This window comes from Hydrogenophaga sp. PAMC20947 (assembly GCF_004795855.1).
In the GTDB taxonomy this organism is placed as follows: Bacteria; Pseudomonadota; Gammaproteobacteria; order Burkholderiales; family Burkholderiaceae_C; genus Hydrogenophaga.
The window spans coordinates 57672-288357 of the sequence record NZ_CP039252.1; the positions used below are offsets into that span (position 1 = coordinate 57672).

General features: G+C 62.4%; 205 protein-coding genes, 1 tRNA gene, 4 pseudogenes and 1 riboswitch (2 of these 211 only partly in view). Of the genes and pseudogenes, 109 read left to right on the forward strand and 101 right to left on the reverse strand.

The genetic code is table 11. The features are described from left to right. Positions 1–965 carry the 3' portion of a PA0069 family radical SAM protein gene (locus E5678_RS00275; protein WP_136176677.1) on the forward strand. It extends 115 nt beyond the left edge of the window, so the window shows 965 of its 1080 coding nt (coding positions 116–1080); the start codon falls outside the window, past its left edge; it ends in the stop codon at positions 963–965. A gap of 27 nt (positions 966–992) precedes the next feature. Here the strand turns inward: E5678_RS00275 and E5678_RS00280 are convergent, their stop codons facing one another. From E5678_RS00280 to thiC, 13 genes and pseudogenes are all read right to left on the reverse strand, one after another. Further along, positions 993–1880, reverse strand: coding sequence for an alpha/beta fold hydrolase (locus E5678_RS00280; RefSeq protein ID WP_136176678.1), 888 nt, complete (start codon positions 1878–1880; stop codon positions 993–995). Positions 1881–2211: 331 nt separating this feature from the next. Beyond that, a complete protein-coding gene (locus E5678_RS00290; protein WP_247596862.1) occupies positions 2212–3048 on the reverse strand; it encodes an alpha/beta fold hydrolase in 837 nt (278 codons plus the stop codon). A 33-nt stretch (positions 3049–3081) separates the two neighbouring features. Then, positions 3082–4686 carry a wax ester/triacylglycerol synthase family O-acyltransferase gene (locus tag E5678_RS00295; RefSeq protein WP_136176680.1) on the reverse strand — a complete coding sequence of 535 codons (1605 nt, stop codon included), beginning with the start codon at positions 4684–4686 and terminating at the stop codon, positions 3082–3084. A gap of 181 nt (positions 4687–4867) precedes the next feature. Continuing rightward, complete coding sequence (locus tag E5678_RS00300; protein WP_136176681.1) at positions 4868–6271, reverse strand: YihY/virulence factor BrkB family protein; 1404 nt, start codon at positions 6269–6271, stop codon at positions 4868–4870. 72 nt (positions 6272–6343) lie between these two features. Next, the gene (locus tag E5678_RS22410) at positions 6344–6559 is read right to left on the reverse strand and encodes an oxidoreductase-like domain-containing protein (RefSeq protein ID WP_210732028.1); all 216 of its coding nucleotides are present in this window, start codon (positions 6557–6559) and stop codon (positions 6344–6346) included. Positions 6560–6613: 54 nt separating this feature from the next. Next, positions 6614–6817, reverse strand: a pseudogene (locus tag E5678_RS22415) (DUF1653 domain-containing protein); the annotation flags it as partial. Between the two features lie 48 nt (positions 6818–6865). Continuing rightward, a complete protein-coding gene (locus tag E5678_RS00310; RefSeq protein WP_168708451.1) occupies positions 6866–7774 on the reverse strand; it encodes a universal stress protein in 909 nt (302 codons plus the stop codon). A gap of 124 nt (positions 7775–7898) precedes the next feature. Beyond that, positions 7899–9500, reverse strand: a complete 1602-nt coding sequence (gene thiD, locus E5678_RS00315; RefSeq protein WP_136176684.1) for a bifunctional hydroxymethylpyrimidine kinase/phosphomethylpyrimidine kinase — start codon at positions 9498–9500, stop codon at positions 7899–7901. Between the two features lie 172 nt (positions 9501–9672). Beyond that, a complete protein-coding gene (locus E5678_RS00320; RefSeq protein ID WP_136176685.1) occupies positions 9673–10452 on the reverse strand; it encodes a thiazole synthase in 780 nt (259 codons plus the stop codon). Between the two features lie 30 nt (positions 10453–10482). Further along, complete coding sequence (gene panD, locus E5678_RS00325) at positions 10483–10863, reverse strand: aspartate 1-decarboxylase (protein WP_136176686.1); 381 nt, start codon at positions 10861–10863, stop codon at positions 10483–10485. Positions 10864–10922: 59 nt separating this feature from the next. Next, on the reverse strand, positions 10923–11135 hold the full coding sequence (gene thiS / locus E5678_RS00330; protein WP_136176687.1) for a sulfur carrier protein ThiS: 213 nt from the start codon (positions 11133–11135) through the stop codon (positions 10923–10925). Beyond that, positions 11128–12240 carry an FAD-dependent oxidoreductase gene (locus tag E5678_RS00335; RefSeq protein ID WP_136176688.1) on the reverse strand — a complete coding sequence of 371 codons (1113 nt, stop codon included), beginning with the start codon at positions 12238–12240 and terminating at the stop codon, positions 11128–11130. Before E5678_RS00335 ends, thiS begins: the two co-directional genes overlap by 8 nt. A 3-nt stretch (positions 12241–12243) precedes the next feature. After that, entirely contained in the window at positions 12244–14154 is a 1911-nt protein-coding gene (thiC, locus tag E5678_RS00340; protein WP_136176689.1) for a phosphomethylpyrimidine synthase ThiC, read from the reverse strand. A gap of 168 nt (positions 14155–14322) precedes the next feature. Then, positions 14323–14440, reverse strand: a riboswitch (TPP riboswitch). A gap of 416 nt (positions 14441–14856) precedes the next feature. Here thiC and E5678_RS00345 point away from each other — a divergent pair. After that, a complete protein-coding gene (locus E5678_RS00345; RefSeq protein ID WP_168708452.1) occupies positions 14857–18087 on the forward strand; it encodes a PAS domain-containing protein in 3231 nt (1076 codons plus the stop codon). 166 nt (positions 18088–18253) lie between these two features. Here the strand turns inward: E5678_RS00345 and E5678_RS00350 are convergent, their stop codons facing one another. From E5678_RS00350 to E5678_RS00360, 4 genes are all read right to left on the reverse strand, one after another. Continuing rightward, positions 18254–19867 (reverse strand): sodium:proton antiporter, encoded by a 1614-nt coding sequence (locus tag E5678_RS00350; RefSeq protein ID WP_136176691.1) that lies wholly within the window; start codon positions 19865–19867, stop codon positions 18254–18256. Positions 19868–19877: 10 nt separating this feature from the next. Further along, on the reverse strand, positions 19878–20003 hold the full coding sequence (locus tag E5678_RS22755) for a hypothetical protein (protein ID WP_281728088.1): 126 nt from the start codon (positions 20001–20003) through the stop codon (positions 19878–19880). A gap of 113 nt (positions 20004–20116) precedes the next feature. Then, positions 20117–20452, reverse strand: a complete 336-nt coding sequence (locus E5678_RS00355; protein ID WP_136176692.1) for a flagellar basal body protein — start codon at positions 20450–20452, stop codon at positions 20117–20119. An 83-nt stretch (positions 20453–20535) separates the two neighbouring features. Continuing rightward, a complete protein-coding gene (locus tag E5678_RS00360) occupies positions 20536–21513 on the reverse strand; it encodes a LysR family transcriptional regulator (protein WP_136176693.1) in 978 nt (325 codons plus the stop codon). A gap of 208 nt (positions 21514–21721) precedes the next feature. Here E5678_RS00360 and E5678_RS00365 point away from each other — a divergent pair, with 208 nt between their 5' ends. Next, entirely contained in the window at positions 21722–22741 is a 1020-nt protein-coding gene (locus E5678_RS00365; protein ID WP_136176694.1) for a zinc-binding alcohol dehydrogenase family protein, read from the forward strand. Positions 22742–23034: 293 nt separating this feature from the next. Continuing rightward, positions 23035–23478 (forward strand): VOC family protein, encoded by a 444-nt coding sequence (locus E5678_RS00370; protein WP_136180556.1) that lies wholly within the window; start codon positions 23035–23037, stop codon positions 23476–23478. Between the two features lie 92 nt (positions 23479–23570). On the opposite strand, the gene E5678_RS00375 is transcribed toward E5678_RS00370, so the two are convergent. The 6 genes from E5678_RS00375 to E5678_RS00400 all read right to left on the reverse strand — a co-directional run bounded on the left by E5678_RS00375 (position 23571) and on the right by E5678_RS00400 (position 28135). Further along, the gene (locus tag E5678_RS00375; protein WP_136176695.1) at positions 23571–23879 is read right to left on the reverse strand and encodes a high-potential iron-sulfur protein; all 309 of its coding nucleotides are present in this window, start codon (positions 23877–23879) and stop codon (positions 23571–23573) included. Between the two features lie 235 nt (positions 23880–24114). Continuing rightward, positions 24115–25362, reverse strand: a complete 1248-nt coding sequence (locus E5678_RS00380) for an FAD-binding domain-containing protein (protein ID WP_247596863.1) — start codon at positions 25360–25362, stop codon at positions 24115–24117. A gap of 5 nt (positions 25363–25367) precedes the next feature. Then, complete coding sequence (locus tag E5678_RS00385) at positions 25368–26927, reverse strand: cryptochrome/photolyase family protein (protein ID WP_136176697.1); 1560 nt, start codon at positions 26925–26927, stop codon at positions 25368–25370. Beyond that, on the reverse strand, positions 26920–27087 hold the full coding sequence (locus E5678_RS00390; protein ID WP_136176698.1) for a DUF2256 domain-containing protein: 168 nt from the start codon (positions 27085–27087) through the stop codon (positions 26920–26922). Before E5678_RS00390 ends, E5678_RS00385 begins: the two co-directional genes overlap by 8 nt. 276 nt (positions 27088–27363) lie before the next feature. Continuing rightward, positions 27364–27666 (reverse strand): high-potential iron-sulfur protein, encoded by a 303-nt coding sequence (locus tag E5678_RS00395; RefSeq protein WP_136176699.1) that lies wholly within the window; start codon positions 27664–27666, stop codon positions 27364–27366. A 103-nt stretch (positions 27667–27769) separates the two neighbouring features. Further along, on the reverse strand, positions 27770–28135 hold the full coding sequence (locus E5678_RS00400; RefSeq protein ID WP_136176700.1) for a DUF393 domain-containing protein: 366 nt from the start codon (positions 28133–28135) through the stop codon (positions 27770–27772). A 117-nt stretch (positions 28136–28252) separates the two neighbouring features. On the opposite strand from E5678_RS00400, the gene E5678_RS00405 reads away from it, so the two are divergent. From E5678_RS00405 to E5678_RS00415, 3 genes are read left to right on the forward strand one after another with little or no spacing between them, the layout of a single operon-like run. Further along, positions 28253–29305, forward strand: a complete 1053-nt coding sequence (locus E5678_RS00405; protein WP_168708453.1) for a MerR family transcriptional regulator — start codon at positions 28253–28255, stop codon at positions 29303–29305. A 41-nt stretch (positions 29306–29346) separates the two neighbouring features. Then, the gene (locus E5678_RS00410; RefSeq protein ID WP_136176702.1) at positions 29347–29982 is read left to right on the forward strand and encodes a heme-binding protein; all 636 of its coding nucleotides are present in this window, start codon (positions 29347–29349) and stop codon (positions 29980–29982) included. After that, a complete protein-coding gene (locus tag E5678_RS00415) occupies positions 29979–30446 on the forward strand; it encodes a DUF1499 domain-containing protein (protein ID WP_136176703.1) in 468 nt (155 codons plus the stop codon). The genes E5678_RS00410 and E5678_RS00415 overlap by 4 nt, the downstream gene beginning before the upstream one ends. A 34-nt stretch (positions 30447–30480) precedes the next feature. Here the strand turns inward: E5678_RS00415 and E5678_RS00420 are convergent, their stop codons facing one another. Then, positions 30481–31362 carry a transglutaminase family protein gene (locus E5678_RS00420; protein WP_136176704.1) on the reverse strand — a complete coding sequence of 294 codons (882 nt, stop codon included), beginning with the start codon at positions 31360–31362 and terminating at the stop codon, positions 30481–30483. Between the two features lie 693 nt (positions 31363–32055). Between E5678_RS00420 and E5678_RS00425 the strand changes: the two genes are divergently transcribed. After that, a complete protein-coding gene (locus E5678_RS00425; RefSeq protein ID WP_168708454.1) occupies positions 32056–32430 on the forward strand; it encodes a BLUF domain-containing protein in 375 nt (124 codons plus the stop codon). Positions 32431–32675: 245 nt separating this feature from the next. Here E5678_RS00425 and xdhB read toward each other — a convergent pair whose 3' ends face one another. Together xdhB and xdhA are read right to left on the reverse strand one after the other, a co-directional pair. Next, the gene (gene xdhB, locus E5678_RS00430; protein ID WP_136176706.1) at positions 32676–35156 is read right to left on the reverse strand and encodes a xanthine dehydrogenase molybdopterin binding subunit; all 2481 of its coding nucleotides are present in this window, start codon (positions 35154–35156) and stop codon (positions 32676–32678) included. Then, positions 35153–36736: a xanthine dehydrogenase small subunit gene (xdhA, locus tag E5678_RS00435; RefSeq protein WP_136176707.1), complete on the reverse strand. Its 1584-nt coding sequence runs from the start codon at positions 36734–36736 to the stop codon at positions 35153–35155. The genes xdhB and xdhA overlap by 4 nt, the downstream gene beginning before the upstream one ends. Positions 36737–36831: 95 nt before the next feature. Here xdhA and E5678_RS00440 point away from each other — a divergent pair, with 95 nt between their 5' ends. The 8 genes from E5678_RS00440 (at position 36832) to E5678_RS00470 (ending at position 44999) form a co-directional block, all read left to right on the forward strand. Further along, on the forward strand, positions 36832–37803 hold the full coding sequence (locus E5678_RS00440) for a LysR family transcriptional regulator (protein WP_136176708.1): 972 nt from the start codon (positions 36832–36834) through the stop codon (positions 37801–37803). Between the two features lie 13 nt (positions 37804–37816). Next, the gene (locus tag E5678_RS00445; protein WP_136176709.1) at positions 37817–39367 is read left to right on the forward strand and encodes an ABC transporter ATP-binding protein; all 1551 of its coding nucleotides are present in this window, start codon (positions 37817–37819) and stop codon (positions 39365–39367) included. After that, positions 39354–40409: an ABC transporter permease gene (locus tag E5678_RS00450; RefSeq protein WP_136176710.1), complete on the forward strand. Its 1056-nt coding sequence runs from the start codon at positions 39354–39356 to the stop codon at positions 40407–40409. The genes E5678_RS00445 and E5678_RS00450 overlap by 14 nt, the downstream gene beginning before the upstream one ends. Next, the gene (locus E5678_RS22760) at positions 40406–40534 is read left to right on the forward strand and encodes a hypothetical protein (RefSeq protein WP_281728089.1); all 129 of its coding nucleotides are present in this window, start codon (positions 40406–40408) and stop codon (positions 40532–40534) included. The genes E5678_RS00450 and E5678_RS22760 overlap by 4 nt, the downstream gene beginning before the upstream one ends. Positions 40535–40538: 4 nt before the next feature. After that, a complete protein-coding gene (locus E5678_RS00455) occupies positions 40539–41459 on the forward strand; it encodes an ABC transporter permease (protein WP_136176711.1) in 921 nt (306 codons plus the stop codon). Between the two features lie 119 nt (positions 41460–41578). Beyond that, the gene (locus tag E5678_RS00460; RefSeq protein ID WP_136176712.1) at positions 41579–42724 is read left to right on the forward strand and encodes a BMP family ABC transporter substrate-binding protein; all 1146 of its coding nucleotides are present in this window, start codon (positions 41579–41581) and stop codon (positions 42722–42724) included. Positions 42725–42909: 185 nt separating this feature from the next. Continuing rightward, a complete protein-coding gene (locus E5678_RS00465; protein WP_136176713.1) occupies positions 42910–43971 on the forward strand; it encodes an aromatic ring-hydroxylating dioxygenase subunit alpha in 1062 nt (353 codons plus the stop codon). 20 nt (positions 43972–43991) lie between these two features. Further along, on the forward strand, positions 43992–44999 hold the full coding sequence (locus E5678_RS00470) for an adenosine deaminase (protein ID WP_136176714.1): 1008 nt from the start codon (positions 43992–43994) through the stop codon (positions 44997–44999). Positions 45000–45094: 95 nt separating this feature from the next. Here E5678_RS00470 and E5678_RS00475 read toward each other — a convergent pair whose 3' ends face one another. Next, positions 45095–45838, reverse strand: a complete 744-nt coding sequence (locus tag E5678_RS00475; protein ID WP_136176715.1) for an NUDIX domain-containing protein — start codon at positions 45836–45838, stop codon at positions 45095–45097. 306 nt (positions 45839–46144) lie between these two features. On the opposite strand from E5678_RS00475, the gene E5678_RS00480 reads away from it, so the two are divergent. Genes E5678_RS00480 through E5678_RS00495 form a run of 4 tightly spaced genes read left to right on the forward strand, consistent with a single transcriptional unit; the run spans position 46145 to position 51090 of the window. Then, complete coding sequence (locus E5678_RS00480; protein ID WP_136176716.1) at positions 46145–47011, forward strand: cysteine hydrolase; 867 nt, start codon at positions 46145–46147, stop codon at positions 47009–47011. Between the two features lie 53 nt (positions 47012–47064). Then, complete coding sequence (pncB, locus tag E5678_RS00485) at positions 47065–48270, forward strand: nicotinate phosphoribosyltransferase (protein WP_136176717.1); 1206 nt, start codon at positions 47065–47067, stop codon at positions 48268–48270. Then, positions 48267–49967 carry an NAD+ synthase gene (locus tag E5678_RS00490; protein ID WP_136176718.1) on the forward strand — a complete coding sequence of 567 codons (1701 nt, stop codon included), beginning with the start codon at positions 48267–48269 and terminating at the stop codon, positions 49965–49967. The genes pncB and E5678_RS00490 overlap by 4 nt, the downstream gene beginning before the upstream one ends. 43 nt (positions 49968–50010) lie before the next feature. Further along, complete coding sequence (locus E5678_RS00495; protein ID WP_136176719.1) at positions 50011–51090, forward strand: bifunctional nicotinamide-nucleotide adenylyltransferase/Nudix hydroxylase; 1080 nt, start codon at positions 50011–50013, stop codon at positions 51088–51090. Positions 51091–51296: 206 nt separating this feature from the next. Here E5678_RS00495 and E5678_RS00500 read toward each other — a convergent pair whose 3' ends face one another. Both E5678_RS00500 and E5678_RS00505 read right to left on the reverse strand, forming a co-directional pair. Further along, positions 51297–52424: a HupE/UreJ family protein gene (locus tag E5678_RS00500; RefSeq protein WP_348770358.1), complete on the reverse strand. Its 1128-nt coding sequence runs from the start codon at positions 52422–52424 to the stop codon at positions 51297–51299. Next, entirely contained in the window at positions 52421–53587 is a 1167-nt protein-coding gene (locus E5678_RS00505) for a hypothetical protein (protein WP_136176720.1), read from the reverse strand. The genes E5678_RS00500 and E5678_RS00505 overlap by 4 nt, the downstream gene beginning before the upstream one ends. Positions 53588–53703: 116 nt before the next feature. Here E5678_RS00505 and E5678_RS00510 point away from each other — a divergent pair, with 116 nt between their 5' ends. Further along, positions 53704–53889: a hypothetical protein gene (locus tag E5678_RS00510; protein WP_136176721.1), complete on the forward strand. Its 186-nt coding sequence runs from the start codon at positions 53704–53706 to the stop codon at positions 53887–53889. A 153-nt stretch (positions 53890–54042) separates the two neighbouring features. On the opposite strand, the gene E5678_RS00515 is transcribed toward E5678_RS00510, so the two are convergent. Continuing rightward, entirely contained in the window at positions 54043–54285 is a 243-nt protein-coding gene (locus E5678_RS00515; RefSeq protein WP_136176722.1) for a hypothetical protein, read from the reverse strand. Positions 54286–54347: 62 nt separating this feature from the next. On the opposite strand from E5678_RS00515, the gene imuA reads away from it, so the two are divergent. From imuA to E5678_RS00530, 3 genes are all read left to right on the forward strand, one after another. After that, entirely contained in the window at positions 54348–55199 is an 852-nt protein-coding gene (gene imuA, locus E5678_RS00520; protein ID WP_247596864.1) for a translesion DNA synthesis-associated protein ImuA, read from the forward strand. Then, the gene (locus tag E5678_RS00525; RefSeq protein ID WP_210731961.1) at positions 55141–56469 is read left to right on the forward strand and encodes a DNA polymerase Y family protein; all 1329 of its coding nucleotides are present in this window, start codon (positions 55141–55143) and stop codon (positions 56467–56469) included. Before imuA ends, E5678_RS00525 begins: the two co-directional genes overlap by 59 nt. Positions 56470–56581: 112 nt before the next feature. Continuing rightward, complete coding sequence (locus E5678_RS00530) at positions 56582–59716, forward strand: error-prone DNA polymerase (RefSeq protein WP_136176723.1); 3135 nt, start codon at positions 56582–56584, stop codon at positions 59714–59716. 293 nt (positions 59717–60009) lie between these two features. Here E5678_RS00530 and E5678_RS00535 read toward each other — a convergent pair whose 3' ends face one another. Then, positions 60010–60672, reverse strand: coding sequence for a transmembrane anchor protein (locus E5678_RS00535; protein ID WP_136176724.1), 663 nt, complete (start codon positions 60670–60672; stop codon positions 60010–60012). Between the two features lie 20 nt (positions 60673–60692). Then, entirely contained in the window at positions 60693–61430 is a 738-nt protein-coding gene (locus tag E5678_RS00540; protein ID WP_136176725.1) for a HupE/UreJ family protein, read from the reverse strand. 535 nt (positions 61431–61965) lie between these two features. On the opposite strand from E5678_RS00540, the gene E5678_RS00545 reads away from it, so the two are divergent. From E5678_RS00545 to E5678_RS00555, 3 genes are all read left to right on the forward strand, one after another. Beyond that, positions 61966–62244 (forward strand): metal-sensing transcriptional repressor, encoded by a 279-nt coding sequence (locus E5678_RS00545; RefSeq protein ID WP_136176726.1) that lies wholly within the window; start codon positions 61966–61968, stop codon positions 62242–62244. A gap of 46 nt (positions 62245–62290) precedes the next feature. Continuing rightward, positions 62291–63610, forward strand: coding sequence for an MFS transporter (locus E5678_RS00550; protein ID WP_136176727.1), 1320 nt, complete (start codon positions 62291–62293; stop codon positions 63608–63610). Positions 63611–63869: 259 nt separating this feature from the next. Beyond that, the gene (locus tag E5678_RS00555) at positions 63870–64817 is read left to right on the forward strand and encodes an IS481 family transposase (protein ID WP_136176728.1); all 948 of its coding nucleotides are present in this window, start codon (positions 63870–63872) and stop codon (positions 64815–64817) included. A 190-nt stretch (positions 64818–65007) separates the two neighbouring features. Here the strand turns inward: E5678_RS00555 and E5678_RS00560 are convergent, their stop codons facing one another. The 4 genes from E5678_RS00560 to E5678_RS00575 form a co-directional block, all read right to left on the reverse strand. Beyond that, the gene (locus E5678_RS00560; protein ID WP_136176729.1) at positions 65008–65193 is read right to left on the reverse strand and encodes a hypothetical protein; all 186 of its coding nucleotides are present in this window, start codon (positions 65191–65193) and stop codon (positions 65008–65010) included. A gap of 355 nt (positions 65194–65548) precedes the next feature. Continuing rightward, a complete protein-coding gene (locus E5678_RS22875; protein ID WP_136176730.1) occupies positions 65549–66202 on the reverse strand; it encodes a hypothetical protein in 654 nt (217 codons plus the stop codon). Between the two features lie 469 nt (positions 66203–66671). Next, positions 66672–67004, reverse strand: a complete 333-nt coding sequence (locus E5678_RS00570; protein ID WP_136176731.1) for a hypothetical protein — start codon at positions 67002–67004, stop codon at positions 66672–66674. 88 nt (positions 67005–67092) lie between these two features. Beyond that, on the reverse strand, positions 67093–70728 hold the full coding sequence (locus E5678_RS00575) for a DUF4132 domain-containing protein (RefSeq protein WP_168708455.1): 3636 nt from the start codon (positions 70726–70728) through the stop codon (positions 67093–67095). 494 nt (positions 70729–71222) lie between these two features. Between E5678_RS00575 and E5678_RS00580 the strand changes: the two genes are divergently transcribed. Further along, entirely contained in the window at positions 71223–71498 is a 276-nt protein-coding gene (locus E5678_RS00580; RefSeq protein ID WP_136176733.1) for a hypothetical protein, read from the forward strand. Between the two features lie 18 nt (positions 71499–71516). Here E5678_RS00580 and E5678_RS00585 read toward each other — a convergent pair. Next, positions 71517–72256 (reverse strand): annotated as a pseudogene (locus E5678_RS00585) (hypothetical protein). A gap of 285 nt (positions 72257–72541) precedes the next feature. After that, on the reverse strand, positions 72542–73243 hold the full coding sequence (locus E5678_RS00590; protein ID WP_136176734.1) for a substrate-binding domain-containing protein: 702 nt from the start codon (positions 73241–73243) through the stop codon (positions 72542–72544). Between the two features lie 185 nt (positions 73244–73428). Here E5678_RS00590 and E5678_RS00595 point away from each other — a divergent pair, with 185 nt between their 5' ends. Further along, positions 73429–74301 carry a plasmid replication/partition related protein gene (locus E5678_RS00595; RefSeq protein WP_136176735.1) on the forward strand — a complete coding sequence of 291 codons (873 nt, stop codon included), beginning with the start codon at positions 73429–73431 and terminating at the stop codon, positions 74299–74301. 67 nt (positions 74302–74368) lie between these two features. Here the strand turns inward: E5678_RS00595 and E5678_RS00600 are convergent, their stop codons facing one another. From E5678_RS00600 to E5678_RS00615, 5 genes are all read right to left on the reverse strand, one after another. Beyond that, on the reverse strand, positions 74369–74830 hold the full coding sequence (locus E5678_RS00600; protein ID WP_136176736.1) for a YccF domain-containing protein: 462 nt from the start codon (positions 74828–74830) through the stop codon (positions 74369–74371). An 86-nt stretch (positions 74831–74916) separates the two neighbouring features. Beyond that, positions 74917–76068: a cytochrome c peroxidase gene (locus E5678_RS00605; RefSeq protein ID WP_168708456.1), complete on the reverse strand. Its 1152-nt coding sequence runs from the start codon at positions 76066–76068 to the stop codon at positions 74917–74919. A gap of 68 nt (positions 76069–76136) precedes the next feature. Next, positions 76137–76553 (reverse strand): hypothetical protein, encoded by a 417-nt coding sequence (locus tag E5678_RS22200; protein WP_168708457.1) that lies wholly within the window; start codon positions 76551–76553, stop codon positions 76137–76139. 7 nt (positions 76554–76560) lie between these two features. Beyond that, the gene (locus E5678_RS00610) at positions 76561–77421 is read right to left on the reverse strand and encodes an amidohydrolase family protein (RefSeq protein WP_210731962.1); all 861 of its coding nucleotides are present in this window, start codon (positions 77419–77421) and stop codon (positions 76561–76563) included. A gap of 104 nt (positions 77422–77525) precedes the next feature. Further along, complete coding sequence (locus E5678_RS00615) at positions 77526–78008, reverse strand: EVE domain-containing protein (RefSeq protein WP_136176738.1); 483 nt, start codon at positions 78006–78008, stop codon at positions 77526–77528. A 186-nt stretch (positions 78009–78194) separates the two neighbouring features. Here E5678_RS00615 and E5678_RS00620 point away from each other — a divergent pair, with 186 nt between their 5' ends. Then, the gene (locus tag E5678_RS00620; protein WP_136176739.1) at positions 78195–79841 is read left to right on the forward strand and encodes an FAD-binding protein; all 1647 of its coding nucleotides are present in this window, start codon (positions 78195–78197) and stop codon (positions 79839–79841) included. 45 nt (positions 79842–79886) lie between these two features. Here the strand turns inward: E5678_RS00620 and E5678_RS00625 are convergent, their stop codons facing one another. Beyond that, positions 79887–81938 (reverse strand): response regulator, encoded by a 2052-nt coding sequence (locus E5678_RS00625; RefSeq protein WP_136176740.1) that lies wholly within the window; start codon positions 81936–81938, stop codon positions 79887–79889. A 343-nt stretch (positions 81939–82281) separates the two neighbouring features. Between E5678_RS00625 and E5678_RS00630 the strand changes: the two genes are divergently transcribed. The 3 genes from E5678_RS00630 (at position 82282) to E5678_RS00640 (ending at position 85042) form a co-directional block, all read left to right on the forward strand. Further along, on the forward strand, positions 82282–83511 hold the full coding sequence (locus E5678_RS00630; RefSeq protein ID WP_136176741.1) for a multidrug effflux MFS transporter: 1230 nt from the start codon (positions 82282–82284) through the stop codon (positions 83509–83511). Between the two features lie 102 nt (positions 83512–83613). Then, on the forward strand, positions 83614–84408 hold the full coding sequence (locus tag E5678_RS00635; protein WP_168708458.1) for an alpha/beta hydrolase: 795 nt from the start codon (positions 83614–83616) through the stop codon (positions 84406–84408). A 67-nt stretch (positions 84409–84475) separates the two neighbouring features. Further along, the gene (locus E5678_RS00640; protein ID WP_136176743.1) at positions 84476–85042 is read left to right on the forward strand and encodes a DUF2889 domain-containing protein; all 567 of its coding nucleotides are present in this window, start codon (positions 84476–84478) and stop codon (positions 85040–85042) included. A 67-nt stretch (positions 85043–85109) separates the two neighbouring features. Here the strand turns inward: E5678_RS00640 and E5678_RS00645 are convergent, their stop codons facing one another. Beyond that, complete coding sequence (locus E5678_RS00645; protein ID WP_136176744.1) at positions 85110–86300, reverse strand: serine hydrolase domain-containing protein; 1191 nt, start codon at positions 86298–86300, stop codon at positions 85110–85112. 167 nt (positions 86301–86467) lie between these two features. Between E5678_RS00645 and E5678_RS00650 the strand changes: the two genes are divergently transcribed. The 6 genes from E5678_RS00650 (at position 86468) to E5678_RS00675 (ending at position 96102) form a co-directional block, all read left to right on the forward strand. Next, a complete protein-coding gene (locus tag E5678_RS00650) occupies positions 86468–86893 on the forward strand; it encodes a PACE efflux transporter (protein ID WP_348770359.1) in 426 nt (141 codons plus the stop codon). A 208-nt stretch (positions 86894–87101) separates the two neighbouring features. Next, entirely contained in the window at positions 87102–89156 is a 2055-nt protein-coding gene (locus tag E5678_RS00655; RefSeq protein ID WP_136176745.1) for a TonB-dependent receptor, read from the forward strand. A gap of 2 nt (positions 89157–89158) precedes the next feature. Further along, positions 89159–89707, forward strand: coding sequence for a YfiR family protein (locus tag E5678_RS00660; RefSeq protein WP_136176746.1), 549 nt, complete (start codon positions 89159–89161; stop codon positions 89705–89707). Next, positions 89704–91974, forward strand: a complete 2271-nt coding sequence (locus E5678_RS00665; protein WP_136176747.1) for a response regulator — start codon at positions 89704–89706, stop codon at positions 91972–91974. Before E5678_RS00660 ends, E5678_RS00665 begins: the two co-directional genes overlap by 4 nt. Next, positions 91971–92357, forward strand: a complete 387-nt coding sequence (locus E5678_RS00670; RefSeq protein ID WP_136176748.1) for a response regulator — start codon at positions 91971–91973, stop codon at positions 92355–92357. Before E5678_RS00665 ends, E5678_RS00670 begins: the two co-directional genes overlap by 4 nt. Next, positions 92350–96102 (forward strand): response regulator, encoded by a 3753-nt coding sequence (locus tag E5678_RS00675; RefSeq protein ID WP_136176749.1) that lies wholly within the window; start codon positions 92350–92352, stop codon positions 96100–96102. Before E5678_RS00670 ends, E5678_RS00675 begins: the two co-directional genes overlap by 8 nt. A 16-nt stretch (positions 96103–96118) precedes the next feature. Here E5678_RS00675 and E5678_RS00680 read toward each other — a convergent pair whose 3' ends face one another. Next, positions 96119–97693 carry a benzoate-CoA ligase family protein gene (locus tag E5678_RS00680; RefSeq protein WP_136176750.1) on the reverse strand — a complete coding sequence of 525 codons (1575 nt, stop codon included), beginning with the start codon at positions 97691–97693 and terminating at the stop codon, positions 96119–96121. Positions 97694–98029: 336 nt separating this feature from the next. On the opposite strand from E5678_RS00680, the gene E5678_RS00685 reads away from it, so the two are divergent. The 7 genes from E5678_RS00685 to E5678_RS00715 all read left to right on the forward strand — a co-directional run bounded on the left by E5678_RS00685 (position 98030) and on the right by E5678_RS00715 (position 108066). Then, positions 98030–98947, forward strand: coding sequence for a helix-turn-helix transcriptional regulator (locus E5678_RS00685; protein WP_247596984.1), 918 nt, complete (start codon positions 98030–98032; stop codon positions 98945–98947). Positions 98948–99085: 138 nt separating this feature from the next. Continuing rightward, entirely contained in the window at positions 99086–100741 is a 1656-nt protein-coding gene (gene boxC / locus E5678_RS00690) for a 2,3-epoxybenzoyl-CoA dihydrolase (protein WP_136176752.1), read from the forward strand. A gap of 134 nt (positions 100742–100875) precedes the next feature. Beyond that, a complete protein-coding gene (gene boxB, locus E5678_RS00695; protein WP_136176753.1) occupies positions 100876–102303 on the forward strand; it encodes a benzoyl-CoA 2,3-epoxidase subunit BoxB in 1428 nt (475 codons plus the stop codon). 268 nt (positions 102304–102571) lie between these two features. Continuing rightward, a complete protein-coding gene (gene boxA, locus E5678_RS00700; protein WP_136176754.1) occupies positions 102572–103879 on the forward strand; it encodes a benzoyl-CoA 2,3-epoxidase subunit BoxA in 1308 nt (435 codons plus the stop codon). Between the two features lie 199 nt (positions 103880–104078). Beyond that, positions 104079–104711, forward strand: coding sequence for a uracil phosphoribosyltransferase (gene upp, locus E5678_RS00705; protein ID WP_136176755.1), 633 nt, complete (start codon positions 104079–104081; stop codon positions 104709–104711). A 219-nt stretch (positions 104712–104930) separates the two neighbouring features. Further along, positions 104931–107465: an FtsX-like permease family protein gene (locus E5678_RS00710; RefSeq protein ID WP_136176756.1), complete on the forward strand. Its 2535-nt coding sequence runs from the start codon at positions 104931–104933 to the stop codon at positions 107463–107465. Positions 107466–107655: 190 nt separating this feature from the next. Then, the gene (locus E5678_RS00715; RefSeq protein ID WP_136176757.1) at positions 107656–108066 is read left to right on the forward strand and encodes a group II truncated hemoglobin; all 411 of its coding nucleotides are present in this window, start codon (positions 107656–107658) and stop codon (positions 108064–108066) included. Positions 108067–108143: 77 nt separating this feature from the next. On the opposite strand, the gene E5678_RS00720 is transcribed toward E5678_RS00715, so the two are convergent. From E5678_RS00720 to radC, 3 genes are all read right to left on the reverse strand, one after another. Then, positions 108144–108356 (reverse strand): hypothetical protein, encoded by a 213-nt coding sequence (locus E5678_RS00720; RefSeq protein ID WP_136176758.1) that lies wholly within the window; start codon positions 108354–108356, stop codon positions 108144–108146. A 369-nt stretch (positions 108357–108725) separates the two neighbouring features. Then, the gene (locus E5678_RS00725; RefSeq protein ID WP_136176759.1) at positions 108726–109370 is read right to left on the reverse strand and encodes a Smr/MutS family protein; all 645 of its coding nucleotides are present in this window, start codon (positions 109368–109370) and stop codon (positions 108726–108728) included. Positions 109371–109403: 33 nt separating this feature from the next. Then, on the reverse strand, positions 109404–110096 hold the full coding sequence (gene radC, locus E5678_RS00730; RefSeq protein WP_136176760.1) for a DNA repair protein RadC: 693 nt from the start codon (positions 110094–110096) through the stop codon (positions 109404–109406). Positions 110097–110218: 122 nt separating this feature from the next. On the opposite strand from radC, the gene E5678_RS00735 reads away from it, so the two are divergent. The 3 genes from E5678_RS00735 to serS are packed head-to-tail and all read left to right on the forward strand — an operon-like array spanning position 110219 to position 113007. After that, positions 110219–110665 (forward strand): FKBP-type peptidyl-prolyl cis-trans isomerase, encoded by a 447-nt coding sequence (locus E5678_RS00735; RefSeq protein ID WP_136176761.1) that lies wholly within the window; start codon positions 110219–110221, stop codon positions 110663–110665. Beyond that, positions 110665–111651, forward strand: a complete 987-nt coding sequence (ispH, locus tag E5678_RS00740) for a 4-hydroxy-3-methylbut-2-enyl diphosphate reductase (protein WP_136176762.1) — start codon at positions 110665–110667, stop codon at positions 111649–111651. Before E5678_RS00735 ends, ispH begins: the two co-directional genes overlap by 1 nt. A 42-nt stretch (positions 111652–111693) precedes the next feature. After that, on the forward strand, positions 111694–113007 hold the full coding sequence (serS, locus tag E5678_RS00745) for a serine--tRNA ligase (RefSeq protein ID WP_136176763.1): 1314 nt from the start codon (positions 111694–111696) through the stop codon (positions 113005–113007). 150 nt (positions 113008–113157) lie between these two features. Here serS and E5678_RS00750 read toward each other — a convergent pair. Beyond that, positions 113158–113245 (reverse strand) — tRNA-Ser (locus E5678_RS00750). Positions 113246–113383: 138 nt separating this feature from the next. On the opposite strand from E5678_RS00750, the gene E5678_RS00755 reads away from it, so the two are divergent. Beyond that, positions 113384–114796, forward strand: a complete 1413-nt coding sequence (locus E5678_RS00755; RefSeq protein WP_168708459.1) for a HAMP domain-containing sensor histidine kinase — start codon at positions 113384–113386, stop codon at positions 114794–114796. Between the two features lie 92 nt (positions 114797–114888). Here the strand turns inward: E5678_RS00755 and E5678_RS00760 are convergent, their stop codons facing one another. The 7 genes from E5678_RS00760 to ppc form a co-directional block, all read right to left on the reverse strand. Further along, complete coding sequence (locus E5678_RS00760; RefSeq protein ID WP_136176765.1) at positions 114889–115482, reverse strand: response regulator transcription factor; 594 nt, start codon at positions 115480–115482, stop codon at positions 114889–114891. Positions 115483–115671: 189 nt separating this feature from the next. Continuing rightward, positions 115672–116976: a tryptophan--tRNA ligase gene (locus tag E5678_RS00765; RefSeq protein ID WP_136176766.1), complete on the reverse strand. Its 1305-nt coding sequence runs from the start codon at positions 116974–116976 to the stop codon at positions 115672–115674. A gap of 17 nt (positions 116977–116993) precedes the next feature. Continuing rightward, positions 116994–117662, reverse strand: coding sequence for a site-2 protease family protein (locus tag E5678_RS00770; protein ID WP_136176767.1), 669 nt, complete (start codon positions 117660–117662; stop codon positions 116994–116996). A 79-nt stretch (positions 117663–117741) separates the two neighbouring features. Further along, positions 117742–118377, reverse strand: coding sequence for an L-threonylcarbamoyladenylate synthase (locus tag E5678_RS00775; RefSeq protein ID WP_136176768.1), 636 nt, complete (start codon positions 118375–118377; stop codon positions 117742–117744). Positions 118378–118430: 53 nt separating this feature from the next. After that, positions 118431–119300, reverse strand: coding sequence for a DMT family transporter (locus E5678_RS00780; RefSeq protein ID WP_247596865.1), 870 nt, complete (start codon positions 119298–119300; stop codon positions 118431–118433). Positions 119301–119338: 38 nt separating this feature from the next. After that, positions 119339–120196: a 3',5'-nucleoside bisphosphate phosphatase gene (locus E5678_RS00785; RefSeq protein ID WP_136176770.1), complete on the reverse strand. Its 858-nt coding sequence runs from the start codon at positions 120194–120196 to the stop codon at positions 119339–119341. Positions 120197–120313: 117 nt separating this feature from the next. Continuing rightward, positions 120314–123148, reverse strand: a complete 2835-nt coding sequence (ppc, locus tag E5678_RS00790) for a phosphoenolpyruvate carboxylase (protein WP_136176771.1) — start codon at positions 123146–123148, stop codon at positions 120314–120316. Between the two features lie 141 nt (positions 123149–123289). On the opposite strand from ppc, the gene hemC reads away from it, so the two are divergent. The 4 genes from hemC to E5678_RS00810 are packed head-to-tail and all read left to right on the forward strand — an operon-like array spanning position 123290 to position 127687. Continuing rightward, the gene (gene hemC, locus E5678_RS00795; RefSeq protein WP_247596866.1) at positions 123290–124270 is read left to right on the forward strand and encodes a hydroxymethylbilane synthase; all 981 of its coding nucleotides are present in this window, start codon (positions 123290–123292) and stop codon (positions 124268–124270) included. A gap of 8 nt (positions 124271–124278) precedes the next feature. Beyond that, positions 124279–125157, forward strand: coding sequence for a uroporphyrinogen-III synthase (locus E5678_RS00800; RefSeq protein WP_247596867.1), 879 nt, complete (start codon positions 124279–124281; stop codon positions 125155–125157). Continuing rightward, positions 125154–126374: a uroporphyrinogen-III C-methyltransferase gene (locus E5678_RS00805; protein ID WP_136176772.1), complete on the forward strand. Its 1221-nt coding sequence runs from the start codon at positions 125154–125156 to the stop codon at positions 126372–126374. Before E5678_RS00800 ends, E5678_RS00805 begins: the two co-directional genes overlap by 4 nt. A gap of 26 nt (positions 126375–126400) precedes the next feature. After that, entirely contained in the window at positions 126401–127687 is a 1287-nt protein-coding gene (locus E5678_RS00810; protein WP_136176773.1) for a heme biosynthesis HemY N-terminal domain-containing protein, read from the forward strand. Between the two features lie 452 nt (positions 127688–128139). Here the strand turns inward: E5678_RS00810 and E5678_RS00815 are convergent, their stop codons facing one another. Further along, positions 128140–131259, reverse strand: coding sequence for an Rne/Rng family ribonuclease (locus E5678_RS00815; protein WP_136176774.1), 3120 nt, complete (start codon positions 131257–131259; stop codon positions 128140–128142). A gap of 639 nt (positions 131260–131898) precedes the next feature. Between E5678_RS00815 and E5678_RS00820 the strand changes: the two genes are divergently transcribed. The 6 genes from E5678_RS00820 to galU all read left to right on the forward strand — a co-directional run bounded on the left by E5678_RS00820 (position 131899) and on the right by galU (position 136367). Continuing rightward, on the forward strand, positions 131899–132906 hold the full coding sequence (locus E5678_RS00820) for an RluA family pseudouridine synthase (protein WP_247596868.1): 1008 nt from the start codon (positions 131899–131901) through the stop codon (positions 132904–132906). Between the two features lie 77 nt (positions 132907–132983). Then, a complete protein-coding gene (locus E5678_RS00825) occupies positions 132984–133286 on the forward strand; it encodes an H-NS histone family protein (RefSeq protein ID WP_136176775.1) in 303 nt (100 codons plus the stop codon). 116 nt (positions 133287–133402) lie between these two features. Then, the gene (locus E5678_RS00830) at positions 133403–134062 is read left to right on the forward strand and encodes an HAD-IA family hydrolase (RefSeq protein ID WP_136176776.1); all 660 of its coding nucleotides are present in this window, start codon (positions 133403–133405) and stop codon (positions 134060–134062) included. Then, entirely contained in the window at positions 134055–134453 is a 399-nt protein-coding gene (locus E5678_RS00835) for a Rieske 2Fe-2S domain-containing protein (protein ID WP_136176777.1), read from the forward strand. Before E5678_RS00830 ends, E5678_RS00835 begins: the two co-directional genes overlap by 8 nt. A gap of 4 nt (positions 134454–134457) precedes the next feature. Next, positions 134458–135441, forward strand: coding sequence for a S49 family peptidase (locus tag E5678_RS00840; protein WP_136176778.1), 984 nt, complete (start codon positions 134458–134460; stop codon positions 135439–135441). A 38-nt stretch (positions 135442–135479) separates the two neighbouring features. Further along, positions 135480–136367 (forward strand): UTP--glucose-1-phosphate uridylyltransferase GalU, encoded by an 888-nt coding sequence (gene galU, locus E5678_RS00845; RefSeq protein ID WP_136176779.1) that lies wholly within the window; start codon positions 135480–135482, stop codon positions 136365–136367. 147 nt (positions 136368–136514) lie between these two features. Here the strand turns inward: galU and E5678_RS00850 are convergent, their stop codons facing one another. Together E5678_RS00850 and E5678_RS00855 are read right to left on the reverse strand one after the other, a co-directional pair. Beyond that, positions 136515–137318: an SAM-dependent methyltransferase gene (locus E5678_RS00850; protein WP_136176780.1), complete on the reverse strand. Its 804-nt coding sequence runs from the start codon at positions 137316–137318 to the stop codon at positions 136515–136517. Further along, positions 137315–137929, reverse strand: a complete 615-nt coding sequence (locus E5678_RS00855; protein WP_247596869.1) for a Maf family nucleotide pyrophosphatase — start codon at positions 137927–137929, stop codon at positions 137315–137317. The genes E5678_RS00850 and E5678_RS00855 overlap by 4 nt, the downstream gene beginning before the upstream one ends. Before the next feature lie 48 nt (positions 137930–137977). Between E5678_RS00855 and E5678_RS00860 the strand changes: the two genes are divergently transcribed. The 22 genes and pseudogenes from E5678_RS00860 (at position 137978) to nagZ (ending at position 158016) form a co-directional block, all read left to right on the forward strand. After that, a complete protein-coding gene (locus tag E5678_RS00860) occupies positions 137978–138535 on the forward strand; it encodes a YceD family protein (protein WP_136176782.1) in 558 nt (185 codons plus the stop codon). A gap of 142 nt (positions 138536–138677) precedes the next feature. Further along, positions 138678–138860 (forward strand): 50S ribosomal protein L32, encoded by a 183-nt coding sequence (gene rpmF / locus E5678_RS00865; protein ID WP_066086119.1) that lies wholly within the window; start codon positions 138678–138680, stop codon positions 138858–138860. A gap of 135 nt (positions 138861–138995) precedes the next feature. Beyond that, positions 138996–140036, forward strand: coding sequence for a phosphate acyltransferase PlsX (gene plsX / locus E5678_RS00870; RefSeq protein ID WP_136176783.1), 1041 nt, complete (start codon positions 138996–138998; stop codon positions 140034–140036). 31 nt (positions 140037–140067) lie between these two features. Next, entirely contained in the window at positions 140068–141048 is a 981-nt protein-coding gene (locus E5678_RS00875; RefSeq protein ID WP_136176784.1) for a beta-ketoacyl-ACP synthase III, read from the forward strand. A gap of 85 nt (positions 141049–141133) precedes the next feature. Next, positions 141134–142084: an ACP S-malonyltransferase gene (fabD, locus tag E5678_RS00880; RefSeq protein WP_136176785.1), complete on the forward strand. Its 951-nt coding sequence runs from the start codon at positions 141134–141136 to the stop codon at positions 142082–142084. A 15-nt stretch (positions 142085–142099) separates the two neighbouring features. Continuing rightward, positions 142100–142861 carry a 3-oxoacyl-ACP reductase FabG gene (fabG, locus tag E5678_RS00885; RefSeq protein WP_136176786.1) on the forward strand — a complete coding sequence of 254 codons (762 nt, stop codon included), beginning with the start codon at positions 142100–142102 and terminating at the stop codon, positions 142859–142861. 116 nt (positions 142862–142977) lie between these two features. After that, the gene (gene acpP, locus E5678_RS00890; protein WP_136176787.1) at positions 142978–143217 is read left to right on the forward strand and encodes an acyl carrier protein; all 240 of its coding nucleotides are present in this window, start codon (positions 142978–142980) and stop codon (positions 143215–143217) included. Positions 143218–143365: 148 nt separating this feature from the next. Next, positions 143366–144610, forward strand: a complete 1245-nt coding sequence (fabF, locus tag E5678_RS00895) for a beta-ketoacyl-ACP synthase II (RefSeq protein ID WP_136176788.1) — start codon at positions 143366–143368, stop codon at positions 144608–144610. Between the two features lie 46 nt (positions 144611–144656). Then, positions 144657–145133, forward strand: a complete 477-nt coding sequence (locus E5678_RS00900; RefSeq protein ID WP_136176789.1) for a hypothetical protein — start codon at positions 144657–144659, stop codon at positions 145131–145133. Between the two features lie 82 nt (positions 145134–145215). Then, positions 145216–145860: an RNA polymerase sigma factor RpoE gene (rpoE, locus tag E5678_RS00905; protein WP_136176790.1), complete on the forward strand. Its 645-nt coding sequence runs from the start codon at positions 145216–145218 to the stop codon at positions 145858–145860. 48 nt (positions 145861–145908) lie between these two features. Next, complete coding sequence (locus E5678_RS00910) at positions 145909–146562, forward strand: sigma-E factor negative regulatory protein (RefSeq protein WP_210731963.1); 654 nt, start codon at positions 145909–145911, stop codon at positions 146560–146562. A 3-nt stretch (positions 146563–146565) separates the two neighbouring features. Next, on the forward strand, positions 146566–147663 hold the full coding sequence (locus tag E5678_RS00915) for a MucB/RseB C-terminal domain-containing protein (protein WP_136176792.1): 1098 nt from the start codon (positions 146566–146568) through the stop codon (positions 147661–147663). An 84-nt stretch (positions 147664–147747) separates the two neighbouring features. After that, a complete protein-coding gene (locus tag E5678_RS00920) occupies positions 147748–149244 on the forward strand; it encodes a DegQ family serine endoprotease (RefSeq protein ID WP_136176793.1) in 1497 nt (498 codons plus the stop codon). A gap of 527 nt (positions 149245–149771) precedes the next feature. After that, positions 149772–151579 (forward strand): annotated as a pseudogene (lepA, locus tag E5678_RS00925) (translation elongation factor 4). Between the two features lie 11 nt (positions 151580–151590). Then, positions 151591–152556: a signal peptidase I gene (lepB, locus tag E5678_RS00930; RefSeq protein WP_136176794.1), complete on the forward strand. Its 966-nt coding sequence runs from the start codon at positions 151591–151593 to the stop codon at positions 152554–152556. Between the two features lie 33 nt (positions 152557–152589). Then, positions 152590–152934, forward strand: coding sequence for a DUF4845 domain-containing protein (locus E5678_RS00935; protein WP_136180565.1), 345 nt, complete (start codon positions 152590–152592; stop codon positions 152932–152934). Positions 152935–152977: 43 nt separating this feature from the next. Continuing rightward, complete coding sequence (rnc, locus tag E5678_RS00940) at positions 152978–153673, forward strand: ribonuclease III (protein WP_136176795.1); 696 nt, start codon at positions 152978–152980, stop codon at positions 153671–153673. A 60-nt stretch (positions 153674–153733) separates the two neighbouring features. After that, positions 153734–154783: a GTPase Era gene (gene era / locus E5678_RS00945; RefSeq protein WP_136176796.1), complete on the forward strand. Its 1050-nt coding sequence runs from the start codon at positions 153734–153736 to the stop codon at positions 154781–154783. A gap of 114 nt (positions 154784–154897) precedes the next feature. After that, complete coding sequence (gene recO / locus E5678_RS00950; RefSeq protein ID WP_136176797.1) at positions 154898–155689, forward strand: DNA repair protein RecO; 792 nt, start codon at positions 154898–154900, stop codon at positions 155687–155689. Between the two features lie 25 nt (positions 155690–155714). Then, positions 155715–156500: a pyridoxine 5'-phosphate synthase gene (locus tag E5678_RS00955; RefSeq protein ID WP_136176798.1), complete on the forward strand. Its 786-nt coding sequence runs from the start codon at positions 155715–155717 to the stop codon at positions 156498–156500. A 10-nt stretch (positions 156501–156510) separates the two neighbouring features. Beyond that, positions 156511–156903, forward strand: coding sequence for a holo-ACP synthase (gene acpS, locus E5678_RS00960; RefSeq protein WP_136176799.1), 393 nt, complete (start codon positions 156511–156513; stop codon positions 156901–156903). A gap of 21 nt (positions 156904–156924) precedes the next feature. Continuing rightward, the gene (gene nagZ / locus E5678_RS00965; RefSeq protein WP_136176800.1) at positions 156925–158016 is read left to right on the forward strand and encodes a beta-N-acetylhexosaminidase; all 1092 of its coding nucleotides are present in this window, start codon (positions 156925–156927) and stop codon (positions 158014–158016) included. 188 nt (positions 158017–158204) lie between these two features. Here the strand turns inward: nagZ and E5678_RS00970 are convergent, their stop codons facing one another. The 19 genes from E5678_RS00970 to E5678_RS01060 form a co-directional block, all read right to left on the reverse strand. Then, on the reverse strand, positions 158205–158891 hold the full coding sequence (locus E5678_RS00970; RefSeq protein WP_247596870.1) for an LON peptidase substrate-binding domain-containing protein: 687 nt from the start codon (positions 158889–158891) through the stop codon (positions 158205–158207). Further along, the gene (accD, locus tag E5678_RS00975; RefSeq protein ID WP_136176801.1) at positions 158888–159766 is read right to left on the reverse strand and encodes an acetyl-CoA carboxylase, carboxyltransferase subunit beta; all 879 of its coding nucleotides are present in this window, start codon (positions 159764–159766) and stop codon (positions 158888–158890) included. Before accD ends, E5678_RS00970 begins: the two co-directional genes overlap by 4 nt. 98 nt (positions 159767–159864) lie before the next feature. Further along, the gene (gene trpA, locus E5678_RS00980) at positions 159865–160674 is read right to left on the reverse strand and encodes a tryptophan synthase subunit alpha (RefSeq protein ID WP_136176802.1); all 810 of its coding nucleotides are present in this window, start codon (positions 160672–160674) and stop codon (positions 159865–159867) included. Then, the gene (gene trpB / locus E5678_RS00985) at positions 160671–161960 is read right to left on the reverse strand and encodes a tryptophan synthase subunit beta (protein ID WP_136176803.1); all 1290 of its coding nucleotides are present in this window, start codon (positions 161958–161960) and stop codon (positions 160671–160673) included. Before trpB ends, trpA begins: the two co-directional genes overlap by 4 nt. Positions 161961–162005: 45 nt before the next feature. Beyond that, positions 162006–162692 carry a phosphoribosylanthranilate isomerase gene (locus tag E5678_RS00990; protein ID WP_136176804.1) on the reverse strand — a complete coding sequence of 229 codons (687 nt, stop codon included), beginning with the start codon at positions 162690–162692 and terminating at the stop codon, positions 162006–162008. A 48-nt stretch (positions 162693–162740) separates the two neighbouring features. Further along, entirely contained in the window at positions 162741–163562 is an 822-nt protein-coding gene (gene truA, locus E5678_RS00995; RefSeq protein WP_247596871.1) for a tRNA pseudouridine(38-40) synthase TruA, read from the reverse strand. 47 nt (positions 163563–163609) lie between these two features. Continuing rightward, a complete protein-coding gene (locus E5678_RS01000) occupies positions 163610–166129 on the reverse strand; it encodes a FimV/HubP family polar landmark protein (RefSeq protein WP_136176805.1) in 2520 nt (839 codons plus the stop codon). A 264-nt stretch (positions 166130–166393) separates the two neighbouring features. Beyond that, the gene (asd, locus tag E5678_RS01005; RefSeq protein WP_136176806.1) at positions 166394–167527 is read right to left on the reverse strand and encodes an aspartate-semialdehyde dehydrogenase; all 1134 of its coding nucleotides are present in this window, start codon (positions 167525–167527) and stop codon (positions 166394–166396) included. Between the two features lie 388 nt (positions 167528–167915). Beyond that, entirely contained in the window at positions 167916–168986 is a 1071-nt protein-coding gene (gene leuB / locus E5678_RS01010; protein WP_136176807.1) for a 3-isopropylmalate dehydrogenase, read from the reverse strand. 132 nt (positions 168987–169118) lie between these two features. Further along, a complete protein-coding gene (gene leuD, locus E5678_RS01015; protein ID WP_136176808.1) occupies positions 169119–169763 on the reverse strand; it encodes a 3-isopropylmalate dehydratase small subunit in 645 nt (214 codons plus the stop codon). Positions 169764–169780: 17 nt separating this feature from the next. After that, positions 169781–171202, reverse strand: coding sequence for a 3-isopropylmalate dehydratase large subunit (gene leuC, locus E5678_RS01020; RefSeq protein WP_136176809.1), 1422 nt, complete (start codon positions 171200–171202; stop codon positions 169781–169783). 30 nt (positions 171203–171232) lie between these two features. Beyond that, positions 171233–172183 carry a LysR family transcriptional regulator gene (locus E5678_RS01025; RefSeq protein WP_136176810.1) on the reverse strand — a complete coding sequence of 317 codons (951 nt, stop codon included), beginning with the start codon at positions 172181–172183 and terminating at the stop codon, positions 171233–171235. 160 nt (positions 172184–172343) lie between these two features. Next, on the reverse strand, positions 172344–173645 hold the full coding sequence (locus E5678_RS01030) for a citrate synthase (RefSeq protein ID WP_136176811.1): 1302 nt from the start codon (positions 173643–173645) through the stop codon (positions 172344–172346). Between the two features lie 22 nt (positions 173646–173667). Beyond that, positions 173668–173958, reverse strand: coding sequence for a succinate dehydrogenase assembly factor 2 (locus tag E5678_RS01035; RefSeq protein WP_210731964.1), 291 nt, complete (start codon positions 173956–173958; stop codon positions 173668–173670). A gap of 19 nt (positions 173959–173977) precedes the next feature. Continuing rightward, positions 173978–174682 (reverse strand): succinate dehydrogenase iron-sulfur subunit, encoded by a 705-nt coding sequence (locus tag E5678_RS01040; RefSeq protein WP_136176812.1) that lies wholly within the window; start codon positions 174680–174682, stop codon positions 173978–173980. Between the two features lie 118 nt (positions 174683–174800). Next, the gene (sdhA, locus tag E5678_RS01045) at positions 174801–176606 is read right to left on the reverse strand and encodes a succinate dehydrogenase flavoprotein subunit (RefSeq protein WP_136176813.1); all 1806 of its coding nucleotides are present in this window, start codon (positions 176604–176606) and stop codon (positions 174801–174803) included. Between the two features lie 4 nt (positions 176607–176610). Next, complete coding sequence (gene sdhD / locus E5678_RS01050; protein ID WP_136176814.1) at positions 176611–176976, reverse strand: succinate dehydrogenase, hydrophobic membrane anchor protein; 366 nt, start codon at positions 176974–176976, stop codon at positions 176611–176613. 56 nt (positions 176977–177032) lie between these two features. Then, positions 177033–177464 (reverse strand): succinate dehydrogenase, cytochrome b556 subunit, encoded by a 432-nt coding sequence (gene sdhC, locus E5678_RS01055; protein ID WP_136176815.1) that lies wholly within the window; start codon positions 177462–177464, stop codon positions 177033–177035. A gap of 168 nt (positions 177465–177632) precedes the next feature. Further along, positions 177633–178391: a GntR family transcriptional regulator gene (locus E5678_RS01060; protein WP_136176816.1), complete on the reverse strand. Its 759-nt coding sequence runs from the start codon at positions 178389–178391 to the stop codon at positions 177633–177635. Between the two features lie 291 nt (positions 178392–178682). On the opposite strand from E5678_RS01060, the gene E5678_RS01065 reads away from it, so the two are divergent. The 13 genes from E5678_RS01065 to E5678_RS01125 all read left to right on the forward strand — a co-directional run bounded on the left by E5678_RS01065 (position 178683) and on the right by E5678_RS01125 (position 198381). Next, positions 178683–179669 carry a malate dehydrogenase gene (locus E5678_RS01065; protein WP_136176817.1) on the forward strand — a complete coding sequence of 329 codons (987 nt, stop codon included), beginning with the start codon at positions 178683–178685 and terminating at the stop codon, positions 179667–179669. A 19-nt stretch (positions 179670–179688) separates the two neighbouring features. Further along, positions 179689–180687 carry an aldolase/citrate lyase family protein gene (locus E5678_RS01070; protein ID WP_136176818.1) on the forward strand — a complete coding sequence of 333 codons (999 nt, stop codon included), beginning with the start codon at positions 179689–179691 and terminating at the stop codon, positions 180685–180687. Between the two features lie 39 nt (positions 180688–180726). After that, positions 180727–183327, forward strand: coding sequence for a bifunctional aconitate hydratase 2/2-methylisocitrate dehydratase (acnB, locus tag E5678_RS01075; protein WP_136176819.1), 2601 nt, complete (start codon positions 180727–180729; stop codon positions 183325–183327). Between the two features lie 176 nt (positions 183328–183503). Next, positions 183504–185825: a hypothetical protein gene (locus E5678_RS01080; RefSeq protein ID WP_136176820.1), complete on the forward strand. Its 2322-nt coding sequence runs from the start codon at positions 183504–183506 to the stop codon at positions 185823–185825. A 488-nt stretch (positions 185826–186313) separates the two neighbouring features. Then, complete coding sequence (locus E5678_RS01085; RefSeq protein WP_136176821.1) at positions 186314–186781, forward strand: cache domain-containing protein; 468 nt, start codon at positions 186314–186316, stop codon at positions 186779–186781. A gap of 100 nt (positions 186782–186881) precedes the next feature. Then, positions 186882–188441 carry a methyl-accepting chemotaxis protein gene (locus tag E5678_RS01090; RefSeq protein WP_168708460.1) on the forward strand — a complete coding sequence of 520 codons (1560 nt, stop codon included), beginning with the start codon at positions 186882–186884 and terminating at the stop codon, positions 188439–188441. Between the two features lie 185 nt (positions 188442–188626). Then, positions 188627–191470, forward strand: a complete 2844-nt coding sequence (locus E5678_RS01095; RefSeq protein WP_136176823.1) for an aconitate hydratase — start codon at positions 188627–188629, stop codon at positions 191468–191470. 61 nt (positions 191471–191531) lie between these two features. Beyond that, a complete protein-coding gene (locus tag E5678_RS01100; RefSeq protein ID WP_136176824.1) occupies positions 191532–192473 on the forward strand; it encodes a trypsin-like peptidase domain-containing protein in 942 nt (313 codons plus the stop codon). Between the two features lie 159 nt (positions 192474–192632). Continuing rightward, on the forward strand, positions 192633–193631 hold the full coding sequence (locus tag E5678_RS01105) for a MoxR family ATPase (RefSeq protein WP_136176825.1): 999 nt from the start codon (positions 192633–192635) through the stop codon (positions 193629–193631). Positions 193632–193727: 96 nt separating this feature from the next. Then, the gene (locus E5678_RS01110; RefSeq protein WP_136176826.1) at positions 193728–194771 is read left to right on the forward strand and encodes a DUF58 domain-containing protein; all 1044 of its coding nucleotides are present in this window, start codon (positions 193728–193730) and stop codon (positions 194769–194771) included. Positions 194772–194818: 47 nt separating this feature from the next. After that, on the forward strand, positions 194819–195871 hold the full coding sequence (locus tag E5678_RS01115; RefSeq protein ID WP_136180569.1) for a VWA domain-containing protein: 1053 nt from the start codon (positions 194819–194821) through the stop codon (positions 195869–195871). 131 nt (positions 195872–196002) lie between these two features. Next, the gene (locus tag E5678_RS01120) at positions 196003–197223 is read left to right on the forward strand and encodes an FAD-dependent monooxygenase (RefSeq protein WP_136176827.1); all 1221 of its coding nucleotides are present in this window, start codon (positions 196003–196005) and stop codon (positions 197221–197223) included. Between the two features lie 207 nt (positions 197224–197430). Further along, entirely contained in the window at positions 197431–198381 is a 951-nt protein-coding gene (locus E5678_RS01125) for a tripartite tricarboxylate transporter substrate binding protein (protein WP_247596985.1), read from the forward strand. Positions 198382–198528: 147 nt separating this feature from the next. On the opposite strand, the gene E5678_RS01130 is transcribed toward E5678_RS01125, so the two are convergent. The 10 genes from E5678_RS01130 to E5678_RS01180 form a co-directional block, all read right to left on the reverse strand. Further along, the gene (locus tag E5678_RS01130; protein WP_136176829.1) at positions 198529–199620 is read right to left on the reverse strand and encodes a crosslink repair DNA glycosylase YcaQ family protein; all 1092 of its coding nucleotides are present in this window, start codon (positions 199618–199620) and stop codon (positions 198529–198531) included. 119 nt (positions 199621–199739) lie between these two features. After that, entirely contained in the window at positions 199740–200609 is an 870-nt protein-coding gene (gene kynA, locus E5678_RS01135; RefSeq protein ID WP_136176830.1) for a tryptophan 2,3-dioxygenase, read from the reverse strand. 151 nt (positions 200610–200760) lie between these two features. Then, positions 200761–202062, reverse strand: a complete 1302-nt coding sequence (kynU, locus tag E5678_RS01140) for a kynureninase (RefSeq protein WP_136176831.1) — start codon at positions 202060–202062, stop codon at positions 200761–200763. After that, the gene (locus E5678_RS22520; protein ID WP_247596872.1) at positions 202059–202805 is read right to left on the reverse strand and encodes a cyclase family protein; all 747 of its coding nucleotides are present in this window, start codon (positions 202803–202805) and stop codon (positions 202059–202061) included. The genes kynU and E5678_RS22520 overlap by 4 nt, the downstream gene beginning before the upstream one ends. A 115-nt stretch (positions 202806–202920) precedes the next feature. Further along, positions 202921–205029, reverse strand: a complete 2109-nt coding sequence (locus E5678_RS01155) for a PAS domain-containing sensor histidine kinase (protein WP_136176832.1) — start codon at positions 205027–205029, stop codon at positions 202921–202923. 151 nt (positions 205030–205180) lie between these two features. Then, complete coding sequence (locus tag E5678_RS01160) at positions 205181–205492, reverse strand: YkgJ family cysteine cluster protein (protein ID WP_136176833.1); 312 nt, start codon at positions 205490–205492, stop codon at positions 205181–205183. Further along, positions 205489–206427 carry a class I SAM-dependent methyltransferase gene (locus E5678_RS01165; RefSeq protein ID WP_136176834.1) on the reverse strand — a complete coding sequence of 313 codons (939 nt, stop codon included), beginning with the start codon at positions 206425–206427 and terminating at the stop codon, positions 205489–205491. Before E5678_RS01165 ends, E5678_RS01160 begins: the two co-directional genes overlap by 4 nt. Before the next feature lie 180 nt (positions 206428–206607). Next, positions 206608–207180 (reverse strand): hypothetical protein, encoded by a 573-nt coding sequence (locus E5678_RS01170; protein ID WP_247596873.1) that lies wholly within the window; start codon positions 207178–207180, stop codon positions 206608–206610. A gap of 145 nt (positions 207181–207325) precedes the next feature. Beyond that, a complete protein-coding gene (argF, locus tag E5678_RS01175; RefSeq protein WP_136176835.1) occupies positions 207326–208273 on the reverse strand; it encodes an ornithine carbamoyltransferase in 948 nt (315 codons plus the stop codon). Then, on the reverse strand, positions 208270–209478 hold the full coding sequence (locus tag E5678_RS01180) for an aspartate aminotransferase family protein (RefSeq protein WP_136176836.1): 1209 nt from the start codon (positions 209476–209478) through the stop codon (positions 208270–208272). The genes argF and E5678_RS01180 overlap by 4 nt, the downstream gene beginning before the upstream one ends. A 274-nt stretch (positions 209479–209752) precedes the next feature. On the opposite strand from E5678_RS01180, the gene E5678_RS01185 reads away from it, so the two are divergent. The 3 genes from E5678_RS01185 to E5678_RS22420 all read left to right on the forward strand — a co-directional run bounded on the left by E5678_RS01185 (position 209753) and on the right by E5678_RS22420 (position 210808). Continuing rightward, positions 209753–210076 (forward strand): DUF3579 domain-containing protein, encoded by a 324-nt coding sequence (locus E5678_RS01185; RefSeq protein ID WP_136176837.1) that lies wholly within the window; start codon positions 209753–209755, stop codon positions 210074–210076. Positions 210077–210184: 108 nt separating this feature from the next. Next, entirely contained in the window at positions 210185–210403 is a 219-nt protein-coding gene (locus tag E5678_RS01190; RefSeq protein ID WP_136176838.1) for a dodecin family protein, read from the forward strand. Positions 210404–210559: 156 nt separating this feature from the next. Further along, positions 210560–210808 carry a hypothetical protein gene (locus E5678_RS22420; protein WP_136176839.1) on the forward strand — a complete coding sequence of 83 codons (249 nt, stop codon included), beginning with the start codon at positions 210560–210562 and terminating at the stop codon, positions 210806–210808. Positions 210809–211008: 200 nt separating this feature from the next. On the opposite strand, the gene rpsT is transcribed toward E5678_RS22420, so the two are convergent. Then, positions 211009–211308, reverse strand: a complete 300-nt coding sequence (rpsT, locus tag E5678_RS01200; RefSeq protein ID WP_210731965.1) for a 30S ribosomal protein S20 — start codon at positions 211306–211308, stop codon at positions 211009–211011. Between the two features lie 108 nt (positions 211309–211416). Here rpsT and murJ point away from each other — a divergent pair, with 108 nt between their 5' ends. The 3 genes from murJ to E5678_RS01215 all read left to right on the forward strand — a co-directional run bounded on the left by murJ (position 211417) and on the right by E5678_RS01215 (position 214555). Next, positions 211417–212982, forward strand: coding sequence for a murein biosynthesis integral membrane protein MurJ (gene murJ, locus E5678_RS01205; protein WP_136176841.1), 1566 nt, complete (start codon positions 211417–211419; stop codon positions 212980–212982). A gap of 83 nt (positions 212983–213065) precedes the next feature. After that, on the forward strand, positions 213066–213923 hold the full coding sequence (locus E5678_RS01210) for a tetratricopeptide repeat protein (protein ID WP_136176842.1): 858 nt from the start codon (positions 213066–213068) through the stop codon (positions 213921–213923). Further along, positions 213920–214555 carry an oxidoreductase gene (locus tag E5678_RS01215; RefSeq protein ID WP_136176843.1) on the forward strand — a complete coding sequence of 212 codons (636 nt, stop codon included), beginning with the start codon at positions 213920–213922 and terminating at the stop codon, positions 214553–214555. Before E5678_RS01210 ends, E5678_RS01215 begins: the two co-directional genes overlap by 4 nt. Positions 214556–214571: 16 nt before the next feature. Here the strand turns inward: E5678_RS01215 and E5678_RS01220 are convergent, their stop codons facing one another. The 5 genes and pseudogenes from E5678_RS01220 to purM form a co-directional block, all read right to left on the reverse strand. Beyond that, positions 214572–215570: a helix-turn-helix domain-containing protein gene (locus E5678_RS01220; RefSeq protein ID WP_136176844.1), complete on the reverse strand. Its 999-nt coding sequence runs from the start codon at positions 215568–215570 to the stop codon at positions 214572–214574. After that, positions 215552–216166 (reverse strand): annotated as a pseudogene (locus E5678_RS01225) (DJ-1/PfpI family protein). Before E5678_RS01225 ends, E5678_RS01220 begins: the two are co-directional and overlap by 19 nt. Further along, complete coding sequence (locus E5678_RS01230; RefSeq protein ID WP_136176845.1) at positions 216163–216720, reverse strand: isochorismatase family protein; 558 nt, start codon at positions 216718–216720, stop codon at positions 216163–216165. Before E5678_RS01230 ends, E5678_RS01225 begins: the two are co-directional and overlap by 4 nt. 150 nt (positions 216721–216870) lie before the next feature. After that, on the reverse strand, positions 216871–218067 hold the full coding sequence (locus E5678_RS01235) for an MFS transporter (protein WP_136176846.1): 1197 nt from the start codon (positions 218065–218067) through the stop codon (positions 216871–216873). A 23-nt stretch (positions 218068–218090) separates the two neighbouring features. Next, positions 218091–219131 carry a phosphoribosylformylglycinamidine cyclo-ligase gene (purM, locus tag E5678_RS01240; protein WP_136176847.1) on the reverse strand — a complete coding sequence of 347 codons (1041 nt, stop codon included), beginning with the start codon at positions 219129–219131 and terminating at the stop codon, positions 218091–218093. Positions 219132–219291: 160 nt separating this feature from the next. Here purM and E5678_RS01245 point away from each other — a divergent pair, with 160 nt between their 5' ends. From E5678_RS01245 to folK, 5 genes are read left to right on the forward strand one after another with little or no spacing between them, the layout of a single operon-like run. Then, positions 219292–220428 (forward strand): AI-2E family transporter, encoded by a 1137-nt coding sequence (locus E5678_RS01245; RefSeq protein ID WP_136176848.1) that lies wholly within the window; start codon positions 219292–219294, stop codon positions 220426–220428. A 20-nt stretch (positions 220429–220448) separates the two neighbouring features. Next, positions 220449–221135: a DnaA regulatory inactivator Hda gene (gene hda, locus E5678_RS01250; RefSeq protein ID WP_136180571.1), complete on the forward strand. Its 687-nt coding sequence runs from the start codon at positions 220449–220451 to the stop codon at positions 221133–221135. A gap of 17 nt (positions 221136–221152) precedes the next feature. Continuing rightward, positions 221153–221878, forward strand: a complete 726-nt coding sequence (locus E5678_RS01255; protein ID WP_210732029.1) for an HAD family hydrolase — start codon at positions 221153–221155, stop codon at positions 221876–221878. Continuing rightward, complete coding sequence (pcnB, locus tag E5678_RS01260) at positions 221875–223548, forward strand: polynucleotide adenylyltransferase PcnB (RefSeq protein ID WP_136176849.1); 1674 nt, start codon at positions 221875–221877, stop codon at positions 223546–223548. The genes E5678_RS01255 and pcnB overlap by 4 nt, the downstream gene beginning before the upstream one ends. Positions 223549–223594: 46 nt before the next feature. After that, the gene (gene folK / locus E5678_RS01265; protein WP_136176850.1) at positions 223595–224092 is read left to right on the forward strand and encodes a 2-amino-4-hydroxy-6-hydroxymethyldihydropteridine diphosphokinase; all 498 of its coding nucleotides are present in this window, start codon (positions 223595–223597) and stop codon (positions 224090–224092) included. Here folK and E5678_RS22765 read toward each other — a convergent pair. After that, a complete protein-coding gene (locus tag E5678_RS22765) occupies positions 224073–224330 on the reverse strand; it encodes a tyrosine-type recombinase/integrase (RefSeq protein ID WP_136176851.1) in 258 nt (85 codons plus the stop codon). The two genes, folK and E5678_RS22765, sit on opposite strands and share 20 nt — an antisense overlap. Before the next feature lie 545 nt (positions 224331–224875). Further along, complete coding sequence (locus E5678_RS01275; RefSeq protein ID WP_136176852.1) at positions 224876–225958, reverse strand: IS110 family transposase; 1083 nt, start codon at positions 225956–225958, stop codon at positions 224876–224878. 213 nt (positions 225959–226171) lie between these two features. On the opposite strand from E5678_RS01275, the gene E5678_RS01280 reads away from it, so the two are divergent. Further along, complete coding sequence (locus E5678_RS01280; RefSeq protein WP_136176853.1) at positions 226172–226576, forward strand: ACT domain-containing protein; 405 nt, start codon at positions 226172–226174, stop codon at positions 226574–226576. 101 nt (positions 226577–226677) lie between these two features. On the opposite strand, the gene pdxH is transcribed toward E5678_RS01280, so the two are convergent. Next, a complete protein-coding gene (gene pdxH, locus E5678_RS01285) occupies positions 226678–227316 on the reverse strand; it encodes a pyridoxamine 5'-phosphate oxidase (RefSeq protein WP_136176854.1) in 639 nt (212 codons plus the stop codon). 89 nt (positions 227317–227405) lie between these two features. Beyond that, positions 227406–228041, reverse strand: a complete 636-nt coding sequence (locus E5678_RS01290; RefSeq protein ID WP_247596874.1) for a gamma-glutamylcyclotransferase — start codon at positions 228039–228041, stop codon at positions 227406–227408. A gap of 89 nt (positions 228042–228130) precedes the next feature. Here E5678_RS01290 and E5678_RS01295 point away from each other — a divergent pair, with 89 nt between their 5' ends. Next, on the forward strand, positions 228131–228691 hold the full coding sequence (locus E5678_RS01295) for an OmpA family protein (RefSeq protein WP_136176855.1): 561 nt from the start codon (positions 228131–228133) through the stop codon (positions 228689–228691). Positions 228692–228772: 81 nt separating this feature from the next. Here E5678_RS01295 and gloA read toward each other — a convergent pair whose 3' ends face one another. Further along, positions 228773–229186 carry a lactoylglutathione lyase gene (gene gloA, locus E5678_RS01300; protein WP_136176856.1) on the reverse strand — a complete coding sequence of 138 codons (414 nt, stop codon included), beginning with the start codon at positions 229184–229186 and terminating at the stop codon, positions 228773–228775. 43 nt (positions 229187–229229) lie between these two features. Then, complete coding sequence (locus E5678_RS01305) at positions 229230–229796, reverse strand: PaaI family thioesterase (protein ID WP_136176857.1); 567 nt, start codon at positions 229794–229796, stop codon at positions 229230–229232. 196 nt (positions 229797–229992) lie between these two features. Between E5678_RS01305 and E5678_RS01310 the strand changes: the two genes are divergently transcribed. Further along, on the forward strand, positions 229993–230686 hold the 5' portion of the coding sequence (locus tag E5678_RS01310; RefSeq protein WP_168708461.1) for a diguanylate cyclase. Its footprint extends 329 nt past the window's final position; only the first 694 of its 1023 coding nucleotides appear in the window; the start codon lies at positions 229993–229995; its stop codon lies off the right edge, out of view.

Consider the following 230686-nt stretch of genomic DNA (forward strand, 5'->3'; position numbering starts at 1 on the left):
CCGAGGTGGCCGCTGGTGAGCCGCAGGCCACTCAAGTCACTTTTGAAGACGCGCGCAGCGTCATCACCCGCAACGATTCGCCCGACATCGGCTTTCACCTGGGGCTCAACCCTTACCGGGGTTGTGAGCATGGCTGCATTTACTGCTATGCGCGCCCGAGCCACAGCTACCTCAACCTTTCGCCGGGTCTGGACTTTGAAACCCGGCTGATAGCCAAGCGCAATATCGGCGCCGTGTTGCGCGCCGAGATCACGCATGCGCGCTACCAGCCCGAGCTGATCGCGATCGGCACCGTGACCGACGCTTACCAGCCGGTTGAGCGGGAGCTGCGGCTCACGCGGGCTGCGCTGGACGTGCTGAGCGCCGCGCGCCACCCGCTGGCCATCGTGACCAAAGGCAGCGGCGTGGAGCGCGACATCGATCTGCTGGCGCCCATGGGCGCAGAGAACCTCGCAGCGGTCTATGTGAGCATCACCACGCTGGATGCGAAGCTCGCGCGCATCCTGGAGCCACGGGCTGCCGCGCCGCACCGGCGCTTGCGCACCATCCGCACACTGGCCGAGGCAGGTATTCCAGTGGGTGTGAGTGTTTCGCCGCAGATTCCTTTCATCAATGACGACATGGAGCGCGTGCTGGAGGCTGCATATGAGGCTGGTGCGCGCCGCGCTTTTTACCAGGTCATCCGCCTGCCTTGGGAGGTGGCGCCCATGTTCCGGCAGTGGCTTGGGCTGCATTACCCCGATCGCGCTGAGCGCGTGATGGCGCGCATACAGGACATGCGCGGTGGCAAAGACTACGACGCAGATTTTGCCGCTCGCATGAAAGGCCAAGGCATCTGGGCCGACCTGTTGCGCCAGCGCTTTGTGAAGACCTGTGACCGCCTGGGCTACCAGCGCGAGCGCCATGCGCTGGATTTGTCGCGTTTCCAGCCATCGGCGTTGTGCCCGCAGCAAGAGCTGTTTTAGAACACGCGGCCGTTGCGGCCTGGGTACTCAGCCAGGTTTGCGCCCGGCAAGGTCGGCCATGCCTTGTGCAAAGCGTTCCAGCAGGGCCTCAGGCAGGTCGTGTCCCATGCCGGGAATGAAGTCGGTTTCAGCATGGGCAATGTGCTGCGCCAGCTGGCGGCCACAGGTCACGGGTACCAGGGGATCGTCGACCCCGTGCACGATGCGCGTGGGCGCCGTGATGCGGGAGAGCAGCGGCGTGCGGTCACGGTCTGCCACCACCGCCAGCAGCTGGCGCGCAGAACCGGCGGGGTGCCAGGCGCGCTGCACCGAGGCCAGGGCGCGCTCACGCACGATCCGTTCGTCCGACGGGAATTGCGGGCTGCCGATGACGCGCAGAACACGCACGATCCAGTCCACGGCGTGATGGGCGCCCGAGCCCATGGGGCGGGACATGAGTGCGCGCCGCACGGCCCAGCGCGGCTGGGGCAATGAGCGCGCTCCACTGGTCGTCATCATCAGCGTGAGGCTTGCCACGCGCTGCGGCGCGCTGGCAGCCAGGTGCTGAGCGATCATGCCGCCCATGGAGGCACCGCACACATGGGCCTGTTGTATGCCCAGCGCGTCCAGCACGCCCAGGGCATCTTGTGCCATGTCGCTCAGGGTGTAGGGTGTGCGCAGCGGCAGGCGCAGCACATGGCGCAGGCCGGCCAGCGCCATGTTGGGCACGCCCGCATGGTCAAAGCCCTGGCTCAGGCCGATATCGCGGTTGTCGAAGCGGACCACCCGAAATCCGCGCTCCAGCAAGCCTTGCACCAGGGCTTGAGGCCAGGCGATGAGTTGCATGCCCAGACCCATGATGAGCATCACCACCGGCCCCTCACGAGGGCCCTGGTCGTCCACCTCGATGTGCAGGCCGTTGGCTTTAACTTGCATGTTTCAGTGCTGCAAAGTGTGACCCACGCTGCGGCGGAGCGTGGGAGTCACCGGGCCAGCCGCCGGGCCGCCCCAAGGCAGGCCCAGCCCCCTCGGGGGGCAGCGACCCGCGAAGCGGTGGAGTGTGGGGGTCACCGGGCCAGCCGCCGGGCCGCCCCAAGGCAGGCCCAGCCCCCTCGGGGGGCAGCGACCCGCGAAGCGGTGGAGCGTGGGGGTCACCGGGCCAGCCGCCGGGCCGCCCCAAGGCAGGCCCAGCCCCCTCGGGGGCAGCGACCCGCGAAGCGGTGGAGCGTGGGGGTCATGCCTGCAGCGGTGGAGCGTGGGGGCAACATCAATACCATTGCGTCATCGCCTCTGGCTGGTGCGCCACTTTGAAAAACCAGCGGCGTGCACCTTTGACATCGAAGCGCATCCAATGCGCCGGGTCCTGGCGCAACCGATCGGCAATGGCGTACATGGCCATCGGGTTCATGCCCATGCCGATGTGGCTGGCGTGCACCTCAATGTTTTCCGTGTGGGCGTGGCGTGGCGGGTTGATGCTGCATTGCCAGGCCACGATGCCGTCGCTCTTGCTGTAGATCGACGTGGTCGGCACGGGTGGTGGCTTGCGCACCTCCGACAGCAGGTCTTGGTCGTGCGGGTGCTGGCCACTCACCATCTGATAGAAACGCCAGGCGTTGGTGGCCTTGGGGTGGCCCGTGAACGGTGTGCCCAGCGTGATGACGCAGCGCACCAGGTCGGGCATTTCCTTGGCCATCTCGCGTGCGTAAATACCGCCCAGGCTCCAGCCGATCAGGCTGATCTTGCCGCCATGCTGTTGGTGCAGCGCCTGGATGCGCGCCCGGCAAGCTTCCAGCACGCCTTCGCGCGGACCGAGGTTCACGCCTTGTTTCCAGCCGTGTGGCTGGTAACCGTGTTGCTTGAGGAAGCGGCGCAGCGCTGCCGTGCTGATGTCGGCGGCGCCCAGGCCGGGAAACACCAGCACAGCGTGGCCGTCGCCCGAGGGCATCTTGGAGAGCCAGGGCGAGACCGCCGCCAGCGCCAAGGCTTCCCAGGGCGCGCGGGCCTCGAGCAACAGCAGCCCCAGGCCGGGTGGCACCAGGTGCAGGCTGGTGTTGTCGTGTTCCGGGGGCTCTGGGTTGGACATGGGGTGGAAACGTTGACTCATGCGTGCGCAAAAAGTTGAAACCATGAAACCATATTAACGACTGCGCGCCTTGGAGACGGGTGCGCTGTCCCTCGTGCTGGGTCGCTTGCGTGACACTTTGCGCACGGTCTCGGGGGCTTTGACCGGCACCCGCTTTGAGGCGGTACGGCGGGCTTTGGTGGGCATCGGCGATGGCGCGGTCGTTGCGGCCGCAGGCTGGGGGAGCGCACGCAGTTCGTCCAGGGCCGTCTCCAGCGCCTGGGCCAGCGACTTCACGTCGGGCATGGCGGCCGCGTCGGCCATGAGACCGAAATCCATATGGGCATCAAAGCTCTGCACCGTGATGTTCAAGGCCATGCCGTGCACCACGATGCTGGTGGGGCAGTTGGCGAGCACGCGCGCACCGGCCAGATACAGCGGCACCAGGGGGCCGGGCACATTGGAGATCACCACGTTGGCCACCTGCGGCAGGCGATCGGCTACCTTGGCTTTGCCGTAGAGCGAAGCCGCGGCTTCGATCAGCCAGGGCACGCCGATCGACGGAAAGTCGGTCGGCAGGATGCTTTTCATGTGGCCCATGGTGGTCTTCATTGCACGGCTGGCTGCGCGAATGTGCGTCAGGCGCTTCACCGGATCGGCCAGGTTCGTGCCCAGGCTGATCAGACTCATCGAAGCCTGGTTGTCCGAACGGTTGTCGCCCGCCTGCCGCAGCGAAATCGGGACCGCTGCCACCAGGCTTTTTCGCGGCAGCATGTCGTGCTGCAGCAGGTAGTTGCGCAGCGCGCCGGCGCACAGCATGAGCACCATGTCGTTGAGGGTGGCATCGTGCGCATGGGCCAGCGCCTTGAGCTCTTTCAGGGGCACGCTGGCCGAGGCAAACGCGCGGGTGGTGCCGACCGATACGTTCATGGGCGTGGCCGGTGCGAGCGTGACGTTGCCCGAGCCCTTGCCCAGCAGCTGTTTGGTTGTGAGTGCGCCCTTGGCCGTGCCCGCCACCGTGCCCAGCGTGGCGGGCAGATTGCGCACGATGCGCACCACCTGGCTCACTTCGTTGGTGAGGGCACCGCGCAGCATCTCGACCATGCCGATCTTGAAGGTTTTGCTGCGTTGGGAGGGGCGCAGCTCGATCTCGCGTGGTTCGGGCGTGAGGTCGTAGAGCACATTGCCCAGCGCCACGGCGGCCTGGCCGTCCACGGCCGCATGGTGCAGCTGTGAATACACGCCCACTTGTTTGTGACCGTTGGCGCTGCGCGGCAGCCCTTCGATGACGTGCACGCGCCAGAGCGGCTTGCTGCGGTCCAGCAGTTGCGGGTGCAACACCGAAACCTTTTCTTCGAGCAGCGTGCGTGCGTCCTTGGCCGGGCCGCCCATTTTGGCGCGGCTCGGTAGCTTGTGTTCAATGATGTGGTGCGTGAGGTCGGGTTCGGCATCGACCCAGGCCGGATTCGCCAGGTTCAGCGGCATCCACCACAGGCGGCGGCGCAGGGCCGGCGTGGCGGGCATGCGAGCGGCGTAATGCCGCCGGAGATCGGTGACAAAGTGGCCACGGTAGCCAGCGGGCAGCTCCAGCAGATTCATGGCGCCCACATGCATGGGCATTTCTGGCTTCTCCAGATAGAGGAAGGTGGCGTCCAGGCCAGAAAGTTGTTTCATCGGCATGCAAGGGCTCCTCGGGCAAGGCCCCGGGTGGTTTTGGCACCACAGACCAACCCGTCAGTGGGCATGCCAATCATTGTGGGCGAGACCAGGGCGTCTGCGTGCGCTGCAGGTGACCGAAATGCTCAGGGTATGCCCCATGACGGACGGTTGGTCTGGCGGTAGCTTCATGCCCCCTGCACGTTCAATCAGGTGGGCCGGTGGGGCCTGCAGGCGGGGGTTGTTGGCCTTCGATTGGGGGTACGGGATGGGACTCAGCGCCGCCTTTTTCCACCAGTTCGCGCAAGCTGATCGCCCCTGCGGCCGTTTCAGCGGCGGACTGCATGTTGTCGAGTACGCTGCTGACCGATGGCGCCGTGGGCAAGGCACGGGGTGAAAAAAAGCGTGCCTCGCCAGCGTTCCGAATAGCGCCCATCACTTGAGCCACCGTGATCACCGATGGATCGCGTGCCGGCAGATAGCGCACCGGCTCGTCGCCGCTGGTCACCATCAGGCCGCCCTCTTGCAGGGCTTCCAGCACGACGGTCAGCACATGCATGGGCACACCCAGCAAACGCGTGAAATCTTCTTGCGATGGCGCGGGCTGGCCTGCCAGAAAGGGCGCCGCCGTCAGGTGCATGGCCGAGAGCGCCAGGCGCTCGCGCACCCGGTTGCTCAAGCGCGGTTCGCCGGCCCCCAGGTACAGGTATTCCGGGTGTTGCACGTAGAAAGCCACACTGGCACCGAACAGCAGAACCAGCCAGCTCACATAGAGCCAGATCATGAACAGCACCAGGATTGCAAAGCTGGAATAAATCGCGGCATACTGGCCCGACGACGCGACGAAGACGGCAAAAAGCCAGCCGGCGGTCTGCCAGACAATGCCTCCTACAACACCACCCACCAGGGCCGCGCCCAGCTTCACACGTGCGTTGGGCAGTAGCAGATAGACAAAGGTGAAGGCGGCGATCACGAGCAGGTAAGGTGTGATTTCACCGATGATCGTGGCCGTCTGATTAAGCGCGCTGACCGACAGGAGCTGGCTCAAAACATCGGACTTCAGCAGGGCGCCCGTGACGCCCAGCGCAGCAAAAACCAGGATAGGACCGACCAGCAAGACGCTGAGGTAGCGACTGAAGCGCTCGCCAAGACGGCGGTGCTGCGACACGTGCCAGATGTAGTTGAGCGATTCCTCGATCTTCTGCATCAGCGAGATCGATGTGTACAGCAGCAGCGCCAGGCCCAGCGCGCCGAGCACGCCAACGTTCATGTGTTCGATGAACTCGCCAATCTGGCCTGCCACCACGGCGCCTTGCTCTCCCAGCGGTGCCAGCAGGTTCACCAGCAGCGGCTGAATCTGGTTGTGCACGCCAAACGCTTTCAGCACCGAAAAGCTCAAAGCCAGCAGCGGCACGATGGACAGCAGCGTGGTGTAGACCAGGCTCATGGCGCGCAGCGTGAGCTGACCGAACGCGAGGTCGCGCACGAGGATGAGCACCGTGCGCACGAACCTCAGTCCGGCTGATTGCCAACGCAAGTGGGGCACCTGAGGGGTGCCCCAGATGCGTTTGTTCAGGCGATTCAGGGGATCGGTTTCGGTTTCTGTCATCGTGTGGTCCTGCCGTGAACGGCTTTCGGGATCCATGGTAGCAGCCGCCTCCAGCGCGGGTGCTGCAGCCGGTCAGCCGTTCAGCAGCGCCACCGCTTCAGCGCGCCAATGCGCAAGGGCCGCGTAGAACCCCTCCCAGACGCAGCCATTGCAACCGCGCTCACAGCAGGTTTGGGGCTCGGGGGGTGGCGGGCGCAGATCGTTGTCGAGATCGAAGCTGCGCCGCTGCGCCAGCCCGCGCAAATGGGCGATCAGCGCATGGGTCGCGGGCAAGTCGGCCAAGGGCATGTCGGCCGGCTCATGGCGCACGAAGCGGGGCTGCACCGCACCCTGGAAGGCTCCCGATTCAAGAAACATGGCCGCTGGGCGTACCCAGAGGCCAAAGCCACCGTAAAGCGCACGGTACAAGCTCATGGCCTGCAGGGTTTCGCTGCAGCGAACCGTATCAATGACTTCATACCAGCCGCCCTTGTAGTGGCGGTACAGGCCTGGTGACGCGCCTTGCAACGGGGGCAGATCGTGATCGGTGGGGGTGGCGGTGCTCATGGGGTGGCCATTGTCTGCGATCACGATTGGGGATCGGGGATGCGGCGCTCACTGCCTGTGCGCAGAGACCAGCACATCGCAGTGCGCCTCGGCCAGCACATGCCGGGTCACGCTGCCCAGCAGCAATTCCTCAGCCGCCTGGCGCCCATGTTTCCCGATCACGATCAGATCGCATTCCCGCTCCGTGGCCACGCGCAAAATGTGGGCGGGCGCATCACCTTCGGTGAGGCTGAGGGTGAAGTCCTGGGGTTGCAGGCTGTGTCGATCGATCAAGGCGTTGAGGTGGTCGCGGGCGTCCTGGCGTGCCCGTTCGCGGTAGTGGCCCAGGGTGTCGTCGTCGACACCGGCGAAACGCAGCTTTTCTTCAAACGGAATGGAAAAACTGTGCATGAGCACCAGATGGGCGCCGGGCGCCACCGCGCGGGCCATCGGTATGGCGGTCTCGGACCACGGGGAAAAGTCCATGGGCACCAGCACACGCTGGTAGTCGCCTTCGGGCGCGCTTCGAACCACCAGCATGGGCCGTCTGGCTTTGCTCAGCAGGCGCTCGGCGGTGGTCCCGATCAGCAGGTGGTGCAAGGGGTTGTCGCCCCGCGCTCCGACCACCAGCAGATCGGCAGGCCATTCGTTCGTGGCCTCGGTGATCATCTGCACCGGGGCGCCGTCGGTGAGCTGGGTCTCAATGGCGCCCACATGGCTGGCGTTCTTCAAGTGGCTGGCTTCGGCCTTGAGCGCAGCCATGGCTTGCTGGTGCACGCGTTCTTGCCAGGGCTGACCGGGCGACGTCCAGGCGCGCAAGTCGTCCATGAGGCTGTTGCTCATGACATGTTGCAGGCGCAATTGCCCTTGGTTTTTCTGGGCGAGCAGCGCCGCTCGCTGACCCGCCTGGATGGCAGCGGGCGAAAAGTCGGTGGCAACGAGCAGGCGTTGCGGTGTTGATGGGGGCATCGGTGTCATGACAGCTCCTCGAGTGTCCCTGGGTTCGGACGTTGGATCCATTCTACGGAGGGTATGCCTGGTGTTGGTCGCTTCGATGGCGCCTGAGCACTTCAGCGGTCGGCTGTGAGCCCTTGTCCTGATTTCAACCGCGTTTCGTTGAGTGTGCTTGCGCCGGGGCGAGCGACAAGGCGGGATGGGGCCAGCCGTGGGCGCGTGCCTTGGCATGGGACCCTGCGCTCGCCTGGCCAGCGAGCCAGGCGGTGAGCCAAGCGGGCAAGGTGCTGGCGGGATCTTTCCCCAGACCCCGCACCACGCACCCACTGGCCGCACCGGTGCCGGCGACTGCACGCAACTGCTCCGGACCCAGAATGCCGCCGATACCCACCACGGGTGCTGGTGACATGTGCACCCACCAGGCGAGGTTGTCCAGCCCCTGGGGTTCCCAGGGCATGTCCTTGGTGGTGGTGGGCCAGATGGGGCCGCAGGCGATGTAGTCGGGCGCCAGCGCGGCCGCCCGGCACAGCTCCCACAAGCTGTGGGAGCTCAGGCCCAGCCGCACGCCGGTGGCTCGGGCTTCTTGCAGGCGCTCGCGATTTTGCGCGGACAGCGCGAGGAGGTCTTCCTGCCCCAGGTGCAAGGCCTGTGCGCCGACGTCGAGCGCTGCTTGCCAATGGTCGTTGATGAAGAGCGTGACCCCGGCGGCGTCAGCGGCGCGCTGGCTGCGCCGGATGTTGTCATTCAATTGCGAGCGCCAGTGACCGTCCGAAAGCTGAGGGTCGCGTTTCATGCGCAGCTGCAGGGTGGTGACGGTGGGCGCCACACGCAGCACAGCCTCCACCCGCTCTGCGCTGTCCACGATGGCGTAAACGCCGGGGTCTGGGGCGCGGTGCCGGGTGACCCAGTGGTCGGGGGCTTGGTGATCGAGTGAAAGATGGGGCAACAAGTCAGCCTGGTGTTCGAAGCCGCTGGTGGCGATCACCGGCCCGGCGCCCTTGCCGATGGCGCGCGCTTGGCGCAGCGCATGGGTGGTGGCCATCTTGGCGAACACGGCCGCATCGGCGCTGACAAACCCGCGTGCCAATGCAGAAGCCAGCGAGGTGGCGAAGGTGCAGCCGGTGCCGTGGTGGTGTGGCGTGTCCACGCGCGGCAGTGAGAGCCAGCCCTGGGCGTGTGGGGTGTGCAGCCAGTCGTGGCTCAGGGTTTCGCTGGCGTCACCCCCGGTGATGCAGACGGCCTCAGTGCCCAGTGCGAGCAGCGCACGGGCCATGGCGGGCATGTCGCCCACTTCCGCGTCACCGAGCAGGGCCTGGGCTTCATGCTGGTTGGGTGTGATCACGCTGGCGCGTGGCAACAATGCTTCGCGGTAGGCCTGCAACAGCTCCGCATCGGCAAACGGTGCGCCCGTGCTGGCCCGGAGCACGGGATCGACCACCAGTTGCACAGGGCCGCGCTGGCGCAGCCGGTCGATCCAGCGGGCGACCACATGCGCGTTGGCCGCGCTGCCGAGCAGGCCGGTTTTGATCACCCGGGGGGGCAAGTCGCTGGCGAGCGCGGCGAGCTGGGCGTCGAGCAGTTCGGGCGTGATGGCCTGTACCTGCGATACCGCCACGGTGTTTTGCGCGGTGACCGCAGCCACGGCGGTGCACAGGTGCACACCGCATGCGTCGGCCGCGCGCTGGTCGGCCGCCAGGCCAGCGCCGCCGCCACTGTCGGTGCCAGCAATGCTCCAGATGATGGGGGTCATCTCTTTCGTCCTTCTTCAGTGACACCACCGATAGCGCAAACCCTATTCAGCAAATATCGGCCCGCGATGTCGCCCACCAGGGGCCCCGTGGAACGGGCTTTGCCCGGCCGCAGGTTCCGTCCCCCTCCCGCAGGAGCGGGGGCAGACGCGAAGCGGCGCAGGGGGTGCTTCATCACCCCACCAGAAACGGATGACCGCTGACCGGTGTGCTGGCGACCGCCATGTCTTGCGGCGCCATCACGCCAGCCTCAAAGGCCGAGCGACCGGCGTCGATGGCGAGGCCAAAGCTTCGGGCCATGCGCACAGGGTCCACCGCTTGCGACACCGCCGAGTTGAGCAGCACGGCATCGAAGCCCAGTTCCATGGCATGGGCGGCGTGTGAAGGCGCGCCGATGCCGGCGTCCACGATCAACGGAACCTTTGGCAGGCGGGCGCGCAGCGTGCGCAGCGCGAACGGGTTGATCAGACCCTGACCGGAGCCAATGGGCGCGCCCCACGGCATCAGCACTTCGCATCCCACATCGAGCAGGCGTTGGCAGGTCACCAGGTCGTCGGTGCAGTAGGGGAATACCGCGAAACCGTCTTTGATGAGTTGCGCGGCGGCCTCCACCGTGCCCCAGGGGTCGGGTTGAAGCGTGTGTTCATCGCCGACCACTTCAAGTTTGAGCCATGGTGTGCCGTAGAGCTCACGCGCCATGTGGGCCAGTGTGATGGCTTCGCGCGCGGTCCGGCAACCGGCGGTATTGGGCAGCAAACGCACGCCCTGTTCCAGGATGGCGTCGACAAAACCGTTGTCGCCCGCAGCCGCGAGGGTGCGCCTGAGTCCGACCGTCACCACCTGCGTGCCCGATGCCGCGATGGACTCGGTCAGCACACGTGGCGAGGGGTAGCCTGCGCTGCCCAACAGCAGGCGGCTGTCGAATGTGGTGCCGTAGACATTGAATGGGGACATCGGGTCAGACTCCTTGGGTCGCGGCGTTGTTCACGGGTGTTGAACCGGCACGTGATCGCGTGAACCCGTGGCGCGGTTGTGGGTGTCTACGAAAACGAGTTGGGGTTTGTGTGTGGCGATCTGGTCTTCGTGCACTTGGGCGAAAGCCGCGATGATGAGCAGGTCACCCACCGATGCACGGCGTGCAGCCGATCCGTTGACCGAAATCATTCCCGTGCCGCGTTCGCCTTTGATGGCATAGGTCACGAAGCGCTCGCCATTGTTGATGTTCCAGATATGAATCTGTTCGTTCTCCACCATGTTGGCTGCGTCCAGCAGGTCTTCATCGATGGCGCATGAACCTTCATAGTGCAGCTCGCATTGGGTCGCCGCAACGCGGTGGATCTTGGATTTGAGCAAAGTACGGAACATGGGGGTCTCCTGGGTGAGTGGGGTGAAGGGTGGCGATGCCACCCAATTCTGAGGGGTCTTCAACCACCCACGATCGCCTTGAATACAGTGAGCGCATCGCCTGGCTTCAACGGCGTTTGCTCGCGCAGGGTCAAGGGCACAAAGTTGCCGTTGAGCGCGGTGGCCACGCTCTTGGCCGGCATGCCCAGGCTTTCAAGGACCTGGGCCACCTGCAGGCCAGCTTGCCAGGGCCATTGTTCGCCGTTGACCAGGACGTTGAAGGATTCAGACATGAGTAGCCTCCAGATTCAGGCTTTGCAGTGCGTCTTGCACCAGCGCCGGCGCGAGCAGCCAGCCATGGCGAAACAAACCGTTGATGCGCAGGAGACCGGGTTCCGCATGGGTGTGCGGCGCGTTATCGGGCAGAGCAGGGCGCAGATTGCTTTCCATGTGCACGATGCGCGCCTCGGCCAGCGGGGGCAGCACGCTGTGCGCTGCGCTCATCAGCTCGACCGCGCTTCTGAGACTCACCGGTGAGCGGTCTTCGCTTTCGATTTCGGTGGCACCGATCATCACCATGTCGCCAGGCCTGGGCACGATGTAGACCCGATGGCGAGGGTGCAGCAATCGAACGGGTCTTTGCAGCTGCAGCTCGGGTGCATGCAGCCAGATCACTTCGCCGCGCACACCGCGCACCGCCGCTGCCTCGCCGCCGAGGGCACCGCGCGCGCCCACCCCGCGGGTGTCTATGGCGAGGTCAAAGTGTTGCGCGGGCTCACCAGCCAGGTGGATGACACCAGGCTCGACGCGCACCGCGCTCTCGCCCCAGCACCACCAAACGTTGTCGCTGCGGGTGGCCAGCGCCACGAGCATTTCCCGGGGCAACAGCTGGGCTTCTTGTGGCAACAGCCACGCGCGCAGTCCGGGCGCCAGCGCAGGCTCCAGCGTGGTGAGCTCGTCGCGGTTCAGCGCGCGGGGCACAGGCCAATTGTCTGCTGGCGTCGAAGCTGCGTGCAGGCGCGCGAGCACCCGTTGTGCTGCACCGGTGTCGCTGCCGTGCGCCACCATCAGACTGCCCTGCTGTGCAAACAACGGATGGCCCGCTGATTCCGGTTCGAGCGCAGCGGCGACTTCGCGCCACAGGGTCAGCGATCGCCAGCCCAAGCGCGCGACTTCGGGGCCGGCGTTGTCGAGTTCGGCCAACGGACTGAGCATCCCGGCGGCAGTGAAGCCGGCTGCGTGCGGCACCACAGGGGTGTGCAGTGAGCCAGGGGCGGGGGCATGGGGACCCGGGGCCGGGTCGAACACGGTGACGGCATGCCCGGCGCGAGAAAGGCGCCAGGCCAGCAGCCTGCCGAGCACACCCGCACCGGCGATACCGATGGTGAGCGCGCCCACCGTTCAGGCCCTGGATTTGATGGAGTCCACGGGCACGTAGAACTCACCGCCCACCGCCTTGAATTCCGCGCTCTTCTGCGCCATGCCCTCGGTCAATGCCTGGGCGTCGCTCACGCCTTTGGCGGCGGCGTAGTCGCGCACATCCTGTGTGATCTTCATCGAGCAAAATTTCGGCCCGCACATGGAGCAAAAGTGCGCTTCTTTCGATGAATCTTTGGGCAGGGTTTCGTCGTGGTAATCGCGGGCCGTGTCCGGGTCCAGACCGAGGTTGAACTGGTCGATCCAGCGGAACTCGAAGCGCGCTTTGCTCATGGCGTCGTCGCGGGCCCGGGCACCAGGGTGGCCCTTGGCAATGTCGGCTGCGTGCGCGGCGATTTTGTAGGCCATGATGCCCTGCTTCACGTCGTCGCGGTCTGGCAGCCCCAGGTGTTCCTTGGGCGTGACGTAACAGAGCATCGAAGTGCCCATCCAGCCGATCATGGCCGCGCCGATGGCCGACGCGATGTGGTCGTAGCCCGGCGCAATGTCGATGGTCAATGGGCCCAGTGTGTAGAACGGCGCTTCGTCGCAGTGCTTGAGCTGCTCGTCCATGTTGGCCTGGATCAGGTGCATGGGCACATGGCCCGGACCTTCGATCATGGTCTGCACGTCGTGCTTCCAGGCCTTTTGCGTCAGTTCGCCCAGGGTTTTGAGTTCGGCGAACTGGGCTTCGTCGTTCGCGTCTGATGCGCAACCCGGGCGCAGGCCGTCGCCCAGCGAGAAGCTCACGTCGTAGGCCTTCATGATCTCGCAGATCTCGTCGAACTGCGTGTAGAGGAAGTTTTCCTGGTGGTGGGTGATGCACCACTTGGCCAGGATACTGCCACCGCGCGAGACGATGCCGGTGCGGCGTTGCGCGGTGAGGTGGATGTAGGCCAGGCGCACGCCGGCGTGGATGGTGAAGTAGTCCACGCCTTGTTCGGCCTGTTCAATCAACGTGTCGCGGTAGATCGCCCAGGTGAGGTCTTCGGCCACGCCGCCCACTTTCTCCAGCGCCTGGTAGATCGGCACAGTGCCGATGGGCACCGGCGAATTGCGCACGATCCAGTCGCGTGTGGTGTGTATGTTCCTGCCGGTGGACAGGTCCATCACGTTGTCCGCGCCCCAGCGCGTGGCCCACACCAGCTTGTCCACTTCTTCTTCGATGCTGGAGGTCACGGCCGAGTTGCCGATGTTGGCGTTGATCTTGACGCCGAAGTTGCGTCCGATGGCCATGGGCTCGACCTCGGGGTGGTTGATGTTGGCCGGGATGATGGCGCGCCCGCGGGCGATCTCGTCGCGCACGAACTCGGGGGTGAACACCTCGGGGATGCGGGCACCCATGGGATTGCCACGCAGGCGCTGTTCGCGCGCCGGATCGTTCAGGTATTCCTGCATCCACTCGCGCTTGCCGTTTTCGCGCAGCGCCACGAATTCCATTTCGGGCGTCACGATGCCTTTGCGCGCGTAGTGCAGCTGGGTCACGTTCTGACCCGATCTGGCGCGCCGTGGCGTGCGTTGCAGACCCGCTGCCTCCGCGCGCAGCGCCTGGATGCGTTCGATGGTGGTGTTGTTCTGCTCGGCTTCGTTCTTCACGCCATCGTCCAGGGCTGCGCGCTGGCGGCCCTCATAGGTCTCGGTGTCTCCGCGTGCGTCGAGCCAGGGGCCGCGCAGATCGGGCAGACCGCGCCGGATGTCGATGCTGGCGGTCGGGTCGCTGTAGGGGCCGGAGGTGTCGTACACCGTGACGCGTTCGCCGTTGGTCAATTCGATTTCGCGCATGGGCACGTTGACACCGGGCAGCTTGCCGGCCACATGGACCTTGCGCGATGCAGGGAACGGCTCGCGGCTGAGTGCGAACTGGTCTGCGAAAGGAATTTTGTCGGGGGCGTTCATGGCGGCGGTCTCCTGGATGTGGGCTGTTGACGAAAAAGCAAACAGCTCCGGAGACCGCCCTTCAAACCCTGCACGCCATCAAGCCCAACGGGACAGGGACCTCTGGCGAGGGTGTCCGGGGGTGGTCTGTGACGCGGAAATCCGTCGGCAGACCTGTATGGATGCAAGCCCTGGGGGCTGCGCTCTTCTTTCGCCGGTACTAGCCGGATCAAGTTCGCGGGTTTGGTTGTTTTCAACCATCTCAGCGCCAGACCTTTTCAGGTCGTGTGCACCCCGGAGCAGCCTGTAGTGTAGCGACCGGTCCATGCCCGGTGTCAATTTTTTGGCGCCGAGGGATTTGATCGGACGGCACCAAGGGCTTGCGGTGGCGTGGAGTTGATGAAAGTTGCTGCTTGATGTGTTGAGAAACGGAGCAGATGATCGAATTTCTGTGCTCTGGGTGGGTCAAGGCGGGTGGCGCGGCGCGCTGGCTGGATGTCTGGGAGAACCCCCGGGGAATAAACCTGAAAGTAGGCGGTCATTTGAGGGTTTCCAGAGGGGTCAGTGGGTGTCCCTTCAAGGGACAATGGCCGACAGGTGGAGACTTGTGCGACCAAGCCTCCTGGGCCTCATTGATTTGATGAGTCACCCGCAACAAGGTCCCATCGTGCCTGCCCAGCCGTCGACGGCGAGGTGGGTCTTTCCCCCGGAGCTTCTTTTTCAGTGCCGTCCCTCCCTTTCGAAGCCATTTTTGATGCCTCGCCTTTGCCGGGGAGCGTGGCGCGCCAGAGCGATGGCTTGATGCTGGCAGTCAACGATGCCTGGGTCGCTTTGATGGGCTTGTCGCGAGACCAGGTGATCGGGCGCAAAACCAGCGAGTTTGAGTTCTGGGTCCATCCCGAAGACCGGTCCAGGTACCTGGCCGAGTTGCCCAAGACCCATTCCCACCATTTGGTGCGCCTCAGGGCCGGGCAAATTCACCGTGTGCGCCTTCACTCCACGGTCATGGACATCGAGGGCGTCCCTTGCCTGGTGGTTTTCATGGGCGATGTGAAGAAGGAATACGAAGCTGAGGTTGCCCTGGAAGCGGCCCATCGCGCCTTGCAGCACCGGGTTGAATTGCTGGAAGCCAGCGAAAAGCTCGCCCGCATGGGGCATTGGACCAACACCGATGAGAGTTCAACGGTGGAATGGTCCGCAGGGATGTACGCCATCGGTGGCCTGGAGCCCAAACAAACCCTCTCGCGTCTTGAAGGGCGCAGCGGGATTCACCCCGACGATCTGGCTGCCTGGGTGGTCGCGCGCGAAGCCAGCGACAACCGCGAGCTGGAGTTCCGGTGGCTGCACCCGGATGGCGGCACGCGGTGGTTCAGAACCCGCATGGGGCGCACCCATTTCGCGACGCGGGAGCGCTCCAACTTTGGTGTGATTCAAGACATCACGGCCGAGCGCGAGGCCGTTGAGCGTCTGGAGGCCCAACTGGCCCTGATGCGGAACCTCACCGCCCATGTGCCTGCGGTTCTGTTTCAGGGGCGCATGCATGGTGATGGCCACAACGAGATTTCATTCGTGAACGACGCCGTTCTCGACCTGCTGGAGTTGGAGCCCGCTGATCTGTTGATCAAAGGGGCGCACATCTTTAGCCACATCCACGCGCCAGACCGTGTGCCCTTTTTCGACGCCCTGCGGTTGGCGACCGACAGATTGAGCCCCTTGCACCAGTTGTTGCGTGTTGATCTTCCCGTCAAGGGGCAGCGCTGGATCCGCCTCATGATGGCTCCTACACAGGATGCGGCGGGTACCGTGCTTTGGCACGGCTTCATGACCGATGTCTCGGACTCTGTGGGGGCTTCGCAGGCGCTGGAGCGTCAGCACCGCATGCTGGAGGCGGTGCGCCAGTCCCAGGCGGTGTTCATCGAGAGCAAGGACCGGCGACAGGCATTCGAGGGCTTGCTGGAATCGTTGGTGACCGTGACCGACAGTGAATACGGATTTGTCGGGGAGGTGTTCAGGGACGATTTGGGGCAGCCATACTTCAAGACGCATGCCATCACCAACATCGCGCGGGACGACGCCTCCCAACGGCTGTCCGCCGAACAGCAGGCGGGGGGCATGGAGTTCCGCAGCAGCGATACGCTGTTTGGCCATGCGCTGTTGACGGGTGAAACCGTGATCTCTAACGACCCGGTGCACGATCCGCGTTCGGGTGGCTTTTCGCTTGGCCACCTTCCTTTGAAGGCGTTCCTGGGTGTGCCGATCCATATCGGCGATGAAATGGTCGCCATGGTGGGTCTGGCCAACAAGCCCAGGGGCTATTCAGAGCAGGATGTCCGGTTCTTGCAGCCTTTGCTGGGCACCGTTCGGCAATTGGTGATGGCCTGGCGAGACGAGGTTCAGCGGCAGCGCACAAGCGAGGCGTTGGAAGCCACCACCGACTTGTTGAGAGAGAAAAGCAGTGTGCTCGAAGACACCCTGGAGAGCATCAACCAGGGTTTGGCCAAGATCGATGGCAGCGGTCGTCTCGTTGCGTACAACCAGCGTTTTCTGGAATTGCTGGACCTGCCGGAGACTTTGATGGCCTCGCATCCGAGCCCGGAGGCTATTCTGCGGTTCCAGAGGGATCGTGGTGACTTCGGACCCGAGCAGTCGTTCATTGACACTCCCGACCGGTCGTTCATCGAAAACCTTAAACCCCAGGGCGCGCCCGATCTGTACTTGCGGCGCACCCTGGACGGTCGCACGCTGGAGTTCCACTCCCGGACAACCAGCGATGGTGGCATTGTTCGCACCTGCAGCGATGTCAGTTCCTACATCGCCGTTCAGGAAGCCTTGCGCTCTGAGCGCCAGCGGCTGGAGTGGGTGCTGGAGGCCACCCGCCCCGGAATCTGGGAAACCGATCAGCTCACCGGCGCCATGACCATCAACGAGCGATGGGCCGAGATGCTGGGGTACACCGTTGAGGAGCTGGCGCCGGTCACCTTCAAAACCTGGACCGGTTTGCTGCATCCCGATGAGCTGGGGCGGGCGATGGAGATCCACCGCGCGCATTGTGCCCAGGAGATCCCTTACTTTGAGTGTGACTTGCGCATGCGCCACAAAGCCGGGCACTGGGTCTCGGTCAATACGCGGGGTAGGGTGCACCGGCGCGACAGCGAGGGCAAGGCTTTGTTCATGTCGGGAACCCACATGGACATCACAGACCGTGTGACGGCGCAAGAAGAAGTGCGCGCGCTCAACGCCGGTCTGGAGCTGAGGGTGGCCCAGAGGACGGCCGATCTGGAGAGCACCCTGAAGGACATGGAGGCCATCTCGTATTCGATTGCGCACGATTTGCGCGCGCCGTTGCGGGCAGTGAATGGTTTTGCTTCGGTGATCGCCGAGGGCGATCTGGGGGCCTGGGACCCTTCGTCACGCGACATGTTTGAGCGCATTGTTCGGTCTTCGCGCACCATGGGCCAAATGCTCACCGACATGTTGAGCTTGCTGCAGGTGGTGAGGGCGGATCTGGTGCCGGTGCCGGTGGACATGGGCAAGGTGGCACGGTCCGCGATCGACGCGCTGGTGGAAGACGGGTCCCGAGTGTGCGTGGTGCTGCAGGAGCTGCCTTCGGCGCAAGGCGATGCGGGTTTGCTGCGCCAGGTGCTGTTCAATCTGGTGGACAACGCGGTGAAGTACTCCAGGCAACAAGCCACCCCCACCGTCTGGATCGGCCATGACCCCGCCCGGCAGGCCTATTTCGTGCGGGACAACGGCATGGGTTTTGACATGGCGCATGCGGGCAAACTGTTTGGCTTGTTTCAGCGCCTGCACGCGAGCAGCGACGTACCGGGCATGGGCGTTGGGCTGGCGATTGTGGCGCGCATCATCGAGCGCCATGGGGGCCGCATCTGGGCGGAGTCCAAGCCCGACGCGGGGGCCACGTTCTGGTGGACCCTGCCACCCCTCGGACGGTGAGCGTTCGCCCGGACGCCGCCTGCCATTTCGCTTCTCAGGCCTGCAGCCGGGGCACCATCAGCTGACCCACCCAATTCATGAACGCCTTGTTGTCTGAAGACATGGCCTGGGTGAACGGTCATCGCATCGAGGTGTCGGGCGGCATCCACCTGTGATGACCCCTGGCTCAGGCGGGGTCGGCGGCACGCCAGGCCAGCTTGTTGACCGCGATCTCGGCCAGGTCCAGCTCCACCTCGACAGCTTGCCGCACCGCCGACGTCAGTGCCCCGGCCAGATGCAGGCGCGCCAGCTCGCGCCGTTGTGCCGTGAGCACATTCATCGACAGCCTTTGCTGCGCCGCGAGATCGCGCCGATGTTCGGCACACGCGTGGGCATCGGATGCGTCGTTGGCGGCCACGCGGCTTTCGTAGACTCCCCGCCAGGTCAGTGACCATTCCTGCACTTTGCTGGACGCAGCCCTCAGGGGATCGCCTTCGATGGCGCTGAGGGCGGTGCGGGCAATCGCTGTGTGCACATCTTCCAGGCTCATCGACGAGGCGTCGTTGCTGGCGGCGTCGATTCTCAGAAACGGCAGGACGAGGCCGCTGAGCAGCAGCGTGGCCGCCACCGTTGCGGCGGCCAGAAACACCGCGAGGTCGCGCTCGGGCATCGCCAGCCCGGTGTGGGTCAGCAGCGGAATGGCCAGCGCTGCACTCAAGGCCAATGAGCCTCGAACACCGCACATCACCGTCACCAGCAGCATGGTGAAATTCGGCAGGGTTTTTCCGCCTGCCGGGCGCTGCCGGCCCGACCACCAAGCCATCAGCAGGGTCCAGGCCATGCGCAGGGCAAACAAGGCCAGCGTCAGCAGGGCCACGTAGCCCAACAGGTTCCACCGGCTGTAGCCTTCGACCCGGTGCAGCACCTGGCGCATTTCCAGGCCCAGCATCACGAACACGACCCCATTGAGGGTCATGGTCACGGCGCTCCAGAGCGCAATGCCGTTGAGGCGTGTGGCCGCTCCGAGGTGCCTGCGGTCCAGCACGCCGCCGCAAAGACCCGCGGCCACGACAGCCAGCACACCCGAGACGCCTTGTTTGTCCGCAGCCAGGTAAGCGGCGTACGGGATGAGCAGGGAGAGGACCGTGTCGATCCGGATGCTCTCGGGCGAGCCCGAAATCAGGCTGCGGCGCAAGACATTGGCCGACACCGCCACGGCCGCGCCGATGCAAAGCCCCCCCGCAGACACGGTGACCAGCGACACCGCCGCTCCACCCAGTGAGAACTGGGCCGTGACTGCCGCCGCCACGGCGACCTTGAACGCCACGAGCGCGACCGCATCGTTGAGCAGGCTCTCACCGCTTAAAAGCGTCTGCAGGCGGGGCGGCAGCGGCATTCGGCTGATGACGCCGCTGACGGCGACGGTATCGGTGGATGCCAGGGCAGCGGCCAGCGCCATGGCCACCGCCAGCGGCATCTCGGGCAGCAAGGCATGGAGTCCGTAGCCAATCACCACGGTGGTCAGGGCGACCAGGCCAATGGCCAGACCCAGCACGGGTTTGATGGAGCCCCACAACTCGCGTTTGGGCACCTGCCAGGCTTCGATGTACAGCAGTGGCGGCACCAGGATCGCAAAGAGCAATGGGGTTTGTTCGTGCAGGTCGTCCAGTTCGGCGAAATTCGACAGCACGGCGCCGGCAGCGATCTGCAGGGCGGCCATGGGCACAGGCAGCTTGCGCCCCAGCGCCTGGAGGATGACCACAGTGCTCAGCACGACAAAAGCGAGTTCGACGTAGTTCATGGGTGGGAGCTCAGTGGGCTTCTGAGGACGCCGGGCAGGGATGCAGGGCGTCGGCGCGTGCCAGGATGGCGGGCGCGATGGGGGCCGTCCAGGCGGATGTGGTTTCCGCTGACGGCAGGGGTTGACGGGGTTGCATGGAGAGGAAAGGCGAAAAACATGGCAACGGGACCTGCTGGAGGTGCCTGTTCGCCCACAGTGTTGACCGCCAATATGGAGCAAATATGGGGAGCCGCTGGTGGGCTCCCCAGCTCAGGCCCTGGTGTCGAGCAGCGTGCCCAGCATCTGGTCTTCAGTTTCCACGGTCTTGAGGTTGGCCGCGAAGCTGTAAAGGCTCATGCGTTGCTCCACCAGATCGTCTGCCAGGTGGGCAAAGCCGTCACCGCTGGCGTCCGGTGCTTGCCGCAGCGCTGTGCTCACGCCGCCGAGACCTGGCTGGGCCATCTGCTCTGCGGTCTGGCGCTTGAACCCGGGCGTCTGCAGGTTGGCCACGTTGTGCGCGCTGGTGTCCAGGTTGCGCTGAGCGGCGCGCATGCCGCTGATCGCTGTGGCAGTGGCTGAGGTGCCGGAGGGGATGGACAAGGACATGGCGGGATGTGCTCCTGGCTGGCCCAATCAAGGCGATGGGGCTCCATCGAACCCATCGACAGCCTTGCTGAAAACTTGAGCGCTCAGCGGCTGAGGACACCCCTGTCCACCTGCGTGCCAGGTGGGTGTGAGGCCGGGTCGGTGTGGGTGTCTTGGCCCGCGTTCCCCGCGAGCCGGGCCAGCAAGGGCACGAGGTGGTCGCGCAGCGCACGCACGGCGGCCGTGACCTGCTTGCGCCCGGGTACAACCAGGTGCAGGTGGGCCAGCTCTCCCTGCCAGGCGGGGCGGACGTGCACCAGCCGACCCGCAGCCAGATGGGCGGCCATGTCGAGTTGGGAGCGGTAAGCCAGGCCGAGTCCTTCGACCGCCCACCGCGTGACGATTTCGCTGTCGTTGGCGCTGTGCCGCCCTTGCACCGGCGCGTCCAGCCAGCGGCCGTCCACGGACAGGCGCCAGGTTTTGGGCACCTCGTCCCCCACCATGAAACGCAAGGATTCGTGTTGGACCAGTTCGTTGACGGATGCAGGGGCTCCATGGCGACGCAGGTACTGGGGCGATGCGACCAGCAGCCGGGGGTTGTTGAGCACCAGCGGCAGCGCCACATGGGCCGAGTCCTTGGGCGTGCCATAGCGGATGGCCATGTCGAGTGGTACGCGCATCAGATCTGCGTTGCGATCCGACAGGTGCAGGCGCAAGGCAAGGTCGGGGTGTTGTTCCTGGAAGGTTTGCAGCCAGGGCAGCAGCACATGGCGTCCCAGATCGGACGGCATGGACACTTGCAGCTCGCCGCGCAACGCGGAGCGCGTTTTGGAAACCACCGCCTGGGCCTCGGTCAGGGCGTTGAGGGCTTCGCGCACATGGGGCAGCATGCGCTCGCCCTCGGTAGACAGGCGCAGGCTCCGCGTGCTGCGCACAAACACGGCGACGCCCCAGGCGGCTTCGAGGCGCTTCATGGCCGCACTGGCGGCTGCGGGCGACCAGTCCATGGCTTTTGCAGCGGCTGTGAGGCTGCCCAGGTCGGCCGTGTGCACAAACAGCTCCAGGTCGGTGAGTCGGGTCATCGTTCAGGTTTTTTTGAAAGTGATTCGAAGCGTTGCCGGTCGATCCGGGTGCATTTTCTGACCATACTTGCCTGTGTCGATCTGGTTGTTTTGGCTGAATCCGGTGGGTTTGGCGTTGCTTCGGATCTGAGTCGATTTTCATCCTATTGTGTCGTTTTACAGCACGAGTCGGTGGTGCTTGCCCCGTGCTTTTCTCAAAGGAGTTCCCATGAAAGCCATTGCCTACCAGGCCGCCTTGCCTGTTTCTGATCCGCTGTCCCTGCAAGATGTTGATTTGCCTGCGCCCCAGCCAGGTGCGCGCGATCTGCTGGTCGACGTGCAGGCCATTGCCGTCAATCCGGTGGACAGCAAGGTCCGCGCGGGTGTGAGCGCTGAGGCTGGCGAGTGGAAGGTGCTGGGCTGGGATGTGGTGGGTACTGTGCGCGCCGTGGGCAGCGAAGTGAGCTTGTTCAAGGTGGGCGACCGCGTCTGGTACGCCGGCGCCATCAACCGCGCCGGGGCCAATTCAGAGCAGCATCTGGTGGACGAGCGCATCGCCGCATTGGCCCCGGCATCGCTGAGCGACGCCGAAGCCGCGGCCATGCCGCTGACCACGCTGACCGCTTGGGAAATGCTGTTTGATCGCCTGGGCGTTGCCCGTGGAGACGCTTCCAAGGGCCAGTCGCTGCTGATCATTGGCGCCGCCGGTGGTGTGGGCTCGGTGCTGACGCAGCTGGCGCGCCAGCTCACGGGTCTGACCGTGATTGGCACCGCATCGCGCCCCGAAACGGTGCAGTGGGTGCGTGATCTGGGCGCCCACCATGTGCTGGACCACAGCAAGCCCTTGGCCGAAGAGGTGAAAAACGCGGGTCTGCCCGCGCCCGACTATGTGGTGAGCCTCAACAACACCGAGCAGCATTTCGAGCAAATTGCTGAACTGATCGCGCCCCAGGGCAAGTTTGGCCTGATCGACGATCCCGCTGCGGGCAGCGTCCAGATCGGCGCGCTCAAGCGCAAGGCCGTGTCACTGCACTGGGAGTTCATGTTCACCCGGTCAATGTTCGAGACTCCGGACATGATCGAGCAGCACCGCCTGCTGACCGAAGTGGCCGGTCTGATCGACGCGGGCCAGCTGAAAACCACACTGGGTGAGCATTTCGGCACCATCAACGCGACCAACCTGAAGCGCGCCCACGCGCTGCTCGAAAGCGGCCGTGCACGCGGCAAAATCGTGCTGGAAGGGTTTTGAGCACTCTGCTTGGGCTGAGGTGATCAAAGGGGGCAAGGCGCCGATCTTGCCCCTGTTGCTGCGGGCCTCGTTGCGCTCGCGCGGTGCGCATTCGGACGCGATTTTTGGGGGCCAGCTGTGCCGGCCCTGCCATCGGAGCATCGGTCGCTGCCGGCAGGTGCGGTGCGCGGTGGCCGGGTATTCAACCGGACCTTGGCGAAAGAGGCGTGATGCGCTCTAGGATGTGGGCTGTGTTCCAACCTTCAGGACTTGAAGCCATGCCAAACGAAACCGCCACGCCTTCTGCCCCTGCCATGCAGGCACCCGCCACCAACCCGGCCATGATGTCGCCGTTCCACCTCGCATTCCCCGTCAACGACCTGGAAGCGGCGCGCGGCTTTTATGGGGGTGTGATGGGTTGTCCCGAGGGCCGCAGCTCGCCCGATTGGATCGATTTCAACTTTTATGGCCACCAGATCGTGGCGCATCTGTCGCCTGAAGAAACAGGCGAGGCCTCGCGCAACGCCGTGGACGGGCATGGGGTTCCCGTGCGGCATTTCGGCATGGTGTTGCCCATGGCCGAATGGGAGGTCATGGCGGAACGGTTGAAAAACGCGGGAACGCAGTTTGTGATCGAGCCGTACATCCGCTTCAAAGGCGAGCCGGGCGAGCAGGCCACGATGTTTTTTCAGGATCCGTCGGGCAATGCGATCGAGCTGAAAGCCTTCAGCGATATTTCACGCTTGTTCGCCAAATAAAAAGCCCAGCCATGTTGGCTGGGCTTTGGAGCGCCATCAAATAGGGCGCGTCGCTGCCAGAGGGATCTTCCCCCGGCGCCCATTGAAGTCGATCAGGCCTTTTTGGCCCAGGCGCTGCACCAGCCTTTGCCGGCCACTTGCTTGCCTGCAAACAGCGGGCATGCACCGGCCGCATCGGTTGCCTTGCCCTGGAAGAGGGCGCAGTTGTGGCAACCCTGGTCGGCGGCGTGCTTGGGGTATTTTTTGCCGTCGGCTTTGGTGGTGTCGGCCACGTAGCCCAATGCCGCGGCCTGGGGTGATTTTTCGTCCAGCATGTCGGCGGCCTGTGCGCGGGAAGCCAGGGCCAGGGCGGCGCCCCCGGCGGCTACGGTCATCATGAATGTGCGTCGTGTGTTGTTCATCGTGGTCTTTGTGGTTCTGGCAGGCCGGTTGCAGATAAACACCGTCGAGGGCCTGTCGACTCGAGGTGTTGAATTCCATTCAGATTGTGTTCAGTCCCGCTTCATTCGTGTGACCTTTCGCCAGAAAGGGCGGCTGCGGCAGCGAAAATGCGGCAGCTTTGGACCTGCAATCGGGGCGCAGGCGGCGGTTTGAGGCGATTAGATGCCTGTTGGTTCGCATCGGTATTGAGAAATATCAAGGAGTCGGTGCTTGCTCGGTGAACAGCGGGCCCGCGGACCCTTCTTGAGCCAGGTGCGCCAGACCGGGCAGCTGGTGCAGGTGCGTGACCGGGCGGGCGGTGCGGGCCCACCATTGTGAAAACGAGCCGCAAGGCTGCTCAACAGGTGCAAACAGGGGAGTGGCTGGCCGTTGGGTCACACAGCGGGGCAGCAGGGCGTCGACATGGGGATCGAATGGCGTGTGTACCGATTGCGCGCCAGCGAGCGCATCGGCGAGCTGGCTTGAAGCACATGCCCAGCGGCTTGCAGTGAGGTGGGCCATGCGCTGCCCCACAAAAGCCCAGCGAGCCTCGCTCCAGGGCCATTCGGCGTGAAAGTCCAGCGGCCACCAGCCGAGCCGCAAGCAGTCGGCGGGCAAATCGTCGGGCGGTTCGCCCAGGGCCCAGGGATGCACCAACCAGACATCGCGGCCGGCGACCAAGGCTGGGTCGGGCGCGCGTGCAAAGCGGGCATCGGGTGCCGCCGTCAAGGGGGGCTCGGTGGTGCCCATGCCCCCGGGCCGTTCCCATACTGCGTTGGTTCCTGGACGTGAGGCCAGAGCCTGCATCGCTTCGTAGGACTGGTCAATGGCACTGCCCGGGCTGTGCCAGGCCACGGGCGCGTATTTCGCGACGTTTTCAGCGTTGAACACATAGGGCTTGTGGCTGCCTGTGCCCGCCACCCATTGCCAGCTGAGGTGGTTGCTGGCGAGGTCGCCATCGAGCAGGTGGGCGTACAACCAGTCGGCACCTGCGCGCCAATGCACTTTGCGCACGTGCACCACAAAGCTGGCCAGCCACATGCGGGCATGGTTGTGCAGGGTCCCTGCGGTGTAGAGCGTGCGCACGGCCTGGTCGATGGCGGGCACACCGGTCCGGGCCTCGCGGATGTCGGCGGGCAGCACCGCCGCGTAGGCGCTCTCGGGCAGCGGGCCGGCGTGCAGCGAATGGAAGATATCGCCGCCCCGTTGGCGCCAGACGTGGCGGAAGTACTCGCGCCAGCCGAGTTCGAACACGAACTTGTGACTCACGGACAAACGGTGACGAGTCGCCACACCCGCCAGCACCTCGGGCAGGGTGATCAGGCCGTGGGTGATGTAGGGCGAGAGCTGCGTGACCGCGCCTTCGATCGCATTGCGGGTGCGGGCGTATTCGGCCGGGCGCACCGCTTCGATGCGCGCGAGCACGGCCGCACGGGTTGGGGGGACGTGCAAGGTGTCGTTCATGTCCATCACCCGACCTCGCCCTGGCGAATGGCGGTGGCCCGTGCCACGACGGCGGCACGCTGGGCCTCGTTCAGGCGCGCAAGGTTTTTGACTTGCAAGGCCATGCGCGGGTTTTTGGCGAGCGTGGATTCGTGGCGCATCAGAAAATCCCAGTACAGGGTGGTGTAGGGGCAGGCTGTGTCGCCATCGCGCTGGGCCGGGTCGTAGCGGCACGCTGCGCAGGGGCCGCCCATGCGCTGGATGTATTTGCCGGTGGCCGCGTAGGGCTTGCTGGCCATCAGGCCGCCATCGCCGAACTGGCTCATGCCCAGGGTGTTGGGCAACTCCACCCATTCCACGGCGTCCACGTAGACGCCCAGGTACCAGGCGTGCACCTGCCGCGGGTCCACCCCCAGCAACAGCGCAAACAGGCCGGTCACCATGAGCCGCTGGATGTGGTGGGCGTAGCCGTGTTCCAGGGTCTGGGTGATGGCATCGTGCAGACACGCCATGTCGGTGTCGCCGGTCCAGTACCAGTCGGGCAGCGCCTGGCGGGCGTCGAGCGCGTTGCGCTCGAGGTAGCCGGGCATCTGTGTCCAGTAAATGCCCCTCACAAATTCACGCCAGCCCAGGATCTGGCGGATGAAACCCTCCACGCTGGCCAGCGGTGCCTGCCCCTGCCGGAAGGCGGTTTCGGCCGCTTCGACCACTTCGCGGGGGTGTAGGAGTTTCAGGTTGAGGGCGGCTGAAAGCTGGGAATGGTAGAGCCAGGGTTCGCCGGGCCACAGGGCGTCTTCGTAGCGACCGAACAGGGGCAGGCGCTGGTCGATGAAACGGTGCAGGGCCTCAAGCCCTTGTATGCGCGTGACCGGCCAGGCAAAGTGGTCCAGGCGACCCGGGTGGTCGGCAAAGCGCTGGTTCACCAGATTGATGACCGCCTGCGTGGTGGCGTCGGGTTCGAAGCGGCTGCGTGCTGGTAAGGCGCCGGGTCCTTGCGGGCCGAAGGCTTCGCGGTTGTCGACGTCGAAATTCCACTGCCCGCCCTCGGGCTGGCCCTCTGGCGTCATCAGGATGCCGTGGCGTTGGCGCAGCTCGCGGTAGAAATACTCCAGCCTCAGCTGCTTGCGTCCCTTCGCGTGGGCCGCGAAATCGCGCACGGTGGTGAAGAAGTGCCGGTCGTCCCGAACGTCCAGCGCCAGCCGGGCTGTCGTGGCCACGGTTTTGATCGATTGCCACACCCGCCAGTCGCCGGGGGCGGTCATCACCAGTTGAACCGGGTGCAGGTGCTCAAGGGCATGGGCCAGCTCATCCGCCAGGCTGCCGCGGTTGTCCGGGTCGTCCAGTGTGCGGTAGTGCAGCGCACAGCCCCGCTGCCGCAGTGCCTCGGCGAAATGCCGCATGGCGGCCAGGAACAGGGCCGTGCGTTGTTTGCTGGACGGGATGTGGGTCGACTCTTGCACCACCTCCGCCATCCACACGGCGTCCTGTCGTGGATCAAAGCCATCGAAAGCGGAGGCGTCGATGTCGAGTTGATCGCCGAGCACGATCACCAGGTTGCGCACCCGGGGGCTGGGCGCGTCAGCCATGGTGGCCCTTGTGCTTGCGGCAGGCGTCGGAGCAGTACTTCACGCCGTCCCAGGTGCGGGCCCAGCGTTTGCGCCAGGTCATGGGACGGCCACACGCCTCGCAGGGCTTGCTGGGCAGGGCTTGTTTGTTGCCTTTGAAGGCGGGGGGCGTCTGGGACATGGCTCGGCAGTGGTCTGGGAATTGCTCGGCTGCTGGCAGGTCGTGCGGTCAGGACGATCGCACTGCGCGGCGGAAGGCGGGGGCGTTTATCCGGGGTGTGAATCCAACCGGGAGACCACGGCGTAGACCGTGATTAACCGGCGCTACAGCGTCCATGCGCAGGGCATCCAGATTTTGAAGGCGCCGGATCACCAGCGCGTGGTCGACGGGCCCACCCCGTTCAAGGCGGTTGGCAATCATCGATTTTTGAAGCGATGAACCGCTTGCGCCCCAGCATCAGGCCTTTTTGCTCCAGGCGCTGCACCAGCCCTTGCCCGCCACCTGTTTGCCGGGAAACAGCGCGCAGGCGCCTGCTGGGTCGCTGGCTTTGCCCTGGAAGAGCGCGCAGTTGTTGCAGAGCTGGCTGGCGGCGTGCTTGGGGTATTTTTTCGCGTCAACCTGGGTGGTGTCAGCGGCATAGCCCAGGGCTGTGGCCTGCGCGCTTTTTTCATCCACCATGGTTTGGGCTTGTGCGCCCAGGGCGATGGTGGCGCCGCCGGCGGCCACGGTCATCATGAAGGTGCGTCGTGATGGGGTCATAGCAATCTTTCGGTTGTTCACAGGCCGGTGAAGACAAGAAAACACACGCCAGGCCCGGGGAGGGGGTGTGCCTGTAAATCCGGGGGGTATCAGGGAAAGGGCCTTAGGCCCGGCGCCAGCTGCGGCGCACCCGCAGAAAAACCCGGTAGCCCATTTCGAGCAGCCAGAGGCCAAGGGGCGTGCCCATCAGCCGTCCCAGCCAGGCCCAGCGCGGCAAGGTCCGCCACAGCAGGGTGAAGGCCTGGGCGCCGCTGACCAGGCTGCCATCGACCCGGCGCAGGTGCAAGCGGGCCAGAGCGGCCGCCCGGGAAAGGTCCGGTCCCATGTCGGAAGGTTCGCAGCGAGCGACGTCCACCCACTGCACGGTCTCAGCTCCCGGCTGGCGCCGGTACATCGCTATCTCCCGCGAGCACACCGGGCATTCGCCGTCGAAGTACACGGTGGGGGTGGTCGGGTATGTGTCAGGCATGGGCGCAATGTATCCGAATACGATGCAAAATGAGTTCAATGAATATTTGTTGAGAAAATTTACGCACTATTCCGATTCATTAACGACTCAATGAAGATTCGAAGAAAAAATCACACCATGCCCAAGCCGCCACGCAATGCCACAACCGCGCCGCCAGAACCTGCTGTGAAGCTCCTGTACCGCAGTGGTGCCGTGGCACGCATGGTGCACATGCCGGTTGCCACCTTGCGCATCTGGGAGCGGCGTTACCAGGCCGTTGCACCATCGACCTCACCGACGGGACATCGCCTCTACACAGCAGCTGATGTCGAGCGGGTGGCCGTTCTGCGGCAACTGACTGAAAACGGCCACGCCATTGGCTCGATCGCATCGCTGGCGATGGACCAGCTTCGCGAGGTCGCCCGCACCCACGCCGAAGGTGGCGCAGGGGCCCCCCAAAGCGCTGAGGACGCTCGCAAGGCGCGCGCCGCCGCGCCTCGCTGGGTGGTGGTGGGTGCGGCGCTGGCCCGGCGGCTGTTGCGCCCGACGACCCGGCAAGGCGGTGCGAAGGCACCGCATGTGGTGGCGGTTTTCGAATCACTGGCCGATGCAACACGTTCCGCAACCGGGCTCAAGGCAGACCGCCTGATCTGGCAGACGCCCGGTCTGAAGGTGGGCGACTTGCCCGAACTTCTGGCCGCACAAGCCGCATGGGGTGCCGGTGCGGTGGGGCTGGTCTACGCCTTCGCAGGGGCTGCGGCACGCCGGGCCTTTGCGGTGGCAGGCGTCCAGTCGCTGCTTGAACCCCGCGACGATGAGGCACTGGGTGCCTGGTTGTCCGGGTTTGATGGCCCCATGCCCTCCTGCTCATCGCCCGCCAGGCCGCACCCGGCGCCAGTCGACGCCGTGTGGCTGGCAGCGGGGGCGATTGCGCCGAGGCGCTTCGACGATGCCACCCTGACCGATCTGGCGGGCCTGCCGCCAACCATGGCTTGCGAGTGTCCGCGGCATGTGGCCGAGCTGCTGATGCAGCTGTCGAACTTCGAGACCTACAGCGCTGACTGCAGCACCCTGAGCCCGGCGGATGCCGAGTTGCATGGTTACCTGCATCGGGTGTCCGCCACGGCGCGGACCTTGTTTGAATCCGCGCTGGAGCGCGTGGCCGCTCACGAAAACCTGTCGGTTCGCTGAGGCGATCCGATCTCCTTTTTTCTTTATTGGAGGTATACCCCATGAAATGGTTGATTCCCCTGGTGCTCGCCACCATGCCCTTCGTAGCCCATGCGACCGAGGAACCGGCTTTCGAAGTGGCCCAGCAACTGGATGGCGCGCAGGTGCGGGCCTACGCGCCTTATGTCGTGGCCGAAGTGCTGGTGGACGGCCCCGCCGAGCAGGCCGGTAGCGCGGCGTTCCCGATCCTGGCCGGCTATATCTTTGGAAAGAACAAGGGCGAGCGAAAACTCGACATGACCGCACCCGTGACCCAGTCGGCTGTGCCCGTGAAGCTGGAGATGACGGCGCCGGTGACACAGGCCTCTGCGCCGGGCGGCTATGTGGTGCAGTTCGCCCTGCCCCGTGGCGTGACGCTGGCCACGGCTCCCGAGCCGCTGGATTCGCGCGTGCGGCTGCGCGAGGTGTCCGGCGCGCGCGTGGCCGTGATCCGCTATTCGGGGTTCTGGTCGCAGGCCAACTTTGACGAGCACCTGGGCAAGCTCCAGACCATCTTGCGCGGGGCGCAAATCGCCTGGACGGGTGAGCCCGTCCTGTCCCGCTACGACCCGCCCTACATGCCGTGGTTCTTGCGGCGCAACGAAATCTGGCTGACGGTGGCAACGCCAGCGACTGCATCAAAGGAGGGGGTTCAATGAGCACGCAAAAAGCGGGCTTGACGCTGGGTACAGCGGCCCTGGGGCTTGCACTGTCCCTGTTACTGGGTGGCTGCGCCACATCTGGACCGGCACCCGGTGGCACGGCTGATCCGACCGGTGCGGCTTTGGCTTGCACGCTGTCCAGCAATTGTGTGAACTCGCTGCCAGGCAGTGATCTGGCGCCGCTGCGCTTTGATGGATCAGCGGTTGAGGCGATGGCGGCACTGAGGGTGAGCCTGGCGGCGTTTCCCGAGGCGCGGATCGTGAAGGCCGAGTCCCTCGCAATGGAGGTCGTCTTCACCACATCGGTCGGCTTCCAGGACCGCGTGAATTTCCTGATCGATGCGCCGCGCCAGCGCATCGATTACAGCTCGCGTTCCCGCTTTGGCCTCTACGATTTTGGCAAGAACCGCTCACGCATGGAAGCTTTCGCGCGCCAATTCGAGCAGGGCAGGGCGCGCTGAGGCGCCTGGTGATGGCGGCTTCAGGCGGTGTTCCTCAGGCATACGGCGCAAAGCCGCTGTCTGTGGAGAGTGCCATGGGGCTGTGGTGCGGCAACACAATGCCGAGTGATGCATCTTCAATGGCGGTTGCCTGGATCAACGGCGCCTGGGTTTGCACGCTGCCAAAGATGGTGGCAAAGGCCACATCGGCCGCGTCGCGCCCGGTACCGAAGCGCAGGAATGCCATGGGAATGGCGGTGCCAGACGGGTCGAAGATGTACCAGCGGTTGCCCAGGTAGGCTTCGACGTAGGCGTGGAAATCGGGCGGACCCAATGCAGGGTCGGCGCCGAAGTCGGTGCCGGTGGCAAAGCGTGCCGGGATGTTGCAGGCACGGCACAAGGCGATCATGAGGTGGGCAAAGTCGCGGCAGACACCCACCTGCTCAATGAGCGTGTCGGCCGCCGACGTGTTGCCGTTTGAGGTGTTGGAGGTGAATGCGACGTGGCGTGTGACCCAGTCACGGATCGCCAGCACCCGCATATAGCCCTGCTTGAGGTTGCCGAATTCGTTGTACGCCAGTCGCAACAGGCGGTCGGACTGACAGTACCGGCTGGGGTAGATGTAGCCCATGGTCTCCGGCGGCAGCAAATGAACCGGCACTTCGCCGATGCTGGCGGGGTCGGCCAGGTGGTGGTTGATGTCGACTGTGGCCGAATAGCGCACCTGCAGTGGTCCGCCCTGGGCATGCATGCGCATGTAGCGGTTGCCGCTGGTGGGATCGGTGTGCACGGGGGCATCAATCCATTGACTGACCGACAGCTGTTCGTTCGATACGGTCTGGCTTGGCGTGTGGGCCGCGTGGATGTTGAACACGAAGTCGGCGCCCTGAGGGTCGACCACGTAGTCCAACTCGATATTGAGATTGAGTCTGATCATGAACCCATTGGATACCTATTTCGAGAAATTTGCCGCCATCAGCCGGTATCCCTCAAAAAAAATCGTGGTGGTGCTTCGTTCGTGCTGAAACGGCCGACCTTGCGCAGCACTTCCTCGACCGTCGCGGGTGCACGGACGGTTTGGGGCTGGCCACCTGCTTGCCTCGCCCTGTTGCGCAGCGCCCGGAGCCCAGGATCGCTGCCTCAGGTAGCGCTCGCCGGTCAAGCCTGCGAATCCAGCGAAAGCGACACCATCGAACAAGGCGTGGTTTGGAGCCTCGGGCACAAAGTCAATTGCCACATGGCGTCAAGTTTGGCCGTGGTGGCAGCAAAGTACCGAGCACTCAGTGCGTTCAAAAAATCCGACAGCCTGAGGAATTCACCAGCTTTTCCATGTCATGGATCTGTGTGACAACCGTCAAGTGCGGTGGTCTGCTGACCCATTGATGGCACTTGCCGCCTGTTTTGACGGGTGTGCCTGAGCGGGTGCGGGCCGCAAGCCCGGCGAGTCGTCTTGCAAGAACGAACCCGACCTCGGAACGATGTCAACGCGAAAGGACTGTCAATCGACCAACCCATGGAGTCGAGGTTCACTTTTGTCGCTGGCTTGCTCCGGTTTTGGGCCATGATGTGGTTTTACCTTGGGAGAAAACCCCTGTACCAGTTGATTTACATGAGTGTGGAGTCGCACGAAATGACTGAGCAAGACCTCGCAGACTTGCTTGAGCAGGCCCGCACCCGCAATGCGGGGCTGGCCATCACGGGCATGTTGTTGTACCGCGATGGCTTTTTCCTTCAAGCGATCGAGGGCGAGCGTTCAGACGTGGAAGCGGTGTACCGTTCGATTTCGCTTGATGCCCGCCACACGGGGCTGTATGTGATTGAGCAATCGGACATTGACGCGCGGCGTTTTTCCGATTGGCGCATGGGGTACCGGAATCTGTCTGGAACGGATTCGGGTACCGCGCCCGGCGCTGGCCAATTGTTTGATCGCGAAAGCGTGGTGAAGCAGGTGCCGAATCACCGGGATCTGGCGGTTGATCTGCTCGCGCATTTCGCCGAGGCCTGAGGCTGGGTGACTGCGGCCGTCGCAGCCGCGGTACACATGCTCAGCCCAAGAGGGAAACGCCTGCATGGACGTTTCCGGCGGTTGCATTTTTGTGCGCCTGCAGGTCTTACGGTTTGACTCCGCCCCGCGTTTGACAACAGGGCAGAGTTCAGGACGAGACCCGTGAGCGGGTCGCCGCGGGTGGCTCCATTGAGGTGCGGCCAAGAGAGGGATCTTCAAAAAGCGCGCGGCTATTTTGCCTCGCCCTATTCACTCAGGCTCCTCAGTATTTCTTCTGCTGTGGCCGGCGCATTCATTCCAGCCGCTGAAGCCCCTGTTTGTTCTATCGCATCGCGCAAGGCCTCAAACACACTGATCGCCAGCATGAGGGGTGGCTCGCCCACGGCTTTGCTGCCGTGCACATTGTCTTCACGGTTGGCTTCGTGCCACAGGTCCACCTGGAAGTGGGCCGGAATATCCCCGGTGGCCGGAATCTTGTAGGTGCTGGGGGCGTGGGTGGCGAGGGTGCCGTCGGCCTTCCAGACGAGTTGCTCGGTGGTGAGCCAGCCCATGCCCTGCACAAAGCCGCCTTCGATCTGGCCGATGTCGATCGCCGGGTTGATGCTCTGGCCCACGTCGTGCAGGATGTCCACTTTCATTACGCGGCTCTCGCCGGTGAGCGTGTCGATGGCAACTTCGGTGCAAGCGGCGCCATAGGCGAAGTAATAAAAGGGCCGACCAGTGAGGGTGGTCTTGTCGTAGTGGATCTTGGGCGTGCGGTAAAAGCCGTCGCTCCAGAGCTGGATGCGGTTGGCGTATGCCGCGCCCACCACGTCTTCAAATGCGCGGTTGGACTTTTCGGTCGTGACGCGCCCGCCTTCAAAGCGCACCGCGCCAGCGCCCACACCGTCCAGCCCGGCCACGAAGGCCGCCAGGTTGTTGCGCACCGTGCGCGCGGCGAACTGCGCGGCCCGGCCATTCAGATCGGTGCCGGCAGACGCGGCGGTGGCGCTGGCGTTGGGCACCTTGCTGGTGTCGGCCGCCGTGGACAGCACGCGCTCAAACGGAATGCCCAGCTCGTCGGCCACGATCTGGGCGATCTTGGTGTTCAGGCCTTGGCCCATTTCGGTGCCACCGTGGTTCACTTGCGCGCTGCCATCGGTGTACACGTGCACCAATGCGCCGGCCTGGTTGAACAGGGTGGCGGTGAAGCTGATACCAAACTTCACCGGGGTGAGCGCCAGGCCGCGCTTGATGACCGGGCTCTGGGCGTTCCAGGCCGCGATCTGTTCGCGCCTTTCCCGGTAGCCGCTGGTCAGGGCGAGCTGGTTGATGAGCGGGTCCAGGATGTTGTCCTCTACCTTCATCTGGTAGTGGGTGACGTTGCGTTCTTCCGTGCCATAGAGGTTGCGCAGGCGCACGTCCAGCGGATCCATGCCGAGGGTGCGCGCGATGTCGCTGATGATGCGCTCGATCACGATCACGCCCTGGGGGCCGCCGAAGCCGCGAAAGGCTGTGTGGCTCTGGGTGTTGGTTTTGCAGCGGTAGGAGCTGATCGCCACGTCTTCGAGGAAGTAGGCATTGTCGGCATGAAAGATGGCGCGGTCGGCCACCGGGCCTGAGAGGTCGGCCGAGAAACCACAGTTCGCCAGCATCTCCAGCGCCATGCCGCAGAGCAGGCCGCTGTCATCAAAACCCACGCGGTAGTGGTAGGCAAACGGGTGGCGCTTGCCGGTGATCATGAAATCGTCGTCGCGGTCCAGCCGCAGCTTGACCGGGCATTGCAGCCGGTTGGCGGCGATGGCCGCCCACACAGCGAGATGGCCGGCCTGGGTTTCCTTGCCGCCAAAGCCACCGCCCATGCGGCGGCATTCCACCGTGACCGCGTGGTTGGCCAAACCCAGTGCGTGCGACACCCAGTGCTGCACCTCGCCGGGGTGTTGTGTGCTGGTGTAGACCCACCACTGGTTTTGCTCCAGCGGCAACACGTAGGCGATCTGCCCCTCGAGGTAAAAATGCTCCTGGCCGCCCACTTCAAAGCGGCCTTCGAGCTGGTGTGGTGCGCGCTGGAGTGCGGCGTTGGCGTCGCCCCGCTTCACATGGACCGGGGGCAGCACGTAATGTTCCAGCGCGTGGGCTTCGTGCACGCTGATCACGGGGGCCAGCGGCTCAATTTCCAGCTGCACCAGGCGGGCGGCTCGCCGCGCGGTCATCGCGTCGTCTGCGATCACCAGTGCAATCACCTGGCCCACGAACTGCACGGTGTCCAGCGCCAGCACGGGTTCGTCGTGCGCAAAAGCAGCGAGGGTGACATCGCCGGGGATGTCGCCGGCATCGATCACCGCGCGCACACCGGGCACAGCCAGCGCTGCGCTGGCGTCGACCTTGCGCAAGATGCCGTGGGCCACGGGCGAGCACACGGGCGCGGCGTGCAGCGTGCCGCGCACCTCGGGGATGTCATCGATGTACGTCGCGGCGCCCGCCACCTGGGCGGCGGCGCTTTCGTGAAAACGCGACTGCCCAGCGGCACGGGTGGATAAACCCCCACGCTCCGCCGCTGATGCGGGTCGCTGCCCCCCGAGGGGGTTGCCCCCGCCTTGGGGCGGCCCGGCGTCGGGGGCGGATGGGCCCCCACGCTCCGCCGCTGACGCGGCTCGCTGCCCCCCGAGGGGGTTGCCCCCGCCTTGGGGCGGCCCGGCGTCGGGGGCGGTGGTCTTTGTCACGGGCTTGAAGTCGGGTGTGTTCATGCCAGTGCCTCCACGGTCTTCAGGCTCTCCAGATTGATGGCGGTCTGTCCCTGGCTTTCCAGCCAGAAGCGCTGAAGCAAGTTGCCCAGAACGGTTTGCCGGTAGTGGGCGCTCGCTCGCATATCGGACAGGGGCTGGAATTCCGCGCGCAGGGCTGCCATGCCCGCCATGACGGTGTCCGCTGTCCAGGGCTGACCCATTAAGGCCGCCTCGGATTGCCGTGCCCGTACCGGCGTGGCGGCCACGCCACCCACGCCGATCGACGCGAGTTGCACCAAGCCCCCCGCCACGGTGAGCCCAATGGCCAGACAGACCGCCGAGATATCGTCGTCAAAGCGTTTGCTGATTTTGTAGACCTTCAGCATGTCTGCGCCTTCGTGACCGGTTGCCGTGGGGGCGGGCCGGGGCACCTTGATCCAGGCGAGCAGCTCGTCGGGGCGCATCACATTGGTGCGGTAGCCCGTGTACAGGTCTTCCAGACGCAATTCGCGGTGGGCGATTTCGCCACCGTCCCGGGTTTTTTTCCAGCGCATCAGGACCACGCTGGCCTCCAGCGCGATGAGCAGCGGCATGGCGTCACCAATGGGCGAGCCGTTGGCCACGTTGCCCCCCAGCGTGCCGGAGTTGCGCACTGGCAAGCCGGCGAATCGGCGGCTGAAATCCAGCAGCTGGGGACGCTCGCTCACCAGGGCTTCAAAGGCGTGTGTGAGCGAGACAGCTGCGCCGATCGCGATGTGGTGTGGGTAGGTTTCCACCTGCTGGAGTTCGCGTGCGGCGGTGACGTCAAGAACCTGTGCAAACCGCTTGTGCATCTTGGTCACCCACAAGCCGACGTCGGTTGTGCCTGCCACGACCTGCGCCTTGGGATGCCGGGCGCGGGCTTGCAGCAACGCGGCCAGGGTTCTGGGACGCAGGTAGGGGCCGGCCTCGCCGTCTTTGGGTCGGATGGTTTTCAGTGCGTTGAGGGTCGCCTTTTCATCCACAGCACATCCGGCGGGCAGGGGGAGCGAGCCCATTTTTTCAGCCGCGTCCAGGATGGGGCGATAGCCGGTGCACCGGCAGAGGTTGCCCGACAGGTCGGTCTGGGCGCGTTCGCGCGTGACGCCCTGTCCACCCTGGGTATTCTGGTACAGGCCAAACAGGCTCATGACAAAACCGGGCGTGCAAAAGCCGCATTGGCTGGCGTGGCACTGCACCATGGCTTCTTGCACCGGGTGCAGGCCTGGCACCCCGGAAAGCGCGGGGCCCGGAACTGCGCCTCCGCCCAGGGGCTTCGGCGTGCCGCGGTCCGGATCCACTGCAATGTCGGCAGCCGTCCAGACGGCCATGCCGTTGACCGAATGGGCCAGGCGGATGCAGCTGTTGATGGCTTTGTATTCAAGGCGGCCGTTGACGGCTTCGGCGATCACCACCGTGCAGGCCCCGCAATCGCCCTCGCCGCAGCCTTCTTTGGTGGCGGTGAGGTTCAAATCGTCCCGCAAGACCTGCAGCAAGGTCCTGTCGGGTGGTACATTGCCCAGCGCCACGGGCTGGCCGCGACGGACAAATCTCAGGGTTTGTGCGGAGTTTTTGACGGTCATGCGCGCCAGCATAGCGCTTCGCCCCCTGGCCCAACATATGCTCTACCGTATGGCATGAATGTCTTAACCACGATCCCCGCATACAGTCGACAGGTATGAAATACGTGTCCATGTTCGACAAAATTGATCTGCACCTGATCCGCGTGCTTCACACCGTGCTCACCGAGCGCAGTGTGTCGCGCGCTGCGCTGCGCCTGGGCATGTACCAGCCAGCGGTGAGTGCATCGCTCAAGCGCCTGCGTGATCTGGCGGGTGACCCGTTGCTGGTTCGCTCGGGTTCGGGCATGGTGCCGACCGAAGCGGGCTTGCGCATGGTGGAGCCGGCGGCGCACATCTTGCGTTCGGCCGAGATGCTGTTTTCCGACGCCCGCAGCTTTGATCCGGCCAGCACCACCCAGACCTTCAGCCTGGCCGCCAGCGATTACATGGATCCCAAGTTCCTGCCCTTGCTGGTCGCCCAGCTCAAGGCGCAGGCCCCCAATTGCCTGATCGATATCCACCCTTTGTCGGCCGATGCCGATTACCGCCGCCAACTCGCCATGGGCCAGGTGGATGTGGTGATTGGCAATTGGCCCAAACCCCCCGACGATCTGCACCTGGGGCGGCTGTTTGGCGACGAGGTGGTCTGCCTGGTGGCCAACCACCACCCTGCCGTCAAGCGCGGCTGGGACCAGGAAGCCTGGCTGGCCATTGATCACATTGCGCCCATGCCCACCCACCCGGGCGCCCGAGGGGTGATCGACGACCACCTGGCCACCCAGGGGCTGGTGCGCAATATCGCTGTCCGGTGCCCGCATTTCGGGTTGATCCCGGCGATGGTCGCCGACAGCCTGCTGGTCCTGACCACGGGCCGCCACTATTGCGAGCGCTTTGTTGATACGCTGCCTGTGCAGATCCTGCCCCCGGCGGTTCCGTTCCCCCGCATGATGTACTACCAGCTGTGGCATGAGCGCACCCACGGTTCGGCTGCAGGCCGATGGTTGCGTGAGCAAATCAAGAATGTGGCCGCTTCGCTGCGCCGCCCGGATGGCGAGGCGATTGGCGCTGCGCCTGTTGTCAACGACTGAGAACGATGCCCGTATGACCACACCCCGACTCCAGCTCTCCGAGATCACCAAGCGCTACCCCGGCGTGGTGGCCAACAACGCGGTTTCCCTGAATGTCATGCCTGGAGAAATTCACGCTGTGCTGGGGGAAAATGGGGCGGGCAAGTCCACTTTGATGAAGATCATCTACGGATCGGTCAAGCCCGACGAAGGTTCGGTCACGTTCAACGGCCGGTCGGTGCAGGTGCGCAATCCCCAGGAAGCCCGAGCGCTCGGCATCAGCATGGTGTTTCAGCACTTCAGCCTGTTTGACACGTTGACCGTGGCTGAAAACGTCTGGCTCGGTCTTGACAAATCGCTTTCCCTGGCCGAGGTCAGCGCCAGCATCACGGCCAAGGCCGCCGAATACGGTCTGGACATTGACCCGGCGCGACCGGTGCACACCCTCAGTGTCGGTGAGATGCAACGGGTGGAGATCATTCGGGCGTTGCTCACCAGCCCTCAGCTGTTGATCCTCGATGAACCCACTTCGGTGCTCACGCCCCAGGCGGTTGAGAAGCTGTTTGTCGTGCTGAGAAAGCTGGCGGCCGAGGGCTGCAGCATTCTCTACATCAGCCACAAACTCCATGAGATTCGGGCCCTGTGCAACGCCTGCACCGTGTTGCGAGGCGGGCAGGTGACAGGCGTGTGCGACCCTCGCGAGGAGAGCAATGCTTCGCTGTCGCGCCTCATGATTGGCGCAGAGCCACCCGCGCTGCAGGTGCGTGAGCTCAAGGCTGGGGCCGCGGTGCTGGAAGTTCAGAGCCTGTCCCTCAAGAGTGGTGAGCCCTTTGGTACCGATCTGCACGACATCGCGCTGACGGTGCGCGAAGGTGAGGTGGTGGGCATCGCCGGCGTATCGGGCAACGGCCAGAGTGAATTGCTCTACGCGCTGTCGGGCGAAGACACCCATGCGCCTGCGGACAGCATCCGCGTGGCAGGGCAAGACGCCTCGCATTTGTCTCCGGGCCGCCGCCGTGCGCTGGGGCTGCATTTTGTGCCCGAAGAGCGGCTAGGGCGCGGTGCCGTGCCCACGTTATCACTGGCGCAGAACCTGCTGCTTTCGCGCCGCGATACCTTGGGCCCGGGCGGCTGGCTGCGCCTCGGCGCACTCAAGGCCCAGGCGGCCGACATCATTGAGCGTTACAACGTCAAGGCCAACGGTCCGGGCGCGGCGGCCAAATCGCTGTCGGGTGGCAACCTGCAGAAGTTCATTGTGGGGCGTGAAATCGAAGCCAAACCCCGCTTGCTGATCGTGAGCCAGCCCACCTGGGGGGTCGATGTTGGCGCAGCGGCGCAGATCCGCGGTGAAATCCTGGCTTTGCGCGATGCGGGCTGTGCCGTCCTGGTGGTGAGCGAAGAGCTGGAGGAGCTCTTTGATATCAGCGACCGCTTGCATGTGATCGCCAAGGGCCGGCTCTCGCCCAGTCTGGACCGCGCCGATGCCACCATCGAGTTGATCGGTGAATGGATGTCCGGCCTGTGGGACGACAGTGTTGCGAACCCCGATAACAACAAGAAGGAGTCCGCCCATGCTGCGACTTGAAGCCCGTCCCCAACCGTCGGCGCGCTGGGGCTATGCCTCACCGTTGCTGGCGCTGGCCATCACGGTGGTCATTGGCGTCATTCTGTTTGCCTTGCTGGGCAAAGATCCGGTGCGTGGCCTTGAAGTGTTCTTCTGGGAGCCGATCAAGAGCACCTATGCCTTGTCCGAGCTCATGGTCAAAGCCACACCGCTGCTCATCATCGCCCTGGGCCTGGCGGTGTGCTTTCGCTCCAATGTGTGGAACATCGGGGCCGAGGGGCAGTACCTGATTGGCGCCATCTTCGCTTCGGGTGTGGCTTTGACGGCAGGTCCCGACACGGGTGGCTGGATCGTGGCGCTGATCGTGTTGGCCGGCGTGGCCGGGGGCATGTTGTGGGCCGGTATCACGGCCGTGTTGCGCGACCGTTTCAACGCCAACGAAATTCTGGTCAGCCTGATGCTGGTGTATGTGGCGGTGCAGGTGTTGAACTACCTGGTGTACGGCCCCTGGAAAGACCCGCAGGGCTACAACTTTCCGCAGACCAAAACCTTTGAGGCCGTGACCCAGATTCCCAAACTGATGCAGGGTTCGCGGGTCAACATCGGTTTGTTGATCGCGCTGGCGGGTGTGGCGGGCATGTGGGTGTACCTGTTTCGCACCTATGCCGGCTTTGCCCAGCAGGTGGGGGGACTGGCGCCCGCTGCGGCGCGCTATGCCGGATTTTCTTCGCGTAAGGCCTTGTGGGTGGCTTTGCTGACTTCGGGCGGCGCAGCCGGTTTGGCGGGCGCTCTGGAGGTGGCCGGGCCGGTTGGGCAGCTCACGCCGTATTTGCCAGCGGGCTATGGTTTTGCCGCCATCATCGTGGCTTTTGTGGGGCGCCTGCATCCGGTGGGAATCGTGTTTTCCGCTATCTTGATGAGCATGTTCTACATCGGCGGGGAGCTCGCGCAGTCGCGGTTGGGGCTGCCCAAGTCCATCACCGGGGTGTTTCAGGGCCTGCTGCTGTTTGCACTGCTGGCCTGCGATACGCTGATTGCTTATCGGGTGGTGTGGAAAAAATGAAAAAGATTTTGACCACCAGCTTGCCTGGCGTCACCACATTCTGTGGGCTTTTCCGGGGCGTTGGCTCCAGTGGCCCGACCACGGCTCCGGCGCAGGCCTGGCACACCGATATCAAAGGGATTTGACGCCATGGAATCCATTGCACTTTTGCTCGGCTCTTCGCTCAACGCGGGCACCGTCCTGGCCATTGCTTCGTTGGGCCTGCTCCTCAACGAAAAGGCGGGCATCGTCAACCTGGGTGCTGAAGGCATCATGCTGTGCGCTGCTCTGGCGGGTTTTGCCGTGACTGTCCACACCGGCTCCTACCTGGCGGGGTTTGGCGCCGGCATGCTGGTCGGCGCCTTGCTCGCAGGTGTGTTCGGTGTGCTGGTGATCTGGCTCAACACCAACCAATATGCCACCGGGCTCGCGTTGACCTTGTTTGGAGCGGGATTCTCGGCTTTTGCCGGCACGAGCTATGTGCAAGCCAAGCTGCCGCCTTCAACCGACTTTTCCATCCCTGTGCTGTCCGAACTGCCGCTGCTGGGCCCCATGCTGTTTCGCCAGCACTTCATGGTGTACGGCACGGTGGCGCTGACCCTGGGTCTGATCTGGTTTCTGTACCGCACGCGTGCCGGGCTGGTGCTGCGCAGCGTGGGCGAGAGTCCCGAATCGGCGCACGCGCTCGGTTACCCCGTGCGGCGCATCCGGCTGATGGCGGTGATGGCGGGCGGCGGTTTGTGTGGTTTGGCAGGCGCCTATGTGTCCACGGTGTACACACCCTTGTGGGTCGAAGGCATGATTGCTGGCAAGGGCTGGATCGCGCTGGCGCTCACCACCTTCGCCACTTGGCGGCCTGCGCGTGTTTTGCTGGGCGCTTACCTGTTTGGTTTTGTCACCATGCTGCAGTTCCACCTGCAGGGTATGGGCGTCAACGTGCCAAGCCAGTTCCTGACCATGATGCCGTATGTGGCCACGATCGTGGTGCTGGTGCTGATCTCGCGCAACCCGGCCTGGATCCGCATCAACATGCCCACATCCATCGGCAAACCCTTCTATCCGGGGTCGTAGGCATGTTCTTTGCATGGCCCTGTGGTCTGGCGCCGTCCAGTGTTTACACTGGATAATCAAAAAAGTTCCCCAACAAGTTTCCGCTTTCCCTCTCACCATTCTCACAACAAGAGGTTTTCATGACTGACCTGAGCAAACGTTCCCTGATGAAGCTCGCTGCCTTGACCGCAGTGGCCAGCGCCGCGCTGATTGGCTGCGGCAAGAAAGAAGAAGCTGCACCCGCACCGGCGCCTGTGGCCGCGGTGGCCGAAGCCCCCAAGGCTGAGCCGCTGAAGGTGGCATTCGCTTATGTTGGCCCTGTGGGTGATGGCGGTTGGACATTCGCCCACGACAGCGCCCGCAAAGCCGCTGAGGCCGAGTTTGGCGACAAGATCAGCACCAGCTATGTGGAAAGCGTGCCTGAAGGCCCGGATTCCGAGCGCGTCTTGCGAGACATGGCCAGCCAGGGCAACAAACTGGTGATCGGCACCACCTTTGGCTACATGGAGCCCATGCTCAAAGTGGCGGCCGACTTCCCCGATGTGAAGTTTGAACACGCCACCGGCTACAAGACTGCGGCCAACATGCGCACCTACGACAGCCGCACCTACGAAGGCGCCTACATGGCTGGCGTGATCGCCGGCAGCATGACGAAGTCCAACACCCTGGGTGTCGTGGGTTCGGTGCCAATTCCTGAGGTGCTGCGCAACATCAACAGCTTCACGCTGGGCGCGCAGTCGGTCAACCCCAAGATCACCACCAAGGTGGTCTGGGTCAACGCCTGGTTTGATCCACCGAAAGAAACCGAAGCGGCCACCTCGCTGATCAATGGCGGCGCCGATATTCTTTTCCAGAACACCGATTCGCCGGCTGTGCTGAAGACCGCCGAAGAGCGCGGCAAGCGCGCCTTTGGTTGGGACTCCGACATGACCGCCTACGGCCCCAAGGCCCACCTGGGTTCGGCCATCATCAACTGGGCGCCTTACTACAAGAAAGCCATCGGCGATGCGCTGAACGGCACCTGGACCACGGGCGGCGTGTGGTGGGGCGTGAAAGAAGGGGCCATTGACATGGTTTCGATAGCCGAAGACGTGCCAGCCGATGTCAAGGCCAAGGTCGAGACCATCAAGGCCGGCCTGAAAGACGGCAGCTTCTCCATCTGGAAAGGTCCGATCAAGGATCAGGATGGCAAGGAACTGCTGGCGGCTGATGCCGTGGCCGATGACGCCTTCCTGGGTGGCGTGAAGTTCTACGTCAAGGGCGTTGAAGGCAAAGTGCCGAACTGACTTTGACCCACCCCTGCGCCGCGCCTGCGGCGCGTCACCCCCTCGAGGGGGCGATGCTGGCGGCCCGGCAGAGCCGGTTCCGCGGCATCCTGAGTGGGCTTGCCCTCAGTGGCACGGTATTGTGAAAAAGGCCGCTGCAGATGCAGCGGCCTTTTTCTTGGGCGATCTGCGTGGAGAATGGGCACATGATGGAAAAGCAGCTTTGGCATCCGGTGATCGCTTCCACCGAGGTGCGCGACAAACCGGTCGGCGTGAGCCTGCTGGGCGAGGCGTTGGTTTTGTGGCGTGAGCCAGGGCATGAGGGGGCGACAGGGGTGGTGCATGCCTGGTCAGACCGCTGTCCGCACCGGGGTGCCCGTTTGTCTCTGGGGCGGGTGCTGAACCATTTGCATGGATCTCGACTGGAGTGTCCGTACCACGGCTGGCAGTTTGCCGGCGATGCGGCTGCCGAGCAGTCGGCGTCTGCATGTGCGCGTTGCGTGCACGTGCCCGCAGCGCCCGAGTTTGTGCCGCCTGTGAGCCACACCGCCACAGCGTTTGAAGCGCGAGAAGCCCACGGTCTGATCTGGGTTCGCTTGATGAAGCCCGAGGCTATCGTGCCTCCCTTGCCTGATGGGCTGACCGAGCCTCCCGCTTTCGAGCCCTGGACAGACAGCGAATGGCGCCAGTTGTTGTGCGGGCCGTACGAGGTCAACACCAGTGCGCCCCGTTTGGTTGAAAATTTTCTTGATCTGAGTCACTTCGGATTTGTGCACGAAGGCTGGCTGGGTGCGCGCAGCCATGCGCAGGTGGAAACCGGTCAGGTGCAAGAAGGCGCAGAGGGCTTGCAGGCCAACGCTTGCAAGGCCTGGCAGCCGCGCGGTTATGCGGGGGCTGACGGTGGTGCCTGGGTGGCTTACCGCTACACGGTGCCGCATCCGTTTGCCGCCGTGTTGCGCAAAGATGCGACCGAGGGCGACCCGGTGAGCAATGCCATTGCCCTGTTCATCCGCCCCGACGGCGCTGAGCTTTGCACCGCCTGGTTTGCCATGGCCACGCTGGGCGATCTGGCCGACGACGAAGAGCTGCGCAGCTTTCAGGATACGGTTTTTGCGCAAGACCGCCCTGTGGTGGAGTCCCAGGTGCCCAAACGGCTGCCCGTTCACAAATCCGGTTCCGTCGGGGAGGTGCACAGCCCGGCGGACCGCATGTCCAGTGCCTACCGCCGATACCTTGTCCGGCTCGGTGTCGAGCTGGGTGTTTGCTGAATACTCACGAAAGAACCACCATGTCAGCCACCGAACTCGCCCGCAGCATTCCAAAAGCTGAGCTGCACATCCACATCGAAGGCTCCCTGGAGCCCGAGCTGATTTTTGCGCTGGCCGAGCGCAATGGCGTGAGCTTGCCCTATGCCAGCGTGGAAGCGCTCCGGGCCGCCTACGCCTTCACCGATCTGCAGAGCTTTCTCGACATTTACTACGCAGGCGCCAGCGTATTGCTCCAGGAGGGCGATTTTTACGACATGGCCTGGGCCTACTTTGAGCGTGCACGGGCGGACAACGTGGTGCATGCCGAGCTGTTTTTTGATCCGCAAACCCACACGGCGCGTGGCGTGTCCATGGGAATCGTCATGGAAGGCCTGTCGCGCGCCTGCGCCGACGCGAAGCAAAAGTTGGGCGTGAGCGCATCCCTGATTTTGTGTTTCCTGCGCCACTTGAGCGAAGAAGACGCCTTCACCACGCTGGAGGCCGCGTTGCCTTACCGGGAACATTTCATCGGGGTTGGTCTGGACTCGAGCGAGCTGGGCCACCCGCCTGAAAAGTTCGAACGGGTCTTTGCCCGTTGCCGGGATCTGGGTCTGAAACTGGTGGCCCATGCGGGGGAAGAGGGTCCGCCCGAATACATGTGGCAGGCCATCGACCTGCTCAAAGTGCAGCGCATCGACCACGGTATCGCTTGCCTGCAAGACCCTTTGCTCGTGGCCGAGCTGGCCCATACCCGCCTGCCCCTCACGGTGTGTCCGCTGTCCAACCTCAAGCTCTGTGTGGTGGACGATTTGCGTGACCATCCTTTGAAAAAAATGCTGGAAGCTGGCCTGTGCGTCACTGTCAACTCCGATGATCCTGCCTATTTTGGCGGCTACATGAACGCCAACTTTGTACAGACGGTGGAAGCACTGAACTTGTCGAAAGAAGACGTGGTGGCCCTGGCGCGCAACAGCTTTGAAGCAGCCTTTGTTGACAGTGAGCAACGCAGGCGCTTCATGCAGATGGTCTCTGCGGCCCAGACCGCCTGAGGCGTCTGCGTTTCTCCGGCGGCCCCGCAAGTGGCGGCTATGGCGCAAAGCGTGTCTGCGTTCATTCCCTCCCCTGAGGCGGGTTGAAGGCAGGATCAATGGTCACTGCGGGGGCTGAAGGTTCTGGGAAAGTACGCCAGCGGTTGATCGGCATTCATGCGGTATCCCATGGCCAATCTTGGTGCGCCAACGTCTATGGGACCGGTTTCTTCCAGAAAGCTTGCCGCGAGCATGCGGGTTCGAAAGCCGCTTTTGTCGACCGCTCTGCCCAGCACCAACTCATAGGCTTTTTGCAGTTGTGGCAGCGTGAATGGCTGAGGCAGCAGGTGAGCCGGGAGGGAGGTGTATTCGACCTTGGCGCGCAATCTTTGAACGGCCACACGCAGTATTTCCGCGTGATCAAACGCCAACGTCTGGTGTTGCACGCCTGAGTCCACAGGAAACCACTGGGCGTCCTGGCTGTTGCCACCTTCTTGCAGCGTGACCCCGGTGATGGGCAACAAGGTGAAATAAACGTGGGTAGCAGACCACCCGCGTGGGTCTCGCGCGGCGCCGCCCCAACTGCCCAGCTGCTCCAGATAGGGCGTGTCCACCCCGGTTTTCTCCTTCAACTTGCGTTGGGCACATGCCTGAAGTGATGCGTCTTTGTGCACATCGACAAATCCGCCAGGCAGCGCCCAGTCATTCGGGAAGGGCTCTTTGGGCCGATCGGGGCGTTGCACCAGCAACACCTGCAACTGGTCTTCCCGCAGTGTGAAGACCACCAGATCGACCGTGGTCAAGGGCCGCTCGAAGCGCAGTTCGGGCGCGTCTTTTGGGGGGTGGGTCGTGCCAGTCATGGAGCCTTTTTTCAACAACAACGTGCGACGCCGTTGACACCTGAGATAAAGGATGTACTATACAACTTATCAGATAGGTTGTTCAGTACAACTTAATGCAGGAGGGCATTCAAAGATGCGGTTGAACCGCCCAGGTTTTGATCAGAGGCACTGCTCATGTTCGGTATTCACGGTATCCCGTCGCGGCCTGCGGTTCATCTCATGCCATTCGGGAAAAGGCGGGTGGTGCGGTGACGGTGTGTATCGTTACCGCTTTGGGCGCCGGAACAAACCGATCACAGATTCAATAATTTCAGGAGGACTCCCATGAAACAGAACATCCAGTTGCTCATCATCGATCCACAAAACGATTTTTGTGACGTGCCGGAACCGTGGCAAGGGGTCGATCCCCTTTCGGGACAGCGCATCGCGCCAGCTTTGCCGGTGCAGGGCGCACATGCCGACATGTTGCGGTTGGCCGAGCTGATTCAAGCCGGTCAGGCGGGTTTGTCCGACATGGTGGTCACGCTCGATTCACACCACCTGTTTGACGTGGCCCATCCCGCGTACTGGCAGCAGGCCGACGGATCGCCGGTTGCCCCGTTCACCCCCATCGCGGCGCAGCAGGTGCGTGGTGGCCTGTTCCGCACACGCGACCCGGGCGCACAGACACGAACCCTGCAGTACCTCGATGCGCTGGAAGCGCAGGGCCGCTACGGGCTGATGGTGTGGCCGCTGCACTGCGAAATCGGCACCTGGGGGCACAACGTACACGCCGCTGTGCGCCAGGCCTACAACCAATGGGAAGTTGCGTTGTTGCGCACGGTGCAGGTGGTCTACAAAGGCAGCAACCCCTGGACGGAACATTACAGCGCGCTGCAGGCCGAAGTGCCCGACGCGACCGACCCCGACACCCAGCTCAACCGCGCCCTGATCGCTGAGCTGGACCGCGCCGATGTGCTGCTGGTCGCGGGTGAAGCCAGCAGCCACTGCGTCAAGGCCACCATGGAGCACCTGGTCGACAACCTGCCCAGCGGAGCGCCGAACAAGATCATCCTGATCACGGACTGCATGAGCCCGGTGGGCGGCTTCGAGGCCGAGGGCAAGGCCTTTGTGGCCGGCATGCTGGCACGCGGTGTGCGTCAGGCCACAGCGGCCGAGGTGTTGCCTCTGTTGCAAGCCAACCGGCCCTGAACCTTCAGAATCCTCCAGGCCACCACCGAATACAGCACACCGAGGAATTCACCATGTCCGCCGAGCAAACAACCGTCATCCAGAGCTTGCTGGAGACCGATCTTTACAAGTTCGCCATGTGGCAGGCCATGCTGCACCGGCATCCGCAAACCCAGGCCGAATACACCTTTGTCTGTCGCAATGAGCCTGCGTTTCCGCTGGCGGAGCTCGCAGACGAGGTCAGCCGCGAGCTCGATCACCTGTGTTCCCTGCGCTTTCAGCCTGACGAACTGGCCTTTATCGGCGGTTTGCGTTACATCAAATCGGACTTCATCGACTTTTTGCGCATCTTCCAGTTTCAGCGCGAGTTCATCGAAGTCAAGACCCGTGGCGAGACGCTGGAGGTGGTGGCACGCGGGCCTCAGGTGCACGTCATGGGCTTCGAGATCTATGTGCTGGCCATCGTCAACGAGTTGTACTTTCGCCGCCTGGGCGATGCGAACACGCTCGATGTGGCCCGAGAGCGCCTGGCTGAAAAAATCGGCTTATTGCAGGCGTTCGATCGCGAGCCGAAAAGGCGGCACCCTTTCCATTTTTTCGACTTCGGTGCGCGCCGGCACTACAGCGGCGCCTGGCAGCGCGAAGTGGTCGCCACCCTGAAAGCGCAGGTGCCCCAGTATTTCAAGGGCACTTCCAACGTGTTGCTGGCCAAAGACCTGGGCATGGTGCCCATTGGCACCATGGCCCACGAATACCTGCAAACCTTCCAGGCCCTGGGTGTGCGCCTGCGTGATTTTCAGAAGGCGGCGCTGGAAGCCTGGGTGCAGGAATACCGGGGTGATCTGGGTATTGCCCTGAGCGATGTGGTGGGCATGGATGCCTTCCTTGCCGACTTCGACCTGTACTTCGCCAAGCTGTTTGATGGCCTGCGGCACGACTCGGGTGATCCGGTGATCTGGGGCGAAAAAGCACTGGCGCACTACCAGACCCTGCGCATCGACGCGAACACCAAACGGCTGGTGTTTTCCGATGGCCTCGACATCCCCACCGCGCTGTCGCTCTACCGCCACTTTGCCGACCGCACCCAGCTGGGGTTTGGCATTGGCACCAACCTCAGCAACGACGTGGGTCTGACGCCGCTCAACATCGTGATGAAGATCACCAGCGCCAACGGGCAACCGGTGGCCAAGCTGTCGGACTCACCTGGCAAAACGATGTGCCACGACGAAACCTACCTGGCCTATCTGCGCCAGGTGTTCAAGGTGGGGGTGGCGTCATGATCCAGCTGACGTTGGCCCAGCTCAATTACACCGTGGGCGACATCCAGGGCAATGTGGCGCTCATGGTCGGTGCGGCTCAGCAGGCCCGCGATGGCGGCGCTGAAATGGTGATTTTCACCGAGCTGGCCCTCACGGGCTACTACCCCGGCGATTTGCTGGACGACCCTGCGTTCCAGCAGCGCACGGCGGCGGGGCTTCTGGCCTTGCTTCAGGCGTCGCGCGAGATGCCCAACCTGGTGTGGATCATTGGTGCACCCATCAACCACGATGGCCCTGGCCGGTCCATGAACAATGGTTTGCTGGCGTTGAAAGACGGTGAGGTGGTCCTGCGCTACGCCAAACAGCTGCTGCCCAGCTACAACATTTTCAACGAGCGGCGTCATTTTGAGCCTGGCCCCGATGTGGCGCCGGTGTTGCGCGTGGGCACCACGCGGGTGGGCTTCATGGTGTGTGAAGACGGGTGGAACGACTCGGGATCCGAGTACGAGGTCAACCCGTTTCGCCGCATGCGCGATGCCGCGCCCGACTTTGTGGTGCTGATCAATGCCAGCCCTTCCGATATTGGCAAACGCGAGTTGCGCCACAAGGTGTTCTCAGAAGCCAGCGCGCGCCACGATTTGCCGCTGGTGTACGTGAACCAGGTGGGTGGGCAGGACCAGATCGTTTTTGACGGGGCCTCGTTTGCGGTGGAGCCTCTGAACGGCATCGTTTTTGAGGCACGGCGGTTTGAGCAAGACGTGACCACCCTGCGCTTCGATGCCGGGCGGTTTTGGATGGGCAATGGGGATGAGCCCGGCCAAGTGAAAACCGAGGGCCTGCCCACGATGGCTTTTTACCAGGCGCAGATTGTTCTGGGCCTGCGCGATTACGCCCGCCGGTGCGGTTTCAAGCAGGCGGTCGTGGGTTCGTCGGGTGGCATCGACAGCGCCTTGACCCTGGCACTCGCTGTGGCCGCTTTGGGCGCCGACAACGTGGCCGCCGTCACCATGCCTTCGCGCTACTCCTCGACCGGTTCGGTGGACGATTCGGTCACGCTGTGTCGCAATCTGGGTATCCCCCTGCACACCCACCCCATCGCTGATCTGGTGGCCGTCTATGCCCAGCAGTTTGAGACCACTTATGGCGAGCCGCTCAAGGGGTTGCCGCTGGAGAACCTGCAAGCGCGCATCCGTGGCACCGTGCTCATGGAGCACTCCAACAGCTTTGGCCATTTGCTGCTGACGACCGGCAACAAGTCGGAAATTTCGGTGGGCTACTGCACGCTGTATGGCGACACCAACGGGGGCCTGGGTCTGATTGGCGATTTGTACAAAACCGAGGTGTTTGCGCTGTCGCGCCATGTGAATGAAGCCGCTGGGCGCGAGCTGATTCCGCAGGCCATCATCGACAAAGAGCCTTCAGCCGAACTGGCGCCCGACCAGAAGGACAGCGACAGCCTGCCGCCTTATCCGGTGCTGGATGAAATCTTGAAATACGTGGTTGAGGGCGAACGACTGGCCCAAGGCGAATACGCACAAGCGAAAGCGTTCGTCAAAGGGCTGCGTGCCCAACCGGAAGGCCTGGCCTTGATCGAGCGCATTCAGCACATGGTGGCCCGCAACGAATACAAGCGGCGCCAAGCGCCGCCGATCATCCGCGTGCGTGCCCGGGCCTTCGGTGCGGGCCGGCAGATGCCCATCGCTGCCAAACACTATTGAATGCCACACTCAGTTTCCCTTGATTGCCACGAAAAAAGTTTCCATGTCTGCACAGCAACCCATTGATATCGCCGTTTACATCGGTCGCTTCCAACCGCTGCACAACGGCCACCTCGCCTTGCTGCGCCAGGCGCTGGATGCCGCGCCGCAGGTGGTGGTGGTCATCGGCTCTGCGCACCAGGCGCGCACACCCAAGAACCCGTTCACCTGGCAAGAGCGGGCCGAGATGATCCGGCTCGCACTGCCCGCGGCCGACCGTGCCCGCGTGCGGTTCCTGCCGGTGCGCGATCATTACGACGAGGCCAAGTGGGTGGTGGCTGTGCGGCAAGGCGTGCAGGCGGCGGCCGAGCAAGCCGGGCTGGGCCATCGACCTGCCGTGGCCTTGATCGGGCATTTCAAGGACGCCACCAGCGCCTACCTGCAGCAATTCGGCGGCTGGACGCTGCGTTCGGTGGAGCGCGCCAGTCCCGTTGATGCGGAGCACATTCGCGGGGCCTGGCTGGGCAACGCGGGCAAGGATCTGGAGGCCACTTTGTCGGCCCTGGCATCGGTGGCACCCAGCACCACCCTGGACTTCATGCGTGCCTGGTCTTGTTTGCCGTTTTACCCGGCGCTGGCTGCGGAATGGCAGATGCTCCAGCAATACCGGCAAGCCTGGGCCAGTGCGCCCTACGCCCCTGTGTTTGTCACGGTGGACACGGTGGTGCGCTGCGCCAACCATGTGCTGCTGATCCGGCGTGGGCAAGCGCCTGGCCTCGGGCTGTATGCCGTACCGGGAGGCTTTATTGAAAGCCGGGAGACCGCGTACCAGTCTGCATTGCGTGAGCTGCGCGAAGAAACGCGTTTGAGTTTGCTGGAATCCACCATGCAGGACTGCCTGAAAAGCAGTGCGGTGTTTGATCACCCCGACCGCAGCCAGCGCGGGCGCACGATCACCCACGCGTTCTATTTTGATCTGGGCCATCGGGCACGGCCCGAGGTGTTGGCCGATGACGATGCGCAGTCGGCGGCTTGGGTTCCGGTGGAAGACCTCGTGGGCCTGGAAGACCAGTTCCACGATGACCACTTCCACATGCTTGACCATTTTTTGGAGCTGCAGCCGGAGGCGGCGCAGCCGGTTTGAACGGGTGGATGTCGCCTCCGCAGATCGAACCAGCGCTTGAATGACCGTGGCCGCATGGGTTTGCGCTTGGGGTTGGTTGTCGGTTTGGCCGATCGCGTTGCTCACGCTGTACCCAAGCATGGGCATTGCGTCTTGCACGGCCGCTGCCCATTCCGGTCTTTGTTGAGCGCGGCGGGCACCCGGTCGGGCTTCGACTCCGCAGGTGATCAGGCGCTGATCAGCTTCAGATCCAACACACGTTCGGCCAGCCAGACCAGGGCCAGCAGCATGATCAGCAGCGAGCCACCCACCAGAATGCCGCGGCGGTAGAAAGCCGTGTTGCGCAACCAGAAGATCACGGGCAAGAGCGCCACCACGATGGCGAGCTGGCCGGCTTCCACGCCCAAGTTGAAACCCACCAGGCTCAAGACCAGGGTTTGCTGCGGCAGGCCCAGTTCGGCCAGTACGCTGGCGAAGCCGAAGCCATGGATCAAGCCAAAACCGAACGCCACCAACCAGCGCCGCCGGTCAAACAGGGGCACGATGTTGTTGAACGCGGCCAACACCACCGACAGCGCAATCGCAGACTCGACCAGGCGCGATGGCAGCGAGATGTAGCCCAGGGCAGCGAGCGACAAGGTGATGGAATGCGCCAGGGTGAATGACGTCACCACCCACAACACCTCGCGTCCCGCCTCGCCCAGCCGGTTGACCCCGCGCCAGCCGTCGTTCGCGCGCACCAGCACCACCGGCAGCAGCAGCGACAGCAAAAACAGGATGTGATCAAACCCGATCCAGATGTGCCAGACGCCTTGCTCCAGAAACTGGCGGAACTGCCTCAGCCGGGAAACACTTTCACCTGAAAAAACCTGGCGCCGGCTGTCGGGTGCGAGCACGCTCGAGTGCGTCAGGCCGTCAAGGTCCAGCCGCAACAAGCCGCGGTGCAAACCATCCAGATCAAACAGCAGGCGGTACTCCAGTGCCAGGTCGCCGGTGTCGGTCGGGCAGGTCGCGGTGAACGTCAACACGGCGTAGGCGCCGTCGGTGTGCTCGTCGACCTGGTGTTGTGTGACCTTCAGCGGACAAACACCGCCCCGCTCAAGCGTCAAGGCGCTGAAGGCCCAGGCCGCTACCGCGTCGTGGCGGGCGCGCAGTTCGCCCCAGGTGATGTCGCCGCTGCCGTCGGCGTCCAGTCCGAGAGCGAAGTCGATGTCGCGCAAGGCAATGTCCCACTGCCCGCTGACTTGCGAGCCCTGCACGTTGAGCACCAGGTAGCTGTCACTGGCCTTGTGGGCCAGCACGGGACCGCAGAGCAACAGCCAGCAGCAGATCAGCAGTCGGCGCCAGCTCATCATCGTGTGCTCCCCGTGTTGGCGTCGGCGCCTGAGGCCTGGCCGAGCTGGCGCATTCGGGTATCTTCAAACCCACTGTTGCGCAACCATTCGCGTGCCGGTTGGGCACTGGCGCTGTCTTTTGCCGCGATGGCCGCCTCCAGCAGGACGCGTGCATCACGAGGCTCGCGCTGCACGGCGTAGTTGTCTCGCGCCAAACGCACCGCGGTTTTGGCGTCTTGGCGCAGGCGCAGTTCGAAACGAGCCTCCTCTGCGCGGTGGGTGGTATCGCCGCGGGCGCGGGCCGCGTCAAACCGGTCTGCCATCATCTGGCGGTGGCGTGCGGCGTCGGGCAATTGCAGTCCCGTCTCTGCTTCGGCGAGGCGCAACAGCAGGCTGTCGGATGACTCCCATGCTTGCAGCAACGGCACCACGTCGGCCGGCCGTTGCGCGTCGAGCAAAAAATCGGTCCAGGCGGCCAGCAGGTAAACGTCGTCCCGACCGAGGGCCAGCGCCTCGCGGTAATGGGCCTCGGCCTGCGCTGGCCTGCCTTGCCAGGCCGCCACTTCACCCAGGCGGGTCTGCAGCCAGAGCTGGTCTTCGGGAAAGCCCGCCAGATTCAGACTTTTCTGCAGCGTTTGATAACCCGCGGCGAGCTGACCACCGTAGGCCTGAGCCAGCCCCAGGCAGCCGCCCGCCAACACATCACGCCCCAGGCTTTGCAGGGCGCCGCAGGCCTGTCGTGCGGCCGCGTAGTCGGCCTTGACCAAAAAGATGGCGCCACGCCAGGCCTGGGCACTGGCATAGGCCGGATCTTGCTTCAGTGCTTCGTCAAGATCGCCCAATGCGCCGGCGAAGTCGTGGCGGTACTGGCGCAGCATGCCGCGCAGGGTGAGCAACGGGGCGCTGTTTGTGGCGGGGAAGCGGCGCACCACCGCATCGGCGTAACCGATGTAACGGGGATCGCCCCGGGCCATCGCCAGATCGAAGTAGCGCCAGGCCAACTGGGTGGCGGCGGCCTCGTCGGTCGGGGCCTGCGTCAGTGCCGCTCGCAAACTGCCCAGTTCGCGTGCTGTTTTGTCACCTGCCCGTAGGGGCAGCTTCTCCAGCACCTCGGCATCACTCGTTGGTGTGCGCGGAGCGGCCGCTGCACCGAAAGTCACCAACAGCAGCAACAGGCCCGCCATGGCTGAAACCCCGCTGCGTAAGGGCAATAAATTTTGTAACAAGCTTCGCCTCTGATTGCAGTACATTGCGTTGGCACCTATGTTGGTGCCCGTTGTTTTGTTTCTCAGGAGACCCTATGCGCAAACTGATTTCCGCTCTGATCGCTTCGACCTTTGCCTTCGCCTCGCTCGGCGCTTTTGCGGCTTCTCATGGCGGCGCCATGACCGATGAGCAAAAAGTGGAAGCCTGCAAAAAGATGGACGAGTCCAAGGCCGACGACAAGATGAAGGCTGAGTGTAAGAAGTTGATGGAAAAGAAGTAATCGCTTCTTCGATGTCCTTCAAAACGGGCCGATGGGCCCGTTTTTTTATGGGCACATGATCCCTCGCACGACCTGGCTTGTCGCAGGGCCTTTCCATGGCCGCACCGCACAAGCCACGGTGCAGCGTCGGCATGTATGGGGTTGCGCCAAGGGTCAGCGCTTGTTCAATGGCAGTCCGGCAATACCGTGGGCCACCGTCTTGGAGACGGTCACCGGCAGGCTGCCCTGCAGGTTCGATGGCTTGATTGGAGTCCGCGCACCCGGCGCACAGACGCGTTTCCATGCGCCTGCCTTGACTGTCTGCATATGCTTGTGCTGCCAGTACTCGCGTTCGCTGACCGTCAGTATCCGCATCGAAAAGACCCGCCAGCGGTTGTGATGTGGAAAAAAGAGCATGGAATGCTCTGGACAGCTTGATTCATTTCGGGTACTGTATATTTAAACAGTACATTGAAACGATGATCGCCTCTGACACCCGCCCGGCCGACGCTCCGTTGCCCGGGCTTTCTTTCCCCTCCAACGCCGCTTTTGACGCTCGGGCTTTGCCTGCGTCGGTTGCGGCGGCGCTGTGGCGTGGCGATCAGTTGGGCAGTGCCGTGGCCCAGGTGTATGCCAGCGGGTTTGAGGCGCTGGACGCGGTTTTGCCCGGCGGCGGTTGGCCGGGCCACAGTCTCACCGAAATCTTGACCGCCCACAGTGGCACGCTGGAGTGGCGTCTGCTCGGCGGGGTGTTGAGCAGCGTGTGCGCCGCCGGGCGATCGGTGGTGCTGGTGGGGCCGCCGCGCATGCCCCATGTGCCGGGGTTGCGGCTGGCGGGTTTGAGCGACAAGCAACTGGTGTGGATTCAGGCCGAAACGCCGGCCGAGCGGCTGTGGAGCGCCGAGCAGTTGATCAAGGCCAACGCCTGCGGCGCATTGATCGCCTGGTTGCCGCAGGTGCGCACCGAGCAGATCCGGCGCCTGCAGGTGTTGGCGGCGGGTTGTGAGGCACCGGTATTTTTGTGCCGCCCGGCGAGTGCGGCGCAGGAATCGTCTGCGGCGCCGCTGCGGCTGCTGGCGCGCGTGGGGCTGGATTGGGAGTTGCTGGTGGATGTGTTCAAACGCAAAGGCCCGCCGCTGGCCGCCATGCTGCGCTTGCCCAGCGTGCCCGCGGGCTTGCACCGCATTCTCACGCCGCGTTTGCGGGTTCCCAGTGCGCTGTTGCCCAGCACGCCTGTCCGTGGGGTTGGTGTTTTTGTTCGTGAGGCTGAGCATGCTCTGGTCCGCACTCCTGTTGCCCCCGCCCAGCGACAACGCACCGTCCCCCATTGAGCCGGCCACGTTGCAGGCGTTGGCGATCTGGGCGTTGCAATTCACGCCCCGTGTGGCCCTCGCTGACGACGCGGTGCTGATGGAGGTGGCGGGCAGCGTGCGCCTGTTTGGCGGGCGGCGCGCGCTGCGCGACAAGGTCTGGGGCGAGGGTCGGGAGCTGGGCGTGGGCCAGCTGGCCTGGGCGCCCAACAGCCTGGCGGCTTTGGCGCTGGCGCGCGCGGGACGGGAAAACGGTTTGCGTGGGCCGCTGGAGGCCTTGCTCGATGCGCTGCCCATGGCTGTTTTGAGCGCGGTGCGGCCCCATGCGCTCACGCTTTCTCACATCGGTTGTCGCACACTGGGCGATGTGCGTGCGCTGCCGCGCGGTGGCATGGCGCGGCGCTTTGACAAGGCGCTGCTGACCGCGCTCGACCAGACCTACGGCCTGGCGCCCGAGGTGCATCAATGGGTGGGCTTGCCCGAGACGTTCGAGGCGCGGCTGGAGCTCATGTTTCGCGTGGACGAAGCGTCCGCGCTGTTGTCGGGTGCCCGACGGTTGCTGCTGCAAATGGCGGGCTGGCTGGCGGCGCGCCACAGCGGGGTGACAGCGTTCACGCTGCATTGGGCACACGATGTGATGCGTTCGCGCGAGGTGGGCGAGGGCGGGCACCTGACGGTGGGCACGGCCGAGCCCACACGCAACGTGGAACACCTCAGCCGTTTGCTGGCCGAGCATCTGGGCAAGGTCGAGTTGGCGGCTCCCGTGGGCGATTTGCGGCTCAGCGCCGACACGGTGCACCGGCTCACCGAGGCCAGCGCTTCGCTGCTGCCCGACAACGCGGTGCACCAGGGCGAGACGCTGCACCTGGTGTTGGAGCGGCTGGCCGCACGACTGGGGCCAGAGCGGGTGTTGCGACCGGTGCTGACCGAAGACCACCGGCAAGAGTGGATGTGCCGCTGGCAACCCGCGCCGCTGGTCTTGCCGCGAAAACCTGCGCCGGGCCCGGAGTTGCCGCAGCCCACGTTTGTCTTGCCGCAGCCGCTGCGCCTGGCCATGCGTGGCAATCGGCCGATTTACCAGGGTGAATTGCAGTTGCTCGCCGGGCCGCAGCGGGTAGAGGGGGGTTGGTGGGACCGGGTCTCGGGAACGCCTGTCGATGAGGCTGAAACCACGCGCTATATGGCACGGGATTACTGGGTGGCGTTGTCGGCGTTGGCGGGGGTGTTGTGGGTGTTTCAGACGCGGCTGGATCACGAGCCGGCTTGGTATCTGCACGGGCATTTTGCTTGAATATGAAACACCCCCGCCGCGCTTCGCGCGACCCCCTAAAGGGGGCGGCACTGGCCGTCCGGCAAAGCCGGCCCGGCGGTGCCCTGGGGGGCGTTGGGCCACGGAGTCACCCATGACGCCGCAACCCCCTGGTATTCCTCCTTATGCCGAGCTGCGGTGCCTCTCCAACTTCAGCTTCTTGCGTGGCGCCAGCCGCCCCGAAGAACTGGTGGAGCGCGCCAAGGCGCTGGACTACACCGCACTGGCCTTGACCGATGAGTGCTCGCTCGCGGGTATCGTGCGCGCGCATGTGGCCGCGAAAGAGCACCAGTTGAAACTGCTGGTGGGCAGCCAGTTCAGGGTGGACTGCGCGCACCCGTTCACGCTGGTGGTGATCGCAACCAACCTCAACGGTTACGGCAACCTGTGTGAGTTCATCACGCGGCTGCGCCGCAGCTCGGCCAAGGGCACCTACCGGCTCACGCTCTCCGGCATCGACGCGGCCAAGCTGGCCGACTGTCTGGTGATCGCCGTGCCCGAGCGCAGCAACACGCAAGCGCAGGTGGATGCCTGCGCGCGCTGGCTGCTCGGGCAGTTCACCGGACGTTGCTGGCTCGGCGTGGAGCAATTGCGCCAATTGAACGATGAAATCTTGCTGTACCAGCTGAGCCAGAGCAGCGCGCTCACGGCGGTGCCATTGGTGGCCGTGGGGGATGTGCACATGCACCTGCGCTCTCGCAAGCCGCTGCAAGATGTGCTCACCGCCACGCGCGTGGGCAAGCCGCTCACCGAGTGCGGTTTCGCACTGGAACCCAACGCAGAGAAACGTTTGCGTTCGCGCCTGGCCCTGGCGCAACTCTACCCGGAAGACCTCATGGCCGAGACGTTGCGCGTGGCCGAGCGTTGCCAGTTTTCGCTCGATGAGTTGAGCTACCAATACCCCAGCGAAGTCGTGCCCGAAGGTGAAACGCCGCCCAGCTATTTGCGCCGCCTGGCCTATGAAGGGGCAGGGTGGCGTTGGCCAGCGGGCATTTCGGCCAAGGCGCATGAGCAGATCGAACACGAGTTGGCGTTGATCAGCGAGCTGAATTACGAGCACTATTTTTTGACCGTGTACGACATCGTGGCCTTCGCACGATCGCAAGGCATTCTGTGCCAAGGGCGTGGCTCGGCGGCCAACAGCGTGGTCTGTTATTGCCTGGGCATCACCGAGGTTGACCCGGCGCGCACCTCGGTTTTGTTCGAGCGCTTCATCTCCAGGGAACGCAACGAGCCGCCCGATATCGATGTCGACTTTGAACACGAACGGCGCGAAGAAGTCATTCAATACCTGTACACCAAATACGGCCGTGATCGCGCCGCGCTCACCGCCGCCGTCATCAGCTACCAGCCACGCAGCACGATCCGCGATGTGGGCAAGGCGCTGGGTTTTGACGAGACCACCCTCAGCGCGCTGGCCAAGGGCCATTGGTGGTGGGACGGAAAAACCATCGCTGAAGAGCGGCTGACCGAAGTGGGGCTCAACCCCGACGACCTCGCCGTGCGCCAGCTCATCCGCCTGAGCGCCCAGCTCATGGGCTTCCCGCGCCACCTGTCGCAACACACCGGCGGCTTCGTGCTCACGCGCGGGCCGCTCTCGCGCATGGTGCCCATTGAAAACGCCAGCATGGCCGACCGCACCGTGATCGAGTGGGACAAAGACGACCTCGACGCCATGGGCCTGCTGAAAGTGGACGTGCTCGCGCTGGGCATGCTGACCGCGCTGCGCAAGTCGCTGGATTTCATCAGCGCGCGCAAGGGCTATGTGTTCCAGATGCAAGACATCCCAGCCGAAGACGAATCCACCTACGACATGATCTGCGCCGCCGACACCGTGGGCGTGTTCCAGATCGAGAGCCGCGCGCAAATGAGCATGTTGCCGCGCCTGCGCCCGCGCTGTTTTTACGATCTGGTGATCGAGGTGGCGCTGGTGCGCCCCGGCCCCATTCAGGGCGGCGCGGTGCACCCTTACCTCAACCGCCGCCAGGGCAAAGAGCCCATCACCTACCCCAAGGCGCTGGACGAGGCGCTGGAGCGCACCCTGGGCGTGCCTGTGTTCCAGGAGCAGTGCATGCAGATCGCCATCATCGCGGCCGGCTTCACACCCGGTGAGGCCGATGGTCTGCGCCGCGCCATGGCGGCGTGGAAACGCAAAGGCGGCCTGGGCAAATACGAACGGCGTTTGATCGACGGCATGACCGAGCGCGGCTACGAACTGGAGTTCGCCAAGGCCGTGTTCGAGCAAATCAAAGGCTTCTCCAGCTACGGTTTTCCCGAAAGCCACGCCGCGAGTTTTGCGCTGCTGGTCTACGCCAGCTGCTGGATCAAACACCACCACCCCGCCGAGTTTCTGGCCGCCATGCTCAACAGCCAGCCGCTGGGTTTTTACACGCCGAGCCAGCTGGTGCAAGACGCGAAACGCCATGGCGTGGAGGTGAGAAAAGTGGATGTGATGTGCAGCGATGGGGATTGCACGCTGGAGTCGAGCCACGACCACTCAGGCCAGCAGAGGCAAGGGGGAACCATCGCCGTGCGCCTGGGCTTGCGCATGGTCTCGGGCGTGAAGCGCGAGGCCATTCAGCGCATCGTGGCTGCGCGGTGCGAGAAACCCTTCGAGAGCGTTGACGATCTCGCGCGGCGAGCAGGCCTGGAGCAACACGACATGCAGCAACTCGCCGCCGCCGACGCGCTTCAGTCTCTGAGCGGCCACCGCCGCCAGCAAGTGTGGGACGCTGCTGCCCTGAAGAGCGCACCCATCCTGCTCAAGGACGCACCGGTGGATGAAGACTGGCTGGCCCTGAAAGAAGCCCCCGAAGGCGAAGCCATCGTGTGGGATTACGCCAGCCTGGGCCTCACCCTGCGCCGCCACCCGCTCGCGCTGTTGCGAACACAGCTGAGCCAGCGCCGTTTCCAGACTTCCGAGGAACTGCACGCCTGCCCCAACGGCCGCCCCGTGCGCACCTGCGGCATCGTCACCGTGCGCCAGCAACCCGGCACCGCGCACGGCGTGGTTTTCGTCACCCTGGAAGACGAAACCGGCACCGTGCAGGTGATCATCTGGCGCGCCCTGCGCGAGCGGTTTCAGCAGGCGTTGCTGGGCGCGCGTTTGCTGGCGGTGCGCGGCGTGTGGCAGCGCGAAGGTGAGGTGGGCAACCTGATCGCCGGGCACCTGGAGGACTTGACGCCGTTGCTGGGGCGGCTGGCGACGGGTAGCCGGGATTTTCATTGATGGGTAAGAAAGTCAGATTTCGGCCACAAGGCATCATTTACGGCGATTGCCAAAACCGGTCCTTCGACGGTGATCTTCCATTGAAGCTGCGTTAGCAGTAACCAGATGCTCTCAATCGTGGCTGTGTCCGTGGACAGATTTTTCGAAGCCGGTGAGAGCCACCAGAAAGCAGGCGATCAAGAGCGAACTCCCGAGCGTTTTGATCGCCTTCATTGGGGGTTTCAATTGCGATTTAGATCGAATGCTGAGCAGTAAGGGGCGCAGCCGAATTGGTCACTGCGCCCGTTTCCACATCATTGTTTGATTTCGCTGTAGTCGCCACGGGTGCGCAGGACCAACTGAACATCTGACTGACCCCGGTTGCGCCAGTACCAGCCATGGTTGCCCGTGAATGCTGCCTCCAGAACACCTTCATCAGAAGCTACGCCTCTACCCTTTTCATAGCTGATTGATTTGCCTGGCGCATCGCCATGTGTGTCGAAGTTGACTGCGCCACCCTTGACCACCCAGGCGTATGGAGCCTTGGCGCCCGCAACCATCTTCAACTTGATTTCCGTTCCTTCACCCGGCGTTAAAGTGAAGGGAATTTCGTCCCGCCACGCCACCTTGGGTACCGTTAGTGGGACGGGAGAACTCGCGGAGTTTTCTGGTACAGGCTTCGTTGCTGTTTGTGCCGCATTGGCGTTGGGGAGAACTGATGCTTCGGCTTCCGTTGAGGCTGCTGCTGGTACTCCTGCTGCATCCGCTGCCGCTTCTGCCGCCAATTGTTGTTTGACCTCACCCATCCCTGTCAAACGCAGGGCACGTCCAACCCCTGTTGGGTCGATACCGTATTCAGCAGGTAGAACCACTGCCACTAGAAGGACCAGGGCCGATATAGCAGCCAAGATCGTGGATCGCAGGAGCTGTTTCGAAGAAGGCAGCTCAACGCGTGCAGGTGTATCGCTGTTGTACATGTTAAAAATTCCTTGAGTGCTCAAGACACGAAATAGCCGGTGAGTTGCATGCCCACCAAAATGAAACCCGCACTCATCATGGCGACGTTGGCGGTGTAGGCGTGATGTATGAAGCTGGGAGTGCGGCGCCAGAAGCTCATGCCGATCAAGATGACCGTCAGCGCCAGCAGTTGCCCGATCTCCACGCCCACGTTGAAGGCGAGCAGGTTGGGCACCAGCCCGTCGGCGGAGATTTCGTACTCCAGGATCTTGCTCGCCAACCCAAAACCGTGAAACAGGCCAAAGACCAACGTCGCAACTTTGGTGTTGGGTTGAACCCCCAGCCACCGCTGGAAAGCGCCAATGTTGTCCAACGCCTTGTAGACGACAGAAAGACCGATGATCGCGTCGATCAGGTAGCTGTTGATCCCGATGTTGAAGTACACGCCCAGGATCATGGTCGTGGAGTGCCCCAATGCGAACAGGCTCACATAGATACCGATGTGCTGGATGCGGTAGAGGAAGAAGATCACCCCGAAGAGAAACAGGATGTGGTCATACCCGGTCATCATGTGTTTGGCACCCAAGTACATGAAGGGCAAAAGGTTCACCCCTGATATTTCCTGGATGTAGCCTTTGTCACCAGCCGTGACGGCATGGGCGAAGGCTTCATTGCTTCCAATGAGAAGACAAACGACGAGTGCAGAAAGAAGTAGCAGACGGGTCTGCCAGTTCGCCCATGGCGAACGTGGCAGCCTGTCGAGGACATGGCTGTGCATGAAGACTCCGATGGTCTGAAAGAAAGGGTCGCGCTGCGAGGCGCAGCGCAAAGGCGGTGACGAGAAGCGCCTCAGCCCATCGGTGGGCGATCCAGCCGGTAGGCTTGCCCCATTTCAATCCAAGGCCGCACCATGACTTCCCAGCTGGGGAGCTGCGGCGATGCAGCCCCCCAGGCAAGGGGCAGGTGATGGGCCAAGTCGTGCGAATGATCCATTGCGTGGTGGGGATGCTCTCCACTTGCACGCTCATCAGCTGCTGAGACCTCGACACCTTGATCGGCATGCTCATGTCCGTGAAGATCCCCGGCAGAGGTCAGCGCAGATTGATGCGATTCAACAATAGCTGCAAGACCATGGGAGCTCGTGAGTCCTATCGATGAGACGACCGTCCCGAATGTGATCACGATGAGCACCAGCCACCGCATACACATTGCTGCCAGAGTAGGCCGTGTGGATGGTTGAGCAAGCAGGGTCATGAAGTTTTTGTGGGTTTTCGCAGGATTATAGTATCCCCCTAGGGAGGATAATACGGAGCATGACAAAACCGCACATTCACGCTTCACACCCAGCCGTCATCAAACGCCTAAAGCGGGCGAATGGGCATCTGAACAGCACGATAGCCATGTTGGTGGAAGGCCGTCCCTGCCTGGATATCGCTCAGCAGTTGCAGGCGGTGGAGAAGGCTGTACAACAAGCCAAGAAGGCGCTGATCCAGGACCATTTGAACCATTGCCTTGAGCATCTCGTGGGACCACTTGCGGGAGAGCACCAGCACTCCATGGAAGAGTTCAAGGAAATCACTCGGTACCTCTGAGTTGTTGGCTCTTGCATACCGAACGCTGATCCATTGAGACAAAAACATGCTGGCCATTCTTTCCAACCGCACCTACCGCCACTTGTTCGCCGCTCAGGTGATTGCCTTGATCGGGACCGGTCTGGCGACCGTGGCGCTGGGACTATTGGCCTTTGATCTGGCGGGCGAGAACGCAGGGATGGTTCTGGGAACGGCATTGGCCATCAAGATGATCGCCTACGTGGGCGTGGCGCCGGTCGCTGCAGCCTTTGCCGAGCGCCTGCCCAGACGCACCATGCTGGTGACGCTGGACATGGTCCGAGCAGGTGTTGCCCTGCTGCTGCCATTTGTTTCCCAGATCTGGGAGATCTACGTGTTGATTTTTGTGTTGCAGGCAGCGTCGGCTGCTTTCACACCCACCTTCCAGGCTACCATCCCCGACGTCCTTCCAGAAGAGGCGGACTACACAAGAGCCTTGTCGCTTTCACGCCTTGCATACGACATGGAGAGCCTTGTCAGTCCGATGCTGGCTGCCGCATTGCTGACGGTGATCGGCTTTCACGATCTGTTTGCTGGCACGGTGTTTGGGTTCTTGGCTTCCGCCGTGTTGGTGGTCTCGGTGGTTTTGCCTGCGCATCCAACTCCAAAGCGCCGCAGTATCTATGACCGGACCACACGCGGCCTGCGAATTTACCTGGCCACACCTCGGTTGCGCGGACTGTTGGCCGTGAACGCGGCAGTCGCAGCGGCAGGCTCCATGGTTTTTGTCAACACGGTGGTCATCGTGCAGGGAAAATTTGGCTTGCCCCAGAGCGCGGTAGCCCTAGCGTTGGCCAGCTTCGGAGCAGGTTCCATGATGGCAGCGCTGGTCTTGCCCAGTCTGCTGGAGAAGCTGGCCGACCGGCGCGTGATGTTGGCTGGCATCGTGTTGATGGTCGTGGGCATGTTTACCGGCACCTTGGTGGTCGGACATGCCTCGCTCATGACCTTGTGGTTTGCCCTCGGTTTGGGCTACTCGACCGCGCAGACGCCCTCCGGGCGCTTGTTGCGGCGATCCTCAAATCCAGAGGATCGACCCGCGCTTTTTGCCGCTCAATTTGCGCTTTCGCATGCCTGCTGGTTGTTGTTCTATCCCTTGGCCGGATGGTCGGGTGTCCGTTTTGGCATGCCGTTGACCTTTGCTGTTCTGGGCAGCGCTGCCGCATTGGCCGTCTGGGTGGCCACACGGGTCTGGCCGCCCCAGGATCCAGAGTCCATCGAGCACGAACACCCTGATCTGCCAGCAGGACATGCCCATGGCGCGGGGGCCACCGAGCAAGGCCCACGGCATTCGCACCCTTTTGTGATCGACGACCACCACCCGCATTGGCCCAACTTGGGTCGTTGAAGCCGACTCAGAGTATTTGACTTGTTCCGTGACTTCACCCATTCAACTCAGTGGAAGAGATCTAGGCACTTCGGCCTTGCTTGGGGTTCGGGTGTGGCGGCCAAGTTGCCTTGAGGCCCTCACTCCACGAAAGTCCGTTTTTCGATTTGTTGAGCGACAGCAGTGGGTCGACTAGCTGTAGTTTCCCAAGAGGTTGTTCACCCGAGGTGAAGGAAGATGGAGGTTCTGACATCTCCCAACTTTCTTCAGGATTCCTCGAATGAACATCCACAAGAATGCCTCATTGACGCCCAAAGGTCGAGCACATTTGATGCGAGAAATACAGCGCGTTGGACTCAAGCCCGCTTGCGTAGCTGCGGGACTGAGCCCCCGCACGGCTCGCAAATGGCAGCGCCGCTTCTGCCAACACGGGCCGACGGGTTTGATTGACCGCAGTTCACGCCCTCTCACAATGCCGCAACGCACCTGTGTGCAAAAGATTGAACGCGCCCTGGGCTTGCGCAAGAACCAGCGCTTGAGCTTTGAGCGCATCGCTGAGCGCCTGGGGCTCTCGCGCAGTGTTGTGGCACGTGCCTGTAAAGCCGCGGGGCTGGGCAAACTGCCACCTGTCGAAGGCACTCCCCCGGTGGTGCGCTATGAGCGACAAACGCCAGGAGAGTTGTTGCACCTTGACATGAAGAAGCTCCCGCGCTTCAAGCAGCCCGGGCACAGGGTCACGGCAGACCGAACTAAGAAGACGCCTCGGGCTGGCTACGAGGTTTTGCATGTGGCCATTGATGACCGTTCACGTGTGGGCTTCTGTCAGCTGCTTACCGATGAAAAGGCCCACAGCGCGTGTAGCCACCTCCTGGCAGCGCTGCGCTACTACCGGGCCTTGGACGTGCGCATTTGGGGCGTCATGACAGACAACGGATCGGCTTACCGATCCAAGCGGTTCACAAAACTGCTGCGCCGCTTGAAGATCAAACATCAGCGCACCCGGCCTTACACGCCACGCACCAACGGCAAGGCTGAACGCTTCATCCAGACGCTGCTGCGTGAGTGGGCTTATGCCTATGTCTACCCCGGCTCAGATGTGCGCGCCAGCGAGCTCCAACCTTGGATGATTCACTACAACTTCAGGCGCCCACACTCGGCAACTGAGCACCGTCCTCCCGCTTCACGCCTTGGCTTTGCAGGGAACAACGTCGTGAGAAACTACAACTAGCGCCGGCGGCGGCTTGAGGAAGCGGTCGTTCAGACCGGCTTTATAGCTGGTGACGGCTTCCTGGTGCGTCCGCGAACTGGCCGTCCCGGCTAATTGCTGACCGCTCGTCTCATCGAGGTTGCAGCCGGAGACAACTGCAATCTGATCATCAGTTCGCGGCCTTGAAGCGGTAGGCGTCCGCGGGGACCTTTCAGGGCCAATGCACCGTCGAGATCGCTTCGATATCGATCTGGCGGCGGAAATAGGCGTCGGCTGGCAGTACGGGGCCACGTGCCGGCACCACGCTGCACAGCAGCATCGGATCGCGCAGCACGAGCGTGAACGTTGGCAGGCCCTTTCCGTTGCCCTGGCTGATTTCGCCGAGCGTCAACGCCATTCGCAGTGCCGGGCTGGGAAGCCACGACGAAAGCCGAGGCTGCGGTACTGGAAACCGATGCCTCGTTCAGCGTCATCAGACGCCGCGAGAGCCGCGACAGCGACGGCGAGTTGCCCAGCCTGGCGGGCGTCAGGCGACCCTGACCGCACGACCCGGCAGGCGTGGAGCGCTCGCGAGCTTACAGAACAATGTGACGCATTGCGCCATCACCCGAGACCCCTGCAGCCAGTCGAAGTCCCTGCCGACCATGGCGCGTGCAAATGGTTAGCTCTCGCGTGCCCGCTCGCTAGTCGTCGAGCCACCCAACCCCTTCTCGTCGCAAGGGAAGTCCATAGGCCGCCCTTCACCTTTTTCGTCAAGGCGGCCCGTCCTGTCCGTCGCCCTCGCGGCCAGCGTTGCGCCGTGCGGCGGCTGTCTCGATGACCGATTCTTCGTCCTCGCTCGGCAATTCCTTGGACATCGGGTCGGTTGCCATCGCGCCCTCGAGTGCGTCGCGTGCTGCGTCGGTGTCGTCCATGACGTCCAGGCCAGGGTCTCCGGCATCGTGCGCCATAGGCGCTTCGATGATGCGGTCCACCGAGATGTCGGCGCCCGCGCGGTCTCCTGGGTCGTCGGCGGCGCTTCGGCGTTCCCCGGTGCCGGCGGCATCGCTGTCGGCGCCGGGCCGCGCGCCGCCGCGAGATTCCAGCGGGTGCTGCGCGTCGTCGGCCAGCGCTACGTCGACCGGCACGAACGGGTCGGTGCCCGGCGCGTCTGCGACGCCGACGGTGTCGCTGCCGCTGTCCGAGTTGTCACTCGGCCCCAGTGCCCGGGTGTCGCGACCCTTGGCCTCTGTGGGAGCCCTGCTTGTGCCCAAAAGGCTGCTCTGTCCCATGGCTAAAAACTCCTTGTGTTGGCGATCGGCACCGCTAGTTGAACTGGTGCTCAGCATAGGCGCCACGCTTTGGCCAGTCGGTACGGTGGCGCACACAACGGCGCAATCGGGCGATGCCGTAACACACGGCAGCACGCCAAAGAACCCAGCCTGAGTCCCCGTTTCGGATCAGCCACGGGGAGACGCAGTGCATCGCCTGCAGGCGAGATCGTGATGTAACCGCCAGACCTCGGCAGCACGTGACTGCTTCCGGGCGCCCCTGTCGATAAGGCGTGCGTCAGCTCAGGGTCGACTCGCGCCGGTGGTGACATGAGAAAGCGGTCGTTCGGTCCAGCCCGACTGCGGGCGTCGGCTTCCTGGAGCGGCCACAAACTGGTGGTTTCGGCCACTTGCGGTCATCCGATGGATCAGGAAATCGCCATTCAAAGGTCAGGTTTCAGATTGCAGCCGCCACAGGTCGACTGGCGATCCAATACTCCCATCCTCCAAAGCTGTCGCTCACAGTCTGCGTCCCCAACCGACTTCTGGCAATGGCGGAGCGGGTGAAGACGTCAACACGATAGTCTCCGCGGCGAACAGTTCGTCAAGAAGCCAGGTCCATGCGTTACCCCGATCGCCACATCAGCAAAACCACTCCAGCAATAATCACTAACCAGACGTAGATCGGCTTGATGTGTTGTCCCATGAATCCCGTCTCTTCATCGTTGTCCGACTTGCGGCGGTTCGTCCACTTAAGCGCCAGGTAGGCAAAGAGCATCATGCCCAGTGCCCGACCTACACCCGTCAATGACGACGTTTCAGTGGTAGCACCGGAATTGGCTGTCTCCAAGGCTGCTTGCGCTGACCAAGGAATCAAAAAACCCAACCCACCACATAGCACCCTCTGAAAAGTGCCGACGATCCGACTGTGCATCCGCAGGTTGCCGTTCTTTTTCATGAAAGTGGTCTCAAAATCGCCATGCTTGGCAGTTGATCCAGTCAAGCCGGTCTAACAGGAAACATGAAGCTACTCCTGATCCTTGAAGTCAACTGCGATCGGACTGCGCAAGGAGTTCTGGCGCAAAACGCGGCAGTTCCTTCGTATGCCAATCGATCGCAACCGCACGCACACGCGCGCTCGGATAGTCAGGTTTCCGGATCAGCATGCGCTTTGGCGTCCAAGCCCAGATCTTTGCCGCGAGCTGATCGCTATTCCGCTTGTTGTCCTCCATTCCCCATTTGGCAGCTACGCCGCCCTTACGCCAGTTTTGAACGGCGTCAAGCACGCGCTCACCACCTTCCCCCCAGAACCGCTCGACGGGCATCGACGAGAGGTGCTCGTCCTTCTCGAATGCGCGAGCATATCCGGCGATATCGCCATTTCCTGAGCCGTAACACCCCGTACCGACCAATGTGCGCAAGTTCTGCCGATCGTGCAATTTTTCGGGTCGTGCACCGCGCTTCGCGTCTGAGCGAACGACCCAGGTTCTACCGAACAGGCTCAGTGCTTCCGCCGCGAATTCCAGCAGGGAAGGTCCAACTCCTTCGGTCGGCAGAAGCAACGCGGTAGCCGCGCGGCCAAGTGGCGACACATCTGCCGCGAGATGCTCAAACTTTAGCTCGCGCTCGTAGCGGCCTTGCCGCCCCTCGCCATTCAAGATAAGCCCCTTAGTGATTGACTTGATAGCCAGCATTTTTTCGGCGAACATCGGCGCCGGGGCAACCAGGTTTAGCGGCGACAACCAGTCGCCTTCGACACTCGGCCGTAGCCGCTCGAGCACCAACAACGCTGCAACCAAAAATTCACCCGCCGTCTGGAGGCTGTCGGCAGATAGGTCTGCGTCGATCAAGAGGCAATCGGATTTCGCCGTGTCGGCAACGGCCTGAACGGTCGAAACTACGGGCAAGGGCACCGTGTTAGTCACGATCTCAGCGAGATCGGAGCAGCGTTCGGCCACCAGAATGGGGGGAACGCGCTTCGCAATGATGCCTGGCGTCCGTGGCAATGGCACCTCGGGAAAATCTGTTGACCGAAAGTACAGAGTGCTGAGCACAACTTCTTCGCCGTCTCGCTCGATCTCAAGTTCGACCCGGTGCGCAGGGCTGTCACCCACAGTGTGCTCGTAGATGCAAGTGCCTCGTTCGGACACCCTGCGAGCCTCGTAACCGAGCGCCGCTACCTGTGCGTCGAAGGCGGCTCGGGCAACGCGTTGCCCTTTAAAGTTCTCGATTGCCTGTGCCCAGCGCGGATCATCCGATACGGTGGGCTGCACTCGTCCGAACTGTCTAAATACGGGTTCGATGCCGTCGCGTGCGTCGGCCGTACGCCATGCATCGATCGATGCCGAATCGAGTAAGCGCTGGTGCGCGAGCACGATCTTCACACTGGTGTCGATCGTGACTAGTGCACCGTTCGAGTCACGCGTCACGCCTTTGGCGTCGGGTCGGAATGAGGCGATCACGCGCTGATCGTCGACTGCCAGCCAAACCAGGCTTCGCGCGAGGCGGCGCAACAATAAATGCGCTGCAATGCCTGATTCCCAGTCCTGAGGTTTCCAACGACGACCTAGATCCATCGCAGCTTGCAGTCGAGCACGCTCGAGGTTCAGTAGTGCGGCCAAGGGCGGGACTCCCGGCTGGCCAAACCCAGATACTGGTACTGAGCGATCAACCAGTTCGTCCACAGTCGTCTTGCGCCGCTCGGCCAAGCGGTACAACGCGGCATTGGCGCGAAACCATGGCTCGCGGCGATCGTTGATGCCATCGATTCGCTGAGCCGCGAGCATGCGCAGCAAGTGCACCGCAGATGTTGTTTCATGCTCGGCGATCGCCTGTACTGCACTTTCGGCGACATTGCTAGAGGACAGATCAAGGGCCCTCAACTTAAGAACCTGTCCGGCGATCCAAGCTGCTGCGTCGGACGGTGATGGCTGTACCGGCGCAACTGCATATTGTTTGCGTTCATCGAGCCATGCGCGAGCGGCGAGCGCCGACGCCGCGTGTGTTCGGGTAGTTGCGAGTTGCAGACGCTCAATCAGGCGGACATCGGCCGACATCAACGCGCGACGTGCGGCTCGCGGCCTCCCCCGTTCCTGGCCTCGATAGATAGAGCTGGTGTCGGAGTCGTGTTCTGCTGGCGGCGCGAGTGCGATCTCAAGAAAAAAGTCTGCAAGCACATCGGGCATTGGCACCAAACGGGCTATCAGTCCGGCAAGTGGGTGTCCATCAGGACTTGGCTGGAACCCTTGCAACAATGGCTCAAGCGGCAAACGCCACCAGTCGTCAACCTCGCTTAGCAGTGGTGCGACGGCTGCCGCTGGCCAGTGAGCGACGTACTGCGCAATCTCGCCAGCGCAGAGCCTGCGCAAGAGAGCGTCGCGGCGGATGCCAATGGCTGCTAGGTGTTCCCGCACGACACGCAGATCGGGCTTCTCCTGGTCACGGTAGTGGGTGACCAAAGCCTCGACGAACTCATCGACCGCGTGCGCACTACCCCCGATCTGTGGGTTGAGAGCCATTACACAGCGCATAAAATGCGCGAGATCTATATTGCGACCAACTGGATCGGCGAAGAAGGCCGGCACGAAATCACGCATTGCGATCGAACAGCGAAGTGCATCTGGCGATCGCCCCCCATCGGCGTGATCAATGACCAGCGCCTCGCGCAAATCGGCAAGCAAAACCGCATCGGGTTCAATCGGCCGATCGCCCTGGCTGCCATCGGTAGGCCGATCACGGGCCGCGACCTGGGTTGGGTCCAGTGCCGCATGCGCAACCCGACCAACTGCGACAACCAAAGCAGCTCGTTCTTTTTCGTCGGGTACAGCCCATCCAGTTGGTCTTGGCACAATGGCGGGGCGCACTGGAATAGCGCCAGTAGACAGTATCGGTAGACCCGCGTCAGCCAGTGCGGAACGCAGGGCATCACCGCCATACCGAGCAGCCATCGCGAGTGCTGCGCGCAGCCGCAAGTCGCCACTCCCAGCAAGCGGTGCTATCGCGTCAGCGAGTCCGTCCAGCAGTTCCGGTGTAGCGATCGCTATCGTTCGCAGTGTCGCGGCGGAAGTACGCGGATCAGCGCGAAGGCATTCGCGCAGGCTGGCCACTTTCGAGCGCGCGGTTTCGGCGTAGCCCGGCATGGTGCACCAGAACAGACGGAGTTCAGGCACCGCGATGCAGCTATCGCTGTCGTTGACCGAGCGAAGTAGGAGGTCTGACTGATGACCCGCGATCTCAAGCAGGTGCGACAGGTGTGCGAAGTCGAGTCCATCGATCGGATCAATTGCATTGACGGAACTCGAAACGTTGACCTGGGCGCTAGCAAACCGAACCAGGTACTCGACCCAGCTTGCGTCGGCGGGCAACCGTAACCTTTGTGGTGCAGAGATCGCTGGGTTGTTGTACACCGCTACTAACAGCTCGCCAAAGCGAAGAGCCTGCGGATCGGGCAGTTCGGCAAACGCAGCAACCAGTGCACGGCGTTCTGGGTCGTTCGGCGCGATCCCCCCGTCCTCGATGAACGCTCTTGGGATTTGCCGCTGCGTTCTAAACAGATCAAGCCCGTCGGTTGACTTGCCGTCTCGCAACCAGGCGAGCAGTGATTCTGCCGCGCCGTCCGGAAACGAAACTCTTGGGCGCGTGGCCATTCGCGCGATGAGCTGCGCTAGTGCATCGAAGAACATATTTAGCAGCTGCGTAGGTTTTGGGATTGGCTGTGTGCGGGTTTTGTGCCGTGTGAGAGTCAAGATCGTACAGCCCGATTTAGCGGCTCGAATTCTCTCGTTGTCGACTTGCAACACGTCCATTGGCGCACTTATTGGGGATGCCATAAGTGCTTGTTGAGTCTTCCAATGCTTGAAGAGGAGCCAACTTGTGAAAACATAGAGCGGGTTGAGCGCAGACCTCTTCCTACGGCCAGGTGAGCGCACAAAATGCCTCACGAGAAAGTCTGCTTTCACTATCACTGGCTACTACGGTGGCGCGTGCGAGGGACAAGTTCCGAAGTAGAGCAGTCGTTCCTTGTGACAACTCACAAAGGGCTCCTTAGGGTCGATGCACGACGCTCGCAAGTCCTACATTCGGCCAGCTGCAACCGGCCGCAAATGACAGGGGCTTGGATGTCAACTCGGGCGTCCCAAGCTCTTCCTGGGAAGCCTGGGGAGCTTTAAGATGAACCATGTTCAAGATTTACTGGACCGGTGCTGATCACGCCGCTTGCTCTCAAAATGCCTCGTTGCTCGCCAAGGCGCTGGAGCTCGTCAAAGAAAAACGCGATGCTGGGTATTCCTTTGTGACCATGGTCGCCGAGGATCCCAATCAGGTTGGGAAACCTGGCGTGGATGCCGTTGTGAATGGAAAGACGCCAGATGGCCAGGACTACGATTGGTCAAAGGCAGGGCGGGCCGGAAAACCTCGAAAACACGACAAGGTCGTGACCCATAAAGACCACTGATGCCTGTGCAGAGCGGCCTTAATCCGCCCGGCACCAACGACCCGTATCCGGGCACACGCTGACCCGCGCACCGTTCAGCCAGACCTGCTCTTCGTCCAGTCTCAACGAGGTCGCTGGATCGGTGTCAAAGGCGATCTGCAGGGCGCGACCGACGTCGGTGTTTTCGACCGGCAGTTCCCAGGTCAGGAATATTTGAGTGCGGTCTTCGTTGGGGGGTGAACCCTCTGTATTCGAACGGTCACTGTGGCGCTCAATGACAGCATGAGGTTGACCGGTGTCGAAAATCACAACCGTGCCTCTGGTCAGGGGGATTCGATGCCCGGTAGCGGGAAAATGCACGTCCAGACCACAGTCTTCGCTCAGAAAGAGGTTGCAAAAGGCCATGCCGCCGTAGTGATCAGCGTCGTGGTGGTATTTCGTGCCGAGGGCGGCCATCAGGGCGATGTCACTGGCGGCGAGCACTTCTTTCAAACCGAGCGTGCGTGTCCAGTCGGCCACCGCCTTCAGGTACATCTTGAAGTCTGGCCAGCGGGTGCGTGCTCGCGCCAAAGGCAAGGCTTCTACGTCGCCGGATGCCAAGTCCAGGTGCTGCGATATTTCGTGTTTCCAATCTGCTCGCAAGCGCGCGGGGGGGCAGGCACATCGACCCGGCCCGACCGCACGGTACCGCTCACGCGCCGGCTGCGGATGGCATCACCACTCCAGTAATAGGAGACGGGGTGCTCTGGCAGGCGAAGCAGGGGATGGGGGGTGATCATCTGGGCCAGTGCCGTGAGGCGAAGCAGCCCATCTGCGCTGCGTTCAACTGAATCGCTCCGATTTTCGTGGCGGGCGGCTGGTTGGCGTCAAGCCACCGGGGTGGATGCCTGGCTGGCGAGTTGCCGGTGGGTGAGGGCAGCCTGCGGAGCTTGCATCAGGAAACGCGGTTCAGAAAACCCATTTAAAGAGGGGCCGGGGCCGAAGCCGCCATGGTTTGCCCGGGGCACCAGGGATGCCCTTGCGCCATGTCACGCAGCCCCAGCGGGGACAGCAAGGGGTGGCTGTCAGGCCTCGAAGCCGATCTCCACGCGCAGCGGTGCGGCATCGGAGCCGATCAGCTTGCTGATGAATTTCGCCGCCTGCACAGGATTTTTCGACTGGGTGGTGATGGCCACGCTGTAGATGGTGGACAGGCCCAGCTTGCCCGGCAGCAGCCCGGCCACCACCACGTCCGGGGCAAACCGGATTTCGGTGGTCTGGATACAGCCCAGCAAGCCCTTGCCTTTGCCCTTGGCGAGCGCGGCCAGCGCTTCTTCGCTGTTGGGGAAGATGTGCAGCCGTGTCTTCAATTCGTCTTCGTTGATGCCCAGTTTTCTGAGCACCCGAATGATGTGTGCGCCGGCCGTGGACAGCTTGGGGTCGGGGATGTAAATGCCTTCGGCCGCCAGCAGGGCTGCCTCGAAGGCATCGGTGGAGACGATATCGGGCACAGGATCACCCTTGCGCACGGCGACCCCTGTCTTGACCACGCCCAAGATACGGGCACTGCCCGCCACCACATGACCGTCTTGCTCCAGCTGCGTGATCTGCGCATCGGTCAGGGCCACCAGGTCGGCCGCTTCGCCGTCGGTGACACCGTCTTCGATCGTGCCCACGGCATCGAACACGCACTCGACCTCACAACCCGTCTCGGAAAGAAAGGCATCGTGGAGTTGCGCGACCAACCCCTGAACGGCACCGCCGCTGAGCATTTTTATTTTTGTCATGCCCCTATTTTGCCTTGTTGGCCGGATGGTTTCACGGACGGCATCGGTTTTATAGCAACACAGGCGAAAAGAGGGCCTGGTCTGCTTGCTGCGCCGTGGGCCGCTGCGAACGATGCCTGGAACCGGGCGGTCATGGCCGCCCACTACAATTTCGGCCCTGCTTGCCTTTCCCGGACCCTATTCCCATGAACATCACCGTCAGCCCCGAGCTGAAAGCCTATATCGACCCCCTGACCCCAGACGAACACGAGGCGCTGGAGCGCAGCATCCTGGCCGAGGGCTGCCGCGATGCGCTGGTGTTGTGGGGCGAAACCCTGGTGGACGGGCACAACCGCTACGGGATATGCCAGAAACACGGTTTGCCGTTTCAGACGGTGCAAAACACGCGATTCCAGTCGATGGACGACGTGCACCTGTGGATGATCGACCAGCATCTGGGCCGCCGCAGCGTGTCGGATTTCCAGCGGGGTGTGCTGGCGCTGCGCAAGCGCGAGATTCTGGCCGAGCGGCGTGCACAGGCGCAAGCGGCCGAGCCGTCGCCGGATGGGGCTGTAGCCGCCGATTCGTCGACCGCTCCCTGGGACGCCTCTGGCGAAACGGATGGGCTGCCGGCGGCCAAGCCATTGAACAGCCGCGAAGACATCGCCAAAGCGGCCCGCCTGAGCAGCAGCCAGGTGGTGATGATCGAAAAGATCCAGAAGCAGGCGGCGCCGGAGCTGGTGGAGGCGTTGAAAGCGGGCACGTTGTCGCTCAATGCCGCCGCCGCAGTGGCTTCGTTGCCGGCGGAAGAGCAAAAGGCGGCCGTCAGCGCGGGCAAAGAGGAGCTGAAGCTGGCGGCCAAGCGCGTGCGCGATGCGCGGCGAAAGCCTCCCCGCGAGGCGGACGATGCGGCGGATTCGACAGAAGCCGAAGCTGGCAACGGCGCAACGGCCCGGTATGCGCCTGTGGACGAGGCGCAGGCCTTGCAGGCGCAGGTGGCGGCCTTGCAGCTTGAAAACACGGCTTTGCGCGAGCAGGTGATGAGCTTGCAGGCCCAGCTCGATGCGCTGTCGGTTTGAGGCTGCCCGGAACGTCTTCGCGGCGGTGACGGGGTCAGGCGCCCGATTGAGCGCCTGAGGGCCGCTGCTACGCGACTTTTCGACCTGTGCTCACGCCGCGCTGGGCGTTGTGGCGTTGGGCTGCCCAGGCTGTTTCCTTGGGCACGATGGTTTTGCCAATGGGGGCCAAGGCGAGGCCCGCCAGCTTCAGGTGTTGCAGGCCAAAGGGAATGCCAATGATGGTCAGGAAGAGGGCCACGGCTGAAATCACGTGGCCTATGGCCAGCCAGATGCCGGCCAGCAGAAACCAGATGATGTTGCCCACGGTGCCAAACGGGCTGGTGCCGATGTCGCCCTGGCCGGTGAGCGCCTTGCGGTCAATGGCTTCGTGACCAAAGGGGAAAAAGGCAAATTTCCCGATGACGAAGCAGGCACGGCCCCAGGGCGCACCGACGATGGTGACAAACGCCAGCAGGCTCACGATCCACCAGCCCAGGCCCATGAAAAAGCCCCCCAGAATGAACCACAGGAAGTTGCCGATGGCGCGCATGTGAGAGGTTCCTTCCGGCTGTGGGGTTGAGGGGTTGGCGGGGGCCGTCCAGTGTAGCGCTGTGTCAGGCGGAAGGCCTGGGCGCCTCAGCGGCTCAGGCTGCGCAGAAAGGCGGCGAGATCGGCGGCTTGCGAGTCGTTCAGATGCAGCGCCCGCAAGATGCGTTCACCGTCGGCGTGCAGGCGCTCTTCGTTGAGTTCAGCGTAGTGCTGGACCACGTCTTCGATGCGGCCCAGGCTGCCGTTGTGCATGTACGGCGCGGTCTCGCTCAGCTGGCGCAGGCCGGGTACCCGGAATTCGCCGAAGTGCCGGGGCTCCAAAATCACATGGCGCGTGCCCACCGCCCTGGGGTCCTGCGCGCCGGCGTCGTTGAAGCGCCCCAGGCGGTTGTAGTCGCTTTGCAGCAGTTGCTGGAGCCCGCGGTAGCGACCGGCATCCACCCCACCGGGCACAAAAAAGGGCATGCCAATGTCGGCGAACTCGCCGTTGGTGAAGCGGGGCCCCGCATGGCAGACGGTGCAGCGGCCCTCGCCGATGAACAGGCGCAGGCCACGCTGGGCTGTCAAGGGGTAGTTGGCCGCCGCAGCGGTGTCCCCCCGGGCCAGCGCATCGCGGAAATCATCAAAAGGCGTGCGGGGTGAGACCAGGGTGGCCTGGTAGGCGGCCAGGGCTTTGGCCACGTCGACCACCAAAGTGGCGTCGTCGGTGGGCAGCGCCTGCTGGAACGCTGCCTGATAACCGTCGGCAAGCTCGGGTGTGCCGCGCATGCGATCGCCCAGGCTGCGCAGGGTCTGGTGCATTTCGCCCTCGGTCAGCAGCGGTGTCAGGCTGGCGGCCCACAGGGAGTCGTGGCTGCCGCCCCAGCCCAGCCAGCGCGCTTGCGCGCTGTCGAGCAGGCTGGGCGTGTTGCGCTGGCCGTCGAGGCGGCCGACGGCGGTGGGCAGGCCGTCCTGAAAGGCTCTGGCTGGCTGGTGGCAGGTGGCGCAGGCCAATTGGCCGTTGCCAGACAGACGCGGGTCAAAAAACAGCGAGGCACCCCATTGGGCGACGGTGGTTTGTTTCGCCACCCGGTTCGAGGCGTCTTCCCGGGCCGCGGGTGGCCACGGACCGTGGGCCTGGATCTGAGCCTGTTCGCCGGGCGAAAAATCCAGCAACCCGGCAGGAGGGGGTGGAGCCCGTGTCTGGCTGGCGGCTGGCAGCACTGCCCAGGTCGCGCCCGCAGTCAGCAGCGCTGGCAAAGCCCATCGCCTCAGGATGCCCAGCCCGGGACTGCGCCCGGGGCCCGGTTGCGCGCTGCCGCCTGGTTTCACTTCAGGATCACCGACCGGGTCAAGGTGTGGGTCTGGCCATCGAGGCGGGTGTCCACTTTCAAGGCCCAGCGCCCGGCCATGTGCCAGACCATGCCTTCCACCCGCCACTGGCCATCGTCCAGGGCGGTGAAGGAAGGCTTGTAGTTCATGCCGTGGCGGTGGTCCGGCATTTCCGCATCCACCTTCATCAGCTGGGCCGACACCGGACACAGCGTGAGCCGCATCACAAAAGGCTCACCAACCGTGGGCAGCGCCGGTTCGGTGGTCCAGCTCGCTTGCACCGGCCCCGACACCATGAGCGCCGGCGCATCAGCGGGCAAAGGGCAGGTGGCGGCCTGCGCGGTGAGGGCTGCGCCGCTGCACAGTGCCGCGATCAGCAGGGTTCGGCCTGCACATGAGGTTTCATTCTGCATGGCGGTGTCAGGCCTTCAACAGCGAGGCGAACAGCGCTTCACCGTTGCGGTAGGCGATGCGCTCGGCCACGTCCCGCGGCACATCGGCCAGCCAGGCCCGTGTCCAGTCGGCGTGTTCGCCTATGTAGTACCAGCGCTCGGGCGTGAAGGTGTCGGTGCCCACGACGAAACGGTCGGGATAGGCCAGGAAGGCTGCCCGCCAGCCCGGGTCGACGCGCCCCATGGTGGCGTGGTCGCTGCGGAACGCGAGGTCGCACCAGAGGTTGGGGTATTGGCCGAGCATGGCGCGCACCTTCTCGGGCGCATCAAACCCTGAGTGGGCCCAGAGAATGCGGGCGCCCGGGTCTTGCTGGAACTGGCGTTCAATTGCGTCCGCGTCTGAATGGGAGTGCAGAAAGATCCGGTACTGCTTGGCCAGGCCGACGACCTTGCGCATGACGGGCAGATCGGCGTCTTTGCCATAAATGTGGTACTCGCCGATGGCCGCGTATTTGTATTTTTCGAGCCGCTGTTCCAGCATGCCCACCACGCTGGCATCGTGCATCCAGGTGCCCAGCTCGCCGCGTTTGCGGTAAGGGCGCAGCGACGGGATGATGAGATCGGGTGCTTCGGCGTAAAGCATCTGGGTGCCTTCATCGCTGCTGCTGGAGACCATGGCGCGCTTCAGCCCGGCCTTGCGCAGCAGCGCCACAGCGTCTTTCGGCGGGAGCTTTTCCCAGGCGTCGTGGCTGTAATGCAGGTGGGCGTCAAAGATGGGCAGCGGCGCATCGGCGGCTTGCGCCTGGCTCAAGGTGGCCAAGCTTGCCGCGGTGCCCAACAGCCAGTCTCGGCGGCGGATGGCTGGCTGGTGCATGTTCAGAGGGTTCATGGGGTGTCCTTGGGTGCGGGGGCTCAGGCCATTCAGCTTAAAAGAAAGGGAATAACCCCGAACCCTGCTGCAAAACGGGCCACATGGCGTGCTGGGCGGCGCCGTCAGGCGCCGAGCAGCTGTTCGGTAATGAGTCGCCAATGGCCTTCGCTCACCGGGGTGATCGACAAGCGGTTGCCGCGTTTGAGCAACAGCATGTCGGCGAGCTCAGGCACAGCGCGCAGCGCCGGCAAACCCAGAAGTGGCGTCTTTTTCAGCGCTTTGACGTCCAGCAACAACCAGCGCGGGTCATCGGGGGGCGACTTGGGGTCGTGGTAGGGCGATTGTGGGTCGAACTGGGTGGGGTCGGGGCGTGTGGTTGAAGCCACCTCGGCGATCCCCGCGACGCCCGGTTCGGGGCAGCTGGAGTGGTAGAACAGCACGCCGTCGCCCACCTGCATGGCATCGCGCATGAAGTTGCGTGCCTGGTAGTTGCGCACGCCGGTCCAGGCCACGGTGGCATTGGACGCCGCGAGCGCGTCGTCGATCGAGCACTCGTCGGGCTCGGATTTCATGAGCCAGAAATGGGGTGGCCGGGTGGGGGACATGGCCACATCTTAGCGGCGTCTGGCCGACGCCGGCAGCCCGGGTTTGCCCGCCAAGCGGTACTTTTTGCGTCATTTCGCAGGTGTCAGGGCCGCGATCCGATCACTTCTCCCTAGCATCGCCCCTGGCCCGGCTCCTTGTGTGCGGGGCCTTGAACCAACCCATCAGTTTCAGGGAGATGTGACGCCATGATTGCCCCATTTTTTGAAGAAGTTTCCCGCCTGCCAGGCGTGGATGTGCTGGACCGGCTCAGGGCCGAGGCGGTGTATGGCCAGGACACCGGGGGCAGTGAGCGCTTCCCGGCCGGGGCCATCGTGGTGCGCGCGGCGGGGTCGATACGGGAGGTGCTGGCGCTGGCCAACCGGCACAAGACACCGTTGTGGCCCATCAGTGGCGGGCGCAACTTCGGCTACGGGACTGCTTTGCCTGTTGACACGCGCAGTTTCATTCTGGATCTGTCCCATCTGCGCGCCGTGCAGATCGATGTCGACTCGTGCACGGCGTTGATCGAGCCGGGCGTCACCCAGGCCGATCTGCACGCGGCGATCCTGAAAAGTGGCGCAAAGTTGCTGGTGCCGACCACCGGGGTGGGCCCGAACGGCAACATCCTTGGCAATGCACTGGACGGCGGCTACGGCCTCACGCCTGTGGCGGACCATTTCGATGCGGTTTGTGAGTTTGAAGGGTTCTGGGGCAATGGCACGGAATTTCGCCATGTGTACCAGGACATGGCCTGTGCCGAAATGGCCAAGCGCTGGGCGCCGGGCACCGGCGCTTCCTGGGCGGGTTTGCTGCGCCAGGGCAACTTTGGCGTGGTCACCCGAGCGCGTGTGCAACTGGCCAGGGCGCCTGAGGCCACACGCATCCTGGTGTTTGAGTGGAAGAGTGACCAGGCCTTCGAGGCGAGCCAGCCGGCGTTGAGTGCCCTGGCAGAGGAGATTCCGGGCATTGGCGGCATCATCATGATGAACGACAGCCGCGTGTTGTCCACCCAGGTCGACACGCCGCTGGCCAATCCGCTGCGGGGCGATGTCCGGCAGGCCTATCTCAAAGAACTGGCTCGGTGCCGCAAGATCTCGCCCTGGACCGGTCTGGGGACCTTGTACGGGTCGAGCGCGGCGGTCGCCGGGGCGGTGAGCGATATTCGCCGGCGCCTGAAGCATTGCCGGGTCTGGAGCTTCAGCCCGGCCCAGATCCGGCTGCTGCAGAAAACCCTGCACCACCTGCCCACATGGGGCTTTTCCGCGCTGCGTCGGCATTTTGGCTCGCTGGTCAACACCCTGGGCACCGTCGAGGGGTACCCCATCGTGGCGTTTCTCAAGATCGCTTATGCCCTCGATCCACGGGTCAAAACCCTCACCGAGAAGGCTCATCCGGCCAAGGATGGCGTGGGCATCCTCTGGTATGCCCCCTTGATCCCGTTCACCGCGGCCGAGGTCAAGCGCTACCGAAAAGTCATGAGCGACTGCCTGGGCACCAACGGTTTTGATCCTTTGCTCGCGGTGACTTCGCGGTCCTCACGGGCGCTCTCTGGCACGATTCCTGTCCTGTTTGACCGCTCCAATCCCGTTGAGGTGGCGCGGGCGCACCACTGCTACCGGGAGCTGGTCAAAGTGGGGCTGGCCAATGGCTGGCCGCCGTACCGCATCGGTGTCAATGACATGGACTTGGTGGCCTGCCCGTCAGATTCGGCCAGCGCGCAGGTTCAGCGGCTGATCAAGCAGGCGCTGGATGGCAACGGGGTGGTGGCGGCCGGGCGCTACGAACACGCTTCACCGCAAGCCGGTTCCTCACGCCAGGCGACCGGCGCCCCGGTGCAGCCGGTGGCGCACTGAAGGCGGAGCCGCGCACAGGTCGCTGCCAAGCCTTCGCGGGCGTCCTCAGGGTGGCGTCTTGCGGACCACGGCGGTGGCCAGCCGGTCGACAGCGGCGAACAGCTCTTCGACGGTGTCGGGTTTGTAGATCAGCTCGTTCACACCGGCAGCGGGCGCATCGGCGCGCAGGCTGTCGTTGATGTGGCCCGAGGTGATGGCCACGGGGGTGTGTACCGATCGTGCCTTGACGGCGCGGGCGAAATCGAGGCCCGACATGCCCGGCATGTTGTAGTCGCTGATCACCAGGTCAAACTGCGCCGGATCGCGGCAGAAAGCACTCAAAGCTTCGGTGGCATCAACAAAGACGCTGACGCGGTAGTGCTTTTTTTCCAGCAGGCGTTTCATCAGAAACGTGATCAGCTCATCGTCGTCCAGATAGAGGATGTGCGGCCCTTCCGGCCGCAGCTGATCGCCGTCGAGCGACATCATTTCCAGTGCGCCAAACTCGCTCGCCAGGGGTGCGGGTGCCGTCGCCGGCTCTTCGCCGTTGGCGGCACTGGCCGGGAAGTACAAGACAAACGAGGTGCCTTCACCAGGTGCCGTCTGGACGTCGAGAAAAGCCTGGTGGTCACGCAGAATTCCGTGCACCACAGCCAGCCCCAGACCGGTGCCGCTGCCGGGTGGTTTGGTGGTGAAAAAAGGCTCAAAAATACGGGCGCGGGTCTCATGGTCCATGCCATCGCCGTTGTCGCTCACGGTCAGTCGGGCCCAGCTGTCCACGGGATCTTCTCCCAGCCCGAGGTGTGCGAGCGCAGCAGGGGTTGCCTGCGGCGGCAGGCCTTCATAGGTGTCCAGCGTCACCGAAATCACGCCCGGACGCCCCTTGGGGATGGCTTGCCAGGCGTTGGTGCACAAGTTGAGCAGCACTTGTTCGATTTGCGTGGCATCGGCCAGCACGATCGGGGTATCCGGGTCGCATGTCACGCGGAGGTCTGTGCCCGCGGGCAGGCTGATGCGCAGCAGGCGGGTGGACTCTTCGACAATGCGCTTGAGGCGCATGTCTGTGCGCTCCAGTACCTGGCGGCGGCTGAAGGCCAGGATCTGTTTCACGAGGTCGCGCGCGCGCCGGCTGGCCTTGCGGATTTCCAGCAGGCTGGTGCGGACGGGGTTGTCCCGGTCGGTATCGCTGAGCGCCAGCTCCACGTTGCCGAGGATGGCGGCCACGATGTTGTTGAAATCGTGTGCCACGCCACCGGCCAGCGTGCCCAGCGCTTCCATCTTCTGGCTCTCACGCAGCTGCGATTCGAGCACGGTGCGCAAGGCGTCGGCTTCGCGGCGCTCGGTGAGGTCAAAATCGATGCAATAAAACTCGGGCTCGCTGCCCGGGATGTCCAGGTAGGCGTGGCTGGAGAACACCTCGATCGGTGACCCGTCCTTGCGCTTGAGCACCAGGTCGCCTTCCGGAATGGACTCGCCCGTGGCGATCATGTGGGCCGTGGCGAGCTTGACGCCTTCGATCATGCTGGGTGGGATGATGAGATCCAGCAGGCTGCGGCCAATGGCCTCCTCGGCGGTGTAGCCGTACAGGCGCTCCGAAGCCTTGTTCCAGTAGCGGGTGATGAGGTCGGTGCCGTAGCCCTGGACCGAGACGTTGGACACGCGGTCCAGCATTTGTCGGTACCGCGCGTCGGTGTCCCGCACGGTCGCTTCGGTGCGGCGGCTGTGGGTGATGTCGGAGATGAAGGTGTCCCAGGCCGTGCTGCCGTCGTCCAGTCGATGGGGGCGGGCCACACCATGCAGCCATTTTCGCTGGCCCGAGGGCGTTGTGATGCGCCATTCATACGACCAGTCGCCGAGGTGGGCGGCCGAAGCCTGGATCGAGTCGCGAAAAGGGCCGAGGTCCTGGGCGTCAACCATGTCCCAGAGGGCCGTGACGTTGCGCTCGATCGTGGGGTTGTCCAATTCCCACAAGTCGACGCAGCCGGGGCTCATGTGAGCCATCTGCTCGCTGCCGTCCGGTGCCAGAACATAGCGAAACACAGCGCCAGGGAAGCACGCTGCCATCTTTTGCAAGTGGGCTGCGACGGCTTGCTGGGCCGGCGCGCGGTCGGAGGTCACAGGTATGCCTTGGGAAAACACTCAATGGACTTGACCGGCGATGAACCGGGCTTGAGGACACTGTATCGGAAGTAAACCGTGTTCGCTTGATGCCATTTCCGGTGCGCGCAATTGGACGGTGAACGGCCGTCGCGCCGCTGGCCAGTGCGTGGAACCCTGTGCCATCCTGTGTGTACCATCGCATGTGACCTGCGCGACGCCACCTGGACGCCTGGCGGGGCACACTGCCCGTGGCGCTGCATCCGTCAAACTGGGTGGCGCAAAAGTCTGCCTCTGAGCCAAAGCCGGTGCACGGTGCACAAGTGCCCGGGTCCGGATCCGCCTCGTTTCTCAACCCCATTCCATGCCATCCCCCCAAGCTTTGCTGGCCCGTCCCCGCCGTCGGTTGATCGCCAACTTGCTGGCGCAATTGGCGTTTGGCTTGTTGGCCATGACCATATGCTTGCCATCCATGCAGGAGTGGGGGGGCATCTTTGGGCGCGATCAGGCGGCCGTCCAGCTGACGTTCAGTGGCTTTGTGGTGGCTTATGGGGTGTTGCAGCTGGTGTATGGCCCGGTGTCTGATCGCCTGGGGCGCAAGCGGGTGTTGCTGTTTGGGCTGACCCTGGCCTGCGTGGGATCGGTGCTGGCGGCGCTCTCGGGCAGTTTGTCCATGCTGGTGGGCGCGCGGGTGCTGCAAGGTGCTGGCTGCGCCGCGGGCATGGTGGTGGGGCGCGCCATGGTGCAGGATTTGTTTGAGGGCCCGGAGCGCACCCGCGTGATGGCCTATGTGGGCATGGCCATGGGTTTTTGCCCCCCACTGGCCATGGTGTTGGGCGGCCAGTTGCATGTGTGGCTGGGGTGGCAAGCCAATTTCGTCTTGATGGCCCTGCTGTCGGTCGGGCTGTGGGTGGCTGCCTGGCGGGGGCTGCCCGAACACCCGCGAACGGTGGCGGCTTCGGCTGCAGGCCATTGGTTGCCCACGATGCTCGCGTCGTACAAACGCCTGGGGCAAGAGCCTGCTTTCATTGCCTTTGTGGTGATCCTGTCGTCCACCACGGCTTCGTTTTATGCTTTTCTGGCCGGCGCACCCATCGTGCTGGGCAGCTATGGTGTCGGCCCGGCGGGCGTGGGCTTCTACATCATGGTGGGACCGCTGTCTTACATCGTGGGCAATTTTTTGACCACGTACCTGGTGCACCGCTGGCACGAGCGGCTCATCATGCGGGTGGGCCAGGCCTTGACCGTCGGCGGTATCTCGACCATGGTGGGTTTGTCGCTGGCCGGGCTGCACACGCCACTGGCGTTCGCTTTGCCCATGGTGCTGCTGGGCATGGGCAACGGTTTGCTGGTCCCGCCGGCCTTGGCCGGTACCGTGGGGATCGTGCCCGCTCTGGCCGGCGCCGCAGCCGCCGTGGCGGGCTTGATGCAGCAACTCATGGGCGCTGTGGGTGGTTTCGCCGTGGGCTTGTTTTCCCACGATGATGCGGTCCATCTGGGGCTGCTGATGTTGGTCTTGGCCGGGTGTGGTGTGGCGGCGCAAGTGTGGTTGCACAACATGCCCAGCCAGCCGCCGCGTCATGCCGCACAGTGACCTGTGAGGTTGTTGGCGCCACGTTTTTCCCCGGGCGCGCTTGGGGATTCGATAGCATGGCACGGGTCGGTCACGAACCGCATCAAACAAATGGAGCATGGCATGGCAAGTTGGACAGGGCATCGAGGGTTGAGGTGGATGGGCGCCATGCTGGTGTGTGCCTGGCTGGCGGGGTGCGCTGTGCCCCGCGCTGCCCGGGTGCCCATGCCGTCGTTGTCATTGCCCGCTGAGGCGGGGCGGGTGGCGCCTGTTCTGATTGTTTTCTTGCCGGGCTCGCAGGAGGTGCCGCAAGACATCGTGGACGAAGGGTTTGTGGCCGAGGTGAAGCGGCAGGGACTGGACGCCGATGTGATCGTGGCCGATGCCCACATGGGGTACTTCCGCACCGGAACCTTTGAGCAGCGTTTGCGAGAAGACATCGTCGCGCCGGCGCGCCAGCGCGGCTACAAATCGGTCTGGCTGGCCGGTATTTCGCTGGGCGGCTATGGCGCCATGCAGTACGCCCGCGCGTACCCGGATGATGTGGACGGCATTGTGGCGCTGGCGCCGTTTGTGGCCACCACCGATGTGTTGCGCGAGGTCTCTGACGCGGGTGGTTTGCTGCACTGGCGCTCTTTGTGGCCGGCACTACCTGGCGACCACCAGCGCGAGCTCTTGCGGTGGCTACAGGGCTATGTTGACCCCGGCTTGAGCCGACCTCCGCTGTACATCGGCTACGGCGAAACCGACCGTTTGCAGCCTTATGAGCCGCTGATGGTGCCTTTGCTGCCGCCCGATTGGCTGCTGAGCGCACCCGGTGGACACGACTGGACCCCCTGGAAGCAAATGTGGGTCGATGTGTTGCAGCGCCTGCCATTGCCGCGCCTGCCGGGGCACCAGGCCTCGGTGCAGCGGTAAGACGCGACAGCCCTTTTGGTGGGGATCGATCAGAATGCCGGCTTCCCCGTCTTTTTGAGGTGTTGTTGTGCCCTTACCCCAGCCCGTTTCCCGAAAGCCCCTGCACACGCGCCGCGTCGAATACCGCGGCTACGAGCGCGAAGATGGCTTGTGGGACATCGAAGGTGAAATGATCGACACCAAGCCACACGCCTTTGAGATCGAAGGCGAGCGGCGGTGGGAGCCCGAAGAACCCATCCACCACATGCACATTCGCGTGACGCTGGACGACCGGATGGTTATCCGCGAGATTGCGGTGGCGATGGATGCCTTCCCCCACCAGCCATGCCCCCAGGCGCAGGCGCCCATGCAGCGCATGGTGGGCGAAACCGTCGGCCGTGGCTGGCGCCAGACCATTGAGCGCCACCTGGGTGGCATCCAGGGCTGCACCCATCTGCGGGAACTGTTGTTCAACCTGGCCACGGCGGCGTTTCAGTCCCGATCGGCTTCTTTCGCACCCCCATCCGACGGTCAACCGCCCTTGCACCTGGGCAAGTGCCTGGCCTGGGACTTTAATGGGCCGGTGGTTGAGAGGGTGTACCCCCTGTTTTTTCGCTGGCAGCGACCGGCCAGGGCCGTCCCCGGCGCCGCCTGACGCCACCCCTACCGATTCGCATTCCAAGTGAGAACGACGCCGCTATTGCTTTGAAGGCGAGCCGGTATCAGTCGACCAGGGTGGCGTAGGCCAGGTTGCGAAACAGGTTGCGGATGGGATCGCGCTGGTTGGGTGCCTGGGTCATGAGAATCCCGAAGAAGTCTTCGGCGGGATCCACAAAAAACGTGGTGCCCGCGATGCCGCCCCAGTGGTAGGTGCCCACCGATCCCGGCATGGCCGACACGCCGGCGTGGGTGCGCACCGCAAAGCCCAGGCCAAAGCCATGACCGGGCGGGAGCAGGGGATCGTCGCTGGGGATGCTGCCCAGGTGGTCGGCGGTCATGTACTCCACGGTGTGTGTGCCCAGCAAGCGGGTGCCGTTCAGCTCTCCCCGGTTCAGCATGAACTGCAGGAACCGGGCGTAGTCGGAAGAGGTGGACATCAGCCCGCCCCCGCCGGCCTCCAGCGCGGCGTCCTTGCGAGGATCCAGCACCCGCATGGGGATGCCGCCGTCGGGGTCGTGAGCGAAAGGCTCGGCGATGCGGGCGTGTTTGGCTGGCGGCACCGAGAAAGCGGTGTCGTGCATGCCCAGTGGCGCAAAGATGGCGGTCTGCAAATGCTGGCCCAGTGTCTGGCCTGTCAGCACTTCGATCAACCGGCCGAGCACATCCGTGGCGCGGCTGTAGGCCCAGCGTGTGCCGGGTTGGTGAAACAGAGGCAAGGCAGCCAATGCCTGGCAAAACGCGGCATTGCTGCGTTCCCGTGAGCCGATGTTGGCCTGGGCGTATTGTTGCTGGACGTGGGCAGTGCCCAGGAACTCGTAGGTCAGGCCTGCGGTGTGGCGCAGCAGGTCTTGAACGGTCGCGGCTTGTTCCGCAGGCCGAAGCTCGACCGAACCGTTCTGCTCCGTTGCCACCTGTTGTCCGGCGAACGCCGGCAGGTATTTCTCCACCGGATCGGTGAGCAACAGCCGGCCTTGTTCAACCAGCATCATCACCGCCACCGACACCACGGGCTTGGTCATGGAGTAGATGCGAAAGATGGCGTCGCGCGCCATCGCCGGGTCGTGGGCCGGGTTCAGCTGTCCCACCGCTTCATGCAGGGCAATGCGCCCATGGCGGGCCAGCAGCACCACCGCGCCGGGCAGGTAGCCCCGGTCCACCTCAGCCCGCAGCACGGAAATCAGTCGGCGGGTGCGGTCCGGGCACAAGCCCAGATCGGTGGGGTCGGCGGTCGGCAGGTCGGTGGTTGACGTCATCGGGCGTGGCCTGGTGTTGGGTTGGGATGGATTGGGCGTTGGCGGAGCAGGGGCTCGCGGAGCACAGCATGCCACGCGCGCAGCCCGGGGACAGACGCCGGCTGGACAGGGTTGGGTCTGCCCAGCAGGCACAATCCGATGGATCTATGGCAATTACTTTGAAACCCATGACCCGCCGCGTGGTCCAGGCGGTGCTGTACGAAGCGCTGGCGGTCGCTTTTGTGGCGCCTGTGCTGGTGATTCTGTTTGGGCGTTCGCCTGGGTCCACCATGGCGTTGACGCTGGCCATGTCCTTGATTGCTCTGGCCTGGAACTATGGGTTCAATGCGCTGTTTGAGCGCTGGGAAGTACACCAGGCAGTGAAAGGCCGGTCCTGGCGGCGCCGGGTTGCCCATGGGATCCTTTTTGAAGGGGGGCTGGCGCTCATCCTGGTGCCGTTCATGGCCCTTTGGTTGGGCGTGGGTCTGTGGGAGGCTTTGCTGGCCGATATCGGCATTCTGTTGTTTTTTCTGGTCTACACGGTGGTGTTTACCTGGTCTTTTGACCGTGTTTTTGGACTGCCGCTGGCCGCCGCCCGGCCAAAGACCTCGTGAAGGGTTGAATGGGGTGCCAACGGGGCGCTTTCGCCGCGTTGGTGGGGGCTGAAAGCGCAAATTCAGTGTTTTGTATGACCGTCGCAGCTTGAAATGAGTGCTTTTTGTGCGCCTTTTTCTGCTTCAGATCCATTCCGTTTTTGCCGATACTCTTGTTGACATTCGAGACACTTATTTTCAAGTGTATTTCGATGAACGGAGTCCTTTCATGCCCTTTCATTGCCCGCCGCCTTTCTTCAATCACCGCCGTTCTGCTGGATCGCACCATCCGCTCAAGGTGCTGGTCGCTTGCCTGGCTGGGTTGTGGGTGTCTGGCGCATGGGCCGCATCGGCGGTCAAACCGGTTGACGCCACCTGGATGTCGCTGGAAGAGTTGATGTTGGTCGAGGTGAGTTCCGCCGCCAAGCGCCCGCAGACGCTGGCCGACACCACCGCGGCCGCCTACGTGGTGGGGCGAGATGACATACGCCGCTCGGGCGCGACCCATGTGGCCGAAGTCCTGCGTCTGGTGCCGGGGGTGCAGGTGTCGCGCATCGATGGCAGCCGCTACGCCGTGAGCATCCGGGGCTTCAGCAACCGCTACAGCGGCAAGCTGCTGGTGTTGCAAGACGGGCGCACCTTGTATTCCCCCCTGTTCGGCGGCACCTACTGGGAAGCCCAGGATGTGGTGCTCGAAGATGTGGAGCGCATTGAGGTGATCCGGGGCTCCGGCGGCACCCTGTGGGGCGCCAACGCGGTCAATGGCGTGATCAACATCATCACCCGGCAGGCCAAAGACACCCAGGGCACCTTTTTGGAAGCGAAAGCCGGGTCCCTGGAGCAGGGGGTTGCCCTGCGCCACGGCACCACGCTGGGCGAAGACGGCCACATGAGGGCTTACCTCAAACTGGATGACCACGAGGCCCTGGATACGCCCACAGGTGAGCAAGCACATGACGCCTGGCGCCAGAAACGCGCCGGCTTTCGTGCCGACTTCGGGCCCACCCTGGCCGACCGTATGACGGTGCAGGGCGATGTGTACGAGACCCTTGCCCAGCAGAGCCTCCTGTATATGAACGAGTCCACCTTGTCTTCGGGCTACGTGCCCGATACCTCCAAGCTGTCGGGGGTCAATCTGCTGGCCCGCTGGCAGCACCAGGAAGCGCCTGACCGCAGCTGGCATGTCCAGGCCTATGTGGATCAGGCCAGGGTGAGCGGCCTGGTCCAAAAAAGCCAGACCGACACCTTGGACCTCGAATGGCAAAGCCGCATGCCGCTGGGCGCCGATCACGACGTGACCTGGGGTCTGGGCTACCGGCTTGCACGCATGAGCCTGGACGGCAATTTCAACATCACCATGACGCCCAGCGAAGACAGCCTGCGCACCTACAGCGGCTTTGTGCAAGACGAAATCCGCCTGCGCGACGATTGGCAGCTCACGCTGGGCAGCAAGCTGGAACACAACGAGATCACCGGTCTCGAAGTGCAGCCCAACGCGCGCCTGCTGTGGCGCGCCTCCCCGACCGACAGCGTCTGGGCGGCGATTTCCCGCTCGGTGCAAACGCCCTCACTGGCCATCACAACGGTGGATTCCCATGTCGCGACGCAGGAGTTGCCGGTGGTGGGGCCCGCCGTGGTGGCGCCGCGCGGCAACCCGGATCTGAGTTCGGAAGTGGTCGTTTCCCGTGAGCTGGGCTACCGGGGGCAGCTGACGCCGGCGCTCAGCCTGGACGCTGCGCTGTTCCACAACACCTACAAGGGCGTGGTTGCCCGTGAGTTCGGTGCGTTGGCGTTCGAGCCTTATCCGGTGCTGCCGGTGAACTTCAGCAACAATTTCAAAGGCACGACCTACGGTTTTGAGGTGGCGAGCAGCTGGCAAGTCGCGCAAAGCTGGCAACTGAAGGGCAGCTACAGCTGGCTGAACATGAGCCTGAACCCCAAGAGCCCGGGCATCCAGGCCATTCCGGCCTTTGGCCAAGAGCACAGCTCTCCACAACACCTGTTGCAGCTGCATTCATTGCACAACCTGAGCCACAACCTGGAGCTGGATGCCAATCTGTATTTCAACAGCAAGCTGGGCTTCCTGACGCCCGACGGACAAGTCGATCTGGGCAGCCACACCCGCCTCGATCTGCGCCTGGGCTGGCGTCCCGCGCGCAACCTGGAGGTCAGCCTTGTCGGGCGTAACCTCTTGACGCAGCGCAACAGCGAGTACGTGGCTGAAGACGTTATGGCCAGCGAAGTGCCGCGCAGTGTCCTGTTGCAGGCCAAGTGGACCTATTGAACATGGCGCACCTCGTCACCCTTCGGGGGGTTGCAGTGGGGCTTCTGGCTTTGCTGGGCTGCCTCGCGGGCCCGGGCGTGGCTCGGGCGGATGCCGTGAGCGAAGCGGCGGTCAAGGCGGGCTTTGTTTTCAATTTCATCAAGTTCACGCAGTGGCCCAATGCCAAAGAAGGCGATCGTTCGCCGCTGCAGGTTTGCGCCGTTGATGCCAATCCCCTCGATGGACAGCTGGCTGCGCTGAACGGGCGGCCGGTCGGTGCGCGTGCGATCGAAGTGCAGGTTCAGGTGCCCGCCACCGATCTGAAAACCTGTCAGGTGCTGGTCTTTTCTGGCGCCGACACCAACCGGATCGACACCGTGATCCGCGGGTTGGGCAATGCGCCTGTGTTGACCATCGCCGATGTGCCGGGCTTTGTGCAGGTCAACGGCATGATCGGCATGCGCCTGGAAGACAACCGCGTGCGCTTTGACGTCAACCTGGGCGCTGCCCAGCGTGCCGGGTTGCAGCTCAACAGCCAAATGGTGCAGCTGGCCGGGAGGGTGCTGCGATGAAGAACTGGCGCGACTGGTCCATTGCCCGAAAACTGGGGTGGCTGCTGGCCTTCAACACCGGCGTTGTGGTGCTGGTGGTGGCCATGGTCTTTACCGTGGGGACCGCCTTCAGCCGTTTTGTCGAGGCGCGCGAACAGGTCAGCGCGCTGGCGGGCATGGTGGGTGAAAACGTTCGAGCCGCACTGGCCTTTGACGATCCGGACAGTGCCTTGCGCACCCTGCAGGCCTTGCAAAGCAAAGAAGAGGTGGCTGATGCCGTCTTGACCAATGCCAAGGGTGAGGTGTTTGCACAGGTGTCGTTTCAGGACGACGAGGACAACGACACGCTGGAGTCGCTGGTCCGGCTTTTCTCCGGCGGAAAGATCAAGGTCTCGCACCAGATCGTGGATGGGTCGGTGCCATTGGGACGCGTGGATTTGTCGATTCGCCTGTCGGCCATCTGGATCGAATTGGTTCGGGGTTTGCTGCAGATGACATTGATTGCCGTGAGTCTGGGTGCCCTGGCGGTTTTGCTGGGAACCCGGTTGCACCGTTTCCTGAGTGTGCCCATTCTGGATCTGGCACGGGTGTCCAATGAGGTCTCACGGGAACAGGATTTCTCGCTCCGCGCGGTCAAGGTGGCCAATGACGAGGTGGGTGCACTGGTGGATGGGTTCAACGGCATGTTGTCCGAAATTGAGGCCCGCGACGAGGCGCTGCGCCAGGAGCGGGCGACCTTGGAGCAGCGGGTGGAACAGCGCACGGCAGACCTTTCACAGGCCATGGAGGAGGCCGAACGGGCCAACCGGGTCAAATCGGAGTTTTTGTCCACCGTCAGCCATGAACTGCGCACCCCTTTGACGGCCATTGCGGGATCGATCGGGCTGTTGTCGGGCGGCGCCCTTGGGGCATTGCCTCCCGCCATTCAGGGCATGCTGGACATTGCCCAGAAGAACAGCCAGCGCCTCACATTTTTGATCAATGACTTGCTCGACATGGAGAAGCTGCTGGCGGGCAAATTGCATTTCGACATGGTCGGCCAGGAGCTCATGCCCCTGGTGGAGCAGTCGCTGGCGGACAACCAGGCTTACGGTGGCCAGTATGGGGTGCGCTATGTGCTCGCCCGGAGGCTGAATGGGGTGAGTGTGGAAGTGGACGCTCAGCGCCTGCAGCAGGTGATGGCCAATCTGTTGTCCAACGCGGCAAAATTCTCGCCGGCAAATGCCGTTGTGACGGTGGAGGTGGGAATGCATCAGGGCCGGGTTCGGGTGTCTGTGCACGACAAGGGCGAGGGTGTGCCCGCTGAGTTCCAGACCCGCATCTTTCAGAAGTTTTCGCAAGCCGACGCTTCCGACACCCGCCAGAAAGGTGGCACGGGTCTGGGTCTGGCCATCACGCGCGAGCTGGTGGAGCGCATGGACGGTGAAGTGGGTTTTTACTCTGACACCGGCCAGGGCGCCTGCTTCTACTTTGAATTGCCGCTCTGGAATCCTTACCTGTCTCGCCCTGCGCCCATACCCGCCCTGGCGGGGCTGGACAACAGGCCACGGGTGTTGGTGGTGGAAGACGACACCGATGTGGCCGACCTGTTGTCCATGATGCTGCGGGAGGCCAATTACAGCGTGGATATCGTGGTCTCCGGTGCCGAAGCCCTGGCCTATGCCAGGCGCAAGCCCTATGCGGCGATCAGCCTGGATTTGCGCCTGCCCGACGGCTCTGGTCTGGACGTGATCCGGACCCTGCGCGCCGAGCCGGGGACGGCTTTGATGCCCATCGTCGTGGTGGCAGCCAAGATGGATGAGGGCCGGCGCGAGCTGGGTCGTGATTTTCCGGGCATCGAGTGGCTGGCCAAGCCCATCGATCAGGCCGCGTTCATCCGGGCAATTGATCGGTCCATTGATCCTGACGCCAAGCCATTGACGCGGGTGCTGCATGTGGAGGACGACCGCGAACTGCACGAGGCCGTTCGAGAAATGGCGGGGCGTGGGTTTGAGTTTGCACTGGCGGTCACTTTGCGCGAGGCTCGGGCCCGTGTGGCCTTGCAGCAGTTTGATGTGGTGATCCTGGATCTGGCCTTGCCCGATGCGTCGGGGTGGGCCTTGCTGCCCGATATCCGGGCCAACCAGCCAAATGCCCGGGTGGTGGTGCTCACCGGCACCTATGTCGATCCAGATCTGGTTGAACAAGTGGATACTGTGTTGCACAAGTCCAAGGTTTCACCACAGGCCTTGCTGGAGGCCATGGGAGCCGATCGACAAACCTCAAGATGGGGAGAACTGATGCCATGAATACTTTAAAGCGCTTGCTGTACGTTGAAGACGAGCCCGATATTCGTGCGGTGGCGCAGGTCGCACTTCAGCACATTGGCGGTTTTGAACTCAAGGTGTGCGAGTCGGGGGAGCAAGCCGTGAGGGAAGCGGTGGCTTTTGCGCCCGATATGGTGCTGCTTGACGTGATGATGCCCGGCATGGACGGCCCCGGTACCTTGCGGGCCCTGCGAGCGCTGCCTGAGTTGCGCGCTGTCCCGGTCGCCTTCATGACCGCCAAGGTTCAACCCAATGAAGTCGCCGAGTTCATAGCGATGGGCGCGGTTGACGTGATCGCCAAACCCTTTAATCCCATGACGCTGGCCGATCAGGTGCGCGCATTGTGGGAGCACCACCATGGCTAATACGTCGGGGCCGCAGGGTTCTGGCGTCGACGTGTCCGAGGCCCTCAGGGCGCTGCGGACCCAGTTCCTCGCCCGTTTGCCTGGACGTCTGAATGACGTTCAGCGCATGTGGGATGAGCTGTCGACCCGTCCCTGGTCTCAGGTGCAGGCAGAGACGCTGCACCGGGCGGTTCACAGCCTGACCGGCACGTCGGGCACCTTTGGGCTGAAGGTTTTTTCGGGCGCATCGAGGCAGTTTGAATCCCGGTTGCACGCAGCGCTGGAGCGCAGGCATGTGCCGCTTGAGACCGAATGGTCGGCTTTGCATCTGGCCCATCAAAACCTGTGTTCCGCCCCCCATGATGTCCTGGTGTTGGAGCAGCCAGAGGCGTTTCAAACCCCTGCGGCGGCAAACACGCCTCCGGCCGGCGGAGCGGTGGGCGTGGCAACGGATCGCTGGCGCGTTTTGCTGGTGGACGATGACGAGGCGGTGCTCGCGGTTCATGCGGCTGTCTTGCGACAGGCCGGCATGGAGGTTTTGGCGTTGACCCGGCCAACAGAAACGATTGAAGCGGTCAAGCGATTTGAGCCCGACGTCGTATTGCTGGACGTGTACATGCCCGAGTCCAGCGGGCCCCAGGTAGCGGCCGCTTTGCGGGAGATGGAAGACTGGTTGCATCTGGCCATCTTGTTCCTGTCCAGTGAAACCGATCTCACCCAGCAGTTGCTGGCGCTGGACTTGGGGGGCGATGACTTCCTGATCAAACCGGTGCAGCCCGCCCATCTGGTGGCCGCGGTGAACGCGCGCGCCCGGCGCGCCCGGCACAACCTCAGCGTTCAGCGCCGTTTGCAGACCGCGCTGTACGAGCGGGAACGCGAGCACTTGGCGCTGGATCACCATGCGATCGTGTGCATCACCGATGTGGGTGGTTTTCTGACCTATGCCAACGACCGGTTTTGCGAAGTGAGTGGGTACCCGCGAGGCGAGCTCCTGGGGCAGCACATGAGCCTGCTGAGATCGGGAGAGCATCCGCCAGCCTTTTTTGAACACCTGCGGCAAGAGATCCAGGCTGGCCGGGTGTGGCAGGGGGAAGTCTGCTCACGGCGCAAAGATGGCCGTTTGATCTGGTTGGCTTCCACGGCCACGCCGTTTATGGATGCCCTGGGCAAGCCTTACCAGTTCGTGAGCATCCACACCGACATCACGCACATCAAGGACGGGCAGGCGACGTTGAAACGCCAACGTGATCTGCAGCGCGTGATTGGTGAAGCCGCTGCGAGCATGGTGGCGGCTGAGGCGCCTGAGCTCATGCCCACCATTCAGGAGGCCTTGCAAGCCAGCGCAGAGCAGTTGAACGCGGACCGAGGGTATCTGATTCTGTTTTCCCGTGACGGCAGGCGTGTGAATCGGCTGATGGGGTGGGATGCACCGAGCCAGAAAGCATTGCAGATCGGGGTGCTCAACCAGGCATTCCCGAGCGAGGGTTCTGCGAAAGATTGGCTGGAACAGAAGTCGTCGTGGCTGGTCGGTCAGTTCCTGAGTCTCAACACGTTGTTGATTCCGGACGCGCAATCGCTGGGGCAAGCTGCGGCAGCCGACGCCGCCTACCTGCTGAAGATGGGGGTGCGGGCGTTGATTGCCGTGCCTCTCACTGTTCAGGGACAGCTGGTTGGTTTGCTGGGCTATGGATGTGCTCACTCGCGGCCCGATTGGCTGGCGCCTGAGGTCGATGCGCTCAAGGTCTTGAGCGAGGTGATCGGCAGCGCGCTGGCACGCCGGCGGGTAGAACGCGCCCTGCGGGAAAGCGAGTCGAGGCTGCATTTTCTGGTGGCGGCCAGCCCCGTGACGATTTACACCTGCTCGGTGACCGCTCCGCACGCGCTGACCTATGTCAGCCCCAACCTCACACGGCTCACCGGCTATGAGCCTGAGAAGTTCCTGCAGCAAACCCGTTTCTGGTTGAGCCATATCCATCCGGAGGATCGGCGCCGCGTGGTTGAGCAGTTGCCCAAACTCTGGGCAGATGACGTGCACCAGCAGGAATACCGGCTGCGCACGCAGGATGGCAATTACCTGTGGGTGCACGATCAGTTGCGTTTGGTGCGCGACCTGGCCGGGGAGCCCCAGGAAATCATTGGCTACTGGATGGACATCACCGAGCGCAAGGGTTATGAGGATGCCCTGTCGACGTTCAACGACGAGCTTGAGCATCAGGTGCAGTTGCAGACGCGCTCGGTGATCGAAAGCGAACGCATGGCCCGCGCGACGCTGGATGCCCTGAGTGCACGCGTGGTGATCCTGGATCACCACGGCGTGATCCTGGCAGCCAACCGGACATGGGCAGAGTTTCGCCAGGGACAAGCCGGGTTCGAGCCCGCCGCAGAGGGTCAAAACTACCTGGAGCTGTGCGACCGCCTGTGCGACACCGGGACCACTGCGGGCAAGCCCATCGCGACAGGCATTCGGCAGTTGATCGCCGGCGAACTCGACGAATTTTTTCACGAATACGTGGTCGAGGGTGGCGTTGATCCGCGTTGGTTTGTGTGCCGTGTGGACCGTTTTCCGGGCCAGGGCGATGTGCGGGTGGTGGTGTCTCATGAAGACATCACCCTGTTGAAACTGAGTGAGCGGCAGCAGATGCGCTCGCAACGGCTGGAAAGCCTGGGTACGCTGGCGGGTGGGGTGGCCCATGACCTGAACAATGCGCTTGCGCCCATCTTGATGGGCATGGAGGTTCTGAAAGAAGACTACCCGGGCGAAGCGAACGTCTTGAGCATGATCCAGGCCAGTGCGCGCCGCGGTGCCGATATGGTGCGGCAACTGCTGGCTTTTGCCAAAGGTGCCGATGGTGAGCGTGTGGTCCTTGATGCGGCCCAGCTGGTTCACGAAGTCGAGAGCTTGATGCGGGGCAGTTTCCCCAAAAATATCCAGCTGGTGGTGAACTGCGAACCCTTGTTGCCCGGTGTGCTGGGCGACTCTACCCAGTTGCATCAGGTGCTGCTGAACCTGTGTGTCAATGCCCGCGACGCGATGCCGCAGGGCGGGACGTTGGGCTTGTCTGCCGACTGCTTCCATGTGGATGCCGCTTTCGTCAGGCTCGCTCCAGAGGCCCGCGAAGGGCGCTATGTGAGGCTGCAGATCATCGACAGCGGAGCCGGCGTCGCGCCTGAGATTCTTGACCGCATCTTTGATCCGTTTTTCTCCACCAAGAGCCTGGACAAGGGGACTGGTCTGGGTTTGTCGACCGTCGTGGGTATCGTCAAGGGCCACAAGGGATTTTTGCAGGTCCAGTCAAAAGTGGGTGAAGGATCGAAATTCTCCTTTTACCTGCCCGCCCATGAGATGACGGCGGTGGTGGCGGTTGAACCCATTCAGGAGGCGCCTTTCGTTGGTGCCGGGGAGCAGGTTCTTTTTGTGGACGATGAGCCCGCGGTCCGCGATATGGGGCGAGCGGTTCTGACCCGGCTCCAACTGGCCCCTATCCTGGCGACCGATGGTGCGGACGGGCTGGTCAAAGCCACGCAACACCAACACAGCTTGCGCGCGGTGATCACCGACATGCACATGCCTTTCATGGATGGGCTGGCCTTTGCCCGCAGCTTGCGGCGCGGCTTGCCTGACATACCGATCATCGTGTGCAGCGGGCGCCTGGACGAGACGGTGGCGGCCGAGTTTCAGTCGCTGGGCCAGACGGTGCGGCTGGACAAACCCTTCACGGAAGTGCAGCTGACGGCCGCATTGCGCATGGTCTTGAAACCAGCCTGACCCGGCCTGTCCCGGTTTACCTCGGGCTCGCCTGGTTATCGCGTTCGCGCAATTTGAAGCGTTGAATTTTGCCGGTTGCTGTTTTCGGCAGCTCGGCCACAAATTCGATGAATCGGGGGTACTTGTAGGGCGCGAGCTTCTCCTTCACAAAGGTCTGCAGTTCACCCTCGGTGGCTTTCTGGCCGGCTTTGAGCACCACATACGCCTTGGATTTGGTCAGGCCTTCTTTATCCAGTTTGCCGATCACGGCCACTTCCAGCACGGCCGGGTGTTGCATCAGGGTTGATTCCACTTCAAATGGGCTGACGTAGATGCCGCTAACTTTGAGCATGTCGTCGTTGCGGCCCGCGTAGGTGTAGTAGCCGTCGGGATCGCGCGTGTATTTGTCGCCGCTTTTGGTCCAGATCCCCTGAAAGGTATCGAGGCTTTTGGCTCGATTGTTCCAGTACAGCAGGGCGGCGCTGGGCCCGGCAATGTAGAGGTCGCCGATCCGGTTGGGCCCGGTGATGACGCTGCCGTCTTCGTCGCGCAACTGCACGTCATAACCGGGCACGGCTTGCCCGGTGGTGCCGTAGCGAACTTCGCCCGGCCGGTTGGACAAGAAAACGTGCAGCATCTCGGTGCTGCCAATGCCGTCAATGATCTCGCAGCCAAACTGTGCGGTCCAGCGTTCGCCGATGTCGCGCGGCAAAGCTTCGCCGGCCGAGGAGCACAGGCGCAGTGCTACCTGCTCGCGCAGAGGCAAGTCGGGACTGGCCAGCATGCCGCCATAGCCGGTGGGTGCGCCGTAAAAAACAGTGGGCCGCTGCCCGATCAGGCGTTTGAAGACCGCTGGGGGTGTTGGCCGTTCGGCCATCAGGATCACCGTGGCGCCCACGCTCAAGGGGAAGGACAGTGCGTTGCCCAACCCGTAGGCGAAGAACAGTTTGGCGGCCGAGAAAACGGTGTCGTTCTCCCGCAGATCGAGAACGCCTTTGCCATACAGCTCAGCCGTCCAGTAGAGACTGGCTTGGGTGTGCACCGTGCCTTTGGGTGCACCGGTCGAACCGCTGGAGTACAGCCAGAATGCGGGTTCGTCACCATGGGTGTCTGCGGGCGCCGTGTCTGCGGTCTGCATTGCAAGGTACGGGGCCATCTCAATGGTGCCGTGGGGCAGGGGCCCGTTTGCCTGGGAGACCAAGGTGTGCTGGAGTTCGTGGGCCTGGTGGCCCATGGCCGCCTGCAAAACGGGCAGCAGGGCGCCTGAGACCAGGGCCGCCTGGGCGCGGCTGTTGGTCAGCATGTAGCCGTAGTCCTGAGCGGTGAGCAGGGTGTTGACACACACGGGCACAACACCCGCATGCAGCGCCCCCAGAAAGCTCACGACCCATTCGTTGCAATCGTGCATGAGCAAGAGCACCCGGTCTTCGCGCCGCAACCCCAGCGCCTTGAGCGCCGCGGCCATGCGTTGCACCTGTTCGGCCAGTTGTCCATAGGTGAGCGTGCCTTGGTCATCGATCAAAGCCACCTTGCCAGAGCGCTCTGCGTTGAGGTCGATGAGGTGGCGCGCAAAATTGAAACGCTCAGGTGGAGCGGCTGGAGACTTGTTCATGGGGTTGTTCCTCGGACCAGGGTGAGTAGGGACTCAGAAGCGCAAGACCGCGCTGCACGGCGCCAGGACCACCAGCGGCGCCGTGGCGGTCTGCCCGTGACCGGCGAAATGATCGGGAGACAAGGGGGTGTGGTCCATGGGTGGGTCGGCGCAGAATAAAAAGAGCGGGAGACTTGTTGGATTCCCGCCATTGGCGCTATAAATGCATTATCTTGCGCCTGTCGAATGATGCATTAAAGTGCATGTTTTGGCGCAAGACAAGCCCTCCTAGGGTTTTCACCCAGCCAAGCCGTGCCCATGAAAGACCCCGTGATTTTGGAAACCAGCGCTTCCGCCATGCCTCCAGCAACGCCGCCCGACGAAGCGGTGCGCCACCCGTTTTTGGTCGCGCTGGGCGAGCGTGTGCGTACCTTGCGGTCGCGCCGGGGCATGACCCGAAAAGCCGTGGCCCAGGCGGCAGATGTTTCCGAACGCCACCTCGCCAATCTGGAATACGGCACGGGCAATGCCTCCATCCTGGTGTTGCTGCAGGTTGCGGGCGCCCTGCATTGCTCGCTCACGGAGCTGCTGGGTGATGTCACGACGTCGTCGCCGGAGTGGCTGCTGATCCGTGAGTTGCTGGAGCACCGCAACGATGCGGATCTGCGCCGAGCCCGCACCGCCCTAGGCAGCCTGTTCGACGGGGCCAGCTCCAGCGCCGGCGGAGATGTTGACCGGCGCACCCGCATCGCGCTGGTGGGTTTGCGTGGCGCGGGCAAGTCCACGCTGGGCCGGCACCTGGCAGACGACCTGGGTTTTGCTTTCATTGAGCTCAGCCGGGAAATCGAGCAGTTCGCCGGGTGCAGCATCCATGAAATCCACGCCCTGTACGGAACACCGGCCTACCGGCGGTACGAGCGCCGGGCACTGGAAGAGACGATCCAGTTGTACCCCGAGGTGGTGATCGCCACGCCGGGCGGCCTGGTGTCGGATGCGGCCAACTTCAACCTCCTGCTGGGCCATTGCCGCACCGTCTGGTTGCAGGCCGATCCGACCGATCACATGGCCCGCGTGGCCGCGCAAGGTGATTTGCGGCCCATGGCCGCCAGCCAGGAGGCGATGGAAGATCTCAAGCGCATTCTGACGGGTCGGTCGGCGTTTTACGCCAAGGCCGATCTCAGTTTCAACACGAGTGGTCTGATCGAAGCCCAGGCGATCGAAGGACTGCAGACCCTGGTTCGCCAAAGCTTGATCCATTCGAAGGTGGATGCATAAAAATGCACACGCATTCAAAAACTGCATTATTATTCATGTTCGTTCGGTGAGAGCACGACTGAGGTCTGTTCTGTAGCCGGCGCGCATTCAGGTTGCTCCGGCTGTGTCCCGAGCGCCCAGGCCCTACAGGAGACATTGATGACCCTCACCACTGTTGATTACCGTACCGATCCCAGCCAGTACCACCACTGGACGCTCAGCGTTGACGGCTCCGTGGCCACGCTGGCGGTCGATATCGATGAAGACGCCGGTATTCGGCCCGGGTACAAGCTCAAGCTCAACAGCTACGATCTGGGGGTTGATATCGAGTTGTACGACGCGCTCAACCGCATCCGGTTTGAACACCCCGGTGCACGCTCGGTGGTGGTGACCAGCCTGAAGGACCGCGTGTTCTGCTCCGGCGCCAACATCTTCATGCTGGGCCTGTCTACACATGCCTGGAAGGTGAACTTCTGCAAGTTCACCAATGAAACCCGAAACGGCATCGAAGACAGCAGCCAGCATTCGGGCTTGAAGTTCCTGGCCGCGCTCAACGGCGCCTGTGCTGGCGGTGGCTACGAGCTGGCGCTGGCGTGCGACGAAATCCTGCTGGTGGACGACCGGTCCAGCGCCGTGAGCCTGCCCGAGGTGCCCTTGCTGGGCGTGTTGCCGGGCACAGGGGGGCTCACCCGCGTGACCGACAAGCGCCATGTGCGCCACGATCTGGCCGACATTTTTTGCACCACCAGCGAAGGCGTGCGTGGCAAAAAAGCGGTGGACTGGCGGCTGGTGGATGCCGTGGTCAAACCGCAGCAATTTGCTGCGACCGTGCAGGAGCGCGCCTTGCAGCTGGGCCAGAAGAGCACGCGCCCGGTGGATGGCAAAGGGGTGGTCCTGCCGCGCCTGGAGCGCACCGACAGCGCCGATGGCATCGCCTATCAGTACGTCAATGTCGCCATCGACCGCGCCAAGCGCAACGCCACGATCACCGTTCAAGCGCCCTCAGGCACGCAACCCACCGATATCGCAGGCATCGAAGCCGCTGGTGCGGCCTGGTATCCCTTGAAAATGGCGCGTGAACTGGATGACGCCATCCTTTGTATGCGCACCAACGAGCTCGACGCGGGCACCTGGCTGCTCAAGACCGAAGGCGATGCGGCCGCCGTGCTCGTCAACGATGCGTTGATGCTCACCAACAAAGACCACTGGCTGGTCAATGAAACCATTGGTCTGATGCGCCGTACCTTTGCGCGCCTGGACGTCTCTTCGCGCAGCCTGTTTGCCTTGATCGAGCCAGGCTCCTGTTTTGCGGGCTCGTTGGCTGAACTGGCCTTCTGCGCCGATCGAGCCTACATGCTGGCCCTGCCTGACGACCCCGGGCAAGCGCCCAAGCTGCAGTTGAGCGAGTTCAACCTGGGCTTGCTGCCGATGGTGAACAACCAGTCGCGCTTGCAGCGCCGCTTCTATGAAGAGGCGGCTCCGATGGAAGCCGTTCGCGGTGCGGTGGGTCGAGTGCTGGACGCGGATGCTGCATTCGATCTGGGCTTGGTCACCGCCGCGCCCGATGACATCGACTGGGATGACGAGATCCGCATGGCGCTGGAAGAGCGCGCGGCCATGTCGCCCGATGCCCTCACCGGTCTGGAGGCCAACCTGCGCTTTGCGCAGAAAGAAAACATGGCCACACGCATCTTCGGTCGCCTAACCGCTTGGCAGAACTGGATTTTCCAGCGGCCCAACGCGGTCGGCGAAAAAGGCGCGCTCAAGGTTTACGGCAAGGGCGAGAAGGCCGTTTTCGATATGAACCGCGTTTGACGCGCCCCCCGCGCCGCGCTGCGCGCCTCACCCCTCCCAGGGGGCGATGCGAGTGGCCCGGCGAAGCCGGTTCCACCGCATCCCCGATGGAAGCCACTCCCATCCAACATTGACCCACCCGCAGGAGACCCGCCATGTCAAGCATCAACTACAGCGACAAAATTCCCAACAACGTCAACCTGAGCGAAGACCGCACCTTGCAGCGTGCGCTGGAACACTGGCAGCCCAATTACCTGCAGTGGTGGCAGGACATGGGCCCCGAGGGTTCGCAGAACTTTGATGTCTATCTGCGCACCGCTGTCAGTGTTGACCCGCAAGGCTGGGCACAGTTTGACCACGTGAAGATGCCCGACTACCGCTGGGGCATCTTCCTGAATCCGGCGGAGCAAGACCGGAAAATTCATTTTGGTGACCACAAAGGCGAAAGCGCCTGGCAAGACATCCCCGGCGAACACCGCGCCAACCTGCGCCGCATCATCGTCACCCAGGGCGACACCGAGCCAGCTTCGGTCGAACAACAACGCCACCTGGGCCTCACCGCCCCCAGTCAATACGACCTGCGCAACCTGTTCCAGGTCAACGTGGAAGAAGGCCGCCACCTGTGGGCCATGGTGTATTTGCTGCACAAATATTTTGGCAAAGACGGTCGTGAAGAGGCCGAAGCTTTGCTGGAGCGCAACAGTGGCAACGCCGACAACCCGCGCATCCTGCAGGCCTTCAACGAGAAGACACCCGATTGGTTGAGCTTTTTCATGTTCACCTATTTCACTGACCGCGACGGCAAGTTCCAGCTCTGCGCCTTGGCCGAATCCAGCTTCGATCCGCTGGCGCGCACCACCAAGTTCATGCTCACCGAAGAAGCCCACCACATGTTTGTGGGCGAAAGTGGCGTGGGCCGCGTGATCAACCGCACCTGCGCGGCCATGAACGAGTTGAAGACCGATGACGTGGGCAAGCTGCGCACGGCGGGCGTGATTGATTTGCCCACTATCCAGCGTTACATCAACTTCCATTTCAGCGTCACGATCGACCTGTTCGGTGCCGACGAATCGAGCAACGCGGCCACCTTTTATTCGACAGGCCTCAAGGGCCGCTACGAAGAGGGCAAACGCGCCGACGACCATGTGCTCAAAGGCGATTCGTACAAAGTGCTCAACATCGTGGACGGCAAGCTTGTTGAAAAAGAGGTGCCCATGCTCAACGCTTTGAACGAAGTGCTGCGCGACGACTACATCAAAGACAGCGTGGGCGGCGTGGAGCGCTGGAACCGCCTGATCGAAAAGGCCGGTGTTGACTTCCGCCTGAGCGTGCCACACAAGGCCTTCCACCGCAGCATTGGCGCCCTGTCGGGCTCCAAAGTGTCACCCGACGGACGCGTGTTGAGTGAACAAGAATGGAGTCAGCGCAAAGACGAATGGCTCCCAAGCGATGCAGACCGCGCCTATGTGGGGTCGCTCATGGGGCGTGTGGTCGAACCAGGGAAGTTCGCCAACTGGATCGCGCCGCCCGTAATAGGCATCAACCGCCAGCCGGTGGATTTTGAGTACGTGCGCTTCGCTTGATTTGGGCTCCCCCCGCGCCGCGCCTGTGGCGCGTCACCCCCCAGGGGGCGATGCTTGCGGGCCGGGAAACCCGGACCCGCGGCATCCTGGGTTCAGCCACGCGCTCCGGGGGGGCGTGTGGTGTTCTTCTGTGTTGCTCCGCTCACTTGGGAGCATGGGTTGGGGTGACTGGCGCAATGGCGTCAGGGAGGAGCCGGCCCAAGTGGCACCACGAAGTCACCACAAACCAGACAATAGAACCTTCTCAAAGTAGCACCGGAGACCCGAGATGAACGCCCCTGTGGAAGCCGCTGTGATCAAGCAGCATCTGATCGACCCCGAAATCTGCATCCGCTGCAACACCTGCGAATCGATTTGTCCGGTGGGTGCGATCACGCACGATTCTCGGAACTATGTGGTGGATGTGGACAAATGCAACTGGTGCAACGACTGCATCTCCCCTTGCCCCACCGGCTCCATCGACAACTACCGCAAGACCATCAAGGTCCAGGCGTATTCGCTCGAAGCGCAACTGGGGTGGGACGAGTTGCCTGCGGAAATCCCAGCGGCTGAACTCGCGGCCATGGTGGGTGCTGACCTGGCGGTTGAAGGCACCGATGTCGAGACCGAGACCAAGCCTGTGACCATGGCGGCTCCGATGGTGGCCACTGCCTCGGATGATGCGGTCTTCCAGGCCGCGGCTTTGGGCGCAACCGTTCCCCCCTGGAGTGCCGCCCACCCCTACACCAACCTGTACGGGCCCAAAGCCCAGCAAAAAACCATTGCCGCCACGGTGACCGGCAATGTGCGCGTGACCGAGGTGGGCCACCAATACGACACCCACCACATCGTGCTCGACTTTGGCTCATTGCCGTTCCCCGTGCTGGAAGGTCAGAGCATTGGCGTCGTCCCGCCCGGGCTGGACACCAATGGCAGGCCCCATGTCGCCCGGCAGTACAGCATTGCCAGCCCGCGCAATGGGGAACGGCCCGGCTACAACAACCTGTCGCTCACCATCAAGCGGGTGCTGGAGGACCACCAAGGGCAAGCCGTGCGCGGCGTGGCGAGCAATTTCATGTGCGACCTGAAAGTGGGCGACAAGGTGGAGGTGATGGGGCCTTATGGCACCAGTTTCCTGATGCCCAACCACCCGCGGTCCAACATCGTCATGATTTGCACCGGAACGGGCAGTGCGCCCATGCGCGCCATGACCGAATGGCGCCGCCGCCAGCGTGCTTCGGGCAAGTTTGAATCAGGAAAGCTGCTGCTGTTCTTTGGTGCGCGCACGCAGGAAGAGTTGCCGTATTTTGGTCCGCTGCAGAACCTGCCCAAAGACTTCATCGATATCCACCTGGCGTTCAGCCGCACGCCGGGCGCCCCCAAACGCTATGTGCAAGATGCCATGCGCGAGCGCGCGGCCGATCTCGCCGTGCTGCTGCAAGACCGCAATACCTGCATTTACGTGTGTGGTCTGAAAAGCATGGAGGAGGGGGTGCTGCTGGCTTTGCGCGACGTGGCCATCAAGGCAGGCCTGAGCTGGAACACCCTGAGCACTTCGCTCAAAAACGAGGGGCGGCTGCATCTCGAAACGTATTGATGCTGCCGGGCAAGCTTCCAGCGGACGCAGCGGGGAGCGTGCAGCCGCACCCAGGGTGGCGTGATCGCTTGAGGGTGTGGGCGTGCAGGCACTGTGGGGACCGCCTAAACTCGGGGCATGCTGGAAGCTGATGCTGTGCCGCCTGGGGCGGCTCGCAAGCTTTCCGAACCTTGATTCCTCCTTGAAAGCACGCCCGTCCATGCCCCGCGAAGTCCACATCATCGACCATCCCCTGGTGCAGCACAAACTCACGTTGATGCGCCGCAAAGACACCAGCACCAAGAGCTTCCGCGAGCTGGTGCACGAAGTCAGCGCCTTGCTGGCCTATGAGATCACCCGCGATATGCCCATGCAGGAAATCGAAATCGAGACCCCGCTGGAAAAAATGAAGTCGCGCGTCATCGATGGCAAGAAGGTGGTACTGGCTTCCATCCTGCGTGCAGGCAACGGATTCCTGGACGGCATGCTGCAGGTCATTCCCGGCGCTAGAGTGGGCCATGTGGGCCTGTACCGCGACCCCAAGACACTGAAGGCCGTTGAGTACTATTTCAAGATGCCGAGCGAGATGGACGAGCGCGACGTGATCGTGCTGGATCCGATGCTGGCCACCGGCAATTCGGCCGTGCTCGCCGTGGACCGGCTGAAGCAGACGAATCCGCGCTCGATCCGTTTTGTTTGCCTGGTCACCTGCCCCGAGGGTCTGAAAACCTTCCACGACGCTCACCCGGATGTACCGGTCTACACCCCTGCGGTGGACCGTGGCCTCAACGAACACGGCTACATCGTGCCGGGCCTGGGCGACGCGGGAGACCGCATCTTTGGCACGAAGTAGAAGCTCCCCCTGCGCCGCGCCTGCGGCGCGTCACCCCCCAGGGGGCGATGCTGGCGGCCCGGCAAAGCCGGTTCCGCGGCATCCTGAGCCAAGCCCCCCACCTCACACCGGTCGGCGTACTCTGGGTCACTGAGCGGCTGTTGAACCTCTGTGTGTGAACTTGCTCCCATATTGGGCCTGCATCCACAGGCCCAATGCACATGCGCTATCGTTAACCCCATGACTTCACAAGCCCCTTCTTTCTGGCACATTGGCTGGCGTTCATTGACGCGTGACTGGCGGGCTGGCGAGTTGCGCTTGCTGTTGCTGGCGGTCACGTTGGCGGTGGCAGCGCTCACTTCCGTGGGGTTTTTTGCGGATCGCCTGCAGGGTGGCCTGGCGCGCGACGCCAAGTCCTTGATCGGGGGCGATGCGGTGCTCAGCAGCGACAACGCCACGCCCGAAGCCTTCATCCAGCGGGCCCGTCAAGAAGGCTTGAAGAGCACGCAAACCCTCAGTTTTCCGACCATGGGCCGGGCGCCCGATGCCCTCGGCGGGGCGGCCAAGCTGGTGGCGCTGAAAGTGGTTGACACGGGTTATCCGCTGCGCGGCAGCCTGCGGGTCAGTGAAGGGCCCGGTGCGGTGGACGTCCCCACGCGCGACATCCCTGCGCCCGGGTCCGCCTGGGTCGACGCAGCCTTGCTGGTGTCGCTGGATCTGAAGATCGGCCAGCCCCTGATGCTGGGCGACACCCAGCTCACGGTCTCCCGCATCATCGTGGTGGAGCCCGATCGGGGTGCGGGCTTCATGAGCTTCGCTCCCCGCGTGATGATCAACCAGGCCGATCTGGCGGCCACCGCACTGGTGCAGCCCGCCAGCCGCCTGAACTACCGCCTGGCGGTGGCTGGGGACAACGTGGCTGCCGTCAAGCGCTACGTTGACTGGGCCAAGGCCGAGGTGGAAAAGCCCGGCGTGCGTGGCATGCGGCTGGAATCGCTGGATGGCGGGCAGCCCGCGATGCAACAAACGCTGGAACGCGCTGAAAAATTCCTGAATCTGGTGGCCTTGCTGGCCGCCTTGCTGTCGGCCGTGGCTGTGGCCATTGCGGCGCGCGGCTTTGCACAACGGCACCTGGACGATTGCGCGATGCTGCGCGTGCTGGGCCTGTCGCAGGCCACCATGACGCGGGCTTACACACTGGAATTTGTGCTGGTGGGTCTGGGCGCGAGCGCGTTGGGCGTGGCGCTGGGTTTTGGCTTGCACTACGTCTTTGTGCTGTTGTTGGCGGGGTTGGTGGAGTCCGCCTTGCCTGCGGCCACCATCTGGCCAGTGCTGCTGGGCCTGGGCATGGGGCTCACGCTGATGCTCGCTTTTGGCCTGCCTCCGGTTTTGCAATTGGCGCAGGTTCCGCCACTGCGCGTGATCCGGCGCGATGTGGGCGAGTTGAAACCGGCCACGCTGGCTGTGCTGGGTTTGGGCGTGGCGGGTTTTGGAGCGCTGCTGCTCGCGGCCAGCCGTGATTTGACGCTGGGCTTGATCGCCGTGGGCGGTTTTGCGGCGGCCGTGGCGATTTTTGCATTGGCCAGCCTGGGGGCTGTCAAGCTGTTGCGCAAGAGCGTGAACGAAACCACCGCGCCCCGAGCCCTGGTCCTGGCCACGCGCCAGCTCTCAGCGCGCCCTGCGTACGCCGTGGTGCAAATCAGCTCACTGGCCGTGGGTTTGCTGGCGCTGGTGTTGCTCGTGTTGCTGCGCACCGATCTCGTCGCCAGCTGGCGCAATGCCACGCCGCCCGATGCACCCAACCGTTTTGTGATCAATGTGCAGCCCGATCAGGGCGACGACTTTCAAAAAGCCTTGCGCGATGGCGGTGTGAAAAATTTCGACTGGTTTCCCATGATCCGGGGTCGGCTGGTCGCGGTGAACGGCAAAGGTATCACCTCTGAGGACTACGAGTCCGACCGCGCCAAACGACTGGTGGACCGCGAGTTCAACCTCTCGCACACCGCGCAGCGTCCTGAGCACAACCAGATCGTGCAGGGCCAATGGGTGGGTGACGAACCCGACGCGGTGAGTGTGGAGGAGGGGCTGGCCGAAGAGCTGGGTTTGAAGCTGGGCGACCGGCTGGGCTTTGACATCGCGGGTCAGCGAGTTGACGGGCGCATCACCAATTTGCGCAAGGTCGACTGGGGCTCCATGCGGGTGAACTTCTTTGTGTTGTTCCCGCTCGCGCAAATGCCCGATGTGCCCGCAACTTACATCAGCGCATTCCAGGCGCCGCAAGGCAATGCCCAGTTCGACAACCAGCTGGTGCGCCAGTTTCCCAACATCACCAATGTGGACATGAGCCAGACCATCGCACAGGTGCAGCGCGTCCTGGGGCAGGTGATTCGCGCAGTGGAGTTCCTTTTTGCCTTTGCACTGGCCGCCGGCCTGATTGTCTTGCTGGCCACCATCACCGCCACCCGCGGCGAACGCGAGCGGGAGTTTGCCGTGTTGCGGGCGGTGGGCGCAGGATCGAAATTGCTGCGCAATGTGCAGCGCATCGAATTGGCCGGCGTGGGCGTTTTGGCGGGCTTCCTGGCCTCGGTGGTGGCCATGGCCGTGGGCTGGGCTTTGGCAAAATACGTTTTCCAGTTCGCCTGGCAGCCTTCTTTGTGGGTGCCGCTTCTGGGCAGCGCTGCCGGGGGCGCTTTGGCGCTGGCTGCGGGCTGGTGGGGGCTGCGCAGCATTTTGCGCACCCCAGTGGTCGAGACGTTGCGCCGAGCGAGCGTTTGATCCCCCGCGCAGACTTCGCCGTGCCTTGCAGGCCGCGGCGGTGTCAGAGACACGGCCTCTTCGGGCAATCCAAGTCTGCGCAGGCAGACCTGGCGCCGCAGCCCTCAGCCCCCCAAGGGGGCGCCACTGGAGGCCCGGAAAAGCCGGTTCCACAGTGCCCCGGGTTTTAACTTCCCCTCGTTGACTGACCATGACTTCTGCTGAAATTCCTGCGCAACCCGCGACACCTTTTGAATGGATGGGTGGCGAACCAAAGGTCCAGGCCTTGGTTGATCGTTTTTACGACCTGATGGACATCGAGCCCGCATATGCCGAGCTGCGCACCGTACACGGCACAACGCTGGACGATGCGCGGCAGAAGTTATTCTGGTTTTTGTGCGGTTGGCTGGGCGGCCCTGCGCTCTACGAAGAGCGCTTCGGCCACCCCCGCCTGCGCATGCGCCACATGCCATTCAAAATTGGCATCCAGGAGCGCGACCAATGGGTGGCGTGCATGGACCAGGCCATGGGCGAAACAGAGGTGCCCGCTGACTTGCGCGCTCGGCTCAAAGAGAGCTTTTTCGGGACGGCGGACTGGATGCGGAACGCCCCTGGGGCTTAGGGCTCCTCAGCGGTGGTGTTCGCTGTCCCGGAACGCTCGATCTGCGTTCAGGGCAAAAGGCTTGTGGGCTGGTTTGTTCAGGCTTGCTGGCACAGCGCTTCAGGGCTGACCCAGCGCAGGCCGCCGCGGGGCCATTCCACCAGGACGCCTTGGCGGGTCTGTGTCAAAACCCGCCCATCCACACGGTCTGCGGTCGCAGACACCGTGCGATCGGCTTCGTCCAGCAGGTTGACGCGAGCACCCTCAGGGAAATGGGGTGTCTGGAACAGCGATTTCAAAAACTTCAACATGGTTTACTCCTGCAATACACGCCCGCCAACCCTTGTGTGTTGGACGGGACCTTGAGCGCTGGTGATGTTGTCCAGCGCCATGTGCCTATATTAGGGTAAACCCTAGATTTACGTTACTTTATTTCATGAATAAGAAACATTCTTCAGAATGATGTTTGGGGCGTGACGAGGATGCCTGCCTGCTCGTGGGCTTTGAAAGCGGCTTCAAGTTGGCGATCACGGCGTTGAATAGGTCATGGGCAGTCCTAGGTGATGCCCTGCAAGCTGTCTCGGATGCCGTGTCGCTTGCGGGGAAGCGTGATTCCCGATGTGTAACCAGGTAACCGTGTTACCGTTTTGTCCGGATGGTGACGTGTTGCTGTCGGCGATTCAGCGCTGGCTGGGGCGCAACAAAACCACCAAGGCGCCGGCCCCGCCCTCGGCCGGCCGCGCCTGCACAAACGCCAGCACTTCTTGTTTTTGCACCAGCCAGCGCAGCACGCGGCCTTTGAGCACGGGGGTGCGCCCGGGAGAGCCCAAGCCTTTGCCATGCACCACCCGAATGCACCGCAGCCCTTGGGCGTGGGTTTCCCGGATAAAGCGCCCCAGCGCTTCTCGGGCCTCATCCGTGCGCAGCCCATGCAAGTCGATGTGGCGCTGGATGCTCCAGCGGCCTTCGCGCAGCTTGCGCACCACGTCAAAGCCCAGGCCCGGCGTGCGGTAGCTGAGCAACTCATCCGTGTGGAGCAGGGTCTCTACATCAAAATCGTCAGACAACGCTTCGCGCATGACGGACTGTTCATCGGCCATCCGTTGCAGGGGCTCGGGTTCGACCGGTGTGGTGGCGTGTTTGACCCGTTGCGCGACGATGAGCGGCTGCACAGGCCCCACCGCAAGCTCAAACAGGCGGCGCTCATGGTCTTCCCGGATGGCTTGCAGGCGAGCCGCCTCCAGAGCCGCGGCCACGGCGGCTGCGCGATCGGCGAGCGCTTTGCGCAGCGGCAAGAGGTCAGCGAAGGCGCGCACGGTTTCCATGCGACGCATTGTCGCGCAGCCAGCGTTGCTCTGTCAGACCAGGCCCATTTCCGCCATCGAGGCGGCTTGATCCCGTGTGACGATGAAATGGTCGAGCACGCGCACGTCCACCAGCGACAGCGCCGCTTTGAGCGACTGTGTGAGCGCTTCGTCGGCTCTCGAGGGTTGGGCTGTACCGCTGGGGTGGTTGTGGGCGAGCACAACAGCAGCGGCGTGGTGGTGCAAGGCGCGCAACACCACTTCTCGCGGGTAGACACTGGTCTGGCTGAGGGTGCCGCGAAACAGTTCTTCCATCGCGAGCAAGCGGTTCTGGCTGTCCAGGAACAGCACGGCGAAGACTTCATGGGTGCGGGCACCCAGCTGCAGCTGCAGATACTCGCGCACCGCCCTGGGGCTGTCGAACAGCGTTTTCTCTTGCAGCACTTGCGCCAGGGCGCGGCGGGACAATTCCAACACGGCGACCACTTCGGCACGCTTGGCTGGTCCAAGGCCTTTGATGACCTTGAGGCCGTCGGCGCTGGTGTGCAGCAGGCCCCCAATGCCACCGAAGGTGTCCAGCAGCTCCTGTGCCATGTGCAACACGCCCTTGCCGGCGATCCCTGTGCGCAGCAAGATGGCCAGCAGCTCGGCATCCCCCAACGCCGCGGGACCACGGGCGAGCAGCTTTTCTCGCGGGCGCGCGTCGTGTGGCAGGCTCTTCAGCCCGGTACTGGCAAGGCCATTCATCTGTTTTCTCCCTGGTTGCCCCAGGTTTTTACAATAGGCCTTTGCCCGGTGCTTGTGATCCATTACCCAGGTGGTGGAATGGCCACACGGCAAGCCCCCTTTTTCACCCTCGAGTTCGTCCTATGCCCCAAGTCCAAGAAGGTTCTTTCCTCACGCTGCACTACCGGATGTCCGGGCTGCAAGGCCAGGTGATCATCAACACCTTTGACGGCCCACCCGCCACGCTCAGCCTGGGTGCTGGCGAGTTGTCCCCCGCGATCGAGCAGCGCCTCATAGGCCTGGAAGAGGGCACCCGCACAGTGATCGAGCTCGAACCCGGGGAAGGTTTTGGCGACCGGCAGCCCGAGATGGTGCAATGGGTGGCGCGCAAACTGTTGAACGAGCTGGGAGACCCCCATGAGCAATACCAGGAAGGTGACGTGGTGCAATTCCCCACGCCCGATGGGCTGGGAAGCTACGCGGGTGCTGCAATCGAAGTGCGTGAAGACGGAGCCGTCCTGTTCGACTTCAACCACCCGCTGGCGGGCCAGCCGGTGATCTTTGAAGTGCAATTGATCGGGGTGCTCTGATGGCCAATGTTCAAGACCTGTCCCAGGAAGTGCTGCTGGCCGAGCCGCGCGGGTTTTGTGCCGGCGTTGACCGGGCCATCGAGATCGTCGAACGTGCGCTGGCCAAATATGGCCGGCCAATCTATGTGCGGCATGAAATCGTGCACAACACCTATGTGGTGAACGATCTCAAGGAAAAAGGCGCGATCTTCATTGAGGATCTGTCCGACGTTCCCCCCGGCGCCACGCTGGTGTTTTCGGCCCATGGCGTCAGCCGGGCGGTGCAAGACGAGGCCAAGGCCCGGGGGTTTCAGATTTTTGATGCCACCTGTCCCCTCGTGACCAAAGTGCATGTGGAGGTGGCCAAGCTCCACCGTGAAGGCTATGAGTTCCTCATGATCGGCCACAAGGGCCATCCGGAGGTCGAAGGCACCATGGGCCAGCTCGACAGCGGCATCCACCTGGTTGAAGACCTTGCCGATGTGGGGCGTGTGTCACCGGCCCAGGCCGATAAGCTCGCTGTGGTCACCCAGACCACCCTCTCTGTGGACGACACCGCGGCCATTCTGGCGGCGGTCAAGGCGCGCTTCCCCAAAGTACGTGAACCCAAGCAGCAAGACATCTGTTACGCCACGCAAAACCGCCAGGACGCGGTCAAGCTGCTGAGCCCTCAGGTGGATATCGTGATTGTGGTCGGCAGCCCGACCAGCTCCAACAGCAACCGCTTGCGTGAAGTGGCCATCAAGCTGGGCACCCCGAGCCACATGGTGGACAGTGCCGATGAATTGCAGGCCGAGTGGTTTGAGAACCGGCCCCGCGTCGGGTTGACCGCCGGGGCTTCTGCGCCCGAAATTCTGGTGCAACAAGTGATCGACCGGCTCAAAGCCATGGGTGCGATCTCGGTGCGCAAGATGGACGGTCTGGTGGAGACGGTGAAATTTCCGTTGCCCAAAGGTCTGCGCATTGATGGCGCCGACGAAGGCGCGCCCCTTGACCATCTGCACTGATCGTCCGCCGTTTCCTGCCCTCGGCAAACCTACAATCCTCCCATGCTAGATATCACCTCCCTCCGCAAAGACCTCGACGGCGTGATCGCCCGGCTCGAGACCCGAAAGACGCCACAGGCCTTCCTGAGCGTGGATGCCTTCAAGGCGCTCGAAGCCGAACGAAAAACTTTGCAGACCCGTACCGAAGAGCTCCAGAGCCAGCGCAACACCCTGTCCAAACAGATTGGTCAGCTCAAGGGCAAAGGTGAAAACGCCGAGACTTTGATGGTGTCTGTGGGTGAGATCAAGGTTGAGCTCGAGGCATCTGCCGCTCGACTGGAGGTGATCCAGGCTGATCTGCTGTCGTTGCTGATGGCCGTACCCAACCTGCCACACGAGAGTGTGCCTGTGGGCGCCGGGGAAGAGGGCAATGTGGAAGTGCGCCGCTGGGGCACACCTCGCACCTTTGACTTTGAGGTGCGCGACCATGTCGAGGTGGGTGAGAAGATCGGTCTGGACTTCGACACCGGCGCGAAACTGGCCGGCGCACGCTTCACCTTCATGCGGGGCCCGATCGCGCGCCTGCACCGTGCGCTGGCCCAGTTCATGCTGGATGTACAGACCCAGGAGCATGGTTACACCGAGTGCTACACCCCCTATATCGTCAATGCTGAGACCCTGCGTGGAACGGGTCAGTTGCCCAAGTTTGAGGGCGATCTTTTTGCGGTGAAAAAGGGCGGGCAAGACGGTGAAGCCGTGCCCGACACCCAGGCGCTCTACCTCATTCCCACCAGCGAAGTCACCTTGACGAACTCGGTTCGCGACACCGTGCTGGCTGAAAGCGATCTGCCCATCCGTCTCACGGCCCACACGCCTTGTTTTCGGTCAGAGGCGGGCAGCGCCGGGCGCGACACGCGCGGGATGATCCGTCAGCACCAGTTTGACAAGGTCGAAATGGTACAAATCGTGCACCCAGACCAGAGCTACCAGGTACTGGAGGAGATGACCACCCATGCCGAGGCGGTGTTGCAAAAGCTGGGCTTGCCTTACCGGGTGATGAGCCTGTGCACGGGCGACATGGGCTTTGGCGCCACCAAGACCTACGATCTGGAGGTGTGGGTGCCGGCCCAGAGTACCTACCGCGAAATCAGCTCGGTGTCGAACTGTGAGGCCTTTCAGGCTCGCCGCCTGCAGGCCCGCTTCAAGAATGCCCAGGGCAAGAATGAGCTGGTGCATACCCTCAATGGTTCAGGGCTGGCTGTGGGGCGTGCCTTGGTGGCCGTGCTGGAGAACTGCCAGAATGCCGATGGCAGCGTCACAGTGCCCGAAGCCTTGCGCCCCTATATCGGAGGCCTGGAGCGCCTGGGCGCAGCCTGATCGCTGGCCTGCATAAGGTTTCACCAGAGAAAAGCCCTGCAGTGCAGGGCTTTTTGCTTTTTTGCTGCGCGGGGTCTGGCGGTCTTGCATCGGCCGCACAAACAAAAACGCCCACTGGTCAGTGGGCGCCGTTGTCAGAACGATGGGTTCTGGAGGAGAGGGAGGGATTCGAACCCTCGGTACCTTGCGGTACGCCTGATTTCGAGTCAGGTACATTCGACCACTCTGCCACCTCTCCGTGTCGAAGCCTCATATTCTAGCAGGAGCTGAGTGCGGTTTTTTTGTGGGTTCGACAAAAAAGACAGTGCGACAATGAAAGACTTGTTGCCCATCACCGCCTATGCTTGTTGATACCCAACCCGCTACCCATCAACACTTGAGTGCCTCGCCTGAGGTGCGGGATGAGTGGGTGACTTCCCAATTGATCGGCGTCTTGATGGGGCAGGCCATGCCCTCGTTGATCGCGTCGATATTGGCATTGCCGGTTGTCGGCTACTTGATGGTCGGAGAGGTGCAGCCGGCGGCGGTGGGGGGGTGGGCCATCGCAATGCTGGTGATCTTGTTGTACCGCTATCACAAGATTGGCCTGTACCGAACGCGTTACGACAGTGTCGAAGGCCCCATGCGCACCGAATTCATGCGCCACTACGCATGGGCATGGGGTTTTGCTGGGTTTTTATGGGGCTCGACGGTCGCCATGACCTATCTGCAGACCGATTTGTTGACGCAGTTTGTGGTCGGCATTGTGGTGGTCGGCAATGGTTTCATATGCCTTGCATCGTTCAGTTCATTTTTGCCAGTTTTCCGGATCTACACCCGCGGCATGATGATTTCGGTGTTGTTAGGCCTTTGTGTGCCCATGTTGTTTCAACCACTGACCACCGAGATCGTGAAGGTGACCCTATCGCTGGCGCTGCTGGCCTTGATTTTCTGGTGGCTCCTGACCACGGCAGGCAAGCGACTGAACCAGGTCCATCGTGCCAGCCTGGAGCTGCAGTTTTCAAACCAGGAGCTGATCGACTCGCTGACCCAGCAGACCCGTGCTTCGATCCGGGCGGTGGCGACCAAGAACCGTTTTCTGGCGTCGGCCGCACACGATCTGCGCCAGCCCGTGCATGCCCTGAGTCTGTACGCCGACTGGCTCGCAACCGAGCCCGAGATGGCGCGCGATATCGCGCCGCGCATATTGCAGTCCACCCGCGCCATCAATGAGCTCTTTGATTCCCTGTTTGACCTGACGCGCATCGATGCGGGCAACTACAAGGTGCGTCTGCAAAACGTAGACGTTGCACAGCTGTTCAAAGACCTGGTGACGCAGTTTGAACCGGTTGCATCTGGCAAGTCATTGCGCCTCAGAACCTACGCCAAGCCGCGCACGGTGTGGGCCGATCCTGTGGTGCTTCGACGCATTCTGGGCAACCTCTTGTCCAATGCCCTGCGGCACACCAGCCAGGGCGGTGTGCTGATGTCCTTGCGCGAGCGCGAGGGGATGCTGGTGTTCGAAGTGTGGGACACGGGTGTGGGCATCGCCCATGAGCACCAGATGTCGATTTTCCAAGAATTTTTCCGGGTGGCCCAGCACCAGGGCACGGAAGACAGCCTGGGCCTTGGGCTGACCATTGTGTCCAAGCTGACGACACTCATGGGCTATCAGCTGGCCCTGTCATCCGAAGAGGGCAAGGGCAGCGTATTCCGGGTGTTGCTGCCAGCATTTACCCAGACATCGGTCGAAGCTTCCCCGCTGATGCCAGAGGTGGTGTTGAACTCAGAGTTCACGCCTTTGCTTTGATCTGAACCGGTTGAGAGGGTTCGGGCCCCGCCTAGGCGCCTGGCGGGGGCAAGCTGGCGCTTTGGGCCAGCCCCCCCCTTCCGGTCTATAACTCAGAGGTCAAGCAGGCCAGCCGTGCGGGCCAGGTGGCTCGCTTGCGAGCGGCTCTTGACGTTGAGGCGGCGGAACAGGCGCCACAGGTGCACCTTGACCGTATGCTCGCTGATTTGCAGTTGTTCGGCGATGTCTCGGTTGGACAGGCCCCGATCCAGCATGACCAGCAGTTGTTTCTGGCGCTTGGAGAGTTTTTCGGGAATGATGGGTGCGTTTTCGTCTTCCACCTCATCGGCCAGAAACTCACGCAGTACCTTGCCGATCTGTGCCGCACCAGCCGATTTTTCGACATAGGCATCGGCGCCCGCTTCGCGGGCCAAGTCTTCGTAGTCAGAAGCGGGTGACGCTGACAACACGATCAGCGATGTGTCGGGCAGCATCTGGCGAATTTCGCGCACACCAGAGACGCCGTGGGTGTCGGGCAACTTCAGGTCAAGGCAAACCAGCTCGGGCTCGCCATGTTCGGCAATGGCCTTGCTGACCGTGGCCAACCTTTCGAGCTCGATCACTTGGGTCGAGGAACGGAGGCGGCGCAACAGCATGACGACTGCTTCGCGCATCAGCGGGTGGTCGTCAATAACAAAAATACTCATGGCAAGGGCGGTGTGATGTGAAATTCAATGTGACAGCATATCGGGAATGCTTGCATTTGGCGATCAAAAAAGAGGCCAGATGCATGCCTTGATTCTATTTACCCTGTGCCGAATTCGGTCAAACAAGGCTTTGGTACGCTTCAAAAGCACCTGCAAGGGGTCTTTAGACCCTGTCTCCGGTTACCGGGTTCATTTTTCCTGGCCTTGATTCTCTGTCAGGGTCTTGAGTGCGGGGATCAGTTGCTCGTCGGGGGCCTGGAATGCCAGCTGGACCGTCAAAGATGGCAGGGCTTGTGCCCCCATTCGCTGGAGCAGGCCAATGGCCTGACCCGCTTCTTTGGGTGAGGTGTAGCCCAGACTTTGCAGCAGCAGCTGCCCTTTGGCGTCCACCAGCTTGAAGTGAAACTGCCCGTCTTTCTCCCGGTACTGTTTGAAAGCCGCACCCGCCGAAGGCTTGCTGCCTTTGTTGGAGGCAGCCGTCGTCTGGGTGTCCAGTGAGCGCAGGCCCACGGCGTGGCGCACTCGGGCGGTGAACGGCGTGGCGACGGAGCGAGCTTTCTCGGCGCCAGTTTTGAGTGTGCGCTCAATCTGGGCCGGATCACGCATCAATTCTTCATAGACCGATCGCATGGGTGAAATTTCCGCGTCCAGGCGTTCAAAAAGCTGCTCCTTTGCCTGACCCCAGGCGATGCCGGCTTCGTACTGCTGGGCAAAGGCCTGCGTTTCGTCCGCCGAGGCAAATGCCTGGTAAAGCTGAAACACAGCGGATCCGTCGGTGGTCTTGGGCTCACCGGGGGCTTTGGAGTCGGTCACGATGCCCATGATCAGCTTGCGAAGCTGTTCGCTGGGCACGAACAGAGGGATGGTGTTGTCGTAGCTCTTGCTCATCTTGCGACCGTCCAGGCCTGGTAGCAGGGCCACGTTGTCTTCGATGGCCGCTTCTGGCAGGGTGAAATGCTCGCCGTAGAGGTGGTTGTAGCTGGCCGCGATGTCCCGGGCCATCTCGATGTGTTGAACCTGGTCTCGCCCCACGGGCACGCTGTGGGCGTTGAACATGAGGATGTCGGCGGCCATCAACACGGGGTACATGAACAGCCCTGCGGTCACCCCACTGTCGGGCTCGTCGCCGCTGGCCTGGTTTTTGTCAACCGACGCTTTGTAGGCATGGGCCCGATTGAGCAGGCCTTTGCCCGTCACGCAGGTCAGGATCCACATCAGCTCGGAAATTTCGGGAATGTCCGACTGGCGGTAAAAAGTGACTTTTTCGGGGTCCAGTCCGCAGGCCAGCCAGGTGGCGGCGATTTCCAGCGTGGAGCGCTGAACCCTTGCAGGGTCACCGGTTTTGATCAAGGCATGGTAGTCGGCCAGAAAGTAAAAACTCTCGACTTCGGCGAGGCGGCTGGCCCGCACGGTGGGCCGCACGGCGCCCACGTAGTTGCCCAGATGGGGTGTGCCCGAGGTGGTGATGCCGGTGAGGACGCGTTGTGTGCTCATGAAACAGGTCGGAAAAATTAGAAGAGCAGGGCGCGCAGAGGCGTCAGGACCCATTCGATGGTCTGATTGGTCAAGACCATGAGAGGGCGGAGCCAGAGGTTGCCCACCACGCCTGAAATCACCAGAGCCATCACGATGAAAAAGCCCCAGGGTTCGATACGCGAAACGGTGTGCGCCAGATGGTTGGGCAGAAGGCCCACCAGAATTCTGCCGCCGTCGAGCGGGGGCAGTGGGAAAAGGTTGAAGGCAAACATCACGAGATTGACCAGCACGCCGCCTCGGCACATTTCGATGAAGAAACGCTCTTCAGCACCCGAAGCAACAATGAAGTACAACGCGATGGTCCAGAGCACCGCCTGCACCAGGTTGGCGCCAGGGCCGGCCAGGGCCACCCAGACCATGTCGCGCTTGGGGTTGCGCATCCGCCCGAAATTGACGGGAACCGGTTTGGCGTACCCGAAGAGAAAGGCGCCCGAGGTCGCAAAATACAGCAACAGAGGCATGGCGATGGTGCCCACCGGGTCGATGTGCTTGAGCGGATTGAGGGTGATGCGCCCCAGCATGTGGGCCGTGTTGTCGCCGAAGTGGCGCGCCGCATAACCATGCGCTGCTTCGTGCACCGTGATGGCGAAGAGCACGGGCAGAGCGTAGATGGCTACGGTCTGGATGATTTGGGCAATATCCATGGGGCGTCAGTCGGTCAAACCGTGTATTGTCCCAGAAGCGGCTGGGTCGCTCCGGGCGGGCGCCGGAGGTGGGCTCTGCTCAAAGGCCGAGCGGCTCCAGCGGGCCTTGACCGGCGCGCACCAGCTCCGGTTCACCACCGGCGCCCATGGGCGTGAGGTCAACCACCGTGGTCGGCATCAGCGAGCAAGCCCCTGCATCGATCACGGCAGCAATGTCGTGCTGGTATTGCTCGCGGATCGCCTGCGGGTCGTTCATGGGTTCGGTTTCGCCCGCCGGGATCAAGGTGGTGGCAAGCAAAGGGGCGTCCAGGAGTTCGAGCAGCGCCAGCAAGGTCGGGTGGTTGGGAACGCGAAGCCCGATGGTCTTGCGCGATGGGTGGCTGACCCGGCGTGGCACTTCTTTGCTGGCCTCCAGAATGAAGGTGTAGGGACCGGGCGTGGCGAGCTTGAGCAGCCGGTATTGGCGGTTGTCTACCTTGGCGTAGCTGGCCAGCTCGCTCAGGTCCCGGCAGAGCAGGGTGAGGTGGTGCTTGTCGTCGACCTGGCGGATGCGCCGCAGGCGGTCGGCCGCCGCTTTGTCATCGAGCTGGCAGACCAGCGCATAGCTCGAGTCGGTGGGCACCGCGAGCACGCCACCTCGCCCAATCAGCTGGGCGGCCTGTTTCAGCAGCCGCTGTTGTGGGTTGTCGGGGTGAACTTCAAAATACTGGGACATGCCCTCTATTGTGCTCGGTATCCCCGAACCCGTCAGAGCGCAGATGCGGTTGTTCAGGGCTCAGGGGGTTCGACAGGCAGGCGCTTCTCACGGGAGGTGAGCCAGCCGGCTGTGGCGCCGCAAACCACGATCAGGGCGATGCCGCTGAGCTCCATGCTGCCCGGGACGTAGTCAAACACCACCCACCCGCAGAACATGGCAAATCCGATCTGGCAGTAGAGGTACGGGGTGAGCGTGGAGGCGGGCGCTCTGGCAAACGCCAGGATCAGCAGAAAGTGGCCAACCGTTCCCATGAGGCCGATCAGGCACAAGACCGCAAGGTGGCCAGGTTCTGGCAGCGAGTCCCAGGCCCAGGGCAAGATGGCACTGGTCACCAGCGCCCCGACCCAGCCCGTGTAGAAGTGCATGGTGAGGGGGTCTTCGGTCTGGGCCATCTTGCTGGTGAGGATCTGGAACCAGGCGTAGGTAAACACCATGGCCATGGGCAACAAACTCGCCCAGCCTACGATGTCCTGCCCTGGCTGCACGATCAGCAATGCACCGAGAAAACCACCAGCGACCAGCGACCAGCGCCAGTTGGAGACCTTTTCCTTGAGGAACAGAGCGGCCAGCAGCGTCACAACCAGCGGTGCGGTCATCACAAAAGCGGTGAAGGCGCCCACGGGCATGAATTGCACACTCACGAACGACAAGGCGCTGACCGTGAGCAAAAGGCAGCCTCTCAGCAGCTGAAAACGGGGATGCTGGGTGGTGAGCAGACTTTTGCCACGCGTTGGCAGCACAAATGCCGTGACCGCCAGGGCTTGAAAAACATAGCGAAACCACACGGCCACCACGATCGGAACCCAGGCGCCCACGTATTTGACGCCGGTGTCGAGCACTGCAAAACAAGCAACGGCGAGCACCAAAAAGCCGATGCCCATAGCTGCCTGCGGGCTTGTACGCCCAGCAAGGGGCGCCATCAGTGAATGCGTGATTCGAGCAGTGACCATACCGGCGTGACACCGGTGGGCAGCAAGGGCAGCTTGCCCAGATCGGTGTGGCTCTCATCGGGGCTGTGAAAGTCGCTGCCGCGGGAACCAACGAGTTCAAATTCGCGGCAAAAATCGGCGTACTTGGCGTAGTCGGCCGGCCCATGCGCGCCGGTAACCACTTCGACCCCTTGGCCGCCGTGTGACTTGAATTCTGTGAACAAGGCGAATTCTTCGTTGGCGCTGAAGCGGTACCGGCCAGGGTGCGCGATCACGGCCACACCACCCGCCCCTGTGATCCAGCCCACAGCGTCTCGCAAATTCGCCCACCGGTGGGCCACAAAGCCGGGTTTGCCGTCGGCGAGGTACTTTCGAAACACAGCATTGGTGTCCGCACAGAATCCGGCTTCCACGATGTAGCGGGCAAAGTGGGTGCGTGAGATCAGTTCGGGGTTGCCCACGTACTTCATGGCGCCTTCAAAGGCACCATGAACGCCCACGCGCTCCAGCTCGGCACTCATTTGGCGTGCCCGTTCTTCGCGTCCGCCGCGCGTTGTGTACAGGCCTTTCACCAGCGCATCGTTGGTGTGGTCAAAACCCAGGCCGACGATGTGCACGGTTTCGCCGGCAAAGGTGACCGACACCTCTGTCCCCGTGAGGTATGGCAGCTCCAGTGCTTTCGCCGCTGCCAAGGCGCGCGCCTGGCCTCCCACTTCGTCGTGGTCGGTCAATGCCCAGAGTTCAACACCGTGGTTTTTGGCCCGCTGAGCCAGCAATTCGGGTGTGAGCGTACCGTCGGAGACGTTGGAGTGGCAGTGGAGATCTGCGTTGGAGGTGGAGGCTAGCATCGCTCCATTCTAGGAGCTTGGCGCCGCCGCCGCCGGGTGGTCAGAAAGCCACCGCACCAGGCGGTGGCTTTGACCGTGCAGGTCGATTTGCCCCTGCATGGACCAGGCACCGAGGCCCTATCCCGTGTTGCGCAGGCCTGCTGCGATGCCGTTGATGGAGATGTGAATGCCTCGGCGCACTTTTTCGTCGGTGTGGGCCTGGTGTTCATCGGCCCGGTAGCGGCGGATCAGTTCGACCTGCAGGTGGTGCAGCGGATCGATGTACGGGAAGCGGTGGCGAATCGAACGCTGCAGCGCCTCGTTGTTCACCAGGCGCTGTTTGGCGCCCGTGATCAGCGTGAGCGCTTCGGCGGTGCGGTGCCATTCGGATTCGATGGCTTCGAACACCTTGTTGCGCAGGCGTTTGTCGTCCACCAGATCGGCATAGCGCGATGCGAGTGCCAAATCGCTTTTGGCGATCACCATGTCCATGTTGGACAGCAAGGCGTTGAAGAACGGCCATTCGGCCAGCATTCTTTGCAGCAGGGCTTTTTGTTTCGCCACGCCTTTGGGGCCATGGAGTTGCAGAAATTTTTGCACCGCTGAACCAAAACCGTACCAGCCAGGCAAAGTCAAGCGGCATTGGCCCCAGCTGAAGCCCCAGGGAATCGCGCGCAAGTCTTCGATCTTCTGGCTGGCCTTGCGCGAAGCCGGGCGTGAGCCGATGTTGAGTTCGGCGATCTCGCGGATCGGTGTGGCAGAAAAGAAATAGTTGGTGAAACCAGGCGTTTCGTAGACCAGGGCCCTGTAAGCGGCCATGCTGGCCAGCGACAGCTCGTTGGCCGCAGCCAGGAAGTCCTCGGGTGCGTCTTGCGTGGTTTGCAGCAGCGTGGCTTCCAGCGTTGCCGCGACCAGGGTTTCCAGATTGCGACGCCCGATCTCGGGGTTGGCGTATTTGGAACCGATCACTTCGCCTTGCTCGGTCAGGCGTATCTGGCCGCGCACGGTGCCCGGTGGCTGGGCCAGGATGGCTTGGTAGGCTGGGCCGCCACCTCGGCCCACGGTCCCGCCCCGGCCGTGGAACATGCGCAGCTGGATCGGTTTTTTGGCTTTGCCGTTGAGGGCGTCAAACAGCGCCACCAAGGCTGTCTCGGCGCGGTACAGCTCCCAGTTGCTGGTGAAAATACCGCCATCTTTGTTGCTGTCGGAATAGCCGAGCATGATGTCTTGCTCGCAATAGCCGTCCCTGGCGCCGCGCTGCACCATGGCCTTGACACCAGGCAAGGCGTAGTAATCGCGCATGATGGGCGCCGCGTTGCGCAAGTCTTCGATGGTTTCGAACAGGGGCACAACGATCAGGTCGCACACCGCACCCTCGTTGAGCAAACCGTGCATCATGCCGCTCTCTTTTTGCAGGAGCATGACCTCCAGCAGATCGCTCACGGTCTCGGTGTGGCTGATGATGGCGTGCCGGATGGCATTGGCCCCAAAACGCTCGCGCCCGGCTCGGGCTGTGTCGAAGATGGCGAGCTCACTCAGGGTGTGATCCGAGTACTGTGCGCCGGGCAGGCGCAAGGGACGGGTGTCGTTGAGTTGGCGCAACAGCACCGCGCGTTTGGCTTCTTCGTCGAGGGCGCTGTAGTCGGCTTCGATGCGTGTGAAAGCCAGAAGCTCAGCCACCACTTCTTCGTGCTTGTCCGAGCTCTGGCGCAGGTCGACCGTGGCGAGGTGAAAACCGAAGACCTCGACCGCCCGCATCAGCGGGCGCAGGCGGGCCCGAGCGAGTGCCGAGCCGTGGTTGGCCACCAGAGAGGCCTCGATGGTCTGGAGGTCGGCGAGGAACTCACTGGCCTTTGCATAAGGCGCCTGAGGCGCCACGGCATGCCGCGCCGCTTCGCCACCGGTGAGGGTCTTCAGGGTGCCGGCCAGACGGGCGTACATACCTGTGAGCGCGCGGCGGTAGGGCTCGTCCTGGCGGTGGGCGTTGGTGTCGGGCGAGCTCTCGGCCAGTGCCTGCATCGCAGGGCTGACCTTGGCCAGCATGGCCGAGACCGAAAGTTCGGCGCCCAGCAAATGAACCTGGGTGAGGTGATGCCGCAGCGCCATCTCTGCCTGGCTGTCCAAGGCCAGTTCCAATGTGGGGGCGGTGACGTTGGGATTGCCGTCGCGGTCGCCGCCAATCCACTGGCCCATGCGAAGAAATGGCTCCACACGCTCTCCGAGCCCCTCTTCCAGATCCCGGTACAAACGGGGGATCTGGGTCAGGAAGGTGGACTGGTAGTAGCTCAGGGCATTTTCGATTTCGTCAGCCACGGTGAGTTTGGTGAAGCGCAGCAGACGGGTTTGCCAGAGCTGGGTCACGCGGGCGCGCAATTGCAGCTCGAACTCGGCGTGGTCGCGCGGCAGCACTTGTTCGCGCTCGCCAAGCAAGTGGGCAATGGCGCGCTCGGCGTCCAGAATGCTCTTTCGCTGGACTTCGGTGGGGTGGGCGGTGAGCACAGGCGAGACGTGGCTTTTTGCCAGGGTCTGCACGATTTTCTTCCGGGAAACGCCGCTTTGCTGCAGGCGCTGCAGCGTGAGCGCCAAGCTGCCTTGCTGCATCTGTCCGGCCCGTTCGTGAATGGCGCGGCGGCGGATGTGGTGGCGGTCTTCGGCCAGGTTGGCCAAGTGGCTGAAATAGGTGAACGCCCGGATCACACTCACGGTTTGATCGCTGCTAAGTTTCTTCAGCAATTTTTTCAGATCCCGATCGGCTTGGCGGTCGTCGTGCCGGCGAAACGCCACGGACAGCTGCCGGATCTGTTCGATGAGGTCGAACGCCGGCTTGCCTTCCTGCTCGCGAATCACGTCGCCCAGAATGCGTCCCAGCAACCGGATGTCTTCGACCAGAGGCAAGTCCTTGTCAGGCAAGGCGGCGGTACGAGCACGCGCGGCGCGCGCACTGGGTGCAGTGGTGGGGGCGGTAGGGCTCATGGAAGGGATGGTCTCCGAGGGAGTTGCTTCATTTTTGGGCAGCGGACATGCTAGCATCCCAGAGCATGGGTCAGTTACCAAACAGGTACCAAGACCGAGCCGTTCCGTCATGGGGCGTTGATATTTTTTTGATTTTTGCCTGTGTCTATTTCAAGCCCAACCGCCTCAAGCGTCTTTGTGTCGCTGTCCATCACCATCGCGACCCGCGAGAGCCGGCTTGCCCTGTGGCAAGCCGAGCACGTCAAAGCCCTGCTTGAAGGCCTGGGTCACCGGGTGAGTTTGTTGGGCATGACCACCAAAGGCGATCAGATTCTGGATCGAAGCCTCTCCAAGGTGGGTGGAAAGGGGCTCTTTGTGAAGGAGCTCGAAGTGGCTCTCGAAGAAGGGCGTGCCGATATCGCGGTCCATTCGCTCAAGGATGTCCCCATGGACCTGCCTGAGGGGTTTGCGCTCGCTTGTGTGATGGAGCGAGAAGACCCACGTGATGCCTGGGTGTCGCCAGGTTGTGCGACGCTGGCCGATTTGCCTTCCGGTGCTGTGGTGGGTACATCCAGCTTGCGGCGTCTGGTCTTGCTGCGCGCTGCGCTGGATCAACTGGGTCGGTCCGACGTGCGCATCGAACCTCTGCGCGGCAATCTGGATACCCGCTTGCGCAAGCTGGACGAAGGCGGCTACCACGCGATCGTGCTGGCAGCGGCCGGGCTCAAGCGGTTGGGACTGGAGAACCGCATCCGCGCAGTCTTTGAACCCGACCAGTCGTTGCCCGCAGCAGGTCAGGGGGCGCTCGGGATCGAGGTGCGAGCTGACCGCACCGATTTGATGGGGGCGCTGGCGCCTCTGATCCACTGGCCTAGCTGGTTCAGGGTGGCGGCCGAGCGCACGGTGTCTCGCGCCATGGGTGGGAGCTGTTCCATGCCGCTGGCGGCCTATTCGGACTGGGATGCGGTCAGCCCTGAGCAGCTGCGTCTGGACGCGGCCTGGGGAGACCCTGAAGGCCATGCACCGCTGGTGCGCGTGGGCGCTCAGGGTGAGGTGACTTCTCTCGAGCAAGCCGAGGCCCTGGGCATGCGGGTCACGCAAGCTTTGCAGGCTGCTGGTGCCCCCAGTCCCGCGCAGGGCTGAGAAGGGCGATGAGCGTCGTTTCGGAGATGACCCTTCCTCGTTTGCAGCGGCTGATGGTCACGCGGCCTGACGCTGATGCGTTGCTCTGGACCCGTTCGCTGATGGACCGGGGTTGGCCTGCGCTGGCCTTGCCTCTGATCGCCATTGGGCCACCCCGCTCGCCGGAAGTTCAGCGTGCCCTCAGCCGTGCGCGAGCCCAATGGCTGACTTGGAATGCGCTGATGTTTGTCAGCGGCGCCGCCGTGAAGCATTTTTTCTCCACTGAGGTGTCCGCGCCCGCCCCGGGGCAACTGGTGGAAACCCGTTTCTGGGCGCCTGGCCCCGGCACGGCTCGTTCGTTGGCTCAGGCGCTGGCATCGCACGGCGTTGAGCCGGCGCGCATGGATTCCCCGTCGGCCGATGCGCCACAATTTGACTCCGAGGCCTTGTGGCCCGTGGTTCGAGGCCAGCTTCGACCTGGCAGCCGGGTGTTGGTCGTGCGAGGCTCCTCTGATCCGCTTGAAGGAACCGCGCCCCGGCTTCAGGACACACCGGCACAGGCGGGACAAGGCCGGGACTGGCTGATGGGGCAGTGTGAGGCCGCAGGCGCCACGGTGGATGCCTGTGTGGCGTACGAACGCTGTTCCCCGACATGGTCTCCCGCCGAGCTCGCGCTGGCCGCTGCCGCTGCTGAACCCGGCAGTCTCTGGCTGTTCAGCAGTTCCGAAGCTTTGCAGCACCTGCAACAGGCACTCCCGAATGCCGACTGGTCCTCGTCCAGCGCGCTGGTCACCCATCCCCGTATTGCACAAGCCGCCCGCTCAGCGGGCTTTCTGGATGTTCAAGAATCCCGCCCATCTTTGGATGATGTGGTGCGGGCTCTAAAATCCCACTGGAGCTCCCCATGAACAATTCCACCCCAGACACCTCTTCTTCCGCGCCTGCCGTACCCGATTCGACCCCCGTCGCTTCGCCGTCTCCAGCGCCGGTCTTGCATCCGCCAGCCACAAACCCACCTGCACCTAGATCGGGTGGCGTGTGGCTGGGCATATTGGCCTTGTTGCTGGCTGTAGGCGCCCTGGTCGCCGCAGGAATGTTGTGGCAGCGGTTGGGGTTTACTCAAGAAGAACTGGCCCGCCGAAGCCAGGAAAGCACCACGCAGGTCGGGGAAGCGCGTGCGCTGGCCGGTCAGGCTGAAGCGCTGACGCACGAGCTGAAAGCCAGGCTGTCGGTGGCGGAGGTCAAACTCTCTGAAGTGAGTTTGCAACGCAGTCAGCTCGAAGAGTTGATGCTCAGCCTCTCGCGCTCGCGCGACGACAATCTGGTGCAAGACATCGAGTCGGCCCTGCGTCTGGCCTTGCAGCAAACCCAGTTGACTGGCAGTGCCCAGCCTTTGCTGTCTGCTTTGCAGGCGGCGGATCAACGCATAGGCCGAGCAGCACAGCCACGCCTCAATCCCGTGCAACGGGCCATCGCCCGGGACATCGAGCGCATCCAGAGTGCGTCGTTGACCGATGTGCCTTCCTTGGTTCGCCGCCTTGATGAGCTTTCGCGCCAGGCCGATGTTTGGCCCATGCTGAATCAGCCAGCCTCGTTGGCGGTGACCAAAGCCAGCCAAGTTGCTGCCACGACTTCCGATGTGGTGGCCGCCTCCGACGCTGCCACCGAAGTTTCAGCCAATGAAAGTTCACCACAGCCAGAGCAAAAGTCGACTGCCGTTGCCTCGGCTCCAGGTTGGGCGCGCATCACGCAGACTTGGCGCAGTTTCTGGCGCCGGGTGTGGGTCGCTGTGACGCACAACGGCCGTGAGCTGGTGCGTGTGAGTCGCATCGATAAACCTGAGGCTGCGTTGCTGGCGCCCGAACAGGCTTTCTTCTTGCGCGAAAACATCAAGCTGCGTTTGCTCAATGCCCGCCTGGGATTGCTGGCGCGCCAGACCGAGGCGGCCCAGGCCGACCTTGCTTCCACGTCCAAGACCCTCGAGCACTATTTTGAGGTGGACAATTCGTCTGTGACCGCTGCTTTGGTCACGCTGGCTGAATTGAGCACCGAATTGTCGGCTTCGGAGCTGCCCGGCCCTGACGAGAGTCTGGCTGCGTTGGCGACGGCCGCTGGAGGTCGATGATGGTCGGGCACAAACAAGGTGGCGCCATGCGCAGCGTGTTCTGGTTGCTTGGTCTGGCAGGCATCGCTGTCGCATTGGCCTTGCTGGTGGGGCGCAACCAGGCTTTGGTGAGCCTTTTCTGGGCGCCTTACCGGTTCGATGTCTCGTTCAATCTGGTGCTCTTCGGGTTGATCACGGGGTTCGTGCTTGTCTATCTCGCGTTGCGGGCCATTGCCCTGCTGAGGGATCTGCCCGGTCAGGCCCAACGGTGGCGAGCGCAGCAAATCGAGCGTGCCGCCGTGGCGGGTGTGCTGGATGCGCTTTCGCAGCAATTGTCCGGCCGGTTCGTCAGGGCTCAGGCCGCAGGCCTGAGTGCACTGGAGCAGCTCAAGGTGTCGCCCGGGACGCCGTTGCCCAAACGAGAGCAGATGCAAATGCTGGCGCATTTGCTGGTGGCCGAGAGCGCGCAGTCCCTGCAAAACCATACCTTGCGCGACGAACACCTTCAAGCTGCGATGACGCCGTCTCTGGTGGCCTCTTCGCCCGATGCCCATGAAGGCGCTTTGTTGCGGGCAGCTCGCTGGGCCGTGGAGGACCGGGATACCGAGGTGGCGCGTGCCCGCCTGGCCGAGCTGCCGCAAGGTGCGGCTCGCCGGATACAGGCGTTGCGGTTGAAGCTTCGTGTGGCACGGATGGAGGGCAGCACCGCCGAGGCGCTGGAGACGTCCCGTCTGCTGGCCAAACACCGGGCGTTCTCGCCCGAAGTCGCAGTGAGTATTGTGAGAGGACTGGCGTTGGACGCCTTGCGGGAGGCACACGATGTGTCTCAATTGCGTCGCGTATGGGAAAAACTGGATGCCAGTGAACGCGCCATGCCTGAAATCGGTCTGGCCGCTGCCCAGCGAGCCCACCAATTGTCCAAGGCTCCCGGTGTTCAAGGCGAAATCGACCACAAAAACACAGGCGATCTGGTCCTTCGGTGGCTGGATCCTGTTTGGGCACAATTCGCCCAGCTGGATGCTTCGCTGCAAAAGCAGTTGGTGTTGATGCTGGAGCCAGGATTGTCGACCTTGGATGCAGATTGGCTGGCGCGCCTGGAGCAAGCACAGCGGCAGTGGCCGAACAATGCCAACCTCCAGTATCTGGCAGGGCAGGCCTGCATGCAGCGACAGCTGTGGGGCAAGGCCGCCCAGTTGCTCGGGCAGGCCAGCCATGGCCTCAAAGACGCGGGCTTGTTGCGCCGAACCTGGCGGTCCATGGCCGCTTTGGCGGAAGAGCGGGGCGACGCAATCGCAGCGCAACAGGCCTGGAAAAAGGCCGCGCTGCTGGACTGAGATCGCCAGGCCAGGCTTTCCTGAGCAAGGCGCTCGGTGGTGCGCCTTACATTGGGGTTCAGCCCCGTCAGGATTTCCGTTCGAGCTGCGCCTGTTGGCGTCTTTCAAGTGGCTTGGATGGCGTGGTGAATGCTCCAATGAGCCGCGTTCATACGATGGGGTCGTTCGAATGTTTCTGCGCACAGTGCCGACGTCCTGGCTGCGCGCTGGCCTTGCGGCCACCACGTCGTGCCCGAAGTTCCCCTCAAGCTGAATGCGGATACTTGGCGATGCAACAACGAAGGGATGTGAAGCCGCCCATGACGGGGTGAGGATCTGACCGCATCAGCCCTGTGGTTTGTTCGGTGGACGCCCGGTGAGACTCTCTCGAAGGAGCACTGAGCCCATGAAAAAGCCCGGCATCGCCGGGCTTTTTCATGGGTGACCAGTGAGCCTCAGCGGCTCACCTGTGGTCAGCCAGCTGACGAGGACTCAAAAGGCAAGGTCACGTCGTTCAAGTCCTTGCGCGTCTCGACCAGCACCAGAGGGCCTTCTGCAACCAGCACCGCGGCCTGTACCTCACGGGGCACGTGCTTCGGCTTGGGTTCAGCAGCAATCGCTGCCTGAACCTGTGCCACCCGCTCGGGGTTGGAGTTCACCCATTGCAGGCCACTGGCTGCCGCTACATCGTTCATGGCATCCAGGGGCAAGTCGTAGGCTTCAACCTTGGGCAGTCCACTGGGCGCAGCAACAGCAACAGCAACAGCAGGAGCAGGAGCAGGAGCAGGAGCAGGAGCAGGAGCAGGAGCAGGAGCAGGAGCAGGAGCAGGAGCAGGAGCAGGAGCAGGAGCAACGACGGGCGCCGGAGCTTCCACCGGTGCCACGGCAGCCGTACGCTGTCGCTGTTCACGCACGGGAGCCGGAGCCGGGACGGCTTCAGCCACTGCAGCAGGAGCAGGGGCCTCCACCGGAGCTGCTACAGCGGCAGGGGCGGCTTCGGCAGGCGTCGCTTCCACGGGCATCGAGAAATAGCTGCTGCGAGCAGGCGCTTCTTCCTGTGCCGGGGATTCTGCGGTAGCAGAGGACTCACCTGCTTGAACAGTCTCGGCCGTGTTGCCTTCACCGTCTTGCGATTCACGGGGTGCGCGGTCGCGGCGGTCGCGGCCATAGCGGTCACGGCTGCGGCGCTCGCGCGGAGCACGTGGTTCGCCAGTCTCTTCTGTCGGTGCGCCAGTGGCCTGCTGATCGCTCAACGCGGCGTCATCGGCTGCGCCAGACGCAGGAACATCGACCCCGGTCGTCAAGGCCTGGGCAGCGGCGGGCGCTGCATCGTCCCCGGTTGGGTTGCGGCGGCGGCTGTCGTTGCGTCCACGGCGCTCGCGACGTTGCTGATCACCAGACTCGATCGAAGGGGATTCCTCCGTTGCAGCTGGCTGTGCTTGTGCACCGTCAATGCCCGGCTGGTTGTCGCGGCGCCCATCGCGTCGGCCACCCTGACGGCCTTCGCCTCGACCGCCTTCTCCACGGCGCTCGCCACCGCGGCCTTCGCGGGGTTCACGGGGTTCACGACCTTCACGGGTGTCTCGGCCTTCAGCGCGCGCTTCGCCCTGGCGACCTTCAACCCGCTCTTCGTTGCGGCCTTCTGTGCGCCCGCCTCGACCACCTTCGCTGTTGCGGGTATTGCGGTTGCCGTCGCGGGCATTGCGGCCCTCACCGGTGCCATTGCGGCCACCGCGACCGCCGCGTCCTTCGCGGCGTTGCTGGTCGCTCCGACCTTCACGGGATTCCGTCTTGGCAGAAGCCGCTGAGGTCGAAGGCGCCACGGGTGCAGGCGCAGCCGTTTCGGGCATGCCGAACAAGCCCTTGAGCCAGCCGAAGAAGCCCTTTTCAGCCACGGCCAGAGCCGCACTCAAGGGAGCCGACTGCACGGGCGCGCTGATCACCGGTGCTGCAGCATGTGCTTCCGGCTTGGGTGCTGCGACAGGTGCCGGACCATCGGGCAACACGCCCTTGATAACGGGCTCTTGCTTGTTGGTGCGCTCCTGGCTGCGGCGTGTGAAGCTGGCGACGTCGTCCACTTCGGCGACCATCTTGTAGCTCACATCGAGGTTGTCGAGACGTGCGTCGTCGTGCTTGAGGCGTTCGAGTTTGTAGTTGGGTGTGTCCAGCGATTTGTTGGGCACCAGCAGCACGTTGATGCGCTGCTTGAGCTCGATCTTGGTGATTTCGGTGCGTTTTTCGTTGAGCAGGAAACTGGCCACCTCGACTGGAACCTGCACCAGCACGGCAGACGTGCTGTCCTTGAGCGACTCTTCCTGGATCACGCGCAGGATCTGCAGTGCCGAAGACTCGGTATCGCGGATGTGGCCGGAGCCGCCGCAACGGGGGCAAGGAATCGAGGCGCCTTCGCTCAACGTGGGCTTGAGGCGTTGGCGGCTCATTTCCAGCAAGCCAAACTTGCTGATGGAGCCAAACTGCACACGGGCGCGGTCTTGGCGCAGTGCGTCACGCAGGCGGTTTTCCACTTCGCGGCGGTTCTTCGACTCGTCCATGTCGATGAAGTCGATAACGATCAGGCCGCCCAGATCGCGCAGTCGCGCCTGGCGGGCCACTTCGTCGGCGGCTTCCAGATTGGTGCGGGTCGCGGTTTCTTCAATGTCGCCGCCCTTGATGGCGCGTGCCGAGTTCACGTCGACAGCCACCAGCGCTTCGGTCTGGTCGATCACGATGGCGCCACCGCTGGGCAGAATAACCGTGCGGCTGTAGGCGGTTTCGATCTGGTGTTCGATCTGGAAACGGCTGAACAGCGGTGCGTCGTCGCGGTAGCGCTTGACCCGTTGCTCGTGCTCGGGCATGACGTGCGCCATGAACTGGTGCGCCTGCTCAAAGATGTCGTCGGTATCGATCAGAATTTCGCCGATGTCACCATTGAAGTAATCGCGGATGGCGCGAATCACCAGGCTCGATTCCTGATAGATCAGGAAGGCGCCCTTGCCACCTTTGGATGCACCGTCAATGGCGGTCCAGAGTTTGAGCAGGTAGTTCAGATCCCACTGCAGTTCGGCGGCATCGCGGCCGATACCAGCGGTACGGGCAATGATGCTCATGCCGTTGGGGTATTCGAGCTGGTCCAGGGCCTGCTTGAGTTCCTGGCGGTCTTCGCCTTCGATGCGCCGGCTCACACCGCCGCCGCGTGGGTTGTTGGGCATCAGCACCACATAGCGGCCGGCCAGGCTGACAAAGGTGGTCAGGGCAGCGCCCTTGTTGCCGCGCTCCTCTTTTTCGACCTGCACCAGCAGGGACTGGCCCTCTTTGATCACGTCGTTGATGCGGGCCTGATTGACGGAGACGCCGGCTGCAAAATACTGGCGCGAGATTTCCTTGAAAGGCAGGAAGCCGTGGCGGTCTTCACCGTAGTCGACGAAACAGGCTTCAAGCGAAGGCTCTACGCGCGTCACGACGGCCTGGTAGATATTGCCTTTGCGCTGTTCGCGCCCTTCAATTTCAATTTCATAGTCGAGCAGTTTTTGCCCGTCCACGATCGCCAGGCGGCGTTCTTCGGCCTGCGTGGCGTTGATCAACATCCGTTTCATGATGTAGTTTCCTTGGTTCTGACACTGACAAGGCATCGGGCAAAGGCCCAGACGCCGACACGCCATGAATCAGCGGAAAAGCGCGAACAAGGGGAGGAATTGCCGGAGAGCCATTGACCCGGGATGCCAGCTGGGCTGGACATTCGCATATCGTCAGAGCGGCGGGCCTCGTGGGCGGGCCAGCTCCGAACGCCGAGTCAAGGCGTAGGCGCGTGGAGTTGGGTGAGCAGCAAGGGCGCGACAGATGTCATTGAAAGGGATCTGGCCACTGGTTTCACTGGGTTCACTTCGTCCTCACCCAGCCTGGGTCTGGCCGCCATTCGCGGCTCAGCAGCCTGGCTGGCTGATTGGGTATTCCGTATTCGGGTTCGCAGTTTTACTCACGGATTCGCCCGTTGCGTCGGTTTGCTGGTGCGGCTCGGGCTCTCTTGTCAGAGCTCTCGTCAAGCGGCTACCGCGCACTCAGGCAACGGGTGGCAACTGTGCCCAATCGGGCCCGCAGCATCGTTTGCCGCAGGAGCCTGCTGTTTGTGAAAGCCTTAAACTCAAGGAAATCAATCACTTACAGCACACGACTGGCGCAACGCATTATAGTGCGCTCCCTTGGTCGCCGTGGGGTGAATTTCCGGCGCTTATTTCGTGACCAACAAACCTATCGTTCAGTCTGCCGCTGCAGTGCAATACATCACGGTAGACGATGAGTCTGCCGGTCAGCGGCTGGACAACTTCCTCATCCGCATTCTGAAAGGCGTACCAAAGACCCACGTCTACCGCATCATCCGCTCGGGAGAGGTGCGGCGCAACAAGGGTCGCATCCAGGCCGACGAGCGCTTGGTTCAGGGCGATGTGTTGCGCATTCCTCCCATTCGGGTATCGGAAGCGGCGCTCGAAAAATCCGCTAACCCGGCCCCGCCTCGGGAGTTTCCGATTCTTTTTGAGGACGATGCCTTCCTGGCCATTGGAAAACCTGCTGGCGTTGCCGTTCATGGGGGAAGCGGGGTGAGTTTTGGCGTGATTGAGCAGTTGCGCCAGGCGCGCCCGCAAGCAACTTCGCTGGAACTGGTTCATCGGCTGGACCGTGAAACGAGTGGATTGCTGTTGATCGCCAAAAAAAAGCGCGCGCTGAGAGCATTGCAAGACCAGTTTCGGGAGCGGTCAACGGGAAAAACCTATTTGACGGTGGTTAAAGGCGCGTGGCCCCAAAAACTCAAGGTATTGGATCAGCCGCTGCACAAATACCTGCTGCCAGATGGAGAGCGGCGGGTCAAAGTTGTGTCTTCCGACCACCCGGATGCAATGCCTTCGCTCACCTTGGTTCGCCCCATTCAGCGGCTGGCCGCGCCTCCCGGTTGCGAAAAGGAGTGCCCAGAAGGTTTGACGCTGCTGGAGGTCACCATCAAGACCGGACGCACACACCAGATCCGGGTGCATTTGGCCAGCGCGGGTTATGTGATCGCCGGAGATGACAAATACGGTGATTTTGAGCTCAATCGAAGTTTGGCCCGTTCGGGCCTGAAACGCATGTTTTTGCACGCTTGGCGGTTGCGTCTCAATCACCCCATCAGCGAAGAGCCGATGGAGTTGGTATCGCAATTGCCGGTTGAATTGCAAAATTGGGTAAAAGCCCTAGCCCAACTGCCCTCATAGTTTCTTATAATCGGTACTGCATCGTTGGGATGCACGTAAAAATATTATTCAAGAACCGACCTTTTCAAGGATATTCAATGGCAAATTACTCTGAACTCATGGCGCAGGCCCAATCTCTGATGGCTCAGGCCGAGCAGGCTCGCAAAGCCGAACTCGCCTCGGTGGTCGCAGAAATCAAAGCCAAAATGAAAGAGTACGGCATCACGGCAGCCGATCTGGGTGGTGTTGGTGGCAAGAAAACGGCCAAATCCAAATCATCCGCTCCCGCCAAGTTCAAAGGCCCCAATGGCGAGTTGTGGGCTGGCGGCCCTGGGCGCAAGCCAGAATGGGTCCGCAATGTGCTCGCATCGGGCAAGAGCATCGAAGACTTCCGGATCTGATCGATCGCAGTTGCGACTCGCAAACCGAAGAGGGCGCCAGGAGCGCCCTTTTTTTATGCTGGCGTGTGCCAGCACGGATAATCCAGCTTCTGTTCACCAAATATCCTGTTATCAGCATGTCCGCTCGCCAATTTGACTTGATTGCCTTTGACTGGGATGGCACCCTGTTCGACTCGACCGCCATCATCACCCGCAGCATTCAGGCTGCGGTGCGCGATGTGGGTGGGACCGTGCCCAGTCAGCAGCAGGCCAGTTATGTGATCGGAATGGGCCTTATGCAAGCGCTGGCCCATGCTGCGCCCGATGTGCCGCAGGACCGCTATCCCCAGTTGGGGGAGCGCTACAAACACCATTACGAGCAGCAGCAGGACGACATCAGCCTGTTTGACGGCGTGTTACCCATGCTCACGGAACTCAAACAGCGCGCGCATTGGCTTTCAGTGGCCACTGGCAAGAGCCGAAGCGGATTGAATGTGGCGTTGCGCGCCGTGGCATTGCAGGGTTTGTTTGATGGATCGCGCACCGCAGATGAGACGGCAGGCAAGCCCAGCCCTTTGATGCTGCACGAATTGATGAAAGAATTCGGCGTTGACCCTCGGCGGACCCTGATGATTGGTGACACCACGCACGACCTGCAGATGGCATTGAATGCCGGTTGCCCCAGCGTGGGTGTCAGCTACGGAGCGCACGAGCCAGATGCATTCGACGCTTTGATGCCGCTGTTTGTGGCGCATTCGGTGCCTGAGCTGCATGACTGGCTGCGAGAAAATGCCTGAAGCGCCAGAGGTTTCTCCCAATGATCACGACCCGCTGCACGCCTTGTGCCGCAGCGGTGAGTTGGCCAATGGGGGGCAGGCGGTCCCCTTTGATGTGGTTTATTCGGGTCAGACGTGCCGCGCCTTTGCGGTGCGCTTTGAAGAAGAGGTGCATGCCTACCTGAACCGCTGCGCCCATGTGGCCATGGAAATGGATTGGCAACCGAACCGGTTTTTCGACGACACCGGGCGGTGGTTGCTGTGCGCCACCCACGGTGCGGTGTACCAGCCCGATACGGGCGTCTGTCGCGGAGGACCTTGTCGTCGCGGATTGGTCAAGATCCCGCTGGTTGAGCGCGACGGGGTGGTGTTCTGGCAGTCACAATACCCGTTCCACCCTCCGGAATTTTGAATTTATGAACGACGACCTGCCCGAAATGCCCCTTTCCCACCCCGGTCGACGCGCTGCCGACAGCGGTTGGGAGCGAGAGACGCTGGAAAAATTGCTGTTTGCATCCCTCCGTGAGCAGCGATCAGCGAGGCGCTGGCGTTTGTTTCTTCGGCTGTTGTGGCTGGCCGTGATCGGGGCCGCATTCTGGTACATCTTCAACGTGCAAAGCGGTACTGTCGCCATCAGCACGCCCCACACCGCCGTGATTGAAATCCGCGGTGAAATTGCTTCGGGCGTCGAGGCCAGCGCCGAAAACGTGGTCAGTTCGCTGAAAACCGCGTTTGAAGACAAGGGCGCTCGAGCCATTGTTCTGTTGATCGATTCACCCGGCGGCAGCCCCGTTCAAGCCGGCATCATCAACGATGAAATCACCCGCCTCAAGGCATTGCATGGCAAAAAGGTCTATGCGGTGGTGGAAGAAACGTGTGCTTCGGCCGCTTATTACATCGCTGCAGCGGCAGATGGCATCTATGTGGACAAAGCCAGTCTGGTCGGCAGTATTGGCGTGCTGATGGATGGCTTCGGTTTCACGGGCCTGATGGACAAACTGGGGATTGAGCGCCGCCTCATGACGGCCGGGGCCAACAAGGCCTTGCTGGATCCGTTCAGCCCCCAGGATGAGCGCCAAACGGCCTATATTCAAACCATGCTGACGGAAATCCACGCGCAGTTCATTGACGCTGTCAAAAAAGGTCGTGGGGATCGTCTCAAAGAAACACCTGAGACCTTCAGCGGGCTGGTCTGGAGCGGTCAACAGGCCGTTGAACAGGGTCTGGCGGACGGATTGGGCAGCCTCGATTCCGTGGCGCGCGATGTGGTCAAAGCAGAAGAGATTGTGGACTACACCCAGCGCGAAAACCTCGGGATGCGATTGGCTCGGCAATTCGGGGCCAGCGTGGGCCGGGGCATATTTTTCGCCGCGCGCTCAGAAGGTGTTCAGCTGAAGTGACGAGTGAAAAAAGAAATTTGAACGGAAAGGTGAGGAAAATGATGCAGATTCGAAAAGCCGTTTTTCCGGTGGGTGGGCTCGGTACCCGTTTTTTGCCAGCGACCAAGGCTATTCCAAAAGAAATGCTGCCCGTGGTGGACAAACCGCTGATCCAATACGCGGTTGAAGAGGCGTATGCCGCCGGCATTCGTGAAATGGTCTTTGTGACGGGGCGCAACAAGCGCGCGATTGAAGACCATTTCGATACCGCCTACGAGTTGGAGGCTGAGCTGGAGGCCGCCGGCAAGCACGCCTTGCTGGATTTGGTGAATTCGATCAAACCCGACGACATGGATTGTGTCTATGTGCGCCAGCCTAAAGCACTGGGACTGGGGCATGCGGTTTTGTGTGCCGAGCGCCTGGTCGGTGACGAGCCTTTTGCGGTGCTGTTGGCTGACGACCTGATGCTCGGGCGTGATCAATCCCGCGGTGGCCCCACGGTGCTGCAGCAAATGGTGCAGGCTTACGCGAGCCACCCCGGGACCATTCTTGCGGTGCAAGACGTGCCGCGAGAAGACACGCGACGCTATGGCGTGGTTGACGTCAAGGGCGTGAGCGCGCCTGTTGCCGAGGTGTTTGCCATGGTGGAAAAGCCCCGGCCCGAGGTGGCGCCTTCCACCCTGGCCGTGGCAGGACGGTACATCCTCACGCCTGCCGTGTTTGAGCGCATTCGCCAGCAACCTCGGGGGGCCGGAGGTGAAATTCAGCTGACCGATGGCATTGCGTCATTGATCGGCTCCGAGCGCGTGTATGCCTTTCGCTACGATGGCCGTCGCTATGATTGTGGGAGCAAAGAGGGCTTTCTGGAGGCCACGATCGATCTGGCCTTGGCCAATCCCGAGCTCAGTGCTTCGGTCAGGGCCCATATGGTGAAGGCCTTGGCCTGATACCAATTCGCATTCAAGGCGATAGCGGCGGTGTTCTGGCTTGCGTGCCAGCGCACGGCCTGTGGCCAGTCGCCTTGTCCTCGCTTTGAAGGCCAACCGGTTTGCCATGCCTGCCCAGTCGCCTGGACCGGCATGGCGCAGACCAGCTCAACGTCCGATCAGGAAGACCGCTGGGGCCTCCAGCGGCAGCGCTTGCTGGAGGGCGTGTGCCTTCCAGTCAGCGATGAGCGCACTGCGGGTGGTTTGCGCGGCCAAGCTCAATGCACAGCTGACCGCGAGCCGGGTATGGGGATGCAAGCTCTGTATCAATGACGACAGCAAAGCCGCGTTTCGGTAGGGTGTTTCGATCAGGATCTGGGTCTGCCCGGTCTTCAGGGACAGGGTTTCCAGCTCACGCAGGCGTTTGGCGCGCTCGTCCACGCTTTGGGGGACGTAGCCCACAAACGCAAAATTCTGGCCATTGAGTCCACTGGCTGCCAGCGCCAGCATGAGCGAGATCGGACCCGTCATCGGGTGCACCGGGGCGCCCATGGCGTGTGCTGCACGAACGATCGAGCTGCCAGGATCAGCGATGGCCGGCATGCCCGCCTCGCTGACGAGCCCTATGTCATGCCCCATGAGCAACGGGGCCAACAGAGCTCTGGCCTCAGCATCACCGGCGGTCGCCGGCGTATGGTCGCCTTTTTTGTGGACCTGGCGGGGCAGTTCCGTGATGTTTTGCGCTTGCAGCGGAGCGGCAAGGCTGTGAAGGCTGTCCACCCGTTTGAGGAAGGCCCGGGTGCTTTTGGCGTTTTCTGTGATCCAGTGGGTCAGTCGGGACGCGGTGGTGAGGGTGTCAGACGGCAGCCACCGGCTGATGGGGTCGGGGGTGGCGTCCGGTAGCAGGCATCCAAAGTCCAGAGGGGTTGGAATCAGAAACAAGGTTCCGATGGCGGGGGTGCCGGGCTTCACAGGATGGACACGCCAGCGGCGCGCAGCAATTGACAGGTGCGAATCAGCGGAAGGCCAATGAGCGCGGTGGGGTCATCGTTGTCGATGCGCTCCAGCAGAGCGATGCCCAAGCCTTCGCTCTTGGCGCTCCCGGCGCAATCGTAGGGTTGTTCGGTCCGAAGGTAGGTCTCAATTTCGGCGTCACCCAGGTGGCGAAAGACCACGCGCACGGCAGCCAGATCGCACCGTTCAAAACCCGTTGCCTGGCAGACCACGGCGACAGCGGTCTGAAACACCACGGTCTCCCCCCGCATGCGCTGCAGTTGCGCCACAGCACGCTCGTGCGTGCCGGGTTTGCCCAAAGGGGTGCCATGAAGATCGGCGACCTGATCGCTGCCGATCACCACCGCTTCTGGGAACCGCCGTGCGACCTCCCAGGCTTTGGCCATAGCCAGCCGAACGGCCAAGTCTGCAGGGCTCTCTCCGGGTTGCGGCGTTTCATCAACCTCGGGCGCAACAGTCTGGAAAGGACGGCCAAGCCGGGTCAGCAGCTCCTGCCTGTAACGCGAGGTAGATCCCAGGATGAGGGGGCGGCCGCTGGACAGCTCTGGGGATGGAAAGGGGGAGGGCATGGCTTGGGACATACGGGTATTCTCCCCGCTTTCTTTTACACTGCTGGGATGACAGCACCCACCAAATCCACCTGGAATCCCAAACGCCTGGATGTTCGCGCCTTTGCCTTGGCTGGCGGACAGCTGGGGTCTGCCGAGGGCGACGGCCAGTTCGATCGCCTGCAGGCTGAGTGTGCGCCGGGCACGGACGGCCTTGAGCCTGTGAGCTGGCATGTGCAAGGGGAGATGCGCGCTCAAGGGGCTGGCAAGGTGCAGCCCTGGCTGCACCTGGAGGCAGAGGGTGCACTTTCGGTGGTGTGCCAGCGCTGCCTGGGCCCGGTCAAGGTGCCCCTGGTGGTGGACCGCTGGTACAGGTTTGTGGCAGACGAGGCAGCAGCCGAAGCGGAAGATGAGGACAGCGAGGAAGATGTGCTCGCCCTGGAGCCCAGGCCCGATCTGGAGGACCTGCTGGAAGATGAGCTGCTGATGGCATTGCCCCTGGTCCCCATGCACGAAGTCTGTCCTGAGCCGGTGGTGATGAGCGTTGCCGATGAGGCCGTTTCGCTGGGACAGGACGAAGAGCCCCGCAAGAATCCGTTTGCAGAGTTGGCCCGTCTGAAAAAGTAGAAGGTTCAAGGTTTTGCGGGCGCCGGGTATTCGGGCTATAATCTTTAGCTTTGCGCTGGCTGCCTGATGCACCGAGCGAGTCGGGCACAATGCCCACTCCAAGCGCAGCCCGTTAGTCCACCACCGATTTCAGGAGCCCCTCATGGCCGTCCAGCAAAACAAAAAGTCCCCTTCCAAGCGCGGCATGCACCGTTCGCACAATGCACTGAACGTGCCCGGTATCGCAGTTGAGCCAACCACCGGCGAAGTGCACCTGCGTCACCACATCAGCCCCAACGGTTTCTACCGTGGCCGGCAAGTGTTGAAGAACAAATCCGAAGCCTGAATTGGCTGAAAGCCATCTGGTCCGTCGCCTGCGCGCGGTGGAGGCAGTGGCTGGGATTTGTAAACAGGCCCGCATGTGCCATGCGGGCTTTTTTCGTTTGTGCGGCACCGGGTGTGTCACTTCAAGGGTAGCTTCATGATCACCGTTGCTGTGGATTGCATGGGCGGCGATGTGGGACTTGCGTCCACCATGCCGGCTTGTGCGGCGTTTTTGGCCAGCCATCCTGAGGCGCACTTGCTTCTGGTTGGGCAGACCGAGGCGCTTCAGGCATACCCCGACCTGGTCAATCACCTGCGCTGCCGGGTTGTGCAGGCTTCTGAGGTTGTGGAGATGCACGACCCCGTCGAAGTTGCCATGCGCAAGAAGAAGGATTCTTCGATGCGGGTGGCGATCCAGCAGGTGAAGGATGGCAATGCCCAGGCGGTTGTGTCATCTGGCAATACGGGTGCTTTGATGGCCATCGCCCGGTATCTGCTCAAGACCCTGGATGGCATTGATCGCCCCGCTATCGCGAGCCAGATGCCCAATACGCTCGGTGGTGCCACAACGGTGCTGGATCTCGGTGCCAATGTGGACTGCAGTGCCGAGCACCTCTTTCAGTTTGCCGTGATGGGCTCCGCGCTGGTGGCCGCCATTTCTGGGAAGGAAGAGCCCACCGTGGGCCTGCTCAATGTGGGTGAAGAGGTGATCAAAGGCAGCGATGTGATCAAAAGAGCCGGTGTGTTGCTCCGAAACGCAGCCAGCAGCGGTGATTTGAACTTCTATGGCAATGTCGAAGGCAACGACATTTTTAAGGGCACTGTCGACATCGTGGTCTGTGATGGCTTTGTGGGCAATGTCGCACTGAAGGCCAGTGAAGGCTTGGCCAAGATGATCGGAGATTTCATTAAAGCTGAGTTTTCTCGCAGCATCATGACGAAATTGGGTGCGATCTTCGCTTATCCCGTGATCGCCGCGTTCAAGCGGCGCATGGACTACAGGCGCTACAACGGCGCGGCCTTGCTGGGTTTGCGCGGTCTGGTGTTCAAGAGCCATGGATCGGCTGACGCCTTTGCATTCGAGCAGGCGCTGGCCCGGGCTTATGATGCTGCCCACAACGGCTTGCTGGAAAAAGTGCAACAACGCATTGCCCATGCCGCGCCTTTGCTGGCGCCTGAGAGCACACTGGCGAGTTGACAAAGCCCATTCACGAAACGATCCACTCCGCATGACTTCCCCGTACGCACGCATCTCCGGTACCGGCAGCTATTTGCCGCCATTGCGCCTGACCAATGAAGACATGGTGCAGCGTTTGGCGGCCAGGGGGGTGGAAACCAGCGATCAATGGATTGTCGAGCGCACCGGCATCCGGGCCAGGCATTTTGTTGCTGAAGGTGTGTTTGCCAGTGACATGGCCGAACACGCTTGCCGCCAAGCCATGGCGGCGGCTGGCGCTGAGCCAGGCGAGATCGACCTCATCATCGTTGCGACTTCAACGCCCGACATGGTCTTCCCATCAACAGCCGCCATTTTGCAGCGCAAACTGGGTATCGCTGGGTGCCCCGTTTTTGACGTCCAGGCGGTGTGCAGTGGTTTCATCTACGCACTGACCGTGGCCGAGGCCATGGTTCGGGTTGGCAGTGTTCGCAAGGCCTTGGTCGTGGGGACGGAAGTGTTTTCGCGCCTGCTGAATTTTGACGATCGCACCACCTGCGTGTTGTTTGGTGACGGTGCAGGTGCCGTGGTGGTTGAGGCGAGCGAAACGCCGGGCATTCTGGCGACCGATATCCATGCCGACGGCAAATACACCGATATCCTGTGTGTTCCAGGGCATGTGTCTGGTGGTCAGATCCTGGGAGACCCTTTGCTTAAAATGGACGGTCAGGCGGTGTTCAAGCTGGCCGTGGGGGTGTTGGAAGACACCGCACGTGCCACGCTGGAAAAAGCTGGCCGAACGGCCGCTGATATCGATTGGATGATCCCTCACCAGGCCAATATCCGCATCATGCAAAGCACGGCGCGCAAGCTGAAGCTGCCCATGGACAAGGTTGTGGTGACGGTGGATCAGCACGGCAATACGTCGGCGGCCTCCATCCCGCTCGCGTTGGACCATGGGGTGCGCACCGGGCAAGTCAAGCGAGGCGATACCTTGCTGCTTGAGGGCGTCGGAGGCGGTTTCACCTGGGGCTCAGTGTTGGTGGACTTTTGAGTGCACATTCGGGGCTGAATGGCAGGCTCGTACCGGCGGTCGGCTGCCATCCTGTTTTGCTTGAATTGCTATTTCCTTATTTCACATGACTGCATTTGCATTTGTTTTTCCGGGTCAGGGCTCTCAGTCCGTGGGGATGCTCGACGCTTGGGCTGACCACCCGGCCGTGGCCGCCACCTTGGCCGAGGCATCTGATGCCTTGGGTGAAAACCTCGCGGCTTTGATCCATGACGGTCCGAAAGAGGCGCTGGCTCTGACAACCAACACCCAGCCTGTGATGTTGGTCGCCGGTGTGGCGGCTTGGCGCGTCTGGTGTGCCGAAGGTGGCTTGGCCCCCGCAGTGATGGCAGGACATTCTTTGGGCGAGTATTCTGCGCTGGTGGCGTCAGGGGTGTTGACCCTTTCGCAGGCGGCTCCATTGGTCAGGTTGCGGGCAGCGGCCATGCAGGAGGCTGTTCCTGTCGGGACGGGGGCCATGGCTGCCATCCTGGGCATGGATGCGGCTACGGTCATGGAGGGTTGCGCCCAGGCACAGGCCACATTCGGAGCTGGCAGTGTCGAAGTGGTGGAGGCGGTGAACTTCAACGATCCAGCGCAAACCGTGATCGCCGGCAGCAAAGCGGCTGTGGACAAGGCCTGTGAGGTTCTCAAAGGCCTGGGTGCCAAGCGGGCGTTGCTCCTGCCGGTCTCAGCCCCATTCCATTCCAGCCTCATGAAGCCCGCTGCTGAGAAGCTGCGCGTGGCCTTGGCCGGTGTGGCCTTGGCCGCGCCGCAGATCCCGGTGATCAACAACGTTGATGTGGCGGAAGAAACAGATCCCGACCGAATCCGTGATGCCCTGGTTCGTCAGGCTTTCGGTCCTGTGCGCTGGGTTGAGTGCGTTCGTTCCATTCAGGCGCGCGGCGTGGCGACGCTGGTTGAATGCGGCCCTGGCAAAGTGCTGGCGGGCATGGCCAAGCGCATTGAACCCGGTCTGACGGGCGTCGCCCTGTACGATCCGGCAACCCTGGTTGATGTGAAAACCTTGTTGAGCTGAAGATAGGAATGTCCGATGTCTGAAATGAAACTGACTGGCCAGGTGGCCCTGGTGACCGGTGCATCGCGCGGTATTGGCGCTGCAATTGCTCAAGAGCTGGCTTTGCGCGGGGTTGTGGTGGTGGGTACGGCCACGACCGATGAGGGCGCTGCCAAGATCACCCAGACATTGCGGTCTGTGCCGGGGGCGTCACCTGCGTGCGAGGGTGCCAAACTGGATGTCACCGACGCGGCCGAAGCCGAAGCCTTGATCGATGCCATCTCCAAGACCCATGGCGGCTTGCAGATTTTGGTGAACAACGCGGGTATCACCCGCGACATGCTGGCCATGCGTTTGAAGGATGACGATTGGGATGCTGTGCTGGACACCAACCTCAAGGCGGTTTTTCGAATGAGCCGCGCCGTGATTCGCCCCATGATGAAGCAGCGTTATGGTCGCATCATCAGCATCACCAGCGTGGTGGGTGCCTCAGGGAATGCGGGACAATCCAATTACGCTGCTGCCAAGGCCGGTGTCGCCGGCATGACCCGCGCCCTTGCTCGTGAGCTCGGCAGCCGCAACATCACGGTCAATTGTGTGGCGCCCGGTTTCATCGAGACCGATATGACCGCGGCATTGCCACAAGAGCAGCAACAAGCCCTGCTGAACCAGATCCCGTTAGGGCATTTGGGCAAGCCAGCCGACATCGCGCATGCAGTTGCGTATCTGGCGAGTCCGCAGGCGGCCTATGTCACTGGTCAGGAGTTGCACGTCAATGGCGGCATGTTCATGGCATGAAGCTGTAAATTCACGAATCTTGCCGCCGAAAAAAGCCGTCCGGCGGGCCAGCTAGGGACCTCTCTCCAGCACGGCTAAAATGACGGCCTGTCATCCAACAACCCTCAGAGGGACTTATGAGCGATATCGAAGCACGTGTAAAGAAAATCATTGCCGAACAACTTGGCGTGGAAGAGGGGCAGGTCACCCACGAGAAATCTTTTGTGGCCGACTTGGGCGCCGACTCGCTGGATACCGTGGAGCTGGTGATGGCTTTGGAAGACGAGTTCGGTATCGAGATCCCTGACGAAGACGCCGAAAAGATCACCACAGTTCAAAACGCCATCGATTACGCCACGACCCATAAAAAGGCCTGAGCTGCATGAGCAAATGCCAATGGCCAGTTTCGGGGCGGGTCTTCTGGCCTGAAACGCCGAGGGCATCAACATGCGTCGCCGTTTCAAGCCTGCTACCTGGCTGTGGGCCTGACTTGACTTCAATGTCTCAGACGCAAGGGGATTTTTAATGAGTCGACGTCGCGTAGTCGTGACAGGTCTGGGATGTATCAGCCCCGTGGGTAACACGGTGGAAGAGTCCTGGGCCAATATTCTGGCCGGCAAGTCCGGCATTGATCACATCACCAAGTTCGATGCTTCGGACTTTTCCTGCCGGTTCGCAGGGGAGGTCAAAGGCTTTGAAGTCGAGTCGTACATGTCTTCGAAAGAAGCGCGCACGATGGATGCCTTCATTCACTATGGCATTGCTGCCGCGGCTCAAGCCGTAGCTGACGCTGGGCTGCCCACGGGCGAAGCACTCGGCGAGGAGCAGGCCACACGCATCGGGTGCAACATCGGCTCGGGCATTGGCGGCCTGCCCATGATTGAAGCGACCCATGCCGAGCTCACCAAGCGTGGGCCCAGGCGGGTTTCCCCGTTTTTTGTGCCTGCCTCGATCATCAACATGATCTCTGGGCATGTTTCGATCAAGTTCGGGTTCAAGGGCCCGAACATCTCGGTGGTGACCGCATGTACCACCGGCTTGCATGCCATTGGCATGTCGGCACGGATGATCGAATACGGCGATGCAGACGTGATGGTGGCCGGTGGCTCCGAAGCCACCATTTCACCGCTCGGCTTGGGGGGGTTTGCTGCCGCGCGCGCCTTGTCTACCCGAAACGATGATCCCAAGACCGCTTCCCGTCCATGGGACAAGGACCGCGATGGGTTCGTCTTGGGTGAAGGAGCTGGCGTGGTGGTGCTCGAAGAGTATGAGCATGCCAAAGCAAGGGGTGCAAAGATTTATGGTGAGGTGATTGGGTTTGGCATGAGTGCCGATGCCTATCACATGACAGCACCCAACATGGACGGGCCTCGCCGCTCCATGCTGATGGCCATGAAAAATGCCGGCGTGAATGCGGACGAGATTCAATACCTCAATGCACACGGCACTTCAACACCTTTGGGCGATCTCAACGAGACGAATGCCATCAAAGCGGCTCTGGGCGACCATGCCAAGAAGACCGTGGTGAATTCGACCAAATCCATGACGGGCCACCTGCTCGGTGGCGCTGGTGGAATCGAGAGTGTGTTCACACTGCTGGCGATGCACGAACAGAAAAGTCCACCGACGATCAACATTTTCAACCAGGATCCAGCGTGCGATCTGGATTACTGTGCCAATACGGCCAGGGATCTGAAAATCGATGTGGCTGTCAAAAACAACTTTGGCTTCGGTGGGACCAACGGGACCCTGATCTTCAGGAGGGTCTGAGCGATTCCCCCGGATTGGTCGCTTCTCTTGAGGCCCTGAAGCTCCCATGCGCAACGCCCCATCGGTCTCCTTTCCTGTGGGGCGTTGTTCTTTTTATGGCTGGGTGTTGTTTTCTCTCGGTGTGTCGGGCCTGGCCGCGTTTGCCGGACTGCACGCCATGGCGTACCTGGGGCGTGCGACGCCACTGACGGTGACGCAGACCGCCTCTGGCCTGTTGATATGTGTGTGCTGGGCGGGGGTTGCTGCTTGGCATTGGCGCCAATCGGCACAGGGGCGGCTGCACTGGGATGCGATGGCCGCTCCTTTGAGCAGGGTGGGCCCAGCGGGTATGTGGCGCTGGCAGTCTGCAGGAAGGGTTCGCAGCGCGGACTTGGTTCGGGTGGACAACGTGCTTGACCTGCAGTCCCGGTGTTTGTTGCGGATTGAGCGTCCCGAAGGCGGAAAACAATGGCTTTGGGTCGAGCGCGCCCAGAATCCCGACCGTTGGGATGATTTAAGGCGTGCCCTGGTGGCCGTCCGTTGAACCGGTTGATGGTGTGGTTTGATGTGCACGCCAGGCAATCACGGTTTCATGGGGTATATTGCTGCGGCCGCCTCCAGTTCACATGACCCCTCAAGACGACCATACCGCCCCCCCCCCTCCAGACAGTGATGTCATGCTGGTCCAGCGCACGCTGGCGGGTGAGCAGCGGGCCTTTGAGCTGCTGGTCATCAAATACCAGCGCCGGGTTGAACGCTTGATCGGACGCATGGTCCGCGATGTGGATCTCGTGCCGGACATCGCCCAGGAAACGTTTATCCGGGCTTACAGGGCCTTGGCTCAGTTTCGCGGGGATGCTCAGTTCTATACCTGGCTGTACCGGATCGCGGTCAACACGGCCAAAAAACAGCTGTTGGAACTCAAGCGCGATCCTTTGATCTACCAGGCGCAGATGAAAGTGGGCGAAGACGATGAAACTTCCTCACAAGAATTTGCACTAAACCCACATGCCTCCCATGAAGAGACGCCTGAGGCGATTTTGGCCAGCAAGGAGATCGCCGAGGCGGTGAACGCTGCCATGGAGGCGTTGCCAGAAGAGCTGCGCATGGCGATCAGCCTGCGCGAGATGGATGGATTGAGTTATGAAGAAATTGCACAGGCGCTGGACTGTCCCATCGGGACGGTGCGCTCGCGCATTTTCCGGGCGCGTGAAGCGATTTCCAACCGGATCAAGCCGATGCTGGAACGCCAAACTGGCAAGCGCTGGTGACGGCTCTCTGGCCGGGATGTGAAGAGGGTCAGTCCTCGAAGTTATGGGATGTCAACGATGAATGCCGCACAAGACAAAACACTGCTAGACCTTTCGGGCACAGACGCTGACAGCGCGGTGTCTGCACTCGTGGATGGCGAGTTGCCCGACCTCGCATGTGACGTGGTGCTGCGGGGGGCGGCTGATGCGCGCGAGCTTCACCAGCAGTGGTTGCTTTATCAAATGATTGGCCAGACCCTGAACGGTCGACCGGTCGTGGGATCTGTCCGCTCGTCGCAGGATTTTTTGATGGGTGTGATGGCAGGATTGCCTGCCGATATCCCGCGGGATTTGTCTCCTGCCCCAGATGCACGCTTGGTCCACGTGCGGTCGGGCGCTGCCAATGACCCCGTGATGCGCTGGAAATGGGTGGCGGGCGTCGCCTCTCTTGCCGCAGTGATGGCCGTGAGCTGGACAGTGCTGCGCGAATCCCCCGGCAGCCCGTCGGCGGCTTCTGGACCCGTGCTGGCCTCAAACGAAGGATCTCCCTTGGCCACCGTCGACTCCACTGTCGTGGTGAACACCGCCCAGGGAACCTTGATTCGGGACGCTCGTTTAGAGCAGCTGTTGGCCGAGCACCGGCAATACGGATCCATGTCCGCGCTGCAGATGCCTGCCGGATTTCTCCGCAGCGCGACACACGACGCTGCGGAGCGGCGCTGATTCATGTTGATCAACAAGTCTGAATGGTTGGGGCGCGTCCCGGTCGGGACACATGGCGCGGATCTGAACGGGCGCGTCGGCATTCGCGGGGGGGGCCTGCGAATGGTGTTTCAGGCCCTGAAGTTGTCTGCGTTGGCCCTGTTGTTGTCGGGTCCCTGGATCGGTCTTCAAGCCCAGTCCGTGGCTGTGCCGCCAAAGCGAACTGTCAACGACTGGCTGAACCGGATGCATGATGCTTCGCGGCAGCGCGACTACACCGGCACGCTGGTGGTGTCCACGGGGATGGCCATGTCGGCTTCGAGGATCTGGCATGTGTGTGACGGTGAACATCAGATGGAGCGGATAGAAACGCTCACGGGTGCCCCTCGAACGACGATCAGGCGCAACAACGATGTCATCACGTTTGCGCCCGACGAGAAGCGTGCGTGGGTTGAAAAACGGGAATCACTCGGGTTGTTCCCTGAGTTGCTGCGCACGCCTGCCAACGTGATTCCTGAGTTTTATGACGTGCGAGAGACGGGACGAGAGCGGGTAGCCGGCTACCTCTCGGACGCTGTGGAGATCGTGCCAAGGGACTCGTTGCGGTTCGGCTATCGCATCTGGGCGGAGCGGGAAAGTGGCCTCGTGGTCAAGTTGCAGACGATCGACCTCAAGGGGCAGATTCTCGAGCAACTGGCTTTTTCTGAGTTGAAGCTGGATGCGCCAGTCCGCATGGACAAGCTCAAAAAACAGATGAAAGACACGCGAGGCTATGAGGTGTTTCATCCTGCCTTTGTCAAAACTTCGGCGGAAGCCGCTGGTTGGACCGTGAAAGCGATGGTCGCAGGATTTCAACTCATGAGCTGCCATACGCGTGCGCGTCCCGACCCGTCGCTCGGGCAGGTCGATGCCATGCAATGCGTGTTTTCTGACGGTCTTGCCTCCGTGTCGTTGTTCATCGAACCTCTGGAGACTGACCAACCAGGGGCGGAGGGCCGCTCTTCAACGGGTGCGACCCACCTGTTGCGCCGCCACCTGGCGACCCATTGGGTCACGGCGATGGGTGAGGTGCCCATGGAGACCCTTGTGCGCATGTCAGAGGCGTTGGAGCGATCACGTTGACCCCGCCCGAGGGTTGCGTTGAGCTCTTTCCCTGTGACCACTTCCGCGCCTGCTTTTCTGTTCACCAGATCTGAATCAAACACCATGAATTCCAAGCCTTTATCTCTAACTTCATTGCCGTCCATTTTTCTTGGCGGTGCGCTGGCTTTGAGCGCGCTTGCATGGTCTGTGCCTGCAAAGGCACAGAGCCTTCCTCAAGTGACCGCGCCCAGTGTTCGGGGCCTGCCTGATTTCACCGATTTGGTGGATCTGGTTGGTCCCTCGGTGGTGAACATCCGCACCTTGGAACGCGCGTCGACCAGCGCGGCGGGTGGTGGCTCTGCCATGGACGAGCAAATGCTGGAGTTTTTCCGCCGCTTCGGCATTCCGATACCGCCGAGCATGGGACCTCGCTCGCCGAAACAGGAGCCGGGCCCGATGGATGAGGCCCAACCCCGGGGGGTCGGTTCGGGGTTTATCCTGAGTTCGGATGGCCTGATCATGACGAACGCCCACGTGGTGGATGGAGCCGACGAACTGATCGTGACTTTGCCAGACAATCGCGAATTCAAGGCCAAGCTTGTGGGCGCGGACAAGCGCACCGACGTGGCGGTGGTCAAGATCGAGGCCTCTGGTCTCAACGCTGTGCGCATCGGAGATGTCAACCGGTTGCGGGTTGGTGAATGGGTGATGGCGATCGGCTCGCCCTTTGGTCTCGAGAACACCGTGACCGCCGGTATTGTCAGTGCCAAGAAGCGCGATACCGGAGACTTCCTGCCCTTCATTCAGACCGATGTGGCGATCAACCCGGGCAACTCGGGAGGGCCGTTGATCAACATGCGCGGCGAGGTGGTCGGCATCAACAGCCAGATCTACTCGCGCTCGGGTGGATTTCAGGGGATCTCCTTTGCCATACCGATCGACGAGGCGGTACGGGTTTCTGATCAGCTGCGCACCACGGGACGGGTAACACGTGGGCGCATCGGTGTTCAGATTGACCAGGTGAGCAAAGAGGTGGCCGAATCCATAGGATTGGGCAAGCCCCGTGGGGCCTTGGTGCGGGGTGTGGAGGCTGATTCGCCTGCTTCAAAAGCGGGGGTGGAGCCGGGTGACATCATCTTGAAATTTGATGGGAAAGACATCGACAAGTCGGTCGATCTGCCTCGGCTGGTGGGCAGTACCAAGCCGGGAAACAAGAGCCGTATGACGGTGTTCCGCCGTGGGACCCAAAAAGAGCTGGGTATTACCGTGGCCGAGCTTGAGCCCGAGCAGGCGGAACGCCGAGCTGCGGCCCCCGACACAGTTCGTCCCCAAGTGTCCAGCGTTGTTCAGAGCCTGGGGTTGACCCTCAAGGCACTGACCGCTGCGCAGAAAAAGGAGCTCAATTTGCGGGGTGGCGTGCGTGTTGAGAGTGCAGAAGGCCCTGCCGCACGAGCGGGTCTGCGTGAAGGTGATGTGATTGTGGCCATCGATAACATGGACACCACCTCGGTTGAAGAGCTGGAAGCTGCCCTGTCCAAGGTAGACAAAGGCAAGTCGATCAATGTGCTGTTTCGCCGAGGGGAATGGGCCCAGTACACTTTGATCCGGCCCATTCGTTGAAAAGGCGTTCCACATGGCTGTTCCTGCTGTGAATAGCCCTTGGGCTGGCAGGGAATTTTGTGCAAACCATCGAAGTGGTGGTGAGGATACGACACCTGAGCAGGGGTCCGATTGCCGAACCGGGGTCTGCATTTGTAAGTGCTTGCTAACGGCGAGCGAAGCCCCTCGGACAGAATTCGATAAAATCGGGGTTTAAAGCGCAGGATTCCTTCGTGGGAGCTGTTTTGGGCTTCACGATGTGAGACACGTCGCGGGCAGGGCAGAGATCATCCACAGGTGATCCACCTGCCCAGCTGTCGTCCTGTGGATAAGTTGTTGATGGCTTGTATGTTGCTGCGCTGCAACAAACTGAGATAGACGGTTGGCGGGTGTGCGTTTTGGGCTTTTTGCCTACAATGAAACCCCAACTATCGCAGTTGCCCTTGATTGTTGGTTCTGGGCGCGTCAACAGCTGACGCGCCCTTTTTTATGTGTGCCCGCAGAGCGGGCGCATGGTGCTTGTCGTCCTTGGTTGAGTCGCTTTCCTGATGAATCACATTCGCAATTTTTCGATCATCGCCCACATCGATCACGGCAAGTCCACGCTGGCCGATCGCATCATTTCCCTTTGCGGCGGTTTGTCTGATCGTGAGATGAGTGAACAAGTGCTGGACTCGATGGATATCGAGAAGGAACGGGGCATCACCATCAAGGCCCAGACTGCTGCGCTGCAGTACAAAGCCCTCGACGGACAGATCTACAACCTCAATTTGATCGATACGCCTGGTCATGTGGACTTCTCTTACGAGGTCAGCCGCTCACTCTCGGCTTGTGAAGGTGCTTTGCTGGTCGTGGATGCCAGCCAAGGCGTAGAGGCTCAGACGGTGGCGAATTGCTACACCGCTTTGGAACTCGGTGTTGAGGTCGTGCCGGTGCTCAACAAGATGGACCTGCCCAATGCAGATCCGGACAACGCCAAGATCGAGATCGAAGATGTGATCGGAATCGACGCCACCGACGCCATCCCCTGCTCGGCCAAATCGGGTATGGGCGTGATTGACATTCTTGAGGCGGTCGTCGCGCGCATCCCCCCCCAAAAGGCGATCCGAATGCGCCGTTGCGCGCGATGATCGTGGACAGCTGGTACGACGCCTACGTGGGCGTGGTGATGCTGGTGCGGGTGGTTGACGGTCGTTTGCAAAGAGGCGAACGCTTCAAGATGATGGCCACCAACACGGTCTACAACGCCGACAACCTCGGCGTGTTCACACCGGGTACAGAACCACGCCCATCGCTGGAAGCGGGTGAGGTGGGGTTCATCATTGCCGGCATCAAAGAATTGCAAGCCGCCAAGGTAGGCGACACCATCACGCTTGAGAAAAAGCTGCCCAACAACCTCGGGCCTGCGGTCAAGGCGCTCCCCGGTTTCAAGGAAGTGCAACCACAGGTTTTTGCGGGTCTGTATCCCACCGAATCCAATCAGTACGATGCGTTGCGCGACGCACTGGAAAAACTCAAGCTCAACGACGCTGCATTGCAATATGAACCAGAGGTGTCGCAGGCTTTGGGCTTCGGCTTTCGCTGCGGCTTCCTCGGTTTGTTGCACATGGAGATCGTGCAAGAGCGGCTGGAGCGCGAGTTCGACCAGGACCTGATCACAACCGCGCCCAGCGTGGTTTATGAGGTGGTCAAGCCAGGCGGCGAAGTCATCATGGTTGAGAATCCTTCGAAAATGCCAGAGCAGGGGCGCCTCGAAGAAATCCGCGAGCCCATCGTAACGGTGCATTTGTACATGCCGCAAGACTATGTGGGCGCGGTGATGACGTTGGCCAACCAGAAGCGCGGCATGCAGCTCAATATGGCTTACCACGGCAAGCAGGTCATGCTGACTTACGACATGCCGCTGGGTGAGATCGTGCTGGATTTCTTCGACAAGCTCAAATCGGTGAGCCGAGGGTATGCCTCGATGGACTACGAGTTCAAGGAGTTTCGGACGTCCGATGTGGTCAAGGTCGATATCTTGCTGAACGGCGAAAAGGTCGACGCTTTGTCCATCATCGTTCACCGTTCGCAGGCGCAATACCGGGGTCGCGCTGTGGTGGCGAAAATGCGGGAAATCATCAGTCGCCAGATGTTTGATGTGGCGATTCAGGCGGCGATTGGGGGCACTGTGATTGCGCGTGAGTCGATCAAGGCCCTGCGTAAAAACGTGCTGGCAAAATGCTATGGCGGTGATATTTCGCGCAAACGCAAACTTCTCGAAAAGCAGAAAGCAGGTAAGAAGCGTATGAAACAGATTGGTTCGGTTGAGGTCCCTCAGGAAGCTTTCCTGGCAATTTTGCAGGTGGAAGACTGATGCAATCAGCCATGAGCACGCTCACCGCGCTGGTGCTGGGCGCTTTCGCCGCCTATGTGGGTGCATTTATCTTCGGTCAGGTTGAGGGCAATTTTGCGCTGCTTCTGATGGTGGCTACTGCAATCACTGGGTTCTACTGGGTGGCCGAAAAGCTGTTTTTTCTGCCACAGCGCCGACGGGAAGCCACACGCCTGGTGGCTGCGAGCCAAGACCGTTCCAAGGTCCTCGCTCAGCAGGGGTTTGCCGCCGATGCGTCTGCGCTTGAGCCTGCCCGCGAAAGGCTTTTGCGCCAGCCCTGGTGGCTGGACTGGACTGCGGGCCTGTTCCCTGTGATCCTGGCCGTCTTTGTTTTGCGGTCGTTCCTTTATGAGCCGTTCAAGATACCGTCGGGATCGATGATCCCGACACTCCGGGTGGGCGACCTCATTTTGGTGAACAAATTTCACTATGGCATCCGCTTGCCAGTCTTCAATACCAAGGTCATCGCCAACCACGAACCCCAGAGAGGCGATGTGATGGTGTTTCGCTACCCGCCACAACCCAGCCTGGACTACATCAAGCGTGTGATCGGTGTGCCCGGGGACGAGGTCGCTTATTTGAACAAGCGTTTGACGGTGAATGGGCAGGAAGTCCCGCACACGACTTTGCCTGATTTTTTTGACAGCGACTCCATGCGCTACACCCAACATTTTGGCGAAGTGCTCAATGGCAAAGCCTACAACACCCTGAACAACGAGGACCGTCCAGCTTTCGTTTCGGGTGCGACCGATTTCGCAGGCAGGGATCAATGCAACTACTCCCTGGAGGGCGTGGTTTGCAAGGTGCCCGCTGGGCACTATTTCATGATGGGCGACAATCGCGACAATTCGCTGGATTCCCGATATTGGGGATTTGTGCCAGAGTCCAACATTGTGGGCAAAGCCTTCTTTGTCTGGATGAATTTCAGCGACTTGGGCCGTGTCGGCTCTTTCAACTGAATCGACTCACTTCTGGAGGATACTTTCGTGCATATGCAACACCAACAACAACGTGGAATGACGTTTCTCGGCTTGCTCATCGTCGGCATCATGCTGGCGTATGCTGGCGTGATTCTGGCGCAGGTTGTGCCCACGTACACAGAATACCTGTCCATTCAAAAGGCTGCCCAAAAGGCTTCCGAGGGCACGACGGTGGCAGAGGTTAGAAGCATTTTCGACAAAGCAGCCAATATCGACTACATCGAGAGCATTTCTGCGAAAGATCTGGACATTGGAAAAGAAGGTGATCGTGTCGTCGTGTCGTTCGCGTATCTGCGCGAAATCCATTTGGTGGGCCCGGCGTTTCTGGTGATGAAGTACGAAGGCAGCTCCAAGTGAGTGGCGTGACCGCAGGGCCCGTACAAAACATGCCCCGACTATTTTGAGTCCCGAGCTGCAATTGCTTCAGCAGCGGCTGAAGCATGGGTTTGCCAACCCGCATTTGCTGGAACGTGCACTGACCCATCGCAGCTTCACCTCTGACCACAACGAGCGCCTCGAATTCCTGGGGGATTCGGTGCTCAACCTGGCGGTATCGGGCCTGTTGTTTGAAAAGCTGAGCCAGTTGCCTGAGGGCGATCTGTCTCGTGTGCGGGCCAACCTGGTCAAACAGGACACTTTGTTCCAGATAGCCTCCGACCTTGGCTTGTCGGGGTGCCTTCGTTTGGGTGACGGCGAAAAGCGCTCAGGTGGGCACAAGCGCCCATCCATCCTGGCCGATGCCCTGGAAGCCGTGATCGGGGCGGTCTACCTGGACGCGGGATTCGATGCCGCTGCGGCGTTGGTGCACCGTTTGTTCAGCGGCTTCGAACTCAGCGCCCAGATGAGTGCCATGGGCAAAGATCCCAAGACCGAATTGCAGGAGTGGCTGCAGGGGCGCAAAATGAAGCTGCCGGTGTATCGGGTGGTTGCGACGCTCGGCGAAGCACACAAACAGACGTTTGACGTCGAGTGCCTGGTCACCGAAACAGGCCACAGTGAGCGCGGCATTGGCGCATCCAGGCGTGCTGGGGAGCAGGCCGCTGCCGCCGCCATGTTGCTGCGCATCCAGCCCGGTTCGACAGGTCATCGGCCTTAGGTTCCCCCTGCCCATGCCCATGCCCTTGGGCGGCTCCTTTTTGTATTGCGTTCGGATCGTATGACTACACAGAAAAAAATTCCAACGGCGAAAGCCGTCCATGTTGAGGCACCTGCGGGGCCGCAACCTGAATTGGATGCCATGTTGGCGCGTGCCCTGGGCAAAGAACCCATCGAAGGCATTGAGTCTGAGGTGCCCGTTCTGGCGGCCCCTGCACCGGTCGAGCCGGAGGAGCAACGTTGCGGTCTCGTGGCCATTGTGGGCAAACCCAATGTGGGCAAATCCACCTTGCTCAATGCACTGGTGGGTCAGAAGATCAGCATCACGTCGAGCAAGGCGCAGACCACACGCCACCGAATCACCGGCTACCGCACGTCGGGCGTCAGCCAGTTTGTGTTTGTGGACACACCGGGCTTCCAGACCCGTCACGCCAATGCACTGAACCGCTCGCTGAACAAGACGGTGTTGGGCGCTGTGGCCGATGTGGATCTGATCCTGTTTGTGGTTGAGGCGGACCACTTCACCCCGGCTGATGCCAAGGTGCTGGACCTGTTGCCCAAGGATATTCCGGTCATCTTGCTGGCGAACAAGTTTGATCTGGTGCACCGGCGTGGGGATCTTGCGCCTTGGTTGCGCTCGATGGCAGAGCGCCATCCGTTTGCCGAGTTTGTTCCCATGACGGCCAAGAACAGCCGCGATATCCAGCGCCTCTTCACCATTTGTGAGAATTACCTGCCGCAACAACCCTGGATGCACGATCCCGAAGAACTCACCGATCGCAGTGAGCGGTTCATGGCGAGTGAAATGGTTCGGGAAAAGCTGTTTCGACTGACCGGCGACGAGTTGCCCTACACCTCGACGGTCATTATCGACAAGTTTGAGCTGGAAGGTCGGCTCAGGCGCATTGCGGCCACCATCGTCGTCGAGAGGGATGGGCACAAAGGCATGGTCATCGGTGACAAGGGTGAGAAGCTCAAGCGCATCGGCACCGAAACCCGGCAGGAGCTGGAAAAACTTTGGGACTGCAAGGTGTACCTGGAGCTGTGGGTCAAGGTTCGCTCCGGATGGGCCGACAACGATGCCCGCGTTCGCTCATTTGGCTATGAATGACGCGATGGCCTGCACGAGCCCTTTGAGCAGGTCGATGCCCCTTGCGGATCTGACATGCGGCGAGGATGCTGCGGCGATCAGCGGCTGCACGGCCCAATCCCGCGCCTGACCTCGATGGCCACGCGCCGCAGCGCCGAAGAGCCGGCCTATGTCCTGCACCGTTACGACTGGAGCGAGTCCAGTCTGGTTCTCGAGGTGTTCACGCGCAACCACGGGCGTATCGCATTGGTGGCCAAAGGGGTGAAGCGGCCCACCTCGCAGTTTCGTCCCGTCTTGTTGCCGTTGCAGGCGTTGCTGCTGAGTTGGGGTGGTGACGCTGAGGTGCGGACCCTGAAGTCTGCCCAGTGGCAAGGGGGGCACGTCATGCCCACCGGCGAAGCCCTGATTTCTGGGACTTATCTCAATGAACTCCTCATGCGCTTGCTGGCGCGCGACGATGTCCATGCAGCCTTGTTTGATCACTACGCCCTGACGGTGCAACTGCTGGCCGAGCGTGGGGATGCCCAACAATTGATCTTGCGGGCTTTTGAGTTGATGCTGTTGCGTGATGCGGGTCTGTTGCCCGATTTGGGTCACGACGGCAGCGCATTGACGCCGCTGACCACTCGGGCGCACTATGTGGTGGACCCTGAGCATGGCCTGCGGCTGGCCCGGGATGGTGAGCACCAGGCGCTTCTGGGCGAACATTGGATCTCTTTGCAGCAGGCATTGGATGCCCCAGACCCGCTCATCGCCAGTCTGCGGGCCTGTGCGCCATTTGAGGTTGCGCTGCGTCCCCAGCTGAGATCGTTGCTGCACTACCATTGTGGCGTTCGGGGCTTCAAGACCCGCCAGCTGATGATCGATGTGCAGGCCATGAGCCGATCGACAACGCTGACGCCCGTCGACAGCACTGCATCGCTTTGACTCAAAAACGCCATCCGCGACACCTATGAATTCGGACACCTCGATTTCCCGCCTTCCCACAGCGCTCTCGGTCAACCTGAACAAGGTGGCGCTGGTCCGCAACACCCGGCATCTGGGTATTCCCTCGGTGCTGCGCGCGGCGGAGCTCTGCTTGCAGGCTGGCGCGCGTGGCATCACGGTGCATCCGCGGCCTGACGAAAGACACATCCGCCTACAGGATGTATTCGACCTGGGCGCCTTGTTGCAAGACTGGCCCGATCGCGAGTTCAATATCGAAGGCAACCCGTTTCACAACCTGATGAACATCGCTCGAGATGTCAGGGACCGCGGTTTGCCGCTGCACCAGCTCACCTTGGTGCCTGACAGCGAAGGCCAGTTCACGAGCGATCACGGATGGCAGTTTCCTTTGGATGCGGCCAGGCTGACCTCGGCGGTGGCTGAAGGAAAAGCGATGGGCGCCAGGGTCAGTCTGTTCATGGACCCGGACCCCGTTGCGATGGCCGCAGCCAAAGCCGTGGGTGCGGACCGTGTGGAGCTCTACACCGAGCCCTTCGCCGCTGCGTGGCACGGGGCCGACCGCTCCGCTCAACTGGAGCGTTACACGCAGGCGGCTCACGCCGCGATGGTGGCGGGCCTGGGCGTGAACGCCGGGCACGACCTGAATCGGGAGAATCTGACTGGATTTTTGCAGGCGGTGCCCGGTGTCAGCGAGGTTTCTATCGGTCATGCGCTGATCGCCGATGCGCTTGAAATGGGTTACGCCGCGACCATCGCCGAGTACAACCAGTGCATTGCGCGCGCGTTTGCCTGAGGCCGGTCACATGATTGTGGGCATCGGAACCGATATATGCGATATCCGGCGCGTCCAGGGAACCTGGGAGCGTCAAGGCGAGCGATTTGCACGCAAGGTGCTGAGCGACGCCGAGTTCGAAGTTTGGCAGGCCCGCAGTGTGCGTTGGACACAACGGGGATTGCGGTATCTGGCCACCCGATTCTCAGCCAAGGAGGCGTTCTCCAAAGCCATCGGTTTGGGCATGCGCATGCCCATGACCTGGCAACATTGCGAGATCACGAACCTGCCCAGTGGTCAGCCGGCGATCGTGTTGCATGGGGAGCTCAAAACCTGGTTCGAGGCTCAAGGATGGGTTGCACATGTGAGTGTGACCGACGAGACCGACTATGCGGCGAGTTTTGTGGTGGTTGAGCAGCGCTGAACCCTTTGTCTATTTCTGGAGTTGTTCATGCATTCGCCTTTGATCATCGATGTGGCCGGATTCAAGCTGACCACGGCAGAGCGCCAGCGCCTGGCCCACCCTTTGGTGGGCGGCGTGATTTTGTTCGCTCGCAACTGGCAAGGCCGTGACCAGCTGACCGCGCTATGCCGGCAGATCAAGGCGGTTCGCCCCGACCTGCTCATCGCGGTGGATCACGAGGGAGGGCGGGTGCAACGGTTTCGCACAGACGGCTTCACCCACCTGCCACCGATGGCCGCACTGGGTGCCCTATGGGGAGCGCCTGACAAAAAGAAGGAAATGCCGGGAACGTCTGCCATGCGAGCCAGCCGCGCGGCCACGGCCTCGGGATACGTGTTGGGGGCGGAGTTGCGCGCGTGTGGCGTCGATCTGAGTTTTGCGCCCGTGCTCGATCTGGACTATGGCGACAGTTCGGTTATTGGTGACCGCTCATTTCACCGCGATCCTCGGGTTGTGTCCATGCTGGCGCAGGCGCTGATGCTGGGGCTGCAGCAAAGTGGCATGGGCAACTGTGGCAAACATTTTCCGGGGCACGGTTTTGTGAAGGCCGATTCTCATGTTGCGATACCGGTGGACAAGCGCAGTTTGAAGAAAATCTTGCGGGAAGATGCGGCACCCTTTGGTTGGCTTTCAGCTGGGCTGACCGCCGTCATGCCGGCGCATGTGATTTACCCCAAAGTGGATGCCAGGCCAGCGGGTTTTTCCGAGCGCTGGTTGCAAGATGTGCTTCGGCGTCAACTGGGTTTCACAGGCGCCATCTTCAGTGACGATCTGAGCATGGAGGCTGCTCGGCACATCGATGGCCGCCAGGTGAGCTTCACCGAGGCCGCATTGGCGGCGCTGGGCGCAGGGGCGGACATGGTGTTGTTGTGCAACCAGTCCGTGGTGAACGACGGTGTACCCATTGACGAAGCCATAGATGCTTTATCCCGCGCCGTCCTGGAAGGTCAGTGGGCCTTGAATCCGGCCAGCGAAGAACGCCGTCAAGCCTTGCTGCCACGGGATCGAGCCATGGACTGGGACAGTTTGATGGTCAGCGAGCGGTATATGCACGCGCTGTCGCTGCTGCCCTGATCCGGACTTGCGTTCGGCGCAATAGCGGCGCTGGTTGGCCTTGCCATGTCAGAGCACTGCCATCGGCACCTCGCCTTGTTCTCCATTTGAATGCAAACCGGTATCAGGCTCCCGGAGCGGCGCAGCCGCCCACCGACCATCAGTCGCCCTTGCCATGGCAACCTGCGGCGCGTGGGGGCAATATCTCTTTACCGATCCACACCCATCCGGTCCAGGAGGTCGGACACCAGTTCCAACCTCAAAACCGGACTGTCAAGTGACATCAGGCGTTGTTTGAGCTCGGTCTCCACGGGCAAGAGTTCCAGCCACCGGTTGGCCACCCAGCCGCTGTCTTCCCATTGGTAGGGCTCTTGCAGCGGGAGGTTGTTGCGTGCCTCAGGTTCGCGGTCGAGGAGGTTGTGCAACAGCCGTTCCAGGGCATCTCTCGTGCTGCCCAGGTCGTCCGGTACCGGCACCGGGGTATCTGCAGGCAGCAGCGTCACATCGGCTGTCCAAAGCCCATGTGGCAATTGCTGGCGGGACTCGATTTCAAATCTCTGCGAGCCACGGCAGTGGATCACCATCAGCCCAGCCTGAGGGCGCTCAATTTGTTCGATGTGAGCCAAGGTGCCGACCGGATAAAAGGCTTCGTGGGCGAACCCGTCACCTGAGGGTTTGGCGCCTGGGTCCATGCGGCGGACTTCACTGCCCTCGCTCAAAGCCACCACCCCAAAAGGCGCACCGGCCTTGTGGCACCGGCCAATCATGTCCAGGTAGCGCACTTCGAAAATGCGCAACGGCATCCAGCCGCCCGGAAACAGCACCGTCTCCAGCGGGAACAGGGGCAACTGCTGAAGCTTGAGCGCTGCGGGCGCCTGTGGGTCGTCCTGGATCAATCGGCGACAACCGCGTCAGCGCTTTGCCGCTGCAACATGGCCAGGCAGTTGGCGACCGTGTTGCGCAGTGCCCGCCGGTCACAAATGAAATCCACCGCGCCTTTGGTTTGCAGGAACTCAGCGCGCTGGAAGCCTTCTGGCAACTTCACTCGGACGGTGTTCTCAATCACGCGCGGGCCAGCGAAGCCGATGAGGGCTTTGGGTTCGGCAATGACCACATCGCCCAGAAAGGCAAAACCCGCCGAGACACCGCCCATGGTTGGATCGGTGAGCACGCTGATAAAGGGCAGCCCCTTTTTTGCGAGGCGGGTCAAAGAAGCGTTGGTCTTGGCCATCTGCATCAGCGACAGCAGGCCTTCCTGCATGCGGGCGCCACCAGTGGCCGTGAAGCAGATGAAAGGGACTTTTTGTGCGATAGCTTCTTCCACCCCTCTCACAAAGCGCTCACCCACGACAGACCCCATAGAGCCACCCATGAAATCGAATTCGAAACAGGCGACCACCACGCTGACATCTTGTACGGCGCCACCCATGACAATCAAGGCGTCGGTTTCACCCGTGGATTCCAGGGCTTCTTTCAGCCGCTCTGGATATTTCCGGCTGTCTTTGAACTTCAGCGGGTCAACGGGCAGCACCTCTTGCGCGAGCTCGTAGCGTCCCTCGGCATCGAGAAATGCATTGAGGCGCGCGCGCGCGCCGATCCGGTGGTGGTGGTTGCAATGGGGGCAAACGTTCTGGTTTTTTTCCAGATCCGTCTTGTACAACACCGCTTCGCAGCTGGGGCACTTGATCCACAAACCTTCAGGGACGCTGCGGCGTTCCGTCGGGTTGGTGGGCGTGATCTTGGGAGGGAGCAGTTTTTCGAGCCAGGACATGAATTTTTCCTTTGAGCGTCAAATTAAACCACGGGGAAACGCGGTTCGTTGTTGCGCCACTTTGGAGCCTAAGGTGTTTTCGGGGCGGGGTGGCGCGCTCAGGCGTCCAGCGCTTTCCGGATGGTGCGCAGGAAACTGGTGGCCACGGGAATCACCTTCTCGTAGGGCTCGTTGTCAATGAGCTGGATGATCTTGCTGCCGATCACCACTGCGTCAGCTGTCTTGCTGAGGGCTTTCGCGGTTTCTGCGTCGCGAATACCGAAGCCAACACCCACGGGCACGCTGACATGGCTTCGGATACGCGGAAGCATGGCTTCGACCTGTCCCACATCCAGCGTGCCGGCTCCGGTCACACCTTTCAGGGACACGTAGTACACGTAACCGCTGGCCACGCGGGCGACCTGCTGCATGCGCTCATCCGTGGATGTGGGCGCGAGCAGGAAAATCAGGTCCATGTTGTGGGCGCGCAGTGCTGTCGCAAATTCTTCGCACTCTTCCGGTGGATAGTCCACCACCAGTACCCCGTCGACGCCGGCGGCCGATGCATCACGCACAAAACTGCCTTCGCCACGCTTCTGGTCGTAGCGCTCGATCGGGTTCGCGTAGCCCATGAGTACCACGGGCGTGGTGGTGTTGCCTTCTCGAAATTTCTTCACCATGGCGATGACCTGGGTCAGGCCAATGCCCAGCGCCAAGGCACGGTCCCCGGCTTTCTGGATCACGGGGCCGTCGGCGGATGGATCGGAGAAGGGTACGCCCAGCTCGATCACATCGGCTCCGCCCTCAACCATGCCATGCATGAGGTCGGGCGTGATGGTGGCGAAGGGAAAGCCAGCCGTGACGAACGGAATCAGCGCTGTGCGGTTTTGCGCCTTGAGGGCGCTCATGGTGATTTCAATGCGGCTCATTTGGACACTTTCACAACCACAGGCTCACTGCTGCCCTTGACAGACTGCCCTTTGCAGCTGGGTCGGCAATAAAAATCGGCTTTGGAAAGATCAGCGACGGTGCCGATATCCTTGTCGCCCCGCCCGGAGAGGTTGACCAGCAGGGACTGATCGGGGCGCATGGTTTTCGCCAGTTTCATGGCATACGCCACCGCATGGCTGGATTCCAGCGCAGGGATGATGCCCTCGGTGCGGCACAGGTAGTGGAAGGCTTCCAGCGCTTCGGTATCGGTGATGCCCACGTATTCGGCACGACCGATGTCCTTGAGGAAGGCGTGTTCCGGGCCGACACCCGGGTAATCCAGCCCGGCGCTCACACTGTGGGTTTCCGTGACCTGGCCGTTGTCGTCCTGCAGCACGTAGGTGCGGTTGCCGTGCAAGACACCTGGGCTGCCCTTTTGCAAAGAGGCCGAGTGCTTGCCGCTTTCCAGGCCTTCGCCTGCGGCCTCAACACCGATCAGTCGGGTGGCCGCATGGTTGATATAGGGGTAGAAAATGCCCATCGCATTGGACCCGCCTCCGACGCAAGCAATCACGGCATCGGGTTGCTCGCTGGTGCAGCCGGCGGCCTGGAGCATTTCCGGCATTTGCACCAGGCACTCATCGCCGATGACACGCTGGAAGTCGCGCACCATCATGGGATAGGGGTGTGGGCCAGCCACGGTGCCGATGATGTAGAAGGTGTTGTCGACGTTGGCCACCCAATCGCGCATGGCCTCATTCAGAGCGTCTTTGAGAGTTTTGCTGCCACTTTCAACCGGTACCACTGTGGCGCCCAGCAGTTTCATGCGGTAGACGTTGGGGCTTTGACGCTTGATGTCTTCGCTGCCCATGTAAACCACACACTCCAGCCCATAGCGGGCACAAATCGTGGCGGTGGCCACACCGTGCTGACCGGCCCCCGTCTCCGCAATGATCCGTGGCTTGCCCATGCGTTTGGCGAGCATGGCCTGGCCGATGGTGTTGTTGATTTTGTGCGCACCGGTGTGATTCAGATCTTCGCGCTTGAGGAAAATCTGTGCGCCTCCTTGCTCATGGCTCATGCGCGCGGCATGGTAAACCGGGCTGGGGCGGCCCACGAAGTGGGCGAGCTCGTTTTTGAACTCAGCGACGAAGTCGGGGTCGTCCTGGTATTTGGCGTAAGCGTCTTTCAGCTCGTTGATGGCATGCGTGAGGGTTTCGCTCACGAAACTGCCGCCGTAAATGCCGAAATGGCCGCGGGCGTCGGGTTGTTGGTATTCAGACATGGAGAGGGGGATTCCGGTGGGTCCGCCTGCGTTGCGCAAAGCGCGTCAGGTCGGACGGGAGAGGGATGCGTCGGCCGCTCGAACGGCGGCGACAAACCGATGGATCTTCTCAGGGTCTTTGATGCCTTTGGACACCTCGACCCCGGAACTCACATCAACGGCCCAGGGCCGCACACGCGAGATACCATCGATCGCGTTGGCTGCGTCGAGTCCACCAGACAAGACGAGGCGAGAGCCGGCGTTTAGAAGCGGGTGTGACCAAGGGAATGCTGTCCAGTCAAAAGATTGGCCTCCGCCGCCGTACCCGTCCACATGGGCATCCAGCAAAATTGCCTGGGCGGTCGCGAAGTCTTGGGCGTATTTTAGAAGATCGAAGCCCGCCCCGGCTGTCCCGGTGGGAATTCGTGCCGCCCGAAGGTAGGGACGGGCGGAAGCCAGGCAGTCTGCAGGGCTTTCGTCACCGTGAAATTGCAACAGCGCCAGAGGGACCGCAGCGACTGCCTTTGCGATGAATTCAGGACTGGCATTGACGAACAGCAGCACCGGGGTCACGAAAGCAGGCAGGCGCGCGGCCAACGCTGCCGCACGCTCGGGCGAGACAAACCGCGGGCTTTTGGGGTACAGCACAAAACCCACGGCATCGGCGCCAGCTTGCACAACAGCGTCGACATCGGCTTCGCGTGTCAGGCCGCAAATTTTGATACGGGTTCGGTGGGGATTCACATAGTCCATGGGGCAGTCATCGAGAACGTGGCGTCAGGGGGGTGACGCAAATACCGCTCATGGTAACCAGTCGAAACCCGGTGTGCGGTCGGGCAAACCGAAAGCCGCATCGTAGGTGGGGCCCAGAAAATACAGGCCATCGGGCGAGAAGGTGGGCGCAGCTGCGTCCCGGCTGCGGGCCTCCAGGACTTCAGCCATCCAGCCGGTCGGGCGTTGGCCTGTGCCGATCGCGATCAAGCACCCCATGATGTTGCGGATCATGTGGTGCAGGAAGGCGCTGGCTTCAAATTCAAAGCGCCAGTAGGCTCCTCGTCGGGAAACTTCTGCGCGCAGCAAATGCTTGATTGGGGAGTGGGCTTGGCATTGTGAAGCGCGGAAAGAGGAAAAATCATGTTCCCCCAGCAAGGTTTGAGCGGCCTTTTGCATGGGTTCGAGTTGCATGGGGCGAAACACCCAGCCCACCTTGCCTGCATCCACACTGGGTCGCACGGGGGACTCCAGTAGCACGTAGGCGTATCGGCGAGACTGCGCGCTGCCACGAGCGTGAAAGCTCGTGGGCACGTCGCGCGCCCATTGCACGGCGATATCGTCGGGCAAGTAGCGGTTGGTGCCTCGCATCCAGGCCATCGTTTCCCGCTGCAGAGGCACATCAAAGTGCACGACCTGCATCAAACCGTGGACGCCCGCATCGGTGCGCCCGGCACACAACGTGGTCACCGAAGGCAGATCGGTGAACAGGGCCAGAGCCTTCTCAAGCTTGTCTTGCACGGTCAATCCGCTGGCCTGACTCTGCCAGCCTTGATAGGAGGATCCGTTGTAGCTGACGCCCAGCGCACAACGGAAAACGCCCGCTGGCGTGTGGTCCAGGCGGGCGTTCAAGGCGGAGCGCGATTCTGCGGGCAATGCGCTCGTCAGGCCGGAGGAAATCAAGCCAGGTCTGCGAGGAACGTGCTGGCTTTGTTCTTGAGTGAACCAGAAGCCTCTGCCAGCACTTCTTCTGCCAGGGACCGAGCGCCTTCCATGTCGCCGATAGCGCGAAATTCCTCGGCCAGGGAGAGTTTGGTCTCCAGCGGGTTTTCTGCGCTGAGGGCGCCCGGCTCGGTCGTGAGCGATTCGTCGCCGTTGAGATCGAGTTCGATGTTGCTCAGGTCAAATGCCATGAGTTCCGGGCTGGGCGTGTCTGCAGCGGCCGTCGAGTCGAGTTCAGATGCAACATCAAAGTCGAAATCGGGCAAAACCTCGCTCTCGTTGAAGGTCGGGCTGGGCTCGAACGTGGCATCGGCGTCCAAGGGCATCGGCTCCGAGGGGAAGTCGAGGTCAAAGTTCATGGACTTGGAGTTGGGGCTGTCCGATGTCTCAGCCGTTGCTGCGGTCAGCACATCGGTTTGCTCCAGGTCGTCCAGGCGCGAAACAGGTGATGGGCGGCTTGGCATCTCAAGTGGCACGGGCGCAGAGGCCTCTTCCAGTGTGACGTCCAGATCGAGATCCAGATCCAGATCGCCATCGGGGCTGGATGTGGAGGTTGGAGCGAGCGTGCTGTTGCTGAAAGGGAGGGTGTTGGCGCCACCGGCCACAGTTGAACTTGTTGCGCCTGCTTTTTCCGGAGGGCGACCTCCGGGTTGGTACAGCGGGTTGCTTGGATCCAGCTCTTTGCCCAGCTCACAGGCATGGGCCCATTCTTCGCCCGTGCCTTGTGTCAGGCCGAAAGCTTCGGTGGCCACGACCTCAAAGGCTTTGGCGTCGCGCCGCTTGGCGTAAATTTCCAACAATTTGTTGTGGATTGCCACGCGGGTTGGCGCGCTGCGCATGGCCTCTTTGAGGATCTCTTCGGCCTGCAGATCTCGACCGTAGGCCAAATACACGTCTGCTTCGGCAACTGGGTCGACATCACCGGCAGCGTCAAGCTGGCTGGGTGAATAAACCATGGACGATCCCGAGGCAGAGGCTTCAGCCGTGTCAATGCGTTGACCACCGCTGGAGCCAAAGAACGAATCGGGTTGGAGGCGGCTTTCCAGGAATGAGCTGTCGACGCCAGCCCCCTTCTTGCGTTGCCGCATGCGGTAAATGCCCAAGCCGGCCAGCAGGGCCAGTAGGCCACCAGCCACCGGCAGCATCAGTGGGTTCTCCATCAGCTGTTCCACGAAGGAAGGCTCTTCCGGCGCAGGGGCAGGCACAGGAATCGGCGCTGGAGGTGGGGGCGTGACCTCGGCTGGCTCCACTGCCGGTGCTGCGGGTGTCTCGGTTGCGGCGGCAGGTTCTGCGCCTTCTGTTGCGACGGGAGCGGCCGCGACCACAGTGGCTGCGGTGTCCGCAGGGGCCGTGGCCGCTGCAGTGGCAGCAGCAGGGGCTGCTGCTCCCGTGGTCGCACCCAGTTTGGCCAGATCATCAATGTTGCGCGACAGCTCAGCTGCACGTGATGACGCCTCGTTGGCGCGCCGTTCCTGAGCAATTTTGTCTTCGGCCGTGGTTTGGCCAGGGGCCGCACCCTTGGAAACCGTCAACTTGTCCTGGACGGGCGTTGCCGGTTTGGGTTCTTGCACTTCAGCCTGAACCTTGCCGCTGGCTTCCCGGTCTGCTGCCGCAATCGATGCTTCAGGCACTTCTCCGGCCAGGCGACGGCGGAACTCGTTGAAATCCCGGCTCTGGGCAGAAATGATCTGGCGCGCTTCCTGTGTATCCACGGCCGACGCGGCCGCTTGGTTGGGGAGCTCGAGCACGGCACCCGCCTTCACGCGGTTGACGTTGCCCTGGATGAACGCTTTGGGATTGCTGCGCAGCATGGCGACCAGCATCTGGTCCAGCGATATGTTGGCAGGCAGGTTGTCGGCGGCGATGCGCCCAGCGGTGTCGCCCGATTTGACACGGACTCGGCTGGACTCAATAGTCTCTTTCGCGGGCGCCGGGGCTTGTACGGGTGCCGCGGCTGAGGCAGGTGCCCGTGCTGCCGATGCGGGCGCCGCAGCAGGCTTGGCTGCCGGTGATTGCTTCGGAGCCAACGTCGGGGCCGTGGGGGCCACTGCCGCAGCCAAAGGTGCGGGAGCGGCGGGTCGGAGGTTGGGGGGATCGAAGAGCAGGGTGTAGTCGCGGACGATGCGACCGGACGCCCAGTTGGCTTCGAGGATCATGTCCATGAAGGGTTCACCGACAGGCCGATTGCCCACCAGCGTGAGGTAGGCACGTCCGTCGGGTCGCCGTTGCAAAGCGATCTGCACGCCGGCCAAGGCCGCGTTGAGGTCCATGCCGGCCGCCCTGAAGGCTTCAAGCGGCGCAAGTCCCACTTTGAGCGAGTCAGCTTCCTCTTTGCTGATTTCCAGCACCTCTACCTCAGCCCGAAGGGGTTCACCCAGCGGAGATTTGACGGTCATGCGACCAAGCGCCAACGCTTGTGCGTCGGTGGCCTGGAACAAGCCGGTACACAGCAGGGCCGCTGCTGCGACCGCGTGCATCCGCGCGAGGCCTCTTAAACCCGTGTCCCTCACTTGAGAAGGGGTCGAGCTGGGATGGGTTTGGCAAGTGGAAATTGGCACGTAGACCTCGACGTAAAAAACCGAGAATTGACCTTAACATCAACGCGTTACAGTGACAAGCTGAGAACTCGCTTGAGTTTTCAACACCCTGTTCAAATGGCCCGCAAGGCCCCGACCCGTTGCGGGTTTACAACGAGCCGGGTGTCTGGTCAGCGGTACACAGCAAGTGCACCGCCGGCGCGATTATGCGTCGAGAAGTATGCGCAACATACGGCGAAGTGGCTCAGCGGCACCCCACAGCAGCTGATCGCCGATGGTGAAGGCACCGACATACTCGGGGCCCATGGCCAATTTGCGCACGCGGCCCACGGGAATGGTCATGGTGCCGGTCACGGCCACGGGGGTCAGATCCTTGACCGTGGCCTCGCGTGTGTTGGGCACGACCTTGGCCCATGGGTTGTCTGCTGCGATCATGGCTTCTATATCGGCCACTGGCACATCCTTCTTGAGCTTGAAGGTCAGTGCCTGGCTGTGGCATCGCATCGCGCCCACACGCACGCAGAAACCATCCACCGGAATCGGCGCCGAGCCAAAGGCTTCGCCCAGCCCCAAGATCTTGTTGGTCTCGGCCATGGCCTTCCACTCTTCTTTGGACATGCCGTCGCCGAGGTCTTTGTCGATCCAGGGGATCAACGAGCCACCCAGGGGCACACCAAAGTTGGCCGTCTCAGCAGCAGACAGGCCGCGTTGCTTGGCGATCACCTTGCGGTCAATCTCCAGGATGGCGCTTTTGGGGTCGTCCAGCAGGGCTTTGACTTCGGCGTTCAGCGTGCCGTATTGGGTGAGCAACTCGCGCATGTGCTGCGCGCCACCGCCGGAAGCCGCCTGGTAGGTCTGGGTGGACATCCACTCCACCAGCCCGGCTTTGTACAACGCGCCCACGCCCATCAACATGCAGCTCACCGTGCAGTTGCCTCCAACCCAGTTTTTGCCGCCGTTGGCCATTGCGTCCTTGATCACGGGCAGGTTGACTGGATCGAGCACGATCACGGCGTCGTTTTCCATGCGCAGCGTGGAGGCCGCGTCGACCCAGTGGCCAGTCCAGCCTGCGGCGCGCAGTTTGGGGAAAACATCCGAGGTGTAGTCACCGCCTTGGGCGGTGATGATGATGTCGCAACGCTTCAGTGCATCGATGTTGAATGCATCTTGCAATGTGGTTTCGTTTTTGGCCATGGCCGGGGCTTTGCCGCCAGCGTTGGAAGTGGAGAAGAAGAGGGGCTCGATCAGGTCGAAGTCTTTCTCTTCGATCATGCGGTCCATCAGCACGGAGCCGACCATACCGCGCCAGCCGACCAACCCTACCAATTTGTTACTCATATCAAACGCCCTTTCAGTTTAAGAAAAAAACAGGCCAGACCCGGCTGTTTTGCCCCGACTCGTCTGGCCGGGGAGGGGCGCACGACGAACCGGAGCTGTGTCAGCCCTTAATGGTGGTCGTGGTCTTAATGGAGATTGCGCGCTCAGCCGTCCCGGCCGTGTTGGCGGGGATGGTGGTGTTCAGGTTGAACGAATGGGCGGCAAACATGGTTTTAGATTGTAGCGGACGCGGACTTGTGGGTGGCTTACAAGGCGGGGTCGGCAGGGACACTGGCTGTACGGCAGGTTGGTCGTTTGGCAAGTCGTTGGTGAGCGGGGGGGTTGCAAATAACAATGGCAACCCGAACAGGCTGCCATTGTTGCTGACGGAGGGCGTTCGCTCAGGCCATCAAGCCAATGCCTGGACCACTGCGTCGCCCATTTGCGCGGTGCCTACCTTGGTGGTGCCTTCGCTGTAGATGTCCGGCGTGCGCAAGCCCTGGGTCAACACAGTTTGCACGGCCGCTTCGATGCGCAGAGCAGCGGCTTCCTGGTTGAGGCTGAAACGCAACATCATGGCGGCGCTCAGGATGGTGGCCAGAGGGTTGGCCACGCCTTTGCCGGCGATGTCGGGCGCGCTGCCGTGGCTCGGCTCGTAGAGGCCTTGACCTTTGCTGTTCAAACTGGCCGAAGGCAGCATGCCGATGGAGCCGGTGAGCATGGAGGCTTCGTCGCTCAGGATGTCGCCGAACATGTTGCCGGTGACGACCACGTCAAATGCTTTGGGCGCTTTGACGAGTTGCATGGCGGCGTTGTCCACGTACATGTGTTGGAGTTCCACATCGGGGTACTCGGCGTGCACTTCGGTGACCACGTCTTTCCAGAACTGGAAGGTTTCCAGCACGTTGGCTTTGTCGACGCTGGTGACCTTTTTGTTGCGCTTGCGCGCGGCCTGGAAGGCGACGTGGGCGATGCGCTCGATTTCCGGCTTGGAGTAGCGCATGGTGTCGAAGGCTTCCTCGGCACCTGGGAAATGCCCATCGGTGGCGATGCGGCGACCGCGGGGCTGTCCAAAGTAGATGTCACCTGTCAGCTCGCGGATGATGAGGATGTCCAGGCCCGCAATCAGCTCGGGTTTGAGGCTGGAGGCGTTGACCAGTTGCTCGTAGCAAATGGCGGGGCGGAAGTTGGCGAACAGACCCAGCTCTTTGCGCAGGCCGAGGATGGCTTGCTCAGGACGCAGGGGGCGGTCGAGCTTGTCGTACTTCCAGTCGCCCACGGCGCCGAACAGGATGGCGTCGGATTCTTTGGCGAGCTTGAGCGTGGCTGGAGGCAGCGGATGGCCGTGGGCATCATAGGCAGCGCCGCCGACAAGGGCCGACTCCATTTCGAATTTGAGACCGAGCGCGTCGAGCACTTTGACGGCTTCGGCGACGATTTCGGTGCCGATGCCGTCACCGGGGAGAACTGCGATTTTCATGATTTTTTGGGCGTTTGTGAGGAGGTTTCAGAATCGATGGCTTTTACCAAGGTTGCCGTGGGACCGGCTTTGCCGGACCACCAGCAACGCCCCCTTGAAGGGGTGACGCGCTGAAAGCGCTGCGCAGGGGTGTTACATCGAATGCGCGAGCCAAGGCTTCTTGGCCAGTCGCTCTGTTTCAAACGCGGCGATCTTGTCCTTGTGCTTCAGGGTAAGGCCGATATCGTCCAGGCCGTTGAGCAGGCAGTACTTGCGGAAGGTTTCTACTTCAAAAGGAATTTCTTCGCCCTGGGCTTTGATGATCAGTTGGCGTTCCAGATCGATGGTGAGCTGGTAGCCGGGGAAGGCGGCGACTTCGTCGAAGAGTTGAGCCACCTGGGCTTCAGGCAAGACGATGGGCAGGATGCCGTTCTTGAAGCAGTTGTTGAAGAAAATATCGGCGTAACTCGGCGCGATCAGCGCGCGAAAGCCGTATTGCTCGATGGCCCAGGGCGCATGTTCGCGGCTGGAGCCGCAGCCGAAGTTTTTGCGGGCCAGCAAGACCGAAGCCCCCGCGTAGCGTGGCTGGTTGAGTACGAAATCGGGATTGGGCTTGCGCTTCGTGATGTCTTCGCCGGGCTCGCCTTTGTCGAGGTAGCGCCATGCGTCAAACAGGTTGGGGCCGAAACCGGTCTTGCGAATGGACTTCAGAAACTGCTTGGGAATGATGGCGTCGGTGTCGACGTTTTCGCGGTCCATGGGGGCGACCACGCCCTTGATGGTGGTGAACTTGTTCATGTTGGGTTTTCCTTCGTTCAGACGAACTGGCGCACGTCAACAAAATGGCCGTGCACAGCGGCGGCGGCGGCCATGGCGGGCGAGACGAGGTGGGTGCGACCACCCGCGCCTTGGCGGCCTTCGAAGTTTCGGTTGCTGGTGGAGGCGCAGCGCTCGCCGGGTTCCAGCCTGTCGGCGTTCATGGCCAGGCACATGGAACAACCAGGTTCCCGCCATTCAAAACCAGCGGCTTTGAAAATTTCGTGCAAGCCTTCACGCTCGGCCTGTTCTTTCACCAAGCCCGAGCCGGGAACGACCATGGCCAGCTTCACGTTCTTGGCCACCTTCTGCCCCAGCTTTTTCACGATGGCCGCGGCCTCGCGCATGTCTTCGATGCGGCTGTTGGTGCAGGACCCGATGAACACCTTGTCGACAAAAATGTCGTTGAGGGCTTTGCCGGGTTCCAGCGCCATATAGGTGAGCGCGCGTTCGATGGCGCTGCGCTTGTTGCTGTCCTTTTCTTTTTCAGGATCGGGTACGCGGGCATCGACCCCCAGGACCATTTCGGGCGAGGTGCCCCAGGTGACCTGCGGCACGATCTGGCCCGCGTCAAGTTCAACAACGGCATCGAATTGGGCGTCGGGATCCGACTGCAATCCCTTCCAGTAAGCCACGGCCTGGTCCCACTCCACGCCGGTGGGTGAGAGGGGACGACCTTTGACATATTCAATGGTCTTTTCGTCCACCGCCACCAACCCGGCACGAGCGCCGCCTTCGATGGCCATGTTGCAGACCGTCATGCGGCCTTCGATGGACAGGGCGCGGATGGCGCTGCCGCCGAATTCGATGGTGTAACCGGTGCCGCCGGCGGTGCCGATTTTGCCGATGATGGCGAGCACGATGTCTTTGGCGGTCACGCCTTTGGCGAGCTGGCCGTCGACCTTGATCAACATGTTCTTGGCTTTTTTGGCCAAGAGCGTTTGCGTGGCCATGACATGCTCGACTTCGCTGGTGCCGATGCCGTGAGCCAGTGCGCCGAAAGCGCCGTGGGTGGAGGTGTGGCTGTCGCCGCAGACCACGGTCATGCCGGGCAGGGTGGCGCCGTTCTCGGGCCCGATCACGTGCACGATGCCCTGGCGCTTGGACATGAAGGGGAAAAACGCCGCAGCGCCAAACTCGGCGATGTTTTTGTCCAGCGTGATGATCTGTTCTTTGCTGACGGGATCGGTGATGCCGTCGTAGCCCAGCTCCCAGCCCGTGGTGGGCGTGTTGTGGTCTGCGGTGGCAACGATGGAGCTCACGCGCCAGACTTTGCGACCTGCCTCGCGCAGGCCTTCGAAGGCTTGCGGGCTGGTCACTTCGTGAACCAGGTGGCGATCGATGTAGAGCACCGATGTGCCGTCTTCTTCGGTGTGGACGACGTGTTCGTCCCAGATCTTGTCGTAAAGGGTGCGTCCCATGGTGTTGGTTCCTTTGAGGTTGCGGAGATTCTAGGGGGATGGAGTGGCTGCTGTGCTTTGGCCGGCCTGTTCGCTCAAGTGGCTCACCAGCAGGCGGGCGGTAACGGGCAGCGAGGAAAAATCGCGGGCAATCAGATTGATCTGGCGATGGGCCCATGCGTCGCTCAGCGGCACACAAACCAGATCGCCCACACCGTGCATGAGCTCGAATGCGCGTTGCGGCATGAGTCCGACGCCCAGTCCGTTGTGGATCATGCGGCACATGGCGTCCAGCCCAGTCACGCGGATGCGGAGGCGAATGCCTTTGCCAACTGCGGCAGCCGCAGCGTGCATGGCGAGAGAGATGGAGCTGTTGGCATGCAGGCCCACCTGATCCCATTCCAGGCTGTCAGAGAAGGCGATTGTCTGGCGATCGGCCAGCGGGTGATGGCGGGGAACCACGAGAGCGAGTTGGTCCTGGCGGTAGGGGAGCGTTTGCAAACCGGTGGTTTGACCCGCAGCGCCCGTGTGGCAGATGCCCAGGTCGGCGGCGCCTTCGTGAACCGCGCGAAGTACTTCGTTGGAGAGATGTTCTTCCAGATCGATCTTGATTTGCTCATGAGCGCGAATGAAGGTGCCCAGGTCTTCCGGCAGGAATTGCACGATGGCGGAGATGTTGGCGTGCACCCGCACATGGCCGCGCACGCCATCGGCGTATTCGGAGAGTTCACCCTGCATCTTGTCGAGGCTGAACAGCACCGAGCGGGCGTGGTGCAGCAAACTTTGGCCGGCCGGCGTTGGCGTCGCGCCACGGGCCGTGCGGTAGAGCAGGCTACTGCCCACGGTGGATTCGAGATCGGAGAGGCGTTTGCTCACCGCCGAAGTTGCCAGGAATTCTTGCTCAGCGGCCTTGCCGATGCTGCCACGCTCGCACACCGCCACAAAGAGCTGTAGCGAGGTGAGGTCGATGCGGCGGGTGAAACTGCGATCAGGTGCGTTCATGGGGGGCTCATCGTGTTTGGCGATGAGTTGGCTATTCTCGCCCTTGTAAGTGGATTTGTCCTTCGTGTTTCGCGATGGCCGTAGCCGTCAAAAGAAAACCCGCCTGGCAAATGCCAGACGGGTTTTGAGCCGTGGTTGCGATCAGCTGATCGCAGAACGATCAGCGGGGCTTGACGTCGCGGCGCTCGGAGCCGGTGAACAGCTGGCGTGGGCGGCCGATTTTGTACTCAGGGTCGCCGATCATTTCGTTGAGCTGGGCGATCCAGCCCACGGTGCGGGCCAAGGCGAACACGCCGGTGAACAAGTTCACTGGAATGCCGATGGCGCGTTGCACGATGCCGGAGTAGAAGTCGACGTTGGGGTAGAGCTTGCGGGAGACGAAGTAGTCGTCTTCCAGAGCGATCTTTTCCAGAGCCTTGGCGAGCTTGAACAGCGGATCGTTTTCCAGACCGAGTTCTTCCAGCACTTCATCGCAGGTTTCCTGCATGAGCTTGGCGCGGGGATCGTAGTTTTTGTAGACGCGGTGACCAAAACCCATCAGCTTGACGCCGGAATTCTTGTCTTTCACCTTCTCCATGAACTCGCCCACTTTGGACAAGCCGCCTTGTGCCTGGATGTCTTCCAGCATGTTGAGACAGGCTTCGTTGGCGCCGCCGTGTGCGGGGCCCCACAGGCAAGCAACGCCAGCAGAGATGGCAGCGAATGGATTGGTGCCGGAGGAGGCACACAGACGCACCGTTGAGGTGGACGCGTTTTGCTCGTGGTCGGCGTGCAAGATGAAGATGCGGTCCAGCGCGCGTTCAATCACGGGATTGACCACGTATTCTTCGCAAGGCGTGCCGAACATCATGCGCATGAAGTTGCCGGCGTAGCTGAGATTGTTCTGCGGGTACATGTAGGGCTGGCCCACCTTGTACTTGTAAGCCATGGCCACGAGCGTGGGCATTTTGGCAATCAGGCGGATGGCCGCGATTTCGCGGTGTTCCGGATTGTTGATGTCGGTGCTGTCGTGGTAGAAGGCCGACATGCCGCCGACCAGACCGGTCAGGATGGCCATGGGGTGGGCATCACGGCGGAAGCCACGCAGGAAAAACTGCATCTGCTCGTTGACCATGGTGTGCTGGGCCACCAGCTTGTGGAAGTCAGCGGCTTCATTGGCATCGGGCAGGTCGCCCTTGAGCAGCAAATAGCAGGTGTCGAGGTAGTCGCAATGTGTGGCGAGCTGCTCGATCGGGTAGCCGCGGTACAGCAACTCACCTTTGTCGCCATCGATGTAGGTAATGGCCGACTGGCAGGCGGCTGTTGAAAGGAAGCCGGGATCGTAGGTGAACATGCCGGTCTGGGCGTACAGCTTGCGGATGTCGACCACATCGGGGCCAATGCTGCCCGAGTACACCGGCATATCGACGCTGGGGCTGCCATTGGAGAATGACAGAGTGGCTTTGTTGTCTGCGAGTTTCATGCGGGTTCCTTTAAAGGAGGTCTTATTGGGGAAGTCGGGCTGCGCGCAGCATGCCCAACACGTGCGTGATGTCTGCTTGGGCCAGTTCGTCCAGGGGTTGTTTTCTGCCGAGCAACAGATCCAGCAGGTCGTTGTCGGACAGATCCATTAAAACCCCCAGAGCTTCGGCTTGCCTGACGGTCAAGCTAGAAGCATGCCTGGCAAAAAACTTCTCGATGAACAGATCGTTTTCGAGCAGTCCACGACGGCAGCGCCAGCGCAGCTTGCTCAAGGCGCGTTCGTCGAGCAGGGCGTCACTGGTGATGGCGTTCATGGTGATCTTTGTGCTGCACTCAAATAGAGCGCATCACCATCATTTCTTTGATTTTGCCGATGGCTTTGGTGGGGTTGAGTCCCTTGGGGCACACATCGACACAGTTCATGATGGTGTGGCAACGGAAGAGGCGGTAAGGGTCTTCAAGGTTGTCCAGGCGCTCGCTCGTGGCCTGATCCCGGCTGTCAGCAATGAAGCGATAGGCCTGCAGCAAGCCGGCGGGCCCAACGAACTTGTCGGGATTCCACCAGAAGCTGGGGCAGGCGGTGGAGCAGCTGGCGCACAGAATGCACTCGTACAGGCCGTTGAGCTCGTCGCGCTCTTCCGGGCTTTGCAGGCGCTCGGTGCGGGGCGGTGGATCGTTGTTGATCAGGTAGGGTTTGATGCTGTTGTATTGCTTGAAGAACAGCGTCATGTCCACGATCAGGTCGCGCACCACCGGCAGGCCGGGCAGGGGCTTGAGTGTGATCACGCCAGGCAGCGTATTCATATTGGTCAAGCAGGCCAGACCATTTTTGCCGTTGATGTTCATGGCGTCCGAGCCGCAAACGCCTTCACGGCACGAGCGGCGGAACGAGATGGAGGGGTCGACCTTCTTGAGTTTGCCGAGGGCGTCAAGCAGCATGCGTTCGTCGCCATCGAGTTCAACCTCGATGGTTTGCATGTACGGCTTGGCGTCTTTTTCCGGGTCGTAGCGGTAGATCTTGAATGTGCGAAGTGCCATGGTGTGATCCTGCAATAGGTGAACGGCTGGGCGTTTTTGCTCAAGGGCGCCGCGGAACTGGCTTTGCCAGGCCACTAGCGCCGCCCCTTGAGGGGTGCGCCGCGGGCGCGCGGGGTGTTTAAAAAGTTCTAACCTTCGGGGGCACCGACTCTACGGTCAGAGGCTTCAGATTGACTGGCTTGTAGGACAGGCTGTTGCTCGCGCTGTCCCACAAGGTGTGTTTCATCCACTCTTTGTCGTTGCGACCCAGCGGGAACTCGGCATCGTCGGCCGGGCGCTCGTAGTCGTTTACCGTGTGGGCGCCACGGCATTCTTTGCGGGCTGCGGCCGACGTCATGGTGGCTTGGGCGGCTTCCATCAGGTTGTCGACTTCCAGCGCTTCAATGCGCGCGGTGTTGAACACCTTGGATTTGTCTTTCAACGTGATATTGGCCACGCGCTCACGCAGGGCGTTGATCTTGACCACGCCTTCGTCCAGGATGGCCTGGGTGCGGAACACGCCCGCGTGCTGTTGCATCGCGGCGCGCATGTCGTTGGCCACGTCTTGCGCGTATTCGCCGTCGGTCGAGTTGTCCAGGCGAGCCAGGCGAGCCAGGGTTTTGTCGGCGGCGTCGGTGGGCAGCGGCTTGTGGTTGACGGCTTTGTCGTTGTGTTCAACGATATGGTTGCCGGCCGCGCGGCCAAACACGAGCAGGTCGAGCAGCGAGTTGGTGCCCAGGCGGTTGGCGCCGTGCACGCTCACGCAAGCGCACTCACCCACGGCGTAGAGGCCGTTGACGACTTTTTGGGCACCCTGGCCGTCAGGGGCGACGACCTGGCCATTGATGTTGGTGGGAATACCACCCATCTGGTAGTGGATGGTGGGCACCACAGGAATGGGCTCGCGGGTGATGTCGACGTTGGCGAAGTTGACGCCAATCTCATACACCGATGGCAGGCGCTTGTGAATGGTGTCGGCACCCAGGTGATCCAGCTTCATGAAGATGTAGTCTTTGTTGGGACCACAGCCACGGCCTTCCTTGATTTCCTGGTCCATGCAGCGCGACACAAAATCGCGCGGCGCCAGGTCTTTCAAGGTGGGCGCGTAACGCTCCATGAAGCGCTCGCCTTCGCTGTTGAGCAGAATGGCGCCTTCGCCGCGGCAGCCCTCGGTCAGCAACACGCCCGCGCCAGCCACGCCGGTGGGGTGAAATTGCCAGAACTCCATGTCTTGCAGCGGGAGGCCAGCGCGGGCGGCCATGCCCAGGCCGTCGCCGGTGTTGATGAAGGCGTTGGTGGACGCACCAAAGATGCGGCCTGCGCCGCCGGTGGCTAGCAAGGTTTGCTTGGCTTCCAGTATGTAGGTTTCGCCGGTTTCCATTTCCAGCGCGGTCACGCCCAACACGTCGCCATCGGCGTCGCGAATCAGGTCAAGCGCCATCCATTCCACGAAGAACGTGGTCTTGGCTTCAACGTTTTGCTGGTACAGCGTGTGCAGCATGGCGTGGCCGGTGCGGTCGGCTGCGGCGCAGGCGCGTTGCACGGGCTTTTCGCCGTAATTGGCGGTGTGGCCGCCAAAGGGGCGCTGGTAAATCGTGCCGTCGGGATTGCGGTCGAACGGCATGCCGAAGTGTTCCAGCTCGTACACCACTTTCGGCGCTTCACGGCACATGAATTCGATGGCGTCTTGGTCGCCCAGCCAGTCGGAACCCTTGATGGTGTCGTAAAAATGGTAGTGCCAGTTGTCTTCGCTCATGTTGCCCAGCGACGCGGACACACCACCTTGCGCGGCAACCGTGTGCGAGCGGGTGGGGAACACCTTGGACAATACGGCCACTTTCAGGCCGGCACGGGCGAGTTGCAGCGAGGCGCGCATGCCGGAGCCGCCGGCACCAATGATCACGACGTCAAATTGACGCTTGGGGAGATTTGCGGTTGCGGTCATGACTTCAGAGTCTCCAGAGAACTTGAACGGCCCAGCCCAGGCAGGCGGCGAGCCAGACGATGGTGAAAACGTGCAGCACGAGGCGGATACCTGCTGGCTTGACGTAGTCCATCCAGATGTTCCGCATGCCGACCCAGACGTGGTAAGCCAGTGCCACGAAGACGGCAAAGGTGAGGGTTTTCATCCACTGGCTGGCGAAGAGGCCAGCCCAGGATTCGTAGCCGATCGGCCCCGCCGTGAAGACCACCTTGGCGATCACGATCAGGGTGAGCGCCGTCATCAGCACGGCGGTGACGCGCTGGGCCAGCCAGTCGCGAGTGCCGTAGTGGGCGCCGGAGACGACGCGCTTGGTTCCGTAATTGGCGGGCATGGTTTATTCCTTTTTTGGTATCAAGTTGGGGTCAGGGCTAAAGGGCTGACCCACCATCAATAAAGATTAAACAACTTGGCGCCCAGCACGAGGGTCAGCCCGATGCTCAGGACCAGTGTCACGATGGCAGTTGATTTACCGAACTCTTTCGTGACCTTGTGGGTGGCGTCCATGTAGACGTGGCGCACACCTGCGATCAGGTGGTGTACGTACGCCCAGATGATGGCCAGCACCACCAGCTTGAACAACCAGCCAGGCACGAATCCCAGGCCAACTGAAAACGCTGCGGTGAACCGGTCGAACGAGATCTCGGAAGACACAGAAGTGTCGAACAGCCAGACGATGAGCGGCAGCAGCAGAAACATCAGCGCGCCGCTGGCACGGTGCAGGATCGAAACCCACGCCGCCGGTGTCATGCGGTAGGTGGTGAGGTCCTTGAAGGCGTTGATGTTGCGGAACTCAGGCCGCTTTTTGGTCATCTCGGTCATGTGATGGGGCTTTCTTCCGAAGTGGAGTCTTGAGGGAGAACGGATGTAACGCGCTGGTAACTCATGCGAGCGGATCGCAAATTCTATTGCAACGCAGCATACCGGAGCCTGACAGGCTGGCGGTGACGAGGGGTTTTGGGTGATTTGAGGCCAGGGACTTGACGTGCATCAGCTCAATTCGTTGTGGTAGTGCCGCAATTCGGTGAGGTACAGACCCCGACGCAGCTCCATGGGCACATCGTTGTAGGTGTACGCGAGCCGCTCGACGCTGAGCAGTGGATGGCCTTGTTTGATGGCGAGCAGTTCGGCGGTCGGGGCGTCGGCGATCACGGCCTTGAGTTTTTCCGTGGCTCGGACCATGCGCACGCCGAACTGGGTTTCAAACAGGGCATACATCGGCCCCTTGTCTTCGGCCAAGGTCTCCAGGGTCAGGCCTTTGAAAGCGGTTCCCGGCAGCCACAGGTCTTCAAGGATGGCCGGTGTGCCACCGAAGGCCAGCACACGGCGCACTTGCAGGACGGCATCGCCCGTGCGCAGGCCCAGCTGGCGGGCCACATCGGCCGGGGCGCGCAAGCGGCGGCACTCAACAATGCGGCGCTCAGCCGGACCCTGGCCTTCGAGCGTGCCGCTGTCGGGGAGCAGGCGCAAGAATCGGTACTGGATGTGTTGCGCGGCATGGGTTGCGACAAACGTGCCTTTGCCTTGTCGGCGCACCAGCAGGTTGTCGGTGGCGAGCTCGTCCACAGCTTTGCGTACCGTGCCCTGGCTGACCCGGAAGCGTGCGGCCAGGTCAAATTCGCTGGGGATCATGTCGCCTGGTTTCCACTCGCCAGCCTGCAGGCTGCGCAAGATCAGGGTTTTGATCTGCTGGTACAGCGGGCTGAACGCGGGCGTCGTCGGCCCCTGGCCGGCGGCAGTGTCGACCACGCTTTCGACCGCGCCGCGGGCGGCGAGTGCGGTGGCTTCGGAGGGGGGGGGGTGTGGGCAGCCATGGATTGGTCCCGAGAGAGTGGCTCATAGAGTCGGCGGCTCGGGTCGTGAATCATATCTTATATAAGACATAAGACAAATTGACGTTTCAGGGTTTGCCCGGGTACACTCAAGGGCTGAGCATGGACCATCCCCTGCAGGCCTGCCTGCTTGGTCTTTGGCCCACGTCACCCGACGCTTTCGTCTCAAGTCGTCCCCCATTGTTTGTCTTTTTCAGGAGTTTTCACCATGAGCAAGAAGCCTGTTCGCGTTGCCGTCACTGGCGCCGCCGGTCAAATCGGTTACGCCCTGTTGTTCCGCATCGCCTCGGGCGAAATGCTGGGTAAAGACCAGCCTGTGATCCTGCAATTGCTGGAAGTGCCGGTTGACGGTCCCCAGAAGGCGCTCAAGGGCGTGATGATGGAATTGGAAGATTGCGCCTTCCCTCTGCTGGTCGGTATGGAAGCCCACAGCGATCCGATGACCGCTTTCAAAGACACCGATTACGCCCTGTTGGTCGGTTCCATGCCCCGCAAAGCCGGCATGGAGCGCGCCGAGTTGCTGGCCATCAACGGCCAGATCTTCACGGCCCAGGGCAAAGCCTTGAACGCCGTGGCCTCGCGCAATGTCAAGGTGCTGGTGGTGGGCAACCCTGCCAACACCAACGCCTACATCGCCATGAAGAGCGCACCGGATCTGAATCCCAACAACTTCACCGCCATGCTGCGCCTGGATCACAACCGTGCCGCCAGCCAGATTGCCGCCAAAACGGGCAAGCCCGTTTCTGCCATCAAAAAACTGGCTGTCTGGGGCAACCACTCGCCCACCATGTACGCCGATTACCGCTTCGCCACCATCGATGGCGCTTCGGTCAAGGACATGATCAACGATCAAGACTGGAACGCCAACGTGTTCCTGCCCACCGTGGGCAAGCGCGGCGCAGCCATCATTGAAGCGCGTGGCCTGTCTTCGGCCGCATCGGCCGCCAATGCGGCCATCGATCACATGCGCGACTGGGCCTTGGGCACCAAGGGCGAGTGGGTCACCATGGGCATTCCTTCGCAAGGCTGGTACGGCATTCCGAAAGACACCATGTTTGGCTTCCCCGTGACGTGTGAAAACGGCGAGTACACGGTTGTCGAAGGCCTGGAAATCGATGCTTTCTCGCAAGAATGCATCAACAAGACCCTGGCCGAGCTTGAAGGCGAAAAAGACGGCGTCAAGCACTTGCTGTAATTGGCGGACTGACGCATTGATGAAACCGCATCCCGCTCAGATACTGCTTGGTGCCCAGGCCGGCGCGTTCGCGCTGCCGGTCTGCGACCACTACAGCGGTGTTGAAGCTCGGATGCGCAAGAGCCTGCAATTGCAGGCAGAGATGAGCGCCGAATTCGGCGCTTGTGTTTTTGATGTCACGCTCGATTGTGAAGACGGGGCCCCTGTGGGCGGTGAAGCCGAGCATGCAACGCTGGTGACCGAGCTTGCGTTGGGGGCTGCGCCGCGGGCGCGCGTGGCGGTGCGTGTGCACCCGGTCGACCATGCATCGTTTGATGCCGAGGTGGCCGCCATTGCAGGCCAAGCCGGCCACCGTCTGTGCCATTTGATGGTGCCCAAGGTGGAGTCGGTTGCCGATGTGCATCGGGCCGTTTCTGCCATGGACGCCGCGGGTGCAACCCAGTTGCCGCTGCACGTGTTGATCGAGTCGCCGGCTGCGGTGCACCGCGCCTTCGAAATCGCGGCCCATCCCCGTGTGCAGAGCCTCAGCTTTGGCTTGATGGATTTTGTGTCCTCCCATGGCGGCGCGATTCCAGCGGAAGGCATGGGGCTCGCCGGGCAGTTTGCCCATCCGCTTGTGCTGCGGGCCAAAATGGAGATTGCATCGGCTTGTCATGCGTTTGGCAAAGTGCCTTCGCACAATGTCGTGACCGAGTTCAAGGACTCGGCGGCGTTGGCGACAGCGGCCCGCAAGGCGTCCCATGAGCTGGGCTACACCCGTATGTGGAGCATTCATCCAGATCAGATTCGGCCCATTCTCGCGGCCTTTTCGCCCAGCGATGCAGCGGTGCACACCGCCGCCGAGATTGTGGAGCGCGCCGCGGCGGCCGATTGGGCGCCGGTGTCTCATGAGGGCCGCTTGCACGACAGGGCCAGTTACCGCTACTACTGGCAAGTGCTGGAGCGTGCTCACCAGACGGGGCGTCGTTTGCCCGACTCGGTGGTGCATTGGTTTGCTTCCCCAGCCGCCACTTCCTGAATTCAGTTTCCGTTCCCTCCCATTTTTCTGGAGAAAACCATGTCCAACTTCCTCACCGACTACCGCGCCCATGTGGCCGAACGCGCTGCGCTGGGTATTCCGCCGCTGGCGCTCGATGCCAAGCAAGTGGCTGCGCTGATCGAGCTGATCAAGAACCCGCCCGCAGGCGAAGACGCCTTCCTGATGGATTTGCTGACACACCGCGTGCCACCGGGTGTGGATGACGCGGCCAAAGTCAAGGCCAGCTTCCTGGCCGCTGTGGCCCACGAAGACGAAAAAGTCGCCTTGATCTCCAAGACCAAGGCGACCGAGTTGCTGGGCACGATGGTGGGCGGATTCAACGTGCACCCATTGATCGAGCTGCTCGACGACGCTGAAGTCGCGAGCGTGGCCGCCGAAGGCTTGAAGAAAACCCTGTTGATGTTTGACTTCTTCAACGATGTGGCCGAGAAAGCCAAATCGGGCAACGCCAAGGCCAAAGAAGTGATGCAGAGCTGGGCTGACGGCGAGTGGTTCACCACCCGCCCTGAAGTCGAGAAAAAAATCACCGTAACGGTGTTCAAGGTGCCAGGCGAAACCAACACCGACGATTTGTCGCCAGCGCCTGATGCCACGACGCGCCCGGACATTCCGATGCACTACCTGGCCATGCTCAAGAACACCCGTTCTGACGCGGCGTTCAAGCCCGAGGAAGACGGCAAGCGCGGCCCCATGCAGTTCATTGAAGACCTGAAGGCCAAGGGCAATCTCGTGGCCTATGTGGGCGACGTGGTCGGTACCGGTTCTTCGCGCAAATCGGCCACCAACTCGGTGATCTGGGCCACAGGCCAGGACATTCCTTACGTGCCCAACAAGCGTTTTGGTGGTGTGACCCTGGGCGGCAAAATCGCGCCCATCTTCTTCAATACGCAAGAAGACTCTGGCGCCTTGCCCATCGAAGTGGACGTGACCAAGCTGGAAATGGGCGACGTCGTTGACGTGATGCCCTACGACGGCAAAATTCTGAAAAACGGCGAAACCATGGCCGAGTTCAAGTTGAAGAGCGATGTGCTGTTTGACGAAGTGCGGGCTGGCGGCCGCATCAACCTGATCATTGGCCGTGCGCTCACCGCCAAGGCGCGCGAGTTTCTGGCGCTGCCCGTCTCCACGCTGTTCCGCCTGCCGACGCCTCCGAAAGAAACCAAGGCCGGCTTCACGCTGGCGCAAAAAATGGTCGGCCGCGCTGTGGGTTTGCCCGAAGGCCAGGGCGTGCGCCCTGGTACCTACTGCGAGCCAAAGATGACCACCGTGGGTTCGCAGGACACCACCGGCCCCATGACCCGCGACGAGCTGAAAGACTTGGCCTGCCTGGGCTTCAGTGCCGATCTGGTGATGCAGTCGTTTTGCCACACGGCGGCCTATCCCAAGCCGGTTGACGTGAAAACCCACCGCGAACTGCCTGCCTTCATCAGCAGCCGCGGCGGCGTGGCCTTGCGTCCTGGCGATGGCGTGATCCACTCGTGGCTCAACCGCCTGCTGTTGCCCGACACCGTGGGCACCGGTGGCGACAGCCACACCCGGTTCCCCATCGGTATCAGCTTCCCGGCCGGCTCTGGCCTGGTCGCTTTCGGTGCAGCCACCGGCGTGATGCCGCTGGACATGCCTGAGTCGGTGCTGGTGCGCTTCAAGGGCAAAATGCAGCCCGGCGTGACCTTGCGCGATCTGGTGCACGCGATTCCGTTGTACGGCATCAAGGCCGGTTTGCTGACCGTGGCCAAGGCGGGCAAGATCAATGAGTTCTCGGGCCGTATCCTGGAAATCGAAGGTCTGCCAGACCTCAAGGTAGAGCAGGCATTTGAGTTGTCCGATGCGTCGGCCGAGCGCTCTGCCGCTGGCTGCACCATCAAGCTCAACCCCGCGCCGATCAAGGAATACCTCACCAGCAACATCGTGCTGATGAAAAACATGATCGCCAACGGTTATGCCGACGCACGCACCCTGCAGCGCCGCATCGAAAAGGTCGAAGCCTGGCTGGCCAAGCCCGACTTGCTCGAAGCCGACAAAGACGCCGAGTATGCGCACGTCATCGAGATCGATATGGCAGACATCAAAGAGCCTATCCTCTGCTGCCCCAACGACCCGGACGATGCCAAGACGCTGTCTGAAGTGGCGGGCACCAAGATCGACGAAGCTTTCATCGGCTCTTGCATGACCAACATTGGGCACTTCCGGGCAGCTGCCAAGCTGCTCGGTGGCCAACGCGACATTCCTGTGAAGCTGTGGATTGCGCCGCCCACCAAGATGGACGAGAGCGAATTGGTCAAGGAAGGCCACTACGCGTCATTCGCCTCGGCGGGTGCTCGCACCGAAATGCCCGGCTGCTCGCTGTGTATGGGCAACCAGGCCCAAGTGCGTGAAGGCGCGACCGTGGTTTCGACCTCGACCCGCAACTTCCCGAACCGCCTGGGCAAAAACACGTTTGTGTACCTCGCCTCTGCCGAGTTGGCGGCCATTGCCTCCAAGCTGGGCCACATTCCCAGCGTGGCCGAATACCACGAAGCCATGGGCATCGTGAACAAGGACGGCGAAGCCATCTACAAGTACCTCAACTTCGATCAAATTGAAGAGTACGCGGACACCGCGAAGGGTGTAGCGGCGTAAGCGGCTCTCTCTCAAGGTAGATGAACTGGCCCTCGGTGCTTTGCAGCCCGAGGGTTTTTTCATGGGTGAGTCGGTAAATTTGAGCGTCACCGGGGGGGGGGGCACATCGGTGCAAGTCAGGCCGTGACTGTCTGGTGAAAAAAAGAGTGGCCTTGTGCGCTGATCAAGGGAGTTTTATGCATTCGAGCGTTTCAGCAAATCGCGGCTTGAGGTTTATTCGCTTTTTGGCGGTCATGGGTCTCGGTTTTTTGACATCGGTGGCTTTGGCGAGAATGGGCGGCGCAGGTGGTGCAGCCCTTTTTGCACTGGGAGCTCCACCGAATGCGGGCACGGTGGTTCTGTCTCACCCTCAAGCACAGCAGCTGATTGCCGCTTCACCAGAGCAGCGACCTGCGGCCATAGAAACCGTGGTGGACTTGCTGTATGGGTCGTTGAACCGCAGAACCGGAACGGGGGGTATCAGCGCGGCCGTGTTGTCCAGGATGCTGAACACGCTTTTGGAGCAGGGCGTTCCGTCTTACGCTTTTCCAGCCGCGTTTTCTGTGCAGACGGATGACTACGGTGTATTGATTGAACAGTTGGCTCTCCTGAGCGCCGCGGGCAATGAATGGCGGAACGGGTTTCAAGCTGTGTTGACGGCTGTGAAGACCGGACGTTTCGATGAAGCCGGGCAACAGCTGAGCGTGATTTCAGCAGAGGTTCAAAGAACCTCCAATACCGGGTCATTCGATCGCCTTCGGATTCGCGAGGTCGTTGCAGGCGTTGAGGGGGCGGGAGGGTGGTTGGCCAAAATCCGCCTTTTGCACGGGGATGCAGGAGCTGCATTCGAGCGTGCATCGACGCTGTTCGGAGATGAGAACGGGATCGAAGCGGCAAATTGGTTGCATCTGAGCGCCTTTTCCGCAGTTGTTGGGAGCAGCAGGCCGCGTGCAATCGAGCTGTTGGAACGATTGGCAGGCATGGCGTCTGGCCAGATCGGGCGGGCGACTGCTTTCCCCGACTGGTTCAACTTTCAGTGGTGGAGCCATGCACAGCTGGCTTTGATGAAGGTCTCGGATGGCAAGGGGGATGATGCGTTGCTTCACTTTCGTGCGATGCAGGATACGGAGTCAGCGCTGAGCGACAGCTATGCCCGAGAGCCGACCCGAAAGCTGCTTTCGCTTTCCGTCGTGATCCATATTGTCGAATGGCAGTTGCAGCAGGGTGATGTGGCAGGTGCAAAGAGGATTTATGACCAAGGAGCGAGGCTGGACGATGTCATGAAAGACAGGCCAGAAGCTTCGCTCCAATGGGACGTGTTGCGCTGGAAGCGTGAGTACATCAGTGCTGAACTGGCCAGGTTGCAATCGCAGCCGGGCACAGCATTGCGTTGGTTTCGGGCTGCATCGGAAACGGCCAGGGAGTTGGCCACACGCCACCCAGGTGAAGCATTCCTGCTGGAAGTCTTATTAAACAGTCTGGTTGCTTTTGAACGGTTGCCAGGCAAGACGGTACCTGACATGGCGCACCTCTCCTTGGCGAGTGAGCGGGTCGCAGTAGCCAGGCAGCGCGTGCAGCTGGATCCGCGCAGCACAGAAGCGCAGGTTGCTTTGTGGGAAGCCTATTCTGCGTTGGTGGCATTGCAGCTGAGGCTGGCGAAGACCGAGGAACTTGGCGGTGTAGCGAAATCGGCGGCGGCCTTGGCTCAGCGCATGGTTGATGAGGCTCCTGCAGATGCGCAGCGCTGGCAGCGGCTGTACCGCAGCCATGCTCAGCTGGCCGATGTGCAGCTCGCGGCCAACGACATTGTTGGGGCCATAGAGCACCTTGAGACAGCAATCTCAGCCGCTGGCCGACGGGTCGACCTGGACCCGGATAACGATGACGCACATGCCGACCTTTGGAAGGGGTTGACGGATATGGGGGATGCGAAACTCCAGGCCGGCAACCGCAACGGGGCACTGACTCAACATTTGCTGGCTCGCAATGCCGCGCTTGATCGTCTTTCCAAAGAGGGTGCTGATTCCGTCCGGCTTGACCGTATCCAGTTGTCCTACTCCCGGATCGGCGATGTTTATGAGGTGCTGGGAGATCTTGGCGAAGAGGCGAGCCACTACGCCGAAGCTGCGGCATACAGCCGCCGCTTTGAGTTGCAGGCCACAACACCCCGGGCTTGGCGGCGCGGTCATTGGTATGCCTTGTCCCAGTGGGGTCGGGCCTTGGCCAAGCAAAGGCAGTTGGACAGGGCGCTTGTCCTGCAGACGGAGGCCAGGGAGTACGCCAGTTTGTTTTTAACCTCTGAAGGCGACCGCCAAGAGGTGGACGAAGCACTGTGGTTCAGTTGGCGGGAGACGGGGGGCACCCTGATAGCGCAGGGTGATTTGAGCGGTGGGTTGCACAACCACCGCACCGCGGAGAGCATTGCCGTACAGCAGCTGGCAAGAGATCCCGAGTCAGCGATTTGGCGGTCTTACGTCCACACCAGCCATGAGGAGCTCGAGCAGTTGGGCAAACGTTAGTGGGCCCGCCGGGTTGCTCGCCAGCTTGATGCGAACGCTTCAGGCTGACGCACCTGGCATTCTCCGGGGCATCGGGGAGCATCTTCTAGTGTGTGTCGATGCGTGGGGGAGCTGAACACTTGTCATTGATTCCCCAATGGCTTTCTGCGGATTTCCGCGGTGGCTTGCTCCGTGCAGCGATGGACCACAGACTCACCCCAGTTCTGCGCGTGGTGGTCTGGCGTGGAGCATGCGATGTCTGTCTAGATGCGCCGGGCGTAGTTCCTGCTCCGGATTTTCTCGGGAATCACTGCTGCCAGGCAATTGGTCCCTGCGCCTCAATTGCGGTGCTTTTCGCCTCTACTTCTGACTGATGCTTTGAGGCGAAATACCTAAAGTCCGAACCTGATGTATCCGATACATCATTCACCAAGGCAGACAGGACACGCGCGGTTGCGTGACACACCTTGGGTTCTTTTCTTAACACCCGTATTTCTCTGGAGACTCTAATGATGAACAAGTTGATTCGTGGGCTGATGGCCGCTGTGTTGGGCCTGGGCTTGATGAGCACTTCCTTTGCGGAAGAGCGTGGTTCCAAGGAGGAAGCGGTTGCCATGACCAATGCGGCAACGGAACACGTGAAGAAGGTGGGCCCCGAGCAGGCGTTCAAGGACTTTTCGGAAGACAAGGCCACCTGGACCAAGAAGGATCTGTATGTGATGGCCTACAACCACGACGGTTCCTGCGTGGCACACGGTGCCAACGGCAAGCTGGTTGGCAAGAACCTGCTCAACCTCAAGGACGCCAACGGCAAGGAAATCATCAAGGAATTCAACCAGGTCTCGAAGACCAAGGGCTCCGGCTGGGTGGACTACGAATGGGCCCATCCACAAAGCAAGAAGGTGGAGTCCAAGAGCACCTACGCTGTGAAGCTGGCTGGCTACGACGGCTGGGTGGGTGTCGGCATCTACCGCTGATCCGCCTCGATGCCCGCGCCTGAACCAGGCGCGGGCATTTCCGTTTCCCGGGACCGGGAGCCATGAAAACAACAAACCAACAGACGGATGAATGGGCAACATGTTGAACCTGATCAAAAAATTGCCGGTGGGTGCCAAAGTGGGCTTGGCGCCTGTGATCTGCATCGCCTGCCTGGTCGCCGTCGGAGGACTGGGTCTGTACGCCAGCCAGAAGGCCGTAGCGGCCGTGACCCAGGTGATCGCGAACGAGATACCTCGCCTGGAGAGCGTTCAGGCGGCAGAGCGTGGCCTGATTGAAGTCAACGGCTTGCTCAACAAGAGCCTCGCCTGGGAAGGCGCAGGCTACAAGGAGGAAATGATCGCGGCGCTGGATCAGAAGATCCTGGCGGATCTGAAGCGCCAGGGCGCAGCCCTGGACACAGTGGCACAATCGCCGGCGCTGGATGAACCCGCACGGGAAATCGTTTTGCAGGTTGTCAAAGATTTCAAGGAGTACCAGCAGGCCGCAGGCGATGCGCTGGATATCAAGAGCGGCATGGTGGCGAACGCTGCGTCCTACATGGGGGTGATCGACGGCATCCAGCTGCGCATGGAAACGAGTTTTTCCAACCTGCGTGAATTGCAGCAGCAGCGCACCGGCGCTTTGGCGCTCTCAAGCGTGGCCTTGCGCGACAGGAATACGTATTTGATTCTGGGCGGGACGTTGCTGGCGGTCGTGCTGTCGGCTTTGCTGACCTTGCTGACTTCGCGCCTCATCGTGCGCCCGTTGCGCGAAGCGCAGGTGCTGGCCAAACGCATGGCGGATGGCGACTTCACAGGGCAGGCCACCACAGATTCAAACGATGCGACCGGACAAGTCTTGCGGGCCATGGGCGAGGTGGCTAGACGACTCAGCTCCGTGGTGTCTGACATCAGGGGTGCTGCGGACGAAGTCAGCACCGCGAGCCACGAGATTGCCACGGGCAATGCCGATCTGTCGGTGCGCACGGAAGGCACGGCTTCTTCGCTGCAGGAAACAGCGGCTTCGCTGGAGCAGCTGACAGCCACGGTTCGCCAGAGTGCAGAGCATGCGCGCCAGGCCAATGAAATGGCGCGAGAGGCGCGCCACTCTGCCGATGCGGGTGGGCAGGCCATGCGCGAAGCGGTCAAGACCATGGTTCAGATCGACGCACAGGCCAAGAAGATTCAGGAAATCACCGGTGTGATCGACGGCATTGCTTTTCAGACCAATATCCTGGCGCTCAATGCGGCTGTCGAAGCGGCGCGCGCAGGCGAGCAAGGCCGTGGATTCGCGGTGGTGGCGTTGGAGGTGCGCAACCTGGCGGATCGCAGCCGCACAGCCGCGAGAGAAATTGGAGGACTGATTGGCACCACGGTGATGCAGGTGGACGCGGGCTCCAAGATCGTCAAGGCCGCAGGAGACACCATGGGCCGCATCGTGGAATCGATCCGAACCGTGGGCGACACAGTGGATGCGATTGCGCGTGCTTCCAATGAGCAAGCGGCAGGTATTGAGCAGGTGAACGTTGCGATGGCCAACATGGATCGCAACACGCAGCAGAACGCTGCCATGGTGGAGCAGGCCAGTGCGGCCGCCACGTCATTGCAGTCGCAGGCCCAGAGATTGGTGCAAAGCATCGGCAGCTTGCGCACGGTTTGAGGCTTTGACCTCTGGGACGGAAAGGGCGGGCGCAACCCGCCCTTTTGCCGTTCTGGGCCACCGCACCTGAAGGTTTTTGGCGGGTTTCCGCTGTGAACATTGCATCGCAGTAACCGTGTGGCCCACACAGGCATTTCCGTGGAACACAATGGTGACCATTCCCTTGTGATTTTCAGGAGTGCTTTGTGACCGATAAAACCCCGTCCACCCATGCTTTCGCCAAGACCGTCCAGTCGTTCACGACTGCCTCCGGCAAAAAAGGGCGGTTTTACTCTTTGCCTGCGCTGAGCAAGGCGTATCCCAACATCCAGCGCCTGCCCTGGTCGCTGCGCATTGTGCTGGAAAGTGTGGTTCGGCATTGCGACGGGGAACGTGTCACGGTGGATCACGTTGCCCAACTGGCCAACTGGAAGCCCAAGTCCAAGCGAACGGCCGAAATCCCATTCACTGTCGCGCGCGTGATCTTGCAGGATTTCACCGGCGTACCGCTGCTGGCCGATGTGGCGGCCATGCGGAGCACGGCGCAACGGCTGGGGCACGACCCGAAGAAAATTGAGCCGCTCGTGCCCGTGGATCTGGTGGTGGACCACTCCATCATGATCGACTACTACGGCCGCAAAGACGCGCTTGACCTGAACATGAAACTGGAGTTTCAGCGCAACCAGGAGCGCTACGAATTCATGAAGTGGGGCATGCAGGCGTTTGACACCTTTGGCGTTGTGCCACCCGGGTTTGGCATCGTGCACCAGGTCAACCTGGAGTACCTGGCGCGTGGTGTGCACATGAAGGGTGGCCTGTATTACCCCGACACGCTGGTGGGCACCGACAGCCATACAACCATGATCAACGGCATTGGTGTCGTGGGCTGGGGTGTGGGGGGCATCGAGGCCGAGGCCGCCATGTTGGGGCAGCCGGTGTACATCCTCACGCCCGACGTGGTGGGCTTTGAAATGAAAGGCCGCTTGCGCGAAGGGGTGACGGCTACCGATCTGGTGCTCACCGTGACCGAGATCCTGCGCGAGCAAAAGGTGGTGGGCAAGTTCGTGGAGTTCTTTGGCGAAGGCACAGCGTCGCTGGCTTTGCCCGACCGCGCCACCATCGCCAACATGGCGCCCGAATATGGGGCCACCATGGGCTTCTTCCCGGTGGACGACAAGACGCTGGACTATTTCCGCGGCACGGGGCGCAGCAAAGCTGAGGTCGATGCGTTCGAAGCCTACTTCCGCGCCCAGCAGATGTTTGGTATGCCCAAGGCGGGTGACATCGACTATTCGCAGGTGGTGTCGCTGGATTTGGGGCAGGTGACCCCCAGTCTGGCCGGGCCCAAGCGGCCGCAGGACCGCATCGAGCTGGGGCAGGTGGCGGACCAGTTTCGCTCGCTGTTCAGCAAACCCAATGCCGAGAACGGGTTCAACCAGGACGCAGAGCGCCTGGCGCTGAGGGTTCCGGTGTACCCGGGTGGTGGAGAATCGGCCACGGGCAAGCCGGCGGACACCCCCGCCGGCGCATCGCGCTCGGTGGCTGAGATGGTGAGCAACCGGCCCGTGCTGGCCGCTAAATCCCGACACTCCGGTCGCTCACTCGCAGTGGGCAATGGCGATGTGCTGATCGCGGCGATCACCAGCTGCACCAACACCAGCAATCCCAGCGTCTTGCTCGCCGCAGGCCTGCTGGCCAAGAAGGCCGTGGAGGCTGGTTTGAAAGTCAAGCCGCACATCAAGACTTCGCTGGCGCCTGGCTCGCGCATCGTTACCGAATACCTGACCGCCACCGGTTTGTTGCCTTACCTGGAAAAGCTCGGGTTTGCGCTCGCGGGTTATGGCTGTACCACCTGCATTGGCAACGCGGGGGACCTGACGCCTGAGCTCAATGAGGCGATCACCGAGAACCAGCTGGTGTGTGCGTCGGTGCTGTCGGGCAACCGCAACTTTGAAGCCCGCATTCACCCCAATCTCAAGGCCAACTTTCTCGCAAGCCCACCGCTGGTGGTGGCCTACGCGATCGCGGGCACGGTGTTGACCGATCTGATGACCGACCCGGTGGGCGTGGGCAAAGGTGGCAAACCGGTGTACTTGGGCGACATTTGGCCGAGCAGCGAAGAAATCCATGCGTTGCTGAAATACGCGATGAAGGGCAAGGCTTACCGCGAGAACTATGCGCAGGTGAAAACCGACCCAGGCAAGCTTTGGGAGCGGATCAAAGGCGTGAGCGGCAATGCCTACACCTGGCCCAAGAGCACCTACATCGCTGAGCCGCCTTTCTTTGACGGGTTTGAGCTGGAGCAGCCGACGGCCGAGGCGCCGGCGGTGCGCGGCGCGGCCGTCATGGCCTTGTTTGGCGACTCGATCACCACCGACCACATCTCGCCGGCGGGCTCCATCAAGGAGAGTTCGCCTGCGGGCGAATGGCTGAAGGCGCACGGCGTGATGAAGGCCGATTTCAACAGCTATGGCGCGCGCCGTGGCAACCACGATGTGATGATGCGTGGCACCTTTGCCAACGTGCGCATCAAGAACCTCATGTTGCCTCCGGGGCCCGATGGGTCGCGGGAGGAGGGGGGCTTCACCCTCTATGCGGGCAAGGGCAAAAAAGTATCCATTTTTGACGCGGCGCAGCGTTACCAGGCCGCTGGTCAGCCCACGGTGGTTTTTGCGGGTGAAGAGTACGGTACTGGCTCCAGCCGGGACTGGGCGGCCAAGGGCACGCAGTTGCTGGGTATTCGTGCGGTGGTGGCGCGAAGCTTCGAGCGCATCCACCGCAGCAATCTGGTGGGCATGGGCGTGCTGCCGCTGCAGTTCAAGGCAGGTGAGTCCTGGGAAACGCTGGGTCTGAAAGGGGACGAAACGGTTGAAATTCTGCCGCACCCCAAGCTGTTGCCGCAGAGCAAGGCCAAGCTGTTGATCACCCGTGCCAATGGCGAAACCGTGTCGACCACCCTGACCCTGCGCATCGATACGCCGGTTGAGGTGAACTACTACCTTGCGGGCGGGATACTGCCGTATGTCTTGCGGCAATTGTTGAGCGCTTGAACCGAATTTCCCAACGGGGCATGATGTAGTCCTGCACCCGCCGGGTGCGCCAGGAGTTGCCGTGCGAAAGCCTGCTCTCTACAGTCGGTCGGATCGACACCGCACGCCGCTTGCGGCGATTGGTGGTGCAGCGGTGGACAAGGTGGACGGCGCGCCGGGGGGCGACGACGCAGCGCCGGAGCGCACGGTTTCGGCGGGTAGATTTTTGGCGCTCAGGCGTTTTACCCGCAGCCCGCGAGCGCTGTGGCTGGCTTGGGGGTTGCTGGCGGCAGCTTTGGTTGTGGGTGTGGGCGTGAATCAGCGGCTGGTGCCTCGTCCCATCACACAGCAAGACATCGACGCAGCTGTGCTGCGCACCCTGACCACCCAACCGTTGCCTTCGGCGGCAGCGCGCGCGGCCGAGATGATTCGACCTGCGGTGGTGCGGGTCACGTCGCTGGCCAAGAACCGCCAGGGCGAAGAAGTGGAAACGGGTGTGGGCACGGGCGTGGTGATTGTTGACAAAGGTCTCATCCTGACCAATCTGCATGTGGTGCAGTCGGCCCCCATCGTGCGCCTGGTGTTTGCCGACGGCTCGGAGTCGGAAGCCACGGTCCGATCGGTACAGGTCGAACACGATCTGGCGGTCTTGCAGGCGGCCACGGTGCCCGACGATCTGCAGGCGGCAACCCTGCGCTCCTCTCACGATCTGAAGGCGGGAGACGCTGTGGTCGCCGTGGGTTTTCCCTTTGGCATCGGGCCTTCGGTTTCTTCGGGTGTGGTCTCTGGCCTGGGGCGCGAATTCAAGTCGCCCGAAGGCGAGCAGCCCCTGCGCAACCTGATCCAGTTTGATGCCGCCGCCAACCCGGGCAATTCAGGAGGGCCGCTGATCACCATGGACGGTGAGGTGGTGGGCATCGTGACCGGCATTCTCAACCCCAGCAGCCATCGGACCTTTGTGGGCATCGGTTTTGCCGTGCCCATCGAGAGCGCTGCGGCTGCGGCGGGGATGCAACCTTTTTGACCCACCCCTGCCGCAGCGTTCTGACCCCCCGCGCCGCCTGCGGCGTTACCCCTTGGGGGCGGCACTGGCGGCCTGGCAAAGCCAGTTCCGCGGTGCCCCTGAACAAGGCACTGCGCGCTGAACGGGCCTTTTAGTTGGTTTTTTGTTTTGGAGTCTCGTATGGAAACCAAGGGCAATGGCACCGCTGAGTTGATGGAACAGATTCTTTACGAGGTGAAGCGGGTGGTCGTGGGGCAAGACCGTTTCCTGGAGCGGGTCATGGTGGCCCTGCTGGCGCAGGGGCACTTGCTGGTGGAAGGTGTGCCGGGGCTGGCCAAGACGCTCACGGTCAAGACCCTGGCCGAAGTGGTGCAGGGGCGGTTCAGGCGCATTCAGTTCACGCCCGATCTGGTGCCGGCCGACTTGGTGGGCACCCGCATCTACAACCAGAAAACGGGTGACTTCAGCACCTCGCTGGGGCCGGTGTTTGCCAACCTGCTGCTCGCTGATGAAATCAACCGTGCGCCGGCCAAGGTGCAAAGCGCTTTGCTCGAAGTCATGCAGGAGCGGCAGGTCACGATCGCGGGCGAGACCCACCTGGTGCCCAGCCCTTTTCTTGTGATGGCTACGCAGAACCCGATTGAGACTGAAGGGACCTATCCCTTGCCTGAGGCACAGGTCGACCGCTTCCTCATGAAAGTACAGGTGGACTACCCCACCGAGGAAGAAGAGTTTGTGATTGTTCAGCGGGTGACGGGTCCCCTTGTGGTGGTGAACGCGGTCGCAACCACCGAACAGCTGGCGGTTTTGCAGGCGCAGTGCCGCGCGGTTTATGTCGACCCCGCGCTGGTGCAGTACGCGGTCAAGCTCGTGTCGGCCACACGCAAGCCGGCGTTGTTTGGATTGAAGGCCTTGGCACCTTGCATCACCTACGGTGCGAGTCCGCGTGCCACCATCGGGCTGGTGGAGGGTGCCCGCGCTTTGGCGCTGTTGCGCGGCCGCACCTATGCCCTGCCAGAAGACATGGTGGATCTGGTGCCCGATGTGTTGCGCCACCGTGTGGTGGTTTCTTACGAAGGGCTTTCCGAAGGCTTGGACAGCGAGGCTGTGATCGCGAAAATCATGGCGGTTGTGAGGGCGCCCACCAAGCTGATGGCACATGACCAGATGGCCGCCTGATCATGATCACGCTTGCAGACTTTATCCACCTCGCCCCCGCGAATCCAGGGAGTGCTGTGTTCGGTTTGCCTGCGCTGAGGCTGGGGGGCAACGACCATGTTTAAGTGGCCGTTTCATCGCCCGTCTACCCACTTGCCGCAGCCGCAGACCAAGGCTGACCCCGAGCGGGCCGGCGCGTTGCTGCAGCGGCTGGAGTGGACGGTGATCCGCCGGCTCGATGGGTGGTTGCAAGGCGACCACCGTACGCTGATGCGTGGCACGGGTCTCGATCTGGCCGACTTGCGCGAATACCAGCACCACGACGATGTGCGCCACATGGACTGGAACGTGACCGCCCGGTTGCAGCAGCCGCATGTCCGGGTGTTCACCGAAGACCGGGAAATGACCGCATGGTTTTTGCTGGACCTCAGCCCTTCGCTGAATTTTGGCTCAGGTGAGCAGCGCAAGAGCGATGTGCTTCAAGGCTTTGTGGGCGTGCTGGCGCGCCTGATCAGCAGGCACGGCAACCGTGTGGGGGCCTTGCTGTTGGGCGGTGGAGCAACAGACCCGGTCAGCGTCTTGCCCGCGCGCGGAGGGCGCACCCAGATCTTGCAGCTGCTGCACCAGATTGACCGGGTTCAGGCGGCAGCCTTCGCGGGCGGCGAAGCATCGGGCGTGACCCGGCTGGCCGATTTGTTGAAAGGGGCTGGACGGACGATTCGCCAACGCAGCACGGTGTTTGTGGTCTCCGATTTCATCAGCGAACCCGGCTGGGAAAAGCCCCTGGGGGAGCTGGCGCAGCGACACGATGTGGTGGTGGTACGGGTGCTCGATCCGCTGGAGATGGATTTGCCCGATATGGGGTTGGTCACCGTGCGGGATGCCGAAACCGGCGAGCAGTTGCTGGTGGACACCCACGATGCCGGATTTCGCCATCGGTACGCGCGTGTGGCCGCTCAGCGCGAAGCCTTGCTGCGCGAAAGCCTGGCGCGCGCCGGGGTCGATACCCTTGAACTCGCCACCGATGACGAACTGATGGACGCTGTGGTCCGTTTTGTGGAGCTCCGCCGTGGCCGGCAAGGCTTGCGCGCCGGCTGGCCCAGGCACCTGGGCGCCTCAGCCCGTCAGAAAGAGCAGACCTTGCGGGGTGCCACAACATGAATGAAGCGTGGCTGTCTTCGCTGTGGGCCAATGCAAGCAACTGGCCAGTGAGTTTTTTGTGGCCATCGATGTTGTGGGGGCTGTTGGCGCTGCCTGTTCTGGTGTTGCTCTACCTCTGGCTGCTGCGGCGCCCCCGGCGGGTGTCGGTGCGGTTGGCGAGCCTGTCGGTGGTGCGCGAAGCGCTGGGCAGCGGGCCCGGCTGGCGGCGCCACCTGCCGCCCTTGTTGCTGTGGCTGGCGGTGGCCTTGTTGCTGCTCGCGGCGGCTCGGCCGGTGGCGCGCGTGGTGTTGCCATCGACCGACCAGACCATTGTGCTGGCCATGGATGTTTCTGGCAGCATGCGGGCCACCGACGTGGAGCCCAACCGGTTGGCGGCGTCCCAAGCCGCAGCGAAGGCCTTTCTGGCCGAGTTGCCGCGCCATGTGAAGGTGGGCATCGTGGCGTTTGCAGGCACGGCCCAGGTGGTGCAGCCCATCACCCTCAGCCGCGAGGACCTGCACACCGCCATCGACAAATTCCAGCTTCAGCGGGCCACCGCGATTGGCAGCGCGATCGTGGTCGCCCTGTCAGAGCTGTTTCCCGACCAAGGCATCGATGTCGGCAAGCTCACGTTTGGTCGCGCCAATGACCTCATGGCCGCGCAAGGGCGGGCCATTGATGAGCCCGCCCAGAAGCAGCGCCCGTTTGTACCCGTGGCGCCGGGGTCCTATGGCTCGGCCGCCGTCATTTTGCTCACGGACGGGCAGCGCACCACCGGCGTGGACACCGAAGAAGCGGCCCAGATGGCCGCCGATCGTGGTGTGCGGGTTTACACCGTGGGCGTGGGCACAGTGGTCGGGGAAGTGATCGGCTTTGAAGGCTGGTCCATGCGGGTGAGGCTGGACGAAGACACGCTCAAGTCGGTGGCGCGAACGACCCAGGGCGAGTATTTCTATGCGGGCACGGCGGCCAACCTCAAGCAGGTGTACGAGACGCTGAGCACACGCTTGACCGTCAGTTCCCAGGAAACGGAGGTCTCGAGCTTGCTGGCCTTGCTGGGGGCATTGCTGGTGGTTCTTGCGGCGGGACTGTCGTTGTTGTGGTTTCACCGCGTGGCCTGATCTTTGGAGGCATGCGGATGGGCTTTTGAGAGGAATTCGTTTATCACAAAGCCCTTGCAGCCGTCGGACGCCGAAGGGGGTGTTTGCTTTGGATCAAACCCGCTGCTCGCCTGCGCGGCACAATGCGTGGCATGACAAAAAAAGTGGTAGTGAGTGGAGGGGGGATCGGTGGCCTGGCTGCGGCATTGGCGCTCGCCCGGTCGGGTCTGGGCGTGGCTTTGCTGGAGCAGTCGCCGGTCTTTGGCGAGGTTGGCGCGGGCTTGCAGTTGGGGCCCAATGCGGTTCGGGTGCTGGACGGCTGGGGATTGAGTGAGGTCTTGCGTGCAACGGCGGCATTTCCTGAAGCCCTTCAGGTGCGCGATGCCCACGGTGCCCAAACCCTGGGTCGCTTGCGTTTGGGCCCGATCGTTCGCGCACGCTACGGCCAACCCTATGCCACTTTGCACCGCGCGGATTTGCATGAGATGTTGCTGGAGGCGGTGCAGCGAGAGAAGCGGGTCAGCTTGCATCTGGGGTGCCGTGTTGCTTCGTATGAGGTGGGCGGGGAAACCGTTCGGGTGACGTGTGAAAACGATCAATCGTTTGAAGGCGCCGCCCTGATCGGTAGCGATGGCCTGTGGAGCCGTGTGCGCAACCAGATGCTGGGGGCAACCCCGGTGCGGGCCAGTGGGCACTTGGCGTACCGGGGCATGGTGCGTGCCGACGAGTTGCCGGCGGCCCTGCGCTCGCCTGTGGTCACCGCCTGGCTGGGCCCCCGGTTGCACGCCGTGCATTACCCCGTGAGACGGGGGGAGTGGTTCAACGTGGTGGTCGTGGTGCAGGGCGTCATCGGGCAAGGACATGGAGGCGCTGTGGGCAGCGATCCACAGAGCTGGTCCCACGAGGCACACGCCAGCGATCTGCGCCGCACGCTGGGCCCCGCGTGCGGCGATTTGCTGGCCATGGTGGATGCGGTGCGCGGCTGGAAACTCTGGCCGCTCAACGACCGCGCGCCAGTGGCCGGAGCCCACGAGCACGCGCAAGGCCGGGTGGCTCTGCTGGGCGATGCGGCCCATCCATTGCGCCCCTACCTGGCACAAGGGGCGGCCATGGCCATCGAAGACGCCTGGACCCTGGGCCGGTTGACCGACCCGGCGAACGGCCAAACGCTGGACTGGCCGAGCTTGCTGGACCGCTATGCCCGCACACGCTGGGCGCGCAACGCTCGGGTGCAAACGCGGTCCGAACGCAACGGCACGGTGTTCCACGCGACGGGGCCACTGAAGTGGGCACGCAATGCAGCCATGGCCACCCTGGGAGAGTCCCTGCTGGACAACCCCTGGCTCTACAGCGGCCCACCCGAACCGGTCTGATCGTCCCCGCGCTGACCCGGCCGTGACCTGCGAGCGCGCGCGGGTTGCGGGAGGCTGCTACGCTCGGCTTGCTTTGCATGATCTGCGCCCGAATCGGTGGGCCCTGTGCGAAGCGCATTGAACGCGTTTTCATTCCGTTGCTTGAATTTTGCAGGAGCCTACATGAAGTCCCTCTCCGTCTTTCCGCGCCGATTGTTGCTGTCGGCCATGAGCGCCGCGGCCATGCTGGGCGCCACACCGGCTGCTTTGGCCCAGAGTGCCAAGGCCTGGCCCAGCCAGCCCATCAAGCTGGTGGTGGGTTTCCCTGCCGGGACCTCTCCAGACCTGATGGCCCGCACGCTGGCCGAGCCGCTGTCGCAGCTGCTCGGACAACCCGTGGTGGTCGACAACCGGCCGGGTGCTGGCGGCAACATCGGCGCTGCACAGGTGGCGCGCGCCACCGATGGCCACACGGTGGGCTTGATGGTCAACGGCAACCTGACCATTGCCAAAATTCTGAATCCCGCCACACCTTACGATCCGATCACCGATCTCGCCCCGGTTTCGCTGATCGCGGTGGCCCCATTGGTATTGGTTGCGCCCAACAGCGCGCCGGCTGGCGGCCCTGCCTTCTGGTCTGCCGCCAAGGCGTCGGGGGACCGCTGGAACTACGGCTCGCCGGGCATCGGGACCGTGGCCCACTTGGGCATGGAGCTGATCAAGGTCAAGGCCGGCATTTCGCCTTTGCATGTGCCGTATGGGGGGAACCCTGCGGTGATCACGGGCATGCTCGGAGAGCAGGTGAACATGGCGCTGCTGCCACCGGGCCTGGCCATGGCTCAGGTCCAGTCGGGCAAGCTGCGCGCCATTGGGGTGACCTCGGCCGGCCGCAGCGCGGTCGTGCCAGGGGTGCCTTCACTCAGCGAGACCGGGCTGCCCGGCGTGGAGCTGGAGATCTGGAACGCCGTGGCCGCGCCCCGGCAGATGCCTCAAGCCCATGTGGCTCGCCTGGCAGCAGCGCTGGCTGAGATCGTGCGTCGTCCCGCTGTTCGCGCGCAAATCGCCGCGCAAGGCTGGCAGGTGGTCGGCACAGCACCTCAGGGGCTGGCCAACCGCATTGCTCAGGACACGGCAACAATGACCGACGTGATCCAGCGCAACGGCATCCAGGCGAAGTGAACCCTGCGTCGGCGCGGAGACGCGCCGGCTTTTCCATGCTGCGCTGTCAGGTCTGAAATGGCGCTCAGGCTGAACCAGTCGATGCCCAGCGGCAGGCACAGGACGAACGGGGCATGTGCCAATGGGGCGGATCAAGGCGCACAGGGGTCAGGCGAGGGGGACACCCAGGAAGTCGGCCATGGCGGCCAGTTCGGTCTTGAGCGATTCGGTGTAACCGGAACCCTCAGACGGTTGCCCGGCGACATAGCCCAGCTCGGCGTGCAGCACGCCTTGCCTGACCGTCAGATTGCCCCACCCGATCACCTGATCGCGCCACAGCAGTGGCATGGCGTAGTACCCACGCACGCGCCGGTGAGCTGGTGTGTAGGCCTCAAACCGGTAGGCCCAGCCCCAGAGCCGTTCGAAACGGTCGCGATCCCAGACCACAGGGTCAAAGGGCGCGAGCAGTCGCACCCGATCGCTTTGCAGCCAGGCCGGTGCCAGCGGATCTTCGTCGGCTGGCCAGTGCCAGGCCACGCCTTCGATCTCGGTTTGAAGCAGGCGAGCACGTGCACGGTGCAACGCACCGCTCAACAACGGTTGCCACTGGGGAGCAGCGTTCTTCAAAAAGCCCACGAGTTGGCGCAGGCCGGGTGTGGGCAACGGCGCATACAGCGCCACCAGCAAGTCCACCATCGCATCGAGTGTGGCTTCGGGATCGGCGTGCAGCGGCTGCGGCGCGCGCACGGCGTACAGGCGGGTGCCGTTGTCGCGCGAAGCCACACGCAAGAGTCCGCGGTAGTGCATGTCGTCCAGCAGGTGGGTGCTGGCCTTGGAGCGGCCACCAAAACCGTTGGTGGTGTGGCCATGGGAAAAGTGGTCGTCCACCGCCTTGGGATGGGTGGCCCCGCGTTGTTCGACAAACCGCCACACATCGCCCGCCTGGGCCCAGCGGTCTGTCGTCCAGGTTTCGCGCGCTGTGCGCGGATGCAGCAAGGTGTGCAGCTCGGGTGTGACAAAACCGTAGTTGACGAAAAAGTCTTCCTCCACACCAAGGCCTGGATAGGTTCGTTCCAGGTCCCCTACCCGGTAGCCTGCGACCCGGTGACGCAAGATCAGATCCTGAGCCCGAGCGGGCGACCGGATCGGATCGGCCTGTACAAATCCGAAACGCTGCAGGGCGCGGGGCAAGGTGGTGGGCGAAGTCAGGCTGCGCGCGACGGCATAGCGGCGCAGATCTGCAAGTGTTGGAGAGGGCATCAACAGATCATGCCGCAAACGGGCACCTGTCCCAACCCGGGATGCCGCGGAACTGGCTCTGCCAGGCCGCCAGCTCGCCCCCCGGGGGGTGAGGTGTCGAAGATGCGGCGGGGGGTGGGTCAGAGTTGTGTGCGCAGCGTCCAGATCTCGGGAAACAGCACCACGTCCAGCATCTTGCGCAAATAGCTCACACCGCCCGTGCCGCCGGTGCCGCGTTTGAAACCGATGATGCGCTCCACCGTGGTCACATGGCGGAAGCGCCAGAGGCGGAAGGCGTCCTCCAGATCGGTGAGCTCTTCGCCAAGCTGGTAAAGGTCCCAGTGTTCTTTGGGGTTGCGGTAGATCTGCAGCCAGGCCAGCTCGACCGCTTCACTGGCGACGTAGGCTTGTGTCCAGTCGCGATCGGTGTGGCTGGCGGGCACGGCCAGGCCACGGCGCGCGAGCAGGCGCAAGGCTTCGTCGTACAGCGACGGAGCCTCGTAGGTGGCTTGCACCATGGCCAACCGCGATGGGTTGTGGGTGTGGGGCTTGAGCATGGCAGCGTTCTTGTTGCCCAGCGAAAACTCGATGCAGCGGTACTGAAAACTCTGAAATCCGCTGGACTTGCCGAGGTAGGGCCGCATGGCGCTGTACTCAGGGGGGGTCATGGTGGCCAATACGTCCCAGGCGTGCACCAGTTGTTCCATGATTCTGGAGACCCTTGCCAGCATCTTGAAAGTGGAGGGCAGGTCGTCGCTGGCCATGCAGCGCAGGGCGGCGCCCAGCTCGTGCAGCATGAGTTTCATCCACAGCTCGCTGGTCTGGTGCTGCACGATGAACAACATTTCATCGTGTGCGGGTGACAGTGGTTTTTGGGCTTCGAGGATGGCGTCGAGTTGCAGGTAGTCGCCATAGCTCATGTCCTCGCTGAAGTCGAGCTGGGCCTTTTCCTCGCGCACGATGTTTTCGGTGGTTGAAGTGTTTGGGTTGTCTTGGTATGGGCAGGTCATCGGGGGCCTTTAAAGCGTTTGGTGCGGCTGAAGTAGCGGCAATGTGGGCGCAAGGACGCTCCACCCAGCACACGCCTTGGAACCGGCTTTGCCGGGCCACTGACGTGGCCCCCCCCTTTCAGGGGACGGCGCGAAGCGGCGCAGGGGGAGATCAAGTGACCGCGTGTTTCTGGTTGAATTCGGGGCGCTGCCATTCACCCGATTCGAGAACCTGGCGCAGGTGTTCGACAGCATTCCACACATCCTCAAAACCGATGTAGAGCGGCGTGAAGCCAAAACGCAGGATGTCCTTGTGCCGTTCTCCATCCCCGGCCCGGTAGTCACCCACGACGCCGCGCGCGATCAGGGCCTGCACGATGGCGTACGCACCCTCGTCTTTGGTGAGGCAGACCTGTGATCCGCGCTGGGCGTGGGTTTGAGGAGTGGCCAGGCCCAGTCCGTATCCGCTGCAGCGTTGTTCAACCAGCTGAATGAACAGATCGGTCAGCGCCAGCGACTTCTTGCGCAAGGCGTCCATGCCGCCCAGGGGCTCGGCAGCCAGCGTGGCATCCAGGCCGCAATCGAGCGCGGCCAGGCTGATCATGGGTTGCGTACCGCACATGTAGCGCGTGATGCCGGGCGCAGGCTGGTAGTCGGGCGTGAACGCGAATGGTGTGGCGTGGCCCCACCAGCCAGCCAGCGGTTGCCAGAAGCGGTTGGTGTGCAGGGGGTTGACCCACACGAAGGCGGGTGCACCCGGTCCGCCATTGAGGTATTTGTAGCCGCAGCCCACCGCGAAATCGGCTTTGGCAGCGGTCAGTTTGACCGGCACGGCGCCTGCGCTGTGCGCGAGATCCCACACGGTGAGGATGCCCTCGGCGTGGGCGGCTGATGTCACGGCCGCCATGTCATGCATGGCGCCAGTGCGGTAGTTCACATGGGTGAGCATGAGCACCGCCACCTCTGCGGTGAGGGCCGCTGCGATGTCTTCGGGCTCCACCAGCATCAGCTCGTATCCGCGCTCCTTGCACAGGGCCTCGGCGATGTAGAGATCGGTGGGGAAGTTGCTGCGCTCACTGACGATGCGCTTGCGCCGTGGGGCGTCTTCCGCTGCCATGTTGAGCGCAGCGGAAAGCACCTTGAACAGGTTGATCGATGTGCTGTCGGTGGCCACCACTTCGCCAGCATTTGCACCGATCAGGCGTGCAATTTTGTCGCCCACTTTTTGTGGCATCTGAAACCAGCCGGCCTTGTTCCAGCTCTGGATCAGGTCGGTACCCCACTCACGGGCGACCACATCGGCCACGCGTGCGGGGGTGGCTTTGGGCATCACGCCCAGCGAGTTGCCATCCAGGTAGATCACGCCGGAGGGCAGCGAAAAAAAGTCGCGCAGGCTGCTCAGCGGGTCTTGCTGGTCAAACGATTGGCAGTGGGCCAGGGTGACAGGGGTGTTGTTGTGGGTTGTGGTGGTCATGGCAGTGTCCTCAAGATGGCGCGCACGGGAGAAGCGTCGGCGGTGGTGAGTTTCAGGGGCAGGGCGATGAGCTCGTAGTCGCCCTCGGGCACGTCGTCGAGCAACAGGTTTTCCAGCACACGCAGGCCTCGTTCGCGAATCACCTGGTGGCTCAGCAAGGCCTTGCTGTCGGCGGGATCGATGCTGGCGCTGTCGATGCCGATGAGCTTGACGCCGAGGTCGGCCAGGCGCGTGACGGTCTCGGGCGCGAAAGCCGGGAGTTGCGTGTCAAATGCGTCCAGCGGCATGTGTTCGTAGACACGCACCAGAACCCGCTCGGGGATTGTCCCAGGCCCCCGCGCTCCGCCGCTTCGCGGGTCGCTGCCCCCCAAGGGGGTTGATCCACCTTGGGAGCGGCCCTGCGGCTGATCGCCAGGCCCCTGCGCTCCGCTGCTTTGGGGGTCGCTCAGTGCGTGTTCGATGTGGTGCCACTGCACCAGCGGTCCGCAGCCGATGGCGTGGATGACACGGCAGGGGCCGATGAAGGCCTCCAGGTCGACGTCGCCGATGGCTTTGCCGGTGGGGTCGTAGTGCAAGGGCGCGTCGGCGTGTGCGCCCACATGGGGCGACAAGGTGATGGCGCTGACGTTGACCGGGCACCCGGGGCCGATGTTGGCGACCCAGGTTTGTGCATAGGCCGTGTCGCCCGGAAAGACCGGTGACTGCGCGTTGACAGAGGGGGATATGTCCCAGATTTTTGGCATCTGGGGAAGGTAGCACCGGCAAAAACCCGTGGTGTCGGTTAATTCCAACAAAGGGCCAAAATCCCGACGCGGTGGTTCACTGTGCCTGAAGCGGCGAGCAATTGCTCGGGTGCCTTCAGGCGTTGGCCGGGACCAGCGCCTCGATGGCGGCGCAAAACTCATCCACTGCGATGGCCTTGAGGATGAGTTTGTGCACGCCTGCACTGGCCGCCTCTGTGCTCAGCTTCTCATCGATGAAGCCCGACGTGATGACACAAAGCAAGTCGGGCCGGATCAGAAGCGCTTCGCGAGCGAGATCCAGTCCAGACATGCCCGGCATGTTGTAGTCGGTGAGCATCAGGTCGATCCCCGCTGGGTCGTTTCGGATCGCACTCAGCGCCGACTGCTGATCGAGGAAGGCACTCACCCGGTAGCCACGGCGCTCCAGCAAACGTTTGATGAGCAAGATCAGTGAATCATCGTCATCGACATAGACGATGTGGGGTCCGGGCTTGACGGCGCTGCCGGCCGCGTCGGGAGGTGTGGTCGGGGAGGACGTGGCCGGATTTTTCGGTTGTGTTGTGGGCGTTTCCAGGGGTTGATCCACTGGGCTTGGGCTCGCCGGCAGGTAGAGCGCGAACTGGGTTCCGGCACCCGGTTGACTCTCGACCAAAACCAGGCCCTTATGCCCTTGGGCAATGCCGTGGACCACGGCGAGACCCAGCCCAGTTCCCTCACCCACGGGTTTGGTTGTGAAGAAGGGTTCAAAAATTCGGCCCAGCGTGGCCTCATCCATGCCGGGGCCGTCGTCAGCCACCGTCAGGCGCACAAGGCCATCCGGGTGCTGTTGGACGAGAGCCCGCAGCGCAGGGTGTTTCGCCAGTGCGTGTTCGTCTGGCGCGGTTGCGTCAAGTCCGATGCGAATTTGCCCAGATTGACCTCCCATGGCCTGCATGGCATTGGTCGCCAGGTTGATGATGACTTGTTGAAGCTGCGAGGTGTCGCCCAGCACTTCCGGCGTGCCATCGAGACCATTCACCTCAATCGCCACACGGGCCGGCAGCATGGCGCGGAGCATGCGCGCCGTATCGTCAACGATCGGCGACAGGCTGGTCCGTTTGTAGTCGCTGTTCTGGCGCCGGCTGAAAGAAAGAATCTGTCGCACGAGATCGCGCGCCCGGGTGGCGGCTTTGTCGATCTCGTTCAGGCTTTGAAGCGCTGGGGATGCCGGGTTGAGATCCTGGCGCGCCAGGCTCACGTTGCCCAGAATCGCCGCGATGATGTTGTTGAAGTCGTGCGCGATGCCGCCAGCCAGCGTGCCAATGGCCTCCATCTTTTGCGATTCCCGAATGTGGGTTTCCCGTTCGATATCGGCTTGCTCGGCTTGCTTGCGCGCGGTGATATCGAACGCGATACCCCGGTATCCGATGGTCACGCCTTGATTGTCTTGCAGGGGAATCCGGGAAATTTGCAGCCAGAGCGTCGATCCGGACTTTGTCACCACACGGTGCTCAAGCCCATGAATGGCGCCGTCCTGTTGCAGGTGGCTTTCAAGCCAGGCATTCACTTTCTCAAGTTCGCCTGGTGGCATGAACTCCGCCGGGGTGCGCCCCAGCATTTCTTTCGCGGGGTAGCCGAGCAGTTGTTCAGCACGTTCCGAGACAAAGGTGTACCTGAAGCGGGTGTCGATATCCAGGATGTGTCCCCCTGCAGCTTCGGTTGCACTTCGGTAGCGAACCTCGCCCTCCTGCAGCGCCGCCTCAGCGCGTTTTCGCAGGCTGATGTCGCGCATCAGGCCAATGAAATGGGTCACGTTGCCTTGGTCATCACGCAGGGGAGAGATCGACAGATCGTTCCAGTAGGTGCTACCGTCTTTCCGGTAGTTGAAGATCTGCCCTGAAAAGGCAAGCCGCTGGTGCAAGGCCTGACGCATTTCGTGGACTGTATTCACATCGGTCAGCGGGCCCTGCAGCAGGGCGCAGGTGCGGCCCATGATCTCGGGCAGGCCGTAGCCTGTGATGGACTCAAATGCGGGGTTGGCCAGCAGGATTCGTTGGGCTGCGTCTGTGATGACGACACCCTCGGACACCGCCTCGAAAGCCAGTGCTTTGATGCGGGTGGCTTTGTCGTCGCGTGGGCGCTGAAGCAACTCGCCTTGCATGGTGACTTGTCCACCATCGTGACTGGCGCCCAGGGGCTCGCCATGGTCGGCTGGCAGTGGCGGGTCAGAAGGGTTGAATGGCACGTGAGGACGTTGGGTTTCTGGGGTCAGCTGCCTTGCATGTTATCGGTTTTGCTCAAACTGTGGGCGATGCCGTGGCGTCGCTCAACCATGCAGTTGTCAACCGTGCCACCGGGTGCCTGCTCAACCCGGTCGGCGATCTCGCGTGTGCCGTTCAGTCCAAGATCGGCACCAGCCCTTGCCGCTTGCGGGCCCGTTGGCAAGCCTCGCTGCCGGCCTCAAATTCCCGGCAAGGCGACGGCCGCCATTCGTAGATGCCACAGGCCACATGCACGCCCAACTGGCCTGTCAGCGCCGCGCAGCGCGGTGGACTGTGGTCGGTGCCGCGCATGCGGGCCGTATGGCGGGTGACCTCCACAGCGAGACCATCGGGCACGCTGCCGCCCTCGGCCTGTGTTTCCATTACCGAAAAATCGACTCGGAAACTGGCGCAGCACGCGCCGCAGGTGGTGCATGGGTTGCTCATGTGCGCGCGTTGCGTGGCGGCAAGTCGGGCAACCCGTAAGTCAACACCTTGAGTGATCGTTCGGGATCGACATCAGCGAAAGCGGGGGGGTTCTCGATCCGTTGCTCGAAGCCCAGTTCGGGCGCGACTTCGGCCATCAGTTTTCTCAGGAACCCTTCACCCAGTTCAGGTGCATTGAGGCACAACATGGCCTTGCCGCCGGGGCGCAGCAAATCGGGCAAGCGGTGCATCAGTTTGGCGTAGTCTTTGGTGGCAACGAAGCTGCCTTTCTGAAAACTCGGCGGGTCCACGATCACCAGGTGGTAGGGTCCGCTGCGGTTGATCCTGCCCCAGGTCTTGAAGATGTCGTGGGCCAGAAAACTGGCGCCGGCCTGCAGGCCATTGAGTGCGTGGTTGAGCTGACCCAGGCCCATGGCGCCCGCGCTCATGTCCACGTTGACCACGTGCTGGGCGCCGCCCTGCAGCGCGGCGATCGAGAAAGCGCAGGTGTAGGCAAAGAGGTTGAGTACCTTGGCTCCCTCGGTGTGTTCGCGCACCCATTGGCGTCCGTTGGCCATGTCGAGAAACAGCCCGTGGTTCTGACCTTTGAGCAGGTGCACACGGTAGCGCGCACCGTGCTCGGTCACGTCGTGGGGCTCGGGTACATTGCCCGCCATGAGCCGGGTTTCCACATGCCCGGTAGCCCGGCATTGGTAGACCCAGTTGAGCGAAATTCCTGCCGGCGCGATGGCTGCCCAGCGGGAGGCCAGGGTCTCGTGCACCAGCGCGAGTTCAGGTTCGCCCATGGGTTGAAAGCTGGTGAGCAACCAGACGGGCCCAAACCAGTCGAGTGCCCATTGTTCACACCCCGGGTGCAGGCCACCACGGCCATGAAAAATGCGTTGTGCATCAGAGGGCATTGCCATCTGGGCGATGGCGGTCAACAAGGCTTGCATGCGGTGTGGGGAGCGATCAGATGGGGTTGTGGCAAACGGCTTCGGCGTGGTTGCCGTCAGGGTCGATGACACAGGCGCCGCAGGAGTGAGGGTGGTCGATGGCGCGAAGGCCGGGAGGTCTGTCGCTCAGCCAGGTGTCAATCACGGGTGGCCGTTCTGTGGGGGTGCAAAGTCATGTGATCAAGCACGGAGGACTGTTTGTGCGCGCTGTTTGATTCGCCGCAGCAGCCGTTTCCGAATCAGGCCACTCACGGGCCTGATCAAGTACCAACAGGGGGTAAAGTTGCGTCGGCTGGCTTTGTCAGGGCACCCCACACGGGTGGTGGTGCTCAGTTTGACCTCACTGTTGGCAAGGGGTTCGGTCACAAAGTTGAGGAGCAGCTTCGGTGTGCCTTGCAAAGCGTCGAAATCGGTGGCGTTGCTCACACGGCGCAGGCCATGGCTGAGCTGCCAGAAACGGCCGGCCAGACCAAACGCCATTTCTGTCTTTCCAATGCGGCCCAGTTCGGTAAAGTCTTCAAAGCCAAAAGGGCGGGAGGGCAGCTGTTGCTGCCTTCTCACCAGGCTCAAGCCCCGCGCTGGAAATTCGCGCAGGGCAATGAAGCCGTTGACCAAAGGGTCGGTTTCGCGCACCACCGCTCGCGCGGCGTCCAGCAGTGCCCCAGGTGCGGCCCGAACCACTGTGCTGTGGTGCTCTTCAAACTGGTACTCAGGCAAGTACCGGTTCATGAGCACCATAGAGGGAAGGCTCAACCCAACTGCCCCAGCAAAAGGTACTCCATGAGTGCCTTTTGCGCATGCATGCGGTTTTGGCTTTGGCCGCTTCGCTCAACTTTGCTGTGCAAAGTGGGCCTGCGCCGAAACAGGATGCCCGCTTCGCGGTGGGTCGCCTGGCATTTCATGCCAACTGCCCCAGCAAAAGGTACTCCATGAGTGCCTTTTGCGCATGCATCCTGTTTTCTGCTTCGTCCCACACCACGCTTTGTGGTCCGTCGATCACTTCAGCGGTCACTTCTTCACCGCGGTGGGCGGGCAGGCAGTGCATGAACAGCGCCTCATTTTTGGCCGATGCCATCATGGCTTCGTCCACACACCATTTCGCAAAGGCCGTGCGGCGCACCTCGTTTTCAGCCTCGTAGCCCATGCTGGTCCACACATCGGTGGTGACCAGATCGGCGCCCTGGCAAGCCTCGCGCGGGTCCTTGAAGACTTTGTAGCAATCGCGGTTGGAAATGCCGGCGAGTACCGGGTCGACCTCGTAGCCACTGGGGGTACTCACGTGCACCGTGAAGCCCAGCATTTCTGCAGCCTGCAGCCAGGTGTTGGCCATGTTGTTGCCATCGCCCACCCAGGCCACGACTTTGCCCTTGATCGCATCCAGCGGCAGCCCGCTGGCGGCCGGGCGGTACTCGGTGAGGGTGAAGAGGTCGGTGAGGATCTGGCAGGGGTGGAACTCGTTGGTGAGGCCGTTGATCACGGGCACACGGGAGTGCGCAGCAAAGCGCTCCAGCTTGCTTTGTTCATAGGTGCGGATCATCACCAGATCGACCATGCGGCTGATTACCTTGGCGCTGTCTTCGATCGGCTCGGAGCGGCCCAGCTGGCTGTCGCCGGTGGTGAGGTGCACCACCGAGCCACCCAGCTGGTACATGCCGGCTTCAAAGCTCACGCGGGTGCGCGTGCTGGCTTTCTCGAAAATCAACGCCAGCGTGCGGTCGGGGTCGGCAAATGGCTGGTGCTTCTCAAAGGCCTTGAACTTCTGCTTGATGAAGGCGGCGCGCTGGAACAGGTAGCCGTATTCAGCGGCGTTCAGGTCCTTGAACTGCAGGTAATGTTTGAGTTTCATGCGGCGGCTCCTTCGGTCAGGAAATCAAGAATCAGGGGCACCAGAATGGCGATCACCTCGTCGGCTTCGGCGGCCGTCATGATGAGCGGCGGCACCAGGCGGATCACGGTGTCTGCCGTGACGCTGAGCAAAAGGCCCGCGTCGGCCGCGCGCTGGGCGATCACGCCGCAAGGGCGGTCGAGCTCAATGCCGATCATCAGGCCGTGGCCCCGCACCTGTTTCACGCCAGGCTTTTCCAGCAAGGCGGTGAGCAATCGGGTTTGCAGGTGGGTGCCAATGCGCTCGGCGTTGCCCAGCAAGTCGTCTTCTTCCATGATGCGAATGGTCTCGACACCAGCGCGCATCGACAGCGGATTGCCTCCAAACGTGGTGCCATGGCTGCCCGGCGCGAAGAGGTTGGCCGCTTTAGGGCCGGCCACCACGGCACCGATGGGCACGCCCGACCCCAGGCCTTTGGCCAGCGGCATCACATCGGGCGTGATACCGGCCCACTGGTGGGCAAACCATTTGCCGGTGCGGCCCATGCCGCACTGCACTTCGTCAATCATCAGCAGCCAGTCGTGCTGATCACACATGGCACGCACGCCCTGCATGTAGTCCACCGTCATCGGGGTCACGCCGCCTTCGCCCTGAATGGCTTCGAAGAACACGGCCACCACATTGGGGTTGCCCTCGGTGGCTTTTTGCAGCGCGGCGAGGTCGTTGACCGGCACACGGATGAAACCTTCGACCAGCGGGCCAAAGCCGGCCTGGATCTTGGGGTTGCCCGTGGCCGACAGGGTGGCGATGGAGCGGCCGTGGAAGGCTTTTTCGTAAACCACGATTTCCGGGCGCTCGATGCCCTTGTTGTGACCGTGCTTGCGCGCCAGCTTCAAAGCCGCCTCGTTGGCCTCCAGGCCCGTGCTGCAAAAGAACACGTTGGTCATACCCGAACGTTCGACCAGCATTTGCGCCAGGCGCTCCTGATCGGGTACATGGTAGTAATTGCAGCAGTGCATCATCTTGCCGATTTGCTCTTGCAGCGCGGGCACGAGCTTCGGGTGGGCGTGGCCCAGGGTGTTGACGGCGATGCCGGCCAGCGCATCCAGGTACACCTTGCCATTCACATCCCACACGCGGCAACCTCGGCCGTGCGACATGGCGATCGGCAAGCGACCGTAGGTGTTCATCACGTGGGGTGAGGCGGCGACAATGGCATCTGACATGCAGGAAGCTCCCAAAAAAGGTGGAACAAAAAACGGCTCAACATGGGTTGGGCCGTTGAAAGCCAATTTTAGAGGCCGAATGGTGGCCTATCCGTGTCGATTGCGCATCACAGCGTTGCGCGATACTCGGAAGGCAGATCCTGTGGGACTCGGGTTATCCCTGAGTTCAGGTCTTATATAAGATAGAATACCCCTCAGCCACCACAGCGGGTGATCCCTGTCTGTCCAGTGGCTTTTCACCCCTTGCCGGGCCCTCCATCCGAAGGCTACTCCGATGGTTTCACCCACCGCCAAACAAGTGTTCATTCAGGGGGTCACCCCCAATGGCCGCCCCTTTCGCCCCAGCGACTGGGCGGAGCGCTTGGCTGGGGTGATGAGCCAGTTTCGACCCGGCGGCGCACCCAAAGGCATGGCCTGCCACATTGCCTATTCACCCTGGTGTGTGCCCACGGTGATCAACGGCGTGAAGTGCGTGATCGTCCACACCGATATGCGCGACGAAGAGCCCATGGCCTGGGACTTCGTGATGGCTTTTGCCCACGACAACGGCCTGCAATTGGTTGAGGCCTGTCTGCTGCCCGATCCCCCGGCGCCCTGAGGACATTCTTCACGGTTGGCGCGTCTGAAGCACAGGGCTGCCTTGCCCGATGGGCTGACGGCTGTTAAAACTGAAGGCTTGTTAACTAACACTTCAGGAGTACATCTCATGTCCGTCGCCAAAATCATCGAAGTCATTTCCGGTAGCAAAAAGAGCTTCGACGATGCCATGAAGCAAGGCATTGCCCGGGTGAACGACAGCGTGTCGGAAGTCACCGGTGTCTGGATCAAAGACCAGCGTGCCGTGGTGTCCAAGGGCAAAGTGGTCGAGTACCGCGTGGTGATGAAGGTCACTTTCATCGTCAAGGCCTCGTCCGGCAAGAAGTGATGCTGCGGGCGGAGCGCTTGCTCTGTCAGGCCAGGTGAAAAGAATGCCGTCTCAGGACGGCTTTTTTGTGTCCGGGTGCTGGTGTGCGCTTTCGCGGCAGGGCGCCGTCCGCTATGCTGCGCGTCATTTCCAGCGTTTCAAAGGAGCACAACCCACATGGCCATGGACGAAGTCGACTATTGCTTGCGCGGAGACGACTTGCAGTTCGGCGAAATCGAGCTCGATCCGGGCGAGGCCAAGACAGCGCGGTTTGGTGGTGAGGTCCTGTTTTTTTTCGACACGCTGAAAGGGCCGGGTACGGGCTGGTTGCAGTCCTTGCCTGTTGCGCGCCTGGCCTCGCGCATTTTCGCCGTCGCGCCGCGCATGCAGGGCGGCGGAGACGCCAGGGGCGAGCAGGGCGTTTGACCAGCGGGATCGCTGGCGGTTTGCTGGGTGGCCTGATCGGCGGCGACCGGATCTGATTTTCGCGGAGCAGCCATGAAAAAACCGCCGGGTCTTGCGACACGGCGGTGTTCCATTTTTTTGCTGGCAGCGCACCGTTTTCAAACGGCGGACCTGAACAGGTCCGGGCTGTGGGGTTGGCCGAAGCCCACCCCGTGAATGTCTTAGGCGGCGGCGGTGGCCAGCGCTTTGACTTTGGTCGACAGGCGGCTCTTATCGCGAGCAGCCTTGTTTTTGTGGAAGATGCCTTTGTCGGCAACGATGTCCACAACTTTTTGCATCTTGGCAAACAGTTCGGCAGCCTTGTCTTTGTCGCCGGCCAGAACAGCCTTCTCGACGTTCTTGACTGCGGTACGGTATTTGGAACGCAGCGAGGTGTTCGCAGCGTTGATCTTGACGTCCTGGCGGACGCGTTTACGGCCTGATGCCAGGCGGGGGTTCTTTTTCTTGGGCTTGGTTGCCATGATGAATATCCTTCAGTTGTTTGGAGATGTTGCCAGCAAAGCCGAAGATTCTAGCACGGCAGTCCTGAATCGCCGGTTTTGGCCCCCGCCCTTGGGTACACTGCCCGGGTGTCACTGCTCAAATCCGCTTCTCTCGTCTCTCTGCTGACCCTGGCTTCGCGCATCACGGGTCTGGTGCGGGAGTTGCTCATGGCGTCGGCTTTTGGCGCCAGTGCCTTGACCGACGCCTTCAATGTGGCGTTTCGCATTCCCAACCTCTTGCGCCGCCTGTTCGCCGAGGGCGCTTTCAGTCAGGCGTTTGTGCCGGTGTTGGCGGGCATGCGTGCCACCGACGGCGACGACGCCACCCGCACGCTGGTGAACCAGATCGGGACCGTGCTGGCCTGGGCCCTGACCATGACCTGTGTGATCGGCGTGGCGGGTGCGCCCCTGCTGGTGTGGGCCATGGCGAGCGGCCTGCAGCAGAACCCGCAAGGCTTCGAGTCGGCCGTGTTCATGACGCGCTGGATGTTCCCCTACATCGGCTTCATGTCCATGGTGGCCTTGTCGGCCGGCATCCTGAATACCTGGAGGCACTTCGCCGTGCCCGCGGCCACACCGGTGCTGCTCAACCTGTGCATGATTTCTGCCGCCTACTGGGGTGCGCCCTGGTTCAAGTCCATGGGCATTGAGCCCATTTATGCGATGGCCGGCGGCGTGATGCTGGGCGGCGCGCTGCAGCTGGGTGTCCAGATACCGGCCTTGCTGAGCATCGGCATGCTGCCCCGCATCAGCTGGCGCTGGTCTTCGCTCATGACCGCCTGGAACCACCCAGGCACACGGCGCGTGACCACGTTGATGCTGCCGGCTGTGCTGGGGGTGAGCGTGGCGCAAATTTCGCTGCTGATCAATACCCAAATTGCCTCGCACCTGGTGAGCGGCAGTGTGAGCTGGCTCACCTATGCCGATCGCCTGATGGAATTCCCCACCGCCATGCTGGGCGTGGCTCTGGGCGTGGTGTTGCTGCCCCAGCTGGCGGCTGCACGCGCCGCCGATGATGGCGTGCGCTACAGCCAGTTGCTCGACTGGGGTTTGCGCCTCGTGGTGTTGTTGGCCGTGCCCAGCGCCGTGGCCTTGTTGACCTTTGCCCAGCCGTTGGTCACGGTGATGTACCACTACGGCGCTTTTTCCGAAGCCGATGTGAATCAGACTTCGGTGGCATTGATGGGCTACGGGGCGGGCTTGCTGGGGCTGGTGGCCATCAAGGTGCTGGCGCCCGGTTTCTATGCTCGCCAGGACATTCGAACCCCCGTGAAGATTGCCATCGTGGTGCTGGTGCTTACCCAGTGTCTGAATTTGCTGTTTGTCCCCCGTTTGGCCCATGCTGGTCTGGCGCTGGCCATCGGCATTGGTGCGATGGTCAATGCGTTGTGGTTGCTGGTGGGGCTGATCCGGCGGGGGGCCTATACCCCTTCGCCGGGCTGGTGGCGCTTTGCGCTTCAGGTGCTTGCAGCCAGCGCTTTGATGGCGGTGGCCCTGCTGTGGGCAGCGTCCGCCATCAACTGGATTCACTATGAAGGTGGCCGCTGGTTGCGGGTGCTGTGGCTCGCTGGCAGCGTGATCGGTGCGGCTGCGATTTACTTCGGTGTGCTGGCTGTGTCGGGCGTGAAGCTGCGCCAATTGCTGAAGCGCTGACTGGGTCGTCAATCCGTCGGCAGCCGCAACATGGCGTCTGACGGTACCATTGTCCGGAACACCACTATGACTGTTCCTGCGCCATGTCCTCTGCTCTCGATTTCCTCAACCCGACACCACTGGGCTATTTCGCCTCGTTGGTGAAGGAGGACGAGGGCCTGCCTCTGCTGGAAGCGGCGGCGGCCATTGCCCAGGACGAATACCCCGATCTGGACGTGCAGGAAGTGCTGGGCGACGTGGACCAGCTGCTGGCCCGCGTGCGCCGCCGGTGCACTCACCACGTTGAGCCTTTGGAGCGTTTGCGCACGCTCAACCAGTTCTTCTTCCAGGACCTGGGCTTTGGTGGCAACGTCAACAACTACTACGACCCCGACAACAGTTACCTGAACGTGTTGCTGCGCACGCGCAGGGGGATTCCCATCTCTCTGGCCGTGATCTGGCTGGAACTGGCGCAGGGCTTGGGATTGCGGGCCCGAGGCGTGGGTTTTCCGGGGCATTTCATGGTCAAGGTGAACCTGCCTGACGGACAAGTGGTGATCGATCCGTTCACGGGGCAATCCCTCAGCCGCGAAGACCTCTCTGAGCGGCTGGAGCCCTACAGGCGCCGCCATGGGCTGGTCGATGACTTCGATGTGCCAGTGGGGCTGTACCTTCAGGGAACGCCCTCGCGGGACATCCTGGCACGGATCCTGCGCAATCTGAAAGAAATTCACCTGTCGCAGAAAGACTGGTTGCGGCTCATCGCCGTGCAAGACCGCTTGTTGATCCTGTTGCCCGATGCCTGGAGCGAATACCGCGACCGTGGGCTGGCCTGGGCGGAGATGGGTGATGCGCGACTGGCGGTGGTCGATCTGGAGATGTACATCGCGCAGACCGGCGATGCGCTCGATCGCGACGCCATGGAGCGGCGCATCTGTGAATTGCGCCGGGAGCCCAGTTGAAGCACCGCGTATTGCTCGCGGGGGCCACGGGTCTGGTGGGTCAATCGGTGCTGCAGCAGGCCCTGGACCACCCGGCCATCGGGCAGGTGGTGGCCCCGACCCGGCGCCCCTTGCCGGCACACCCCAAATTGCTCAACCCGGTGGTGGATTTTGAAGCCCTGCCGGACGACGCAGCCTGGTGGGCCGTGGATGCGGTGATCTGTACGCTGGGTACCACCATCAAGAAGGCGGGATCGCAGGCTGCGTTTTACCGGGTGGACCACGACCACCCCTTGCGGGTGGCCGAGCTGGCGCGGCGGCATGGTGCGCGGGCTTATGCGCTGAACTCGGCGCTGGGTGCCGATGCGGCGTCCCGGGTGTTTTATTCCCGCACCAAAGGCGAGCTGGAGCGCGACCTGCAATTGCTGGGCTTCCCGTCCTTGACCTTTGTACGGCCAGGCCTCATTGGGGGAGAGCGGGGGGAATCGCGTCCGGCCGAGCAAATAGGCGTCAAGCTGTCGCAGTGGCTGCGGCCCTTGTTGCCCGCGCGTTACCGGGTTGTGCCTGCCGAGCGCATCGCTTTTTGCTTGCTGCAGGCCGCCTTGGCGGAAGGGCAGGGCCTGCATGTGATCCTGTCCGACGCGATTCTCTAGGCCACGTGATCAAATCTTAGGCGGCACCACTGGGCGTGCCCTGCCTGCCCATCTGGTGCCAGGTGCGGCGCAACTGCGTGTCTGAGCTGAAGCCGGCCATTTGCGCGGCCTGGGTCACGTTGTGGCCTGAGCGCAGCGCGGCTTCGGCCACGTCGAGGCGGATGCGGCGCAGGTATTGCAGCGGCGCAATGGCCCCGTGGGTGAGGAACAGCCGGGTGAGGTGGCGCGGCGAGGTGCACGCCACCTCGGCCATGCGGGCCACCGACCAGTCGGCTTGAGGCTGCTGGCCTACCGCGTCTTGCACGCGGTGCAGGGCTGGGTGCAGGTGGTTGCGGTGGCTGAGAAAAGGCGAGAGTTCGGGGTCGTTGGGGCCGCGCCGCAAGGCAACCACCATGGCCTGCGCCACCTGGGCCGCCAGCGCGGGGCCGCAGATGGAGGCGATGCGGTGCAGAAACAGGTCAACGCCGGTGGTCACCCCCGCGCTGCTGGAAATGGCACCATCCATCACAAAAACCCGGTTTTCCACCACGTCGCAACGTGGCGCGGCGCGGCGCAGCTCGTCCAGGTGGTGGTGGTGCGTGGTCGCGCGGTGGCCGTGCAGCAAGCCCGCATGCGCGGCGATCACGGCGCCGGCGCACACGGTGATCAGCTCCAGCGCGCCCTCGCGAAGGCGCAGTCCCCGAAGCCAGTGCAGCAGTGTTTGCGTCTCTTGGGTGTCCACCGCAATGGTGGCGCCCGGCTGCCCCACCAGCACCACCCAGCTGCGCTCGGACAGGCGTTCGGGCAGCGGCGCCAAGGCGCTGATGGTGGCGCCCACCGAGCTGCGGGTGTCGGGTTGTGGTCCGATGAAGTGCAGGGCAAATGCGTCGGGCTGACCAGCCTCGCGCAAGCGCTGGTTGGCCATGCGCAAAGCTTCGGCGGGGCCGGCCCAGTCGAGGATCAGGCTGCCTGTCAGCAGAACAAAGTGGACATGAATAGGCCCCGAAGCGAGCGGGCTCAGGCTGCGCGCGTCCATTGGAACTCCATTTGATGGGCCGTTCGCCGTGCCAGCGTTTCACTTGCAAGGCGGGCCACGAGGTGCAGGCATCATGTCGATGCCGGCGCTGATGCCGCCCGAGGTGACTATCCGCCCCTGATCGACCCAGCGCACGCCACTGCGCACATCCAGCGGTGGGAACTGACGGGTCAGGTCGGCGAGGTCTTCCCAGTGCGTGGTCACCGGGCCGCTTTGCAGCACGCCGCTGGCAGCCAGCAAAAATGCCCCGGTGCACACCGACGCGGTGATCTGGGTGTTGGGGTGAGCGCCGGCGATCCAGGCCAGGGATTCGGGGCACTGCATGGCCTGGTCCACTACCCCTCCGGGCACGATCAACAGGTCTGCCACAGGCGCATCTGCAAAGTTGTGGCTGGGCAGCACCCCCATACCGGCCCGGGTCTGAATGGGTTGGTGTGTGCGGGCCACACAGCTCACCTCAAACAGGGGTGGTGCTTGCGGCGCGTTGCGCTGCTGCATGCGGTGGTGAACACCTCAAAAGGTCCCGCCAGATCCAGCGCCTCCACGCCGTCAAACACCAGGATCGCCACTTGCAGGCTGCGGGTGGGCGCGCTCATGGCTGAGACTTCAGGGCTTGCTCCACGCTGCAGATGCGGGCGAATCGGTCTTGCAGCACGGTGGCGGTCCGGTCTTTGATGTCTTGTGCGCTGAGGGGGCGGCCGTCGGGCTGCTGCATGTCAAAGGTGAGCGTGGCGTCGATCACGTAGTCCACCGTCCAGCCCAGGTCCGACGCATGGCGCGTGGTGGTTTCGCAGCATTGTTCGGTGCGGATACCGCTGACGATGAGGCGTTGAATGCCGTGCTGGGTGAGCCACACGTCCAGCCCCGTGCCCACCAAGGCGCTGTGGCGCGACTTCTGAAAGGTGGCTGCCGGCTGGAAATCGGCCAGTCCGTCGATGGGGCGCACATGGCCGGAGGCGAGCGCAAAGGGGTTGCTGGCGTCAGCGGGACCGTCTGTGTGGAAGATGCGAACGATGGGTATGCCAGCAGCCTGCGCCCCATGAATCAGGGCGTTTTGCGCCGCCAGATAAGCGCCCATGTCGCGGTCGGTGGAGTAAGGGCGGTGCTGGAAGGACGCTTGAGCATCGATCACCAAAAGACATGTGTTCATGGAGGAGCTTTCAGAATCTGAGTGGTTGAAAGCCCTATTTTTATGAATGCTGGGGCTTTCATCCATCTCTGAAAAGACCGGTATCGATCATTTCAGGACATCATCTCGCAAATGTATGCTGAACACAATCTGATCAGATATCAGAGAAGCTCAGCTGGGCAGGCGGGTCATTTGGGCGCGCACGGCCAGCCCTGCCAGAGCCAGTGCGCTGAACACCACACCCGCCATGAAAGTGGTGGGCGCGCCAAACTGGTCCCACAACCAGCCTGCCAGGCCGCTGGCCAGCAGCATGGCCACGCCGCAGACCAGGTTGAACATGCCAAAGGCGGTGCCGCGCAGGTCGGGCGGGGCGGCGTTGGCGATCATGGTGGCGAGCAGGCCCTGGGTGAGCGCCATGTGCAGGCCCCACAGGCCCACACCCAGCCAGAACACCAGGCCACTGTTGTGCCAGGCCAGCAGGCCATCGGCCACGATCAACACCGACATGCCGGCCATGAGCAAGCGCGTGTGGCTGACCGAGTCCGACAGCTTGCCCAGCGGGTAGGCGCCCGCAGAAAACACCAGGTTCAACACGATCAACACCAGCGGTATGGCGGCCAGCGGCAGGCCGCCTTGCTGGGCGCGCAGCACCAGAAAGGCCTCGCTGAAACGGGCCAGGGTGAACACCGCACCGATGGCCACGACACCCCAATAGGTGGCGCTCAGGCGCTTGAGGTTGGCGCGACTGATGGGATTGGTTCTGGCTGTGCCAGGCGGCCGCTCGGGCTCTTTCACGCCCCACACCAGCAGCAACACGCAGAGCAGTGCCGGCACAGTGGCGGCCCAGAATACGGCGCGAAAGTCGTTGGCCCAGAGCAGCATCAGGCCCATGGCGAACAGGGGCCCGATGAAGGCGCCTGCGGTGTCGAGCGACTGGCGCAGGCCGAAGGCGGCACCCCGCATCTCGGGCGGCGCAATATCGGCCACCAGCGCGTCGCGGGGCGCACCCCGGATGCCCTTGCCCACGCGGTCGAGCAGGCGCGCGGTCACGATCAGGCCCATGCCGCTGGACAGCGCAAACAGGGGTTTGGACAAGGCGCCCAGGCCGTAGCCCATGATGGCCAGCGGCTTGCGCTTGCCCCACCAGTCGCTCAGGGCGCCAGAAAATACCTTGACGATGAGGGCGGTGGCCTCGGCCGCGCCTTCGAGCAGTCCGATGGTGAGCATGCTGGCGCCGAGCACCGTGGCCATGAAAACCGGCAGCAGGCTGTGGATGGCCTCGGACGACACGTCCATCAGCAAGCTGACAAAGCCCAGCGCCCAGATGCTGCGCGGAAGATGGCGCGTTGGCTGTGGCGCGCCGTTCATGGGTTGCCTTTGGCTCGGGAGACTCAGGCGACGACCACGGCTTCGCCCGTGCCGCGCTCGGCGATCACGCCGATTTCAAACACGGTCTCACCCAGATCGCGCATCGTGGCAGCGGTTGCAGCGGCTTCGTCGGCCGCCACCACCACCACCATGCCGATGCCGTTGTTGAACGTGCGGTTCATCTCGACGTCATCGATGCCGGCGGTCTTTTGCAGCCAGGCGAACAGCTCGGTCTGGGGCCAGCTGCCTTGCTTCAGGTGGGCGGCGGTGCCTTCGGGCAATACGCGGGGGATGTTTTCCAGCAAGCCGCCGCCGGTGATGTGGGCCAGGGCCTTCACGGGGTGCTTGGCCAGCGTGACCAGCACGTTTTTCACGTACAGGCGCGTGGGCTTCATGATCGCTTCCTTGAATGGCAGGCCGTCCAGCGTGGCGGGCAGATCGGCGCCGGCGCGCTCGATGCATTTGCGCACCAGCGAGAAACCGTTGGAGTGCACGCCGTGTGAAGCCAGGCCGAGCACCACATCGCCGGGCTTCACACTCTGGCCGGTGAGGATCTTGGATTTTTCGACCGCGCCCACGCAAAAACCGGCCAGATCGTATTCACCGGCCGGGTACATGCCGGGCATTTCAGCGGTTTCGCCGCCGATCAGGGCACAGCCCGACAGCTCGCAACCCTTGGCGATGCCGCCGATCACGGCCGCTGCCGTGTCCACATCGAGCTTGCCGCAGGCGAAATAGTCCAGGAAAAACAGCGGCTCGGCGCCTTGCACCAACACATCGTTCACACTCATGCCCACCAGATCGATGCCCACGGTGTCGTGCATGTTCCACTCGAAGGCCAGCTTGAGCTTGGTGCCTACGCCATCGGTGCCGGAAACCAACACCGGTTCTTTGTAGCGCTTGGGCACTTCAAACAGGGCGCCAAAACCACCAATGCCGGCCATCACACCTTCGCGCATGGTCTTTTTGGCCAGGGGTTTGATGCGCTCCACCAGGGCGTCGCCCGCAACAATGTCAACGCCGGCGTCTTTGTAGGAGAGGGGGGTGGTGGTGCTGGATGTCATGGGGAAAGGCTTGCCGCAGGCGGAGTTGGGAAGGAAGTCAGCCACCACTTCGGTGCGCCGACTAGAATTTGCCTGCAATTTTAAGGGTTTGCCTCACGGGCAGCCGATTCCGTTCTCGCGGCCCCTACCCACCCGCTTCAAAGCAGCTTAAAAGTCCAAGATGAACCTCAACCCTCAACAGATACGCATGGCCTCCTGGGCCGCCATCGCCGTGGTGAGCTGGCTATTGCTGTCGCTGCTGGCGCCGGTCCTGATGCCGTTTCTATTGGCGGCCGTGCTGGCCTACGCCCTGCATCCGCTGGTCGAGCTGCTGCATGACAGGCACATTCCCCGCTGGCTGGGGGCCGGCCTGGCGATTTTCCTGCTGATGCTGGTGCTCACTGCGGTGTTGCTGCTGATCGTGCCGGTGATCACCAAGCAGGTGCCCCTGCTCAAGGAGCAGGTCCCGCTGCTGCTGGACCGCCTCAATGATCAGCTGGTGCCGCTGGCGTCGCGCCTGGGGGTGGATGTGCGGATCGACGTGGGCCAGGTGCGCGAATGGCTGCGCCAGCTGGTGGCCGGGCATGAAAGCGATCTGCTCGACGGCCTGCTGTCATCGCTGCGCATCGGCGGCAGTGCCCTGGCGGCGGTGTTCGGCAACCTGGTGCTGACTCCCATCGTGGCCTATTACCTGTTGCTGGACTGGACCAACATGGTCGCGCGGGTCAAGGGCCTGATCCCGCCCCGCTGGCGCGCCGGGGTGCAGAGCTTTCTGGACGAAACCGACGAAGTGCTGGGCCAGTACCTGCGTGGGCAACTGCTGGTGATGGGTGTGCTGGCGGTTTTTTACACCGTGGGCCTGGCCCTGGTGGGGCTCAAGCTGGCCTTGCCCATCGGGGTGTTCACCGGTCTGGCGGTCTTTGTGCCGTACCTGGGCTTTGGTCTGGGGCTGATCATGGGTTTGCTGGCGGCGGTGTTGCAATTCCAGGGCTTGCTGGGCGTGGCGCTGGTGGGGGTGGTGTATGGCGTGGGGCAGGTGGTGGAGAGCATGTACGTGACCCCGCGTTTGCTGGGTGAGCGCATTGGTCTGCATCCGATCGCGGTGATTTTTGCCCTGATGGCCTTTGGCCAGCTGTTTGGTTTCGTGGGCGTGTTGATCGCTTTGCCAGCCAGCGCTGTGTTGCTGGTGGGTATTCGGCGCGCCAAGGCCAGCTACATGGCCAGTGAGCTGTATCTGGAAGATGGCACCGAGGGCTCGGCACAGTCGGACCTCGTGAGCCGCGCGAGCGCCCCTGGCGAGAAGGACACCCCCGCATGAGTCAGGACCGACAACCCCCCATGACGCAAATGGCGCTGGACATTGGCCTGGCGCCCGTGTCCACCTTGGGCAATTTTGTGCCGGTGGGCAATGAAGCCGCGCTCGAACACCTCAAGCTCTGGGCCGGCAACGCCTTGCGCTCGCCCGTGCCCACCTTTTTGTGGGGCGTGAGCGGCAGTGGCAAAAGCCATTTGTTGCGGGCGGTGCGCGAGGCCCTGCGCGAGCGGGGCAGCCGCGTGGGCTGGCTCGACGCGTCCATCTTGCACCCCACCGAGTTCGACGAACACTGGGACGCGGTGCTGCTCGACGATTGCCAGCTCTACACCGCCGAGCAGCAGGGCGCCGCCTTCAACTGGTTTGTGAACGCCCAGAACCCCGCGCACGGCAGCGCCCGCTGGGTGTTGGCCGCGGGCGACCGGCCACCGGCCGATCTGCAGTTGCGCGAAGACCTGCGCACCCGCCTGGGCTGGGGGCATGTGTTTCAATTGCACGCGCTGGGCGAAGCCGAGCGCCGCTCGGTGTTGCGCCGGGCCGCCGATGCGCGCGGCGTGTTTTTGAGCGATGAAGTGATGGATTTCATGCTCAACCGCTTCTCCCGAGATCTCTCCAGCCTCATGATGCTGCTGGACCAGCTCGATGCCTATGCCCTGCGCACGCAGCGCGCGATCACGATTCCGCTGATCAAGTCGATGCTGGAAAACGAATAGCCCTGTCCATGAATCTGATGCACTCCGACGCCATTGTTGCGCCTAAAAGCCCTGTTGCTGCGGCCCCCCGGGGCCTGCGCCTCGCGCTCTTTGACCTCGACCACACCCTGCTGCCGCTGGATTCCGACTACGCCTGGGGCCAGTTCACCGTGGCGCTGGGCTGGCGCGATGCCGAGAGCCACACCCGCGCCAACGACGCCTTTTACGAGCAGTACAAGGCCGGCAAGCTGGACATCGCCGAGTACATCCGTTTTGCCACCAGTGCCCTGCGCGAACAGGGCCTGGCCCAAGCCAATGCGGCGCATGCCCGCTTCATGAATGAGGTGATCCGGCCCGCCATGCGGCCAGCGGCCCAGGCGCTGGTGCAGCAGCACCAGGCCGCCGGCGACACCGTGATCATCATCACCGCCACCAACGAATTCGTGACCCGCCCCATTGCCCAGGCGTTCGGCGTGCCCGAGCTCATGGCGGTGGATCTGGAGCGCGATGCCAGCGGCGAGCCCACCGGTGAAATCCGGGGCACGCCCTCGTTTCGCGAGGGCAAAGTGGCACGTGTGGAACAATGGCTGGTTGCCCGCGGCCTTTCCTGGGCCGATGTGACGCACAGCAGCTTCTACAGCGACTCGATCAACGACCTGCCTCTGCTGGAAAAAGTGCAAGAGCCCGTGGCGACCAATCCGGACGCCCGGCTCCAGGCCATCGCTGCAGAGCGTGGCTGGCGCATTCTCAATTTATTCGAATGATCAAAAAATTCATCGACAAGCTGCTGGGCAAAACCAGCGCCCCCCGGACCGCCAAGGTCTCCAAATTTGGCAAGCGCGAAGATGTGCCCGTTGAAGTGCACGGCATCGACCGCAAATTGGTGGACGAACGCGCGCTGGACGTGGTGCACACGCTCAAGCAGGCCGGCTTTGAAGCCTTTGTGGTGGGTGGCGCGGTGCGCGACCTGCTGCTGGGCTTGCGCCCCAAAGACTTCGATGTCGCCACCAGCGCCACGCCCGAGCAGGTCAAAAGCCTGTTCCGCCGCGCTTTCATCATTGGCCGGCGCTTCCGCATCGTTCACGTGATCTACGGCCGTGGGCGCGACAACGAGGTGATCGAAGTTTCCACCTTCCGCGCCTTCCTCGACAGCGCCGACGCCGAGCAGGTCAAGGGCAACGAGCGCACCAGCAAGGGTCAGCTCTCCACCATGAAACACGCAGTGGACGCCAGCGGGCGTGTGCTGCGTGACAACGTCTGGGGCTCGATCGAACACGACGCCGCGCGCCGCGATTTCTCGATCAACGCCATGTACTACGACCCCGAGTCGCAGATCGTGGTCGATTTCCACCACGGCATCCGCGACGCCAAGAAAAAGACGCTGCGCATGATCGGCGACGCCGCCACGCGCTACCGCGAAGACCCGGTGCGCATCATCCGCGCCGTGCGCTTCGCCGCCAAGCTCAACGCCCTGGGTTTCAAATTCGACGCCAAGACGCTGGAGCCCCTGGCTTCTTCGCGCAACCTGCTGGCCGATGTGCCGCAGAGCCGTTTGTTTGATGAAATGCTCAAGCTGCTGCAAACCGGCCATGCGCTGGCCAGCATCGCACAGCTCAAAGCTGTGGGCCTGGCCACCGGCATTTACCCGCTGCTCGATGTGGTGGTGGAGCGGGGCGACGATCCGTTTGTGAAGCTCGCCTTGCAAGACACCGACCGCCGCGTGGGCGAAGGCAAGCCCGTGGCGCCCAGCTTCCTGCTGGCCTGCGTGTTGTGGGCCGATGTGCGCAAGGGCTGGGAGCGACGCCTGCAGCCGCGCGGCAACCAGCGTCCACCACCGCCCTTTGCTGCCCTGCAAGACGCCGTGGACGAAGCCTTTGACAACCGCATTGGCGATGTATCGGGCCGCGGCAAGCTGGGCTCGGACATGCGCGAAATCTGGATGATGCAGCCGCGCTTTGAAAAGCGTGTGGGCACCTCGCCCTTCAGCCTGGTCGACCAAGGCCGCTTCCGCGCAGGCTTCGACTTCCTGCGCCTGCGCGCCCAGGTGGGCGAAATCGACGAAGAGCTGGCCCACTGGTGGGAAACCTTCCAGAACGTCAGCGACGATATGCGCGCCGACATGGTCGACGCCCAGCGCAAAGAAAACCAGAGCAAACCTGGCTCGGCCAAGCCGCGCCGCGTGAAGCCCACCGACGCCGACCACCCGGCTCAGGAAGGGCAGCAACAGCCCGATCCGCGTTTCCGCGACGACAACGACGGCACCGACAACGGTGGCGATGCCGAAGAGGGGGGCTCCGCCCACCCCGATGGCGACAACGAAGGCACTGCGGCCCCCAAGAAGCGCCGCCGCCGTCGCCGCAAGCCCACGGGTGGTGCCGGTGGGGGTGAGGGCGCAGCGCCCGGTGCAGGCGGCGGTGGCGCCGCCGGCGAATAGACCCGCCCTTCAAGCCCCTCAAGACCCCCAGGCCAGACCACAAGCCATGACGACGGCAGCCACACCACCGCGCCCGGAGGTTGTGGCCTATGTGGCCTTGGGCGCGAACCTGGGCGATGCCCGGCTGGCCGTTCACGATGCTTTCGCTGCGCTGAAGTGCCTGCCCGGTACCCGGCTGGTCAAGGCGTCCAGCGTGTACCGCACAGCGCCCATCGATTCCAGTGGCCCCGACTACATCAACGCCGTGGCCGAAGTGGCCACACACCTCACCGCGCCCGAGCTGCTGTTGGCGCTGCAGGGTATCGAGCTGGCGGCCGGCCGTGAGCGGCCATTCCTGAATGCGCCGCGCACGCTGGACCTGGATTTGCTGCTGTATGGCTCGGCCACCATCGAATCACCGCACCTGACGCTGCCGCATCCGAGGATGTGGGCGCGGGCGTTTGTGTTGGTACCGCTGGCGGAGGTGGCGCCGGTGCTGGTGTCGGGTGCAGCGCTGGCCGCAGTGGCAGCGCAGGGTGTGTTGGTCAGCTCGGCGGCCGACTGAGTGTCAGGCCAGCACATCCAGCGGGCTGGCGGTGCCGCCCGCGGCCACCTTGGTGTGCGTGTGTGTCAATCATGGTCGTCGACACATCCGAATGCCCCAATAATTCCCTCACCGTTCGAAAATCGGTACCCGCCTGCAACAAATGGGTGGCAAAGCTGTGGCGCATGGAGTGAACCGAAACGGGCTTGCAAATGCCCGCGCTCGCCGTGCCCTTCTTGATCGCCCCCGCTGCAGCCATTCTTCAAATGAGTGGTGGCGACGCTCGACGCCAGAGCGTAGGGCCACCGAAAAAGCAAGCGAAGGAAGCGACCAGAACCACCCCCAAGACTGGCCAAGCTTGGGGTATTTCCGGTTGAGTGCATGAGGCGTTTCCAACCCCGCTCGATCGGCCCGCTGGTCCGCATCCCAAACAGCGCGGGCTCCTAGCGATCAATGATGACGCGCCGGTCGAAGTCCACATCTTTGATGCGCAATCGAAGACCGTCATATATGGACTCCCCCACAAGGGCAAGAAACTGATTGATGTTTTGGCTGTTGGGGAATCGCCTGCAGTCGTATATCCGGCATCTGAGGTGGACTCTGTTGTGGTCCGTGCCAGCATGGAATCTGCGGGACCGGCGCGCCAATCGTTACAAGCGGCAGGCAAGCTGCCGGAAGGGTTATCGGCGTCAGACGGTCTGGGGTGTGCCCGGTTGGCCATGTGGGTCAATCAATCTCGTCGCAAGCGGCGTGGGTGGAAACAAAACTCGTTTTGGGTGATGGCTGTTCGTTTGGGTTTGCCCTTCAGGCAGGCATCACAAAACTCTCTCGGTGGATCTTTCTGTTCAGCCGTTCGGTTTCACCGAACGGTACCTTGTCCCTGAGCGTGGCGTAGCAAATACGCGCCAGCTTGTTGGCCAGCGCACAGGCCGCCTTGTTGTGGTTCGACCGACGCTGCACATCCAATGCCCAGCGGCGCACCCCACACACCTCGCGCTCTGCTGCCTCAGCCACCTTGGCCGCTCGCAACACGCTCCTGGCGCCGTGCGTGAGCAACATGCGCAAATAGCGGTCCCCACGCTTGGAGATCGAGCCAAGAAAGCGATTGCCTCCAGATGAATGCTCGCGCGGCGTGAGACCGAACCAACTGGCAAAGTGGCGCGCATCCTTGAAGTGCGTCACATCACCCGAGGTGGCCGCCACCAGCGCCGTGGCGGTGAGCAAACCGATCCCCGGAATCGAGAGCAGCGTGGTGCAAGCTGGGCTCAGCCTGGCCAGGGCGGCCAGCTCCCGTTCCAACTGGGCGATGCGAGCTTCGAGCAGGCGCACTTCTTCGACCAGCAAGCGGGCCGTGCCCCGGATCAGCTCAGGCACAGCGGAACCCGGATCGGCCAGCACCCGGCTGATCGCCTCCAGCCCGGTGCGAGCACCCACGGGAACCGCGATGCCAAACTCACGCAGGAAACCGCGCAAAGCGTTGATGCGCGAAGTGCGCGTGCCCATCCACAGCGAGCGCACGCGGTGCAAGCCTTGCAAAGCTTGCTGCTCGACCGACTTCACGCGCACCGGGCGCATGTCGGAAGCGCGGGCGGCTTCGAGCAAAGCCGCCGCATCGGTGGCATCGGTCTTGTTGCGGCGCACATAGGCGCGCACGTATTGCGCGGGCAGCAGGCGAACCTCAATGCCCAGGCCATTGAGCCAGCGCGCCCAGTGGTGGGCCGAGCCGCAGGCTTCCATGACAACGAGAGATACAGCCCGATTTGCGAACCAGCGCTCGAACTGCAAACGCGTGAGACGCTGCGTTTCAACGATGCGCCAATGCTCATCGGCCACAGCTATTTGGAAAACGGATTTGGCCAGATCGACGGCCACAGTAGTAGCATTCATGTCGGACTCCTTTCGTTTGGATGAAGACCTGATCCCCACGCCCATGAAGACCAGAGCGCGAATGTCGCGCAAACAAACGGGGGAGTCCATCCCATCACTCAAGGGGACACGCAATGGCGTGCGCCGCTTGGCCGTCATTTCATTCTCGGCCAAGCACGACCCGCCGTGCATGCCGATCACCTCAAACGTGAGCAAAAGAAGGAATCTTAAACTATGCCAGGTATTGTTGAATTAGACGAGCTGTTGAAATCGATGTCACCAGAGATCCAAGATGGTGAATACGTATTCTGCACACTTCCCAGTGATAATTTGGATTATCAACATCTTAATCCATTGGCCACATTCAAGGAGTCTGAAGGCTTAACCATAATAATTCCAGTTGAATCGGCAGTGCAAGAAAAGTTGGCTTTTGAAGGCGTATTCAAGCAAATTACGCTGACTGTTCATTCAAGTTTGGAAGCCGTCGGATTGACTGCAGCAGTTGCAAATAAATTGGCATCATATGGCATAAGCGCAAACGTCATTGCCGCTTTCTATCATGACCATGTATTTGTGCAAACAGAAAAAGCAGAGCAAGCTTTATCAGCGTTAAAAGAGTTCGGCGCAGAGGCCAGCTAAATCGCTAACCAGGCGTTGCACTCGGACTTGATACAGTTGTCGCGGTTCTTTCGAAAAAAGTGGCAAAAAGAACGCCAACATACCCGCCAGTGAACGCGGCGTTACGGCGCCAGCCGCTCCCGCAGCCACCCAGCCCCCTCGGTCTGCTGGCTGTACCGCAACCGGTCATGTAGCCGGCTCTTGCGCCCTTGCCAAAACTCCCAGGTGTCTGCCTTGAGCCGGTAGCCGCCCCAATGGGGAGGGCGGGGAGGTTGAAGCAGAAACTTGGCGCCGAACTTGGCGGCGTTGGCCACGAGCACGCCGCGACCGTCGATCACCTGGCTTTGGGGGCTGGCCCAGGCGCCGATGCGGCTGTCTAGCGGGCGGCTGTGGAAGTATTCATCGCTCTCGGCGTCGCTCACTTTTTCCACCACCCCCTGGATGCGCACCACGCGTTCCAGCTCAACCCAGTGAAACTGCAGGGCCGCAAAGGGGTTGCCGGCGAGTTCCTGGCCTTTGCGGCTGGCGTAATTGGTGTACCAGACGATCCCGTGTTCATCGAATCCCTTGATGAGCACGATGCGGGTGCTGGGGCGCAGATCGGAGCCCACGGTGGCCAGCGTCATGGCGTTGGGCTCAGGCACTTCGCTGCTGATGGCTTCGCCCAGCCATTGTTCGAACTGTTTCATTGGATCGGCCTGAGAGGCGGATTCGTTGAGTTCGGCTTTTTCGTAGCTTTTGCGCAGGTCGGCTATGTTCATGGCCGCAGTATAGGCAGGGTGCCGTGCCAGGGGTTTGCGTGAGGTCAAGAACTGCTGGCGGCGGGGCGGGCGTGTAGGGGTTGCCGATCTCAGGTGTTCTGCTTCAGCAGGCGTGCCAGCGCGTGGTCTTCGATGCCGTGGGTGCGCAGGCCTTCCAGGGTTTGTTGGGCGTAGTCGAGCGTGCTGCCGTAGCGGCCGGTTGAGTGCGTGAAGATGTCGCGGTATTGCGCGGGGCTCAGCGTGCCGGTGAAGTTGGGGCTGCGGCGGGACAGGGTGAAGGCCAGGGCGCGCACCGGGCCCTGTTTGGTCTGGCAGTGCACCCATTTGGGGTCGTACACCGGGTTGGGCATTTCCCGCACCCACAGGGCGGGCATGATGGCTTCGACTTCCTCAAAGGGCAGGCGCACGGCCACGCCCTGGCAGCTGCCGCCGTTCATCAAGGCAAACACCAGGCCGGGCCGCTCGTATGTGCCGCGGTTGACCCGGCTCCACATGCGCAGGCAGCGGTGGTAACCCTGCACATGGGCCAGTCGCTGTTCGGCGGCCTGGAATTCGGGGCGCCACACCAGCGATGCATAGCCGAACACCCAGAGATCGGGCCGAGGCCCCTGGGCGCGCCATTCCGCCAGGGTGTCTTGCATCATCTGCGCGCCGTCGCGCTGTGCTGGGTCCCAGGGGTTGGGCTGGGTGGCGGTGTTGGCAAGGTGTGGGTCAGGTGATGCCATCTACAATCAAGGGTTGTCCAGAGCACGGGGCATTGGCCCGCGCTGGATCAGTTTCAAAAAACCTATTATTTCTCACGGAGTGTGACCCCATGTCTTCCCAAGATAACGACCAGGACACGCGCGTTGTCGCGGTGGTGTTGATTTCGACCATTTTGCTGGCCGTGGGGCTGGCGCTGGGTGTGGGTATTTCCAAAGCGCGCAGTGGTGGTGCCACCGAATCGGGCGAAGTAGCCGTGGCCGCTGCAGCGCCAGCTGCGGATGCGCCAGCCGATGCTGCGCCGGTTGAGGCCGATGGCGCAGCGGCGCCCGCCAGCAACGACGACGCCAGCGTGGTGATCGAAAACGGGGTGGTGAAGTTTTACTTCGCGTCCGCCAAAGCCGATCTGGCGCCGGGTGCCCTGGTTGCATTGGGTGATGCGATCGCCGCGGCCAAGGCCGGCAAGCGACTGGTGTTGTCGGGCTTCCACGATGCTTCGGGCAACGCCGCCATGAACGCCGAGCTGGCGGGCAAGCGCGCGCTGTCGGTGCGCGATGCGCTGGTGGGTGCAGGTGTGGCCGAGTCTTCCATGGATCTCAAGAAGCCAGAAGAGTCGACGGGCTCGGGCAACGATGCCGAGGCACGCCGCGTGGAAGTCACGATCGTCGAATAAACGCTGGCCGCAGACGGACACAAAAAAGCCCGGCACTGACCGGGCTTTTTCTTGGGCGCTTGCCTTGCGGGGAACGCAGGGTCAGCGCAATCCGCCGCCGCCGGCGTGTTCCGGGCGCTGGATAAGTTCGATCTTGTAGCCGTCGGGGTCGGTGACGAAGGCGATCACGGTGGAGCCGCCCTTGACGGGGCCGGCTTCTCGCGTGACATTGCCACCCGCAGCCTTGATCTTGTCGCAGGCGGCGTAGGCGTCTTCCACGCCCAATGCGATGTGGCCATAGGCGTTGCCCATGTCGTACTGCTCGGTACCCCAGTTGAAGGTCAGCTCGATCTCAGCCTGGCCGGGGTTGCCGCCGCCATAGCCCACAAACGCCAGCGAATACTTGTATTCCGGGTTTTCAGAGGTGCGCAGCAGTTGCATGCCCAGCACGTCGGTGTAGAAATCGATGGATCGCTGGAGGTTGCCCACGCGCAGCATGGTGTGAAGAAATCGCATTCGGGAAGCCTTTCGCTTGCTCAGTGTTTCGGTGTGCCTTGGATTATGTCGTTGCACCGCTGGCGGGTGGGTGCTTCATCTCGAATACCAGGCAGGTTGTGGTGGCATGGGCGTAGAGCGTGCCGTCGGGGCCGATGAGGCGGGCGTCTGCGGTGGCGAGCTGGCGGCCGCAATGGATCACACGCCCGATGGCACGCACACGGGGCACCTTGGGTGTGAGCGCCTTGACGATGTTGACGCTGAGTTCGGCGGTGGTGTAGCCGCGACCAGCGGGCATTCGGGTGTGCACGGCACAGCCCAGCGCGGAATCGAGCAGGGTGGCGAACCAGCCGCCGTGCACCGTGCCCATGGGGTTAAGGTGCTGAAGGCCGGGGGTTCCCTGGAAGGTGGCCACGCCGTCTTCCACCCCGATGATCAGGAAATCCAGCGTGGCCGCGATGGCGGCATGGGGGATCTCGCCGTTCAACATGGCCTGCATCTGCTGCAAGCCGGTTTTGCCTGCGATCTGTTCGGGTCGGGCCACGCCTGGACCGGGGCCTGCATTCAAACGCTCCAGGGTTGAAGCTTCTTCGGCCAGCCATTGTTCGAGGGTGTGATTGGGTGCGGTCATGCCATGCTTGAGATTTAGTTGTATATGCAATTATCTTACCGGGTGCAACTTGTCATGGCTGTCACCGATGCGGCGCGCCCGGTCTGGGGGGGTTATGCCTCATGGGAGCTCCGTTCAACTTTTCAGCCCGCCGGCCGATGTTCTGGGTATGAAGAGGGCGCGCCGTTGGGGCGGGCCGAATGAAGGAGCAATCCGCATGGAACACAACATCTTGCTGGTGGACGACGATCCGGGACTGATTCGGGTGATGGCCCGCATGCTCGCCGGGCAGGGCCAATTCCGCTTTGCCACCACAGGCGAAGCCGCCTTGCAACTGGCGCGCGACTGGCAGCCCGATTTGATGGTGCTGGACGCCGAGCTGCCTGGCATGAGCGGCTTTCAGGTGTGCGAGACCATGAAGGCCGATCCGGTCTTGCGCGATGTGCCGATCATTTTTGTGACCAGCCATTCTGACCACGATTTCGAGGTCAAGGGCCTGGGCCTGGGGGCGGTGGACTTCATCGCCAAACCCGTCAACGAGGCGCTGGTATTGGCTCGGGTCAAGACCCAGTTGCGCATCAAGCGCCTGACGGACGAGCTGCGGCGCAATGCAACCAAGGACCGTGTCACCAAGCTGGCCAACCAGACCAACTTTGAAGAGACCCTGTCCAAGGAGTGGGCGCGTGGCCTGCGAACCGGTACAGCCGTCAGCCTGCTGTTGATCGGGCTGGACCACATGGATGCGTACGGTGAGCGCTACGGTCATCAGATGGTGGACAAGACGCTTCGCAGCATCAGCCAGGCCTTGCTGGAAACGTGCACCCATCCCGCTGATTTCCTGGCGCGATTCGACCGCAACACCTTTGCCATGCTGCTGCCTGGCAGCGACCGCGAGCACGGTGAAGAGCGTG

Bases quoted from the DNA above. Each gene is read 5' to 3' on its own strand.
- ppc (WP_136176771.1), bottom strand. From the start codon at position 123,148: ATGAGCCCTACCGCCCCCACCACTGCACCCAGTGCGCGCGCCGCGCGT.
- E5678_RS22200 (WP_168708457.1), bottom strand. From the start codon at position 76,553: ATGCAGAATGAAACCTCATGTGCAGGCCGAACCCTGCTGATCGCGGCA.
- E5678_RS01255 (WP_210732029.1), top strand. From the start codon at position 221,153: ATGCACTCCGACGCCATTGTTGCGCCTAAAAGCCCTGTTGCTGCGGCC.
- E5678_RS01000 (WP_136176805.1), bottom strand. From the start codon at position 166,129: ATGCACGCGGTCGCAGCAGCGGCCCTGCTGTGTACCGGCTTGTTCCAG.
- E5678_RS01030 (WP_136176811.1), bottom strand. From the start codon at position 173,645: ATGAAACTCGCAGACAACAAAGCCACTCTGTCATTCTCCAATGGCAGC.
- E5678_RS01035 (WP_210731964.1), bottom strand. From the start codon at position 173,958: ATGAACGCCATCACCAGTGACGCCCTGCTCGACGAACGCGCCTTGAGC.
- radC (WP_136176760.1), bottom strand. From the start codon at position 110,096: ATGAATGGCCTTGCCAGTACCGGGCTGAAGAGCCTGCCACACGACGCG.
- E5678_RS00630 (WP_136176741.1), top strand. From the start codon at position 82,282: ATGCCATCCCCCCAAGCTTTGCTGGCCCGTCCCCGCCGTCGGTTGATC.
- kynA (WP_136176830.1), bottom strand. From the start codon at position 200,609: ATGACCTGCCCATACCAAGACAACCCAAACACTTCAACCACCGAAAAC.
- leuD (WP_136176808.1), bottom strand. From the start codon at position 169,763: ATGAACAAGTTCACCACCATCAAGGGCGTGGTCGCCCCCATGGACCGC.
- E5678_RS00415 (WP_136176703.1), top strand. From the start codon at position 29,979: ATGAGCACGCAAAAAGCGGGCTTGACGCTGGGTACAGCGGCCCTGGGG.
- E5678_RS00495 (WP_136176719.1), top strand. From the start codon at position 50,011: ATGTCTGCACAGCAACCCATTGATATCGCCGTTTACATCGGTCGCTTC.
- E5678_RS00760 (WP_136176765.1), bottom strand. From the start codon at position 115,482: ATGAGTATTTTTGTTATTGACGACCACCCGCTGATGCGCGAAGCAGTC.
- E5678_RS00410 (WP_136176702.1), top strand. From the start codon at position 29,347: ATGAAATGGTTGATTCCCCTGGTGCTCGCCACCATGCCCTTCGTAGCC.
- E5678_RS00310 (WP_168708451.1), bottom strand. From the start codon at position 7,774: ATGACACCGATGCCCCCATCAACACCGCAACGCCTGCTCGTTGCCACC.
- E5678_RS00840 (WP_136176778.1), top strand. From the start codon at position 134,458: ATGAACGACGACCTGCCCGAAATGCCCCTTTCCCACCCCGGTCGACGC.
- E5678_RS00470 (WP_136176714.1), top strand. From the start codon at position 43,992: ATGTCAGCCACCGAACTCGCCCGCAGCATTCCAAAAGCTGAGCTGCAC.
- E5678_RS00645 (WP_136176744.1), bottom strand. From the start codon at position 86,300: ATGACGTCAACCACCGACCTGCCGACCGCCGACCCCACCGATCTGGGC.
- E5678_RS00720 (WP_136176758.1), bottom strand. From the start codon at position 108,356: ATGTTGAAGTTTTTGAAATCGCTGTTCCAGACACCCCATTTCCCTGAG.
- E5678_RS00655 (WP_136176745.1), top strand. From the start codon at position 87,102: ATGCCCTTTCATTGCCCGCCGCCTTTCTTCAATCACCGCCGTTCTGCT.
- acnB (WP_136176819.1), top strand. From the start codon at position 180,727: ATGTCCAACTTCCTCACCGACTACCGCGCCCATGTGGCCGAACGCGCT.
- folK (WP_136176850.1), top strand. From the start codon at position 223,595: ATGACGACGGCAGCCACACCACCGCGCCCGGAGGTTGTGGCCTATGTG.
- E5678_RS00620 (WP_136176739.1), top strand. From the start codon at position 78,195: ATGATTGCCCCATTTTTTGAAGAAGTTTCCCGCCTGCCAGGCGTGGAT.
- E5678_RS01040 (WP_136176812.1), bottom strand. From the start codon at position 174,682: ATGGCACTTCGCACATTCAAGATCTACCGCTACGACCCGGAAAAAGAC.
- E5678_RS00805 (WP_136176772.1), top strand. From the start codon at position 125,154: ATGAACAATTCCACCCCAGACACCTCTTCTTCCGCGCCTGCCGTACCC.
- E5678_RS00395 (WP_136176699.1), bottom strand. From the start codon at position 27,666: ATGACCCCATCACGACGCACCTTCATGATGACCGTGGCCGCCGGCGGC.
- E5678_RS01090 (WP_168708460.1), top strand. From the start codon at position 186,882: ATGTTGAACCTGATCAAAAAATTGCCGGTGGGTGCCAAAGTGGGCTTG.
- E5678_RS00835 (WP_136176777.1), top strand. From the start codon at position 134,055: ATGCCTGAAGCGCCAGAGGTTTCTCCCAATGATCACGACCCGCTGCAC.
- E5678_RS00595 (WP_136176735.1), top strand. From the start codon at position 73,429: ATGAACATCACCGTCAGCCCCGAGCTGAAAGCCTATATCGACCCCCTG.
- E5678_RS00910 (WP_210731963.1), top strand. From the start codon at position 145,909: ATGTCAACGATGAATGCCGCACAAGACAAAACACTGCTAGACCTTTCG.
- E5678_RS01105 (WP_136176825.1), top strand. From the start codon at position 192,633: ATGGAAACCAAGGGCAATGGCACCGCTGAGTTGATGGAACAGATTCTT.
- E5678_RS00505 (WP_136176720.1), bottom strand. From the start codon at position 53,587: ATGGCGGGCCTGTTGCTGCTGTTGGTGACTTTCGGTGCAGCGGCCGCT.
- E5678_RS00525 (WP_210731961.1), top strand. From the start codon at position 55,141: ATGCTCTGGTCCGCACTCCTGTTGCCCCCGCCCAGCGACAACGCACCG.
- E5678_RS00725 (WP_136176759.1), bottom strand. From the start codon at position 109,370: ATGGAAACCGTGCGCGCCTTCGCTGACCTCTTGCCGCTGCGCAAAGCG.
- sdhA (WP_136176813.1), bottom strand. From the start codon at position 176,606: ATGACCGCAACCGCAAATCTCCCCAAGCGTCAATTTGACGTCGTGATC.
- E5678_RS01070 (WP_136176818.1), top strand. From the start codon at position 179,689: ATGAAACCGCATCCCGCTCAGATACTGCTTGGTGCCCAGGCCGGCGCG.
- E5678_RS00710 (WP_136176756.1), top strand. From the start codon at position 104,931: ATGACTTCACAAGCCCCTTCTTTCTGGCACATTGGCTGGCGTTCATTG.
- E5678_RS00445 (WP_136176709.1), top strand. From the start codon at position 37,817: ATGACCACACCCCGACTCCAGCTCTCCGAGATCACCAAGCGCTACCCC.
- E5678_RS00390 (WP_136176698.1), bottom strand. From the start codon at position 27,087: ATGTCCCAGACGCCCCCCGCCTTCAAAGGCAACAAACAAGCCCTGCCC.
- fabG (WP_136176786.1), top strand. From the start codon at position 142,100: ATGTCTGAAATGAAACTGACTGGCCAGGTGGCCCTGGTGACCGGTGCA.
- E5678_RS00515 (WP_136176722.1), bottom strand. From the start codon at position 54,285: ATGCTCTTTTTTCCACATCACAACCGCTGGCGGGTCTTTTCGATGCGG.
- E5678_RS01190 (WP_136176838.1), top strand. From the start codon at position 210,185: ATGTCCGTCGCCAAAATCATCGAAGTCATTTCCGGTAGCAAAAAGAGC.
- E5678_RS00320 (WP_136176685.1), bottom strand. From the start codon at position 10,452: ATGTCCCCATTCAATGTCTACGGCACCACATTCGACAGCCGCCTGCTG.
- rpoE (WP_136176790.1), top strand. From the start codon at position 145,216: ATGACCCCTCAAGACGACCATACCGCCCCCCCCCCTCCAGACAGTGAT.
- E5678_RS00920 (WP_136176793.1), top strand. From the start codon at position 147,748: ATGAATTCCAAGCCTTTATCTCTAACTTCATTGCCGTCCATTTTTCTT.
- E5678_RS00780 (WP_247596865.1), bottom strand. From the start codon at position 119,300: ATGGGCATCGGCTTTTTGGTGCTCGCCGTTGCTTGTTTTGCAGTGCTC.
- E5678_RS00955 (WP_136176798.1), top strand. From the start codon at position 155,715: ATGAATTCGGACACCTCGATTTCCCGCCTTCCCACAGCGCTCTCGGTC.
- E5678_RS00825 (WP_136176775.1), top strand. From the start codon at position 132,984: ATGGCAAATTACTCTGAACTCATGGCGCAGGCCCAATCTCTGATGGCT.
- E5678_RS00490 (WP_136176718.1), top strand. From the start codon at position 48,267: ATGATCCAGCTGACGTTGGCCCAGCTCAATTACACCGTGGGCGACATC.
- fabD (WP_136176785.1), top strand. From the start codon at position 141,134: ATGACTGCATTTGCATTTGTTTTTCCGGGTCAGGGCTCTCAGTCCGTG.
- E5678_RS01235 (WP_136176846.1), bottom strand. From the start codon at position 218,067: ATGAACGGCGCGCCACAGCCAACGCGCCATCTTCCGCGCAGCATCTGG.
- E5678_RS01185 (WP_136176837.1), top strand. From the start codon at position 209,753: ATGGTTTCACCCACCGCCAAACAAGTGTTCATTCAGGGGGTCACCCCC.
- E5678_RS00715 (WP_136176757.1), top strand. From the start codon at position 107,656: ATGACTTCTGCTGAAATTCCTGCGCAACCCGCGACACCTTTTGAATGG.
- E5678_RS00560 (WP_136176729.1), bottom strand. From the start codon at position 65,193: ATGGCGTTGACGCTCGGCGAAATCAGCCAGGGCAACGGAAAGGGCCTG.
- E5678_RS00530 (WP_136176723.1), top strand. From the start codon at position 56,582: ATGACGCCGCAACCCCCTGGTATTCCTCCTTATGCCGAGCTGCGGTGC.
- E5678_RS00355 (WP_136176692.1), bottom strand. From the start codon at position 20,452: ATGTCCTTGTCCATCCCCTCCGGCACCTCAGCCACTGCCACAGCGATC.
- boxB (WP_136176753.1), top strand. From the start codon at position 100,876: ATGTCAAGCATCAACTACAGCGACAAAATTCCCAACAACGTCAACCTG.
- E5678_RS00810 (WP_136176773.1), top strand. From the start codon at position 126,401: ATGCGCAGCGTGTTCTGGTTGCTTGGTCTGGCAGGCATCGCTGTCGCA.
- E5678_RS00480 (WP_136176716.1), top strand. From the start codon at position 46,145: ATGAAACAGAACATCCAGTTGCTCATCATCGATCCACAAAACGATTTT.
- E5678_RS00440 (WP_136176708.1), top strand. From the start codon at position 36,832: ATGAAATACGTGTCCATGTTCGACAAAATTGATCTGCACCTGATCCGC.
- E5678_RS00545 (WP_136176726.1), top strand. From the start codon at position 61,966: ATGACAAAACCGCACATTCACGCTTCACACCCAGCCGTCATCAAACGC.
- E5678_RS22410 (WP_210732028.1), bottom strand. From the start codon at position 6,559: ATGCCCTTGGCCGACTTGCCCGCGACCCATGCGCTGATCGCCCATTTG.
- rpsT (WP_210731965.1), bottom strand. From the start codon at position 211,308: ATGGCAACCAAGCCCAAGAAAAAGAACCCCCGCCTGGCATCAGGCCGT.
- E5678_RS00635 (WP_168708458.1), top strand. From the start codon at position 83,614: ATGGCAAGTTGGACAGGGCATCGAGGGTTGAGGTGGATGGGCGCCATG.
- E5678_RS01230 (WP_136176845.1), bottom strand. From the start codon at position 216,720: ATGAACACATGTCTTTTGGTGATCGATGCTCAAGCGTCCTTCCAGCAC.
- E5678_RS00800 (WP_247596867.1), top strand. From the start codon at position 124,279: ATGAGCGTCGTTTCGGAGATGACCCTTCCTCGTTTGCAGCGGCTGATG.
- E5678_RS01025 (WP_136176810.1), bottom strand. From the start codon at position 172,183: ATGAACGCACCTGATCGCAGTTTCACCCGCCGCATCGACCTCACCTCG.
- E5678_RS00300 (WP_136176681.1), bottom strand. From the start codon at position 6,271: ATGACAGAAACCGAAACCGATCCCCTGAATCGCCTGAACAAACGCATC.
- imuA (WP_247596864.1), top strand. From the start codon at position 54,348: ATGATCGCCTCTGACACCCGCCCGGCCGACGCTCCGTTGCCCGGGCTT.
- E5678_RS00615 (WP_136176738.1), bottom strand. From the start codon at position 78,008: ATGTCCCCCACCCGGCCACCCCATTTCTGGCTCATGAAATCCGAGCCC.
- argF (WP_136176835.1), bottom strand. From the start codon at position 208,273: ATGAAACTCAAACATTACCTGCAGTTCAAGGACCTGAACGCCGCTGAA.
- E5678_RS00360 (WP_136176693.1), bottom strand. From the start codon at position 21,513: ATGACCCGACTCACCGACCTGGAGCTGTTTGTGCACACGGCCGACCTG.
- sdhC (WP_136176815.1), bottom strand. From the start codon at position 177,464: ATGACCGAGATGACCAAAAAGCGGCCTGAGTTCCGCAACATCAACGCC.
- E5678_RS00540 (WP_136176725.1), bottom strand. From the start codon at position 61,430: ATGCACAGCCATGTCCTCGACAGGCTGCCACGTTCGCCATGGGCGAAC.
- E5678_RS00990 (WP_136176804.1), bottom strand. From the start codon at position 162,692: ATGGACTATGTGAATCCCCACCGAACCCGTATCAAAATTTGCGGCCTG.
- E5678_RS00590 (WP_136176734.1), bottom strand. From the start codon at position 73,243: ATGACAAAAATAAAAATGCTCAGCGGCGGTGCCGTTCAGGGGTTGGTC.
- E5678_RS00425 (WP_168708454.1), top strand. From the start codon at position 32,056: ATGACTGAGCAAGACCTCGCAGACTTGCTTGAGCAGGCCCGCACCCGC.
- E5678_RS00460 (WP_136176712.1), top strand. From the start codon at position 41,579: ATGACTGACCTGAGCAAACGTTCCCTGATGAAGCTCGCTGCCTTGACC.
- E5678_RS00915 (WP_136176792.1), top strand. From the start codon at position 146,566: ATGTTGATCAACAAGTCTGAATGGTTGGGGCGCGTCCCGGTCGGGACA.
- galU (WP_136176779.1), top strand. From the start codon at position 135,480: ATGATGCAGATTCGAAAAGCCGTTTTTCCGGTGGGTGGGCTCGGTACC.
- E5678_RS00280 (WP_136176678.1), bottom strand. From the start codon at position 1,880: ATGCAAGTTAAAGCCAACGGCCTGCACATCGAGGTGGACGACCAGGGC.
- E5678_RS22765 (WP_136176851.1), bottom strand. From the start codon at position 224,330: ATGGCTGCAGCGGGGGCGATCAAGAAGGGCACGGCGAGCGCGGGCATT.
- E5678_RS00380 (WP_247596863.1), bottom strand. From the start codon at position 25,362: ATGAACGACACCTTGCACGTCCCCCCAACCCGTGCGGCCGTGCTCGCG.
- era (WP_136176796.1), top strand. From the start codon at position 153,734: ATGACTACACAGAAAAAAATTCCAACGGCGAAAGCCGTCCATGTTGAG.
- thiD (WP_136176684.1), bottom strand. From the start codon at position 9,500: ATGACCCCCATCATCTGGAGCATTGCTGGCACCGACAGTGGCGGCGGC.
- E5678_RS01080 (WP_136176820.1), top strand. From the start codon at position 183,504: ATGCATTCGAGCGTTTCAGCAAATCGCGGCTTGAGGTTTATTCGCTTT.
- lepB (WP_136176794.1), top strand. From the start codon at position 151,591: ATGAGCACGCTCACCGCGCTGGTGCTGGGCGCTTTCGCCGCCTATGTG.
- xdhB (WP_136176706.1), bottom strand. From the start codon at position 35,156: ATGAACACACCCGACTTCAAGCCCGTGACAAAGACCACCGCCCCCGAC.
- serS (WP_136176763.1), top strand. From the start codon at position 111,694: ATGCTAGATATCACCTCCCTCCGCAAAGACCTCGACGGCGTGATCGCC.
- E5678_RS01065 (WP_136176817.1), top strand. From the start codon at position 178,683: ATGAGCAAGAAGCCTGTTCGCGTTGCCGTCACTGGCGCCGCCGGTCAA.
- E5678_RS00610 (WP_210731962.1), bottom strand. From the start codon at position 77,421: ATGAACCCTCTGAACATGCACCAGCCAGCCATCCGCCGCCGAGACTGG.
- accD (WP_136176801.1), bottom strand. From the start codon at position 159,766: ATGTCCTGGCTCGAAAAACTGCTCCCTCCCAAGATCACGCCCACCAAC.
- E5678_RS00365 (WP_136176694.1), top strand. From the start codon at position 21,722: ATGAAAGCCATTGCCTACCAGGCCGCCTTGCCTGTTTCTGATCCGCTG.
- E5678_RS00675 (WP_136176749.1), top strand. From the start codon at position 92,350: ATGGCTAATACGTCGGGGCCGCAGGGTTCTGGCGTCGACGTGTCCGAG.
- E5678_RS00555 (WP_136176728.1), top strand. From the start codon at position 63,870: ATGAACATCCACAAGAATGCCTCATTGACGCCCAAAGGTCGAGCACAT.
- purM (WP_136176847.1), bottom strand. From the start codon at position 219,131: ATGACATCCAGCACCACCACCCCCCTCTCCTACAAAGACGCCGGCGTT.
- thiC (WP_136176689.1), bottom strand. From the start codon at position 14,154: ATGAACGCCCCCGACAAAATTCCTTTCGCAGACCAGTTCGCACTCAGC.
- E5678_RS00855 (WP_247596869.1), bottom strand. From the start codon at position 137,929: ATGCCCTCCCCCTTTCCATCCCCAGAGCTGTCCAGCGGCCGCCCCCTC.
- E5678_RS00570 (WP_136176731.1), bottom strand. From the start codon at position 67,004: ATGAAAAAGAACGGCAACCTGCGGATGCACAGTCGGATCGTCGGCACT.
- leuC (WP_136176809.1), bottom strand. From the start codon at position 171,202: ATGGGACGCACCCTTTACGACAAGATCTGGGACGAACACGTCGTCCAC.
- E5678_RS00765 (WP_136176766.1), bottom strand. From the start codon at position 116,976: ATGAGCACACAACGCGTCCTCACCGGCATCACCACCTCGGGCACACCC.
- kynU (WP_136176831.1), bottom strand. From the start codon at position 202,062: ATGACCACCACAACCCACAACAACACCCCTGTCACCCTGGCCCACTGC.
- E5678_RS00785 (WP_136176770.1), bottom strand. From the start codon at position 120,196: ATGCTAGCCTCCACCTCCAACGCAGATCTCCACTGCCACTCCAACGTC.
- pdxH (WP_136176854.1), bottom strand. From the start codon at position 227,316: ATGAACATAGCCGACCTGCGCAAAAGCTACGAAAAAGCCGAACTCAAC.
- E5678_RS00735 (WP_136176761.1), top strand. From the start codon at position 110,219: ATGCCCCAAGTCCAAGAAGGTTCTTTCCTCACGCTGCACTACCGGATG.
- E5678_RS22760 (WP_281728089.1), top strand. From the start codon at position 40,406: ATGAAAAAGATTTTGACCACCAGCTTGCCTGGCGTCACCACATTCTGT.
- E5678_RS00400 (WP_136176700.1), bottom strand. From the start codon at position 28,135: ATGCCTGACACATACCCGACCACCCCCACCGTGTACTTCGACGGCGAA.
- plsX (WP_136176783.1), top strand. From the start codon at position 138,996: ATGATCACCGTTGCTGTGGATTGCATGGGCGGCGATGTGGGACTTGCG.
- boxA (WP_136176754.1), top strand. From the start codon at position 102,572: ATGAACGCCCCTGTGGAAGCCGCTGTGATCAAGCAGCATCTGATCGAC.
- E5678_RS00475 (WP_136176715.1), bottom strand. From the start codon at position 45,838: ATGACTGGCACGACCCACCCCCCAAAAGACGCGCCCGAACTGCGCTTC.
- E5678_RS00770 (WP_136176767.1), bottom strand. From the start codon at position 117,662: ATGGATATTGCCCAAATCATCCAGACCGTAGCCATCTACGCTCTGCCC.
- pcnB (WP_136176849.1), top strand. From the start codon at position 221,875: ATGATCAAAAAATTCATCGACAAGCTGCTGGGCAAAACCAGCGCCCCC.
- trpB (WP_136176803.1), bottom strand. From the start codon at position 161,960: ATGTCTGAATACCAACAACCCGACGCCCGCGGCCATTTCGGCATTTAC.
- fabF (WP_136176788.1), top strand. From the start codon at position 143,366: ATGAGTCGACGTCGCGTAGTCGTGACAGGTCTGGGATGTATCAGCCCC.
- E5678_RS00875 (WP_136176784.1), top strand. From the start codon at position 140,068: ATGACTTCCCCGTACGCACGCATCTCCGGTACCGGCAGCTATTTGCCG.
- ispH (WP_136176762.1), top strand. From the start codon at position 110,665: ATGGCCAATGTTCAAGACCTGTCCCAGGAAGTGCTGCTGGCCGAGCCG.
- E5678_RS00455 (WP_136176711.1), top strand. From the start codon at position 40,539: ATGGAATCCATTGCACTTTTGCTCGGCTCTTCGCTCAACGCGGGCACC.
- panD (WP_136176686.1), bottom strand. From the start codon at position 10,863: ATGTTCCGTACTTTGCTCAAATCCAAGATCCACCGCGTTGCGGCGACC.
- E5678_RS00580 (WP_136176733.1), top strand. From the start codon at position 71,223: ATGTTCAAGATTTACTGGACCGGTGCTGATCACGCCGCTTGCTCTCAA.
- pncB (WP_136176717.1), top strand. From the start codon at position 47,065: ATGTCCGCCGAGCAAACAACCGTCATCCAGAGCTTGCTGGAGACCGAT.
- rpmF (WP_066086119.1), top strand. From the start codon at position 138,678: ATGGCCGTCCAGCAAAACAAAAAGTCCCCTTCCAAGCGCGGCATGCAC.
- thiS (WP_136176687.1), bottom strand. From the start codon at position 11,135: ATGTCTGAATCCTTCAACGTCCTGGTCAACGGCGAACAATGGCCCTGG.
- E5678_RS00375 (WP_136176695.1), bottom strand. From the start codon at position 23,879: ATGAACAACACACGACGCACATTCATGATGACCGTAGCCGCCGGGGGC.
- E5678_RS00935 (WP_136180565.1), top strand. From the start codon at position 152,590: ATGCAACACCAACAACAACGTGGAATGACGTTTCTCGGCTTGCTCATC.
- E5678_RS00350 (WP_136176691.1), bottom strand. From the start codon at position 19,867: ATGAACTACGTCGAACTCGCTTTTGTCGTGCTGAGCACTGTGGTCATC.
- E5678_RS00650 (WP_348770359.1), top strand. From the start codon at position 86,468: ATGACCCGCCGCGTGGTCCAGGCGGTGCTGTACGAAGCGCTGGCGGTC.
- E5678_RS01180 (WP_136176836.1), bottom strand. From the start codon at position 209,478: ATGTCAGATGCCATTGTCGCCGCCTCACCCCACGTGATGAACACCTAC.
- asd (WP_136176806.1), bottom strand. From the start codon at position 167,527: ATGAGTAACAAATTGGTAGGGTTGGTCGGCTGGCGCGGTATGGTCGGC.
- gloA (WP_136176856.1), bottom strand. From the start codon at position 229,186: ATGCGATTTCTTCACACCATGCTGCGCGTGGGCAACCTCCAGCGATCC.
- E5678_RS00830 (WP_136176776.1), top strand. From the start codon at position 133,403: ATGTCCGCTCGCCAATTTGACTTGATTGCCTTTGACTGGGATGGCACC.
- E5678_RS00575 (WP_168708455.1), bottom strand. From the start codon at position 70,728: ATGTTCTTCGATGCACTAGCGCAGCTCATCGCGCGAATGGCCACGCGC.
- E5678_RS01275 (WP_136176852.1), bottom strand. From the start codon at position 225,958: ATGAATGCTACTACTGTGGCCGTCGATCTGGCCAAATCCGTTTTCCAA.
- acpS (WP_136176799.1), top strand. From the start codon at position 156,511: ATGATTGTGGGCATCGGAACCGATATATGCGATATCCGGCGCGTCCAG.
- E5678_RS01130 (WP_136176829.1), bottom strand. From the start codon at position 199,620: ATGCCCTCTCCAACACTTGCAGATCTGCGCCGCTATGCCGTCGCGCGC.
- E5678_RS00775 (WP_136176768.1), bottom strand. From the start codon at position 118,377: ATGTCCCAGTATTTTGAAGTTCACCCCGACAACCCACAACAGCGGCTG.
- E5678_RS01210 (WP_136176842.1), top strand. From the start codon at position 213,066: ATGTCCTCTGCTCTCGATTTCCTCAACCCGACACCACTGGGCTATTTC.
- E5678_RS01220 (WP_136176844.1), bottom strand. From the start codon at position 215,570: ATGGACGCGCGCAGCCTGAGCCCGCTCGCTTCGGGGCCTATTCATGTC.
- E5678_RS01120 (WP_136176827.1), top strand. From the start codon at position 196,003: ATGACAAAAAAAGTGGTAGTGAGTGGAGGGGGGATCGGTGGCCTGGCT.
- E5678_RS00405 (WP_168708453.1), top strand. From the start codon at position 28,253: ATGCCCAAGCCGCCACGCAATGCCACAACCGCGCCGCCAGAACCTGCT.
- acpP (WP_136176787.1), top strand. From the start codon at position 142,978: ATGAGCGATATCGAAGCACGTGTAAAGAAAATCATTGCCGAACAACTT.
- E5678_RS00465 (WP_136176713.1), top strand. From the start codon at position 42,910: ATGATGGAAAAGCAGCTTTGGCATCCGGTGATCGCTTCCACCGAGGTG.
- xdhA (WP_136176707.1), bottom strand. From the start codon at position 36,736: ATGACCGTCAAAAACTCCGCACAAACCCTGAGATTTGTCCGTCGCGGC.
- E5678_RS00420 (WP_136176704.1), bottom strand. From the start codon at position 31,362: ATGATCAGACTCAATCTCAATATCGAGTTGGACTACGTGGTCGACCCT.
- recO (WP_136176797.1), top strand. From the start codon at position 154,898: ATGGCCACGCGCCGCAGCGCCGAAGAGCCGGCCTATGTCCTGCACCGT.
- E5678_RS00290 (WP_247596862.1), bottom strand. From the start codon at position 3,048: ATGAGTCAACGTTTCCACCCCATGTCCAACCCAGAGCCCCCGGAACAC.
- E5678_RS01125 (WP_247596985.1), top strand. From the start codon at position 197,431: ATGAGCGCCGCGGCCATGCTGGGCGCCACACCGGCTGCTTTGGCCCAG.
- E5678_RS01290 (WP_247596874.1), bottom strand. From the start codon at position 228,041: ATGGCATCACCTGACCCACACCTTGCCAACACCGCCACCCAGCCCAAC.
- E5678_RS00685 (WP_247596984.1), top strand. From the start codon at position 98,030: ATGCCTCCAGCAACGCCGCCCGACGAAGCGGTGCGCCACCCGTTTTTG.
- E5678_RS00535 (WP_136176724.1), bottom strand. From the start codon at position 60,672: ATGTACAACAGCGATACACCTGCACGCGTTGAGCTGCCTTCTTCGAAA.
- E5678_RS00815 (WP_136176774.1), bottom strand. From the start codon at position 131,259: ATGAAACGGATGTTGATCAACGCCACGCAGGCCGAAGAACGCCGCCTG.
- E5678_RS00660 (WP_136176746.1), top strand. From the start codon at position 89,159: ATGGCGCACCTCGTCACCCTTCGGGGGGTTGCAGTGGGGCTTCTGGCT.
- E5678_RS00670 (WP_136176748.1), top strand. From the start codon at position 91,971: ATGAATACTTTAAAGCGCTTGCTGTACGTTGAAGACGAGCCCGATATT.
- upp (WP_136176755.1), top strand. From the start codon at position 104,079: ATGCCCCGCGAAGTCCACATCATCGACCATCCCCTGGTGCAGCACAAA.
- sdhD (WP_136176814.1), bottom strand. From the start codon at position 176,976: ATGCCCGCCAATTACGGAACCAAGCGCGTCGTCTCCGGCGCCCACTAC.
- E5678_RS00550 (WP_136176727.1), top strand. From the start codon at position 62,291: ATGCTGGCCATTCTTTCCAACCGCACCTACCGCCACTTGTTCGCCGCT.
- E5678_RS22755 (WP_281728088.1), bottom strand. From the start codon at position 20,003: ATGCAACCCCGTCAACCCCTGCCGTCAGCGGAAACCACATCCGCCTGG.
- E5678_RS00900 (WP_136176789.1), top strand. From the start codon at position 144,657: ATGCGCAACGCCCCATCGGTCTCCTTTCCTGTGGGGCGTTGTTCTTTT.
- trpA (WP_136176802.1), bottom strand. From the start codon at position 160,674: ATGAGCCGCATTGAAATCACCATGAGCGCCCTCAAGGCGCAAAACCGC.
- E5678_RS01165 (WP_136176834.1), bottom strand. From the start codon at position 206,427: ATGCAAGCCTTGTTGACCGCCATCGCCCAGATGGCAATGCCCTCTGAT.
- E5678_RS01110 (WP_136176826.1), top strand. From the start codon at position 193,728: ATGTTTAAGTGGCCGTTTCATCGCCCGTCTACCCACTTGCCGCAGCCG.
- boxC (WP_136176752.1), top strand. From the start codon at position 99,086: ATGACCCTCACCACTGTTGATTACCGTACCGATCCCAGCCAGTACCAC.
- E5678_RS00665 (WP_136176747.1), top strand. From the start codon at position 89,704: ATGAAGAACTGGCGCGACTGGTCCATTGCCCGAAAACTGGGGTGGCTG.
- E5678_RS01280 (WP_136176853.1), top strand. From the start codon at position 226,172: ATGCCAGGTATTGTTGAATTAGACGAGCTGTTGAAATCGATGTCACCA.
- E5678_RS00600 (WP_136176736.1), bottom strand. From the start codon at position 74,830: ATGCGCGCCATCGGCAACTTCCTGTGGTTCATTCTGGGGGGCTTTTTC.
- E5678_RS00295 (WP_136176680.1), bottom strand. From the start codon at position 4,686: ATGCCGATGAAACAACTTTCTGGCCTGGACGCCACCTTCCTCTATCTG.
- E5678_RS01305 (WP_136176857.1), bottom strand. From the start codon at position 229,796: ATGACCGCACCCAATCACACCCTCGAACAATGGCTGGCCGAAGAAGCT.
- E5678_RS00450 (WP_136176710.1), top strand. From the start codon at position 39,354: ATGCTGCGACTTGAAGCCCGTCCCCAACCGTCGGCGCGCTGGGGCTAT.
- E5678_RS22520 (WP_247596872.1), bottom strand. From the start codon at position 202,805: ATGCCAAAAATCTGGGACATATCCCCCTCTGTCAACGCGCAGTCACCG.
- E5678_RS00510 (WP_136176721.1), top strand. From the start codon at position 53,704: ATGCGCAAACTGATTTCCGCTCTGATCGCTTCGACCTTTGCCTTCGCC.
- E5678_RS22420 (WP_136176839.1), top strand. From the start codon at position 210,560: ATGGCCATGGACGAAGTCGACTATTGCTTGCGCGGAGACGACTTGCAG.
- hda (WP_136180571.1), top strand. From the start codon at position 220,449: ATGACGCAAATGGCGCTGGACATTGGCCTGGCGCCCGTGTCCACCTTG.
- E5678_RS01160 (WP_136176833.1), bottom strand. From the start codon at position 205,492: ATGAGCAACCCATGCACCACCTGCGGCGCGTGCTGCGCCAGTTTCCGA.
- E5678_RS01245 (WP_136176848.1), top strand. From the start codon at position 219,292: ATGAACCTCAACCCTCAACAGATACGCATGGCCTCCTGGGCCGCCATC.
- E5678_RS00385 (WP_136176697.1), bottom strand. From the start codon at position 26,927: ATGGCTGACGCGCCCAGCCCCCGGGTGCGCAACCTGGTGATCGTGCTC.
- E5678_RS00860 (WP_136176782.1), top strand. From the start codon at position 137,978: ATGACAGCACCCACCAAATCCACCTGGAATCCCAAACGCCTGGATGTT.
- E5678_RS01085 (WP_136176821.1), top strand. From the start codon at position 186,314: ATGATGAACAAGTTGATTCGTGGGCTGATGGCCGCTGTGTTGGGCCTG.
- E5678_RS01295 (WP_136176855.1), top strand. From the start codon at position 228,131: ATGTCTTCCCAAGATAACGACCAGGACACGCGCGTTGTCGCGGTGGTG.
- E5678_RS00370 (WP_136180556.1), top strand. From the start codon at position 23,035: ATGCAGGCACCCGCCACCAACCCGGCCATGATGTCGCCGTTCCACCTC.
- leuB (WP_136176807.1), bottom strand. From the start codon at position 168,986: ATGAAAATCGCAGTTCTCCCCGGTGACGGCATCGGCACCGAAATCGTC.
- E5678_RS00680 (WP_136176750.1), bottom strand. From the start codon at position 97,693: ATGAACAAGTCTCCAGCCGCTCCACCTGAGCGTTTCAATTTTGCGCGC.
- E5678_RS00500 (WP_348770358.1), bottom strand. From the start codon at position 52,424: ATGATGAGCTGGCGCCGACTGCTGATCTGCTGCTGGCTGTTGCTCTGC.